The 230,686-nt window shown below is 46.2% G+C and carries 207 protein-coding genes and 1 riboswitch (2 of these 208 running past the window's edge); of the genes, 128 read left to right on the top strand and 79 right to left on the bottom strand.

The features are described from left to right. Positions 1-85 carry the 5' portion of a hypothetical protein gene (locus NFI80_RS10295; RefSeq protein ID WP_235163128.1) on the bottom strand. Its footprint begins 389 nt before the window's first position, so only the first 85 of its 474 coding nucleotides appear in the window; its start codon is at positions 83-85; its stop codon lies off the left edge, out of view. A 258-nt stretch (positions 86-343) separates the two neighbouring features. On the opposite strand from NFI80_RS10295, the gene NFI80_RS10290 reads away from it, so the two are divergent. Further along, positions 344-1,261, top strand: coding sequence for a glycosyltransferase family 2 protein (locus tag NFI80_RS10290; protein WP_235176564.1), 918 nt, complete (start codon positions 344-346; stop codon positions 1,259-1,261). Positions 1,262-1,264: 3 nt separating this feature from the next. Continuing rightward, positions 1,265-2,437 (top strand): glycosyltransferase family 2 protein, encoded by a 1,173-nt coding sequence (locus NFI80_RS10285; RefSeq protein WP_235163130.1) that lies wholly within the window; start codon positions 1,265-1,267, stop codon positions 2,435-2,437. Positions 2,438-2,475: 38 nt separating this feature from the next. Here NFI80_RS10285 and NFI80_RS10280 read toward each other — a convergent pair whose 3' ends face one another. The 12 genes from NFI80_RS10280 to apaG all read right to left on the bottom strand — a co-directional run bounded on the left by NFI80_RS10280 (position 2,476) and on the right by apaG (position 14,185). Then, positions 2,476-2,847 carry an Hpt domain-containing protein gene (locus NFI80_RS10280; RefSeq protein ID WP_233796074.1) on the bottom strand — a complete coding sequence of 124 codons (372 nt, stop codon included), beginning with the start codon at positions 2,845-2,847 and terminating at the stop codon, positions 2,476-2,478. Between the two features lie 70 nt (positions 2,848-2,917). Beyond that, positions 2,918-3,835 (bottom strand): MlaD family protein, encoded by a 918-nt coding sequence (locus NFI80_RS10275; protein ID WP_233796075.1) that lies wholly within the window; start codon positions 3,833-3,835, stop codon positions 2,918-2,920. 95 nt (positions 3,836-3,930) lie between these two features. Continuing rightward, positions 3,931-4,695: an ABC transporter ATP-binding protein gene (locus NFI80_RS10270; protein WP_233796076.1), complete on the bottom strand. Its 765-nt coding sequence runs from the start codon at positions 4,693-4,695 to the stop codon at positions 3,931-3,933. Position 4,696: 1 nt separating this feature from the next. Beyond that, positions 4,697-5,485 carry an MlaE family ABC transporter permease gene (locus NFI80_RS10265; RefSeq protein ID WP_233796077.1) on the bottom strand — a complete coding sequence of 263 codons (789 nt, stop codon included), beginning with the start codon at positions 5,483-5,485 and terminating at the stop codon, positions 4,697-4,699. Positions 5,486-5,533: 48 nt separating this feature from the next. Then, on the bottom strand, positions 5,534-6,316 hold the full coding sequence (locus tag NFI80_RS10260) for an EcsC family protein (RefSeq protein WP_233796078.1): 783 nt from the start codon (positions 6,314-6,316) through the stop codon (positions 5,534-5,536). A gap of 131 nt (positions 6,317-6,447) precedes the next feature. Further along, complete coding sequence (locus NFI80_RS10255) at positions 6,448-7,506, bottom strand: endonuclease/exonuclease/phosphatase family protein (protein WP_235163131.1); 1,059 nt, start codon at positions 7,504-7,506, stop codon at positions 6,448-6,450. Between the two features lie 87 nt (positions 7,507-7,593). Then, positions 7,594-9,642, bottom strand: coding sequence for a T9SS type A sorting domain-containing protein (locus tag NFI80_RS10250; RefSeq protein ID WP_235163132.1), 2,049 nt, complete (start codon positions 9,640-9,642; stop codon positions 7,594-7,596). Positions 9,643-9,729: 87 nt separating this feature from the next. Then, positions 9,730-10,707, bottom strand: coding sequence for a glycoside hydrolase family 43 protein (locus tag NFI80_RS10245; protein ID WP_235163133.1), 978 nt, complete (start codon positions 10,705-10,707; stop codon positions 9,730-9,732). Positions 10,708-10,759: 52 nt separating this feature from the next. Next, positions 10,760-11,905, bottom strand: coding sequence for a hypothetical protein (locus NFI80_RS10240; RefSeq protein ID WP_235163134.1), 1,146 nt, complete (start codon positions 11,903-11,905; stop codon positions 10,760-10,762). After that, the gene (locus NFI80_RS10235) at positions 11,902-12,873 is read right to left on the bottom strand and encodes a DUF2157 domain-containing protein (protein ID WP_233796083.1); all 972 of its coding nucleotides are present in this window, start codon (positions 12,871-12,873) and stop codon (positions 11,902-11,904) included. Before NFI80_RS10235 ends, NFI80_RS10240 begins: the two co-directional genes overlap by 4 nt. Positions 12,874-12,978: 105 nt before the next feature. Next, complete coding sequence (locus tag NFI80_RS10230; RefSeq protein WP_233796084.1) at positions 12,979-13,755, bottom strand: O-methyltransferase; 777 nt, start codon at positions 13,753-13,755, stop codon at positions 12,979-12,981. A 43-nt stretch (positions 13,756-13,798) separates the two neighbouring features. Further along, positions 13,799-14,185, bottom strand: a complete 387-nt coding sequence (gene apaG / locus NFI80_RS10225; protein ID WP_026630324.1) for a Co2+/Mg2+ efflux facilitator ApaG/CorD — start codon at positions 14,183-14,185, stop codon at positions 13,799-13,801. Positions 14,186-14,336: 151 nt separating this feature from the next. Between apaG and ung the strand changes: the two genes are divergently transcribed. Beyond that, positions 14,337-15,002, top strand: coding sequence for a uracil-DNA glycosylase (ung, locus tag NFI80_RS10220; RefSeq protein ID WP_233796085.1), 666 nt, complete (start codon positions 14,337-14,339; stop codon positions 15,000-15,002). A gap of 66 nt (positions 15,003-15,068) precedes the next feature. On the opposite strand, the gene NFI80_RS10215 is transcribed toward ung, so the two are convergent. After that, complete coding sequence (locus NFI80_RS10215; RefSeq protein ID WP_233796086.1) at positions 15,069-15,473, bottom strand: Dabb family protein; 405 nt, start codon at positions 15,471-15,473, stop codon at positions 15,069-15,071. A gap of 208 nt (positions 15,474-15,681) precedes the next feature. On the opposite strand from NFI80_RS10215, the gene NFI80_RS10210 reads away from it, so the two are divergent. After that, positions 15,682-16,026, top strand: coding sequence for a hypothetical protein (locus NFI80_RS10210; protein ID WP_233796087.1), 345 nt, complete (start codon positions 15,682-15,684; stop codon positions 16,024-16,026). After that, complete coding sequence (locus NFI80_RS10205) at positions 15,971-16,846, top strand: zinc dependent phospholipase C family protein (protein WP_233796088.1); 876 nt, start codon at positions 15,971-15,973, stop codon at positions 16,844-16,846. Before NFI80_RS10210 ends, NFI80_RS10205 begins: the two co-directional genes overlap by 56 nt. On the opposite strand, the gene NFI80_RS10200 is transcribed toward NFI80_RS10205, so the two are convergent. The 4 genes from NFI80_RS10200 to ald form a co-directional block, all read right to left on the bottom strand. After that, positions 16,843-17,361, bottom strand: coding sequence for a DinB family protein (locus NFI80_RS10200; RefSeq protein WP_235161358.1), 519 nt, complete (start codon positions 17,359-17,361; stop codon positions 16,843-16,845). The two genes, NFI80_RS10205 and NFI80_RS10200, sit on opposite strands and share 4 nt — an antisense overlap. Positions 17,362-17,425: 64 nt before the next feature. After that, on the bottom strand, positions 17,426-19,201 hold the full coding sequence (locus NFI80_RS10195; RefSeq protein ID WP_233796090.1) for a DEAD/DEAH box helicase: 1,776 nt from the start codon (positions 19,199-19,201) through the stop codon (positions 17,426-17,428). 42 nt (positions 19,202-19,243) lie between these two features. Continuing rightward, complete coding sequence (locus NFI80_RS10190) at positions 19,244-19,453, bottom strand: hypothetical protein (protein WP_233796091.1); 210 nt, start codon at positions 19,451-19,453, stop codon at positions 19,244-19,246. A 212-nt stretch (positions 19,454-19,665) separates the two neighbouring features. Then, the gene (ald, locus tag NFI80_RS10185; protein WP_235163135.1) at positions 19,666-20,778 is read right to left on the bottom strand and encodes an alanine dehydrogenase; all 1,113 of its coding nucleotides are present in this window, start codon (positions 20,776-20,778) and stop codon (positions 19,666-19,668) included. A 173-nt stretch (positions 20,779-20,951) separates the two neighbouring features. Here ald and NFI80_RS10180 point away from each other — a divergent pair, with 173 nt between their 5' ends. The 8 genes from NFI80_RS10180 to lepB (NFI80_RS10145) all read left to right on the top strand — a co-directional run bounded on the left by NFI80_RS10180 (position 20,952) and on the right by lepB (NFI80_RS10145) (position 28,341). Next, on the top strand, positions 20,952-21,413 hold the full coding sequence (locus NFI80_RS10180; RefSeq protein ID WP_026630317.1) for an Lrp/AsnC family transcriptional regulator: 462 nt from the start codon (positions 20,952-20,954) through the stop codon (positions 21,411-21,413). Positions 21,414-21,490: 77 nt separating this feature from the next. Further along, positions 21,491-22,513, top strand: a complete 1,023-nt coding sequence (locus NFI80_RS10175; protein WP_233796094.1) for a radical SAM protein — start codon at positions 21,491-21,493, stop codon at positions 22,511-22,513. Between the two features lie 165 nt (positions 22,514-22,678). Continuing rightward, entirely contained in the window at positions 22,679-23,476 is a 798-nt protein-coding gene (locus NFI80_RS10170; protein ID WP_233796095.1) for a ParA family protein, read from the top strand. 25 nt (positions 23,477-23,501) lie between these two features. Then, positions 23,502-24,416, top strand: a complete 915-nt coding sequence (locus NFI80_RS10165; protein WP_233796096.1) for a ParB/RepB/Spo0J family partition protein — start codon at positions 23,502-23,504, stop codon at positions 24,414-24,416. 2 nt (positions 24,417-24,418) lie between these two features. Further along, on the top strand, positions 24,419-25,114 hold the full coding sequence (locus NFI80_RS10160) for a DUF5683 domain-containing protein (RefSeq protein WP_235163136.1): 696 nt from the start codon (positions 24,419-24,421) through the stop codon (positions 25,112-25,114). Positions 25,115-25,139: 25 nt separating this feature from the next. Further along, positions 25,140-25,853 carry a 4-hydroxy-tetrahydrodipicolinate reductase gene (gene dapB / locus NFI80_RS10155; protein WP_026630312.1) on the top strand — a complete coding sequence of 238 codons (714 nt, stop codon included), beginning with the start codon at positions 25,140-25,142 and terminating at the stop codon, positions 25,851-25,853. Between the two features lie 32 nt (positions 25,854-25,885). Further along, positions 25,886-27,022 (top strand): signal peptidase I, encoded by a 1,137-nt coding sequence (lepB, locus tag NFI80_RS10150; RefSeq protein WP_235161357.1) that lies wholly within the window; start codon positions 25,886-25,888, stop codon positions 27,020-27,022. Positions 27,023-27,162: 140 nt separating this feature from the next. Further along, positions 27,163-28,341 carry a signal peptidase I gene (lepB, locus tag NFI80_RS10145; RefSeq protein ID WP_235163137.1) on the top strand — a complete coding sequence of 393 codons (1,179 nt, stop codon included), beginning with the start codon at positions 27,163-27,165 and terminating at the stop codon, positions 28,339-28,341. A 51-nt stretch (positions 28,342-28,392) separates the two neighbouring features. On the opposite strand, the gene NFI80_RS10140 is transcribed toward lepB (NFI80_RS10145), so the two are convergent. Next, complete coding sequence (locus tag NFI80_RS10140; RefSeq protein WP_235161356.1) at positions 28,393-30,216, bottom strand: alpha-amylase family glycosyl hydrolase; 1,824 nt, start codon at positions 30,214-30,216, stop codon at positions 28,393-28,395. An 83-nt stretch (positions 30,217-30,299) separates the two neighbouring features. On the opposite strand from NFI80_RS10140, the gene dprA reads away from it, so the two are divergent. Together dprA and NFI80_RS10130 are read left to right on the top strand one after the other, a co-directional pair. After that, entirely contained in the window at positions 30,300-31,424 is a 1,125-nt protein-coding gene (gene dprA / locus NFI80_RS10135) for a DNA-processing protein DprA (RefSeq protein ID WP_235161355.1), read from the top strand. Then, positions 31,425-32,057, top strand: a complete 633-nt coding sequence (locus tag NFI80_RS10130) for an AlbA family DNA-binding domain-containing protein (protein ID WP_235161354.1) — start codon at positions 31,425-31,427, stop codon at positions 32,055-32,057. 62 nt (positions 32,058-32,119) lie between these two features. On the opposite strand, the gene NFI80_RS10125 is transcribed toward NFI80_RS10130, so the two are convergent. Both NFI80_RS10125 and proS read right to left on the bottom strand, forming a co-directional pair. After that, complete coding sequence (locus NFI80_RS10125) at positions 32,120-32,548, bottom strand: FKBP-type peptidyl-prolyl cis-trans isomerase (protein WP_026630306.1); 429 nt, start codon at positions 32,546-32,548, stop codon at positions 32,120-32,122. Positions 32,549-32,618: 70 nt separating this feature from the next. Beyond that, on the bottom strand, positions 32,619-34,094 hold the full coding sequence (gene proS / locus NFI80_RS10120) for a proline--tRNA ligase (RefSeq protein WP_235163138.1): 1,476 nt from the start codon (positions 34,092-34,094) through the stop codon (positions 32,619-32,621). A 181-nt stretch (positions 34,095-34,275) separates the two neighbouring features. Between proS and NFI80_RS10115 the strand changes: the two genes are divergently transcribed. Next, positions 34,276-35,562, top strand: coding sequence for a hypothetical protein (locus tag NFI80_RS10115; protein ID WP_233796104.1), 1,287 nt, complete (start codon positions 34,276-34,278; stop codon positions 35,560-35,562). Between the two features lie 112 nt (positions 35,563-35,674). Continuing rightward, a complete protein-coding gene (locus NFI80_RS10110) occupies positions 35,675-37,228 on the top strand; it encodes a hypothetical protein (protein WP_235161352.1) in 1,554 nt (517 codons plus the stop codon). A 79-nt stretch (positions 37,229-37,307) separates the two neighbouring features. Here the strand turns inward: NFI80_RS10110 and NFI80_RS10105 are convergent, their stop codons facing one another. Genes NFI80_RS10105 through NFI80_RS10095 form a run of 3 tightly spaced genes read right to left on the bottom strand, consistent with a single transcriptional unit; the run spans position 37,308 to position 39,493 of the window. Then, positions 37,308-37,811, bottom strand: a complete 504-nt coding sequence (locus NFI80_RS10105) for a shikimate kinase (protein WP_235161351.1) — start codon at positions 37,809-37,811, stop codon at positions 37,308-37,310. A gap of 5 nt (positions 37,812-37,816) precedes the next feature. Continuing rightward, positions 37,817-38,908: a BT_3928 family protein gene (locus tag NFI80_RS10100; protein WP_235163140.1), complete on the bottom strand. Its 1,092-nt coding sequence runs from the start codon at positions 38,906-38,908 to the stop codon at positions 37,817-37,819. Positions 38,909-38,947: 39 nt separating this feature from the next. Next, the gene (locus NFI80_RS10095; protein ID WP_235161349.1) at positions 38,948-39,493 is read right to left on the bottom strand and encodes a DUF1599 domain-containing protein; all 546 of its coding nucleotides are present in this window, start codon (positions 39,491-39,493) and stop codon (positions 38,948-38,950) included. Between the two features lie 84 nt (positions 39,494-39,577). Here NFI80_RS10095 and folP point away from each other — a divergent pair, with 84 nt between their 5' ends. From folP to NFI80_RS10070, 5 genes are all read left to right on the top strand, one after another. After that, positions 39,578-40,426, top strand: a complete 849-nt coding sequence (gene folP, locus NFI80_RS10090; protein WP_235163141.1) for a dihydropteroate synthase — start codon at positions 39,578-39,580, stop codon at positions 40,424-40,426. Positions 40,427-40,464: 38 nt separating this feature from the next. Further along, positions 40,465-41,268 (top strand): diadenylate cyclase CdaA, encoded by an 804-nt coding sequence (gene cdaA / locus NFI80_RS10085; protein WP_233796110.1) that lies wholly within the window; start codon positions 40,465-40,467, stop codon positions 41,266-41,268. A 105-nt stretch (positions 41,269-41,373) separates the two neighbouring features. After that, entirely contained in the window at positions 41,374-41,637 is a 264-nt protein-coding gene (gene rpsT, locus NFI80_RS10080) for a 30S ribosomal protein S20 (protein WP_233796111.1), read from the top strand. Between the two features lie 171 nt (positions 41,638-41,808). Beyond that, a complete protein-coding gene (locus tag NFI80_RS10075) occupies positions 41,809-43,089 on the top strand; it encodes a beta-propeller fold lactonase family protein (protein WP_235163142.1) in 1,281 nt (426 codons plus the stop codon). A 130-nt stretch (positions 43,090-43,219) separates the two neighbouring features. After that, the gene (locus tag NFI80_RS10070; protein ID WP_233796113.1) at positions 43,220-44,833 is read left to right on the top strand and encodes an ABC-F family ATP-binding cassette domain-containing protein; all 1,614 of its coding nucleotides are present in this window, start codon (positions 43,220-43,222) and stop codon (positions 44,831-44,833) included. A 72-nt stretch (positions 44,834-44,905) separates the two neighbouring features. On the opposite strand, the gene NFI80_RS10065 is transcribed toward NFI80_RS10070, so the two are convergent. After that, positions 44,906-45,541: a gluconate 2-dehydrogenase subunit 3 family protein gene (locus NFI80_RS10065; RefSeq protein ID WP_233796114.1), complete on the bottom strand. Its 636-nt coding sequence runs from the start codon at positions 45,539-45,541 to the stop codon at positions 44,906-44,908. 28 nt (positions 45,542-45,569) lie between these two features. Next, positions 45,570-47,309 carry a GMC family oxidoreductase gene (locus tag NFI80_RS10060; protein WP_026630293.1) on the bottom strand — a complete coding sequence of 580 codons (1,740 nt, stop codon included), beginning with the start codon at positions 47,307-47,309 and terminating at the stop codon, positions 45,570-45,572. 177 nt (positions 47,310-47,486) lie between these two features. Here NFI80_RS10060 and NFI80_RS10055 point away from each other — a divergent pair, with 177 nt between their 5' ends. Further along, positions 47,487-48,440 carry an L-threonylcarbamoyladenylate synthase gene (locus NFI80_RS10055; RefSeq protein ID WP_235163143.1) on the top strand — a complete coding sequence of 318 codons (954 nt, stop codon included), beginning with the start codon at positions 47,487-47,489 and terminating at the stop codon, positions 48,438-48,440. A 402-nt stretch (positions 48,441-48,842) separates the two neighbouring features. On the opposite strand, the gene NFI80_RS10050 is transcribed toward NFI80_RS10055, so the two are convergent. Next, the gene (locus NFI80_RS10050; RefSeq protein WP_235163144.1) at positions 48,843-50,270 is read right to left on the bottom strand and encodes an ATP-dependent DNA helicase; all 1,428 of its coding nucleotides are present in this window, start codon (positions 50,268-50,270) and stop codon (positions 48,843-48,845) included. 146 nt (positions 50,271-50,416) lie between these two features. On the opposite strand from NFI80_RS10050, the gene NFI80_RS10045 reads away from it, so the two are divergent. The 4 genes from NFI80_RS10045 to coaD all read left to right on the top strand — a co-directional run bounded on the left by NFI80_RS10045 (position 50,417) and on the right by coaD (position 52,851). Beyond that, positions 50,417-50,857: a CBS domain-containing protein gene (locus NFI80_RS10045; protein ID WP_026630290.1), complete on the top strand. Its 441-nt coding sequence runs from the start codon at positions 50,417-50,419 to the stop codon at positions 50,855-50,857. 68 nt (positions 50,858-50,925) lie between these two features. Beyond that, positions 50,926-51,429 (top strand): NUDIX domain-containing protein, encoded by a 504-nt coding sequence (locus NFI80_RS10040; RefSeq protein ID WP_235163145.1) that lies wholly within the window; start codon positions 50,926-50,928, stop codon positions 51,427-51,429. 22 nt (positions 51,430-51,451) lie between these two features. Further along, positions 51,452-52,357 (top strand): DUF3822 family protein, encoded by a 906-nt coding sequence (locus NFI80_RS10035; RefSeq protein WP_235163146.1) that lies wholly within the window; start codon positions 51,452-51,454, stop codon positions 52,355-52,357. 17 nt (positions 52,358-52,374) lie between these two features. Then, complete coding sequence (gene coaD / locus NFI80_RS10030; RefSeq protein WP_233796119.1) at positions 52,375-52,851, top strand: pantetheine-phosphate adenylyltransferase; 477 nt, start codon at positions 52,375-52,377, stop codon at positions 52,849-52,851. A 33-nt stretch (positions 52,852-52,884) separates the two neighbouring features. On the opposite strand, the gene NFI80_RS10025 is transcribed toward coaD, so the two are convergent. After that, complete coding sequence (locus tag NFI80_RS10025; protein ID WP_235163147.1) at positions 52,885-53,574, bottom strand: NUDIX hydrolase; 690 nt, start codon at positions 53,572-53,574, stop codon at positions 52,885-52,887. Between the two features lie 101 nt (positions 53,575-53,675). On the opposite strand from NFI80_RS10025, the gene NFI80_RS10020 reads away from it, so the two are divergent. Further along, a complete protein-coding gene (locus tag NFI80_RS10020; RefSeq protein ID WP_255703353.1) occupies positions 53,676-54,980 on the top strand; it encodes a hemolysin family protein in 1,305 nt (434 codons plus the stop codon). A gap of 2 nt (positions 54,981-54,982) precedes the next feature. Then, the gene (pyrE, locus tag NFI80_RS10015) at positions 54,983-55,627 is read left to right on the top strand and encodes an orotate phosphoribosyltransferase (RefSeq protein ID WP_235163148.1); all 645 of its coding nucleotides are present in this window, start codon (positions 54,983-54,985) and stop codon (positions 55,625-55,627) included. A 63-nt stretch (positions 55,628-55,690) separates the two neighbouring features. Here the strand turns inward: pyrE and NFI80_RS10010 are convergent, their stop codons facing one another. Beyond that, positions 55,691-56,713 (bottom strand): aldo/keto reductase, encoded by a 1,023-nt coding sequence (locus NFI80_RS10010; RefSeq protein WP_235161340.1) that lies wholly within the window; start codon positions 56,711-56,713, stop codon positions 55,691-55,693. A gap of 143 nt (positions 56,714-56,856) precedes the next feature. Here NFI80_RS10010 and ppk1 point away from each other — a divergent pair, with 143 nt between their 5' ends. Both ppk1 and NFI80_RS10000 read left to right on the top strand, forming a co-directional pair. After that, positions 56,857-58,953, top strand: a complete 2,097-nt coding sequence (gene ppk1, locus NFI80_RS10005; protein WP_235161339.1) for a polyphosphate kinase 1 — start codon at positions 56,857-56,859, stop codon at positions 58,951-58,953. A gap of 206 nt (positions 58,954-59,159) precedes the next feature. After that, positions 59,160-59,753: a TetR/AcrR family transcriptional regulator gene (locus NFI80_RS10000; RefSeq protein ID WP_026630281.1), complete on the top strand. Its 594-nt coding sequence runs from the start codon at positions 59,160-59,162 to the stop codon at positions 59,751-59,753. Here NFI80_RS10000 and epsC read toward each other — a convergent pair. After that, positions 59,746-60,576 (bottom strand): serine O-acetyltransferase EpsC, encoded by an 831-nt coding sequence (gene epsC, locus NFI80_RS09995; RefSeq protein ID WP_051350139.1) that lies wholly within the window; start codon positions 60,574-60,576, stop codon positions 59,746-59,748. The genes NFI80_RS10000 and epsC overlap by 8 nt on opposite strands. Positions 60,577-60,786: 210 nt before the next feature. Here epsC and NFI80_RS09990 point away from each other — a divergent pair, with 210 nt between their 5' ends. Further along, positions 60,787-61,692 (top strand): alpha/beta fold hydrolase, encoded by a 906-nt coding sequence (locus NFI80_RS09990; RefSeq protein ID WP_235163149.1) that lies wholly within the window; start codon positions 60,787-60,789, stop codon positions 61,690-61,692. A 156-nt stretch (positions 61,693-61,848) separates the two neighbouring features. Here NFI80_RS09990 and NFI80_RS09985 read toward each other — a convergent pair whose 3' ends face one another. Both NFI80_RS09985 and NFI80_RS09980 read right to left on the bottom strand, forming a co-directional pair. After that, positions 61,849-62,952 (bottom strand): T9SS type A sorting domain-containing protein, encoded by a 1,104-nt coding sequence (locus tag NFI80_RS09985; RefSeq protein ID WP_235161336.1) that lies wholly within the window; start codon positions 62,950-62,952, stop codon positions 61,849-61,851. Positions 62,953-63,090: 138 nt separating this feature from the next. Beyond that, positions 63,091-64,155, bottom strand: coding sequence for an isoaspartyl peptidase/L-asparaginase family protein (locus tag NFI80_RS09980; RefSeq protein WP_235161335.1), 1,065 nt, complete (start codon positions 64,153-64,155; stop codon positions 63,091-63,093). Positions 64,156-64,269: 114 nt separating this feature from the next. Here NFI80_RS09980 and NFI80_RS09975 point away from each other — a divergent pair, with 114 nt between their 5' ends. Next, positions 64,270-66,132 (top strand): glycoside hydrolase family 2 protein, encoded by a 1,863-nt coding sequence (locus NFI80_RS09975; protein ID WP_235161334.1) that lies wholly within the window; start codon positions 64,270-64,272, stop codon positions 66,130-66,132. 162 nt (positions 66,133-66,294) lie between these two features. On the opposite strand, the gene NFI80_RS09970 is transcribed toward NFI80_RS09975, so the two are convergent. The 8 genes from NFI80_RS09970 to NFI80_RS09935 all read right to left on the bottom strand — a co-directional run bounded on the left by NFI80_RS09970 (position 66,295) and on the right by NFI80_RS09935 (position 75,600). Next, on the bottom strand, positions 66,295-68,565 hold the full coding sequence (locus tag NFI80_RS09970; RefSeq protein ID WP_235161624.1) for an NADP-dependent malic enzyme: 2,271 nt from the start codon (positions 68,563-68,565) through the stop codon (positions 66,295-66,297). 94 nt (positions 68,566-68,659) lie between these two features. Next, a complete protein-coding gene (locus NFI80_RS09965; protein ID WP_235161626.1) occupies positions 68,660-69,868 on the bottom strand; it encodes an MraY family glycosyltransferase in 1,209 nt (402 codons plus the stop codon). A 151-nt stretch (positions 69,869-70,019) separates the two neighbouring features. Then, entirely contained in the window at positions 70,020-70,763 is a 744-nt protein-coding gene (locus tag NFI80_RS09960) for a glycosyltransferase family 2 protein (RefSeq protein WP_235163150.1), read from the bottom strand. Next, entirely contained in the window at positions 70,760-71,326 is a 567-nt protein-coding gene (locus NFI80_RS09955; RefSeq protein ID WP_235163151.1) for a WcaF family extracellular polysaccharide biosynthesis acetyltransferase, read from the bottom strand. Before NFI80_RS09955 ends, NFI80_RS09960 begins: the two co-directional genes overlap by 4 nt. Beyond that, a complete protein-coding gene (locus NFI80_RS09950; protein ID WP_235163152.1) occupies positions 71,283-72,209 on the bottom strand; it encodes a glycosyltransferase family 2 protein in 927 nt (308 codons plus the stop codon). Before NFI80_RS09950 ends, NFI80_RS09955 begins: the two co-directional genes overlap by 44 nt. Positions 72,210-72,268: 59 nt before the next feature. Then, positions 72,269-73,417, bottom strand: coding sequence for a glycosyltransferase (locus tag NFI80_RS09945; protein WP_235161651.1), 1,149 nt, complete (start codon positions 73,415-73,417; stop codon positions 72,269-72,271). Between the two features lie 36 nt (positions 73,418-73,453). Continuing rightward, the gene (locus NFI80_RS09940) at positions 73,454-74,599 is read right to left on the bottom strand and encodes a glycosyltransferase family 4 protein (protein ID WP_235163153.1); all 1,146 of its coding nucleotides are present in this window, start codon (positions 74,597-74,599) and stop codon (positions 73,454-73,456) included. Next, positions 74,599-75,600 carry a hypothetical protein gene (locus tag NFI80_RS09935; RefSeq protein WP_235163154.1) on the bottom strand — a complete coding sequence of 334 codons (1,002 nt, stop codon included), beginning with the start codon at positions 75,598-75,600 and terminating at the stop codon, positions 74,599-74,601. Before NFI80_RS09935 ends, NFI80_RS09940 begins: the two co-directional genes overlap by 1 nt. A gap of 198 nt (positions 75,601-75,798) precedes the next feature. Between NFI80_RS09935 and NFI80_RS09930 the strand changes: the two genes are divergently transcribed. Further along, positions 75,799-76,677: an alpha/beta fold hydrolase gene (locus NFI80_RS09930; RefSeq protein WP_235161657.1), complete on the top strand. Its 879-nt coding sequence runs from the start codon at positions 75,799-75,801 to the stop codon at positions 76,675-76,677. A 35-nt stretch (positions 76,678-76,712) separates the two neighbouring features. On the opposite strand, the gene NFI80_RS09925 is transcribed toward NFI80_RS09930, so the two are convergent. Continuing rightward, a complete protein-coding gene (locus NFI80_RS09925) occupies positions 76,713-77,081 on the bottom strand; it encodes a VOC family protein (protein WP_235161659.1) in 369 nt (122 codons plus the stop codon). Positions 77,082-77,108: 27 nt separating this feature from the next. Next, a complete protein-coding gene (locus tag NFI80_RS09920; protein ID WP_235163155.1) occupies positions 77,109-78,446 on the bottom strand; it encodes an amidohydrolase family protein in 1,338 nt (445 codons plus the stop codon). Between the two features lie 137 nt (positions 78,447-78,583). Between NFI80_RS09920 and NFI80_RS09915 the strand changes: the two genes are divergently transcribed. Both NFI80_RS09915 and NFI80_RS09910 read left to right on the top strand, forming a co-directional pair. Then, positions 78,584-78,760, top strand: coding sequence for a DUF6496 domain-containing protein (locus tag NFI80_RS09915; protein ID WP_235161666.1), 177 nt, complete (start codon positions 78,584-78,586; stop codon positions 78,758-78,760). A 245-nt stretch (positions 78,761-79,005) separates the two neighbouring features. Continuing rightward, on the top strand, positions 79,006-82,509 hold the full coding sequence (locus NFI80_RS09910; protein ID WP_235163156.1) for a PAS domain-containing hybrid sensor histidine kinase/response regulator: 3,504 nt from the start codon (positions 79,006-79,008) through the stop codon (positions 82,507-82,509). Positions 82,510-82,542: 33 nt separating this feature from the next. Here NFI80_RS09910 and NFI80_RS09905 read toward each other — a convergent pair whose 3' ends face one another. Beyond that, a complete protein-coding gene (locus tag NFI80_RS09905; RefSeq protein WP_235163157.1) occupies positions 82,543-83,400 on the bottom strand; it encodes an SDR family oxidoreductase in 858 nt (285 codons plus the stop codon). Between the two features lie 237 nt (positions 83,401-83,637). Between NFI80_RS09905 and NFI80_RS09900 the strand changes: the two genes are divergently transcribed. The 4 genes from NFI80_RS09900 to NFI80_RS09885 are packed head-to-tail and all read left to right on the top strand — an operon-like array spanning position 83,638 to position 88,183. Then, positions 83,638-84,900 (top strand): NAD(P)/FAD-dependent oxidoreductase, encoded by a 1,263-nt coding sequence (locus NFI80_RS09900; protein WP_235163158.1) that lies wholly within the window; start codon positions 83,638-83,640, stop codon positions 84,898-84,900. Positions 84,901-84,903: 3 nt separating this feature from the next. Continuing rightward, positions 84,904-85,806 (top strand): magnesium transporter CorA family protein, encoded by a 903-nt coding sequence (locus tag NFI80_RS09895; RefSeq protein ID WP_233796140.1) that lies wholly within the window; start codon positions 84,904-84,906, stop codon positions 85,804-85,806. Positions 85,807-85,829: 23 nt separating this feature from the next. After that, positions 85,830-87,038 carry a fibronectin type III domain-containing protein gene (locus NFI80_RS09890; RefSeq protein ID WP_235163159.1) on the top strand — a complete coding sequence of 403 codons (1,209 nt, stop codon included), beginning with the start codon at positions 85,830-85,832 and terminating at the stop codon, positions 87,036-87,038. 20 nt (positions 87,039-87,058) lie between these two features. Next, a complete protein-coding gene (locus tag NFI80_RS09885) occupies positions 87,059-88,183 on the top strand; it encodes a glycoside hydrolase family 18 protein (RefSeq protein WP_235163160.1) in 1,125 nt (374 codons plus the stop codon). On the opposite strand, the gene NFI80_RS09880 is transcribed toward NFI80_RS09885, so the two are convergent. Next, positions 88,180-91,566, bottom strand: a complete 3,387-nt coding sequence (locus NFI80_RS09880; RefSeq protein WP_235163161.1) for a DEAD/DEAH box helicase — start codon at positions 91,564-91,566, stop codon at positions 88,180-88,182. The genes NFI80_RS09885 and NFI80_RS09880 overlap by 4 nt on opposite strands. A gap of 50 nt (positions 91,567-91,616) precedes the next feature. Here NFI80_RS09880 and NFI80_RS09875 point away from each other — a divergent pair, with 50 nt between their 5' ends. The 3 genes from NFI80_RS09875 (at position 91,617) to NFI80_RS09865 (ending at position 94,191) form a co-directional block, all read left to right on the top strand. After that, entirely contained in the window at positions 91,617-92,060 is a 444-nt protein-coding gene (locus NFI80_RS09875; protein ID WP_235163162.1) for an RpiB/LacA/LacB family sugar-phosphate isomerase, read from the top strand. A 38-nt stretch (positions 92,061-92,098) separates the two neighbouring features. Beyond that, the gene (locus tag NFI80_RS09870) at positions 92,099-92,878 is read left to right on the top strand and encodes a DUF481 domain-containing protein (protein ID WP_254414173.1); all 780 of its coding nucleotides are present in this window, start codon (positions 92,099-92,101) and stop codon (positions 92,876-92,878) included. A 119-nt stretch (positions 92,879-92,997) separates the two neighbouring features. After that, on the top strand, positions 92,998-94,191 hold the full coding sequence (locus NFI80_RS09865) for a Gfo/Idh/MocA family protein (RefSeq protein WP_235163163.1): 1,194 nt from the start codon (positions 92,998-93,000) through the stop codon (positions 94,189-94,191). 523 nt (positions 94,192-94,714) lie between these two features. On the opposite strand, the gene NFI80_RS09860 is transcribed toward NFI80_RS09865, so the two are convergent. Next, the gene (locus tag NFI80_RS09860; RefSeq protein WP_235163164.1) at positions 94,715-95,557 is read right to left on the bottom strand and encodes an aldo/keto reductase; all 843 of its coding nucleotides are present in this window, start codon (positions 95,555-95,557) and stop codon (positions 94,715-94,717) included. 167 nt (positions 95,558-95,724) lie between these two features. On the opposite strand from NFI80_RS09860, the gene NFI80_RS09855 reads away from it, so the two are divergent. Continuing rightward, on the top strand, positions 95,725-95,967 hold the full coding sequence (locus tag NFI80_RS09855) for a helix-turn-helix domain-containing protein (RefSeq protein ID WP_235163165.1): 243 nt from the start codon (positions 95,725-95,727) through the stop codon (positions 95,965-95,967). 39 nt (positions 95,968-96,006) lie between these two features. On the opposite strand, the gene NFI80_RS09850 is transcribed toward NFI80_RS09855, so the two are convergent. Beyond that, a complete protein-coding gene (locus NFI80_RS09850; protein WP_235163166.1) occupies positions 96,007-98,145 on the bottom strand; it encodes a type IA DNA topoisomerase in 2,139 nt (712 codons plus the stop codon). A gap of 493 nt (positions 98,146-98,638) precedes the next feature. On the opposite strand from NFI80_RS09850, the gene NFI80_RS09845 reads away from it, so the two are divergent. Further along, on the top strand, positions 98,639-98,896 hold the full coding sequence (locus NFI80_RS09845) for a hypothetical protein (protein ID WP_235163167.1): 258 nt from the start codon (positions 98,639-98,641) through the stop codon (positions 98,894-98,896). A gap of 87 nt (positions 98,897-98,983) precedes the next feature. Here NFI80_RS09845 and NFI80_RS09840 read toward each other — a convergent pair whose 3' ends face one another. Then, positions 98,984-99,889 carry a hypothetical protein gene (locus tag NFI80_RS09840; protein WP_235163168.1) on the bottom strand — a complete coding sequence of 302 codons (906 nt, stop codon included), beginning with the start codon at positions 99,887-99,889 and terminating at the stop codon, positions 98,984-98,986. A 126-nt stretch (positions 99,890-100,015) separates the two neighbouring features. On the opposite strand from NFI80_RS09840, the gene NFI80_RS09835 reads away from it, so the two are divergent. The 7 genes from NFI80_RS09835 to NFI80_RS09805 all read left to right on the top strand — a co-directional run bounded on the left by NFI80_RS09835 (position 100,016) and on the right by NFI80_RS09805 (position 109,839). Then, positions 100,016-103,858, top strand: a complete 3,843-nt coding sequence (locus tag NFI80_RS09835; RefSeq protein ID WP_235163169.1) for a PVC-type heme-binding CxxCH protein — start codon at positions 100,016-100,018, stop codon at positions 103,856-103,858. A 78-nt stretch (positions 103,859-103,936) separates the two neighbouring features. Then, positions 103,937-105,061: a redoxin domain-containing protein gene (locus NFI80_RS09830; RefSeq protein ID WP_235163170.1), complete on the top strand. Its 1,125-nt coding sequence runs from the start codon at positions 103,937-103,939 to the stop codon at positions 105,059-105,061. A 27-nt stretch (positions 105,062-105,088) separates the two neighbouring features. Next, a complete protein-coding gene (locus NFI80_RS09825; protein WP_235163171.1) occupies positions 105,089-106,087 on the top strand; it encodes a sugar phosphate isomerase/epimerase family protein in 999 nt (332 codons plus the stop codon). Positions 106,088-106,224: 137 nt separating this feature from the next. Continuing rightward, positions 106,225-106,590 carry a BlaI/MecI/CopY family transcriptional regulator gene (locus NFI80_RS09820; RefSeq protein WP_233796154.1) on the top strand — a complete coding sequence of 122 codons (366 nt, stop codon included), beginning with the start codon at positions 106,225-106,227 and terminating at the stop codon, positions 106,588-106,590. Then, a complete protein-coding gene (locus tag NFI80_RS09815) occupies positions 106,583-107,623 on the top strand; it encodes a M56 family metallopeptidase (protein ID WP_310587986.1) in 1,041 nt (346 codons plus the stop codon). Before NFI80_RS09820 ends, NFI80_RS09815 begins: the two co-directional genes overlap by 8 nt. Before the next feature lie 84 nt (positions 107,624-107,707). After that, positions 107,708-108,847 (top strand): glycoside hydrolase family 5 protein, encoded by a 1,140-nt coding sequence (locus NFI80_RS09810; RefSeq protein WP_235163173.1) that lies wholly within the window; start codon positions 107,708-107,710, stop codon positions 108,845-108,847. 77 nt (positions 108,848-108,924) lie between these two features. Then, a complete protein-coding gene (locus tag NFI80_RS09805; RefSeq protein WP_235163174.1) occupies positions 108,925-109,839 on the top strand; it encodes a sugar phosphate isomerase/epimerase family protein in 915 nt (304 codons plus the stop codon). On the opposite strand, the gene NFI80_RS09800 is transcribed toward NFI80_RS09805, so the two are convergent. Continuing rightward, a complete protein-coding gene (locus NFI80_RS09800) occupies positions 109,840-110,358 on the bottom strand; it encodes a hypothetical protein (RefSeq protein WP_235163175.1) in 519 nt (172 codons plus the stop codon). A gap of 171 nt (positions 110,359-110,529) precedes the next feature. Here NFI80_RS09800 and NFI80_RS09795 point away from each other — a divergent pair, with 171 nt between their 5' ends. Then, positions 110,530-110,820, top strand: coding sequence for a GNAT family N-acetyltransferase (locus NFI80_RS09795; RefSeq protein WP_235163176.1), 291 nt, complete (start codon positions 110,530-110,532; stop codon positions 110,818-110,820). Between the two features lie 18 nt (positions 110,821-110,838). Here the strand turns inward: NFI80_RS09795 and NFI80_RS09790 are convergent, their stop codons facing one another. Next, a complete protein-coding gene (locus tag NFI80_RS09790) occupies positions 110,839-112,896 on the bottom strand; it encodes a PAS domain-containing sensor histidine kinase (protein ID WP_235163177.1) in 2,058 nt (685 codons plus the stop codon). A gap of 238 nt (positions 112,897-113,134) precedes the next feature. On the opposite strand from NFI80_RS09790, the gene NFI80_RS09785 reads away from it, so the two are divergent. After that, a complete protein-coding gene (locus NFI80_RS09785; RefSeq protein WP_235163178.1) occupies positions 113,135-113,734 on the top strand; it encodes a 3-keto-disaccharide hydrolase in 600 nt (199 codons plus the stop codon). Between the two features lie 30 nt (positions 113,735-113,764). On the opposite strand, the gene NFI80_RS09780 is transcribed toward NFI80_RS09785, so the two are convergent. After that, positions 113,765-114,247 carry a DinB family protein gene (locus NFI80_RS09780; protein WP_233796160.1) on the bottom strand — a complete coding sequence of 161 codons (483 nt, stop codon included), beginning with the start codon at positions 114,245-114,247 and terminating at the stop codon, positions 113,765-113,767. A gap of 92 nt (positions 114,248-114,339) precedes the next feature. Here NFI80_RS09780 and NFI80_RS09775 point away from each other — a divergent pair, with 92 nt between their 5' ends. The 10 genes from NFI80_RS09775 to NFI80_RS09730 all read left to right on the top strand — a co-directional run bounded on the left by NFI80_RS09775 (position 114,340) and on the right by NFI80_RS09730 (position 127,329). Continuing rightward, entirely contained in the window at positions 114,340-115,719 is a 1,380-nt protein-coding gene (locus NFI80_RS09775; RefSeq protein WP_233796161.1) for a Gfo/Idh/MocA family protein, read from the top strand. Between the two features lie 10 nt (positions 115,720-115,729). After that, entirely contained in the window at positions 115,730-117,154 is a 1,425-nt protein-coding gene (locus tag NFI80_RS09770; RefSeq protein WP_235163179.1) for an SDR family oxidoreductase, read from the top strand. A gap of 54 nt (positions 117,155-117,208) precedes the next feature. After that, entirely contained in the window at positions 117,209-118,075 is an 867-nt protein-coding gene (locus tag NFI80_RS09765) for an alpha/beta hydrolase (RefSeq protein ID WP_235161710.1), read from the top strand. Positions 118,076-118,078: 3 nt separating this feature from the next. Beyond that, positions 118,079-118,861 (top strand): SDR family NAD(P)-dependent oxidoreductase, encoded by a 783-nt coding sequence (locus NFI80_RS09760; RefSeq protein WP_235163874.1) that lies wholly within the window; start codon positions 118,079-118,081, stop codon positions 118,859-118,861. Between the two features lie 599 nt (positions 118,862-119,460). Continuing rightward, positions 119,461-122,715 (top strand): SusC/RagA family TonB-linked outer membrane protein, encoded by a 3,255-nt coding sequence (locus tag NFI80_RS09755; RefSeq protein ID WP_235161711.1) that lies wholly within the window; start codon positions 119,461-119,463, stop codon positions 122,713-122,715. A 9-nt stretch (positions 122,716-122,724) separates the two neighbouring features. Then, positions 122,725-124,605 (top strand): RagB/SusD family nutrient uptake outer membrane protein, encoded by a 1,881-nt coding sequence (locus tag NFI80_RS09750; RefSeq protein ID WP_235163180.1) that lies wholly within the window; start codon positions 122,725-122,727, stop codon positions 124,603-124,605. Between the two features lie 126 nt (positions 124,606-124,731). After that, positions 124,732-125,070, top strand: a complete 339-nt coding sequence (locus tag NFI80_RS09745; protein ID WP_235163181.1) for a hypothetical protein — start codon at positions 124,732-124,734, stop codon at positions 125,068-125,070. A gap of 182 nt (positions 125,071-125,252) precedes the next feature. After that, positions 125,253-125,594 (top strand): hypothetical protein, encoded by a 342-nt coding sequence (locus tag NFI80_RS09740; protein WP_235163182.1) that lies wholly within the window; start codon positions 125,253-125,255, stop codon positions 125,592-125,594. Positions 125,595-125,820: 226 nt separating this feature from the next. Next, positions 125,821-126,261, top strand: a complete 441-nt coding sequence (locus tag NFI80_RS09735) for a hypothetical protein (protein WP_235163183.1) — start codon at positions 125,821-125,823, stop codon at positions 126,259-126,261. Positions 126,262-126,396: 135 nt separating this feature from the next. Beyond that, a complete protein-coding gene (locus NFI80_RS09730) occupies positions 126,397-127,329 on the top strand; it encodes an aldo/keto reductase (protein WP_235163184.1) in 933 nt (310 codons plus the stop codon). A gap of 51 nt (positions 127,330-127,380) precedes the next feature. On the opposite strand, the gene NFI80_RS09725 is transcribed toward NFI80_RS09730, so the two are convergent. The 4 genes from NFI80_RS09725 to NFI80_RS09710 form a co-directional block, all read right to left on the bottom strand. After that, the gene (locus NFI80_RS09725) at positions 127,381-129,639 is read right to left on the bottom strand and encodes a xanthine dehydrogenase family protein molybdopterin-binding subunit (protein WP_235163185.1); all 2,259 of its coding nucleotides are present in this window, start codon (positions 129,637-129,639) and stop codon (positions 127,381-127,383) included. Beyond that, complete coding sequence (locus tag NFI80_RS09720; RefSeq protein ID WP_235163186.1) at positions 129,636-130,631, bottom strand: FAD binding domain-containing protein; 996 nt, start codon at positions 130,629-130,631, stop codon at positions 129,636-129,638. Before NFI80_RS09720 ends, NFI80_RS09725 begins: the two co-directional genes overlap by 4 nt. Next, positions 130,628-131,152, bottom strand: coding sequence for a (2Fe-2S)-binding protein (locus NFI80_RS09715; protein ID WP_235163187.1), 525 nt, complete (start codon positions 131,150-131,152; stop codon positions 130,628-130,630). The genes NFI80_RS09720 and NFI80_RS09715 overlap by 4 nt, the downstream gene beginning before the upstream one ends. A gap of 131 nt (positions 131,153-131,283) precedes the next feature. Continuing rightward, positions 131,284-132,534, bottom strand: a complete 1,251-nt coding sequence (locus tag NFI80_RS09710; RefSeq protein WP_235163188.1) for a styrene monooxygenase/indole monooxygenase family protein — start codon at positions 132,532-132,534, stop codon at positions 131,284-131,286. A gap of 193 nt (positions 132,535-132,727) precedes the next feature. Here NFI80_RS09710 and NFI80_RS09705 point away from each other — a divergent pair, with 193 nt between their 5' ends. Next, on the top strand, positions 132,728-138,322 hold the full coding sequence (locus NFI80_RS09705) for a hybrid sensor histidine kinase/response regulator (protein WP_235163189.1): 5,595 nt from the start codon (positions 132,728-132,730) through the stop codon (positions 138,320-138,322). Between the two features lie 19 nt (positions 138,323-138,341). On the opposite strand, the gene NFI80_RS09700 is transcribed toward NFI80_RS09705, so the two are convergent. Both NFI80_RS09700 and NFI80_RS09695 read right to left on the bottom strand, forming a co-directional pair. Further along, positions 138,342-138,659, bottom strand: coding sequence for an Hpt domain-containing protein (locus NFI80_RS09700; protein WP_235163190.1), 318 nt, complete (start codon positions 138,657-138,659; stop codon positions 138,342-138,344). A gap of 3 nt (positions 138,660-138,662) precedes the next feature. Further along, on the bottom strand, positions 138,663-139,355 hold the full coding sequence (locus NFI80_RS09695) for a response regulator transcription factor (protein WP_235163191.1): 693 nt from the start codon (positions 139,353-139,355) through the stop codon (positions 138,663-138,665). Between the two features lie 261 nt (positions 139,356-139,616). Here NFI80_RS09695 and NFI80_RS09690 point away from each other — a divergent pair, with 261 nt between their 5' ends. Next, entirely contained in the window at positions 139,617-141,029 is a 1,413-nt protein-coding gene (locus NFI80_RS09690; RefSeq protein ID WP_235163192.1) for a mandelate racemase/muconate lactonizing enzyme family protein, read from the top strand. A 2-nt stretch (positions 141,030-141,031) separates the two neighbouring features. On the opposite strand, the gene NFI80_RS09685 is transcribed toward NFI80_RS09690, so the two are convergent. Next, entirely contained in the window at positions 141,032-141,334 is a 303-nt protein-coding gene (locus NFI80_RS09685) for a hypothetical protein (RefSeq protein ID WP_235163193.1), read from the bottom strand. Between the two features lie 430 nt (positions 141,335-141,764). Between NFI80_RS09685 and NFI80_RS09680 the strand changes: the two genes are divergently transcribed. Next, entirely contained in the window at positions 141,765-142,064 is a 300-nt protein-coding gene (locus NFI80_RS09680; RefSeq protein WP_254414172.1) for a hypothetical protein, read from the top strand. Between the two features lie 55 nt (positions 142,065-142,119). Here NFI80_RS09680 and NFI80_RS09675 read toward each other — a convergent pair whose 3' ends face one another. After that, positions 142,120-142,482, bottom strand: a complete 363-nt coding sequence (locus tag NFI80_RS09675) for a hypothetical protein (protein WP_235163195.1) — start codon at positions 142,480-142,482, stop codon at positions 142,120-142,122. Beyond that, the gene (locus tag NFI80_RS09670; RefSeq protein ID WP_235163196.1) at positions 142,479-142,682 is read right to left on the bottom strand and encodes a hypothetical protein; all 204 of its coding nucleotides are present in this window, start codon (positions 142,680-142,682) and stop codon (positions 142,479-142,481) included. Before NFI80_RS09670 ends, NFI80_RS09675 begins: the two co-directional genes overlap by 4 nt. A 201-nt stretch (positions 142,683-142,883) precedes the next feature. Between NFI80_RS09670 and NFI80_RS09665 the strand changes: the two genes are divergently transcribed. The 10 genes from NFI80_RS09665 (at position 142,884) to NFI80_RS09620 (ending at position 154,985) form a co-directional block, all read left to right on the top strand. Continuing rightward, positions 142,884-143,402 (top strand): GFO_1088 family ECF-type sigma factor, encoded by a 519-nt coding sequence (locus NFI80_RS09665; protein ID WP_235161726.1) that lies wholly within the window; start codon positions 142,884-142,886, stop codon positions 143,400-143,402. Beyond that, positions 143,386-144,159, top strand: coding sequence for a HEAT repeat domain-containing protein (locus tag NFI80_RS09660; protein WP_235163197.1), 774 nt, complete (start codon positions 143,386-143,388; stop codon positions 144,157-144,159). Before NFI80_RS09665 ends, NFI80_RS09660 begins: the two co-directional genes overlap by 17 nt. Before the next feature lie 55 nt (positions 144,160-144,214). Beyond that, positions 144,215-145,000, top strand: a complete 786-nt coding sequence (locus tag NFI80_RS09655) for a DUF4097 family beta strand repeat-containing protein (RefSeq protein ID WP_235161728.1) — start codon at positions 144,215-144,217, stop codon at positions 144,998-145,000. A 21-nt stretch (positions 145,001-145,021) separates the two neighbouring features. Continuing rightward, positions 145,022-145,723, top strand: coding sequence for a DUF4097 family beta strand repeat-containing protein (locus NFI80_RS09650; protein ID WP_235161729.1), 702 nt, complete (start codon positions 145,022-145,024; stop codon positions 145,721-145,723). A 273-nt stretch (positions 145,724-145,996) separates the two neighbouring features. Then, positions 145,997-146,206: a hypothetical protein gene (locus NFI80_RS09645; protein ID WP_235163198.1), complete on the top strand. Its 210-nt coding sequence runs from the start codon at positions 145,997-145,999 to the stop codon at positions 146,204-146,206. A 474-nt stretch (positions 146,207-146,680) separates the two neighbouring features. After that, on the top strand, positions 146,681-147,991 hold the full coding sequence (locus tag NFI80_RS09640) for a sensor histidine kinase (RefSeq protein ID WP_235163199.1): 1,311 nt from the start codon (positions 146,681-146,683) through the stop codon (positions 147,989-147,991). A gap of 78 nt (positions 147,992-148,069) precedes the next feature. Beyond that, a complete protein-coding gene (locus tag NFI80_RS09635; RefSeq protein WP_235161732.1) occupies positions 148,070-148,726 on the top strand; it encodes a response regulator in 657 nt (218 codons plus the stop codon). 428 nt (positions 148,727-149,154) lie between these two features. Beyond that, positions 149,155-152,130, top strand: coding sequence for a glycosyltransferase family 117 protein (locus NFI80_RS09630; RefSeq protein ID WP_235163200.1), 2,976 nt, complete (start codon positions 149,155-149,157; stop codon positions 152,128-152,130). Between the two features lie 91 nt (positions 152,131-152,221). After that, positions 152,222-153,850, top strand: coding sequence for an alpha-amylase family protein (locus NFI80_RS09625; RefSeq protein ID WP_233796189.1), 1,629 nt, complete (start codon positions 152,222-152,224; stop codon positions 153,848-153,850). A 208-nt stretch (positions 153,851-154,058) separates the two neighbouring features. Then, positions 154,059-154,985, top strand: a complete 927-nt coding sequence (locus NFI80_RS09620) for a hypothetical protein (protein WP_235163201.1) — start codon at positions 154,059-154,061, stop codon at positions 154,983-154,985. On the opposite strand, the gene NFI80_RS09615 is transcribed toward NFI80_RS09620, so the two are convergent. Next, complete coding sequence (locus tag NFI80_RS09615) at positions 154,960-155,367, bottom strand: winged helix-turn-helix transcriptional regulator (protein ID WP_235163202.1); 408 nt, start codon at positions 155,365-155,367, stop codon at positions 154,960-154,962. The two genes, NFI80_RS09620 and NFI80_RS09615, sit on opposite strands and share 26 nt — an antisense overlap. 97 nt (positions 155,368-155,464) lie before the next feature. On the opposite strand from NFI80_RS09615, the gene NFI80_RS09610 reads away from it, so the two are divergent. Continuing rightward, on the top strand, positions 155,465-155,839 hold the full coding sequence (locus NFI80_RS09610; RefSeq protein ID WP_235163203.1) for a DoxX family protein: 375 nt from the start codon (positions 155,465-155,467) through the stop codon (positions 155,837-155,839). Here the strand turns inward: NFI80_RS09610 and NFI80_RS09605 are convergent. From NFI80_RS09605 to NFI80_RS09595, 3 genes are all read right to left on the bottom strand, one after another. Beyond that, positions 155,836-157,965, bottom strand: a complete 2,130-nt coding sequence (locus tag NFI80_RS09605) for an outer membrane protein assembly factor BamB family protein (RefSeq protein ID WP_235163204.1) — start codon at positions 157,963-157,965, stop codon at positions 155,836-155,838. The two genes, NFI80_RS09610 and NFI80_RS09605, sit on opposite strands and share 4 nt — an antisense overlap. 33 nt (positions 157,966-157,998) lie before the next feature. Further along, the gene (locus NFI80_RS09600; RefSeq protein WP_233796194.1) at positions 157,999-158,775 is read right to left on the bottom strand and encodes a DUF899 domain-containing protein; all 777 of its coding nucleotides are present in this window, start codon (positions 158,773-158,775) and stop codon (positions 157,999-158,001) included. A 286-nt stretch (positions 158,776-159,061) separates the two neighbouring features. Continuing rightward, on the bottom strand, positions 159,062-159,595 hold the full coding sequence (locus tag NFI80_RS09595; protein ID WP_235161736.1) for a hypothetical protein: 534 nt from the start codon (positions 159,593-159,595) through the stop codon (positions 159,062-159,064). A 142-nt stretch (positions 159,596-159,737) separates the two neighbouring features. Between NFI80_RS09595 and NFI80_RS09590 the strand changes: the two genes are divergently transcribed. From NFI80_RS09590 to NFI80_RS09555, 8 genes are all read left to right on the top strand, one after another. Beyond that, on the top strand, positions 159,738-159,944 hold the full coding sequence (locus tag NFI80_RS09590; RefSeq protein WP_235161737.1) for a hypothetical protein: 207 nt from the start codon (positions 159,738-159,740) through the stop codon (positions 159,942-159,944). Between the two features lie 177 nt (positions 159,945-160,121). Next, positions 160,122-162,368 (top strand): M1 family aminopeptidase, encoded by a 2,247-nt coding sequence (locus NFI80_RS09585; RefSeq protein WP_235163205.1) that lies wholly within the window; start codon positions 160,122-160,124, stop codon positions 162,366-162,368. Between the two features lie 53 nt (positions 162,369-162,421). Continuing rightward, positions 162,422-163,291, top strand: a complete 870-nt coding sequence (locus NFI80_RS09580) for a ThuA domain-containing protein (RefSeq protein WP_235161740.1) — start codon at positions 162,422-162,424, stop codon at positions 163,289-163,291. An 82-nt stretch (positions 163,292-163,373) separates the two neighbouring features. Further along, the gene (locus NFI80_RS09575; protein WP_235161741.1) at positions 163,374-163,607 is read left to right on the top strand and encodes a type II toxin-antitoxin system Phd/YefM family antitoxin; all 234 of its coding nucleotides are present in this window, start codon (positions 163,374-163,376) and stop codon (positions 163,605-163,607) included. Beyond that, on the top strand, positions 163,604-164,002 hold the full coding sequence (locus tag NFI80_RS09570) for a type II toxin-antitoxin system VapC family toxin (protein ID WP_235161742.1): 399 nt from the start codon (positions 163,604-163,606) through the stop codon (positions 164,000-164,002). The genes NFI80_RS09575 and NFI80_RS09570 overlap by 4 nt, the downstream gene beginning before the upstream one ends. A gap of 44 nt (positions 164,003-164,046) precedes the next feature. Further along, positions 164,047-165,471 carry a sulfatase gene (locus tag NFI80_RS09565; RefSeq protein ID WP_235161743.1) on the top strand — a complete coding sequence of 475 codons (1,425 nt, stop codon included), beginning with the start codon at positions 164,047-164,049 and terminating at the stop codon, positions 165,469-165,471. 99 nt (positions 165,472-165,570) lie between these two features. Beyond that, a riboswitch (SAM riboswitch) is annotated at positions 165,571-165,664 on the top strand. Positions 165,665-165,832: 168 nt separating this feature from the next. Beyond that, entirely contained in the window at positions 165,833-167,008 is a 1,176-nt protein-coding gene (locus NFI80_RS09560) for a cysteine desulfurase family protein (RefSeq protein WP_235163206.1), read from the top strand. 43 nt (positions 167,009-167,051) lie between these two features. Continuing rightward, a complete protein-coding gene (locus NFI80_RS09555; RefSeq protein WP_235163207.1) occupies positions 167,052-167,303 on the top strand; it encodes a hypothetical protein in 252 nt (83 codons plus the stop codon). 22 nt (positions 167,304-167,325) lie between these two features. Here the strand turns inward: NFI80_RS09555 and NFI80_RS09550 are convergent, their stop codons facing one another. After that, positions 167,326-168,273 (bottom strand): EamA family transporter, encoded by a 948-nt coding sequence (locus NFI80_RS09550; RefSeq protein WP_235163208.1) that lies wholly within the window; start codon positions 168,271-168,273, stop codon positions 167,326-167,328. A 134-nt stretch (positions 168,274-168,407) separates the two neighbouring features. Here NFI80_RS09550 and NFI80_RS09545 point away from each other — a divergent pair, with 134 nt between their 5' ends. From NFI80_RS09545 to NFI80_RS09535, 3 genes are read left to right on the top strand one after another with little or no spacing between them, the layout of a single operon-like run. Beyond that, positions 168,408-170,366, top strand: a complete 1,959-nt coding sequence (locus NFI80_RS09545) for a UbiA family prenyltransferase (protein ID WP_235163209.1) — start codon at positions 168,408-168,410, stop codon at positions 170,364-170,366. Continuing rightward, complete coding sequence (locus tag NFI80_RS09540) at positions 170,359-171,054, top strand: methyltransferase domain-containing protein (RefSeq protein WP_235163210.1); 696 nt, start codon at positions 170,359-170,361, stop codon at positions 171,052-171,054. Before NFI80_RS09545 ends, NFI80_RS09540 begins: the two co-directional genes overlap by 8 nt. Then, entirely contained in the window at positions 171,038-172,174 is a 1,137-nt protein-coding gene (locus tag NFI80_RS09535) for an NAD(P)/FAD-dependent oxidoreductase (protein WP_235163211.1), read from the top strand. The genes NFI80_RS09540 and NFI80_RS09535 overlap by 17 nt, the downstream gene beginning before the upstream one ends. Here the strand turns inward: NFI80_RS09535 and NFI80_RS09530 are convergent. From NFI80_RS09530 to NFI80_RS09505, 6 genes are all read right to left on the bottom strand, one after another. Next, positions 172,151-172,876, bottom strand: coding sequence for a lycopene cyclase domain-containing protein (locus NFI80_RS09530; protein ID WP_235163212.1), 726 nt, complete (start codon positions 172,874-172,876; stop codon positions 172,151-172,153). The genes NFI80_RS09535 and NFI80_RS09530 overlap by 24 nt on opposite strands. Further along, positions 172,873-173,346, bottom strand: coding sequence for a sterol desaturase family protein (locus tag NFI80_RS09525; protein ID WP_026630202.1), 474 nt, complete (start codon positions 173,344-173,346; stop codon positions 172,873-172,875). Before NFI80_RS09525 ends, NFI80_RS09530 begins: the two co-directional genes overlap by 4 nt. Before the next feature lie 39 nt (positions 173,347-173,385). After that, positions 173,386-173,907, bottom strand: a complete 522-nt coding sequence (gene idi, locus NFI80_RS09520) for an isopentenyl-diphosphate Delta-isomerase (RefSeq protein WP_235163213.1) — start codon at positions 173,905-173,907, stop codon at positions 173,386-173,388. A gap of 69 nt (positions 173,908-173,976) precedes the next feature. Further along, a complete protein-coding gene (locus NFI80_RS09515; RefSeq protein WP_233796212.1) occupies positions 173,977-174,813 on the bottom strand; it encodes a phytoene/squalene synthase family protein in 837 nt (278 codons plus the stop codon). A gap of 3 nt (positions 174,814-174,816) precedes the next feature. Next, on the bottom strand, positions 174,817-176,319 hold the full coding sequence (gene crtID / locus NFI80_RS09510) for a bifunctional phytoene desaturase/3,4-desaturase (protein WP_235163214.1): 1,503 nt from the start codon (positions 176,317-176,319) through the stop codon (positions 174,817-174,819). Next, complete coding sequence (locus NFI80_RS09505) at positions 176,291-177,208, bottom strand: MerR family transcriptional regulator (protein WP_235163215.1); 918 nt, start codon at positions 177,206-177,208, stop codon at positions 176,291-176,293. Before NFI80_RS09505 ends, crtID begins: the two co-directional genes overlap by 29 nt. A gap of 130 nt (positions 177,209-177,338) precedes the next feature. Between NFI80_RS09505 and NFI80_RS09500 the strand changes: the two genes are divergently transcribed. The 6 genes from NFI80_RS09500 to NFI80_RS09475 all read left to right on the top strand — a co-directional run bounded on the left by NFI80_RS09500 (position 177,339) and on the right by NFI80_RS09475 (position 184,825). Next, the gene (locus NFI80_RS09500; protein WP_235163216.1) at positions 177,339-178,157 is read left to right on the top strand and encodes an XRE family transcriptional regulator; all 819 of its coding nucleotides are present in this window, start codon (positions 177,339-177,341) and stop codon (positions 178,155-178,157) included. Positions 178,158-178,538: 381 nt separating this feature from the next. Beyond that, a complete protein-coding gene (locus NFI80_RS09495) occupies positions 178,539-180,629 on the top strand; it encodes a choice-of-anchor A family protein (RefSeq protein WP_235163217.1) in 2,091 nt (696 codons plus the stop codon). Between the two features lie 208 nt (positions 180,630-180,837). After that, on the top strand, positions 180,838-181,254 hold the full coding sequence (locus NFI80_RS09490) for a DKNYY domain-containing protein (protein WP_235163218.1): 417 nt from the start codon (positions 180,838-180,840) through the stop codon (positions 181,252-181,254). A gap of 161 nt (positions 181,255-181,415) precedes the next feature. Continuing rightward, entirely contained in the window at positions 181,416-182,957 is a 1,542-nt protein-coding gene (locus tag NFI80_RS09485) for a tail fiber domain-containing protein (protein WP_235163219.1), read from the top strand. After that, positions 182,954-183,667: a T9SS type A sorting domain-containing protein gene (locus tag NFI80_RS09480; protein WP_235163220.1), complete on the top strand. Its 714-nt coding sequence runs from the start codon at positions 182,954-182,956 to the stop codon at positions 183,665-183,667. The genes NFI80_RS09485 and NFI80_RS09480 overlap by 4 nt, the downstream gene beginning before the upstream one ends. A 21-nt stretch (positions 183,668-183,688) precedes the next feature. Further along, on the top strand, positions 183,689-184,825 hold the full coding sequence (locus NFI80_RS09475; protein ID WP_235163221.1) for an FAD-dependent monooxygenase: 1,137 nt from the start codon (positions 183,689-183,691) through the stop codon (positions 184,823-184,825). Between the two features lie 98 nt (positions 184,826-184,923). On the opposite strand, the gene NFI80_RS09470 is transcribed toward NFI80_RS09475, so the two are convergent. Then, the gene (locus NFI80_RS09470; protein WP_233796221.1) at positions 184,924-186,075 is read right to left on the bottom strand and encodes a glycosyltransferase family 2 protein; all 1,152 of its coding nucleotides are present in this window, start codon (positions 186,073-186,075) and stop codon (positions 184,924-184,926) included. A gap of 4 nt (positions 186,076-186,079) precedes the next feature. Then, positions 186,080-187,099 carry a lysylphosphatidylglycerol synthase transmembrane domain-containing protein gene (locus NFI80_RS09465; protein WP_235163222.1) on the bottom strand — a complete coding sequence of 340 codons (1,020 nt, stop codon included), beginning with the start codon at positions 187,097-187,099 and terminating at the stop codon, positions 186,080-186,082. A 7-nt stretch (positions 187,100-187,106) separates the two neighbouring features. On the opposite strand from NFI80_RS09465, the gene ruvC reads away from it, so the two are divergent. Continuing rightward, positions 187,107-187,691 (top strand): crossover junction endodeoxyribonuclease RuvC, encoded by a 585-nt coding sequence (gene ruvC / locus NFI80_RS09460; protein ID WP_235163223.1) that lies wholly within the window; start codon positions 187,107-187,109, stop codon positions 187,689-187,691. A 2-nt stretch (positions 187,692-187,693) separates the two neighbouring features. On the opposite strand, the gene NFI80_RS09455 is transcribed toward ruvC, so the two are convergent. Then, positions 187,694-190,864, bottom strand: coding sequence for a zinc-dependent metalloprotease (locus NFI80_RS09455; protein WP_235163224.1), 3,171 nt, complete (start codon positions 190,862-190,864; stop codon positions 187,694-187,696). Positions 190,865-191,146: 282 nt separating this feature from the next. On the opposite strand from NFI80_RS09455, the gene NFI80_RS09450 reads away from it, so the two are divergent. The 8 genes from NFI80_RS09450 to rodA all read left to right on the top strand — a co-directional run bounded on the left by NFI80_RS09450 (position 191,147) and on the right by rodA (position 202,066). Next, positions 191,147-191,791: a TetR/AcrR family transcriptional regulator gene (locus NFI80_RS09450; protein WP_235161762.1), complete on the top strand. Its 645-nt coding sequence runs from the start codon at positions 191,147-191,149 to the stop codon at positions 191,789-191,791. Beyond that, a complete protein-coding gene (locus NFI80_RS09445; protein ID WP_235161763.1) occupies positions 191,769-193,103 on the top strand; it encodes a TolC family protein in 1,335 nt (444 codons plus the stop codon). The genes NFI80_RS09450 and NFI80_RS09445 overlap by 23 nt, the downstream gene beginning before the upstream one ends. Before the next feature lie 62 nt (positions 193,104-193,165). Then, positions 193,166-194,275, top strand: coding sequence for an HlyD family secretion protein (locus NFI80_RS09440; RefSeq protein WP_233796226.1), 1,110 nt, complete (start codon positions 193,166-193,168; stop codon positions 194,273-194,275). A 32-nt stretch (positions 194,276-194,307) separates the two neighbouring features. Next, complete coding sequence (locus NFI80_RS09435; RefSeq protein WP_235163225.1) at positions 194,308-195,882, top strand: DHA2 family efflux MFS transporter permease subunit; 1,575 nt, start codon at positions 194,308-194,310, stop codon at positions 195,880-195,882. Between the two features lie 152 nt (positions 195,883-196,034). After that, entirely contained in the window at positions 196,035-197,117 is a 1,083-nt protein-coding gene (locus NFI80_RS09430) for a PLP-dependent cysteine synthase family protein (protein WP_235161765.1), read from the top strand. Between the two features lie 78 nt (positions 197,118-197,195). Next, positions 197,196-198,725, top strand: coding sequence for an NFACT RNA binding domain-containing protein (locus NFI80_RS09425; protein WP_255703448.1), 1,530 nt, complete (start codon positions 197,196-197,198; stop codon positions 198,723-198,725). Positions 198,726-198,843: 118 nt separating this feature from the next. Further along, the gene (mrdA, locus tag NFI80_RS09420; protein ID WP_233796230.1) at positions 198,844-200,769 is read left to right on the top strand and encodes a penicillin-binding protein 2; all 1,926 of its coding nucleotides are present in this window, start codon (positions 198,844-198,846) and stop codon (positions 200,767-200,769) included. A gap of 13 nt (positions 200,770-200,782) precedes the next feature. Next, positions 200,783-202,066, top strand: coding sequence for a rod shape-determining protein RodA (gene rodA / locus NFI80_RS09415; RefSeq protein ID WP_233796231.1), 1,284 nt, complete (start codon positions 200,783-200,785; stop codon positions 202,064-202,066). A 15-nt stretch (positions 202,067-202,081) separates the two neighbouring features. Here rodA and NFI80_RS09410 read toward each other — a convergent pair whose 3' ends face one another. Next, on the bottom strand, positions 202,082-202,459 hold the full coding sequence (locus NFI80_RS09410; protein ID WP_235161767.1) for a DUF423 domain-containing protein: 378 nt from the start codon (positions 202,457-202,459) through the stop codon (positions 202,082-202,084). A 193-nt stretch (positions 202,460-202,652) separates the two neighbouring features. On the opposite strand from NFI80_RS09410, the gene NFI80_RS09405 reads away from it, so the two are divergent. Beyond that, a complete protein-coding gene (locus NFI80_RS09405) occupies positions 202,653-203,699 on the top strand; it encodes a glycosyltransferase family 9 protein (RefSeq protein ID WP_235161768.1) in 1,047 nt (348 codons plus the stop codon). On the opposite strand, the gene NFI80_RS09400 is transcribed toward NFI80_RS09405, so the two are convergent. Then, positions 203,691-204,353: a YggS family pyridoxal phosphate-dependent enzyme gene (locus tag NFI80_RS09400; protein ID WP_233796234.1), complete on the bottom strand. Its 663-nt coding sequence runs from the start codon at positions 204,351-204,353 to the stop codon at positions 203,691-203,693. The genes NFI80_RS09405 and NFI80_RS09400 overlap by 9 nt on opposite strands. Positions 204,354-204,493: 140 nt before the next feature. On the opposite strand from NFI80_RS09400, the gene NFI80_RS09395 reads away from it, so the two are divergent. The 4 genes from NFI80_RS09395 to rplI all read left to right on the top strand — a co-directional run bounded on the left by NFI80_RS09395 (position 204,494) and on the right by rplI (position 206,675). Beyond that, entirely contained in the window at positions 204,494-205,435 is a 942-nt protein-coding gene (locus tag NFI80_RS09395) for a DUF8428 domain-containing protein (protein WP_233796235.1), read from the top strand. 137 nt (positions 205,436-205,572) lie between these two features. Further along, positions 205,573-205,953, top strand: a complete 381-nt coding sequence (rpsF, locus tag NFI80_RS09390; protein WP_235163227.1) for a 30S ribosomal protein S6 — start codon at positions 205,573-205,575, stop codon at positions 205,951-205,953. Positions 205,954-205,956: 3 nt separating this feature from the next. Continuing rightward, positions 205,957-206,208 (top strand): 30S ribosomal protein S18, encoded by a 252-nt coding sequence (gene rpsR, locus NFI80_RS09385; RefSeq protein ID WP_026630174.1) that lies wholly within the window; start codon positions 205,957-205,959, stop codon positions 206,206-206,208. A 20-nt stretch (positions 206,209-206,228) separates the two neighbouring features. Continuing rightward, positions 206,229-206,675, top strand: a complete 447-nt coding sequence (rplI, locus tag NFI80_RS09380; protein WP_235163228.1) for a 50S ribosomal protein L9 — start codon at positions 206,229-206,231, stop codon at positions 206,673-206,675. A gap of 63 nt (positions 206,676-206,738) precedes the next feature. Here the strand turns inward: rplI and lysM are convergent, their stop codons facing one another. Then, positions 206,739-207,197, bottom strand: coding sequence for a peptidoglycan-binding protein LysM (lysM, locus tag NFI80_RS09375; RefSeq protein ID WP_233796236.1), 459 nt, complete (start codon positions 207,195-207,197; stop codon positions 206,739-206,741). A gap of 191 nt (positions 207,198-207,388) precedes the next feature. Here lysM and NFI80_RS09370 point away from each other — a divergent pair, with 191 nt between their 5' ends. Further along, positions 207,389-209,023, top strand: a complete 1,635-nt coding sequence (locus tag NFI80_RS09370; RefSeq protein WP_235161770.1) for a glycerol-3-phosphate dehydrogenase/oxidase — start codon at positions 207,389-207,391, stop codon at positions 209,021-209,023. A gap of 17 nt (positions 209,024-209,040) precedes the next feature. After that, positions 209,041-210,084 (top strand): beta-ketoacyl synthase chain length factor, encoded by a 1,044-nt coding sequence (locus NFI80_RS09365; RefSeq protein ID WP_233796238.1) that lies wholly within the window; start codon positions 209,041-209,043, stop codon positions 210,082-210,084. On the opposite strand, the gene NFI80_RS09360 is transcribed toward NFI80_RS09365, so the two are convergent. The 3 genes from NFI80_RS09360 to NFI80_RS09350 are packed head-to-tail and all read right to left on the bottom strand — an operon-like array spanning position 210,074 to position 216,746. Then, a complete protein-coding gene (locus tag NFI80_RS09360) occupies positions 210,074-211,333 on the bottom strand; it encodes an NAD(P)/FAD-dependent oxidoreductase (protein WP_235161771.1) in 1,260 nt (419 codons plus the stop codon). The genes NFI80_RS09365 and NFI80_RS09360 overlap by 11 nt on opposite strands. 2 nt (positions 211,334-211,335) lie before the next feature. After that, positions 211,336-212,868, bottom strand: coding sequence for a phytoene desaturase family protein (locus NFI80_RS09355; protein ID WP_235161772.1), 1,533 nt, complete (start codon positions 212,866-212,868; stop codon positions 211,336-211,338). 38 nt (positions 212,869-212,906) lie between these two features. Then, positions 212,907-216,746 carry a trifunctional MMPL family transporter/lysophospholipid acyltransferase/class I SAM-dependent methyltransferase gene (locus tag NFI80_RS09350; protein ID WP_235163229.1) on the bottom strand — a complete coding sequence of 1,280 codons (3,840 nt, stop codon included), beginning with the start codon at positions 216,744-216,746 and terminating at the stop codon, positions 212,907-212,909. Positions 216,747-216,890: 144 nt separating this feature from the next. On the opposite strand from NFI80_RS09350, the gene flxA reads away from it, so the two are divergent. From flxA to NFI80_RS09265, 17 genes are all read left to right on the top strand, one after another. After that, the gene (gene flxA, locus NFI80_RS09345) at positions 216,891-218,420 is read left to right on the top strand and encodes a flexirubin biosynthesis tyrosine ammonia-lyase FlxA (RefSeq protein ID WP_235161774.1); all 1,530 of its coding nucleotides are present in this window, start codon (positions 216,891-216,893) and stop codon (positions 218,418-218,420) included. Further along, on the top strand, positions 218,417-219,148 hold the full coding sequence (gene flxB, locus NFI80_RS09340) for a flexirubin biosynthesis SDR family reductase FlxB (protein ID WP_235161775.1): 732 nt from the start codon (positions 218,417-218,419) through the stop codon (positions 219,146-219,148). Before flxA ends, flxB begins: the two co-directional genes overlap by 4 nt. 3 nt (positions 219,149-219,151) lie before the next feature. Beyond that, the gene (locus NFI80_RS09335) at positions 219,152-220,372 is read left to right on the top strand and encodes a beta-ketoacyl-[acyl-carrier-protein] synthase family protein (RefSeq protein WP_235161776.1); all 1,221 of its coding nucleotides are present in this window, start codon (positions 219,152-219,154) and stop codon (positions 220,370-220,372) included. Between the two features lie 194 nt (positions 220,373-220,566). Continuing rightward, on the top strand, positions 220,567-220,833 hold the full coding sequence (locus NFI80_RS09330) for a phosphopantetheine-binding protein (protein ID WP_084439573.1): 267 nt from the start codon (positions 220,567-220,569) through the stop codon (positions 220,831-220,833). A gap of 2 nt (positions 220,834-220,835) precedes the next feature. Then, on the top strand, positions 220,836-221,702 hold the full coding sequence (locus NFI80_RS09325; protein WP_235161777.1) for a lysophospholipid acyltransferase family protein: 867 nt from the start codon (positions 220,836-220,838) through the stop codon (positions 221,700-221,702). Continuing rightward, positions 221,702-222,121 carry a hotdog family protein gene (locus tag NFI80_RS09320; protein ID WP_235163230.1) on the top strand — a complete coding sequence of 140 codons (420 nt, stop codon included), beginning with the start codon at positions 221,702-221,704 and terminating at the stop codon, positions 222,119-222,121. The genes NFI80_RS09325 and NFI80_RS09320 overlap by 1 nt, the downstream gene beginning before the upstream one ends. 21 nt (positions 222,122-222,142) lie before the next feature. Beyond that, on the top strand, positions 222,143-222,559 hold the full coding sequence (locus tag NFI80_RS09315) for an acyl-CoA thioesterase (RefSeq protein WP_235161779.1): 417 nt from the start codon (positions 222,143-222,145) through the stop codon (positions 222,557-222,559). 7 nt (positions 222,560-222,566) lie between these two features. Continuing rightward, on the top strand, positions 222,567-223,649 hold the full coding sequence (locus tag NFI80_RS09310; RefSeq protein WP_235161780.1) for a beta-ketoacyl-[acyl-carrier-protein] synthase family protein: 1,083 nt from the start codon (positions 222,567-222,569) through the stop codon (positions 223,647-223,649). Continuing rightward, positions 223,646-224,266: a hypothetical protein gene (locus NFI80_RS09305; protein WP_235161781.1), complete on the top strand. Its 621-nt coding sequence runs from the start codon at positions 223,646-223,648 to the stop codon at positions 224,264-224,266. The genes NFI80_RS09310 and NFI80_RS09305 overlap by 4 nt, the downstream gene beginning before the upstream one ends. Before the next feature lie 35 nt (positions 224,267-224,301). Further along, entirely contained in the window at positions 224,302-224,562 is a 261-nt protein-coding gene (locus NFI80_RS09300; RefSeq protein ID WP_026630157.1) for a phosphopantetheine-binding protein, read from the top strand. A gap of 10 nt (positions 224,563-224,572) precedes the next feature. Then, the gene (locus NFI80_RS09295; protein WP_235161782.1) at positions 224,573-225,757 is read left to right on the top strand and encodes a beta-ketoacyl-[acyl-carrier-protein] synthase family protein; all 1,185 of its coding nucleotides are present in this window, start codon (positions 224,573-224,575) and stop codon (positions 225,755-225,757) included. A gap of 29 nt (positions 225,758-225,786) precedes the next feature. Next, entirely contained in the window at positions 225,787-226,752 is a 966-nt protein-coding gene (locus NFI80_RS09290; protein ID WP_235161783.1) for a beta-ketoacyl synthase chain length factor, read from the top strand. Next, complete coding sequence (locus tag NFI80_RS09285) at positions 226,742-227,512, top strand: polysaccharide deacetylase family protein (protein ID WP_235163231.1); 771 nt, start codon at positions 226,742-226,744, stop codon at positions 227,510-227,512. Before NFI80_RS09290 ends, NFI80_RS09285 begins: the two co-directional genes overlap by 11 nt. Beyond that, positions 227,499-228,128 (top strand): flexirubin biosynthesis/transport protein LolA2, encoded by a 630-nt coding sequence (gene lolA2 / locus NFI80_RS09280; protein WP_235163232.1) that lies wholly within the window; start codon positions 227,499-227,501, stop codon positions 228,126-228,128. The genes NFI80_RS09285 and lolA2 overlap by 14 nt, the downstream gene beginning before the upstream one ends. Positions 228,129-228,143: 15 nt before the next feature. Then, the gene (locus NFI80_RS09275; protein ID WP_235163233.1) at positions 228,144-228,500 is read left to right on the top strand and encodes an ApeI family dehydratase; all 357 of its coding nucleotides are present in this window, start codon (positions 228,144-228,146) and stop codon (positions 228,498-228,500) included. Positions 228,501-228,518: 18 nt separating this feature from the next. Next, entirely contained in the window at positions 228,519-229,673 is a 1,155-nt protein-coding gene (locus NFI80_RS09270) for a DUF2062 domain-containing protein (protein WP_235163234.1), read from the top strand. Positions 229,674-229,829: 156 nt separating this feature from the next. Beyond that, positions 229,830-230,686, top strand: partial view of a sodium-translocating pyrophosphatase gene (locus NFI80_RS09265; RefSeq protein ID WP_235163235.1) — the 5' end (the start) only. 1,369 nt of this gene lie beyond the right edge of the window; the window shows 857 of its 2,226 coding nt (coding positions 1-857); it begins with the start codon at positions 229,830-229,832; the stop codon falls past the right edge of the window.

Genomic DNA, 230,686 nt, shown 5'->3' with positions numbered 1-230,686 from the left:
GGTAGGCGCTCGCCTGTGTGCTGCTAACGGCTGAATGTGCGATGATCTCAATGAGTTCATCCACCTTTTTTCTGATGAGGGGCATTTTGGGGGAAAGTTTGGCAGCGTCCGGGATGCGGGAAACTTTTTTAATATCTAGCAGACGCGGTATTTTCACTTTGTAAATATCGAATTAGATTTTAGTCAGATAGCAGAGGCTTTTAGCAGGGCTGCGAACATTTTATAACCGCAAAAACTACATTTTGTTTAAAGCTATATTTAAATTGTTAATTTTGAAATAGTTCTACAAGCCAATAAAAAAATTCCCTCATTTCAGACTTTCCCAGTGCCCAGCTCCGAACCGATGAAAAGTGTTTCCATTGTAACTGTCAATTTTAATCAGCCTAAGATTACAGAAGATTTATTGAGGTCACTGGAAGAAGTCAACACATATCCGAACCTCGAAATCGTGGTGGTGGATAACGGAAGCAAACCCGATCCCGTGCCAGGCTGGGTAGAACGCTATCCTCACATTAAATTCATCAGATCGGAAAAAAACACGGGCTTTGCAGGCGGCAATAACATTGGCCTGAAACATGCTACGGGTGAATATTTATTCCTGATCAACAACGACACCGAAGTTACCGCGGAGCTGATCGGCACATTGGTCGCCACAATGGATGCCAACCCGAAAATCGGGATGATTTCGCCTAAAATACATTATTACGACCAGCCGGGAATGTTGCAGTATACGGGTTATACACCTATGAATTACTACACCGCACGCAATGCTTGTATTGGTCAGTTTGAGCAGGACAAAGGCCAGTATGATTCACTGAGCGGCATTACGGGCTACGCGCATGGGGCCGCTATGATGATCCGCCGGGAAGCGCTCGAAAAGGCGGGCGTGATGGCGGAAAATTACTTTTTATATTATGAAGAACTGGATTGGTGTGAGCGGATCAGAAATGCAGGTTATGAAATCCACGTTGATCTCTCTGCTTTGATATACCATAAAGAATCCGTTGCGGTAGGCAAAAGGTCCGCATTGAAGGAGTTTTTTATGAACCGGAACCGCATTTTATTTATCCGAAAAAATGGCTCCCCCATGCAATTTCTGATCTTCTGCTGCTATTTCCTGCTGGCAGTGGTGCCCAGGAATCTTATTCAATACATTAAAAATAAAGAATACAATTTCATCCCTGTTTTTCTGAAAGCAATCACCTGGCATTTCACCAATAAGGCGGATAGCAATAACCTTGGCTTCCCCCTGTCACGATAATTTATGGAAATACTCTTCTGGCTCAGTCTCTTCATCGTTTTTTATACATTCCTTGGTTATGGAATCATCCTGTACGTTTTGGTCAGGATACGGCGTGCCGTAAAAGGGAAACGGCCCGTTCCGTCGCTTGATCAGGATATGCCAACATTAACGCTCATCATTGCTGCCTACAATGAGGAAAGCATCATTGAAGAAAAAATTCAGAATACGCTGGCGCTTTCCTATCCGCACGGCAAGCTAAGCCTGATTTTTGTTACCGATGGTTCCTCCGACCGCACGCCAGAGCTTGTGAGCGCTTACAGCCAGATCAAGCTGCTGCACACGCCCGTCCGAAGCGGAAAGATCCTGGCTATGCACCGCGCAATGCATGAGGTTAACACAGAAGTAGTTGTATTCACAGACGCCAACACCTATCTGAACCCGGATGCACTATTGCTCATAGCCAGGCATTACGCCGACCCAAAAGTGGGGGCAGTATCAGGAGAGAAACGGGTGATGCAGGATGCCGTGTCCGACGCCACGGCGGGGGAGGGCTTCTATTGGAAATACGAATCGACGCTTAAAAAGTGGGATTCTGAGCTTTACTCGGTGGTGGGCGCAGCGGGAGAGCTTTTCAGCGTCAGGCACTCACTTTACCGGCAGGTGGAGCCCGACACGATTCTAGACGATTTTATGATTTCCATGCTCATTGCGCAGCAAGGTTACCGCATTATTTATGAACCCGAGGCTTATGCATCGGAGCTTTCGTCGGAGAATATTAAGGAGGAACTGAAAAGGAAGGTAAGGATTGCGGCAGGCGGGATCCAGTCGATTTTACGGCTTAAAAAGCTCCTCAACCCGTTCAATTATCCGCTTTTATCATTTCAATACATTAGCCACCGGGTGTTGCGGTGGACGATTACGCCCTTTTTAATGATCTTGGCATTCCTGCTGAACATTATCATTGTGGTCAATGACGGGAATGCATTGTATGGGTTGATTCTTTTCGCGCAGGTTGCTTTTTACGGCGCCGCGCTTGCGGGATGGATTCTGGAAAAACGAAAGATCAAGGTAAAGGCATTATTCGTTCCTTACTATTTCTGTGTGATGAACTATGCGGTAATGGCAGGGATTATCCGCTTTTACAAAGGAAATCAGAGTGCTGCCTGGGATAAATCCAAAAGAAAAAGCGTGTAGCTAATGCCACACGCTCGCTTCTTATCATTTTTGTTGTCTTATTGAAGTGATTTCAAACGCTCCGATTCTTGTTCGATGATCGGTAGCAATTCATTCAGTTCTGCTGAAATGGTCTGATACATATGCATCAGCTGTTCCGGCGTTTCGTCATCTTTAATCGCTTTTTCAAGCACCTCCACTTTCGGCCTTATCCACGTAAGTCCAGCCATGGTGAACGACGGTTTCAATCCGTGTACAATGCTCGCCGCCTCCTTCATATCCTCAGTTTCCAATGCATTGCGGAGCGAATGCCAGCGTGGCACCGAATCGCTCATAAAAGCGTCAAAAATCATGTAAAGAATTACAGGGTCATCTCCGTAAACTTGGTCAATGTAAGTAAGATCCAGAGCAGGGTTAAGTTGTAAGTCCATTAATTAGAGGTTATAGCTGTTTCAATTGAGCTGTGGTTTACGAAATATATTTACAAAAATATGAAATTATTTACTGGCTCACTGAATCTTTTACTGCCTCTTTCTCAGGTTGTTTTGCCTCTTCCTTGGCTTTTTTCTTAAAATACCTGCGGAATAGGAAATTGGAACGGAGCGCCTGCATGTTTTCATCAAGCTTTTCGGTGCTGCTTTCCAGGTTTTGCAATGTCCCTTTCAAATTGCTCGCCGTCGTCTCGTCGTGTAGTAAAACGCCTAACGGACTTGTCCTGTTGGAATTGAGGTTCTCACTCGCCGTTTTCAGGTTGTCAACCATTCCGTTTGCAGAAGTTACTGTTTCGTTCAGTCTGCCAATAGTGGTCCTCAGATCACGCATGATGACTGTATCGGTTGCAAAATCATTTGCCAGACCGCCTTTTTGATTCAGTTTTTCTGTAAATCCGGACAAGGAAGCTGTCATGGTCTGTGCATTCACAGATGCTTTTTTCAGTGCGGCGAGCGTTTGATCCACATCATTATATAGCCGCTCATCGTTCAGCAGCATTCCCACCGTTCCTTTTCCTTCAAGAATATTCTTGCTGATCGTTTTAAACGCGCTCGTAATGCCCAGCAGGTTTTTGTTGTTTTCAGACAAAACGGCCAGCATCTCTTCCGTGCTTTCCATTTTTTCAACCACCAGCTCGTCGCCATCTTCAATGGAAGGCACCTTTTGCGTTCCGCCGTAAATGACAATGATCTTGTTACCGATCAGTCCGTCTGTGCTAACCTTGGCCTTCGCATTCTTGCGGACAAATTCCTGCGACTTCTCCTCAATGTGAAGGATAACCTCGACTTTGGAATTAGACAAAAAGCGAATGGTCTTCACTGTCCCGATCTTTACCCCCGAATACCAGACATTATTGCCTTGTTTCAGCCCGTTCACGTCATCGAACAACGTTTTGACGGAGATTGTTGAAGAAAATACTTTCTTCATACTTCCAATTGTAAGGATCCCTACTATGAAGATAATTAAGCCTATTATAACAAAAAGTCCGACTGTTATGGAGCGTTTTCTGGCTGATGTTTCCATTATTGAATAAAATTATAATCGTAAAAACTTTTGATTCTTTCTTCGTCTGTGGCAAATACTTCTTCAAATGTGCCCTGTCTCAGGAACTTGCCATCCAGCAGCATTGCGATCCGGTCTCCGGTTTCGCGGGCGCAGGTCAGGTCGTGGGTAATGATGATAGAGCTTGTGTGATATTTTTCCTTCACCTCATTAATCAGCTGGTTAATTTCCAGGCAGGTTATAGGGTCAAGTCCCGCGGTAGGCTCGTCGTAAAGCATGATTTCGGGTTTCAGGATAAGTGTCCTGGCAATGCCGATCCGCTTCCGCTGTCCGCCCGACAATTCCGAAGGAACCTGGTTAATGGTCTGCAACAGGCCAACAGCGTCCAACACATATTCCACCTGTTCGTTGATTTCCGCTTTTGAAAGATTCTTCACATGCCTTACCAGCGGAAATTCCAGGTTTTCCCGCACCGTCATGCTATCGTACAATGCGCTGTTCTGGAATGAAAAACCGATTTTCAGGCGAATGTCTGTTAGCTCCTTCTGATTTAATTCAGCAACTTCCCGGCCCAGGACATTGCAAACGCCGCTATCCTGTTTTAATAACCCGGCAATGATTTTGATCAAAACCGACTTACCCGTTCCCGACCGGCCGAGGACCACAACATTCTCGCCTTTATCCACCTTCAAATTGACTCCTTGAAGCACGTGCAGATCACCAAATGATTTGTAAAGATCTTTGATCTCAATGACCGGCTCTTCGTTTTGGTTGATTTCTGCCATTTTATATTCTGAAATAATTCGATACCTGAACAATAATGACCTCCTCGATGAAGATCAGGAACATGGAAATTACGACTGCCGAATTCGCAGCCTTACCCACACCTTCCGTTCCTTTGCTCGCATTGTAACCCTGGTAACAACCCACAATCCCGATTGTGAAGCCATAAGCAATCGCTTTTACAAGTGAGGTTCCTACATCCAGGAAAGTAATCTGTTCAAAAGCATTTTCAAAAAACGCCCTGAAACTCGTGCCCTCGTTCAATGTGACGTTCAGGAAAGCACCCATAAGCGCTACGCCCGTACAATAAAACATCAGGATCGGAATCGTGATCGTGGATGCGAGCACGCGGGTGACGACCAAAAATTTGAAAGGATTCACAGCCGAAACCTCCATAGCGTCGATTTGCTCGGTAACGCGCATGGAACCCAGCTCGGCACCAATGCTGGACCCAACCTTTCCCGCACTGATCAACGCCGTAACCAATGCGGCCAGGGCGCGCACAATGGCAATCGCAACCAATGACGGCAGCCAGGAAACGGCGCCGAATTCGGCCAGTGACGGGCGGGATTGCTTGGTAAATACCATCCCGGTAATGAAGCCTGTAAGCCCGATCAGCAACAATGATTTATTGCCGATTGCGTAACATTGCTTGACCAGTTCCTGAAATTCCATCCGGCCGCGAAAGGCTTCCCGGAAAAACCGCAGGAAAAACATGTAACCATTGTAAACTGCCAGTAAAGCCGAATCCAGGCCTTTTGTATAAACTTTTTCCTTTTGATTGGCGCTCATTCAATTTTTATGCAAAGTGGATCAAAGGGTAACTCTTATTGGTATACTTTATTGGTTCTGAGCCGGTGACGGCAATTGTTCTTGTCTTCTCGCAGCCGGTAACGTCCGCTCTTCAAACCAGCGCATGCGGTAAGCATTCATCGCTGTTTTGCCTAATTGATTCAGGAGCCGGTAATTCACAATGACGCCCACAGCTGCACCGATTCCGGGAATCAGCTGCGCCATTTTCGCGAGATCAATGTAATCCCTGTATTCCTGTTGAAATGTTTTCCAGTCGAACTGGTGAATGTCGGAAGGAAGCCCCTGGCTTTTCTCCTGCCATTGAATGATCTGCTCAAACACTTTCTGGCGCTGTTTCTGGCTGGAAAATGTCAGCTGGAAAATATGGAGGATAAAAAGTCGTTCCCGGTAATCTTCCGCTGAATGCCCGTATAGTGCAGAAATCTCAAACAGAAGCTTCATTTTAATGGCGATCAGGATCGGGAATTCTGCCAGTGCGAGCACAAATCCGCCTGCGCCGATAATGCCACCTTCTGCGGCTCCTGCTTTTTTGTAAAACTCAATGCGCCTGGAAACCTCTCTTTCAATTTCTTCCAGTGAGTTCTTGGGTGCCGGCAGCGCTGTGGTAAATTCTGCTCCGGTGAGCACCGCACGCGTCATTTGTTTGATTGTAGAAGTGATAACGGCATGAACCTTATCCGGAATAATGTCATTGATTTTGTCCTGAACCGCTTTCGATGTCCTATCTACCAGATTTGGCCGCTTTTGCATCTTTTGCTGCCATTTATGCAATTCAGGCGTTATTGTTTCCTCATATGTCTGGTAATGCATATTTAAACAAAAGATTAAAGTGGGATAGAAGGGAATCAATACTTCATGTAATCATGAAGCGTTGTTACAAAAATCATTCCAATCCCGCTGCAAGCAGGATTTACTAACTCCTGCAATGTACAGCCACGTTATCAGGTAACCTTATTAATCTTTTCTTCCGCGAGCTCTTTTTCTTCCTGATCTGCTTCCGGTTCTTCCTGTTGCAGATCCGCCATTTCTTCATACTGCAATGCAATGAGGATAGGGAAGTGGTCGGAATTAAAGTTTTCGAGCCTTTTCAGGTGCAGCAGCTTGAAATCGGTGGAGCAAAAAACGTGGTCGAGGGGGAATCTCAGGAAAGGATATTTGGCATGAAAAGTATTGAAAAAGCCTCTTCCGCGTCTCGGATCCAGTAATCCGCTAATTTTTGTAAATAAATTCGTCGTATACGACCACGCGACGTCATTCAGGTCTCCTACGACAATGATAGGGGCATTTTGGCCTTTTACTTCCTTGGCAACCAGCAGCAATTCTTTGTCCCTTTCGGTGGAGTACATATTTTCTCCCGGCACTGGCGGAGTAGGGTGTACGCAGTACAATTGGATCAGTTTTCCGGAGGTAAGTTTTACCTGCGTTTTAATGGAAGGGATCTCTTCATCAACAAGATAGCGGACTTCTGCGCCCACCAGTTCCAGTTTGGAATACAGCAGCATACCATAGGTATTTTCCAGAGGCACAAGCACTTGATGCGGATATTTCTCATTAAGCTCCTGCACGCCATCGTTCCAGTACTGGTCTGTTTCCAGCAGCAAAATAAGATCCGGATCGTGCTTTTTCAGCATAGCAATGCATCCGGCTGTGTTTTTGTTGTCCTGAAAAACATTGGATGAAATGATGCTGATCTGGTTATCCGGATCCTGTTTGGAAACTTTCAGAAGCGCTTTTTTTGCCAGGAATGTGAATGGAAAGATCTGATACATCAGATAAAGCGCATTCGCAATGATGACAGCTGTGAAGATTTTTTCAAAAGTACCGTCCATCCGGAACAGCGAAATGTAAAGGATGACGATCAACAGGTTGATGAATAATTTTTGAATCCTGGGATATTCAAAAACCCGGAATGCCCAGAAGTCGTTGCGAATGAGCGGGATAACGGAAAACAAGACGATTATAGCGCCGAAGATTTCCAGTGCGTATTTAAAAGAGTGCATTTATGGGTGCAAAAAAATTTTCTAAATATCGTTTTTAATTTCCCACAAACAAATTGTTCGGCCTGTAATGCCCCTTTCTACGCCTTGCTATCGCACATGCACTTTTTTGGACCAGATTTTGTCCCCGGCCTTCAATCTGACGATATGGTTGCCTGCTGCATTTTCGGGAATGCGGATGAATGCTTCATTACTTCGCAAGATACGCTCGTCGCTCAGTGACTGGCCATTAACATCGATTAATGACAATGTTCCATCGACCGGCTTTTTCATTCTAACCGTCACTTGTTCGCCTTTACGGGCAGGGTTAGGAAACACTGTGAACATGGCTTCATCATCCTTTTCAACCCCGGTTATCAGTTCGTATTCAACTTCTGCATAACCGTAATCTGCTGATTCAGAAGCGCTGCTTACACCCTTTAATCTGTAATTTATTTTTTTTGCCTCAGCGGTATTTTTATCAAGATAAATATAAGTTGCGCTGTCCAATGTTGCAATTGTCTCGTAATCAGGCTCGTCGTCGCGTTTTCTTTCCAGCACAAATTGAGCAACCGCATTCACTTTTTTCCATGAAAGTTTTACACCGCCTTCGGTGGATTCAATCTCGGCTGCCAGCTCGGGTGTTGCCAGACTTTCTCCAATCGGCACCTTGAAGAAAGTGAAAGCGCGCATGCCCAGTTTATTTTTGATAAATGGACCATTCAGCGGATAGTAAGGGCCGTTTTCAGGCGTGTACATAGGCATCAGGTCCATCGTCGTGGCTTGCTGAGGAGCTTTTAATTCCAGGATTATGCGGTTACCATCTGCTTTTGCAGAGGCAACAGAACCGGATTCACCATTGAAATAGAAAAAATCCTTCATGTCCAGGGTAATCTGGCCATTGGGTTTGTAAGGCTCAGGATACACCAGCTCTTGACCTTCATCGAAGACCAGTATCACCTGTTTTTTTTCCGGCGTTTTATAAAATATCTTCCTGATATTGGGCGAGTTAATGTTCGCCGTATCCTTTAACCCGTAAAAATCGCGGGCTATCAGTCTGGATAGTTCCAGGCCGCCCTGTTTGTTCCCTTCTTTTCCATAATGCAGTCCGTCAAACTGCTGCGTTCCTACCGTTGCCAATGATCGGAGCTCCGGATAAATGCTGGGTAGCCTGCGCTGGTAATCCCTCACTTCCGCGCCGACAGAGGATGCGAAATAGATCACATCGATCTGGAACACATAAATTTTGCCCAGGCTAGGCAGGTCTTTTTTCAAGTTATTTCGCAGTACTGCGAAATTTTCCGGCCAGTTACCACCTTCATGGTAAGCCTCGGTTTCACCCTGGCGAAAAATGTACGCTTTCACGGCGCCGGCCATTCCGCCTTTTTGCAAGCGGTAGAGCATCCGGCCATAACCATTACGGAGGTCGGCGGGATTGCTTTCGGTCCTTTGCGCGTGTGCGAAGGCCGATGACCAGTGAAAACCTGCATTAATAAGGCAATTGGGAACGCCGGACTGCCGGATCAGTTGTTTCTGAATTTCCAGACCCATTGTGCCTACGCCGTAATCATAATGGTCCTGGTTGGAAAACGCCCATAATGTGTCGGCAGCATTGTAAGGTCCGGTGTTGAGATCGGCCGTTATTTTGCCGAAAGTGCGGGAAAAAGTGCTGGTATCGGTTTCGGTGAAAAAACCGGTTGAATTGGATTGCCCCGAAAGCACGTACACATCCCCGCTGACAACATTCTTCCTCTCCACAACCATTGTGGAATCGCTGGTTTTGCAGAGATATATTCTAAAATTATAATTGGCAAGCTCGGCTTTGATCTTGGCCTCTGTGGTAAAAGAGCCAATGCCTTTGTCATATTTGAGGTCTGCCCGCAAGTATTTTTGCAAAGTTTCATTTCTGAAAACCTGGACAGATATGTAATTGTAGCCCGCCGTTTCTGTAAAACCAGAGATAGGGATTACGGCTTCGCTTTGTGCATTGCGCGGATATAATTGTAAATCCTGGGGGAGCTTCCTGAATACAACGGAAGAGAAGCGTTGCGCATTAACAATGTTGCCTGAAAACGCAGTTGCAGCAAAAAATAGAAAGAACTTGAAGCTAAAACTAGAAAGCGGTCTTAGAACTCTTAGGGGTAGAACATTCAATTTCACAGGCAACTGACTTTTTTATTGATAAGAAACAAATATAGTCAGTTGCGCTGTGCATTAGTAAATTGAATGAAGTTTAATCGGCTTTTGTCACTTCAATGTAACCGGGCCGACACCTTCTTTGGTGATTTTGACAGGGTTGATTTCCCCTTTATCATTGAATGTCATGACATCAATGCATGTTTCGCGGTGATTCCCGTCGGTTTCCGTCAACGGGCGTCTGTGGTAAACAATGTAATATTGATCTTTGCCCGGAATCTGGATAACGGAATGGTGCCCCGCGCCTCTAGCCACTTGCGGGTCCTGCTTCAGTATCGTACCCACTCTTTTGAAAGGCCCGAAAGGAGAATCGGCAATGGCATATGCAACCGAATAATTAGGGCCTGTCCAGCCGCCTTCCGACCACATGAAGTAATATTTTCCATTTTTGATAAACATAAATGGCCCTTCTACGTAGTTGTCGGGCGTTATTTCGCGGAAGATGGTGCCGTCTTCAAAAGGGACAAAGCCGGTAAAATCCTTATTAAGCTTCGCCACATTGCAATGCTTCCAGCCGCCGTAAAACAAATAATACTGCCCATCCTTGTCTTTGAACACAAATTGGTCGATGGGCTGCGCACCGTTGTGGAATTTGTCGATCAGTGGTTTTCCCAAATGATCTTTAAAAGGGCCTTCCGGGCTGTCCGAAACGGCTACACCGATGCCGCCTTTCTCCTGATCATTCTGAATGTCGTTGGCACCGAAAAAGAGATAGTATTTTTTGTCTTTTTCAATGATGGAAGGAGCCCATACTGCACGTTTGGCCCATTTGATAGCCGCTGTGTCCAGGATAGCGGGGTGTTTTTTCCAGGTTACCAGGTCTTCGGACGAAAAAGCATCCAGGAACACCTGCTGCTCGTATGGTGCAGAAAATGTAGGATAAATGTAAAACTTTTTGTTAAAGATAATTCCCTCAGGATCAGCATACCATCCTGGAAAGACGGGGTTGCCTGCGGTTTTTTGGATGGTTTGCGCAAAAGTGCTTATGCCGCATAAAAGCAGCGCAATGGACAAAATAGGTTTTTTCATTTTTAGGACTAAGCAAGAAAAGTACCTGGCTAAGTTCTGAATTTTTGCCCAATTAATAGGTCTCTCCCGAGCCGCCGCCGCCAAAATTTCCACCGCCAAATTCAACATTACCATCCTCACCCGGCGTCTGACCAAGATGTTGCGCCACTAAAATGGCTTCCAGATTAGCCAGCTTACGTTTGCCTTCCTGCTCATCGGATAAGCCGTGTTTGGGTGTATGCAGATATTTAATGACAGCGGCAGACAGGACGATCATGGCCATTCCGGCTATCGCCAGTTCCTGTGCAGGCGTAAACGGGCTGAAATAATGTTTATAAGTATAAACAGACAATGCCAGCGAAAGCAGCCCGGTAATCAGCAGAACACGATCGTGTTTTTTCAACCCAAAAAATATGTACGCAACTGGGATGCCTATTGTGAAGAAATAAAAGACTTGAGCGAATGGGATTTGAGGTGCGAAAGGCAAATTCAGGTCATTCAGCATAGCATTGCCTTCGCGGACAACCAGATAATTCCCACCCAGGTAAAACGTAGCCAGTGCCAGAATTTCGATCAGTTTCCGGCAGTCGTGGTAATAGCTGCTTTTGATTTTTTTCACAATCAAATAAACCAGCGCGGAAAGGATCATTACTCCGAAAGGAAGGATCGCTTTGCCGATCGGAAACTTCATCATCATATCTCCCAACATTAAAATCAATATGAGGAAAGAGCCGGCGGCCGTCAGCAGGTCTGCGTAACGGAGTGTGGCGGCATATGTGATAGCAAAGAAAATGATGCAGAATTGCCAGACTTGAAGATCCTGAAAAAGCGATAAAATAGGGATTGCCGCTGCGCCAAGGGCAGCATAAAGCAGTGCATTGTCGGTTCCGGAGTGATACAAGCCTCTTTTTTTGATCAAAAATTCCAAAAAGAATAGGAACCCTGCCATGCAGAAAAGGCTGATGACGGAAATGTTTTCCTGCCCGCCGTCGCCAATGATGAACATGGATATAAACCCCGAGGCAAAAGAGCAGGCGATGAGTGTGAAAATGAATAGCCCGATTTTTACAAAAATGCCGGGCCGGTAAAATTGCTGGGGAAATGCTTTTTCCGCCTGGTCGAGCTGTTCTCTGGTCAGCAGCTTCTTAGCTGCCCAATGTTCGGCTTTATTGAGAATGTGCAGATTTTCAATCCAGGTTTCGTTGTAGGCTTTTTTCATTTTTTGATCCCTAAGAATTTTTTAAAATTGAGCAGAAAGAAAACAACGCCTATGCTGGTGAATGCGAAATAAAACGTCCCGAAAACGAAAGAAGCGTCTTCTGAAACGATATTTGAGAAAATAAAATGTGTAAGGATTATGTAGCCATAAACGACGCCTATGAGCAGGAAAATGAGTGATTGTGTGAGGCGGGCGCGCTGGATGAAGAATACGGAAAGGGCTAGTCCCACAAGCATATAGATGAATTCTGCGCGATCGCTGAAAATGCCGGTCAATGCCGCCAGAACCGCCAGATTGCCTCCCAGGAAAATATAGGTAAATGCAAAGTGGTGTTTAATGTTCCGTTTTTCTGATGCCCAGCCGAATGCGCACAGGATCGAGCCGAGAATGACAGCCGTGGCGAGTAAGCGGTTATCCGTGAAATCATTTTGTGAAAGCACAGCCAGCGGCGCCACAGTAAGACCAAGCCATGACGCAAGTCCCGTAATGGCCATGGAAAGGGCTCCTTTATGATCGAAACGGTAAGCGCAGAAAAAGAAAATCAGGGTCGGAATAATGATCGCGAGTCCGTACCGCGTCCCAAAAATGTTGTATTGAAATTGGAGGTAACCTTCCAGAACCAGGAACGTCGTGCAGCCAAGCAGCAGAATGTAATCGGCGAGTTTTTTTGGATTGCTTACTTTTTCGTTGCTGTAAGGAAGCGCATGCTTATAAGTGTAATAAAAGCACCAGGCTGTAAAGGCGGCAATTGAAGCGATAATCACCTGATGACCAATGGTATCTATGTTCTCATAAATAATAACCCCGATGCCGGAGCTGAAAAGAACAATTCCCAGGTAAAGGATCGAGCGCAGTTCCCAATGCAGCGAAAACGCCTTTTTTTGCTCGTAATCGGCTATGATTGAAGCTTGTTCTTCGGATATGACGGCCTTCTCAACGAAGGCTTTCAGGATGGTTTGCGTATTCATTCCGTGGAAAAAAGAGGATGAGTAGAGCTGGCAATAATAAGAAGAATGCTTACAAGAACAGCGCTTATTTATTCAACGGAGCGGCCCGGTTATGTTACGGTTTTATTAAAATCTCAATGTAAAATCTTCCTTCACCTGCTCCTGCCGAAAGAACACCAGCCCGATCCAGAATAAATCGACCGTTAACGTTACCCGGGGATGTTTTTTGATGAATTCCCAGGCTTGCGTCATTTCATCGGACCAGTAGATGTCGTCGAAAATAAAGACCGAATCGTTGTGCATGTAGGGGAGGCAATCCTGGAAATAGCGGACAGTTGGCTCGTAGCGGTGATTGGCGTCGAAATAGGCGAAATCCAAAGACGGATTCAGCTTTTTTAATGTTTCGGGTAGCGTCTGGTCAATGTTGCCAATCACGATGTCAATGTTTTCAGCATCCAGTTTTTCAAAGTTATGGCGTGCAACCTGCGCTGTGGCCGGGCAGCCTTCGAAAGTCAGGATTCTTGCATCCGGCTTTGCTTTTGATAAATATAATGTTGTCAGCCCCAGTGAAGTGCCCAGTTCGAGAATGGTTTTGGGCTGAAATCTTTGCACGAGGCGGTTGAAGAGCTTTCCGAATTTTTCGGGCTTCTCGGCATTCTTAGCAATCGTGCCGATTTTGCGGAGGTTGGATTTATTCACCCGCGAGCCGGCGCCGAGATCCAGAATGTTGATTCGCTCATTGGATGCCAGCAGTTCTTTGCGCAATTTTTTCAAAACCTCATATTCGGGATTCTGATCCTTTTTTGCCGCAATAACCTGCGTGTAAAGTTCGAAAAGGAAAGGCGAATGAATGGAATGCTCGTTACCGGAGCGGAGCAAATACTTTAAATAGGCAGCAATCAATTGTAAGATATTTAGTAAACCAAAACCGAAGTCGGGCGGTTGATCAGTTCATTCTGTAAGGTGCGATCAGGGAGAATGCGGGAATGATCACGCGGAACTGGCGGCCGTCGAGTACACGTTCCATCAGATACGTTCCGGCCATTTTGCCCAGGTCTGTACGAAGGTTGCATCCCGACACGTAATCATGCACATCCCCTGGTTCCAGGATCGGTTGCAGTCCCACAATGCCAGCGCCTTCCACTTCGCGTACGGTTCCGTTCGCATCGTAAATAAGCCAGTGCCTTCTTAAAAGTTTAACAGTATGCTCGCTGTGGTTCTCAATCAGGATCTTGTAGGTAAATACAAAATGATCTTGTCCCGGGTTGGAATAATCGGGCTGATACTCAGTTAATACGGTGACTTTCACACCATCTGTCACTTTGGAAACCATATGGATGAGGGTGTTTGGGCGTTTTGCGTTGGTATGGGGAAGCAGCCGGAGCTGTATTTGCATTACTTCTGCTAAAACGAAAATAACAATCAATTACTGATAAAACCAAATCAAAATAATATAATTTGGGTTTGGTTTTAAAAACGATGAGATGGACGTAAAAATAGAGCAATCGTGGAAAGAAAGGCTGGAACCGGAGTTTGCAAAGCCGTATTTCACTGAGCTTGTGAGCTTTGTAAAAGAGGAATACAGCACGAAACAGATATTTCCGCCGGCGAAACAAATTTTCAATGCATTCAATTATTGCAGCTTTGAAGACTGTAAAGTGGTGATACTAGGCCAGGATCCTTACCACGGTTTTGGACAGGCAAACGGACTTTGCTTTTCGGTGAATGATGGCGTGCGTATCCCGCCTTCGCTGGTCAATATTTTCAAGGAGATCAATAGCGACCTGGGTAAGCCCATTCCTAATTCCGGTAATCTGGAAAGGTGGGCGAAACAGGGCGTATTATTGCTTAATGCAACATTAACAGTGGAAAGCGGGAAAGCCGGGTCACACCAGAACAAGGGATGGGAACGATTTACCGATGCTGTTATCAAATGCGTGTCCGACGAGAAAAAGAATGTGGTTTTTATGCTCTGGGGGCGTTATGCCCAGGATAAGGGAAGCATTATCCATGACAAAAATCACTTTGTATTGAAATCAAAACATCCGTCTCCCATGTCGGCAAACGGGGGAGGCTGGTTCGGTAACCATCATTTCAGTCAGGCTAATGCTTATCTCGAAAGCAAAGGCTTGGAGCCGATCAATTGGTAGAAACGAAAAAAAAGAGCCGGGATACCCGACTCTTTTTAAGATTTTCACTCCTATTACTATTGTAAATTACTTTTCAATGTTGGAATTCATTTCCAATACATTGTCCCAATTTCCTTCATTAGCCTTCACAAATTGTTTGCGATCGGCATTCGCTGCATATTGTGCTGCGCCTTCTTTTGTTCTGAATGTCAGGTAATGGATCACATCAAACTGCTCTTCGCTTCCTTCCAGTTTCTGAACGTGACCTGCTGAATAGGCAACTACATCCTTCACTGCGTTTTTCATGGAAGCAAAATCACGCAAATGTTTTTCAACGTCCTCGTTAGTTGTTCCCGGCTTAAACTTGATACAAACTACGCGCTGAATTTCAGCTGGTTTGTGAGGAACATACGCACCGTAAATCAGCAGCATAAAAACGCACAATGCAAAAACGGGTACTAAATATCCTAATGTTTTATTTCTGGTTCTCATTATTTCAAAATCTGATAATCATTCTAAATTTTCTTGATACAAAGATAAACGAATAATTAATAATTGCATTATTTATATATTAAATATAACTTATTCTGATTTTCTTGCATTCGGCAAAAGAAACCTGAGTACAATGTTCAGAATGCAGAATTTAGTTTGGGAGGCCGCAGGAGGCCGGGATGTGTATTTAATGCTAACTCAGAGATAAATGCGGCAAAATTCAGTTGAATTTTGTGCAACCAGCAAAATGAGCGTTTTCAAAATACTCGTTCATGTGACCATTTTTTGCAAAAAGCGTCTAAAGAGGTTAAAGGCCTTAAAAATGGCCTTCAAAACATTATATGGCAGTAAAATCTGGATGCAAGAAATTTTTTTTCAAGAAAAATGCTTTCGAGAGGCATTTTTGGCTGAAAATGAGCGTGGTAATGCTAATTTTTCTCGCTTTGACATCCGGCAAACCGCATTGGGGATTCTGGGCGCACAAGCGGATCAATCGTATGGCTGTATTTCGCCTGCCACCCGAAATGCAGGTTTTCTACAAAAAGAACATTGATTATATAACAGAAAATGCGGTCAACCCGGACCGCCGCCGATACGCTGTGGTAGGAGAGGCCGAGCGGCATTATATTGATCTGGATGTCTATGGCGACAGTGCTGTGCTGGTGCTGCCGAAATTTTGGAACGAGGCGGTAAAGCGCATGGGCGAGGATAGCTTGCGCAAGCATGGCATTGTTCCCTGGTATATTCAAACAGCTGCCTATCAGCTTACGGAGGCCTTTAAAGAAAAAGACGCGCGTCGGATTCTTAGAATATCGGCAGATCTTGGGCACTACATTGCGGATGCCCACGTGCCTTTGCATACAACCCGGAATTATAATGGACAACTAACCGGTCAGGAAGGCATTCATGGCTTCTGGGAATCGCGGTTGCCTGAGTTGTTTGCGGAAAACTATGACTTATGGATCGGTCAGGCCAGGTATCAGGATAATGTTGCCAATATTGCGTGGCAGACCGTGGCCGAGTCACACGCCGCAACAGATTCTGTTTTTCTGTTTGAAAAGCAGCTTAGTGCTTCATTTCCGGCTGAAAAAAAGTTTAGCTACGAACTTCGTAACAATGTACTTACCCGGACTTATTCACTGGAATTTTCAACCCGCTACCACGAAACGCTCGACCGGCAGGTTGAGCGGCGCATGAGAGCTTCTATAAAAATGGTGGCCGACATCTGGTTCACATGCTGGATCAACGCCGGTCAGCCGGATCTGCGCCAGTTGAAGGATTCTTTAACGGAAACAGACAAGCCGGATCAACAAACTGAAAGCCAGTCCTGGATCAGACGTCTCCTGCATATAAGACCCGAAAGTGAGGATTAAGCGCTTTGTTTCAACATGCGGGAAGTTACCAGCAGCTGGCCCGTGTGCCTTTGCGTATGCTCGGCCGCGTGAAACAGCAAGCCCAGATGTGTGGATGGTAACATGGCCCGGCCCACGTAACGGATCTGCGTAAGCGTCTCTTCGTCAGTGTGTTTGAGTTGTGTTAGCGCGATGAGAATCTGTCTGTTGAATGCGTCGAGTAATTCGTTCAAAGCCGATGTGGACGATAGTGGCTGGCCCTCGGATTTCAAATAGGCAAGCTGATTTTCGCTCAGAGATTCAGCCCTGGCATAGGTAAAAAGACGGTCGAGCACGCCGGTAAGGTGTTGTAAATGAAAGCCAACAGACGCCACATCTGCCGGGCGTTCCCATAACAATGCAACGGGGAAATTGCTGAGTTCTGCATTGATTTCTTCCTGCGCTTGCAAAAGTGCGTGGGCTGCGGGCTGCAGAAAATCGGATATTTCAGGGAGTGGCCCTCTGAGCCAGACCTCGGGTTTCGGTTGATTTTGCATACCGAAAAATAACAAAAAAAGGGACTTTGTTACAAGTCCCTTTTCTTAAATGTGCTAAGCTTAATTATTTAGCGATATCAATTTGTACAGGCTTACCTTTAATGGTGTTGCCGTCCATTGCACGCAAAACCGCACGGGCATCACGCTCAGGAACATCTACAAATGTGAATTTGTCATAAATATCAATCGCACCGATCGTTTTACCTGGAATGTTCGCTTCGCCGGCAATGGCTCCAACGATATCTTTTGGCAAAATGTGATCTTTACGGCCAAGGCTCAGGAACAAGCGCGTCATGCCAGCTTCCGGTGTAGCCGAACGTTTCGATTCGTCGCGGCCGCCTTCGAATCTTGGACGTGATTCTCCGCGCGCTGCGGGAGCGTAACGGTCGTTTCCGCGTGGAGCGCTTTCTCTGCGATCTCCAAAACGGCTTCCTCCTGATGAACGGCGCTCAAATCTGTCGCTGCCGCCTTCTCTGCGTCCGTCGCGTTCGCCACGTCTTTCTTCCCAAGCCAGGTTAGCATCTGCATATTCGTTCTTCTGAACGCCCATGATCTGCTTAGCCATAGCGCCTACAACCTGCTCGGTAGAATAACCTGCGTGGTGCAACATTTCCAATACATCGCCGAAAAGCTCCTGATCGTCGCCTTCTTTGATAGAAGCAGAAATGCTTTCAACGAAACGTGCCTTACGCACACCTACGATATCTTCGTAAGAAGGAATTACTCCTTTTTCAATTTTAACTTTGGTAAAACTTTCAATGGTTTTCAAACGATATTTTTCATCGCGGGCAACCAGTGAGAATGCTTTTCCGGACAATCCGGCACGACCTGTACGGCCGATACGGTGTACGTAATATTCTTCGTCCAAAGGAATGTCAAAGTTGATCACGCCATCCAGTCCGCTTACGTCAATTCCGCGTGCTGCAACGTCCGTAGCCACAAGAATGGTTGTTACACCTGCCTTGAATTTGCTCATTACATTGCTGCGTTGCTGCTGGCGCAAATCGCCGTGGATTCCTTCCGAAGCATATCCTCTCAATTGAAGATCTTCAACGATTTCGTCCACTTTTCTTTTGGTATTACAAAAAACCAAAAGCGATTTCAAATGGTGCATGTCGATCAGGCGCGTCATTACTTCAACCTTAGCCTGTGGCTTCACTTCGAAGTAAACTTGCTCAATGTTCACGTTAGTCAGCTCATTACGAACCACTTTGATCAAAATAGGGTCGGTCTGGAAACGTTTTGTGATTGACATAATCGGCTTAGACATTGTTGCTGAGAACAAGATCGTCTGACGGTCAGCCGGCATATCTGCCAGAATGCTTTCGATGTCCTCGCGGAAACCCATATCCAACATTTCATCTGCTTCGTCAAGCACCATCATGCGCACTTCGTCAAATTTCAACGTTTTGCGTTCCATATGGTCCATCACACGGCCTGGCGTTCCTACAACAATGTGAACACCTTTTTTCAGCGAGCGGATCTGGCGGTCGATAGAATCACCACCGTAGATTGCTTCAATTCTTAATCCTTTTACATATTTAGCCAAACGGCCAATTTCTTCGGAAACCTGCACCGCTAATTCGCGGGTAGGGCAAAGCACGAGTGCCTGAACGGCATTATTGGATACATCAATTCTTTCCAGCACGGGAATACCAAACGCTGCCGTTTTTCCGGTTCCTGTTTGTGCTTGTCCGATCACGTCAGATCCCTGCATTACTGCGGGAATTCCTTGTGCCTGTATGGGTGAGGGTTTAGTAAAACCCATTTCAGTAAGGGCTTTAAGGATGTTTTCTGAGAGGCCAAGCTCTTCGAAAGTTTCGAAATTTTCAGTAGTCATTATATTTATTTTTGTATTAATTCTTGGGTAAATAAAAGATAGTCAAATTGTTACGGTCATTTGAATGCTGCTGCGGATCGCCGTAACAGAAAACGTATCGTAGGTCAGCAGGCTCGATGGGTCGAAGTCGGAAACGGTAAAACTGTCCCACAACCAAAAACTCAAAGCCAAATCGTAAACTAATTCAAAAGGGGATTGCGCAAAGCCCACCACAAACCATCCGTGGGGTCCTGCATGAGAACGGTGTGCCAACCAGGCGAATTTTAAAGGTTGGTAGCGGATCTATAAAGTGCTAAACCGTGTAAGAAGCAGAGAGACGAACGGATGTTCGTTCAAATTTTATGCAAAAGTAAGGATAACTTTCGAAATTGCAATACTGAGACGAAATTAATTGTAATATTTCGGGAAATGAAAAAACCTGACCGGCTTTACAGCCAGCCAGGTTGCCTTAGCTAGGTTTGGTATTAAAAAACTTCCTGCACGTCTGTATACGGAAGGTTCCAGGCATCCGAAACGCCTTTGAAAACCACCTTTCCGTTTACGACATTCAGACCCTTACGCAGCTCTTCGCTCGTAGCGCAGGCGCTTTGCCAGCCTTTGTTGGCGAGCTGCAATGCATAAGGCAATGTTGCATTTGTCAGGGCGAGGGTAGAAGTGTAGGGCACAGCGCCGGGCATGTTGGCCACGCAATAGTGCACAACTCCGTCCACTTCATATATAGGATCTTCGTGGGTTGTTGCTTTGGAAGTTTCAAAACATCCGCCCTGGTCAATCGCCACATCCACCATTACGGTGCCGGGTTTCATCAGTTTAAGCATTTCCCGTGTGATCAGTGAAGGCGCTTTTGCTCCCGGGATCAGCACACCACCAATGATCAGGTTTGTGCTTTTAATGAGCTCGCGAATGTTGTATTCGTTGGACATCACGGTGTCCACATTCGCAGGCATAATGTCTTCCAGGTAACGTAATCTCGGCAGGCTAATGTCTACGATCGTTACGTTGGCACCCAGTCCCGCAGCCATTTTTGCAGCTTGTGTTCCGACGATCCCTCCGCCCAGTACGAGCACATTAGCAGGTTTCACACCCGCAACGCCACCCAAGAGAATTCCGAAACCGCCCATCGGTTTCTCTAAATATTTGGCCCCTTCCTGGATCGCCATCCTTCCGGCCACTTCGCTCATAGGAACCAGCAATGGCAAACTGCGGTCCGTTTTTTCAACCGTTTCGTAAGCCAGACAAACGGCCTTACGCTCGATCATGGCGTGTGTTAATGGTTCGGAAGAGGCAAAGTGGAAGTAAGTGAAGAGGAGCTGGTTTTCTTTGATGAGGCTGTATTCGCTGGCGATCGGTTCTTTTACCTTGATGATCATTTCAGCGATGGCGTAGACTTCTTCGATGCTGTTGAGGATCGTCGCGCCGGCTTCTGCATATTGTTCGTCGCTGAAACCGCTGCCTTTGCCTGCCTCCGCCTGTACATATACGGTGTGTCCGTGTTTGCGGAATTCGGTTACTCCGGCGGGGGTGACGGCTACGCGGTTTTCATTGTTCTTGATTTCTTTGGGGACACCAATGATCATTGGGAAGTATGTTTTTAGTGTAGAATTTCGAAGTTCGCAAAAGTAGTTTTTGTAGAAAAAAGATGCTATCGGGAAGCATAAGGACAGTAAAAAAAACTATTTTTGATCACATTTGTAAGAAAATATTCGGCATAGAACTTCTCAAATGTAGACCGGGTAATAAAAAAAACTGTATGCAACCTGACCTCACGGATCGTAAAATAATGGATTTGCTGCAAACTGATTCTCAATTGACCATCAAGGAGATAGCGAGCAGGATTAATTTGTCGGTGACGCCCGTTCACGAGCGGATCCGCAAGCTGGAAAAAGAAGGCATCATTGATAAGTATGTTTGCCTCCTTAACCGCCGCAAGCTGGGCAAAGCGCTGGTGGTTTACTGTAATGTAACATTGGATAAACAACGGAAGGAAAGCTTCGAGGATTTCAACCAGGCGATTGTAAAAATGAGCGAAGTGCTCGAATGTTCGGTCGTTTCGGGAAACTTCGATTATATGCTGAAAGTGATCGTGGAAGATGCCGAGGCATACAATCAATTTTACCAGCACAAACTTTCTGCCCTTAAAAGTGTGTTACACATCAGCAGTTATTTCGTAATTTCCGAAATCAAGTACACGACGGGAATTTCGGTGGTGTAGCGCGGCTGCAACATTTATTTTCGATTTCCCTGATTAATAGGCTGCTAGCATTTGCCAGTCGCCCAAAGCCACAAATAATGAATAAAAATTTTAAAGATGGGCTGAACCTGATGTCCAAGGTCACTCCCAAAAGGGCCTGGAACGCCATCCAGATACTAAGCAGTTATTTTTATTCAAAAGCAACGGGTAACCCGGTCCACTGGGGCATGCCGATCGCAATTTCTTTCGAACCAACCACTTCCTGTAATTTACGCTGTCCTGAGTGCCCGAGCGGCCTGCGGTCCTTCACACGCCCGACCGGGATGATGGAAGAAAAATTATATAAAAAGACTATTGACGAGCTTGCCGATACATTACTATACCTGATTTTTTACTTCCAGGGCGAGCCTTATCTGCACCCAAAGTTTTTTGAACTGGTCCAATACGCGCATGACAAAGGCATTTATACGGCTACTTCCACGAATGCACATTATCTGACGGACGAGAAAGCGAAGAAAACGGTCGAGTCCGGTTTGGATCGTTTGATCATTTCCATTGACGGCACCACGCAGGACGTTTATAAGCAATATCGCATTGGCGGGAATCTGGAAAAGGTTCTGGAAGGAACGCGCAACATTATCAAATGGAAAAAGGAGCTGAAATCGGCCACGCCGCATGTGATTTTCCAGTTTTTGGTGGTGAAACCGAATGAGCACCAGATTGAAGATGTGAAAAAACTGGCTGAGGAAATGGGTGTGGATGAAGTGGGTTTGAAAACGGCTCAGATCTATGACTATGAAGAAGGTTCGGACCTTATCCCGACCATTGACAAATATTCCCGTTACGAAAAAGCCGAAAGCGGCCGCTATTCAATCAAAAACAAGTTTGTAGACCATTGCTGGAAGATGTGGCATTCGTGCGTGATCACCTGGGATGGTGCCGTGGTGCCTTGCTGCTTTGACAAAGACGCCGAATATCAGCTCGGCGATATGAAGCGCGAGACATTCCGCCAGCTTTGGAAAGGCAAAAAATACAGCGACTTCCGGGCATCACTGATCCGCTCGCGTTCGGAGATTGAAATGTGTAAAAACTGCACCGAAGGAACGCAGGTCTGGGCGTGAAACACTTCTCAAAAAGGCTTTGTTTTTATTTTTAATTAAATAATAATGTCAGCTAAGTAATTGAACATCAGTTGCTTGAATGATTTATTTAAAACTCCGTGGAACATTTTTTGGTGAATTGCCCCGAATAATAGAAATTTGACCTTGGGTAACTCAAATGAATACATGGGCAAAGTAATTGCAATTGCAAACCAAAAGGGAGGAGTAGGAAAAACGACAACTGCCATTAATCTGGCGGCTAGTCTGGCGGCGCTGGAATTCCGTACGCTTATCATAGACGCTGACCCACAGGCCAATTCAACTTCCGGACTTGGTTTCAATCCGCAGGAGATGGAAAACAGCATTTACGAATGCATGGTGGAGCAGGCGAAAACGGCGGACATTATCCTGGAAACCGATTTTCCGAATCTAAATTTATTACCCTCACACATTGATCTCGTAGGTGCGGAAATAGAGATGATCAATCTCAAAAACCGCGAACAGCGCATGAAAGACGCTATTGCCGAGATTCGCGAAGACTACGATTTTATCATTATAGACTGTTCGCCCTCGCTAGGGCTTATCACGATCAACAGCCTTACCGCGGCCGATTCGGTCATTATCCCGGTTCAATGTGAATATTTTGCATTGGAAGGATTGGGTAAGTTGTTGAATACCATCACCATTATCCAATCCCGGCTCAACACGGGACTGATCATTGAAGGCATCCTGCTCACCATGTATGACCTGCGGCTCCGGCTTTCGAACCAGGTTGTGAACGAGGTGACCAGCCATTTTGAATCCCTGGTTTTCAACACCATTATCCCTCGAAATGTACGCATCAGCGAGGCGCCAAGCTACGGAATCCCCGTGATGGCGCAGGATGCGGACAGTAAAGGGGCGGTGAGCTATCTAAATCTGGCCAGGGAAATTCTTACTAAAAATGGTTTGCTGTCCTCGGACAGGTCGATGGGTGTAAACTGATAAATGATTGAATAGCGAGAAAGCAATGGAGAACAGTAAAGCCAAGAAAATGACAGGATTGGGAAGAGGCCTCGGAGCACTTCTTCAGGATTCTGAAAAAGTAAATACGCACAGGACCAAAGAACGGCCGTCTTCAACGGACGTCGTAGGTTCGATGAGCGAAATTGATGTTAGCCTTATCGAGGCAAACCCTTACCAGCCCCGCACGAAATTCGATCAGGAATCCTTGCAGGAATTAGCGGATTCCATTCGCGTTCAGGGCATTATACAACCCATTACCGTAAGACAATTGTCCGAGGACAGCTATCAGCTGATCTCTGGTGAAAGGCGTTTGCAGGCTTCCAGGTCCATTGGAATGACTGCCATTCCTGCCTATATAAGGACTGCCAATGACCAGCAAATGCTGGAAATGGCGCTGATCGAGAACATTCAGCGGGAAAACCTGAACTCGATCGAAATCGCGCTCAGCTATCAGAGGCTTATTTTGGAATGTAATCTCAAACAGGAAGAACTGGGCGTCCGCGTAGGCAAGAACCGCACGACGGTGAACAACTATATCCGTTTGCTGAAACTGCCGCCGGTGATCCAGGCAGCATTGCGCGACAACCAGATCAGCATGGGACATGCGCGTGCGATTATCACCATTAACAGCGATCAGAGTCAATTAAAGATTTTTAACAAAATAATTGAAGAGGGCTGGTCGGTGCGAAAAGTGGAAGAGGAGGTCAGAAAGCTGGGAATGATGAGTAATATCTCATTTGCGAGCAAAAAACAGGCAACAATTAATCAAGAAATTAAGTCGTTACAGTTTCAATTATCGTCCTTTTTCGGGGCTAAGGTTTCCGTAAAAAGCAATAATGACAACAAAGGCGAAATCAAGATCCCCTTTGCTTCTCAGGACGAGCTCAAAAAGATTCTGGAAACACTGAAATTTAAATAAGATTGAAAAACTGGTTTTGGCTTCTCGCATTGGTGTTGTTTTCGGTGGAAGCAATCGCACAAAAATCAAAGAAGGACACATTGCAACGCGGTGAGGCGCAGATTATCACAACAGATAGCACGCTATTTGGCGAAATAGATTCACTGACAGGGAAGAAAAAAGAAAAGAAATTTTTCCCGGTCCCAAAAACGGCGACAAGGCTTGCATTGATTCCGGGAGGAGGGCAGATCTATAACCGCGATTACTGGAAACTTCCTATCGTTTACATTGCTTTTGGAGGTGGATTGTATGCTTATTATCTCAACTCACTGAAATATCACGATTACCTGGATACTTACAGATCCTTTTATGATCTAGATCCAAACAGTCCGACTTACGGAAGCATAAAAAAAGGCTTAACACCGGATTCAACCAAGGCGATACGGGTTCGCAATTTGTTGAATACAAACAGTGAAATGACCGTAGCAACGCGTGACCAGGCTGCGAGAGGCAAAAATTACTGGCGACGCAACCGGGGTTTCGCTTTAATTGTGTCGGGTTTGATCTATACATTATCCATCGTCGAGGCAAACGTGGCGGCACATTTGAAGACATTCGATTTGTCGGAAGACCTTACATTAAGAGTCGAGCCGAAACTGAACCAACCTGCCATGCTGACGCCGACACCCGGAGTGAGGCTGGTTTTTAACCTAAAATAGTTTAGTACAGAATAAATTTACGTTAATGAGGATTTTATTATTGGGATATGGAAAGATGGGAAAGACGATTGAAAAGATTGCACTCGAAAGAGGACATTCGATCGTAGGGAAAATTGACATTGATAACCGCTCGGAAATGGATGCATTGCAGCCTGCCGATGTGGATGTTGCCATTGAATTCAGTGCTCCCGAAGCTGCCTATCACAATATTACATACTGTTTGAAAAAAGGCTGGCCCGTAGTAAGCGGCACAACCGGCTGGCTCGAACACCGGGCAGAAATTGAAAAGCTTTGTGTGCAGCAAAACGGTGCTTTCTTTTATGCTTCCAATTACAGCATTGGTGTAAACCTTTTCTTTCGCCTCAACCGTCAGCTGGCCAGGCTGATGAACGGACATGGTTACGAACAATACATGACCGAAATTCACCACATTCACAAGCTGGACGCGCCCAGCGGCACGGCAATCACACTCGCAGAAGCGATTACAGACGAGATCGACAACCTGGAAGGCTGGAAACTGGCTCCTGAAACGGAAAGCGGTTACCTGCAAATTACCTCCAAAAGGGAGGGTGAAGTGCCCGGAACGCACATTGTCCGCTATGAGTCGGAAGTGGATACCATTGAAATTTCACATACTGCGCACAGTCGGGCAGGTTTTGCATTGGGCGCCGTGGTTTCGGCCGAATGGCTTCCTGGCAGAAATGGTGTTTTTGGTATGAATGACCTTCTGAAAATCTAAATATAAACTCTTAACTATCAATTGATTATAGCATGGCTATTAATAAAGAAATGACTTCCCGAACTGCTCACACCGGCAAAAGAAAATCGCCGGTCAGAGAATGGTTCGATTCCATACTTTTTGCTGTTGTTGCCGCGACCCTGATCCGTTGGTTGTTTTTCGAAGCTTTTACAATCCCGACGCCGTCCATGGAGAACAGCCTTTTGGTAGGTGATTTCTTGTTTGTCAGCAAGCTGCATTATGGCACCAGGACGCCCAAAACGCCCCTGCAAGTGCCATTAACACATCAAACGATATGGGGAACCAGCATTCCTTCCTATTCAGATGCTATTCAATTGCCACAATATCGCCTGCCGGGTTTCAGCGAAGTGAAAAGGGGAGACGTTGTAGTTTTCAACTATCCGCCCGAATTACAACATCCGGTTGATTTGAAAACAAATTATATCAAGCGATGCATGGGATTGCCCGGAGATAAGCTGGAAGTGAGGGATTTGCAGGTTTATGCCAATGGCACTGCGGTTGAAAATCCGGTTCGGATGGAGAATGAATATTTCGTTGCGACGACGACTTCTGTGAATGAGGAAAAAGTGTTTAAGGAAAACGGCATCTCGGAGTACAATGCGTATACCGAGAGCTTTAATGATACAATTCCTTCCAATGACCAGATGGGTTACCTGGTTTTCACAACTGTGGAAATTGCAGCTAAACTGAAAGCCTATGATTTTGTAAAAGGCATTACATTGGTTAAATCATCGAAGGACATTAGCGAGCCCATGCTGTATCCGAATTCCTCTTTGTTCAAATGGAACCGCGATAATTACGGCCCTATCACCGTTCCCAAAGAAGGGGCGACCGTCCAGCTGAATCCTGAAAATATTGCGACATATGGTCCCGTCATCAAGAATTATGAAGGACTGGAAGGCGTGGAGTTTGATGAAAAATCTTTGAAAGTGGCTGGTAAGGCTGTTACAAGCTACACATTTAAGCAGGATTACTATTTCATGATGGGGGATAACCGTCATAATTCGGCTGATTCGCGTTACTGGGGATTTGTGCCGATGGATCACATAGTGGGAAAGGCGGTTTTTGTCTGGATGTCCATCGATCCAAATCCTACGAGCTTCTTTAATAAAATCAGATGGAACCGTTTGTTCCGTGTGATCAACTAAGCAGCAGATATTATACATGGAAATGGTAAGGAGCGCAACATGCGCTCCTTATTTTTTTTGATATATAAATAAACATTATATAACTATTAACTTGTTATTAAGATAAACATTATATTGCCAAGAAATTATAATTCGGCATTATGTCTGTCACTTCTATTCCTCGAAAGCCTCAACAAGTTAAACCTAAAAAATCTGCATTCCGGGAATGGCTGGATTCTGTGCTGTTCGCGGTTATTGCTGCAACATTGATCCGTTGGCTATTTTTCAGCGCTTTTGTTATTCCTACATCTTCCATGGAGAATTCGCTTTTGGTAGGCGATTATTTGTTTGTGAGCAGGCTGCATTATGGCACAACCACACCCGTTACACCATTGCAAATGCCACTCACGCATCAAATGATCTGGGGCACGAAAATTCCGTCTTACCTGGATTGGATACAGCTGCCGCAGTACCGGCTTCCGGGATTTGCGGATGTGAAACGGGGCGATGTGGTAGTTTTTAATTTACCGGTGGAGCATCCCAATGCATATAATAAATACAGTTCCGTGCTGCCGGACCTGCATCCGCATCCGCTGGATCTGAGGTCCAATTATATCAAAAGATGTGTTGCTATCGCAGGGGATAAGCTCGAAGTAAGGGGTGGCCAGGTGTATGTGAATGGGGCAGCGCAAAAGAATCCGGTCCGGATGCAGAGTGAATATTTTGTGTCCACATCTACGCCGGTGAACGAACAAAATGTGTTTCGCAAAAATGGCATTACGGACTTCTCCCAATTCACGGAAACGTTTAACGACACCATTGCTTCCAATGATCAGTCGGGCTACATTATCAAGACAACCAGCGCGATTGCTGAGAAGTTGAAGGGTTTTGATTTTGTAAAAAGAATTGAGCCTATTTACAGCAGCAAAGGACTGAAAGAGCCTTTTCTATTTCCTAAGACGGATTTAATGTATTGGAATAAAGACAATTATGGCCCTATCATGGTGCCGAAAGAAGGATTGACCATTCCAATGTCTCCACTGAACATTGCCCTTTACGGAGAGATTATCAGAAATTATGACGGCAATGATAACGTAGAGATTAAGGAAGGGGAAATCCTTCAAAATGGAAAAGTGTTAACCGATTACACATTTCACCAGGATTACTATTTCATGATGGGCGATAACCGGCACAATTCAGCCGATTCAAGATATTGGGGATTTGTGCCCAAAGACCACATTGTTGGAAAAGCAGTTTTTGTATGGATGTCACTGGATCCCGATCCCGTTAGTTTTGTAAATAAAATACGCTGGGACCGGATTTTCAGGATAATTGAATAGCAAAAAAGACCGGTGATGAGCCGGTCTTTTGCATTTATCATAGGTTTATAATTAATCCTCCTGAGAGAATACAAGCACTGAATAAGGTGGGATTTGCAATTCTGCGTAAGCCGACAGACCGTCAAATTCACCATCCGTTGTTTCAATGTCAAACACACCCAGATGGGAGAATTCCGGATCGTATTGCTCATTGTCGCTGTTAAATCGCAAGTGCCATTTTCCGGCTCTTGGGAAACCAACTTTATAGTCATGGAATGTTTCAACTGAAAAATTCAGTACGACAACAACGCTGTCTTTTGGCCCGCCTTCACTCCAACGGTGCATCACGATCACTTTCTTGTCTTTATCGGCGCGAATGATCTCAACATTCTGTCCTTGCAGCCCTTTGGTTACACCGAACCAGTTCCGGCGCATATGGATCATATCACGGTGTAAATTTGCAAATCCACTGAATTTTTCCAGTCTTGACCAATCAATCGGGTCGCTGTCGGAAAACCATTTATCTTCTAACAAGGGTTGTCCCTGGAAAACCATTGGAATGCCTGGTGAAGTAAGCACCAGCGCAACGCCCAGAGCAGCGCGTTTTTTAGAATACCAGTTATTTACATCGCCATCTGCAATCTCTTCCGCCACGCGCGCCTGACCGTTAGCCACTTCGTCGTGTGATTCAGTATAAATAATGCGTTGAAAGGAATCTTCATTGTAACGGTGTGTTATCGCTTCAACAACATCTTCCATATTCCGGTCCTGATCGTTAGCGGTGATAATGGCTTCACGAACTGAATGCACAAACCTGGCATCCCATTGAGAACCGTAGCCCAGGCCTCCATCTTCGACAGAGTCCGTAATGAAGTCCAGCGAATGCATATCTTCTGCAATGGTAATGCAGTTTGGATAACATTCGCGAATGTCTTTATTGATCCATTGCATTAATGAAATGCCCTCAGGTATATCGTTACCAGGATTTCCGTCTGCTTTCACATTCCGTATGTAAGGGACCATATCCATTCTCAGTCCATCTACACGGAACTCGCGCAGCCACATCATGGCATTGTCATGAATGTATTGTCTTACTTCGCCACGGCCGTAATCCGGGCGGGTGCTGCCCCAAGGCGTTTCTGCACGCCAGTCGTTATAAAAGTAAATGCCGCCGCCATCGTTCTCATGCCATCCGTCAAATTGCCAGATGTCCAGGTCCGAAGGCCCGAAGTGGTTATATACCACGTCCAGGATAACGGCTATGCCGGCCTCATGTGCTGCTTTCACGAATGCTTTCAAGCCATCAGGGCCGCCGTAATCAGATTCTATTGCAAAAGGACTTGCGGGATTATATCCCCACGAGCGCGATCCTGGAAACTCAGAACAGGGCATTAATTCAACAGCGTTGAAACCCATGTCTTTGAGATATGGCAGCTTTTCAATAGCGGTGTATAACGTTCCGATTTGACCTTCTTCTTTCACATGGAATGTTCCAACGTGAAGCTCATATATAACCAGCTCGTGCCAGCTTGGAATTTCAAAACCAACATCCTGCCAATCGAAACTTGCGTGGTTGTAAACCACGCAGTTTCCGGCCGAGTTGGTCATCTTCAATGCATAAGGATCGTTTCTGTGCAATTCTCCGGATGGTGTCTGTAAAACAAACTTGTATTCATCACCTTCCTTCGAATTCTCTATAAGTGCACCCCAATGTCCGTTTTCTTCTTGTGAAAGGGGATTTGCATCTGCTTTCCAATCATTAAAAGTCCCCACTACCGAAACACTTTCAGCGTGTGGCGCCCACACCCTGTAATAAACTCCTTCCGGGTAGCACGTCGCACCCATTCCTTCAAAACTCTGAACCGGTTCTGTTTCAGCGGCCTGTAAATTATCCATATTCCCTTTGAGGATTTTTGTTATTTTTGATTTATCTTCATTACGTATATAGGCAAATTGTATGCCACTCAAAACACACTATCATGTTGGAATTAACAGAGTACGAAAAGATCTGTACACTCGCGCTTATACACACGCCCGGAGTCGGCGCAGTTACCATCCGGCAGCTAATCAGTCATTGCGGCGGCGCGGAGAAAGTTTTTAAATCGGATTACCGAAAACTCATCCACATTCCCGGGGTTGGCGATAAAGTAGCCAGGGCGATATTAAACAAGGAATCGCTTGGAATGGCTGAAAAAGAATTCCTCAGCTGCAAGAATACTACAACCAACCTTCACTTCTTTTTTGACCCGGCTTATCCGGCCAGACTGAAATCGCTTTACGATTCACCCATTGTCCTTTACTCACGCGGCAATTTTGACTTTAATATGAGCCGGACGGTGGGCATCGTCGGGACGCGGCAGGTGAGTGACTATGGGAAATCGGTGACGGAAACCATTATCAAGGAGCTGGAACCTTATCATGTAATGGTCGTAAGCGGCCTGGCATTTGGTGTGGATATCACCGCCCACCGGGCCTGTCTGAAGCACAATATGCCCACGATCGGCGTCATGGCGAGCGGCCTGGACGTCATCTATCCTTTTGCCCACAAAAAAACAGCATTCGAAATGCAGGAAAATGGTGGCCTTGTTACCGAGAATGCACTTGCTACCAAACCTGATTTTATGAGATTTCCTGCAAGGAACCGAATCATTGCGGGGCTGAGTGATGTTACCATTGTGGTAGAGTCGGCGCGGAAGGGCGGCAGCCTGATTACGGTCGAATTTGCTCAGAATTACCACAGGGATGTTTACGCAGTGCCCGGCATGCTGGGCAGCGTGCATTCAGAAGGTTGTAACTTTCTGATCCGGGACAACAAAGCGTCCATATTCACGTCTGTTGAGGATATGGCGGTGGCAATGGGCTGGGAGCAGGCAGGAGACGAGCCTGCGGAAGTTCGTCCGGTCCAGATGCAGGCAAGCTTTGAAGGGTTTACACAGGACGAAAGCCAGATATTGGCATTGCTCCGGCAGAAAGGCATTATGCAAGTTGACGAACTTTCCTGGCATGCCGGAATGCACTTGAATAAACTGGCGGCGTTGTTGCTTAACCTGGAATTCCAGGGAATGGTGCGATCGCTGCCAGGGAAAAAATATGGATTGATTTAAATGCGCGAAAAAAGCATCATACAGATTATCAAAGAAGGAGAAGGGCTTACGACCGAATTTAAAAGGACGATTGACAGCCCGTACAAGATTGCTAAAACCATTGTATCGTTCGCCAACACCTCCGGCGGCAGCCTGTTGATCGGGATTGCCGATTCGGGCGCGATCCTGGGCGTTGGTTCCGAGCTGGCCGAGCTGAAAAAGCTGGAAACGGCCACGGGTAAATTGATTGAGCCGAAGCTGACGATCCGGATAAAATCTGCGTTACTTGACGGAAAAAAGGTGATGCAGGTGGATGTTGACGAAAGCCCCGACAAGCCACATTATGCGGTGAATGAGAAAGATATGCGGATCATTTACATTCGGGTAAAGGACAAAAGCATTCCCATTCCAAAACTGCTCATGCAGGGAGAAACCGATGCGGACCTGGAAAAACTATTGGCATCCAGACATATAAAGACACTGATCACTTATCTGCGGGAGCAGGACTCGGTAACAGCCAAAGTTTTTTCACGGATCATTAATATTTCCGAAAAACGGGCGGAACGAATGCTGCATGATCTGGCAGAGAAACAGGTGCTGCTTAAAATCTCCCGCAACAAACCCGAAGCATTCAGTCTGAAATTAGCCAAATAAAAAAGCATAAAGCCAGACATTCATCTGACTTTATGCTTTTAACTTCTAATTTTCTACACTTATTAGTTGATCCCAACCAATTCAAGCTCAAAAATCAGGTCCTGACCTGCTAATGGGTGATTGGCATCCAGAATGACATATTCTTCTGTCACTTCTTTCACCACAACCGGGATAACCTGTCCGCCATCCTGATGCATATTAAGCGTTCCGCCCACTTCCAGAGGAATGTCGGCAGGAATTTGTGAGCGTTCGAAATTGATAACCATATCCTCATTTACAGGGCCGTAAGCTTCTGCATTCGGGATGTGAATGGTCTTTTTATCACCGATTTCCATGCCTGTAACGCCATCATCAAAACCTTTGATAACCTGACCGCTACCCAGCTTGAAATTTAACGGATCGCGTCCTTCCGAAGAATCAAAAAGTTGTCCGTCTGTCAAAGTCCCTTTGTAATGGACCTGTACATTGTCACCTGCCTGCGCCTGCTTCATCTTGTAAATCTTAAATGGTTAAAAATGCCTTACTAACAGCGGAAAATGAACTGTTTTCGGATTGATAAAATTAATATGCCCGGGCAAAAACGACTCTTCCTGCCGAAGGCTTTCCTGAGTAAATACAAACGCCGGATTCTTTCACCTGATCCAATGGGATGCAGCGGATTGTAGCCTTAGTTTCTTCTTTGATCTTTTCCTCAGTTTCTGATGTGCCGTCCCAATGCGCCAGAATAAACCCGCCTTTGGAATCGAGCACTTTATTGAATTCTTCAAACGAATCGACCTTTGTCGTGTTCTCTTCGCGGAATGCGAGCGCCTTGTTGTAAATGGATTCCTGAATGTTGTCCAGCAACGACTGGATGAATTCGGCAATGCCTTCCAGCGAAACCGTTTCCTTTGTTTTGGTATCCCTGCGTGCAACCTCCACCGTTCCGTTTTCGAGATCGCGTGCACCCATAGCAAGACGCACGGGAACGCCTTTCAGTTCATACTCGGCAAATTTATAACCAGGTTTATAGGCATCACTGTTGTCAAATTTCACACTGATCCCCAGTTTTTTAAGCTCCTTGGAAATTTCCTTTACCTTTTCAGAAATTAAATTCAGCTGCTCCTCATTTTTATAAATTGGAACAATCACCACTTGGATAGGGGCTAGTTTCGGAGGCAAAACCAATCCGGCGTCATCAGAATGCGCCATGATTAGTGCGCCCATTAACCGCGTGCTCACGCCCCATGAAGTTCCCCATACATATTCCAGCTTGCCATCTTTATCCTGAAATTTGACGTCAAAAGCATTCGCAAAATTTTGTCCCAAATAATGAGAAGTTCCGGCTTGCAAGGCCTTCCCGTCCTGCATCAAAGCTTCAATGCAATGTGTATTAACTGCTCCTGCAAAACGCTCGTTAGCCGTTTTTACGCCTTTAACAACTGGAAGCGCCATCCATTCCTCAGCGAATTGCGCATATATTTCCAGCATTTGTTCTGTTTCTGCAATGGCTTCTGCGGAGGTTGCATGCGCCGTATGGCCTTCCTGCCACAAAAATTCGGTGGTCCTTAAAAACAACCGCGTGCGCATTTCCCAGCGAACCACATTGGCCCATTGGTTAATCAGCAAGGGCAGGTCGCGGTAGGATTGGATCCAGTTCTTATAAGTGCTCCAGATCACCGTTTCCGAAGTAGGACGAACGATCAGTTCTTCTTCCAGTTTCGCGTCCGGATCCACAATGACTCCTTTTCCATCGGGATCGTTTTTGAGGCGATAATGCGTCACAACAGCGCATTCCTTGGCAAAGCCTTCCACGTGTGAAGCCTCTTTGCTAAGAAATGATTTTGGTATGAAAAGCGGGAAATAAGCATTGGAATGGCCTGTTTCCTTAAACATATCATCCAAAGCACGCTGCATCTTCTCCCAGATCGAATAACCATACGGCTTGATCACCATACAGCCTCTCACTGCGGAATTTTCGGCCAGGTCGGCCCTTTTTACTAACTCATTGTACCATTCGGAGTAATTTTCACTTCGGGTTGGTAAGGCTTTACTCATTATTAGGATTATTTGATTAATGAAAAGGAGTATATCGTTATGCTCACCCTGTTTTTTCGCGAGTTGCAAAGATAGTTTTTTATGTTAACTTTGGAATTAATGTATTGTAACGGACGTTTACTTAGTACTTAGGAACGAAATTTTATATATATTAGCAACAAACTTTTAATCCTTAAAAGCCATGACGATGATCAATAAAGCAAAATATCTTTCTTTGCTAGTGTTGCTGGGAGCTTGGGGATGTACCACAAATCAATATGTTTCACGATCAGGCGGTTATGATGACCTCTACGGAAATAACACCGGCCCTGGCGTAGTGAGAGGAGAACAGGGTGCAGATCAAGATATTTCCCGCTCAGACAATCCCGACTACGCCTATACAGGCAATGCGGATGAAGGAACAAGTGATTACTATGATGAGTCCTACTTGTCTTCAAGAAGTGTAAATCGCGCGCTTTCACCGGATCCAGGCTATAACGCCGGATTTGCAGACGGTTACGACCGCGGCGCATCCCGTTTTGCTAATCCTTACGGCTTTGGCGGTTTGGGTTCGTACTGGCCCGGAAGCATGATGAATCTTGGGTTCCAGTTCGGATATGGCAGAATTCGTCCTTACGTAGGTTTTGGAATGGGTTCAATGCTGGGATATGGCTACTCGCCCTGGGGGATGAACAGCATGTACGGATTCGGTTATGATCCATTTGGTTATAATGGTTTCGGTTACAATGGCTTCGGTTATTCTCCATGGGGCTATAATAGCATGTACGGGTACGGTTATGATAGCTTCTACGGAGGTGGTTATGGCTATAATCCATGGGCTTACAGCCGTCCGGTTGTTGTAGTGAACAATTACGAAAGCAGAGGCCTGACCAGAACAGCCGGACCACGCGTGGTTGCCGGAACTAGTTCAAGGAGCAATGGCCGCTCTAACAGCAATGGAAATTATGTAGGTTCTCCGCGTAGTGCATCAGGTAACAGATCAGGCAGAAGTGCAGCAAACAGCACGATTTCAGCAAATGATACTTATTCTTCACCGCGGTCGTCAAGATCAGGTAACAGAACAGGCGTTGCAGATGCGGGAGGAAGAACAGCCGCTGGAAGTTCATACAACAGCAGCAGAGGTTCAAGCGAAGGTAACAATGTATATTACTCACGTCCACGCGCCAGTAGCGGAAGCAATTATTCTTCTGATGGCGTAACAACAAGAAGCTACCAGGCATCGCCAAGGTCTTCGAGAGGTTCAAGTGGCAGTACTTATACGGCACCTACGAGAAGCCAGTCTGACTATACTGCTCCGACAAGAAGTTATTCAACACCGAGCAGCAGAAGCGAGTCTTACTCAGCTCCTCAACGCACATACAGCCAGCCTACTTACAGCGCACCATCCAGAAGTTACAGTGCTCCTGCGAGCAGTGGCGGTGGTGGAGGCGGCGGGGCAACTCGTTCTTCTTCAAGAGGACCAAGATAATTGGCTGATAATTGCGCTTAAAATGAATTTCAAACCCTGCAAGATGTCATAATTTTGCAGGGTTTTCGTTTAATTAGTATTTGAACTAACTGTCGAATTCTTTATCTGAAACATGACTAAACCACTTCTTTGGGGCGCTGTGTTCTGTGCCCTTTTAACTTCCTCAACAACCTACGCGCAATACGCGACAGACGCTTTGCGATATTCCGAAAGTGACCAGACCGGATCAGCCAGATTCCAGTCCTTAGGCGGTAACCACGCTTCGCTGGGTGGTGACCCAAGCTCCATTCATGGCAACCCGGCCGGGTTGGGATTTTATACCAGATCCGAACTTACATTCAGTCCGGGAATCACGCCCAGCAACACGAAAACCAGCTATTTGGGCGATAAAAACTCGGCAAACAAAGGGAATTTGAACATTGCACAGGCTTCGTTGGTAATAGCCAGCCAGCCGGGTTTTCAGCGCAAGTGGAAACGCTCTTCATTGGGTATATCGTTTTCGCGACAGCAGTCATTCCGGGACCATTATACATTCTCGGGCCCTAATGACAAGAGTGCCTTTGTAGATAAAGTGGTTGAAGATGCCAATGCTAACAAAGTTTCTATCCAGCAGCTTGACGCAGACTTTGAGGGCAACGCTTCCAATGGCGGTCCGATGGCCTACTCGCTGCCTGCGGCTTATTATCAAATGTATCTGATAAGCCCATCGTCAGAAGCCGGGCCTCCTTATAATGCGCTTGATAAAAACAGCGTCGTGGACCAGTTCGGGACTTATACGGCAACCGGCGCGAATACGCAATGGACGATCGCCTATGCAGGTAATTATAATGATAAACTGTACATCGGTGCCAACTTCGGTTTCAGCAGGATCAGATATAATTACGACCGTACCTTTCAGGATAGTTATGTGAACAGTCCGGAGTTGATCTACACCCAACAAAATGAGGCTTTGACCGTAACTGGCAACGGGGTGAATTTTGCTCTTGGTGTTATTTATAAGGTTAACCCTGTTTTCCAGCTTGGCGGTGTGCTTACCAGTCCAACATTCAGCTCTATCAAAGAGACTTTTACACAAAATGTCAGCGCGGAATTTGTTGATGACCGTGTAACCGGACCGGATGGAACATTGATCCAGCCTCCCTATTTGAACCTGCCAATCGCACCCAATGACTTTGTGTATTCGTTGAGAAGTCCGCTAAAAGCAAACTTTGGAGCAACATTCTTTGTACAAGACAGAGGTTTCATAACCGGATCTGTGGAATACCAGGATTACAGTGCCATGGGTGTTCGGACAAATTACCTGAGCAGCAGTGACAACTCTGCATTTAAGTCCAATACAAAAGCTGAACTTAGAGACACATTCCGCAGCTCTTATAATTTCAGATTAGGCGGTGAGTTCAGGGCGAATTTGTTCCGGGCAAGGCTTGGCGCTGCTTATATCGGCGATCCTTACCAAAACAATGACGGAATTAAAAGAGATAAGCTGCTGTTTTCAGCCGGAGTTGGCATTCGTAAAGACAGGTTTTTTGCCGACCTCAGCGGAACAATGAGCACATTCAAATCCCTTTATACACCCTATGTTTTAAATAATCCCGAAAACTATGCGTCTGTTGAAGTGACACACAGGCCGGTAAATGTTGTAATGACTTTTGGGATGAATTTCTAAAAACGATTTCAGCTGTAAATGAAAATGCCCTCAACCAGTGATCCACTTGTTGAGGGCATTTTTCTGTTATGCAGATTTTCTACAATAACGGATGAAGCATTTCTAGTAAATGATTTGCTTCAATTTCACCTTTTATAACAATGTCTGCTTGTGAATAAAACGGCAGGCGCTCATCGATTTTGTTCTGTAATGTTTCTTCAAGCGAAGTTGCTCCCGACAAAATAGGACGATCGTCCTTGCCGTGGCTGCGGATCCTTTTGGCCAGGCTGGAAGCAGGAACATCCAGAAATACGCTGATGCCCATTCCCTTAATAAAAGCCATATTATCATGAAAACAAGGTGTTCCTCCGCCCGATGCCAGCACGATGCCGTGCTGTGAAGCTTGTTCCTTCAAGATACGGCTCTCTACTTCACGGAAGTACGGTTCTCCCTTTTGTGCAAACAAGCCAGGAATGTCGCTTTGCTGATCCTTTTCAATCAATTTATCCAGATCAACAAACTTGTAACCCAGCAGTCTCGCCAGCTTTTTACCCAATGTCGATTTGCCGGACGACATCATACCGACTAATATGACATTCTTCATGCTCATTATTTTACCAATTCAATGACTTCCTCCGCCTCCGGCGTATCGTTATAATGCCATTTTCCCTTTACTACGCCGTCCTTCAAAAGCCACAAGCCAGGATTGGACCTGGAAATGGTTTTTAAAACCGTGGCATCTACATAATAGTAAGGAGCATTGAGCTGATGCGCCGCCAGGAATTTTACAATTTCTTCACTATTGCCTGATGTAAGGATAATGGGTTCTACACCCTTCGTTTTTACCCTGTTAATGAGCTTGTTAATGTCTGGTAAGGCAGCAGTATTAATGTCTGTCAGGTTTTTAATGATCAGGAAAAGCTTCTTGCCTTTGAATGTTTCCTCGGTATAATCGCCTGCATCATTCCAAACTTTGTAATCTGTTATTTTGGGCTTTGCGTCCTCATTCAGCACAACCATTTCCTTGAAAACCAATGTAGTATCACTTGGATATTTTTCAAACTCAACTTCTTTGCCGCCTTTATCAAAAATATACAGATAGCGCAGTGGCTCGGAAGGTTTCAGTTGGGCCGGAATGCTGGCGCCGACGCGGTAGGGGAGCAGGTCCAGAATGGGCAGATGCCTTAATGCGTAAACAGCAATGCCGAGCGAAGCAATGGTCGAAATGACGACGATAATGCCGGTGGGCAATGCTTTGAATTTCTTTCGGTAAAAGACGATGATCAGGATCAGCGCAAGCAGGAAAATGTCTTTTCCAAACGAAGTCCAGGGCGTGAGCTTGATCGCCGCGCCGAAGCAGCCGCAATCCGTTACTTTATTGAAATAAGCTGAATAGAATGTCAGGAAGGTAAAAAATACAATGATCAGCAGGAGCGACCAGGCGGTTGTTCTGGGTTTATATCCTACAAGCAATGCAATGCCCAGCACCACTTCGGCCGTACACAGAAAGACTGAAAAGTAAAGCGCCAGCGGAACAAGCGCCATAAAAAAGTCATGAAACTGGGGCAGGTCCATTGCAAAGACTTCAAAATACTCTTCCAGCTTGTATTGCGTTCCAACGGGATCATTCAGCTTGATCAGGCCTGAAAAAATGAATAGTAAGCCAACAATGATGCGTGAGATCTGAGCAAGAATTTTCATTTCAAAAATTTTAGGAATGCCAGTAACGACGATACCGGATCAATTGGTTTGCAAAGCATTGGATTTGATCAAGCAAAAGACAGAATAGTTGATAATGTCCTGATAACCAGCTTTAACTCCCTCAGAAACAAGGGTTAATCCCTGATTATCCTCGATCTGCTTGATCCTTAATAACTTCATGAGAATGATATCGGTCATAGAACTAACGCGCATATCGCGCCAGGCTTCGCCGTAATCATGATTTTTATTAAACAGCAATTCCTTCACTTCGTTCACTTGCTGATTGTATAATGTCGTCAGTTCGGTGTCATTGATCTCCTGCTTCTGCTCAATAGAGGCGATCTGGATCAATGCCATGACGCAATAATTAATGATCCCGATGAATTCTGAGGAAACATCTTCGTCCACTTTCTGCATGCCTTTTTCCTGAATGGTGCGGATGCGCTGCGCTTTGATGAATATCTGGTCGGTAAGGGAAGGGATGCGTAGTATGCGCCAGGATGTCCCGTAATCTTTATTTTTTTTTGCGAAAAGATCTTGGCAATACTGAATGATTTCCTGATATTCCGATTCTGTGGATTTCACTGCGTAAAATTGGTTTACTGCTTAATAGACAAGAAAATCAAACACTTTGATAATCACTTCCTTGTCTGGATTTAACAAGATTTTATGTTGCAAGTTAGCAAAAAAACGCTCAACATCAGGGGCAAACTGCTCGATCTGTCCACACCAGCCGTGATGGGGATTCTCAACATTACATCCGACTCATTTTACGAAGGAAGCCGGATGCGATCGGAAGATGAATTACTCTCAAAAGCAGGTCAGATGCTGGCAGAGGGCGCTATAATGGTCGATATTGGCGGATATTCCACACGTCCCGGTGCAAAGGAAGTAGAGGTGGCCGAAGAGTCGGATCGGGTGGAGTCGGCTGTGGTGCCACTGAATAAAAATTTCCCTGAACTGATTATTTCTGTCGATACATTTCGGTCCGAAGTAGCGAGGCGGGCAATAGAAACAGGTGCCCACATCGTTAATGATGTTTCCGGAGGAACTCTGGACGATCAGATGTTTGATGTTGTCAGCACATTACGCGTTCCTTACATATTAATGCATATGCGCGGAACGCCACAAACGATGAGCACTATGACCACTTATAATCAGCTCGTTCCGGATGTTTTGAAAGATTTGAAAGGAAAGATAGACAAGCTGAGATCCTTGGGCGTTGCGGACATTATTGTCGATCCGGGTTTCGGATTTGCCAAGAATACGGAACAGAATTTCGAGTTGATGCATCATTTGTCAGCATTCAGCTTGCTGGACTGCCCGCTTTTGGTTGGCATTTCGCGGAAAGCAACCATTTATAAAACGTTAGGCATATCCGCTGCGGAAGCATTAAATGGTACGTCTGTGATGAATACAATGGCTTTGGAACGAGGGGCTTCCATCATTCGGGTGCACGATGTTAGGCCCGCTGCGGAAGCTGTTAAACTGTGGATGGCTACTTCAAGTGTAAATTAAAAAGAGTAATTTAGTCGCGAAATAATATTGATTTTCTTATGCGTGTGGGTTTTTTAAACATCAATTGGGCTGATGTCCTGGATGTTTTTTTGGTGGCCATCCTTCTTTATCAGGTTTTTACACTGGTCCGTGGAAGCATCGCGAGCCGGGTTTTTCTGGGTTACCTGTTTGTTTACGTGTTTTATCTGGTGGTAAAAGGGCTGGGACTGGGCTTACTCACCGCTATCCTGCAATATTTCATGGGCGTGGGAGCCGTTGCACTGATCGTGATTTTTCAGCAGGAAATCCGGCGGTTTTTGCTCATTATAGGTAAGTCGACCATTTATACCAATAATGGTTTGCTTAAAAAAATGATGGGCAATTCTGTGCTGGACCTGAAAGGCAAAAATTTGAAAGAGATTGTCGATGCTTCCAAAACCATCGCCGCCAATTTTACCGGGGCACTCATAGTTATCAACAAGCGCGACGATCTGGGCAAGTTTGTGGAGACGGGTGAACTATTGGATGCCCGCGTTTCCAAACCGCTGCTGGTTTCTTTATTTAATCAATACAGTGAGCTGCATGATGGCGCTATTATCATTGTAGACGGCATTTTGAAAGCGGCCAGGTGTGTTTTACCGGTTGCTGACGGCATCGATGTTCCATCGTCGCTGGGATTCAGGCATCGTGCTGCCATGGGCATGAGCGAGGCCACTGACGCCATTGTGATCGTTATTTCGGAGCAGACAGGTAAAATTTCGCTTGCTGTGGAAGGTGAGCTGCACAGCAACATTCCTTATTCTGAATTGGAAAACCGCATAGAAGAATATCTGAATTCGGATGTGCAACGTATGCCCAAGTGAGTATTGTAAGGTTTAGCAAATATATTTACAGCTAAATTTGGCATTTCAACAAGCAATTTCTATTTTTGCAAACCGAATAGAAGAAGAGAAAATTATCATTACAAAATGGCAAATCATAAATCAGCATTAAAAAGAATCCGCGCTAACGAAACAAAGCGTTTGCGTAATCGCTACCAACACAAAACTACACGTTCATACATAAAGAAATTGCGTGATACGACCGATAAGGCAGTAGCTGTTGAAGTTTACAAAACTGTATCTTCAATGTTGGATCGTTTGGCAAAGAAAAACATCATCCACAAGAAAAAAGCTTCTAACCAGAAGTCGAAATTGGCCAGATTGGTTAATTCAATTTCAGTTGCAGCATAATTTTTTGTAGCAAAGATTTTAGCCTCGGTAACGCTGTTATCGGGGCTTTTCTTTTTTTGTCGTATATTGCGGATTGAAAAAGAAACCTTGTAAGGCTTAAACCCTTTACAAGGTTTCTTTGGTTTAACCACCCTTTTAATAATGTAACCACCTTTAACTTAAATTCATTCTATGAAAAAAGTCGCATTATTTGCTGGTTTGGCAGCCTTGGGAGCAGTTCCGGCGATTGCCCAATCACCCATTAACTTCAATGCCCGGGGTTTGGTCGTTGTTTCAGATGCCGACATGGCAGCGTCAGCGCTGGTCGATGGCAAGCTGTTGAGGGATAACACGGCAAAAGACCTGCTGACGACCATTAAATTTCCAGTTGAAAGAGGCAGTAAGGGATTGGGAAGCGCTATCGTATCCAATTCTGTGCTTGCATCTTCAAAGACATTAGCCGTCCCGGCGAACGGAACGCTTGCTTATGTGCTCGATAGCAGGCTGCGTCCGGAGGATGGCGTGAGTGAATATAAGGATGCATTCACCGAATTTCCGGCAGGAGAAAAATTGTTCGTCGTGGACATTACTAACCTGGCGGCGCCGAAAGCAAAATTTGGGTTTTCAGTCGGGCGCAAACCGAATGCTATTGATGTGAATAAAAACGAACTGATACTGACCACCAATGATGTCGGCAAAGAACTCGTTTTTATTGAGGCAGGGCCGGATGGCAAGCCTGCACGTTTCCTGAACCTGCCTGCGGCCATTGATACAGCAAATAAAATCATTGACATTACATGGCATCCGTCAGGTGATTTCATCGCATTTACACTTGATAACTCCAATGAAGTAGGACTTTATAAAGTGATCCGGGAAGCGGGGAAGTTAAAGAATGTGGAAATGGTTGGCAAGCCCGTGAAAGTGGGAGCGGAGCCTTCTTTTGGTAAATTTTCGGCAGATGGAAGACATTATTTTGTGCTGGATACCAAGGCGGCATCACCTGGAAAAGGAACAGGGGCCGGCGAAATCCATGTTGTCAATTTCTCTATGGATGGCGCGATCGAACATAAAGTGGCGGCGCAGGTTCCTGCCGGAACAAATACGGGATCATTTGCGGTAAGCCCGGACGGCTCTATGCTCGTAACCGTCAATGCGGGCAAAAGCGGTGCACCCTGGACGGAAGCAGGTTCAGGAGCCGGCGCTTCGCTGACATTATATAAAGTTGCAGCACCTACGGGCGCACTGACAAAAGTGGCTGATTATCCGTTTGAAGGGATTTATCCGCAAAGCGTTGCATTTGATAAGGATGGTTCAAATGTTGCCGTTTCTGTCTTTGAATATCTTGCTTATGGCACAGGAAATGGAGGAGTTGAGTTCTGGACAGTTGCAAAAGGCGATTCGCCTTCGCTTAAAAAACAGGGCGCGGTGATCAGCGTTGGCAAAGGCGCCCATACATTGCGGGTTATTCCATAATCTTATTTCAATATTTCTGTGAAGCGGACTGGTAATCACTGGTTCGCTTCGTTTGTTTTAGTTTGTTCAACATGCGAATTCGTTCTGAATTTCGTAGTTTTGCGCTTTCATTCATAAAAATTATTTTAAAATGATTACGGTTCAGAACGTATCATTGCGATACGGCAAAAGGGTATTATTCGATGAGGTTAATATAAAGTTTGTTCCCGGCAATTGTTATGGTGTGATCGGAGCGAATGGCGCTGGGAAATCTACATTCTTGAAGATCCTTTCAGGCGAAATAGAACCGCAGACAGGCAATGTAAGCATGAACCCCGGGGAAAGGATGACTTTCCTGAAACAGGATCAGTTCGAATTCGATGCATATACTGTGATGGATACGGTGATCCTGGGCCATGAGCGCCTTTACAAGATCATGAAGGAGCGCGAGGCGATTTATGAAAAAGAAGAATTTACAGACGCCGATGGTGAAAAAGCAGCCGATCTGGAAGCAGAATTCGCTGACTTGAATGGTTGGGAAGCCGAAACCGAAGCTGCGCAATTATTGAGCGGACTAGGCCTTACGGAAGAGCAGCATTCTGCAACAATGGGCGATCTGAATGCCAATGATAAAGTTCGGGTTTTACTTGCACAGGCACTTTTTGGAAATCCGGACGTGCTGCTTCTGGATGAGCCTACCAACAATCTTGATGTTGAAACGGTGCTCTGGCTGGAAAACTTCCTTGCCGATTTCAAAAACACCGTGATCGTTGTTTCCCACGACAGGCACTTCCTGGATGAGGTTTGTACGCATGTGGTCGACATTGATTTCAGTAAAGTACAAATGTTCTCCGGTAACTATTCTTTCTGGTACGAGTCCAGCCAGCTCGCTTTGAAGCAGCGTCAGGACCAAAACAAGAAATCCGAGGATAAGCGCAAGGAATTGGAAGATTTTATCAGAAGATTCAGTGCCAATGCTTCGAAATCCAAGCAGGCAACTTCCCGAGCCAAACTGTTGGATAAGCTTACCATTGATGACATTAAGCCGTCTTCTCGTAAATATCCATATATCGCTTTCAAATCTGAAAGGGAAGTGGGCGATCAGCTGCTGCGTGTTGAAGGCCTGTCAAAAACGGCTGATGACGGAACAAAGCTGTTTGAAAATGTTAGTTTCAATGTAAATAAAGGGGACAAAATAGCGTTCGTGAGCCGCAACGTGATGGCAATCAGCTCTTTCTTTGATATTATCAATGAAGAACAGAAGGCGGACAAAGGAACCTACACCTGGGGCGTTACCATCACCAAGTCATATTTCACAAAAGATCCGACTTCGTTTTTTGACGTCGATCTGAATCTGGTAGACTGGCTGCGTCAATATTCTGAGGAGAAGGACGAAAGTTTTATCCGCGGATTTTTGGGAAGAATGCTTTTCTCGGGTGAAGAATCTTTAAAGAAAGCGAAAGTGCTCTCGGGAGGTGAAAAAGTGCGTTGTATGCTTTCCAGAACCATGCTTTCAGGCGCTAATGCATTGGTTTTGGATGATCCTACCAACCACCTTGACCTTGAATCCATTACGGCATTGAACAATGGTCTGATCGATTTCTCCGGTTGTCTTTTGTTCTATTCCCATGACCACCAGTTCGTTCATACTATCGCGAACAGGATCATTGAAATCGGGCCGAAAGGAATTTTGGATAAACTAATGTCTTACGACGAATTCCTGAAAGACGAAACTGTGAAGCAGCAGCGTCAGAAGCTTTACTAAAAGCAAAGTTACTATAAATGAAAAGGCCCGGTCACTGAGAAGTAATCGGGCCTTTTGCTATAAAATCAAATGCTATTCGTAACTCAAACCATATTGCTTCAAAACATCCGCAGGAACACCTTCCCACACATTTGGCGTGTTACCCATATAACCCAGGTCAGCAATGCCAATCTTGGATGTATAGTAACCGGATGCAGTTAAATTACGCATAAGATTGAAGAAGGCAACACCCTGGCTGTGCATTGGTTTCGCCTTTTCAGGATAGGCAATGTCGTCCACAATCTGCAATTGCTGGGCTTTGGTCAATAATGTAAAGCCTTTCTTGAATCTTTTATTGGATTCCAATTCCAGCCATTTCAGCCCACCACGCAAAGGAACCTGGTTTTGAGGCATATCCTTAGCAATGAATTCGATAAAATCCGGTACGCCCGCTTGTGACGCGCTGCCCGATTTATCATCAGCCGGAATGATAATGTCTACCAGCACTTTGATGGTTGCCAGTTCTGCCACTGTAAGGAATTTTTCCTTCATTAATTTGGCGTCCCTGATCGCTTCTTCCTTTGTGCGTCCACCCGGAATTTTAAGCGGGGTTTCCGGGGGCGTTTGGATATCAAGTTCTCTTTGTTCAGCGAGGGCAACCTGCGGGCTTAATGCGGTTATCCCTAAGGAACTGAGCGTTAATGCTTTTAATGTATCTCGACGTTTCATAGTTATGATTTGAAACTGTGTTCCAATGTTAGATATTTTTCTGTTTAACCTGCTCCGTGATATACTCCGAAGCTCTCATAGAAAGCGCCAGAATGGTCCAGGTTGGGTTCTTATCCGCTTGGGATACAAAAGAACCACCATCTACCACAAACACGTTTTTCGCGTCGTGCGCTTGTGAGAACTTGTTCAACGCAGAAGTTTTGGGATCATTACCCATACGCACCGTTCCTACTTCGTGAATGATACGACCCGGAGCTGCAATGCCGTAATTGGTGTCTGCGCCAGGTTTGGTTCCACTCGCAACGCCACCCAATGCATGAATGATCTCTTCGAAAGTGTCATGCATGTGTTTTGCTTGTTTGATCTCATAATCCGTCCATTTGTAGTGGAAACGAAGAACAGGAATACCAAACTTATCAACCACATTCGGGTCAATTTCGCAGTAGTTATCAAAATTGGGAACCGCTTCGCCACGACCGGCCATGCCGACGTAAGCTCCGTAGAAACGACGGTAATCTTCTTTCAATGACGAACCATATCCACCCGCTGGCTTGGTGACACCTGCCGCTGTCGGGTATTTTCCGTTCATATTTTCAATTCCGGCACCGAATCCGTAGCTAGGCATGCCCATTCCGCCGCCGTATTCAATGTGGTAACCTCTTGGGAAATCCAGTTTTTTGTTGTCCAGCCACCAAGGCGTGTACACGTGCATTCCGCCTACACCATCCTCATTATAACGCTTTCTGTCCATCAAATGCGGAAGGAATGCGCCGCGTGAAGCACCCGTTGAATCGTGCAGATATCTTCCTACTACGCCGCTTGAATTGGCTAGTCCGTTCGGGTGTCTGTCTGATTTTGAGTTTAATAGCAGCCTCGCAGATTCACCTGCACTTGCAGCAAGAACAACAACTTTTGCCTTAATGGTATGCTCGGTAAGCTTTTGGCTGTCAACGTAAGAAACGCCTGTTGCAAGCCCTGTAACCGGATCGGTAAGCACTTCGCGTGCCATAGCATTGTTGATCAATGTAACATTACCCGTTTTTACAGCAGGGATACAAAGCACAGATGACGAAGAAAAATCCGCATATGCCTGGCAGGCGCGGGAGCACTGGCTGCAATAGAAGCAAACCCCACGCTGATCGTTAATCGGTTTGGTTAAGATCGAAAGCCTGGACGGAATAACCGGAATGTTAGCCTTCTTACCAGCCTGCTTAATGAAAAGCTCGTGCAAACGTGGCTTTGGAGGAGGAAGGAAGATGCCATCCGGCTCATTGTCCATGTTCTCAACCGTTCCGAAAACCCCGATCAGCTTATCAACTTTATCATAGTAAGGCTTCACGTCGTCGTAACCGATCGGCCAGTCGTCGCCAAGTCCGTCTATGCTTTTTCTTTTGAAATCTTTTGGTCCGAAACGCAGCGAAATACGGCCCCAGTGATTGGTACGGCCGCCCAGCATCCGCGATCTGAACCAGTCGAATTGTGTTCCGTTCTTTCTTGTGTAAGGTTCCCCTTCCAGTTCCCAGCCTCCCCAGGCAGCATCGAAATCCCCGAACGGACGGTGGTTGGAAGCACCGCGGCGTGGCGACTCGTATGGCCATTTGAGCTGCGTAATATATTTAGGATCAGCAGGATCGAAATATCCACCTGCCTCCAACAGCGCCACTTTGGCTCCCTGTTGGGCAAGTTGAAGTGCTGCCATTCCACCTCCCGCTCCTGAGCCAATGATACAGACGTCAAAAACAGCAGGTTGTTCTTTGATTTGAAACATAGTAAAAAGGGTAGTTTAGAAATGCTATTTAATCAATAAATATAAACACGGATTATATACCAGTAGTCTGCAATCTCAATTTTAAAGGTTATTTAAAAACAATCTAAATGAGTCGCCCCAACATTTGCTCTTAACAATCATCGCTGTACTTTTGCATTTTGAAAAACAGCATCCACTTTGGCGATTACCGGAAACGATATTGAAGTTGCAAAAGAATTCCTCATGAAAGGGGAATTGGTGGCTATTCCTACCGAAACTGTTTATGGATTGGCTGGTAATGCATTGAACGACAGTGCGGTGCTGTCTATTTTCGAGGTAAAAAACCGGCCAGCCTTTGATCCGCTGATCATTCACACGGATTCACTAGAAAAAGTGCAGCAATACGTTTCCGATTTTCCGGAAAAAGCATTGCAGCTCGCGGTGCGTTTCTGGCCCGGCCCGCTGACTTTACTGCTTCCCAAAAAACAGATCATTCCTGATCTGGTAACGTCCGGACTGGATAATGTTGCCGTGCGCGTTCCTAATCATCCTTTGCTGCTTGAACTTTTGAAGGAACTACCATTTCCACTTGCTGCGCCCAGTGCTAACCCGTTCGGTTACATTAGCCCTACGAATGCTGGCCATGTAAATGCGCAATTGGGAGAAAAGATAGCCTATATATTGGATGGAGGTGAAAGCGAAGTGGGCATTGAATCGACCATTGTGGGTTTTGAAAATGACGAACCGGTGGTGTACAGGTTGGGCGGTTTAGCCGTGGAGGATATTGAGGAGATCGTTGGAAAAGTAAAGCTTATGCCACATTCTTCATCGAACCCCAAAGCGCCGGGAATGTTGAAAAGCCACTACGCGCCCAGGAAACCGCTTTATTTGTATGAGAGAGGAATATTTCCGGCAGGAGATGATGAGCTGACAGGTTATCTGGTTTTTGACAAATATCTGGAAGGCATTGATCTCAAATATCAGCGTATTTTAAGTAAAAGCGGTGATATGAAGGAAGCTGCGCATAACTTGTTCGCTTTTCTGAGAGAGTTGGATACATTGTCTGTGGAGCAGATCCGGGCAGAACGTGTCCCATCAGAAGGCTTAGGCCTTGCGATCAACGACCGTCTGCAACGCGCCGCTGCTAAGTAGCAACCGCGCCGAAGCGAAGTAGTAAGTCGCAAAGCGACGCAATATTGGTAGAATGAACAATGTCAATGCAAATTGCCAATCCCGGAGGGATGCGACGGCAAGCATTATGCATGTCGTTACATGCCTGCCGGCATTACATTGTGTTCGAAATTGTTTTTTGCTACCGATATGTCATGCCTCTGGCATTTTTTTGCATTTTGTGATGCTTCATTTTGCTAGGAAAGTCGCAGAGCGACGCAATATTGGTAGAATGAACAATGTCAATGCAAATTGCCAATCCCGGAGGGATGCGACAGCTAGCATTATGCATGTCGTTATATGCCTGCCGGCATTACATTGTATTCGAAATTGTTTTTTGCTACCGATTTGTCATGGCTCCGCCATTTGATGCTTTTAGCATTTTTATTTGAAAAAGTGCTGGTGGAAATTCATTAGGAAAACTTCGTCGGTTGCCCTTGTAATGGCCGTGTAGAGCCAGCGGATAAATTCTATATTGATTTGTTCCTCGGGCAAATAGCCCTGATCAATAAACACGGAACTCCATTGGCCGCCCTGGGCCTTGTGGCAGGTTAATGCATATGCGAATTTTACTTGCAATGCATTTAGAAAAGGATCTTTCCGCAATGCTTCCATTCTTTCTTTCTTGGAAGCGATATCAAAATAGTCCTTCTGGACGCTTTCGTACAGCTTCTTGTTATCCTCGGCTGATAGGGAAGGGGAGGCGGAATGTAATGTGTCGAGGAAGATTTTGGCGTCGAATTCCGGTTGTTTTTCGTAATCCGTCAGGCGTAATGTTACGTCTGCGAAGCGGAAACCGTGCATTTCCTGCGTTTTTCGGATCTTTAATAATTCAACAAAATCTCCGTTGGCGATGAAGCCTGCGGGTGAATCCTCGTCGAGAATGTTGTAATTGTTGCGGACCACCATCAGCCGGTCACCGGCATCGAGTTCTTCTTCGGAGAAGTTAATTGTGCGCCGGATGTATTCATTGTATTGAACAGCGGATTTGTTGGAACGCGTCAGGATGATGGAATTTTCCTGGCCGTATTTGTCGTAAGCGTAGCGAAGCCCTTCTTCCAATTTTTCACCGGTCATCTTGAACACATCTCGGTAGGAGCGTGTGGTGATCTGAATTTCGGGTTTTTCTGCGACCAGCTGGTTCCTTAATGAAGTTGCATTGAACAATATTCCGGATTCCTCATCCTGCCGCATTACTTCCCTTAATTCTTCCTGAAACACAGACATATAGAATGTCTTTTCCAGATAATCGCCGTCCAGGGCGGGGCTCAGTTCCTTACCAACGGGCGGGAGCTGCGCCACGTCGCCAACCAGCATGAGCTTGTTTCCGGGGTTTTCGAAAACAAATTCGATCAAATCGGCGAGCAAACTTTTGTTGCCGAAATCGGCATCATCGGTGATCATGGAAGCTTCATCGACGATGAAGAGCGTATTATCATGGTAATTTTTCTGGCGCTGGAATGTCAGGTTGCCCGAAAAAGAGTCGGCGGTTTGCTTGTATATTTTCTTATGGATCGTTAATGCGATCTTTTCGGAATAGCCTGACATTACTTTTGCAGCACGGCCGGTCGGGGCGAGCAAAATGGATTTGTAGCCGAAATTCTTCAACACTTTGATTAATGTGCTGATAATGGTGGTCTTTCCTGTTCCTGCATAACCTTTCAGCAAAAAGCAGTCGCGGTAACGTTCCAGGCCTTTTTCTTCGACGAGGAAATCATTGGTCTGCTCGAAAAAACGGAGCTGGCCTTCGGTGGGTTTGAAAGGAAAACGCTTGCGTAAAAGTTGGGAAGGTAAAATCTTATCTGTTTCCATAATGCCGAAGCTAAGGCAAGGATTACTAAAATCAAAGTGTGCCTCAGTTACAAAAATATACTTAGAATTTATTGTATTTTAAAGGCGTAATTGCATATATTAGATTTCCAAAGTTTATCAATTACACTCCAAAACCTCAATCATCTATGCTAGTACAACATGTAATGGGCAACAAGCCTGTCAATGCGCTTTGGTCGGTAACGCAGGACAATACGGTGTTTGAAGCTCTGGAACTCATGGCCGCTAAGAACATCGGTGCAGTTTTGGTTCTTGAAGATAATGAATTGATCGGGATCTTTTCCGAAAGGGATTATGCCAGAAAAGTTATTCTGCAGGGAAAGAGTTCGCGGGACACGCGCATCCGGGAAGTTATGACGAGTAAGGTTATCACGGTTGAAACGGACCAGAAAATTGAGGAATGTATGCAGATCATGTCTGACAAACATATCCGACATCTGCCTGTTAATCAGGATGGAAAGCTCGTCGGGATCATCTCCATCAATGACATTGTTTCCGCTATTATCTACGAACAAAAGGAGCACATCAATACGCTCGAAAGCTACATCTCGGGAAGTCCTTATTCCTGATCCTTATATTATATCTTGTCAATTATCCCAGGTTGGTTATCTTTGCCGCTCCAAAAAAGTGAGCGCTGGTGCAGACTTTGAATGATGAAGTAAAGAATTTATACGGCGGGAATGTGCGTGTTCGTGTAAGCGGCATATACATTGTCCGGGATCGGATTCTTTTGGTAAATCATTCATTGTATGGCAAAGAGCAGTCTTTTTGGAGCCCGCCGGGCGGAGGGATTCTTTTCGGGGAAACTGCGGAAGCGGCCTTGAAACGGGAGATCAGAGAAGAAACCGGTCTGAATGCCGAAATAGGGGATTTGCTGTTTGTCAACGAGCATGTACGGCCTCCACTTCACGCTATTGAGCTTTTTTTTGAGATAAAAGCAGTGCAAGGCAAGATGGATAAAGGCGCTGATCCGGAAATTTCAGCGGCAAACCAGATCATTGAGGAAGTCAAATTTTTACGGCTCGATGAAATCAAATCTTTTCCCTCAGATGCATCTCACAGCATTTTCAGCAGAGTGCGATCATTGGAAGAGTTGCTCAGGTTGGACAAGTTTTTACCCCAACCTGAAACATTAATATAGATTTAAACTTTACCCCTTTATTGTGGCAAATTCTGAAAACCAGGTCATTGAAATTATTCCTACGCTGCTTGTAGGCGATAACTCATTCGACGCGTCCAGTATTCCATTGTGCACATTGTGCATTGAGGTGGATGAAAGACGCATCCGGTTTTGCATTGTCCGCGATGAAAACATGGAGTGTATCTGGCTAGAAGATTACAGCTTTGAAACCGTTTTAAACCCTACGGAGATCTTTGAAAGGCTCAAAAAGGTTTTTACCGGACATTTGCTCTGGTCATCGCATAGCTGGAAATATGTCAGGATTTCAATTAATTCACACGCATTCAGCTTAATTCCCAATCTGATTTTTGAGCAAGATGCTGCGTCCGATTATCTCGCATTTGCATTGGGTAACCCGGTTCCTAAGGATGAAAAAGTGCTCTATCACGATCTTCCGCTTATCCGCGCACACAATGTTTTCAGCGTTCCGCAGATCTGGTACGACTGGATGATCAACCATTTTGGGTCGTCGCAGATCACATTCTACCATTTGACCAGCCCGCTGATCATTGGCGCGCTGGTAAGCCATCTGGAACATCAGCAGCTGAGGATGGTTTCCGTTTATTTTGATAAAGATTATTTCACGCTGGTCATTACCGAAAGCCAGCAACTGATACTTTGCAACCGGTTCCGCTTTTCCAAAACGCAGGAACTGGCCTACATCATTCTGTTCACACTAAGCCAGCTTAATTTCCTTCCCGAGGAGATGAAAGTGCTTTGCTACGGTGAAATCGCATCTTCTTCCGACGCTTACACCGAGCTTTCAAGATTTTTCCCCAATTTGCAGATCGGCAACGGGCCCACAACGCTGAAATACAACAGACAATGTGCGGACGTTCCGGGACATCGTTATTTTGGCCTTTTCAATACCTACCTCGTATCATCTTAATTGTAAATACTGCTCTTATGAAGCGTATAGCACTATTTCCGGGATCGTTTGATCCATTCACAAAAGGGCACGAAGACATTGTTTTACGCGGATTACGGCTTTTTGATGAAGTGGTCATTGGCATTGGGAACAACGCAACCAAGAAGCGCTATTTCCCGCTCGATGTGATGAAGGAAATGATCGAAAAGACTTTTTCGGATCAAACGAATGTGAAGGTTGTTACTTATGATGACCTTACTGCGCATACAGCGCGTGAACTGGGAGCCACATTTCTGCTGAGGGGTTTGCGTAACACGACCGATTTCGAGTACGAAAATGGCATCTCGCAGGTCAACCGATATCTTTACGAAGAAATTGAAACGGTATTTCTGATCACTTCACCCATGCTGGCCCCGATCAGTTCGAGCATTATCCGCGATTTGCACCGCTATGGTCAGCGTGTGGATGATTTTCTCCCTTATTCCCTTTCTGAACTAAATAAACTCAACCATTGAGGCTGAGTTTATTAAAAGTATAGTCTTGCGATATTATTGTTCTTTAATGTCGTGGGTTTTATTCAAGCTTTCAATTACGTAACGAATTGAGCTGTAAGAATTTATAAGAATAGATTTGGCTTCGCTCTGCGTATACCAGCCAAGTTTTTCAATCTGCTCTTCCGCCTGCGGCTGCATGTTGGCGTCATCAATGCAGTCAAAAAGATACCATTTCGTCCGCTTTAAAATCCGGTTGTTATTGAGGCTGTAAGTGTGCCATGTGGTGCAGATTTTGTCCTTAACTGATGCTCTTACGCCCGTTTCTTCTTCAATCTCTCTGATAGCAGCCGTTCTGGAATTTTCACCTTTGTCCAGCTTGCCTTTGGGCAGGTCCCACTTTTTGCGGCGGAACATGAAAAGCCACTTTCCTTCCTTCACCACAACACCTCCTGCGGCCTTGATAACTTTGTAACTGCCTTTAATTTTCTCTTCTACTTCCGACCTTTCCCGCGTCGCCATCGTGACTGATAACATGTCTGCCGGGACGGCTTTGTCCAGGAGTTCAATGAGCTGCATGGCAGAGGCGGCAGTGGTGTTCAGGAAGAGCACGTGGCCGGTTAGCATCTTTTTTTGCAACTTATCAAGTCTCAGGTCTACAATGTGATCGAAGGCGGAAGTTTCCGTCGCAGAAAGCTGATTGTTCCGTACAATTCGCAAAGGACGGTCGTCAAAAAAAATGATCATTTTTCAAATGGTACGTGAATCGATGCCAAAATTAAGTAAAGAGTTTAGTTTAGACAGTGATTATTATTGATAAATTTGTGCTTGTATCAAATATACAGTTCTTGGAACTCCTGATAATTCTACTGCTTGTGCTGCTCAATGGTGTCTTTTCCATGTCTGAGATTGCACTCGTCTCATCCCGCAAATCACGTCTCGAAGCCGCTGCAAAAAATGGAGATTCCAGTGCGAAAGCAGCCCTTCATCTCGCCAATTCACCCACTCGTTTTCTGTCCACCGTGCAAATCGGCATCACGCTTATCGGTCTTTTGACTGGTATGTACAGCGGTGACAACATTACGAGTGATTTTGAAAAATACATTGCTACTATCCCGTTTCTGATGCCATATGCCCATTCTCTGGCTGTTGGATCAGTGCTGGTATTTATAACATATTTATCATTAGTCCTTGGTGAGCTGGTTCCTAAAAGAATAGGAATGGCTAATCCCGAATCCATTTCGAAGTTCATGGCCATGCCTATGAACCTGCTTTCGAAGGCCACGGCGCCCTTTATCGCATTGTTAGGCTTTTCCAGTGACTTCATTATCAAGATTTTAAATATCAAACAAAGTGAAAATTCGGTCACAGAAGAGGAAATTAAAAGTTTGATACAGGAAGGGACTTCGGGCGGTGTCTTTGAAGAAATTGAACAGGAGATCGTTCACAATGTGTTCCAGTTGGGAGACAGGAAAGTGACGTCACTCATGACCAATCGCCAGGAGATCGTTTGGCTGGACCTGGAAGATTCTGTTGAGGAAAATAAAGCCAAGATTTTCGATGCAAGACATTCGATTTATCCAGTTTGCCGCGGCGCTGTGGATGATGTGGTGGGTTTGGTTTATGTGAAAGACCTCATTGCAACGGATATAGAAGCGCAGCTTGCCAATATGAATGCGGTTGTAAAAGACCCGGTTTATCTGCCCGAAAGCAACCGTGCATATCAGGCCCTGGCCAAATTCAAAGAGCAGCGCGTCTATTTCGGTATCATTGTGGATGAGTATGGCGGCATTCTGGGCGTGTTAACCATGCACGACATCATGGATGCGCTCGTTGGTGATATTTCCGAGGACATTGAAGAAGCATCCGAAGTGGTCCGGAGGGAAGACGGCAGCTTTCTCATCGATGCGCAATTGCCATTCGATGATTTTATCCAGTATTTCAATCTCAACATTCAGGAAGCTGAGCGCCGGGAGTTTGTTGGATTTAACACATTGGGCGGTTTTGTGCTGCACATTCTTGAAAATATTCCTACCACCGGCGAGAAGTTCAAATGGAAGCACTTCGAGTTTGAAGTGATTGATATGGACCGGAGCCGGATCGATAAATTATTAGTAATCAATCATAGTACAAACGAAGAATCCGAAGACTAGCAATGCTAAACCAACAGGATATTACCAAAAGAATCGCTGAATTGCTGCTTGAAGCCAAAGCAATAAAACTAAGTCCCGACAAGCCATTCCAATGGAGTTCGGGCTGGCTGTCTCCCATTTACTGCGATAACCGTGTGGCGTTATCTTATCCTGACACGCGGACTTTTATCAAAAAGACCTTAGCGGCATTGATCAAAAAGGAATATCCTGATGTGCAGGCAGTTGTAGGTGTGGCAACGGGCGGCATTGCCCAGGGAGCATTGGTAGCAGACTTGCTGGAATTGCCTTTTGCATATGTTCGTCCTGAGCCTAAGAAGCACGGCATGGGCAATCAGATCGAGGGCAGACTGGAAAAAGGTCAGTCGGTGATTATCATTGAAGACCTGATCTCAACCGGCGGAAGCTCTTTGAAAGTGGTTGACGTGCTGCGGGAAGCGGAGATTGAAGTGGCTGGAATGGTCGCGATTTTTACCTATGGCTTCGCGGTTGCAGAAAATAATTTCAAAGAGAAAAATGTAAAGCTCAGCACAGTGAGCAATTACAATGCATTGATAGAAACCGCATTGGAACACAATTACATTGACAGCTCTCAACTGGAAAGTCTGAGCGCATGGCGCGTAGCTCCTGAGACCTGGGGCAGAAATTAGCAATAGCAAATGCTATCGGCTGCCGGCTTTTACATTTAATGGCCGGCGGCCGATACGTTACAGTTAGCTTCTGTGATTTTCCAGCTTTTCATAAAGTCCTCCGAACGCCTCTTCCTTCACGCCTTCGGATTTAAGAAATTCATGCGGGAAACCCAGCTCGATTTTACTTACCTCGTTAAGGCGCGCGATCATTTCATCCGGCAACTTGAACGACAGGCAGCCAAGCGAATCCACAAGTTGTTTTTCCTTTGAAGCACCAATGATCGGGATCATTACCTGATCGCGGTGACGCGCCCAGTTGATCGCCACCTGCACCGGCGTTACGCCCAATTCACTGGCCACATCCACCACAGTTTGTGCTATAATGCTACTATGCTCGTTTCTGCGGATGCTATGGTCCGGAACGCGACCGGCTTCACCGCGTAAATATTTTCCGGTAAGTGCGCCCCCACCTATTGTGCCCCAGGGGGTTACAGCAAGTCCAAGCGCTTTTGCCATAGGAAGCAAGTCGCGTTCCGGTGTGCGCTGAATAAGGGAATATTCAAACTGAATGGCCGCAAATGCATTCCAGCCGCGAAAATCTGCAATCGTATTTGCCTGTGAAACCACCCAGGCAGGTGTATCCGAAATGCCGACATAATGGACCAAACCTCGTGTGACCAGGTCGTCCAGGCCGCGCATTACTTCCTCAACAGGGGTTGTATTGTCCCAAAGATGAACCCATAGCAGGTCAATGTATTCCGTATTCAGGCGCTTCAAGCTTGCTCTTACCGAGCGCATCATGTTTTTGCGGTGGTTACCGGCAAAATTAAGGTCGTCGTTCCGGTCTTTCAGCGTGAATTTGGTCGCTAAGACCCAATGATCACGGTCATTTTCAATGAATTCACCTACATATTTTTCAGAAGAGCCTTCTGTATAGCGGTTGGCTGTATCGATAAAATTGCCCCCTGCGCCTGCGAAACTTTCGAATATCTTATAGCTTTCATGCTTATCCGCTCCCCATCCCCATTCAGTTCCGAAGGTCATGGTGCCCAGGCAAACTTCCGAAACACGTAAACCTGACCGGCCCAATAATTGATATTGCATAGTACTGTAATTAAGTTTTAAATGAAAGAAATAACATCGGATGCTTGCCGAACTTTGTTAAATCTTTGTGTCGCAAAGTTAGATCCTTACCGGCCAAATGTATTTATATTGTAGCAAATTTTGAATCTTTTTTACCTTAATCAATGATAGATGTTGCTTATCCCTACTTCGATACAAATCTAAGCTGGCTGTCTAATAATTACCGATTATTACTGGAAGCCAACGATGAGACTGTACCGGTGAGGGAACGTTTACGTTTTCTTGGCATTTACGCATATCAAACCAAAGAATTCTTCCGTGCACGTGTTCCCAGCTTACTGGCCATGGGGGAGGTGAGCAACGATATCCGTACCAAACTCAATCTTTTCCCTGAGTCATTGCTGGAACACGTTTACGAAACGGTTGAAAACCAGCTGCGCGAGTTCAACGACATATTACTTACAGGAATTCTTCCGGCGCTGCATGAGCAGGGCGTACATTTATATTATCGGGAAACATTTGCCAATGAGCATCTGAATTTTCTGAGGAAATTTTTTGTCGACAAGCTTTTCAGGCATTTGCAGCCCGTTTTTCTGGACAGTCGGAGAAGTTCAAAAATGCCTTTTTTCGAATCTAAACAATTGTATCTGGTTGTCAGGCTGCAGCATAGGGATGATACGGAGGAGGATTGGTATGCGATTGTAAATATTCCGTCCGAGCTTTTTGGCCGCTTCGCGGAGTTGCCGGAACTGGATGGGAAAAAGCAGGTTGCTTTCCTGGAAGACGTTATCAGGGAACATCTGCCCTTGCTTTTTCCGGGTTACGATGTTTTAGAAAGCTATGCGTTACGGGTCGAGAAAGATACCGAACTGTCGATAGAAGACGAGTATCCGATGCAGCTTGCGCAGCGCATTTTGAAACAGCTGGAAAAACGCAATTTTGTCCAGCCCGCGCAATATTTCTATGAATCGGGTATGCCGCTGTATATGCGTGAATATCTGGTCAGCAAGGCTGCCATCCCGATGAACGAGTTTCACGAGCGGGGACATTACATTTATATGCAGGACCTGATGACCTTCCCGCAACTTTCACGGCGATTGGATTATCCTGTTCAGCGCCCAATCCAGAATCCGGATTTCGACGATGTTACCTCTGTTTTTGAATCCATACAAAAGGCAGATCAACTGCTGCATTTGCCTTACCATTCTTACGAGCCTATCGTGCGGTTTTTTAACGAAGCTGCCGTCGACCCGCATGTGCGCGAGATCCACGTTTCGCTTTACAAGATCAGTCCTAACTCTTTTATACTGAACTCGTTGATCAGTGCAGCACGCAATGGCAAGCGGGTAACAACTTATGTAGAGCTTAATACGAAGCTCGACATTCAGGAAAATTTGCATTGGTCCAAAAAAATGCGGGATGCGGGCGTAAAGATCATTCTGAGCGTCCCCGGATTGAAAGTACATGCCAAAATTGCTTTGGTCAAACGCAAAGTCCACAAAGGCTGGGAACGGTACGCATTTTTTGGAACGGGCGGTTTTTACAGGCTTACCAGCCGGGAAATCGTTGATCACGCATTGTTAACGAGCCACCGGGAACTGACCAATGAGCTGGAATTGCTTTTTGGATATTTGTCTACGCAGGACGAGCCGAAGAAATATAAATATCTGCCATTTAATAATCTGTTTGTAACACAATTTACACTCCAAAAAAGGCTTTTGGATCTGATAGACCGCGAAATTGCCAATTGTAATGCCGGGCTGAAATCCTTTGTGACCATTAAAATTAATCAGCTGCAGGATCATATGCTGATCGATAAAATTTATCAGGCCGGGCAGGCCGGCGTTCCGGTGCATGTGATCGTCAGTGAAAGTTGCGGGCTCATTTCCGGGCTGCCGTCGATCAGTGATAACATTGTAGTAAGCCGTCACGTAGACCGCTATGTGGAGAACACGCGGATATTTCATTTTGCCAATCGCGGCAATGATGAAATGTATTTGTCGTCCTGCGACTGGACGCACCGCAACCTGCACCGCCGCATTGATGTATGCTTCCCGATCCTGGATGAAGCGCTGAAAAATCAGATGCGTCTTGTGCTCAGGAACTATGTAAGCGACAACCAGAAGTCTGTCAGGCTGGACCTTTATCAGAATAATTTAAGAATCACCGACGACTCGCGCGGGAAGGTTCGCGCGCAGGAATCGAATTATCGTCTGGTCGAAAAAATTGAGAAAACAGGACCCCCGAAAAGGGCTGAATAAAACATTTTCAGGCGTTTAAAAAAATTTTTTTACGCATAAATTTAATAATCCGCTGTTAGATTTAATCTGGGGTGTTTGCAGGAAAAAATAGTTTAAAGGACAAAATGTTTTGAATAAACGGGTCAAAATCCTCTTGAGCGGTAAGGACTATATGTTTATATTTGAATGCATATCATTCTGACTCCATCTTAAATCAGCATTATAGTATGGGAATAGTAGAGCGAAGAGAACGCCTCAGAATACAGGTACGTTCGGATATCGTCAAAACAGCAAAGGAAATAGCCCGTGAGGACGGGTGGACAGCGGTCTCTATCCGCAAAATTGCTGAAGTGATCGAATACAGCCCTCCAATTCTCTATGAATATTTTGAGAGCAAGGATAAATTGCTCGAAGCGATCCGCATGGAAGGGTTCGATATCTTGCAGGCTGAGTTTTCAAAAATCAAGACCCATTTCAGCAATCCCCAGAAGCAGTTGGCAGAAGTAGCGCAGCGGATCTGGGTGTTTGCGATCGAAAATCCAGAGGTTTTTCAGGTAATGTTCAATCTGGAAGGCGCTTATTGCGATTCCAAGAATGTGTACGGAAAGGCCATGAGCATTAAGGGCAATCCGGTTTGGGAAATGATTGCAAGCCTGCGTCCGAGATCTGGTGAGATGGTTACCAAAACCTATTATGAGTGGTGGTGCCTTACCTACGGTTTTATAAGCATTACCATGACCACACAGCCCAGATATGCGTTTCCGCAAGCTGAGCCCGTGTATATGGAAGGTGTCCGCAGGTTTATAAGAAGTATTATGTAATAGACGGTGTCTGCTGGCGTATCTCTATTTTGCTCTGGTGATAAACCTGCGAAAATGGAGGTACGCTCCGCACCAGCCAGGCATTCCCGCCAATGATCGAATCGTGGCCTATCACGGTTTCTCCTCCCAAAATCGTTGCATTGGCATATACCACCACATTGTCTTCAATGGTTGGATGACGTTTGCTGGAAGCAAGTGACTTCGATACAAATGTCGCCCCTAATGTCACTCCCTGATACAATTTGACATTGTTACCAATGTGCGTCGTTTCGCCGATGACAACGCCCGTTCCGTGATCTATAAAAAACGAATGTCCGATTGTTGCGTTCGGGTGAATGTCGATTCCTGTTTGGCTGTGCGCGAATTCAGTTAACATCCTGGGTAGAAGCGGAATGCCGGCAAGCGCAAACAAGTTGGCAAAGCGATAAGTAGCAATAGCCATAAAGCCCGGATAAACCGAAATGACCTCTTCAATGCTTACCGAAGCAGGATCATTATCCGTGATTGATTTGGCATCCAGCAACAATTTCTCGTAAATCCCGGGAATCTGCCCAAAAACGTCATCCAGAATTTCCTCCTTGCTTTTTTCCAGTTCGGGAAGCAGCGGTTCCAGCATGCAGTTCAGACTGTTGCGTAAATCAGCATATTTCATCGCAATGTCCTTGGTAGGGCAGCTCGTGCAGTCCTTACTGATCGGAAAGAGAAAATTAATCAGGTCCTGAATAAACTTACCAGCATCGTGTCTCGAAGGTAATTGATAGCGATACTGCTCATTTTGCTCTGCCAGGCGCTGGAAGAACTCGTTTTGTTGGTTGGTTGTCATCAACAGTAGGAATTTGGCTTAGATAACCCGGATTTCTGGCATCAATTTTATATTGAACACATAATCAGCAGGAAAAATTTTGTCCAGGCTGTTTCTTTGAGAAACACGTCCTGAATTTCACTCTTTTTCTATTTATAATCGTATATTGAAATATCCTGTGAAGTTATAAATTACAGTAAGATTCCTGAATGTATGCCAAGTTTTAAATTTTTGCGATCTGTAATTGTTGTTTTTCTAATATCCATTTCGCTCAGTTCCTGCTTTTCCCGGTACACTATATCAGCCAAACAGGTTCGGAAACATTATGCAGCGAAAAAAGTAAAACCTGAGGAACGCATTATTAAAAATGATACGCTTGCCCTTTGCATTGCAAGTGTGGGTGCGGATACATTGCCAATGTTGCTGCTGATCCATGGTGCCCCCGGCTCGTTATGGGGTTATATGAATTTGATGGACGATGAAGACCTGCAAAAGCGCTTTCACATTGTGTCCGTTGACCGTGTGGGTTATGGGAAATCCCGCCTTAAAATGAAGAAGAAGCACCGCTATGTGACTTCCATTGCCACACAAGCCAATGCACTTTTACCCGTTTTTGAGTTAAATAAAAGCAAAGAAAAAGTAACCGTCCTGGGCAGATCTTACGGTGCACCGATCGCTGCCAAGCTCGTTTCACTGCAACCGGATCAAGTGAAAGAGCTGATCATGGTTTCGCCCGTTATAGATCCTGAAAAAGAGAAGTTTTATTGGTTTTCGAAATGGGGCAGGAATTCTTTTATCCAGTTATTCTTGCCGGGAGAGTTCAATACGGCTACGGCTGAGAAATACAGCCACTCCGATGAGCTCCGGAAACTATTGCCCGTTTGGCATAACCTGGACCTTCCTACAACCGTAATCCAGGGTGGAAATGACTGGATAGCCGATCCGGCCAACATTGATTTTGCCAAGAAACACATTAAGAGCAAGCGCGCTCAATACATTTTCCTGCACAAAGCCGGACATATGATCACCTACACCCATTTGTCGATGATCAAAGAAATGCTTTTGAAAAGCCAGTTTGTTGAGGACAGGATCACTTCGCTCGATATGTCTGCGGCGTCAGGGCAGGCGGCTAATTAAGAAGTTTTTACATTGTATTGAAAGAAAATGGCTGATCATGTGATCAGCCATTTTTCTGAATTATAATTAACCTATGATAAATACGGAGACCAATTGCATATACAAGTGTCGTATTTACATAAGACGAAATTTCTCTTTTACACCATTACAATGCTCTTACCGCAACACTTTCTGCGACACCGCATCATTTTCGTTTGCTGCTTTTATGATGTAAATCCCTTTGGCAAGATTACGCATATCAAACTCCTCCTGAACTGAAATTACCGGGCCGCCGCTTTTGATTTCCTTGATAACCCTTCCGCGAATATCTATAAGCTGTAATGTTACAACAGAACGTTTTTTGCTATATGCTTTCACAGTAATTGATGTCTCAGTAGGAACCGGATAGGCTTCAATGGCCATGGAAACTTCTGCCGATTTTACATTTGGCGTAGACGTGATCAAGCCACCATTTGCAGCCGATTCGTAGGGTGGTATCTCGACGGTCGGGCCGGGCTTGTCAATTACGGTAATGAGACCTTCGCGGTAAGTCTCAGAAATAGCAACTCCGTCACGCCATTCACTTACTACCATTGCAAATATGTAGTTGCCCAACACTTCCGGAGCCTGCCAAACCAACTGATTAACCGATGGAACGACTTTGAATGTGCCTGTGCTGCTTACTTCATTGGGGTACATATAAGTATGTTCCAGCATACGCACGCCGCACTCGCCCGGCGAAGGTTTGCTCAGTTTGGGAAGCTTTACAGTAATGCTATCGGCATCAGCAACGGTTGGTTTGAGATCAATTTTGAATAACTGCTTTACACCCGCTTCGAAGGCCAGATAGGGAAGGACAGGCGTGGAATTGGAAACCTGTGTATTGATAACAGTCCAGAAAAATGCTCGTGTATCGCCTGAATTCGGCAGGTTCAATATTCCGGGTGAACGATTCTCCATTGAAACAGAAATCTGGAATGTCCCGGAAGAAGGATAGGTGTGCGTTCCGTCATAGTCAGACACCAGCACATCACCAGGAAGCGCTTCCGTTTTCGATCTTTGAAATTCTTTGGTAGAACCATCACCAAAACATACCAAAACATTTGTTTGAGCAGTTGCAGCAGCTTCACCAACGTTCCTGTCAAAGTACAAACGCACTTTAATGTTATAATTTTGGCCGGAAATATGTGAAGCCATGATCTCACCGCCCCGGATATGGGTCGCAAAACAAAGCGGAGAAGCCAGTAAGATCAGAAGAAAAACCTTGTAAACTGATTTCATAGAGTAAGGAAGCTGAATGTTACGTTACTTAATCCAAACGACAAAAGCAGCCCGTTTTGTATTACGGGAATGAGAAACAAGTGTATAAAAACGCGTTTTTGTAACCATAGCAAAACCGCCTGCTCAAAAGACCCGAAATCAGTCCTTATAAATCAGGATCTCACTTTTTCCGTCGCTTTTGATATAACCGCGGTACATGCCTTCGCTATTAAAAGGCATCGCAACATTACCGTTCCTGTCCACCGCAATAATGCCGCCTTCGCCGCCACGTTCTACCAGTTTTTTCATCACCACTTGATTCGCAGCGTCCTGCAAAGTCATGCCTTTGTATTCCATCAGTGCCGAGATGTCGTAGGCAACCACGGAGCGGATGAAATATTCGCCGTGTCCCGTGGCCGAAACCGCGCATGTGGCATTATTTGCATAAGTTCCTGCGCCAATGATCGGTGCGTCGCCGATGCGCCCGTATCGTTTGTTGGTCATTCCGCCCGTGGACGTTCCAGCCGCTAAATTCCCGAATTTGTCCAGTGCAACACAGCCCACAGTCCCAAATTTTTTGCCTTCTGTAAATATCAGCTCGTCTTGTTCAACGAAACCTGTCTTCGGCGCTTTTTTTACTTCCTGCTTTTCTTTGGCGTCATGGTCCAGCTCTGTTTTTTCCTGCTCTTTGGCGCGTTGCAATGCTTTAAACCTGGACTCGGTATAGAAATAGGAAGGATCAACAATTGCCTGTCCCTGCGCTTTCGCAAATGTTTCCGCGCCTTTGCCTGCCATCATGACGTGCGGAGACTTCTCCATGACGGCAATGGCCGTGCTGATCGGGTTCCTGATCGTGGTGACGCCTGCTATGGCGCCGGCTTTCAGTGTTTTTCCTTCCATAATGGATGCGTCCAGCTCATTTTTGCCCTCGTTGGTAAAAACAGCACCTTTACCAGCGTTGAAAAGCGGTGAATCTTCCATAACCCTGATTGTAGCTTCCACCGCCTGAACACTCGTTCCGCCACTTTTCAATACGCCATAACCCTTTTGCAATGCCGTATTAAGGACTTCTTTATAGGCTTTTTCCTGCTCCGGCGACATGCTGGCGCGCGTAATGGTGCCTGCGCCCCCATGCAGGGCAAGTGTGATTTTATCGGAGTAGTCCTGTGCGAAGGCAGAAAAGCTGATCAGCAGGAGAATGGCCAGGTAACAGCGTTTTTTCATGGGTTGGAATTTGAGTGAGTTATTTCAAAGCTAAGCAAAATGATAGTAGAGCGGTTTCCTGCAATCCTTTTAAATTTGAATTTAATTAACATCTTGTTCAGTAACTCAAATTTAATGAAAACAGCACTGCTAGGATTGGGATTGCTATCATGCATCCTAAGCGTCGACTCGGCTGCGCAGAAGTCTCCCGAATGGAAATATGTTGAAGGGAAAATCGTATCGCCCTGGGCGGAAAAGGTAAATGCAGCCAATGTTCATCCTGAATATCCGCGGCCGCAAATGGTCCGCCAGAATTGGGTTAATATCAATGGCTTATGGAATTTCTCAATTGTTCCAAAACAATCGTCCGAAACTAAGCCGGCGGCTTTTGACGGTCAGATATTGGTCCCGTTCGCCGTGGAATCCGCATTGTCGGGCGTGGGTAAGACTGTGGGAAAAGACAGTGTGCTCTGGTATCAGCGGAACATTGACTTTGCGCCTAAGCTAAAAGATCAGAGAGTGCTCCTGCACTTTGGGGCTGTGGATTGGAAATGTGATGTGTTTGTCAATGGAAAGCCGGCGGGCTCGCATCAGGGCGGCTACGATCCTTTCTCTTTTGACATTACGGACCTTTTGGTGAAGAAAAAGCAGCAGGACATCAGCGTTCGCGTCTGGGACCCCAGCAGCGATGGTCCGCAGCCAAGAGGAAAGCAAATCAAAAATCCGCATGCAATCTGGTACACGCCTGTGACCGGAATCTGGCAAACCGTTTGGCTGGAAACCGTTCCAACCACGCACATTGCTGATTTCAAGCAAGTTCCGGACATTGATAAGCAAACTTTGACTGTTACAACAACGCTTAAAAATGCAGGAACAACGGACAAGATCAGAATCGTTGCGCTGGACGGCTCCAATAAAGTAGCTGAGCAGGAAATCGCATCCGGTGAAAATGCCGTGCTGAACATTGCTAATGCTAAGTTGTGGTCGCCCGAAAATCCATTTTTGTATGACTTAGTGCTCACAGTAACCCGGAACGGAAAAGTAGTAGACGAAGTGAAGAGCTATTTCGCTATGCGTAAAATTTCGATGCAATTGGATGCAAATGGCATTCAGCGTATGGCATTGAATAACAAGTTCTTATTCCAATATGGCCCGCTCGATCAGGGCTGGTGGCCAGACGGACTCTATACAGCTCCAACGGACGAAGCATTGAAATTCGACATTTTGAAAACCAAGGAAATGGGCTTCAATATGATCAGAAAACACGTGAAAGTAGAGCCTGCGCGTTGGTATCGCTATTGTGATGAGCTGGGAATGCTGGTGTGGCAGGACATGCCGAGCGGCGATATGGGCAACAACTGGGAGCAGCGTCCCGGCATTACCGGAGACGAGACGGAAAAGCAGCGCACACCAGAGTCAGAGAACATTTATAAGACGGAATGGAAGGCTATCATGGATGCCAATGATCATTTTCCATCCATTGTCGTATGGGTTCCTTTCAACGAAGCGTGGGGACAATTCAAAACAGAAGAAATCACCAACTGGACCATGCAATACGACCCAAGCCGCCTGGTTAACAGCGCCAGCGGAGGCAACTTTTTCCCGGTCGGCCACATTATCGACATGCATAATTATCCCGCACCGGTGATGCCGAGACCAGAAATTTTTGGTGCAAAGCAGATTATTGTGCTGGGTGAATTCGGCGGGCTGGGGCTGCCGATAGACGGTCACGTTTGGCAGCAAAAGGATAACTGGGGATACCAGAGTTTTAAAAACCAGCAGGAGCTTTACGCCCGTTACGAGTCCTTCGTAAAAAGATTTGAATCCCTGATCAAAAGAGGATTATCAGCCGCAGTCTACACGCAAACAACCGACGTAGAAATAGAAACAAACGGCCTGATGACCTACGACCGCAAAGTGATCAAATTCCCCGAAGCAAAGCTAAAAGCAATACATATGCCGCTTTATAATGCGGACTGGGTGAAGTTGAAGCCATAAAGCTAAGCCAATCATAATAAAACAACCCCTTGCCACATAAAACATCCCCCTGTCACACTGAGCGGACCGGGCCGCCGGGCGGCCGAAGTGCGCAACTGCTAGCAGTAACGCACTTCGGCTCCGCTCAGTGTGACAGGGGTTGTAATTGTGACAGCCCGCCGACTACTTCTTCATCTGGGCCTCGACAACCGCTATTGCAACCATATTAACAATCTCCCTAACGGAACTTCCTAATTGCAAGACGTGGACCGGCTTTTTCATTCCGAGCAAGATTGGCCCGATGGTTTCGAGTTCGGCAGCTTCTTTCAGCAAGTTGTAAGCAATGTTACTTGCAGACAGGTTCGGGAAGATCAGCGTGTTGGCGCCGCCATCGACGAGGTCGCTGAATGGGTGATTTTCCTTCAATAATGCTGTATTGAATGCGAGGTGGGCCTGCATTTCGCCTTCTACGATCATCGTTGGATTTCTCTTTTTGAGGATCGCGGTGGCTTCGCGCATTTTCACAGCATCAGTTCCGTCGGCGCTTCCGTAGTTGGCATAGGTTACCAATGCAATGCGGGGCTGAATGTTGAACCGCTCGACCGCTTTTGCCGTCAGTTCGGTGATTTCCACGATTTCATCAACCGTTGGATCCAGGTTAACGGTTGTATCCGAGAAGAATAATGGTCCTTTTGGGGTTAGCAAGATGTACATACCCGCCACTTTATTTACACCAGGATCTTTTCCAATGACATGCAATGCGGGACGGATCGTATCCGGATAAGTCCTTGTAAGACCGGAGATCAGCGCGTCGGCCTCTCCGTTTTCCACCATCATTGATCCGAAATAGCTTCTGAAATAAATGCTTCTGTGCGCTTCGATAGGCGTCAGGCCCTTTCTTTTACGTTTTTCAAAAAGCAGGTTGGCATATTTGTTAATGATGTCTTCATTCTCTTCTGCACGCGGATCCACAATCGCTACGTCACCCAGATCCAGCTTACTTTCTTTGATCAGGTTTGACACAATGTCTTTGCTGCCCAGTAAGATAGGAATCGCAATGCCTTCATCGCGAACCTGTTGTGCGGCACGAAGCACCTGAATGTTCTCTGCATCAGCAAAAACAACTCTTTTTGGAGCCAGTTTCGCTTTGTTCAGGATTACGCGGGAAATCTGTTCGTTACGACCAAGGCGGCTGGAAAGTTCCTGCTCGTAAGCGTCCCAATCCGTAATGACTTTGCGGGCAACGCCTGTTTCAATTGCAGCTTTCGCAACAGCAGGTGCAACCGTGGTTAACAATCGCGGATCAACAGGTTTTGGAATGATATAATTTTTACCAAAAACAATGTTCGTTTCATTGTAGGCAAGGTTTACAATGTCAGGAACCGACTTCTTGGCAAGATCGGCAAGCGCGTGAACGGCCGCCAGTTTCATTGCTTCATTGATCTCCGTCGCACGCACGTCGAGCGCGCCGCGGAAAATATAGGGAAAGCCAAGGACATTGTTCACCTGGTTCGGATAATCCGAGCGGCCTGTTGCCATGATCACGTCTTCACGCGCTTCAACGGCATCAGGATAGGGGATTTCGGGATTGGGATTAGCCATAGCGAGCACGATAGGGTCTTTCGCCATTGATTTTACCATATCCTTTGAGACAATGTCCGCCGTGGAAAGTCCGAGGAACAAATCGGCGCCGACCATTGCTTCTTCCAGCGACTCGTAAGCCACATCCGTTGCAAACTGCCGCTTCATTTCCGAAAGGTCCGTCCGGCCATTGTGAATGTGGCCTTTGGTATCGAACATGGCAATGTTCTTCGGATTGGCACCCAATGCCAGGTAAAGTTTAGTACAGGAAACGGCCGAAGCGCCTGCGCCGGAAACGACTACCCGAATATCATTAATGTCTTTTTTAACCAATTCAAGGGCATTTAACATGGCTGCGGCGCTGATGATGGCCGTTCCGTGCTGGTCGTCGTGCATGACGGGAATGTTCAGCTCTTGTTTGAGGCGGGCCTCAATTTCAAAACATTCCGGTGCCTTGATATCTTCCAGGTTGACGCCCCCGAACGTAGGTTCCAGGATCTTAACGGTCCTTACGAATTCGTCGACGTCTTTTGTGTTCAGTTCAATGTCAAATACATCAATGTCTGCATATATCTTGAAGAGAAGGCCCTTTCCTTCCATAACCGGCTTGGAGGCTTCAGGACCAATGTCTCCGAGTCCGAGCACGGCGGTTCCGTTGCTGATTACAGCTACAAGGTTGCCTTTTGCTGTATACAAATAGGCATCTTCAACATTAGCAGCGATTTCGAGACATGGCTCTGCAACACCGGGAGAATACGCGAGTGAAAGGTCGCGCTGGGTGCTGGTTTCTTTGGTCGGGATTACCTGGATCTTGCCAGGACGGCCTTTTGAGTGGTAGTATAGGGCGTCTTCTTTTCTGATCTTTTTATTCATACCTGTTGACGATTATTTCGTGCTAAGGTACAAACATTAGGTGCAACGCAATGAATTTGCAGCGGTATTAACAGCGGTTTTTGAAGCCGGATTTTTACAAATCCCTCAGAATGTTGTTCGAAGAACTCAGATCGTCACCATTGAAAGAATGACTATTCGCCAGGTTCTTTCTTTTTTTTACAGACACAACACGTCTTTTAAGGAAGTAGGCAAATATCATATACACGCCAAACATGCCTATATAAATGTACAACGAAGCAGTGTTTGTAATGTCGCCGTGAAATGCAAAAAACAGCGTAGTATTCATGATCGTTACCATCCAAAGTGTGCAGGATGCCCAGAAATGGTTCAGGCCATTGTCGATCAGGATGTGGTGCATGTGGTTACGGTCCGCAATAAATGGCGAGCCTCCTTTGAAAATTCGGACGATAAATACGCGTAATGTATCAAAAATCGGGACGATGAGCAGGACCATAACGATGATAGGCGCATTGAAATAGGCATTCGGATCGTGCAGGTAACCAACATTTAAAGACAGGAATTCAACTGAGAAGATGGAAAGGAGGTAACCCACTATCAGCGAACCGGTGTCGCCCATGAAGATTTTGCTTGTTTTGGAAAAATTAAAACGCAAAAATCCTAGCAGCGAACCCGACATGGCGAAAGCCAGGCAACCAAACGAGAAATGATCATTAGCAATGAACCAGATGCCGAAACCCAGGCCCGCAATAAGGCTGATGCCACCCGCCAGTCCGTCGATTCCGTCGATCAGGTTTATCGCATTAATGATCGCGATAAAAATGAAGACGGTAAGCGGGATGCTGATAAAGTCTGAAACACCATGAATGCCGAATATTCCGTAAAAATTATCGACCTTGAAATTGCCCATTGCTACAAGTATCAGCGAGGCAAATATCTGTACAATCAGCTTTTTTGTAGGGTCAACAGCCAGGATATCATCTTTAATCCCAAGAAAAAACAAGATAATTACGCCGGTCATAGCGAGGCTGATCAGGTTGGAATCCAGGATGTTTTCGGAATGCGGCCATAAAAAATAAGCGATCAGCGTTGCCGCAAATATCGCTATGCCTCCCAAAGTAGGGGTTTCCGTTTCATGTGAGCTCCTGAAACCAGGTTTCGCTGTCAAATGCAACAGATTCGATAAGTTGATGATGATCGGAATGCTGATAATGGACAGGAAACAGGCGATCAGAAAGGAAAGGAGGCATTGGTAAACATCATGATGAATAATGTTACTGAAGTTTCCTTCACTCAGTATCTGTAGGGGTAACTTTAATTCCATAGTGCCTGCCAATGTAATAGCCTAGTAACGTTGTAGTAATTTTGTAACCTTTAAATCAAAAGTCGCAATTTTAATTTATATTATAAAAGCTAAACCGCTGTATATCAAAATAATTATTGTGCGGTTTGGATGCTGCTTTTGGTTTTCTATTTTATCGAAACTGTAAGATTTTCCTTAACGGCTTCAACCACAATGTATAAAAATGTGGTTTTAAATCATTTTCCTTCCAGGCCCTCAAATCGTTCCGGTTGGCTGCAATCCTGTTTTTGAGATTGCTGTTGCTAACACCTCCGGTCCGCATTTTCACCAGGACTTTCGGCACGTAAGCAATTTTCGCTTTGGCTTTATGAATGAAGCGAAGCATCAGTTCGTAGTCTGCCGCGCTGCCCAGGTCTAGCCGAAACAAGCCAAACCTTTCATAAAGTTCTTTTTTTACAAAAAATGCAGGGTGGGGAGGCATCCAGCCATTGAGAAAGGCACCTTCCTTATAATTTCCGGAAATCCATTTTCTCTTGATCACCACCTCGTTCGCTGCATCAACATATACAAGATCGCCATAACAACCCTGAATGTCAGGCGATTCCATTTTGCTTACCACGTCGCTAATCGCCGCATTATATGCATAAAAATCGTCCGCGTTCAGTATGCCTATGATATCACCTGTTGCTAATTTTATGCCTTTGTTCATCGCGTCGTAAATTCCGCCGTCGGGCTCACTTACAACTGCGGCAATCCTGCTTCCGTATTCGCCTATAATTTCCTGCGTTCCGTCCTTGGAATCTCCATCAATGACAATGTACTCGATGTTGGAAAAATCCTGGGCAAGAACAGATTCGATGCACTGCCGGATGGTTTTCGCACCATTATAAACTACGGTTATGATACTTACTTTCAACTGGACAAGTTTCTTGTTTTGACAAATTTAGCCGGATTTCCCTGATAAATCCCATAAGCCTCCAAATCGGAAGTGGCGACGGAATCCACCGTAAGTACTGCATGAGAATAGACACGCACGCCCGGGCAAACCGTTGCCTTAGCGCCAATCCAGGCACCGCTTTCAATCGTTATCGGTTTGACGATCAGGTCGAATGTGCTCTTCGTAAAGTTGTGATTTCCAGTTAGCAGCAGGCAACCTTGCGATAAACAGACATTTGACTCTATTGTCACCATAGTGAGGTTGTCGATCCACACATTTTCACCGATCCAGACGTTTTCTCCGATCACCAGAAACCAGGGATATTTGACATTCACTTTTGGCTTAATCACAACACCATTGGCCAGCCTGGCACCGAACATTTCCAGCACAAACCGCTTGATCGCCATCGGATAGGGCAAGTAAGTGTTGATAAAAAGCCGGTTGGCAAAGTACCAGAGCAGCTGTTTTAAAAAACCGCCTGGCTTATACCAGCTGTTATCATACTTTGACAGATCGGTTCGGGCTTTTAAGGTCTTTTCCATATTCTGTCTTAAAATGTGTTATGATATCCTGCTTGTCTTTTCCAGCCCGGTAGTACACTTCATAAATCTTGGCATCCACCAGAAAGCGATACCAAAATCCTTGCAGAAAGTGCCAGATCAATCCTTTCATACCATCCAGAAAACCAAGTTTAAAAATATACCGGTAAACGAAATAGATAAAAGGCCGCGTAAACAAAGGCAGGCCCGCATATTTGATTTTTAAAAACCTTGTACGCTGTTCCTGACTTCCCCAGAAGCTCGGGGTTACCGTTTCTTTACTATCAAAATTATATTTAATGTTCAATAGATCAATGACTTCCCTTATTGCATAATTGTTATGCTTTTGGGTCCACCACGTCAGGTTGTTGAGGTTATGGTCCACGATATCGTGCTGTAACTGGGCGGTGGTGCCGCTGCTGAGCTTGATATGCTCATCCATCCACAACTCTTCACAATGACCAATACCACTGCGCCAGACCCTGAGCAGCCATATGGGATAGTAACCACCGCGGCGGATCCATCTATCCATGAAAAACACGCGGCGTTTCACGTATAACCCCGACACTCCGGCAGGCGTAAGATGTAATGTGTTTTTCAGCTCATTCGCCAGTTCGGGCGTAATGTATTCGTCGGCGTCCATGCGCATAAGCCACTTGGTGCCGAAGGGAATATGCTGAATCCCGAAATTGAATTGAAAAGAGTAGGAAACCCAGGGGTTCTGAACGACAGTGGCGCCGAGGCTTTCGGCAATAGCAACCGTGTCGTCGGTAGAAAATGAATCAACGATGAAAATCTTATCAGTCACCAGAAGCAAGCTTTCTATGCAACGTGCAATGTGCTTTGATTCATTGTGTGTTAAAATGATGACGGACAAATCAATCATACCCGGGAGCAACAGTCAAAAATTACGAATTTGCGGTTATTGCAAACGGCCAAAGATACTTACTTTTTCTTAACATTCTTGTATTCTTCCAATAACTGATTAGCCACCTTCCGGATGTCAAAATTTTCCGTTACCATCTTGTAAGCCCGATTTGCAAGATCTTGCGCATAGGTTTTATCTTGTAATATTTTAAGAAGTCCCTTGGCAACTCCATCGCTCGTGAGCGGCGTCAGAAAGGCTGCGTCATAGCGTTTGATATAATCCCCGAACCCGACGCGATCGGATACAATGGTGGGTACTTTGGAAGTCATTGCTTCCAGGACCGCAATAGAAAATCCTTCGGAATAGGAGGGCAGGACAAAGACATCGGCGTCTGCAAGTGCTTCTTTTTTAGCCGTATCGGTCAGTAATCCGACGAGTTTGATCCGGTTTTGCAGATTGTTTTTTCTGATAAAATCTTCCGTCTCCTGCTGGTAACCATCATCGCCGCCGGCGAGGAAAAGAGTAGCATTAGGAAGCTGCTTTTCAATTTTTTTGAATGCAGGAAGCAGGAGGTCAAGCCCCTTCTTAATGTTGAGCCGGCCCATAAAAAGCACGACCTGCTCATTCTCTCGAACCTGGTGTTTGGCACGGAAGCTCCCTTTGGCAGGCAAGTTGGAATATTCCGACAGCTTCATCCCATTCGGAACAATCACCATGTTTTTGGGACGGTAACCCAGGTAACGGACCACGTCACCTTCTTCGTCGGTGTTGTTGATCTGGATCAGGTCCGCTTTTCCTAGTATTCTCTTCTGATAAAGCAGCGTTACAATGTCTTTTTTCCATTTGTGATGCGCAACAGCCCATTTGTCGAGCAGTCCGTGTATGGTAATCACCTTAACAGCATTGTTTGGGATCAAAAATGGCACCAAACTCCCGAAATGCCATATTCCATGCATATGTATCACATCATACTCGTGAATGTGGTGCCTCAGGAAGCGATACATTTCAAGCGAAAATTCCCTGTAAACATTGCTGACCGGCGTCGTGCGCGCTACGGGAAACAGCCTGGCACCCTCGGGAGCAGGATACATTTCATCGCCCGGCGTCATGGGACTCAGAATGTCCACCTGGTGACCTTGCCGCAAAACCTCCGTGGTATGGTCGTATATAATCCGGGCCGGGCCGCCAATTTCCCAGGTGTAAGCGCAAATATTTAAAATCCGCATGCGTGCATTTTGTGTAAAAATCTGAACATTAAGCTGTTATGCTAATTTGTGGTAACAGTCTGCCATTTGCCCCGCAACCTGCCGGGAGGAAAAAGGCGCGATCAGGCGCCGCGATTCCTGGCCCATAGCGGCCATTTTTTCCGGATTCTGGATGAAAAAGGCCAGCGCAGTTTCCAATTCCTGCTGGTTATCCGGGTCAAAAGTAAAACCATTCACGCCGTTTTCTACCAAATCTGCCACACAACCGCAATTCTTTGACACAATCACCGGCAATCCGCAAACCATGGCTTCATTCACAACCAAACCCCAGGGCTCTGATTTACTGGGCAAAACCAGTACATCACAATGCACAAGCAGGTCCGGGACCTTATACCAGGGAAGTCCGCCTGCAAATGATATTTTATTTTGCAAACCAAGCTCTGCCGTCAGCTTTTCTAGTGTTGCCCGCTCGGGGCCGTCGCCGATGAACATCATTTCCCACGGTAAGATTTCCGAATCGAGCAGACGAACCTTTGCGAATGCACGCAGCAAGGTTCCCAGGTTTTTCTCAGGCGCAAGCCGGCCTACGAACACAAATCTGTAAGCGCGAGCCACGTTCACATTAGCCTTTTTTCCAGCATTGTATCTCGCGCTGATGACTTCCTCATCGATTACCGCCGCATTCCGTACCGGGATTTGCGAAGGTTTTACACCCAGGCTTTCCAGATAGTCTGCGGACGTTTTGCCGAAACAAAAAAATGCCTGGGCACGGTTCACAATGAATCTTTTGAGCGATTCCTTGATAAATGACCGGCTGTTGTCCGCAGCAGATGACTCAGAAGAAAGCACCACTTTCACGCCTTTCAAGCTGGCATAAAACATGAGAAGGACCTGCGCAGGATCAAAGTAACCCGTAATGTTGAGGACAGTTGGTTGGTAAGCATCGAAAGCAGCAAACAATGCTGCACGTCTTTCTTTAAAACCCACTTCATCCAGGCTGCGCTGAAACAGCACTTTATAAGGATAATCGTAAGTAATGGCGTCATCGCTTTGCATCACACTGCGACTGGCTTCATAAAGCGCGATCTGGACAACAAGGAAATCACTTTCAGGATATTTTTCCTTGAATGCGCGATGGATTTCGCTGAAAAGCCGCGACTTATAATGCGCCCATAACTGGTTGTGTACAACAAGGACGCGCATTATTTTTTAAGATTTAAATATTCCTGGAACAAAGGATAAAGATTGTTTGCCAAAAAAAGCTGTCCCTGGCTGTTATAATGTACAACATCCAGCTTCCGGTAATATTTGGGATCAATTCCCAGGCTGAATTCGTTCACAAGCCGGATATTGTGCTGAATGGCGAAAGCTATAATCTGGTCGCCCTGATCATTGAAATGTCCCAGCTCTATTTCCGAAGTTTCGGGGTGGAGATAAATGAAGAGCGGGATAGAATCTTTTTTAGCGATTTCGTAAATCTGCTCATACCCGGGGTTGAAAGTCAATCCTGGCTTCCTGATTCCGGCATCATTCAGCTCTTCTTTTTTCAGCGAATCCTTTTTCATAGAATCCAGAAGGGCTCGCTCAGGATTTTTTTCAATGGTTGGGGCGAAAAACCAGGTGTTGAAATAGTAAAAGAAAATCCAACGGTAACGATCCCAAAGTTCGTAGAGCGCCACTTTATATTGCTTGTCGGGCCAGCCGGGATCGATGCCCACAGGACTTTGGTGCGACATGATGTCGTACGCATCGTGGCTGCTGGTAACCAGGCACATCAGCCTGGCTTTGAATGTTCCGTATTTTTTAAGATAAGCGGCAATGTTATCAGGGCCCCACGAGCCGGCGGAAATGTTGAGGACCCGGACGCGCGTACCGAAGTCTTTCAGAAAACGCTTTTCAAGTAAAGTAGAAGCAATGCTGTCCTGGTCGGTAAGGCTTCCGCCGTTCACAACCGAGTCGCCGATGAGCAGGATCACAATGCTGTCTGACGGCAGGACCTCTTCATTGCGCATGGAAAAGCTGTTGGTCTGCACGCGGTAGCCAAATCTTTTCACATCCTGGTCGGGAGCATATATGTATTCAAAATCCGGATCCGAAATATAGAGCGGAGAATTACAGAAGCCATATTTATATCTCAATACAACTTCCGTGGTAACTGCCAGGATCACGACGAAGATTAAGAATCTATAAAAATATTTTAACATCAAGGAAAACGCTGTGTCCGCTGCAAATGCGCTTGCAAATTTAGAATTACTTTTCCCATTTACGACTTTTTAACACCGCACAGGAATAATTTAACAGAATTGCAGCGACCTGGAATGGTTCTTTCAAATTACGAGGAAAGGTTTAGCAGCCGCTAAATCATGCATCAAAACAGATTATTTTCCTTTAAACACATTATTATGAAGTGGATCGAATCACAAGCGGGAACCAATGGTGAGCCTGTCAAACTGTTTGTTCAGGATATTGGACAAGGCAAGCCTGTTGTATTTATATCGGGATGGCCCCTTAGCAATGACATGTGGGAATATCAATATAACGAGCTTCCCAAGCACGGCATCCGCTGCATCGGATATGACCGCCGTGGCTTCGGTAAGTCGGATAAGCCTTGGGATAGTTATGATTACAACACGTTAGCAGGCGACTTGAAAGCAGTGCTGGATAATCTTGATCTTCGCGATGTAACGCTTGTCGGGTTTTCCATGGGCGGTGGCGAGGTGGTTCGTTACCTGAGCAAATATGGAAGCGAACGCGTGTCCAAAGCAGTTTTGATCAGTTCCGTTGTTCCTTATATGTTGCAGACAGATGATAATCCGGACGGTCTGCCCAAGGAAGTTTTTGATGGTTTTGTAGAGAATGTTGAAGCCGACAGGCCTAAATTCCTGGCTGGTTTTGCCAAAGATTTTTACGGCAATTCTTTGCTGAACAATGCCGTAAGCGACGAAATCCTAACCTGGCACAGCATTCTGGCATTACAGGCTTCGGGCCGGGCAACCACGCAGTGCATCAGAAGTTTCAGCTCAACCGACTTCCGGAACGAGCTTTCCACGATCGATGTCCCTGTGCTGATCATTCATGGCGATTCTGACAAAATCGTTCCCATCAAAATCAGCAGCGACATTACTTCGGATCAGCTTCCGGGAGCAGAATACATTGTGTATGAAGGCGCGCCGCATGGGCTTTTTGTTACGCAAAAGGAAAGGCTGAACGAGAACCTGATCCAGTTCATCAATCAGGAAACCGTGACAATTTCTAATCCTTACGCGGATATTACGACATAAAATATAGGAAGTTAGCCTGGAACCGGGATGCGGTTTCAGGCTAACATTTCTATCAGTTCAATGCGGTTACCAAACGGATCACGGAAGGAAAATCGCTTCCGGTCGGGTATGGGGCTGTCTTGCCGGATTGCAATTCCATTCTTCTCCAAAATTTCCCACGCCGCATCCAGGTTCTTCACTTCAAATGCAGGATGCCGCTGCGACTGCTCCGAAGGCTCCTCCGCCCGGATATGCAGCTCAATGTCGCCCATAGCAAACCAGATAGCGCCATTCGGAAGCGGATAGCCCGTTTCTCTCAACTCTTTCAAACCTAATACACCGCCGTAAAAGGCCCTGGCCGCTTCTTCTGCACCAGGAGGAATGCACAGCATAATGTGATTCAGTCTTTCAAATTCAATTTTCATATTCAGGAGTGTTTCATTTTAATCGCATCACAAAGGACCTTTACTAGCTTCCCGGCCGTCTTTCCAAACCGCTTCAATTTTGCGCGTATTCTTGATATCATTAGCCGGATTAGCGCTCAGAATGATCAGATCGGCTTTTTTGCCACGTGTCAGTGTGCCAAGCTCATTGTCAATTTTCAACGCCTTTGCAGCATTTTGAGTTGCAAGCATAATGGACTGAACCGGCGTAAGGCCCGCCTGGACCATCAATTCAAGTTCCAGATGTTCTGTGAAACCCTGCGTCCTGATCGGAAATGCGCCGGAATCGGTGCCGAGCGCGACGGTAATGCCCGCATCCACGATTTTTTTCAGGTTAATTGATGCTGTTTTGAATGCAGCAGCATTTCGTTCATAGTCAGCGGATGCCCGGACTTTTTCTGCGTAAGCCGGATCGGTAACCATTTCAAGCACACCCGGTTCCAGTGATTTTATAAAAAATTCATCATTGATCCAGTCCGGTTGACTAGCATATGCAAACTGATATTCATCCAGTGCAAGTGTGGGGATGTATATGACATTCTTTTCCTTCATTTTATTCAAAAGCTCCGCATCCACCGTCCTGTCGCGAATGCTGTGGGCGATGATATCAATGCCGGCCTCGGTCAGGAGCCGTGCGTCTTCTGCATAAAACAAATGTGCTGCCACGCGGATATTGCGTTTATGCGCTTCGGTGATAATAGCCTGGTATATTTCGGGCTTCATTTTCTGAGCATTGCCGCCATGATCGTCCACCCATATCTTCACAACCGTAGGTTTAAGCGGAACCAGCTTATCCAGCATGGCGGGCACTTCCTCAGGATTTTCGGGGCGGAAAAGCAAGTTCATCCAGGAACCGGGATTGGGATCGGGCGTATTGAAGCCGTACCCTGCCGAAAAGAGGCGAGCGCCCGGAAGCAAACCTGCTACCGTCGAATCCCGCATGCCGTCGAAGATCAGCGGCCTGTCGGTTCCCATAGCAAGCACAGCATTAACTCCATAATCCTGATATTTTTTGAGCTGGCGCAGGACGTTTTCTCTCGTGTAGTTTTCTGCCGCAGAAGTTGTCCCCAGCAATGTGCCGACATGCGCATGCGCACATATCAGCGACGGGATTACCGTTTTCCCTGTCAGATTAATCTCCTTCGCACCTTTCAGTTTAATATTGGATTCTACCGCGACAACCCGGCCATCCATGATCAGAATGTCCGTATCCTCGCGCGGCTCCTCGCCGGTGCCATCGATCACCGTGGCGTTTTTTAATATAATGGCCTGCGGCTGGCTGATGGCAGAAAATCCGGTTACCAGCAGCAGCAGAAGTAAGAAAAAGTGATTGACCTGATTTTTCATAAAGACGCGTTTTTGAAATCTTGCACTATAACTGTACCGACCCTTATAATAACTTTCAACTGGTATAGCTTTTGTATAAAACGGAGAATCATTTTTGAACGTCAAAGTAAATTATTTCAACCAAAATTCTTGTAATCATGGCAAAGTATTCAAAAAAGGCCGGAGAAAAAGTAGAGGAAGCGATGCACGAGCAAAAAGAAGGAAAACTGAAAACAGGCTCGGGTAAGAAGGTGACATCCAAGAAACAAACCGTCGCCATCGGTTTATCCGAGGCACGAAAAGAAGGCGCAAAGGTGCCGAAAAAGAAAGATTAATTTCTTGTTCCGATTCCTATACGATCTTATCTGATCTTGCTGAAAATGTGACATTTTGCGTCCTAAATGCGCATTCTACATTAAGATGTCGAAGTAGCTCGGTTCTGTGACGAAAAGTATTACAAACTATCCTGTTGTAACCGTTAAAGTAATTAAATAAACGCTATATTGTACGCATATATGTATTTGTGACACTGACGCTTAATTGTAAGGAATTTTGATTAATGAATACATCAGGTAACGCAATGTCCGAGGAACATGGCGGACCTAATAATGCAAGCGACTTTCAGCTCTTTCAGACTTTCATGGGTAGTCATTCCATGTATGTAGTCCGTACAGATATTGAAGGAAACTATATTTTCCTTAATGATTATTTCTGCAATTTCTACGGCGTGCAGCGTGAGGAGCTTATTGGGCACTCATCTCTGATGGGCGTGGTCAATGAAGATATAGAAAAATGCCTCAAAGTGGCTGAACTATGTCTGCTAAATCCGGGCAAGCCACATTCGGTAATTCTCAGAAAACGTTCCAAACACAACACAATCGCCACAACCCAGTGGGAATTTACTGCCCTGAAAGACGAATCAGGCACGGTAAAGGAGATCTTTTGCCTGGGTTATGACATTACGCAAAAGATTAAAACAGAACAGGACCTTTCCGTGTTGGTGTCCAATGTCCAGGACGTTCTTTTTACATTATCGCCAACACTGACATTCACTTACGTTTCGCCGAGCTGGACAAGAGTATATGGCTATCAGATCAAAGAAACCCTGGGCCAATCCTTTACAGACTATATACATCCCGATGACCTGCATTTGTGTACAGCTTCTCTTTTAAAGGTTGTTGAAACCAACACGTCCATCCGGGGCGGGATAGAGCACCGCATCCTGCACAAGAACGGAACGTGGTCCTGGAGTAATACCAATGCCAGCATCGATACCCGGGGCAACGAAATTATCCTGACCAGCCACAACATCACCGAGCTTCGCCGATCCCGTGAAAGGTTGAAAGAACTGGCTATCGTTGCTTCTAACACAACGGATTATATAGTCATAACCGATAACAGGGGATTAATCACATGGGTAAACAGGGCATATGAGAACCAAACCGGCTATACCCGGCGCGAAGTGAAAGGCCGCCGACCGGTTGATCTTCTGTGCGGCCCTAAAACGGATATGGCCACGATCGAGACAATCAATAAGGCCAGCATAGAAAAGAAGGTCATTCAGGTTGAGATCTTGTGTTATAAAAAGAATGGGGAATGCTACTGGGTTGACTTGAAGATTACTCCCGTTTTTGACGATGAAGGAAATTGTACGAATTACATTGCAATAGAGAGGGACATTACTGAGCGCAAGAAGTCGGACGACGAAATGCGGCGGATGAAAGATCTGCTGGAACAAACAAACAGCGTTGCCCGGATAGGCGGATGGGAATTGCATGCCAAAACAGGTGAATTATATTGGTCTTCCATCACAAGGCAGATACACGAAGTAGACGAAGATTTTTTACCGGATGCTAATACGGCAATCGCATTTTATAAAGAAGGCACGAGCCGCGATGCCATCAACAGGGTGGTGCTGGACGGGATTACCCACGGAACGCCCTGGGACATTGAGTTGCAGCTCAATACCGCAAAAGGAAATGAGATCTGGGTCAGGACGATAGGCAAGTCCGAAATGATGGATGGGGCCTGTGTGAGACTTTATGGTGCATTTCAGGATATAACCAGCCGTAAACGCTCAGACGAGGCGATCCTTGATTCGGAAGCTAAGTTTCGCAGTCTGTACGACTCCACAAGCGACGCAGTAGTGCTGCTCGATAGAAAGGGATACCTGGATTGCAACCAGGCCGCATTAAGAATGTTTAATCTGGATTCGATTGACAGTCTCATCGGTAAAACGCATGAAGAGCTCGCCGCTGCAACCTACACAACCTACGACCAGCTGGCAGGCATTGCCAAAGAGAATCTTGAAATGGCTTACGAGATCGGGAGCCATAGTTTTGAATGGGTGTTCAAGCGCTTCGGACCCGATACGGACAGTTTCGTTGCGGAAGTGCTTCTGAATCTGATCAATGTTAACGACTCCCAGATCATACAAGCGGTGATCAGGGACATTACGCAGCGAAAGCACGCAGAGCTGGAACTGCTGGAAGCACGCGAACAGGCTGAATCAGCGAGCAAGCTTAAATCGGAATTTCTGGCCAATATGAGCCATGAAATACGGACGCCGCTTAACGGCGTGGTTGGTTTCACCGACTTGCTGATGAAAACGCGCCTGGACGAAACGCAGCAGCAATACATGTCCATGGTTTTCCAATCTGCCAATTCGCTGCTGGAAATCATCAATGATATTCTCGACTTCTCGAAGATCGAGGCCGGAAAGCTGGATCTTCGCTATGAGAAAACAGATCTGCTGACAGTCTGCGGACAAGTAGCGGATATGCTTACTTACCAGGCGCAGCAGAAGCATCTGGAAATGCTTTTAAACATCCCGGCCGACATTCCGCATTATGTGCTGGCAGATCCGTTGCGTCTGAAACAGGTTTTGGCAAACCTGCTTAGCAATGCAGTGAAATTTACCATTGACGGGGAGGTAGAGCTGCAAATAGCATTGCTCGGCCGCAATGATGATGAAGTGGCCATCCGTTTCTTGGTGCGGGACACCGGGATCGGGATCGAGCCCGAAAACCAGCGTAAGATATTTGATGCTTTTTCCCAGGCAGATTCTTCCACGACAAAACGATTTGGCGGAACTGGTCTGGGGCTTACCATTTCAAACAGTCTGCTGGAATTAATGGACAGCCGATTGCAGCTCAGCAGCAAAGCCAATGAAGGCAGTATTTTCTTTTTTGATGTAACATTCAAAATTATCCCGGACGGGGACGAGTTCTTCTGGGACAATACGGACAACATCAGGCGTGTCCTTGTAGTGGACGACAATGTGCATAACGGAACTATCCTCACCGACGTCCTGATCAACAAAGACATTGATTCCGATTTCGTTTCAAGCGGGCAGGAAGCATTAGAAAAATTATTCTCGGACGTGAAATATGACGTAGTCCTGATGGATTGCCAGATGCCGGAAATGGACGGCATTGAAACGATCCGTAAAGTCCGAAACAGCAATGATGAGGATTTGAAAAATTTGCCTATAATCCTGCTCAATGATTCTTTTGAAGAGGAAACGCTTACGGCTGTAATGACCGAGCTCAATGTTCCGCGTTTCCTCGTAAAGCCTGTCAAGATCAAGCAGTTGTTCTCGATGTTGTCGCGGATACATACCAAAAATCAGCCTACCCGGCAACTCACTGTCGATACTGCAAGAAGCATTACTGCAGAAGCATTATCCGACGCCATTACAGTGCTGATTGCCGAAGATCACAAGATTAATATGTTGCTGGTGAAAACCATGTTAGGCAAGATTCTGTCCAATGTAACCATGATCGAAGCCGTGAACGGGAAAGAAGCCGTCAAACTGTATGCGGAAACAAATCCTGACATCATATTTATGGATATCCAGATGCCCGAAGTGAATGGTTATGAAGCCACGCAGGAGATACGCAGGATGGAATCGGGCAGGCGGATCCCGATTATTGCGCTTACCGCGGGAACAGTGGTAGGCGAGCGGGAGAAGTGCCTTAATGCGGGAATGGACGATTATCTTACCAAACCCGTCGTGAAAGATACATTGCAAGAAACCATTGTGAAGTGGCTCCTGCAACGTTCGGAAGTCGAGGTAAATTAGAAATGGGCCGTATGGCCCATTTCTAATTTACTATTATCCGTTAACAACCTGCCCACCGTTCGGGTGCAGCACCTGTCCGCTGATGTAAGAAGCATCCTCACATGCCAGGAAAACATACGACGGAGCAACCTCAGCAGGCTGTCCCGGACGCTCCATAGGCGTGTCTTTCCCAAATTTTTCAACTTTCTCAGCATCAAATGTGGCCGGGATAAGTGGCGTCCAGATGGGACCGGGCGCTACTGCATTCACCCTTATTTTTTTCTCTGCCAGCGCCAGTGCCAGCGATCTTGTGTATGCAACAATGGCCCCTTTCGTCGAAGAGTAATCCAGCAATGCAGGGCTTCCATGATATGCGGTTACCGATGTTGTATTAATAATGTTGTCACCTTCTACCAAATGCGGCAATGCAGCTTGCGTAAAGAAAAAGAATGAGAAGATGTTGGTAGCAAAGGTTACGTGGAGCTGCTCGGCAGTAATCTCCCGGATATCTTCCTTGGGATGCTGTTCAGCAGCATTATTTACCAGCACATTCAGCTTGCCAAATTCGCTTACAACCTGCGAAACAGCTTCTTTACAAAATGACTCATCACGAATGTCACCCGGAATGAGCAGGCATCTTTTCCCTTCTGCTTCTACCAACGCCTTTGTTTCCTGCGCATCCTGGTCTTCTTCCAAGTAGACGATCGCCACATCCGCGCCTTCACGTGCAAAATGAACCGCAACCGATCTTCCTATGCCGCTGTCGCCACCGGTTATCAGTGCCGCTTTGCCTTCCAACTTGCCGCTTCCCCGGTAATTATCCCGGATAATGACCGGCGCCGGATCCATAATGTGTTCAATACCAGGCTGCGAACCCTGCGTTTGTCCTTTCGTATCTATGTTGTAATCCATGGTTTAGTAATGTTAATGTTTCTAATTATTGTGAATGCGGCCTATCCCTAAAACCATGTGCCAGTGAATCAAACGGGCGTGGATTTCGATGTTTTGTTCAAAAAATTCTATTAAGAATCTGCATGAGCAATGTTTTGCACAGTGTTCATGCGCGAAATGTGCCCTTCATGCGCGCGCTCATGCATTCGGCACAATTATAATAGCTGATTTCACGCATTGAGGCATAAATAAATGAATATGGATACGAAAAAAGTGGTGATCGTGGGCGGTGGTTTCGCAGGAATTAATCTTGCGCAAAAACTTTCCAAAGACAAGCGGTTTGATATCGTGCTTGTTGATAAAAACAACTACAACTTTTTCCCGCCTCTGCTCTATCAGGTTGCAACGGGTTTTCTGGAAGCCTCCAACATCAGTTATCCATTCAGGAAATTTTTTCAGGAAAAACCAAATCTGAGATTCAGTCTGGGCGCATTTCAGGAAGTTTTTCCGAATGAAAAACGCATTTCCACCGACAGCGGGGATATTTACTACGATTACCTGGTCTTCGCCACCGGCACGGAAACCAATTATTTTGGGATGGAAAACGTGAAAAAGCATGCCGTTCCGATGAAAACGGTGCGGGACGCCCTCGCTTTGCGCAACCACATTCTTTTGAATAAGGAAAAAGCCGCGAAGATGCAGGATTCCAATGAACGCAAAAAACTCCTTTGTATAGTTGTCGCCGGCGCGGGTCCCACAGGGGTGGAAGTCTCCGGTATGCTGGCTGAAATGCATAAGAATATTTTTAAATGGGATTACCCCGAACTCGACAGGGAAGAAGTGCAGATTTACCTGGTGGACGCTTTGCCTGTGGTTCTCAACCCGATGTCCAAAGAATCACAAGAAGATACATTGGAAGAATTGCGAAAACTGGGCATTAATGTGCTCCTGGACCATGCTGTAAAGGATTTTGAGAACGGTATCGTCACATTTGAAAATGGGCGAACCATTGAAACCGAAACATTAATATGGACTTCGGGAGTGACTGCCACTGCATTGCCCGGCATTCCGAAAGAAGCGCTGGCGAAAGGAAAACGTGTGCTTGTGGACGCGCATAACAAAGTGCTGGGTTTCAGCGATATTTTTGCATTAGGGGATATCTGCATGATGACTTCGGACGAGAAATTCCCGCAAGGCCATCCGCAGCTCGCGCAGGTGGCCATTCAGCAGGGCAAAAACCTGGCAGCGAATTTTTCTCGGGTGCTCGACGGTAAGACGCTCCAGGATTTCCATTATGTAGACAAGGGCACTATGGCGATTATCGGCATCAACAAGGCCGTAGCCGACCTTCCCGGTTTGCATTTCAAAGGTTTTATAGCTTACTTTCTGTGGCTGGTCGTGCATTTGTTCTCTTTGATCCGCTATCGGAACCAGGTGAAAACTTTTTATAACTGGATGGTTGCGTTTTTTACCAGAGATCAGTCACTGCGCTTCATCATGGATGCAAAGCCCGACAAATAAATTATGATCAATACGATTGCCGAGAAGCCAAAATATCCATTCGAGTGGCTGGATATTACAGACCCTAATGAGGAAGAGTTGAAACAACTTACCGAAACTCATTCACTCCATAAGTCCTCCATCAAAGACTGGTTACAGCCCGACCATCTTCCCAAATATGAAAAAGTTGGTGACTACGTGTTCATCATTTTCCGGCTCCATTCCGAAAAGGTTGGCCCGGAAGCAGATACAGTTCCGGAGCTGACTGATAAGGTTGCCATTTTTATGTTCGAGGAAAAAGTAATCACCTTACACCGTAAACCGTGGGATGCGCCAAATTTCATCGCCGAAAATCAACTCGAACAGCATCAATGCAAGGACACATTACATCTTGTGAATGAGATCATTAAGAGTTGCCTATCCACCTATGAAGCACCTTCGGCCAAATTGACCAGCGACATTGAGTTTTACGAGGAAAATATGTTTCTCAAAAACCGCAGGCCTTCTCTATTAAAGGGCCTGTATTATCTAAGGCGCAGGGTGGAAGTGACGCGCCGCATCATCATGTTATCGCATGAGATTGTGGACAAGATGGACGCTCCCGATCATTCCAATGCCTATACACGGGATACGAGGGATCTTTTTGTCAAAATGCAGAACATTTATGACACGCTTTTTGAGAATATGAATCAGCTGGTGATGATCTATTTTTCAATTTCTTCCCAGCGTACCAACGAGATCGTTCGCGTCCTTACCCTGTTTTCAGTGTTTTTTATGCCCTTAACCTTCATCGTCGGTATTTACGGCATGAACTTCGAGTTTATGCCTGAATTGCGGATGAAATATGGTTACCCCGTTGTCATGATCGTTATGGGGCTTATTACGGTTGCAATTTATGGCTGGTTCAAAAAGAAGGGCTGGTTGTGAGATCGTTATGAACGAAATATTTAATGAAAAAGCTGCTGCATTACACTCAACCTATGAATGATATTTTTACCAAAACATTTAAATACGCTTTCTTTTCCGCCGTTTTCTGCTTGATCCAGCTTGCTGCCTGGGCTGCTGTCATTCCCAAGGCACCGTCAGCGCTGGCCGCCACTGCTATTTCCGCCACGCAGATCAATCTGACTTGGGTAGATAATGCGGTTGACGAAACCAGCTTCGAGCTGGAAAGATCTACCGACGGCCTGAAATTTGTGAAAATCACGGACCTTGCAGCCAACGTCAAAACATACTCGAACACAGGCCTTACGCCGTCAACGAAATACTGGTTCAGGATTTTGGCCAAAAATGCCGCCGGCAAATCAGCTTACAGCAACATTGCCAATGCAACCACATTCCTCGTTGCGCCAAATGCCCCTGCGAACCTGAGTGCGGTTTCCGTTTCGACGACGCAAATCAACGTGAGTTGGGTGGATAATGCGTTGAATGAGAGTGGTTTTCAGTTGGAACGGTCGCTGGATGGCGTTTCCTTTACAAAACTCGCCGACCTTGCAGCGAACATTAATTCATTCCAAAACACAGGCCTTAATCCAGCCACCACATATCATTATCGCGTTCGTGCCATCAATGCCGCCGGTGCTTCTGCATACACTAATGTGGATTCGGCGACCACGGATAATATTCCGGTGCCCGATAGGCCCGAAAACTTTTCCGCCGTTCCTATCGCGCCGGATGTTGTACAATTGAGCTGGTCGGCCGTATCTGACAATGCCAAAGAAGTCGTTATAGAGCGTTCCAAAGGCGTTACCACACAGTTTGAACAGATTGGAAAAGTGGCGGCGAATGTGCTGCAATTTCACGACACCGATTCGCTGGCTAATACCAATTATTTTTATCGGATCAAGGCTGTTAATGCGGGTGGAAGTTCGCTTTACAGCCTTATTTCTATTGTTTTAGCCAATGCTATCATTACCGGCCATGAGGCTCCGATGTCGGACTATCTCATTTATTCATTCCAAAAAACGCTGGTTATTGAATTAATACGACCTGTGGCGGCACAAATGCAACTTTATAATGTTGGTGGAATAAAACAAATGGACAAGAAAATAACAGCATCTTCGCGCACAGACCTTTCCGGGTTTACCACTGGTATCTATGTCGTTCGCATTCAGACAGATAGAGAAGTAATATCACGAAGAATAGTGCTTTTTGACTAATATATCCTAAATCCTGAAACATGAAATCTGCTAAATATCTGCTGCTGTCAGCATTCGCGCTGATCATTCTTTACCCTGCCTCAGCATTTGCTCAAAAAAAGAAAAAATATATTGTCAATGCGTATGTAGGCGGTTTTCGCGGCCTGGTTAAGACAGAAGAAATTGATGCCGAAAAGCTGACTCACATCAATTACGCATTTGTAAATGTGCAGGACAGCCTCGCCGTGCTGACCAATCTGGCAACGGACTCCACCAATTTTCGCAAGCTGAACGAAATGAAAGCAGCCAAAAATCCGGATCTTAAAATCCTGATTTCCATCGGCGGGTGGGCTTGGAGTGAGAACTTTTCGGATGCTGTTCTAACCGAAACTTCCAGAAGAAAATTTGCCAAATCCAGCGTGGACATTGTACGCCAGTTCAACCTAGACGGCGTGGACATTGATTGGGAATATCCTGCCATGCGGGGAGAAGAAGGCAATATTTTCCGGCCCGAGGACAAGCAGAATTTTACATTAATGTTCAAGGCCATCCGCGAAGAACTGGATCTGCTGCAAAAAGAAAAAAGCCGGGCTTATCAACTCACAACGGCAGTAGGAGGCTCGAAATCATTCGTCGAAAACACCGAAATGGGCCTTGCACAGCCATTTTTGGACTATGTTTTCATCATGACTTATGATTACGGCGGGAAAAACGGAACCGTCGGCCACCACACCAATTTATATGATTACAACCCGGACGGTTCCTCGGCCGACCGCTCCGTAAAGAATTTCATGGCAGCAGGCGTTCCGGCAAGCAAGATTGTGCTCGGCGCTGCATTCTACGGAAAAGGCTGGGAAGCCGAAACGGCCAATAATAACGGACTAGGCGAAAAACGCGTCAAAGCCGTGCAGGGAGGCGGTTATACCAAGCTGAAAGACACATTGATCAACCAGAATGGTTACAAAAAGTTTTACGATAAAAAGGCAAAAGCACCGTATCTGTTTAATGATTCAACGAAAGTGTTCATTACTTACGAGGATGAAAAGTCAGTGCGGGATAAATGTAAATATGTCAAGAAGAATAAGTTAGCCGGCATTTTCTTTTGGGAATATTTTAACGATCCAAAAGAATACCTGATCACTGAAATCAGTAAAAACCTGGACTAGCTGACCAGGTTAAGCAAATCCTTTTTCGTTAAAGTTTTCAGGACGGAAGCATCTGTTTTTACAAGATCGTCGGCGAGGTCCTTCTTGGATTCCTGCAATTCCAGGATTTTTTCCTCAATGGTTCCCGGGCATATGAGCCTCACGGCGATCACATTTTTTTTCTGCCCGATGCGGTAACTCCGGTCAATGGCCTGATTTTCAACTGCCGGGTTCCACCAGGGATCCACGAGATAGACGTAATCCGCCTCGGTGAGATTCAAGCCCGTTCCGCCCGCTTTCAGGCTGATCAAAAACACGCGAATGTTCGCATTGTTTTGAAAATTGTCAACCTTGGCAGCCCGGTCCTTCGTCTGGCCGGTAAGATATTCAAACTTAATCCCGCGCGTGACCAGCTCTGCCTTGATCAAATCCAGCATGGTCACGAACTGTGAAAAAACCAGGATTTTATGCTGCGCGGATTTACTTTCAATCTGTTCCAAAAGCGTGTCGATTTTGGCCGACGCGTTCCCATAATAAAGGTGATCATTCAGCAGGGCAGGAGAGTTGCAGATCTGGCGCAGCTTGGTAAGCCCTTGCAACACATGCAAGCTCTCACGTGCAATGTCGCCTTCGTTTTTTGTATTTAAAAATGTATAAAATTCGAGCTCATAAGCATTGTAAACCTTGCGCTGCTCTTCGCCCATTTCACAGTAAATCACCATTTCGGTCTTATCCGGCAGCTCGGTCGCCACTTGCTTTTTAGTCCTTCTTAAAATGAACGGATCAATGCGTTTTTGCAATTCGCGCGCCCTGTCATTGTCCTTGAAGCGGTCAATAGGCATGGAAAAGTGGTTTCGGAACTGCGTTTTGTTGCCTAGCAAGCCCGGGCAAGCAAACGAAAGCTGGCCGTAAATGTCGAATGTATTGTTTTCAATCGGTGTCCCCGTCAGCACAAGCTTGTTCCGGGATTGTAATAATCTTGCGGCCTTATAGCGCTGTGATTCAGGGTTTTTAATGGCCTGCGATTCATCAAGGACAATGTAATTGAAATGATATTTCCTCAGAAAATTGACATCCGAAAGCAATGTGCCATACGAAGTCAAAATCACCTCGTAATTATCAAAGTCAGAAACGGTCTTGACGCGGTCTGCGCCGTAAATGGTCAGGACTTTGAGCGACGGGGCAAACTTTTCGATTTCCGCCAGCCAGTTGAATATCAGGGACGTAGGGACAATAATCAGGTTTGTGTTTTGAACGTCCTTATCCCTTTGCGTTAGAATGAAGGCAATGATCTGCAAGGTTTTGCCCAGTCCCATATCATCCGCAAGGCAGCCGCCAAACCCGAATTCATCCAGGAAATTCAGCCAGTTAAGGCCCTGTTTCTGATATTCGCGCAACGATGCATTCAGATCCGCCGGCACTTCCACGGCTTCAATCGATTCAAAATCGGCAAAACGGGATTTATAGAATGCAATCTGCTCTTTCACTTCCATACTAAGCGCCTCAGCATCATACATTTCACTCACCGAAGCAAAGTTCATCTTTGATGTCTGGATAACATCCCCGACAATTTCACCGGCTTCAAAGAATTTAGCAAATTTCTCGATCCATTCATCCGGCAAAATGCCCTGAGAGCCGTCGTCCAGCTGCACATATTTCGTTCTATTTTTAACCGCCTTATGCAGATTTTTTAAGGTAACCTTCTGATTTCCAAACCGCACACCCGCAGTTGTATTGAACCAGTTTATGCCGCTGATCACATGCACAGACACTTGCGCGCGGTTCGGATTAAGCCGGATTTTTGTTAGTTTATCAAATCCGAGCACCGTTATTTTCTGGTCTCTCCATTCCTCAAATGTGTTCAGAAACCAGGACTCGTTCAGGAAGCATTCTTTATACAAATAAAAGAATTCCCTGCCCAGCTGATCCTCAAAATCAGGATGTTGGCGGATAATAGCACTTGCAAAACGGAGCTCTTCACTTTCATCCCTTTGCACGCTGAACGGATTGCCGTGCGCATCGACTGAATAAATCTGTTTTTTGGAAAAAACCGGCACTTCCACACGTCCGTATTTCATGACGGGCGTGATCATTACATAATTTCCGAAATCTTCCAGGTAAATGATCTTCTCATTTTCGAGATGAAAACCCTGTTCTTCTTTCTGCGCCTGCGTGGCCGGTTTCAGATACGAATAAGTGATCCGGATCTTCGATTCCAGCTTGGAAAGCAAGTTTTGCCTGAACTCTTCAAACTTTGAGTTATGAATGATGATTTTTTGATTGTGCTGGCTGAAAAATTCAACTGTTTTCAGAATGTCTTTATTGTCAATCAAATGCAAAGCATCCAGATACAACACAAAGTAGTCGTAACGCATCTTGACCAATTCCAGATCCAGGGAAACGCCATTCAGGCTCAGTTGGCCCGAAATCTGGAAAAACGGGTCTTTGCGGTCGATATTCAGATGCATATCAACGGGCGATTTTTCCAGTTTTACCAAAACCAGTGACGCTGCGCTGACATTCTCGGAGATCAACGGGTTATGATAAAAAAAGTCGAGTCCGTGCGGATTCCTGACAATGCTTTTCAGTCCCGCGAGATCGGTATCCACCTGCTTTTTCCGGAAATTATTCTGGAAAGAAGCAATGGCCGTGTAAAACTTGATCACGTCCGCGTCCTGCGTTTTCCATATCGCGTCCAGCGGATTTATTAATGTCAGCGGGTTTTTAAGCTTTCCGTCGCGCGTAGTTGCGGCTTCATGAATCTCGAAATAGAAATGCTCGTAATACTTATGCTGACCAATGACGACAATCGTTTTCGAATTCTCCTTCTGCACTGCTGAACCCGGAATGTCGATCGCAGACTTGTTGATCCATTGGTTCTCTAAAAACGAAACCGATGACGCGCTGATCGGGATCAGCTCTTTCATCTTTGGCTTGATTTCCAGCTCCTTATTTGCATAAATCAGCTGGAAATAAGCATCCAGGTCCGTCTCGTTCTCCAAGCCGTAATCCTGCGCAACAACTCGTATTTTGTCAAATCTCAGCTTTTTATCAAAAAATGCACGCAGGTCCTTTCTGTTATTGAGATTATATAAAACCTGGATCTGATGCTCGCACAGCCGTTTCTTAGGCTTACTGCATTCACAATAAACCGTGAGCGAATGACTGTTTTGCCTGGCTACGACTTTACAATGGTCGGTTAATGCCTCGGGGATTTTAAATGAAGCATAATCCACATCAATTTCATGCGGTTGGATGTCAAAGAAGCCTCTCCGGTCGGTAGCAGGCAGTTCAGCGCTGTTTTGCAGGATGTGTGTAGTGGTTAAATCTGCGAGATTGAAATCCTGAAAAACAAAGTTATGGGCTGGCTGGTTTTCTGCGTCGGCAGGGGCATTCTTTTTCATATGGCAAATTAATGAACTATTTTGCACATTCATTTTAAATCATTCTCAACATGGAAATCGGACTTGCTGCTGATCACGGCGGATATGAACTGAAAGAGTTCTTGAAGACCTATTTAATCGGAAAAGGGCATCATATAACAGATTTTGGCGCCTATCAAATGGATTCCAAGGACGATTATCCGGATTTTGTGATTCCGTTGGCCAACGCCGTTGTGAAAAAGGAAGTGGAACGCGGCATCGCTGTTTGCGGGAGCGGCGTGGGCGCTTCTGTGGTGGCTAATAAGGTTGCTGGCGTTCGCGCAGCGTTGATTAATGACCACTTTTCGGCCCATCAGGGTGTGGAAGATGACGACCTGAACCTGCTTTGTCTGGGCGGTCGCATCACAGGGAATATGGTGGCGCAGGAATTTGTAGAATCTTACCTTAATGCGCGTTTTACGGGCGAGGAGAGGCATTTACGCAGGTTAGGAAAGGTTAAGGCATTAGAAAAATAAGTATGGGGTTAAATTTCACAAAGCTTGTCGCTTTCTTTTTGTTCATTTCAACAATTCTAGCTCATGCGCAGCAGCCGTCATCCGGCTCCCCGCAGGCCGTTCCACTCGACTCAGTGCTGTCGGTCAAACCGGATAGCGCCGTAAAGCCTCCGCCTCCATTGTTCGACACCATTCGTTACCGCTTTATCGGTGACGGGAATTTTGCGCGGGGAAATGTAAACCGCAGCCTTGTCGTGCTCAGGGCAGAGCTCACATTCAGCGGACCTGCCATTAATGTGGCCACCAACCCACGCTTTACTTACGGAAAGCAAAGTGGTATCCTCGCAGAAAGGGATAGTTATGTTGACCTTTTCGTAGACGTTTTCAAAAAGCGGCGAACCTATGCGTTTGGGCTGGGTGCTTTGGAAACCAGCAATCTGCGCCGCATCGATTTGCGTCAGATGGCAGGTGCAGGGATAGGTTACCGCCTCATCAGGAACAAATCCAATGACATGAGCCTGACCAATGCGATCCTTTATGAATCCACCAATTTCCAGGAAATTTCAACGGTGAGCACGATCAGGAATTCATTTCGGGTAAAAGGCAAGCATTCGCTGTTACAGGATAAAATTCGGATTAACCACCTTACATTCCTGCAACCGGCTTTGAATGATTTTTCAAACCTCCGCTGGAACACGATCATTTCCTTCGAACTGCCTCTGAACAAATGGGTAACATTGCGGACCAGCTTCGAAAACTCATATGAAAGTGTCGTAGAAGCCACCCGCAAACGCAATGATTCGCGGATCACGTTCGGGGTCTCCGTGGGGAATAAATAAATGCGTTGGCGGGCCCGGCGCTTGTCAGGGAAAAAGAGGCATAATGATGTCCATGGTTGCGGTACATTATATATGCATAAAATGTGCTTTGTATATAATCACAATTTTCCAACCTTGACATGAAAGAATCAGACGATAACCGCCGCCAGTTCATCCGGAATTCAGTAAGCACAGCCGCTGGAATTATGTTGTTACCCGGCCTGGCCGCACCCGGCTGGGCCGCACCCGGCCGGGCCGAAAACGCTTCCGCATCCGCTTTGGCGCGTCCCGTGAGAGAGCCCTTAACGCCTGATATGCCGCCCAGAATTAAGTTTTCTGTGATTGGAATGAACCACGGTCACATTTACGGTCAGGTGGAGGCGGTTACGCGGGGCGGCGGTGAGCTGGTTTCGTTTTATGCCAAAGAAGAGGACTTAGCAGCGGCATTCGCCAAGCGTTACCCGCAAGCCAAGCAAGCAAAAAGCGAAGCGGAAATCCTGGATGACAAATCCATTCAGCTCATCCTAAGTTCCGGCATTCCCGACGAACGCGCACCGCTGGGCATTCGTGTGATGAAAAGCGGAAAGGATTATATGGTTGATAAGCCGGGCATAACCACATTGGAACAGCTCGCGCAGGTGCGCAAAGTGCAAAAGGATACCAAACGCATTTATTCCATTATGTACAGCGAGCGCCTGGAAAACCGCGCGACCATTAAGGCCGGAGAATTGATCAAAGAAGGCGTGATCGGAAAAGTGGTGCAGACAATCGGCCTCGGGCCACACCGCATGACGCCCAAATCCCGTCCGGAGTGGTTTTTTGACAAAAAACGCTTCGGTGGCATCATTTGTGACATTGCATCGCACCAGTTTGACCAGTTCCTTTTCTTCACAGGATCCACAAAAGCGGAAGTTGTCGCCTCTCAGGTTGGTAATGTCAACCATCCCCAATATCCGAAGTTTGAGGATTTTGGTGACGCAATGCTGCGCGGCAACGGGGGCACCGGCTATATCCGTGTCGACTGGTTTACGCCAGACGGTCTCAAATCCTGGGGCGATGGCCGCTTAACCGTGCTAGGAACGGAAGGTTACATCGAAATCCGCAAAAACATCGACATTGCCGGCCGCGAAGGTGGAAACCACCTTTTTGTGGTCAATAACAAGGAAACACAATACATCGATTGCAGCAAAGTAGAACTTCCCTACGGCCGCCAACTCGTAGACGACGTCCTCAACAGAACAGAAACCGCCATGTCGCAGGAACATTGTTTTCTAGCCACAGAGCTTGCATTGAAAGCGCAAAAGAACGCGCAGAATGTGGCGGCTTTGAGTTGATCATAGGTAAAAATCGTCAGGTACATCGTTGCATCCCTCCGGGATTTAATTACATGCAAGATAACTTTGCTACCAATATTGCATCTCTCCGGGATTTGATTGCATGCAAAATAACTTTGCTACCAATATTGCATGCCTCTGGCATTTCTGAAATAGCAAAATGCCGGAGGCATGCCATATCGGTAGAAAACAACAAATCGGGCACATTGAATAAATGCCGGAGGCATGTAACAACTCTCCGCCCGTCAATCTCTACCGATATTACATCCCTCCGGGATTTCTGAAAATGAAAATGCCGGAGGCATGCCACATCGGTAGAAAACAGCAAACCGGGCACATTGAATAAATGCCGGAGGCATGTAACAACTCTCCGTACGTCAATCTCTACCAATATTGCCTCCCTCCGGGATTTCTGAAAATGAAAATGCCGGAGGCATGCCATATCGGTAGAAAACAACAGACGGGGCACATTGAATAAATGCCGGAGGCATGTAACAACTTTCCGTTCGTCAATTGCGCCTTTCTACTTCGACAGCGCTTCAAAGTCCTCATCGGACAATGTAATGTTCGCTGCGCCCATGTTTTCTTTTAAATGTTCCAGCGAGCTGGTGCCGGGGATGAGGAGAATGTGTGGAGCTCGTTTCAATAGCCAGGCTAATGCGATCTGCGATGTTGTAGCGCCGTGCTTCTCAGCGATCTGTGCGATTTTGGATTGTAGCTTGTTCGGGCCGGATGCGAGCGGATACCAGGGGATGAAAGCCATGCCCTGCTGCTCGGTGTAATCAACGACTTCTTCCCATTTGCGGTCACCCAGGTTGTACAGGTTTTGAACAGAAACGATTTCGATCACTTTTTCAGCGCGCTGAATCTGTTCAACATTCACTTCTGAAAGTCCTACGTAACGAATCTTACCAGCCTGAACGGCTTCTACAACAGGTGCCAGCGTCTCTTCAACAGGGAATTTCGGATCGAAACGGTGCAATTGCCAAAGATCGATTTTCTCGACTTTCAAGCGTTTTAAGCTGCCATCAATTGCCTCACGGATGTGTTTCGGATCTCCGTTGGTAACCCATTGGTTCGGGCCGGTGCGGTCGAAGCCACCTTTTGTCGCGATCAGCAGGTCAAGCGGATAGGGGTGCAGTGCGTCTGCGATCAGGACTTCGTTGGTATGCGGGCCGTAAGAATCGGCTGTATCGATGAAGTTTACTCCTGCTTCAACGGCGGCTTTTAACACCTTTTTGCCATTTTCCCGATCAGCAACTTCGCCCCAGACGCCCTTTCCTGTGAGCTGCATGCCGCCATAACCCAGCCTTTTTATCTCAATTTCCCCGCCAACGCGGAATGTCTCTGCAATGGATGTGCTCATAGTTTGTGATTTGTTAATGATTATTAAACATTAACCCGCAGTTTGATGATTTGATTCGCCATGATGCGCATGTTAATGCTTAATTAATTGAGAAATCAAAAATGTCACGCCTGGGCATAATTTGGCACAGTTTTGTTCCAAATCATTTAAATCAATGTTCAGAAAAAATGGAAACCACAATTTACGAAGATCAGGCAAAAGCACTGGTCGCTGAGATGAGGCAACTAATTGAAGCAAAGGGAATTAATAATGGTAATGCTTTGGAAGAAGCGGGGCTGAGCCAGGAAATTGTAGGAAGGATCTTCAATGGTGAGCAGCTGCCCAGTCTTTCGGAATTCCTCGCATTATGCCAGATTTCAGGGATTTCATTCCAGTTGCCGACTGTCGAAACGCCGAATACGCCGATGTAAGGGGAAGAAGGCTGCATATCTAGCCACTTCAAAGCTGCATCACCTAGCCACTTCAAAATTGAAATCACCATTCATGACCAGCCTGGCGTCGGTGGTTTCAGGGTTGCCGGGGATTTGCAGTCCTTTAATTTTGGCGGTTTTGCCTTTGCTTAGCAGGTCATATACATGTTTGTCCGTAAGTTTTTTACCTAAAAACTCAAACGGAATTTTAAAACCGCATACGCTGAAATTGGAACAGCCGTAAGCGGTTTTTCCTTTTTTGAGCAATTGCTCTTTGCATTTCGGACAGGTAAGCGCTTCAATTTTGATTTCTTCCTTAGGCTCTTTCGGCTCGCGGGGCTTGGCCGGTTTCTTTTCTTTTTCCTCCTTTTCGACCACAACGGGCAATTCTTCGGCAATGCTGATCGCACGTCCGCGGTTGTTCTTCACTTCGTTGGTCAGCTCCACAACCATCTGGATCAGCTCCTGTTTGAATGTTTCCATCGAATAGTCGCCCTTTTCAATCAGCCGCAATTTCCGTTCCCAGTTTCCCGTAAGCTCGGCACTTTTCAGGAGTTCATTCTGAATGGTGTCAATGAGGTCGATGCCCGTCTGTGTGGCCAGAATATTCTTTTTTTTCTTCTCAATATAACGTCTTTTAAAAAGCGTTTCGATAATGTTGGCACGGGTGGACGGCCTTCCGATGCCGTTGTCTTTCATAAGCTCGCGCATTTCCTCATCCTCCACCTGCTTTCCGGCCGTTTCCATAGCTCTCAGCAATGTGGCTTCCGTGTAAGCTTTGGGCGGCGTGGTTTTTCCCTGATGCACGCGCGGCTCGTGCGGGCCTCTTTCGCCCACTTCGAAGTTGGGCATCAGCTTTTCCTCTTCCGCTGCCTCTTTTTTCGCGCTGGCATCATTGGCGTAAACAGCGCGCCAGCCCGGTTCCAGAATCTGCTTCCCTGTTGCTTTGAATTCAACTTGTCCCACCATTCCCAGCACCGTTGTGTTTGAAACCTTACATTCCGGATAAAAAACAGCGATAAACCGGCGGGCGATCAGGTCGTAAATGCGCTTTTCTTCCGGGCTGATGTTACCGGGCAAAACGCCGGTAGGAATGATGGCGTGGTGATCCGTTACTTTCTTATCATCAAAAACCGTTTTCGATTTTGGGATTGGTTTCTCCAAAAGCGGCGCGGTCAGTTGCGCATAGTAAGTGAGCTGCCTCAATATGCCCTCTACTCTGGGATGCAGATCTTCGGAAAGATAGGTTGTGTCCACCCGCGGGTAAGTCACGAACTTCTTTTCGTAGAGATTTTGAATGTGCTTTAATGTATCCTCGGCGGAATAGCCAAACTTTTTGTTGGCTTCCACTTGGAGTGAAGTCAGGTCGAAGAGCCTTGGATTTCCTTCTTTTCCTTCCTTTTTTTCAAATGATGTTATTTCAAAATCATGCATCAGCAAATAGGCGAGGCCTTTGTTTGCCTTTTCTTCACTCCTGATACGGTCAATGGTGGCCGTAAATTCCGTTTCGCGGTAAATGGTTTTTAATTCCCAATATTCTTCCGAAACAAATGCATTGATCTCCTTCTGACGCTGAACGATCAATGCGAGCGTAGGCGTTTGCACACGGCCAATGCTCAGGACGACCTTTCCCTGACCAAATTTTTTGGTAAAAAGGCGTGTCGCGTTCATGCCCAGCAGCCAGTCGCCGATGGCACGTGCGCTGCCTGCTGCATATAAGTTGTTATAAAGTGCGCTGTCTTTGAGTTTTTCAAAACCTTCGCGAATCGCTTGTTCGGTAAGCGAAGAGATCCAGAGGCGTTTCACGGGAACGGTGCATTTGGCTTTCAGCAATACCCAGCGCTGGATCAGCTCACCTTCCTGGCCTGCATCCCCGCAGTTGATCACTTCCTCACATTTGCTGACTAGACTTTCAATCACCGCAAATTGCTTCATCGCCCCCGCATTATCAATCAGCTTGATGCCGAAACTGGACGGGATCATGGGAAGGTCTTCCAACCGCCATGATTTCCAGCGTTCTGTATAGTCGTGCGGTTCTTTTAATGTGCAGAAGTGACCGAATGTCCAGGTGACCTGGTAACCATTCCCCTCATAATAACCGTCCCTGCGCTGATTGGCCCCGATGATTCCCGCAATGTCTTTGGCAACACTTGGCTTTTCAGCAATACACAATTTCATAGCTGCAAACTTACTCGATTGAGCCGCAAAGTTTATAAAAACACCCGAAAAACTGACCGAATAATCAATCAGGGAAAAATATTTAAAATTATTTTCAAAATATTTTTTGGCAACACGAGTTTTTTGGGTCGAAAAATTGGCAAAAATGGCTATTGATAAAGTACACTCCGAATTTTATTCTGATTTAAGATCACTTTGCCAAATTGTATCCTATCCTTTTTAATTGGATTGTTCTAAGATTGATCATTGGCATAGCCAAACAGAATTAAGTAAAGTCAAAAAAATAGATTTTAGGTTACTATTCAATTTGCAATCTTTAAATAATGATATTTTCTGAATCAATATAAGCTGATCTTACACTCCAATTTATGATCATTAACACCGAATGTCATAAAGCACATTGTTTGCTTGAACGTTTGTATTCAGATAATTGTAGTATATTTGTACAAGAATTAGAGACAAAAACAGAACAAAAACGTAAACACTATTAACAATGAAAAATACAAAAAATATTTTCGCAGCAGCCTTGATGGCCTTGACTTTCGTAACTTACGCTAACGCTAATACCACTGCATATACAGTTGAAGAAAAAGTAAAAGTTTCCGGACTAAGCAAAGCACTTCCAGCTTCACTTCCCGTTTTGGAAAGTCCGGCACCACAGAAAGCAAAAAATTCGATTGACACCAACAATCACAGTGCATCACAAAAAGCAGCTATCGTAGGCCTACAATTGAAAAGCGCTACGAAGTAATTGAAATCAGCCTTAATTTGAGAAGGCTTTATGGAGAATGAAAGTTAAAGAGGGGGATTATTTCTCCCTCTTTTTTTGTGCCCTAAACTATTCACGGACGCCGGTTTTTTGCCATCTGAGCAAGCCTTCACGGATGTCGGCCAGGATCTGGTAATCGTCTTTGACCCAGTTGCCCGAATTATGCTTGGTATGCTTTGCATTGCGGAGGTAATTTTCAAATAACGCATAGCATTCCATCGCATCCTCGCGCGAATGAAAACTATCGATCCACGCCTCAGGCACTTCGTTTTTGGGCACAATGCCGATGCCTACATTATAGACCTTAATGATGCCTTTTGAGAATTCCCAAGAAATGTAATCCTGCTCCCGGGTGTAAGCAGCCCTTAATATGGATGCATTGTGGCCGATGTAATTGATCAGCCGGTTATAAATTTCATCCTTCGTTTCAGGCGCGTCCGGTTTAATGCGCCAGGCATTGTTCTGAACCGAAAAAGGGTCCTCCATATATTTATCTATCGGCTCGCCATACTGGGCCAGCGGCAGACTGTTTCCCGGCATAAATTCTACCAGAAGTCGCTGCTTTCCGGAGGGTGACGTTTGTATAATGACTTTCAATTCCTCTGTTTTACGATTGGCCGTCAATAAAAGCGACTGATCATTTTCGTCATAGGAATATTGGCCGAAATCGTATTTGCCATCTTGGTAAACGCGGGTGAAAGTGCTGTCGGGGAAAAAGGACATTAAAACCTGATCCATGCTGCCTGTGACTTTCAGCAGGCTGCGATCCTTATTCGGGACGGCCGAACTGCCTCTGAATTTAGCGAACCGCCAGCTTCCAGCCAGCTTTCCCTTGTTCAAAATCAAGGGGTTAATGTTGGTGATCCGGCCCTGGTAACTTGCATCTTTTTTCTGCTTCACGCCACGGTAAATGATCCCATGAAAGTCCATCATGGTAATCAGTATAAGCAGCCATATCATTTTGATCAACGCCATGACAGATCGAAACCTAAGTTTTTAAATGTAGTCTTCCCGAAAGGTTTAAGAGTATTTCCAGAAGATTTTGTGCTTATTCCTGTCATTCCAAGCCCTTTCACCAACTATTACCTGATTGTAACACCTATGCAAATCATAAGGTCAGCCCCGCTTTTCCTCATTTTCCTGTTGCTCAATTTCGGATATAATTTAAAAAATCCCGCCAAGGAAATCAAAAAAAATGTGGTTGTGGAAAATTCCCTTTCTGCCGTTCAAAACGAAGCGGAAGAGACCATCAGTATATTTAATGGAACAGATAAAAAGCCGATTTTAGTCCAGAATGCGAAAGCAAATTTCCGCCCTTACCTGCACCCGATTGTTGCGCCGGACGGAAAAGGCGTGCTTACCGAATATAGCCCGGGTCATCACAAGCACCAAACCGGCATTTACTGGGGTTACACGCGCGTGAACGGGCGCGATTATTTTCACCATCCCGACGGCGATTACTGGAAAAGGGTTTCGGCAAAAGTGGTTGAAGCAAAAGGAACCGAAGTTAAATGGCAAACAGTCTATAATCTGCTTGATTCAACGGGGAAGGCCGTTTTGACTGAAACTCAGAACTGGTCCATGCGTTTCAAAGATGGCAAATATCTGCTCGATCTCGAATGGAATGGTGAGGCACAAACGGATGTGACCATTGGAAAATATGATTACGGCGGCTTGTTCGTGAGAATGCCCTGGAAGGAAGGCATTAAGGGCGAGGTGATCAATGCTGCGCGTCAAAAAAATGAAAAAGCAGAAGGCCAGGCCGCCATGTGGGTGGATATCGGCATGCAGGTGACGGGCCGCGATAACCTCGCTCACATTGCGATTCTGGATCATCCCGAAAATAAAGGTTATCCCCAGACCTGGCGCGTAGACCAGCAACTGGGCGCTGGTCCGGCGAGAGCAAGAAAAGCCGATTGGCACATTAAAAAAGGAGAAACGGAGACGATTAAGCATGAACTCGTCATTTACACCGGCGAGCTGAATGATGTTGAATTAAATAAAACATTTGGCGAATTCATCGGCAACAATGGCACTTATAACACCGCTGCGTTGTGGGCGATTGCACAAAAAGAGGGTAGGGAGGCCAAATTTCTGAGTGCGCAGGAGGCAGTTGCTGCTATGACGATCAAGGATGGTTTTCTGGTGAATGCTTATGCTTCGGAACCCATGATGACGCAGCCGATGGCATTTTGCTGGGATGATAAGGGACGAATGTGGATTGCGGAAAACAAGGATTATGAGTCGAGGGGAAAAGGTTTTTCAAATGCAGGCGACAGCCGGATTTTGATACTGGAAGATACAAACGGCGATGGCGTTGCCGACAGCCGGAAGGTTTTCATGGAAGGCATTGCCTTCCCGTCCGCCATTGCAGTAGGTTTTGACGGCGTTTTTGTAGGCGCTCCGCCGAACCTGCTTTTTGTCCCGGATAAAAATGGTGATGACAAAGCCGATATGGACAACATTGAAGTGCGTCTGACAGGCTGGGGCATCCGCGACCGGCACGAAACATTGAACAGTTTTCACTGGGGGCCCGATGGCTGGCTATATGGTTTGCAGGGTTTTGCCACGCCTTCCAAAGTGGGCAAGCCTAAGGATAAAGGCAAGCTTTACAAGCATAAGGACCCGTTTCCGGAGAATTTTGAGGTCGAAGATGGCGTCGATATCAATGGCGGTGTGTGGCGTTACCATCCTACGAAAGCCATTTTTGAGGTTGTAGCGCATGGTTTCAGCAATCCGTGGGGAATAGATTATGATGCAAAAGGCCAGTTGCTGATGACGGCTTGCGTGATCCCGCATTTATGGCACGTGATCCCGGGCGGCATTTACCACCGGCAGGGCGGCCAGCATTTCAACCCTTATGTTTATAATGATATCAAAACCATAGCCGATCACACGCACCGCTCTGCGCATGGCGGCGCACGGGTTTACTTGTCCGATGCTTTCCCGGAATCCGAACGCGGCAAAATTTTCATGGCCAACATTCATGAGCACGGCATCTTATCCGACATTCTAACGCCAAAGGGCTCGGGTTTCAGCGGAAAGCACGGCGATGATTTTATGATGGCCAACAATGCGCAATGGGTTGGTTTCAGCATGGAAATAGGGCCGGAAGGTGGCATGTATGTCCTCGACTGGCACGATGCCGACATCTGCGGATCGGATGTTTTGAACTCGGAAACAGGCCGGATTTTCAGGATTATGCCAAAAGTTTCCAACGCGGAAAACTGGAAAGGTCGCTATGATGATCTTGGCAAAATGTCTGATATGCAACTGGCCGATTTGCAAACCAGCAAAAGCGAATGGCACGCACGCCGCGCCAGGATCATTTTGCAAAACAGGGCTGTGAAAGGCAAGCTGTCCAAGGATGCGCTTGAAAAAATGGCAAACATTTATGCAAAAGATAATAATGCAGATTACAGACTGCGCGCCATGTGGGCTTTGCAGGTAACAAATGCGCTGAATGCTGATCAATTGATGAAGGCATTGGACGATAAAGACAACTATGTTCGTGCGTGGGCCATTCAATTTTTAACGGAAAACAGCAAGCCATCGCATGAAGCGGTTGCCAGATTTGTAAAGCTTTCAAAAGAAGATCCGTCTCCTGTTGTGAGACTTTATCTTGCGTCCGCATTGCAACGCATGGATCCCGCGCAGCGGTGGGGAATTGCAGAAAATCTGATCGCCCATTTAGCTGACGTCGAAGATCATAATCTTCCGAAAATGATCTGGTATGGCATTGAGCCTTTGGTTAAAAACAATCCTGCGAAAGCGCTGGAAATGGCCGGAAAAAGCAAAATTCCCATGGTGACGCAATACATTGCGCGTCGGGCGGTGGATGCGGATGCTGTGGAAACGGTGGTGACGGCGATTGGCAAAATGCCTGCGAACCATGTTGTTATGATGGAAGGAATGCGTGACGGACTGGAAGGCCGCACGGACATTAAGACTCCTGCAAACTGGAAAGCTGTTTTAGCCAGCTTAAAACAATCGAGCGGCCCTGCTGCATCGCTGGCAGTAGAAATATCCCAGCATTTCGGCGATACGGAAGCGGCAAAAGGCTTTTTGACAACACTTAAAAATGCGAATGTACCCGCAGACCAGCGCCGCAAAGCATTACAGGCACTGGCAACCCGGCAAAGACCTGAATTAGTCGCGGAGCTGTCTAATTTACTCAATAATAAGGACTTGAAGCTTGATGCGATCCGTGCTATGGCCGGGTACGACAGCGAACCATTGGGCAAACTGCTGATTGAGCAATATCACAAATTCAATGCTGCCGAAAAAGCCGAGGTCATTCAGACATTGGCATCCCGGCCAAAATCAGGCTGGTTACTCACTCAGGCTATTTCTAAAAATGTGATTCCTAAAAAAGACATTCCCACTTACGTTGCGCGGCAGCTCAGAAGGGTGGTAGGAAGCGGTTTTGTGGAAGTCTGGGGGCCGATCGACCATGTGGCTTTTGATGAAAAGGCCTATAAAAAGTATAAGGGGCTACTTACAGACAAGAATGTTTCCGAGGCCAGTCGCAACCAGGGACGCATGATTTTCCAGAGAACTTGTGCGCCGTGTCATAAGCTTTACGGCGAAGGCGGCATTATCGGCCCTGAACTTACAGGTTCAAACCGTGCGAACCTCGATTATTTGCTCGGTAACATTCTCGATCCGAGTGGAGAAATTCAGGACGATTATAAAATGGTTGTAGTCACCACGCGTGATGGCCGCACTTATGTGGGCAACATTGCCAAGGAAACGGAGCGGCAACTGACGTTGCGCATTGTTGGGCAGGATGCGGTCGCTATCAATAAATCAGACATTCAGACGCGCGAGGTGACGCCGGTTTCCATGATGCCGTCGGGGCTTCTGGAAGCATTGTCGGATAAGGAAGTGACTGAGCTGGTGGCTTATCTGAGAACCACAGCGCAGGTTGAACTACCCAAATAAATGGCACGATACCAGTAATTTATTGTAATAGATCTACTTTTGATTTAAATTAAAACTCAAACCAAACAGGAGATCGTTATGCGGATTTATTACAGGATTTTACTTGCGCTTATTGTTCTCGTTTCCAGCATTCAATTTACCAAAGCAGAGCAACCCGAGACCTTAAAAATCGGCGCGTCGGCACCGGATTTTAACCTGATGAGCGTGGATGGTAAGAAATATTCCCTCAAAAGCTTCGCCGCTTCACCGGTTCTGGCCATTGTTTTTACCTGTAATCACTGCCCTACCGCACAGGCTTACGAGGATCGTATCAAAAAATTGACGGCTGATTATAAAGCAAAAGGCCTTGCATTGATCGCCATTTCATCTAACGACCCCAAAGCAATCCGCCTGGACGAGCTGGGTTACACGGATTTGAGCGACACATATGACGAAATGAAGGTGCGTGCCAAGGATATGGCCTATAACTTTCCTTACCTGTATGATGGTGACGATCAGAAAACCGCACTGGCATATGGTCCGGTGGCGACTCCGCATATTTTCATTTTTGACAAGGCCAGAAAGCTGCAATATCACGGTCGCATCGACGACGTTGAAAAGCCGACGGGAACGCCTAAAAACCTGGACGCAAAAAATGCGATTGAAGCATTGCTGGCCAACAAACCAGTTCCTGTGCCGTCTACCAAGACCTTCGGGTGCTCTATGAAATGGATCTCGAAAGAAGATGGCGTCCAAAAAGAAAAAGCTGGCTGGGCAAAGGAACCTGTAACGCTCGAAGCCATTGATGAGGTGGGATTAAAAGAGCTGATCAGTAACAAATCGGATAAGCTGCGGCTGATTAACGTATGGGCTACGTGGTGCGGCCCTTGCGTCACCGAATTTCCTGATTTTATGAGCATGCACCATATGTATCGTGGTCGGGACTTCGAATTTGTATCCATCAGCGCCGATAATCCTGATAAGAAGGAAAAGGCCTTGAAGTTCCTGCAAGGGAAATTTGCTTCCAATAAGAATTATATTTTTAATATGGAAGATAAGTATAAAATGATTGAAGCTATTGATCCTAAATGGCAGGGCGCATTGCCCTACACAATCCTGGTGGAGCCGGGAGGAAAGATCGTTTATGCACAGCAGGGCCCTATTGACCCACATAAAATGAAAAAAATAGTCGTCGAAAATAAATACGTAGGCAGATATTACTAACAACCTGATCATTAACCTTTACTAATCATGGCAGAACACGAAATTTCAAGACGTCAGTTTTTAAGCGCATCCGCGCTTGTTACTGCTGGCGTAAGCCTTTTGCCAGGCACAGGCTTTGGCTTTCCGGCTTATATCAAAAACCTGGGCAAGCCTAATTCCCTTTTCAATGGTGTGCAGGTGGGAGCGATTACCTACTCGTGGCGCAGTATGCCGGGCACCGCCGAAGATATTCTCAAATATTGTGTTGAAGCCAATGTAAGCGCTATTGAGCTCATGGGGCCGACAGGCGAGCTGTTCGCCGGAGCACCCGAAGGACCTAAAATGCCGCCCTGGACAGGAGGCAAACGTCCGGAGCTGACCGAGGATCAGAAAGCGGCGCAGGCCGAGCATCTGGTTAAAATGGCGGAGTGGCGCGCAAAGGTCCCTATGGATAAATTTGTTCAGCTCAGGAAGATGTATAATGATGCCGGTGTGAGCATTTATGCATTCAAACCATCGGCACTGGGCGAAAAAAATACGGATCAGGAAGTGGATTATGCATTCCGCGCTGCCAAAGCACTGGGTGCAAACCAGGCCACGATTGAACAGCCCAACGATCCCGCGCAAACAAAAAGATTGGGAGACATTGCTGCAAAAAACAAAGTATACGTAGGTTATCACGGTCATACCCAGCAAACGCCAACCTGGTGGGACACTGCATTGAGCCAATCGAAATACAATGCGCTGAACTTTGATATGGGACATTATGTAGCCGCAGGTTTCGACCCGATTCCATTAATCGAAACCAAACATGACCACATTGTAAGCATGCACGTGAAAGACCGGAAAAACAAAGAAAACGGCGGTGCGAATGTAGTCTGGGGGCAAGGAGATACACCCATTACGGCCGCTTTGGAACTCATGCGCGCCAGGAAATATAAGTTTCCCGCAACGATCGAGCTGGAATATGAGATCCCGGCCGGTTCCGACGCAGTGAAAGAAACTGCTAAGTGCGTGGAGTATGCCCGAAAAGCGTTGGGCGCCTAAAAAAAAGTGACCACTTGTCTTACCGTCACGGGATTCGTTCCGTGACGGTTTTTTCATTTTTAAAGAAAAAATTTATCTAAATATTTTTTCGTACGAAATATTTCCTACCTTTGAATTGTTGACTAGAAAACAGAATCATGGAGCCCACAAAATCGGAATTGGAAATATTACAGGTGCTATGGGAGCACGGCCCTTCAACAGTGAGATTTGTGAATGACAAACTGAACGAAGAAAAGCGGGCTGTGCAGTATTCTTCCACTTTGAAGCTCATGCAGATCATGACCGAAAAAGGGATCGTGATACGGGATGAAAGCAGTATGAAGCACGTATATAGTCCCGCGGAAGCGGAGGATAAAACAAAAAATGCATTGCTGGAAAAGTTTGTGGATTCGATGTACAAAGGCTCGGCCTCGAACCTGGTTATGCAGCTTTTTGGCAATAAAAACACCTCGCAGGAGGAGCTGGATGAGATTAAAGATTTCTTGAAAAAGTTGGATAAGTAAACACTTAAACATCCCTGGTCACCTGCCGGAAGCGCAGATCGAGGCCATTATTTTGCATGAGCTGGCACACATTAAAAGACGCGATTACCTCGTGAATCTGATCCAGATTTTTTGTGAGAATGTGTTTTTCTTCAATCCCGCATTGCTATGGTTATCACGATTGATCCGCGAGGAAAGAGAACATTGCTGCGACGATCTGGCGATATCTGTGATGGAAAACAAGACCTCATTTGTCCACGCACTGGTTTCGTTTCAGGAGTATAATTTAAACGGATCGGCATTTGAAATGGCATTTTCTAAAAAACGCAATCACCTGCTGGACAGGATTAAACGAATTATTTATAACAACAATAAACCGCTAAACGCCATGGAAAAATTATTTGTTACAATCAGTTTAATCACCGTTGCCGCTTTGTCAGCTGCTGTTTCGCAGGACTCACTGACGTCTGCTCCTGTGCAGGTTCAAAAAGTAACCGCAAGCTCCATGCCTGCGCCTCTTGCTGCCGTTGAGCCGCTACCGGTTGCAGTCGTAAATCAGGACACTTTACCTAAAAAGAAAATAGAACCGAAACCGGCGAACGCGGAAGAAGGAGTTGAAGTGACCGAAAATATTTCGCTGAACTATAATGTCGATTCCAATTCAAATATTAACATAAAAAGCAATGGTGTAAGCACTTACAGCATTAATGTGAATGGGAAGCATTATGAAATGGTAAAGATCAAAGACAAAATCACAACGTTAATGATCGATGGAAATGAAATTCCAAAGGAAGACTTCCCGAAGTATCAGCAGGAGATTAACCAGGTGCTGGATAAGATAACAGAAGAGCATAAAAAAGCCGAGGCCCAAAGGAAAGAAGCGGATAAGCATCGCGAAGAAGCAGACAAGCAACGCGCAGCAGCTGACCTGCAACGCCGGGAGGCAGACGAGATGCGGACGCAAGCTGATAAGCAACGCTTACAGGCAGACGAACAAAGAAAACAAGCAGAGAAAAATCGAAAAGTTGCTGAGGAACTCCGCTATAAAAAGTAAGATTGTGCGTTAATCTCTGAGCAAGTAAGTAAAACGTTACCGCGCCTGCATTTTACTAAAAGTATCAAACGAACATGTTGGAACATGCATCGCAGGACTTTTATTAAAAATACGGCTGTCAGCGTAGCAGCAGGTGCGGCCGTTTCGAGTGGCTTCTCATTCAAAACGCAGAACGCGAAAAACAAACTGCCCAAATGGAAAGGCTTTAATCTGCTCGATTTTTTTTCACCAGATCCCGCTTCCAGCCGGAAGCCGACAACCGAGGAACAATTTAAATGGATGAGCGATTGGGGTTTTGATTTTGTCAGGATTCCGATGGCTTATCCTGCATATGTAAAGTTCGACCGCAGCCGGAACATTACACCCGAAGAAGTTTATCAGATAGATGAACAGGCTGTTGAGCGCATCGATAAGCTTGTTACAACAGCACATAAATACAACATTCACGTCAGTCTGAACCTGCATAGAGCGCCGGGTTACTGTGTTAACGCAGGTTTTCATGAGCCTTATAACTTGTGGACGGATCAGAAAGCGTTGGATGCCTTTTGCTTTCACTGGAACATGTGGGCGAAGCGTTACAAGAATGTGTCCAACAAAAAAATAAGCTTCGATCTCCTGAATGAGCCTAGCATGCGCGAGGACATGAACGATCAGCATTCCAAAAGATCGTCTGTGCCGGGAGCCGTTTATCGCAAACTGGCCATAGCAGCTTCGGAAGCAATCCGCAAGGAAAATGCCATGCATCTCATCATTGCCGATGGCAACGATGTGGGTAGTTCGGTTATTCCGGAAATCGCCGATCTGGACATTGCACAAAGCTGCCGGGGTTATCATCCGGGCATCATTTCACATTACAAGGCGCCCTGGGCGAACAAAGATCCGGATAATCTTCCCGAACCGAAATGGCCGGGACAGGTAGGCGACAAATATCTGAGCCGAGCCATGCTCGAAAGCTTTTACAAACCCTGGATCGATATGGTAGGGAAGGGAGTAGGTGTACATTGCGGCGAATGTGGCTGCTGGAACAAAACCCCGCATGCCGTTTTTCTTGCCTGGTTTGGCGATGTGCTCGACATTCTAACGTCCAACGGAATCGGTTTCTCCTTATGGGAATTTATGGGCGATTTCGGCGTACTGGATTCCCGCCGTGACGATGTAGCCTACGAAGACTGGCACGGCCACAAGCTCGACAGGAAATTGCTGACCTTAATGATGAAATACTAAATTGTATCCTGAGTCGGTAAAAAAACGCCTGTTGCAGCTTTTCGTGTAAATCATTCGTTAATTTCAGTCAATTCTTCATGAAACGCAGAACCGCTCTATCTTCTATCCTTGCCGTTTCCGGTGCAGGGATTTTGCCTGCCCAAGCCGCTAAAAGCAAAGAACAGCCTTTTATTTATTCTTTGAATATGAGCACGTTGCGCGGGCATAAGCTTGGTTTCAGGAAGGAACTGGAAGTGGCTGCAAAAGCCGGGTTCGGGTCTGTCGAAATTTGGATCAATACATTGCAGGATTACCTGAAAACAGGTGGAACATTGCAGGATGCAAAAAAGATCATCAATGATCTAGGCATTAAAGTGGAAGATGCCATCGGCTTCGCAACCTGGATTGTGGACGACGAATCGGCGCGTTCCAAGGCGATTGAACAGCTTAAAGTGGAGATGGACCAGCTTGCACAAATCGGCTGCCCGCGCATTGCGGCACCGCCTATGGGTGCAACTACCGGCGATTCGCTGGACCTGGCAAAAGTGGCAGAACGTTACCGGACTATTCTTGAATTAGGGGATAAAACTGGCGTCGTGCCGCACCTTGAACTCTGGGGTTTTTCCAAAAATCTCAGCCGGGTAGGAGAGATCCTGTATGTGGCAGTGGAGTCGGGGCACCCTTCGGCGCGCTTGCTGATGGACGTTTACCATTTGCATAAAGGTGGCTCGGGAATGGATGCTGTGAAGGATGTTGGCAAACCTTTGGTTGAGATATTCCATATTAATGATTATCCCGCAACGCCTCCGCGGGAAACGATCACAGACGCAGACCGCGTCTATGCAGGTGATGGTGTCGCGCCGCTGAAAGATCTGTTAAAATCCCTGAAAAATCCGGAACGGCCGGTTATCCTTTCCTTCGAGGTTTTCAACAAAGATTACTATGCGCAGGATGCATTGCTTGTGGCAAAAACGGGCCTGGCCAAGATGAAAAAGGTGACAGAGGGCGTGTAATCACAACCTGTTTGTCCAAGCCAGAATGCTGAGCACCAGTCCTGCGATGGTTGCAATTCCAGAGATAATGATTGCGAATATGGCAAGAAATCCCTTCGAGCCCGTTTTAGCTGTTATCAGCAATCTGTCGCCTTCTTTGAAGCTTACAGACTCGGTTGTACGTAATGTGTAAGTGCCTGGCTCGGCAATGTTAAATTCTGCAATCGGCACAACACGGTTGCCCGACAAGTCCTTACGCATTCCAAGCATATTGAGCGCAGACACAACTTGCCATTCCCGCTGGTCGGCATCCTTAATTAATGTAAATGTGCAGTTTGACGGAATGACGCCGGTCAGTGACGGCCGCTTATACGCGATTTCATAATCACCGCCCTGATCTATCTTAATTGTATTAGTAGCGGTTTTTGCAGAAAATTCGATTTTGGGTCCGGCATAAACTTGCACGATCCTGGTAATGCTGCGGAATAAAAAATAGGCGCCGGTTAAAAATAAGGCCGGAAAAAGAAGCTTGAATAGCATAGCGGTGTTTTGTTAATGTGCTGAAAGAATAGATAAAGTAGGGAGAAGAAAATACAGATTCACGACGACATATTTGGTTTTTACTTGAATATGGGTCAATTTGTCGGCGAACGGCGGGAACAATTATTTACCGGTCGTTATCCTGGACTTTTTGGTTTATCAGACAAAAATATGATTGAAGTAAAATTAAGGCTGGATGAACGCAAGAGAGGCGCGTTTTATATCGAGGAAGAGGGTAAGCAGATAGGGGAAATGGTCGTTGGCGTCAGCGACACGGCTTTAACGGTTTACCACACTGAAGTTGACGAGAACATGTCCGGGAAAGGATATGCAAAGTTAATGCTGGATGAAATGGTAGGTTATGCGCGCAAACAGAATCTGCAAGTCGTTCCGCTGTGTGAATATGTGCATGTCCAGTTCACAAAACATCCCGACGAGTTCCAGGACGTCTGGCGGAAATAAGCCGGGATGTTTTGTGTTTTAATTTGGAACAGGCAGGTAAACGATGAAAGTGGATCCCACTTCCAGCTCGCTTTTGGCCGTAATGTAACCGTGATGGTTCTGGACAACTTTTTTACATAGCGCAAGCCCGATTCCCGAGCCGGAAAATTCACCGCGTCCGTGCAAGCGCTGGAACATTTGGAAAATACGGTCCAGATATTTTTCGTCAAAGCCGATCCCGTTATCGCGGACTTCAAAACGGGTGTAATGATGCTCTGAAAACAAGCGCGGCAACTCTGCAAGTTCGGCCGCGTCCACATCCCTGGCCAAAATTTCGATCACCGACGGCACATCCTGCTTCCTGTATTTGATCGCATTGCTTAGCAAATTTTGCACAAGCTGGGTCAGCTGCGACGCATTACCCCAAACGGTTGGTAATGGCCCTATCTTAATCTCGGATTTCTGTTCCTCAATTGAGAATTCAAGATCCGCAATCACGGATGAAACGATTTTATCCAGGTCAACAGGCTCAAAAGCGCTGTCACGTGTGGTCAGCCTCGAATATGCCAGCAAATCATCGATCATACTCGACATTCTTTTAGAAGCATCCTGGATCCGGTTCAGCATGAAAATGCCGTTTTCATCGAATGAATTGCCGTAAACAGTCTGCAAACGTGAGCTGAACGAAAGGATTTTACGCAACGGCTCCTGCATGTCATGACTTGCCGCATAGGCGAATTGCTGCAAGTTGCTATTTGAGTTCAAAAGCTCCTGATTGGCTTGGTGCAATTCCTCGGTTCGCTTTTGTACTCTTTGTTCCAATTCATTAACCAGCTGACGATAACGCTCCTCGCTTTGCTCCAAAGCCTGTCGCGATTTCACCTGCTCGGTGACGTCTACTGCCATATCGAGAATTGCATAGATTTCACCTTTCGAATTTCGGAGCGGCTTGTAGGTAAAGTCGAAGTAGAAAGTTTCCAGGACACCGTTCATGACGAGGTCCGCCCGGCTTCCCGAAGCTGCATATGGCACCCCTGTTTCAAAAACTTCACTCAGGATTTTAAAGAACGGCTGGCTTTGCAGTTCTGGAAGCGCTTCGTGTAATGGCTTGCCGATCACACTGTTACCTTTTCCCCAAATTTTTAACATCGCCTCATTCGGCAGCTCAATGATCATTTCCCTGCCTACAAATAGGGAAGTGGCCACAGGCGCCTGCTCAATCAATGTGCGCAAATGTTCTTCGCTGGTCCTGATAATATTTTCGGCCTCGATACGGTCCGTAATGTCCATAACCACACCCGAAAGCGACACGGCTTTTCCGGTGCTGTCAAAAAGATATTGTCCGATTACCCGCACCCAATGTACAGACTTGTCGTGCCATACAAAACGCGCTTCATACCGCAGCTGACCGGTTGCAGAGGCAACCTTATACGCGTTCAGGCGCTTATCGGCATCTTCCGGGTGAACATGCCGGATAAACACCTCACGCGAATCTGTATTGTTGTCCCTGCCCGTAATGATGCGTGACATGGTAGGGGAATAAATGATCTCATCGGTTGCAAGCGTCACCAAAAATGAACCCGCACCGGAGCCTTCGATCGTCATGGCAGCCTGCTGATCGGCCCAGGCCACTCTTTCCCGGTTGGATATTTCATCGGTAACATTGCGGGACACCCCTGAAAACCGGTAAGGCGCTCCTTCGGGTGTAAAATAAGCTTTACCTGTGCAATGCAGCCAGCGTAATCGATTGTCCGCCGCGCCAACCGTTCTGTAACGCACATCATAAGTGAGCCGCTTATTCGGGTCGAGCGCGTCACTGATGGCAATGGTCACTTTTTCCCGATCCTCGAAATGAATGTGCAGGATCAGACTCTCAAAATTTAATATCTCTTCGGGGGGATTTCCGTACAGTTCTCTGCATCTTTCATCAAAGTAAACTTCCCCGGTATCCGGGTTCATATTCCAGACGCCCAGCTGCGCGGCCCCCAGCGCAAATTGCAAATTGGCTTCACTTTCAAGTCTTGCCACTTCGGACTGCAATTCTTCCGACAAATCCCCCATTAATTTATTGTTATTTAAGTTCGGTTTGGTGTTCATTTTCCCCGATGCCTGAATACATTTTATCCGTAAAAATAATCATATTAATGACAAAGCATTAGCCAAACAGGCATTTGCGCATTCGTGTCACGAATAATAAACAGCTACGTTCCTAACTCATTTTCGGATTGCAGCCGGACCCTATATAGTAAAGTCCATAGCGGGCAGACTTTTATCCGAGATCCAACATTATATCTGCGTTATGTTAAAAACATCATTATGCCTGTTTCTATCAGTTATGCTGGTAACATTTATCGCAATGGTGCCCCAGAAGAAGAAAGTTTCGCTGTTTGACGGCAAAACATTCAGCGGCTGGGAGGGCGATACGGTGAAGACCTGGAAGATAGAGAACGGCACAATCGCTGGTGGTTCGCTGGAAGAAACGGTGCCGCACAATGAATTTTTAGTTACCAAAAAGACCTATTCAAACTTTATACTAACCCTGAAATTCAAACTAACGGGGCATGATGGCTTCATTAATACAGGCGTTCAGTTCCATAGTGTGCGATCGAAGGATCCGTCCTATGAAATGATTGGTTATCAGGCAGATCTGGGAGAAAAGTTTTGGGCAAGCCTTTATGATGAATCCCGCAGGAACAAAACCCTCATCGCGCCCGATTCGGCGGAAGTGCTCAAACTGGTTAAGCTGAACGACTGGAATGATTATCAGGTGCGGAGTGAACACGGCCGTATCAGGATTATGCTCAATGGTAAGCAAACTGTGGATTATACCGAGCCGGACAAATCCATTCCTCAGCAGGGGCTCATCGGGTTACAAATCCACGGTGGCGGAAAAGCAAAGGTTTATTATAAAGATATTTTTATAGAAGAATTATGAAGCCACGCCGCTGGGGACGTGGCTTTGGTCTTATTTCCAGCTTTTCAGTAATCGTCTTGCAACCACTATTTCGGCGGTGTGATAGGCATTGTGATCGGCTATAAGCATGGCTTCGCGTAGGAGGCTTTGCCCGGTTCCCCAGGGCAGCGGCGTAAAAAGATCGTGTTTCTCGTCTTCCAAAAGCGCTTGAAAACGCTGCTGATCTGCTTCAATTTGCTTCAACGAATGATTCCATTCCTCATCGCTGATTTGTTCGGTTGGCTCCACCCAGTAATCGTCAGGCCAGGCGAGCGAAGGACTGTCGGCAGAAGCGGAAAAATCGACAATGTCCTGCTGCGCAATCCTGATGTGTTCAACCAATTGCCAAATGCTGTATGGCAGATTTTCCGGGATAACGGTGCGTAATTCCGGCGGTAACCCATCAACCGAATCCTTAAAGCTGACGTGTGCGTTTCCTTTTTCAATGAGGCCGATAAGCTCATCTACAAGTTTTTTTCGTTGCGAGTTGTCCATAAATTGTAAATAGAAGATCGTTGTGGTTCGACAAACATTTATTCCTTATTTTAGTGGAATCATCACAATGTAACATTTTAGTCATATTTAATATGAATCCTACCCGACGGAAATTTCTCAGGAACGTAACAGCGGCCTCCGCTTTGTTAGCTACTGAAAGCATTGCCAAGCCTTTCAACATTATCAAAGACCTCAAAAAGATCAGCCCCAATGATAAGATCCGTTTTGCGACAATCGGGATGGGAATCCAGGGCCACCAGGATACGAAAGCTGCATTGAGAGGCGCGCCCGATGCAGAGTTCGTTGCTGCTGCAGACCTGTATGACGGCAGGCTGGCCAGGGTAAAAGAGGTTTTCGGAAAAGATATTTTTACAACACGTGACCATCGTCAGATCCTGGAAAGAAAAGACATTGACGCCGTCCTGATCGTAACGCCGGACCATTGGCATGACCATATTACCAAAGCGTCATTGCAGGCCGGCAAGCATGTTTATTGTGAAAAACCAATGGTGCACCACATTAACGAAGGCCTTTCTGTGATCGACGCCTGGAAAAAATCGGGCAAGACCATGCAGATCGGCAGCCAGCGCATTAGTTCTGCTTCTTTTAAGGAAGCTAAAAGGCTTTTTCAGGCAGGCGAAATCGGGGAGATCAATTATGTAGAGTCTAATAATGACCGTTTTAACTCCATAGGGGCCTGGAATTACTCGATTCCGACGGATGCGTCGCAGACCACATTGGATTGGGACCAATTCCTGGGCGATGCGCCCAAAGTTCCGTTTGAGGCCAAGCGCTTTTTCAGATGGAGAAATTACCGGGATTACGGGACAGGCGTAGGCGGGGATTTGTTTGTGCATTTGATCACTGGCGTGCATTTTGTTACTAATTCCCTAGGGCCCGAACGCATTATGTCGTCAGGCGAGCTGAGTTACTGGAAAGATGGCCGTGACGTGCCGGATGTGCTGGTTTCCATTTTGGATTACCCAAAAACAGACATTCACGCTAATTTCCAAATGGTGCTGCGCGTGAACTTTGCCAATGCTGGTGCGATCGCGAACAACACGCGTATCATCGGAACCGAAGGGCAGATAGAATTTACAGAAAATAATTTGGTATTAACCAAGAAAAAGCTCCCAAAAGCGCCTGGTTTCGGGGGATACGACAGTTATAACACGTTCTCGGAAAGCGAACAGCAGGCTTTTAAAAAACAATACGATGCCCAATATCCGGAAGACACCCGCAAGGCCGAGCCGGTAAAAGAAGTAAAGTTCACAGCTCCGAAAGAGGACGATGCGCATGCCAACCATTTCGCCGATTTTTTTGACAACATCAAAAAAGGAAGCGTAGGAACAATTGAAGACCCGATTTTCGGTTTCCGCGCCGCAGCGCCTGTTTTGGCTTGTAATGAAAGTTATTTTTCCAAAAAAATCATCAACTGGGACCCCGTTGCGATGAAGGTTAAAAAGAAATAAATCAAACTGAATGAAAATCCTACTGACGGGTGCCACCGGATACATTGCACAGCGATTACTGCCGGTGCTGCTGGAAGCAGGGCATGAAGTATTTTGTTGCGTCAGGGATAAGCAGCGTTTCAATGCGCAGCAGTTCCCTGACGCAACTGTTTTGGAAGTGGACTTTTTGCGTGTAGAAACGCTTGCTAACATCCCGGATGACATCGACGCCGCCTATTATCTGATCCACTCCATGTCCACGGGCGGCGGGGAGGATTTTGAGAAACTGGAAGAAACCACTGCCACGCATTTCAAGCAAAGAGTTGAAGGAACGCAAGCCCGGCAGGTCATTTATCTGAGCGGCATTATCAATGAAGAAGATCTTTCGAAACATTTGCTCTCCCGCAAAAACGTCGAGGAAATCCTGAAATCCGAACATTATGCATTGACAACATTGCGTGCTGGCATCATTGTCGGTTCGGGCAGCGCTTCTTTTGAAATTATCAGAGATCTTGTCGAAAAACTGCCAGTCATGATCACGCCGCGCTGGTTGCATACGCAGTGTCAGCCCATAGCCATCCGTAATGTCGTCGATTTCCTGACCGGCACATTGCTTTTGGAAGAAACCTATGGGAAAAGTTTCGACATAGGCGGCCCGGACATTTTGACTTACAAACAGATGCTGCTGAAATTTGCAGAAGTCCGTGGGTTGAAACGACGCATTCTGGTGGTGCCTGTTATGACGCCCAAATTATCGTCCTACTGGCTCTATTTTGTCACTTCCACCTCTTATTCCCTCGCTAAAAATCTTGTGCACAGCATGAAGGTCAAGGTTGTCTGCCGACCGAATGATCTCGCGGAAAAGCTTCACATTGAGCTTATTGGCTATGAAAAAGCAATCCGTCTGGCATTTGATAAAATAGAGCAGAATCAGGTTTTATCCAGCTGGACGGGCGCACAAAGCAGTGCGGCACTTTCCAAAGGCATTTCCAGTTACATGCAAGTGCCAACCAACGGTTGTTTTATTGATAAAAGAGAACTTAAAATCGATGATCCTGAGTATGTGTTGAAAAGGATCTGGTCCATCGGCGGCAAAACCGGCTGGTATTATGGAACCTGGCTTTGGGAGATACGCGGGTTTCTGGACAAGGTTACGGGCGGGGTAGGGCTGCGGCGCGGGAGAAGGCATCCCGAGCAAATCTATCCGGGCGATCCGCTCGATTTCTGGCGGGTGCTGCTTGCTAACAAAGAAGAAAAGCGTCTTTTGCTATACGCGGAAATGAAGCTTCCCGGCGAAGCCTGGCTGGAATTTTGCCTCGATGAAAACAATGTTTTGAAGCAAACGGCCACATTTCGCCCCCTTGGCTTGGCGGGAAGGTTATACTGGTACTCGGTGCTTCCTTTTCATGCATTCATTTTTAAAGGAATGATTACTAACATTGCGGGTAAAGTGTGATGCGCGGTTACTTTTTAGTCCGAAGGATTTTTTAAACCAAATCAACCCGGATCTATGCGCAAGATTTACGCTACTTTTCTGCTGGCTATGCTGGCGGTTCCCACATTTGCCCAAACGGGCAAGGTAATGGATAATTTATCAGTTCCCAGTAAGCTCCTTAAATCGGAAAGAAAATACGCCATTTACCTGCCGCCCGATTACGCGACCTCAGAAAGAAGCTATCCTGTGCTTTACCTGCTGCACGGTGCCGGCGATGACCACACCGGCTGGGTCCAGTTTGGCGAAGTCCTTAACATTACCGACAAAGCCATCCGCGAAGGTTCCGCAACGCCCATGATCATCGTTATGCCGGACGCAGACACGGGAAGAAGGGGTTATTTCAATGATGTAAAAGGCGACTGGAACTATGAAGATTTCTTTTTTCAGGAACTGATGCCGCATGTGGAGAAAAAGTTCAGGATCAAGGCCAACAAGAAATTCAGGGCTATATCCGGACTTTCGATGGGAGGAGGAGGCACTTTCATGTATGCGTTGCACCATCCCGAACTCTTTTCGTCGGCCTGCCCATTGAGCGCAGCAGCCGGCCCGATCACGGTGGAGGACGCGAAAAAGAATTTACAGCGCAACAATGCCAACCCCGACATTCAGGATTCCACAGTGACCAATTATTACAACCGCCACAGCGCCCTGGCATTGATCAACAACATCAAAGACGATCAGAAAAAAGCCGTTCGCTGGTACATTGACTGCGGCGACGATGACTTCCTGTACGAAGGCAACAGCCTGGTTCACATTGCAATGAAGAAAAAGGAAATCCCGCATGAATTCAGGATCCGCGATGGTGCGCATAACTGGACCTATTGGAGAGAGTCATTGCCCAAAGTGCTCGAATTCGTATCACAGTCGTTTCATCAGTACTAAATGATGTCGGTTTCAGATTTACCAGGAATCAAGCTATTTGATCTGACAGGAAAAGTAGCCGTTGTCACCGGTGGCTCGAAAGGGCTTGGCCTGGCTATGGCTGCCGGGCTGGCTTCTGCCGGAGCCGATATTGTGCTGGTGAACCGCAATGCAGCCGATGCCGAAACGAGCGCGGAAGAATTGCGCTCATTCGGAACACGGATAACCTCATTCCCGGCTGACATTACCAGCCTGGAACAGACCCAAGCTATGGCAAAATTCGTGATAGCGGCTTTTGGTAAAATCGATATCCTGATCAACAGTGCGGGTATCAATATACGCGGGCCGATCGATGAGCTTTCGCCGGCAGATTTTAACCGGGTTATGGATGTAAATGTAAACGGCACGTGGCTCGCATCGCGTGCCGTTACACCCATCATGAAGCAGCAGAAAAGCGGCAAGATCATTAATCTGGCCAGCACGCTGGGGCTGGTAGGGCTAGCCAACAGAACGCCATACACGGCCAGTAAGGGAGCAGTCGTACAAATGACCCGTGCACTGGCGATGGAACTTGCGCCTTTCAACATCAATGTCAACGCGATCTGTCCCGGCCCGTTCCTCACCGAAATGAACATCCCCATCGCCGACAGCGACGAAGCCCGCGACATCATCATCGGCGCCACCGCATTACAGCGCTGGGCCAATCTGCAAGAAATTCAGGGAGCCGCCATCTTCCTGGCCAGCGAAGCTTCCAGCTACATGGTTGGATCGATAATGACGGTTGACGGCGGCTGGACAGCGCATTGAACTCCCTATCAGCGCTGCTTATAACGTGATGTAAATATTTTCTTTTAAAACATAATAAAAACAATTCGCTTGGTGTTATATGAATTACCGGGCGGAATGTTCTTTTGCTCTCTTCTATGCGGCGATGCGCCGACGGATGGCCATGAAAAGTGTTGAAATTGGTTTAGTGAAGGCACCATCGAAAATCAAATTTTTGTAACAATCTATGAAATAAACAATATTTAAGTGTCCGAAAGACACTGTTTGCGACTATACGTAAAGTAACCTATGGTTATTTTCGAAGAAAACATAGTCAGAAAGCAGGAATGCTTGTTTATGTGAATTATATCATATCTTTTTGTACTGCCGGTTACCAATTCGCCGGCTTCGCAAAGACAAATATGTAGCAGCGCAAATGCCGCTTTTGCTTCAACCCCCTCACATTTTATAATAGCGCTACGCGGAAAATGATGTCCCGCGGAGAAAAGAATGTGACTGATTTTTAATCAAAATAATTGTGTAAAAAAGACACAGGAATTACGCCTGAATGCCATTTGTATAAAGTCAAGATTTTTCATTGTTTAACTATTTTTTAACTATCTACTATCTATACTCTGTTTATGGGGATTTCTAAACCTGAAAAAGGCCGGGGCCTAAGCCGGTACTTTTTTTCCCTTTTTCTGACGTTCATCGTCACGGCCGGTACATTTGCTCAGGATGTTACGGTAAAGGGAAAAGTCAATGATGAGCAGTCGCAGGGGCTTCCCGGCGTTAGCGTTGTGGTAAAAGGTACTTCTACGGGTACCGTCACGGATTTGGAAGGAAATTACACGGTGAATGCACCAGGATCCGCAACGTTGGTATTTTCATTTATCGGTTACATTACACAGGAGATTCCGCTGGGCAACAAAACCAGTCTGGATGTAAAATTGCTTACCGATACCAAAGCACTTGAAGAAGTGGTGGTTGTAGGTTACGGAACTGCCAAGAAAGCAACATTAACAGGCTCGGTAACAGCTGTTAAGGGAGGCGAGTTGGCAAAGGCACCAGCAACCAACCTTTCCAACACATTAAGCGGTCGTCTGCCGGGTGTGTCTGCTGTACAAGGCAGCGGTGAGCCGGGTTACGATGGTTCTGCCATCCGTATCCGTGGAACCAACTCGTTGGGTAACAGCAATGCACTGATCGTTGTGGATGGTGTTCCCAACAGAAGTGGTGGTCTGGACCGTCTGAACCCTGCCGATATTGAGAGCGTATCCGTTTTGAAAGATGCGGCGGCGGCTATCTACGGTTCGCGTGCAGGTAACGGGGTTATTCTGATCACTACAAAAAGAGGTAAGACTGGAAAACCACAGTTGTCGTACGATTTGAACATGGGTATCGGGCAGCCTACGCGCACCCCAACAATGTCAAATGCAACGCAATACGCTACAATCCGTAACGAATTGCAGATTTATGATAACCTCGAAGTAGGTGAGTGGGCAGGTGCGTTGCAAGGGTTCAATACCAATGGCGCTTACACAAGAAAAGACAACGGCAATGTATTGAATGCAGTTTTCACACCGGATGATATCAAGAAATTTTCGGATGGATCTGATCCTTTGATTCACCCGAACACAGACTGGTATGGCAGCGTGATCCGTAACTGGTCGCCGCAGCAACGTCACAACCTGCAGTTAACCGGCGGTAGTGAGAACATCAGATACCTGGCATCCCTCGGACACATTAACCAGGAAGGTAACTATGTAAAATCTGCAACAGGTTACAAACAGTATGATATGCGTATCAATCTGGATACAAAAATCAACAAATATGTAAGTGCGAACCTGGGCCTGACGCTTCGTGAAGAATTCCGTCGTTTCCCTAATGGTGGTGGTGCAGGTGATATTTTCCGTATGTTGATGCGCGGAAAACCTACTGAGATCGCGATCTGGCCGGACGGAAGACCTGGTCCTGATATTGAGAATGGTCAAAACCCTGCGGTTATTACAACCAACACAACAGGTTATAACCATGACAAACGTGACTATATCCAAACAAACGGTTCTCTCGAAATCCTTATTCCGGGTGTTGAAGGCTTGAAAGTGAATGCAATGGCAGCGATTGATAAGCAAATCCGCCGTCAGAAGTCATTCCAGAAACCATGGACGCTTTATTATTGGGATAAGAAAACCTATGAAGCGGATGGAACTTCTCCATTCCTGACGGGAACTGTTCGTTCTACATTCAGCGATCCGCGTTTGACTGAAACTTCCTCTCAGGAATTGTCTATTCAGCTGACAGGTCAGGTCTCTTACGAGAAATCTTTCGGCTCGCATAACTTCAACGTAATGGCTGGTATCCAGCGCGAGAAAGTGGATGCGGATGGTTTTTTTGCTTACCGTCGCTACTTTATCTCACCGGTTGTGGATCAGCTTTTTGCGGGCGGAACGCCTGAGCAGAACATTGGTAACTCAGGTTCTACAACGGCTAACGGGATAACTTATAACAATACAGATTTGTTTAACAGAGCTCGTTTGAGCTACTTCGGTAGGGCTGGTTATAACTTCAAAGAGAAATATCTTGCGGAATTCCTTTGGCGCGTGGATGGTTCTTACGTATTCCCGCAGGATGGCCGTTTTGGTTTCTTCCCAGGGATTTCGGCAGGTTGGAGAATTTCGGAAGAAGATTTCTGGAAGGGCAATATCAACTTCCTGAACAATGTTAAAATCCGTGGTTCATGGGGACAAATGGGAGCTGAGCCGTATTTGGTCGGAACAGAAATCCTTGCTGAATACCAGTATTTGTCAACAATGGGCTTTGGTTCTTACGTGATCAACGATCAGGTTGCTAAAACGCTTCTTGAATCACGTGTGGCTAACAAGGCATTTACATGGGAGGTTGCCAACAATATGAACTTCGGTATCGAGGGAACATTGTTCCGCGATAAAGTTGCTTTCGAATTTGATTATTTCGTGAACAACCGTTCGAATATTCTGATCCCAAAAACGGGTTCTACGCCTTCCAGTGCCGGTATTGACGGAAAACTTCCTCCTCAAAACCTGGGTAAGCTGCAAAACAAAGGATGGGAATTCAAAGTGAGCTATGATGGCAGCTTAGACGACTTTACTTACTCTGTGAGCGTGAATGGTGGTTATGCGAAGAACCAGATCAAATTTTGGGATGAAACGCCGGGTGCACCTACGTACCAGCAGACAACGGGAATGCCATATAACTCATTCCTGGCGTATCAGTACGACGGTGTGTTCCGCGATCAGAGCGAAGTTGATGCCAACCCATTGGATTACAAAGGTATCACAGGAACGATCCGTCCGGGTGACATGAAGTTTAAGGATATCAACGGAGATGGAAGAATCACAGCTGATGATAAAGTAAGATCTGAAAAAACAAACCGTCCGCAATTCACCGGCGGTGCGTCGATCAACTTAGGTTACAAAGCATTTGACCTTTCAATCCTGTTCCAGGGCGCATTAGGCGGGTTGCAGTACATTGGACAAACGGAGTCGGGTGACATTGGTAACTATCTGCAATATGCATATGATAACCGCTGGACCATCGATAATCCAAGTTCAACAGAACCTAGGCTGGCCAACAGAAATAACACTTATTATACCAATTTCGACAACGCCGGTGCCAACACTTATTTCCTGAGAAGCAACAATTATCTGCGTCTTAAAAACATTGAGCTTGGTTACAATCTGCCTTCTGAAATTGGAAGCAAAATCGGTTTGGGTAACCTGAGACTGTATGTTAACGGACTTAACTTGTTCACATTTGACAAGATTAAGATCTGGGATCCGGAATCTACAAGCTCAAACGGACAATACTATCCGCAATCGCGAGTACTTAATGCAGGTGTACGTGTAACTTTTTAAGAATTAGAAATGAAACTGAATTATAAACATTGGATATTTTTAGCAGCACTTGGCTCATTCGGGCTGGTGTCCTGCGACACGGAATTCTTGGACGTAACGCCTCCAACTGAAATTCCGTCAGAAGAAGTTTGGAAGGAAGGTCCGCTTGCCGAAGGATTTGTAACAGGTATTTACGCGGGTCTTCAGCAAGGCGGTTTTAGTGAGCAGATGCTGGCTTCTCTTACGGATGAAGCAGTATTTACGCACACAGGCCGGAACATTAATACGGTAAACGAAGGAAGTTTGAGTCCTTCCAATCTTGGCTGGGTAGATGATACTTATGGCTGGGGCCCGATGTATACCAGGATCAGGGCTGCAAACCTTGCGATTGCTAATCTGAAAACGGCGACTTTCACGGATGAAACTTTGAAAGCCCGTCTGATGGGAGAATCTTATTTCCTGCGCGGATATTACTATCAGCAGCTTGTTCGCTACTACGGATCTGCGCCGATCATTACGAGGGTTTATAACCTGAATGAAGATTACTCTGTGCCCCGTAACACCTATGAAGAATGTGTGAACCGCATCGTTACTGACCTGGACAGCGCTGCCATGTTGCTGAAAGGCAAAACGATTGTGAAAGGCCGTGCAAGCGAAGCGGCTGCATTGTCGCTGAAATCCAGAGTGTTGGTTTATGCTGCCAGCGATTTGCATGATATGACGACTGCGAAAGCCAAATCAGCTGTGCTTGCTGCTTACCCTAACCCTGAATTCCTGGGTTATGTATCCGGTGACAGAAAGGCGCGCTGGACGGCTGCGCATGCTGCTGCAAAAGCGGCACTGGCTGCAACGGACGGTGGATATAAACTTAATCTGACTGCTCCGGTAACGCCTGCACAGGGAAGGATCAATTACATTTCCATCGCTATGGGCGGTGCGAGTGCTGATAAATCACTGGACGCATCTGCTGCCAATGAAATCATTTTCGGACGGTATTTCACACCTAGCCTTAGCGAAGGTGCCCGTCAGACCGGCTTGAACAACGGTCCTAACGGTTACCACAACTGGGCTGGAAATACGCCTATCGGCCTGCTGGTTGATGATTACGAACTGATGGACGGAACACGTTTCAGCTGGACCAATCCAACGCACAAAGCAGCTCCTTACAAAAACCGCGATCCCCGTTTCTACGCAACCGTAATGTTTGACGGTGCAGACTGGAAGCCGCGCCCATCGGATGCAAAAGATCCTGCGAACCAGATCCAGACAGGTGCATATGACCTTTTGGATGACAAAGGCGCATTGATCAACCGCAAAGGATTGGATACACGCAGCAGCTCAATCGAAGACTGGAATGGTAGCCGTACAGGATATTACATGCGTAAATTCATTGATCCAAACCCTGCATTGTATGACAATACGGACCGTCAGAATATCCCTTGGCCGTTCATCCGTACTACGGAAGTTGTGTTCAACTACATTGAGGCAAGCATTGAAGTAGGCCAGGAAGCGGAAGCTTTGCTATGGCTTAACAGGATACGTTTCCGTTCCGGTATGCCCGCATTGAAAGTGACCGGCGCTGCTTTGAAAGAAGCGTATCGTCATGAAAAACGCATTGAAATGGCTTACGAAGAGCAACGTTACCACGATGCACGCCGCTGGATGATCGCCAAAGAAACATTGGGTCGTCCGTTGGAATACATCAACGTTTTGGGCAAGTTCAAGCCAGGTAAGACGATGAAAGAGCCGTATCACTATGATACAGACGTTTATACTTACACTTATACCCCGGTTGTCGAGAAATCGCATGAAAACCGTACATGGGTTGATAAAATGTATTTCCGTCCTTTCAGCCGTGATGAGATCAACCGTAACGCGAAGCTGGTACAAAACCCAGGTTACGATAAATAATCAGATTCCGTTCGCTTTGAAGCCATGCCCATCCGGGTGTGGCTTCTTTGTTTTCGGGCAGGCATAATTTTAGCCATATAGCATTGACTCCGACTAAGGCGTCAGTATGAGCTATCAATTATGAAAATGGATAAGACGTTTTTTCAAAAAGGACTTTTACTGAGTTCACTGATTTTCGGGGCTGGTGTTGTCGGCTCTGCATTTACCGGCGATGGCATTCATAAAGTGCGTTTCGTTAAAGAGGCAACAGTTATCGAGCTGGAAAAACGCGTACAAGTGCGGCCGGAGGATCTTCCCGAAAAAGTACGCAATGCGTTGAACAACAAGTCTTATGCAGGCTGGACGATTTCGGATGCCTATCTGGTGGTTGCTGACGACGGCGGGCAATATTACGAACTGGTGGTCAGGAAGGCGGATGAGCAATCCCGGATGAAAGTGAACAAAGAAGGGCAGGTCCTGAATTGACCTAAGCTGGCTATAAATCCCACAAAACGTGGATTTCGTTCGACACAGTCTCAATATGTCGTATTTTATTAAAATATTGAAAATGAGTTTGTTAAGTATTTTGGCATAATGATGTTAGCTTTTTACCCAACAGTGCGGATGCACAGAAACGTAAAATAAACAAGTTCAAACGAACCCAAATTATGAAAAAGCTAATAGTATCGGCATTGGCCATGACACTTATCTCTTTCGCTTCTGTTCAAGTCACAGCGCAAACAACAGAGTCCGCTCAAACGGAAACCAAGCAAGAGACAACGACAAAAACCACTACAACTTCAAAAGAAGATAAGGTAGCGGTAAAACCGGAAGACCTTCCTGAGGGAATTAAAAAAACCATTAAAGGAGAAGAGTTTTCGGGTTGGACGGTGAAGAAAGCATTTCTGGTAAAAGAGGGCGCTAAAACACCATATTACGAATTACAAGTAGCCAAAGGCAGTGAAAGTGCCAGGGTGAGATTAGATAAAGATGGTAATAATGTGGGATAAGGAATAATTTTTCCACATGATGAAGGAACAGCCGGGAAAATTTCCCGGCTGTTTTGCTTTGTGATGGCTCATGTAAAAACAGTCGTCGATCAGTGGTCGGTAAAGGATCTGGAAGTCAGTTCATCCCTTTCGAGGTTTAGGGAATTCTGTAATATTTTCGCATTTCGTTACAACCTTTTTATTGCCGTGTGTTTCTCTAAACTGTATGACAAAAAGCACTATTAGCATGAAAAGAACAATTTTATTTGCACTAATCTGGCTCTCGGTTATGGCTTGTGACGAGAAACAAAACGCAACGCCACAGCCCGAGCCACAGTCAACCAGCGTGCCTTACCGCAAGCAGACCAAAATTGCAGCTTCGGGCGCCGGAGCGTCGGGCGCCGATTTAAAGGTAGACCTTAGGGAAGTGAATGACAGCCGTTGTCCCAAGGATGTAGTTTGTATTCAGATGGGAAGCGCAAAAATCAAGCTCAATGTTTCCGATGCGACTAATTCCACGGAGGTTAATGTTGATTTCAAAGGAGATGCAAAAGCGGATTCGCAGGCGTTCACATTAAGTGGTCAGAACTACATGCTGACGGTAAGCGAATTGCAGCCTTATCCGGTAAGCACACAAACGCCTAAAATCGAGGATTATAAAGTTAATGTGACCATCGAGAAAAAATAAGAAGTTACATTTTGGTGTGAAAATTTGAGAAAGGAGCCTGGCCGCGAGCCGGGCTCCTTTTTTGATTTGTGGGGTAATTTTTAGGATTGTTGTGTAAATTAGGCCATGTAAGCTTTTTTATCCTGCCCTTTAAATATGAAAGATTCGTTTTCCCGTCGTGATGTTATCAAGAGCATTGGCTTTTCCAGCGGTGCAATGTTGTTAAATCCATTGTTCTCTCATGCAAAACCTGAACAGAAAATAATGATAGAAAGAACAATCCCTGCCAGTGGCGAAAAACTTCCGGTAATCGGTCTTGGTTCCTGGCAGCAATTCGATGTAGGCCAGGCAGCGAGCGAAAGAGCAGCATTGACCAAGGTTTTGCAGGAAATGGAGACATTAGGCGGCAAGCTGATCGACGCGTCGCCTATGTACGGGCGTGCAGAAGAGGTGATCGGAGCGCTTACCACCGAGTTGAAAAACAACGATAAGTTTTTCTTCGCTACCAAAGTCTGGACAACCGGGAAGGAGCAGGGGATAGCGCAAATGAATGATTCGTTCAGAAAAATGGGGCGGAAAAAAATCGAGCTCATGCAGATCCATAATTTGCAGGATTGGCAGACCCATTTAAAGACATTAAAAGACTGGAAGGCGCAGGGAAAGATAAAATACATCGGTATTACGCATTACACAGATTCCGCACACGCCCGGCTGGAACAGATCGTGAAGGCAAAGGAAGTCGATTTTGTCCAATTCAATTATTCCATCCGCTCGCGGAATGCCGAGAAAAGTCTGCTGAATGCGGCCAAAGATCATGGAGTGGCCGTGATCATCAACGAGCCATTTGAGCAAGGCGCATTGTTCAGGGCGGTCAAGGGCAAGGAATTGCCGGCCTTCGCAGCGGACTATGATATCAGGAGCTGGGCTCAGTATTTTTTGAAATACATTGTCAGCCATCCGGCCGTAACCTGCGCCATTCCCGGAACTTCGGACGTAAAACATGTGACCGATAATTTGGGAGCGGCCCTGGGTAAACTTCCCGACGAGGCCGGAAGAAAAAAAATGATCGAATGGATCGAGAAGGCATAAAAAAAGCGTGGCGATCAATCGCCACGCTTTTTTTATGCCATTCAAAGTGTTTTAAACCGATATCTGATTGTGATCGTCTTCTGCGATTTGAAGCACTTTGTCCATAGTGATAGGCAGGTTTCTGACGCGTACACCGGTTGCATGGAACACGGCATTGGCAATGGCTCCCGCCACTCCGATAATCCCAATCTCCCCCACGCCTTTGATACCCAATGGATTCACAATGTCGTCCTTCTCTTCCACGAAGATCACTTCGATATCGTTAATGTCCTTATTTACCGGCACGTGGTATTCGGACAGATTGTGGTTCATAAACCGCCCGTACTGGTGATCCATCTTGCTTTCTTCCTCCAATGCCTTGCTAATTCCCCAAACAACGCCGCCCAGGATTTGACTTCTTGCCGTTTTCGGATTGAGGATCTTTCCCGCCGCGACCGCGCATACGACGCGTGTCACACGGACGATCCCGAGATCTTCATCCACTTTCACCTCCGCAAAAACTGCCGCGTGCGAATTAAAAGTGTACTTCATTTTGTTGATCGGGTTTGGGCCGCTGGTTGAGGTTTCCTCAATGCTGTTAACGCCCGCAAGCCGCATCAGGTCAACAATTGATATCGACTTCGAGCTGTCATTTGGTTCCGACAACATTCCCGAATCAAACGAAATGCCCTTCTGGTCAGCATTATAGAAAGGGGAGCCTTTGGTTTTGACAGCCATTTTTGCCAGCTTCTTTCGCACATCTTCACATACGCCTTTCACGGCTGCGCCCACGGAAGCTGCCGTCCATGAACCACCCTCCAGCGGCGCAAGCGGCATATTGGTATCTCCCAGTTTGAATGTAACATCTTCGATTTTCAGGCCTAAACTTTCTGCCGCAATCTGCGTCATAATGGTGTAAGTGCCGGTTCCAATGTCCGAAGTTCCGCTGCTTACCACCAGCTTTCCGTCAATGGATAGTAAGGCTTTTGCCCGGCAAGGCATCTGGAATGCATCCCAGGCAGCAGTAGCCACTCCCCAGCCGATCAGCTGGTTTCCTTCCCGCATTGAGCGCGGTTCGAGGTTTCTTTTGGTCCATCCGAATTTTTCTGCACCTTCCCGATAACATGCGATCAGCTCCTTGCTGGAAAATGGTTTTCCTTCAGTCTGGTCCTCATCCGCATAATTTTTGAGTCGGAAAATCAACGGGTCCATTTTCAGTTCATATGCCAATTCATCCATTGCACTTTCCATCGCATGCGCACCCGTAACAGCGCCCGGCGCACGCATATCTACAGGCGTATACATATCCAGCCCCACCAGATCATATTTCAATTTGACATGATCACAATTATACATTGTCCCAGACCAGTTTACGATGATCTCTGTATAGTTCTCAAACCTGGAAGTTTCAGAGTATGCTTCGTGCGTAATGGATTCTAATGTGCCATCCGCAGACGCACTAAGGGCAACATTCTGCATAGTAACCGGCCTGTGCCCGAATGTGAACATCTGTTGGCGCGTCAACCCCACTTTAACAGGTCTTTTTAATTCAAGCGCAGCAAGCACAGCCATAAAAAGCTGGTATTGAGGCCTTAGTCCGGATCCGAAAGCGCCGCCAACGTAGGGAGAAATAATCCGTACATCCTTATACGCCAGGCCGAATACATTACCAATGTAAAACTGGCAATTGGAAACCCCCTGCGTTTTATCATAAACAGTCAGCTTTTCATTTTCCCAGATGGCCGTGGTTGAAAACAGCTCCATAGGGTTATGATGCTCTGCTCCGTGCTGGTAAGAACCGGACATCTTGAATTCCGCCTGCTCATATGCTTCTTCTGCATTACCACGCGATTTGGGCTGAACAAAACCTATTTTCCCGGACGGCGCCTTGTATGCATTTTCGAGGTTTTGGATCAGATCGGTCGTAAATCCTTCTTCCTGATATTCCACTTTCACCAATGAGGACGCATATCTCGCCAACTCGAAAGTTTCAGCCACGACTAATGCGATAGGCTGACCACTGTAAATGATCTTATCGTCGTGCAAAGGCCGGAACGGAGAGCCGGTAGGCGCATCCATATCCTTATATTTAATGCTAAACCAAGGCAGGCCGGAAACATTCTCATGTGTGAAAACCTGCAAAACGCCTTTCAGCGACATGGCCTGCGAAGTGTCAATGTTCAGGATTTTTCCTTTTGCAATGCCGCTGGATACAATGTAGCCATACAGCATGCCTTCCACTTTAAAGTCGGCTGAATATCTGGCACTGCCCGTAACCTTCGCCAGTCCGTCCACCCGGCTGACGGGCTTTCCTATATATTGCGTTTTCATAGATTTTCTCCTGTTTTGAGCGCCTCATTCAAAGCACGTACGATTGCTCTTTTGGCCAATTCGATTTTGAAAGTGTTACCACCAAAACCAATTGCACCTGTGAGCATGGTTTCGGCCAGTTCCTGGAAATTCTCCGTAGAAGCCGTTTTTCCAATATAACTTTCCTCTACATCCCTGCGCCGCCAGGGCTTATGCGCAACGCCGCCCATCGCAACCCGGATATCCTTGATCACATCCCCGTCCAGATCCAGAGCCGCTGCTACGGAAACCAGTGCGAATGCATAGGACTGCCTGTCGCGGACTTTCAGATAAAAAACGTTTTTGGTAAAATTGCTCGGAGGAAGGTCAATGGACGTAACCAGTTCTCCGGGAGAAACATTGGTATCCAAATGTGGTGAATTGCCGGGTAACCGATGGAAATCAGCAAATTCTAATGTTCTGTCGCCATTAGGGCCAGCAATATTCACCTTCGCATCCAGTGCCGCAAGCGCCACGCACATATCCGAAGGATGCGTGGCAATGCATTGCATGCTCGTTCCCAGAATGGCGTGAATGCGGTTGATGCCGTTGATTGCTGAACAACCCGAGCCAGGCTCTCGCTTGTTGCAGGCAGTGGCCGTGTCATAAAAATAATAGCAGCGGGTTCGTTGGAAAAGGTTGCCGCCATTGGTAGCCATATTACGCAACTGCGGCGACGCACCGGCCAGAATAGCCTTGGAAAGCAGGGGATAGCGTTGCTCCACGAGTTCATTCCATGCTGTGTCGGCGTTGGTAACGAGTGCACCGAGCCGTAATCCGCCGTCCTCATGCTCAGTGATGTTAGCCAGGTCAAGCCGGTTAATGTCCGTCAAATGATCCGGTTTCATCACATTTTCTTTCATCAGGTCCAGCAAATTGGTGCCGCCTGCGATGAACTTGCCCTGTTCATGAACTTGAATGTCCGCCACAGCTTCTGCGACGTCATAGGCTTTGTTGTATGAAAAACTGTTCATGCCATTTTCGATTTAACATCCATAATGGCTGCATTAATGTTGTTATAAGCACCGCAACGGCATATATTGCCGCTCATGAGTTCCTGCACATCTTCCAAAGAATCAGCCCGGCCCTCATTGAGCATTCCCACCGCAGAACAGATTTGTCCCGGCGTACAGTAACCGCACTGGAAAGCGTCGTGCTCTATAAATGCGTCTTGCAAAGGATGGTTGACAGTGCCGTCCGAAAGCCCTTCAATGGTTGTGATCGCCTCGCCGTCTTTCATTACAGCAAGTGTAAGGCAGGAGTTAATGCGTTTGCCGTTAATGAGCACCGTGCAGGCGCCGCATTGGCCATGATCGCATCCCTTTTTGGTCCCGGTAAGACCGGCGTATTCCCTGATTGCATCGAGAAGACTGACCCAAGGTTGCAATTTGAGTTTGAAAAACTGGCCGTTGATAGTTAAATTAACTAATTCATATTCAGGCAATTCTTGCTTTTTCTGGATTGGTGAATCCAAAACCGTTGCGTCATTTTTCATACATGCAAATGGTGAATAGTTGTTGATTATGCCTGGATGCGTAAAAAACTATTCCTCCATGAAAGCATGCTTAAACGGGCATAAATATGGGGGTTATGGGAAACGTAGTCCCGTAATCCCGGGCGTGGGTTTTAAGCGACCGATTCCAGCGACGCCGTTTTACTGGAAATATATTTACGCGCTTCGTCCGCATCATCGAGCCATGGAAAAAGGCTTGGCGGATGGTTGAAGCCATTTATAAAATCAGAAGCGATTTCCGAATTTTGACTGGCCGCAGCCAGAATATCGAATGCATGTGGTGACGGGGGAGACAAGAATATATCGCAGAACCGGTTCACATGTTTGGAATATTCCCAGAAATCGTCAAAAGTCTGGTTCATCCATGCCACATCAAATGGCTTATCCCCGCGTGCAATGATTGCTTTTGCATAAGCATTGGCCATTTTGGTCGCATTATTGCCGCCTTGCCCAACGATCGGATCATTCAGGATAACCGTGTCGCCGATTCCGAGGACGGCAGCCGTTGAATTGAGTTGCACAACCGGCTTGCGCACAACGGGTGCGAACGAGCCTTTCAGGAAAGCATCATCGCGGATAATTTCAGCATTGGCAAAGGCTTCGTAACGCCACGGAAGCACCTCGCGGATCATTTTCTTGGCTTTTTCCAGTTGCTCGCTACCAGATTTTACGTCGTCAAAAACATCCATAGGACCTCCCGGAACGCTTTCTACCAGCATGAATGAGCATTGAATGTCGTCCTTTTGATAAAACGGGGCTGTAATGATCTCGCCAGCTCCCATAACCGCGTCCAATGTAATGGAAGTGAACTTGGTTTTGCCGGGATGTTCGAAGTTATTAATGTGTAATTGCAGCAGTTTGCGGGCAGGTTTATCTCTTGTGGATTTGGCCTCGTCGCGCTGGAAAAGCTTGGCGAGCGGCCCCTTGCCGGAAGAAACCACAACGAGATCGAATTGCTCCGTACAAGCCAGCAGGTCCGATGGCGTCGTGTCGCTGACGATGAACTTGCCGCCGTTTCTTTCAAAAAGTTTGATCCACTGATAGAATTTCAAGCGCTGATCGATAGACACGCCCGGTTTGCTGGTTTTGGAGTTGATACTCAATGCCAGATTGCCGTCAGGCATTCCGAAATTGATGTTAAAGCCCGTCGAATGATAGGCTGTGTCACTCCAAAGGTCAAGCCCAAGCTCCTTTTCAAGCTGCAAAGTGTCGTTGAATAAATATGTAGCGCCCGTTGGCGGGCCATTGAAGATCTCTCCTGCCGATCTTTCCGAAATGATGGTCACGTCGTAACCACTTTTCAAAAGGCGGATTGCCAGATGCAAACCTGATTGCCCGGCACCCATGATCGCGATTTTTCTCATTGTATAGAAGGTTAGTTCATTTTGATGTTACAAATCTACCCTCCGTCACCACTTCATAATCTAAGCAAAAATTAAAAAGTATAAAAAATTATAAAAATCCGCATGTCGCTGTTTCAGTTCATAAACGGGGATACTACTTTTATTAAGTGCAGTGATAATGTGGGGTTTGTATTAAAACAAAAGACTTATACGCATGATATCCATTCCTGGTTACGAGATCGTCAGTGAAATTTACAAAGGCACATCGCATGCACTATATAAAGCGGTGCGGACAGTGGATTCGAGCCCGGTAACATTGAAAGTCGCCACGTTCCAGGAAACTTCGGATCCGATCTTTGGGGCCTTTGAAAGGGAATTCAGCACGAGTTATCAGCGTTTTTTTAATTCTGTTTTAAAATATACTCAAAAAACAAGATTTGAAAACAAGCTGATCCTGGAAATGGAGCCGTTTGACGGCCTGGCGCTGGAACATTGGCTTGCACGGCAACGGCCTTTAAGCCAGCGTATTGAAATATGCATTGCACTTGTGAAGACGCTGGAAGAGTTGCATTACGCCAATATCATTCACTGTGACCTCCAACCTGCGCATTTCCTGATTAAGCCGGAAACGTTGGAAATCAAATTAACCAACCTTAGTCCCAAGAGCGAAACGGAATTGGAATATATGTCGCCCGAGCAGTCGGGGCGGATGAATATCAAGGAGGATTATCGGTCTGACTACTATGCGCTTGGCGTCGCCTTCTACCGGATTTTCACGGGCAGGTTGCCATTTGCACATTCGGATCCCAATGAGCTGGTGCATTCACACATTGCCAAACAACCTATATTGCCTTCCGTCATCGATCCCGAAATCCCGGCCGTTGTTTCGGAACTGGTCATGCGCCTGCTGGAAAAGAAGCCGGAAGCCAGATATCAGACCACGAAAGGCATTCGCCATGACCTCAAAGCGAGCCTGGATTTTTGTCCTTCGGGCCGGGCCACGCCGTTCCAGGCCCGCCGATTCGATACACCCGGCCGGTTTGAAATCCCGGGGCGGTTGTATGGGAGAGAGCCTGAGATCCAAAACGTGCTGAATGCATTCCAACGAGCATTTTCGAAAAATGAAATGGTGCTGGTGTATGGAAATTCCGGAATAGGGAAGTCCTCGCTGGTGGCGGAAGTGCAGGATATACTCACGTGCCGGGGAGCACTTTTTGCAACTGGAAAATTTGAACAATATGTTGAAAATATTCCGTTTGAAGCGGTTATTGAGGCCTTTGATCAGCTGATCACTCAGATTTCTGCCGTCGATCCCGAAGCGCTCCGCGGCTGGAAATGTGACATTATGCAGGCAGTGGGCGCTTACGGGCAAGTGATTGTGGACGTGATTCCAAAGCTTGAATTTATCATCGGCAAGCAGGCTGATGTTCCGCCGCTTGCCCCGGTAGAAGCGCAAAACCGGTTCATTAATGTCTTCACGAATTTCATCAATGTCTTTACCAAAAAAGAACATCCGCTGGTCATTTTCCTCGACGATCTGCAATGGGCCGACGCCTCAAGCCTGCGGTTCCTGAGTCGCGTGATGGGTTCGGTGGAGGGTAAATATCTCTTTATAATCGGTTCCTACCGGGACAATGAAGTGCCTGTGAACCATCCGCTTGCCGTTACGATCAGGGAAATGGAAGAAGCCGGTGCCAACTTCCGACAGCTGGGCCTTTTTCCATTGACCACAGGACAAATTTCATCGCTGATTTCTGATACATTTTCCTGCCCGCGGCACATTGCCGATACACTCGCAGAACCTATTTCCAGCCGGACCCTTGGTAATCCCTTTTTTATCAATGAAACACTCAGATCATTGTATAAGGATGGGCTGATCCATTTTGACCAGCAAGACAGAAAGTGGCTGTGGGATGCGCAGTCTATCATTGATTATGCCGATTCTGGCTCATCGCAAGAATTACTGACCAACAAGATCAACCGGCTCTCTGAGCATGCTAAACAGGCGTTGACCTGCGCCGCATGCATTGGAAAAGAGTTTAATCTCGAAATGCTTTCGGCGCTGAATGATAAAACGCCGCAGGAAACGGGAGAGGATCTGAAAGAGGCCATTACCGAAAACCTGGTGCTGGTCTCCATGGAAAAGCCAAAAACGGATCGGGACAGATATCTTTTCAAAACGCGTTATACTTTCGTCCACGACCAGGTGCAGCAAGCTGCATACGCATTGCTATCCGACGGGCGAAAACAGGAACTGCACCTTGATATCGGCTATTTTATGCTGGAAAGATTGTCTCCGCATGAAATAGACAACCAATTGTTCAGCATTGTAAACCATCTCAACTTCGGTGCGGAAATAATTGATTCGGACAGCCAGAAGTACAGGATTGCACAACTTAATTTTGATGCGGGTAAAAAAGCCAAAATCTCGGCCGCTTATTCCGTTGCATTGGAATATTTCAGAACAGGAATGCGCTTTTTGAGTGAAAAGGATTGGAATGACCAGGAAATGCTGCTCAGGAATTTACATACCGAATATGCAGAATGTGCTTACCTGACAGGCGACATTGCAGCCACTGAAAGGCTTACCGCGACACTGCTTGAACACGCAAAATCTGTGGAAGAGCGCATGAATGCAAGCCAGCTCCGCATTCAGGCACTGATCTTCTCAAAAAATCTGGATGGTGCGATCCGGCTTTCGCTTACAGTTCTGGCCGAATTAGGGATAAAATTCCCGTCCGTTCCCAACAATTTTCACATTCTGACCGCCTATGCCAAATCGAAGTGGCATATGCGGGGAATGGCGATTGAAGATCTGGCAAATCTTCCCCAGATGCAGGATAACCGGATGCTGGCAGCCATGCGCATCCTGCAAAATATTACGGCCATTGCTTTTGTCAGAATCCCGCTGTTATACCCGCTTATGGTGCTGAAAATGGTCGGCATGTCGGTCAGATACGGAAATGCGCCAGAATCTGCATTGACTTACATTACATATGGGGCCATCGTGAATGCGATCGAGACCCGGAACCCGGCGTGTTACAGGTTTGGAAAAACGGGTTTGAAGCTGCTGGAAGGCGTTTCAAACATTGCTATCAAGGAACGGACGATGCTTGTTTTCAACATTGTAAGCAGGTCTTCCGGCGAACACATCAGCCACTCCCTTGAACCGCTGAAACGTGCATTCAAGGTAGGGATAGAGTTAGGTGACATTGAGTATTGCGCCTATGCATCAAGCACTTACAGTTTCTTTTTGCTGCTTTCGGGCAAAAACCTGAATTGGGTTAAAGATGAAATGATCCAGTTCAACCATTTGCCCAAGTCCATTTCTATCGACCATATTTCCAACCAAAATGAACCGCTGATCCAGATCGTCTCCAATCTTTTGGGAGAAAATACTGATCCTACTTTGTTGAGCGGGGATTACTTCAACGAAGGGAATAATTATTCCAACATTTTGACCCTGAGTGACAGGACACGCATTTTTGCCTGCTTTTTATACAAAATGATCCTTTGTTACCTGACCCGGGATCACGACAAAGGATTAGCCCATGCGGAAAAGGCCCTTATTTATAGCCAGAATGTGAAAGGTTTACTCTTCCAGCCGCTATTCTGTTACTATTATGCATTGCTGAATTACGCTGTCGCAGGCAATAAGTCCTCGGCGGTAACACACAGAATTACAGGCAATAGATATAAAAAAATGCTTGAAAAATGGGCGCAGCAGGTGCCCGTCAATTTTCAGCACCGGTATACACTCGTGCAGGCCGAACATGCGCGCGTAAATGGGAAGAGTGAGCAAGCCGCGGTTTTGTATGATACGGCTGTAAGGCTTAGCAAAGAGAATGATTATTCTCAGGATGAGGCGCTTGCCAATGAGCTTTGCGGGAACTTCTGGATGGAAAAATCGCAGCCCCGCATTGGCTTGGTTTACATTCAGTCCGCGATTGAATGTTACCAAAAATGGGGCTGTGATATCAAGGTAAGGCAGTTGAAGGAGCAATTCGGCGAGCAGCTGCGCTTGTCTCCCGACCTGTCCGAGCATGGCCAGCCAGCTAAGACAGCGGGCGGCAGCATTGGTTCTTCCTTGGATATTTCTACATTAATGAAAGCCTCGACGGCCATTTCCAGCGAAGTGGTTTTTGCGCGGCTGATGGAAAAGCTGATGAAATTTGCTATCGAAAATGCGGGTGCACAATCCGGGTTTTTCATTCTGGACTGGGGCGGGAAGTTGTATATTGAAGCAAGCCAGTCGGTTTCTAATGATAAAAGTGATATACGGCAGATCCCGCTGGACGGTTCCGGATTGGTGCCGGAAAGCATTATTGAGCATGTTTTCAAGACTAAAACCGATGTGATCCTCAATGATGCCAAGTCTGACGAGCAATTCAGTCAGGATAGCATTATATCCGGAAACGACATCCGCTCTGTGCTCTGCATTCCGGCCATGAACCAGGGAAAGATCGTGGGCGTGCTTTATCTCGAAAACAACCTCACCACCGGCGCATTTACGCATGAGCGCACTGAACTGCTTAAACTGCTTTCTGGCCAGATCGCCGTTTCCATCGAAAACTCGATTTTATACGAAAACCTGGAAAAAAAGGTGGCTGTCCGGACGACAGAAATCCAGGTTCAGAAGGAGGAAATAGAGCGGCAAAAGATGCTTGTGGAGGAGAAATCCAAGTTTAAAGAGCAATTCTTTGCAAACATGAGCCACGAGATCCGCACGCCCATGACGGCCATCATTGGTATGTCAGAGCTGATCTTCGACACGCCGCTTAGCCCCCGACAGCTTGAATATGCCAAAGGAATCCGCTATTCGTCGGAGAATTTGCTGGCGATTATCAATGATATTCTGGATTATTCAAAAATCGAGGCAGGCAAGTTTTCATTCGTTCAAAAACCCTTTCATATACGCGACCGGATGAACCGTTTGGGATATATTTTAAAGGTTATTGCGGAGGAAAAAGGCATTGGCCTGGACATTTCGGTGGCAGAAGATGTCAGCGATCAGTTGGTCGGCGACCCGCTGAGGCTTCACCAGATCCTGCTCAACCTGGCTGGTAATGCTGTGAAATTCACTGATTTTGGGTCGGTTAAGATTGAGGTAAAGCGCATATCGGCTGCCAGGGGAATAGAAGAGTTGCTTTTTACAGTCAAAGACACAGGCATAGGCATCGCGAAAGAGAAATTGCAATACATTTTTGAAACATTCACGCGCCTGGACGAAGACCTGAACAGCAAGCAAACGGGAACAGGATTAGGCCTGTTTATCGCGAAGCGGCTTGTGGAAGAGCAAGGTGGAGAAATGACCGTTTCCAGCCAGGTCCAGCAAGGCACCGAGTTCTCTTTTAACCTGTCATTTGAAGTTTGCGGCAGCAGTGAAGCCGATGATAATGAGGACCGCGATGACGGCGTTTCTCTTTCCGGAACGAGAATACTTTTGGTAGAGGATAACCTTTTCAATCAGGTAGTGGCCGAGGAAACATTGAAAAAATTGATCCCTGACGTGCAGATCGTCATTGCCGATAATGGCCAGATTGCGCTTCAGAAGTTACAGGAACACACATTTGACATTGTGCTCATGGACGTAAAAATGCCCGTTATGGACGGGTATCAGGCCACACGGGCGATCAGGGAAGGGGAGAAGGGCCGCCGAATCCCGATCCTTGCATTTACTTCAAACGCCAATCCGGCCGAAGCCCAGAAATGCAAAGAAGCCGGGATGGACGATTATATCACTAAGCCCATTGAAGCGAAAAAGTTGAAGGCAAGGATCAGGAGGTTGTTGGCGGGGGAAGTTGTTTGAATGAACGGGCAATGATCCCTTATTGTAGCTCTTTTTCAGAAAGAATTCGGAATTCTTTATGGAAGTGTTCCAGTAAGGGTTTCAGCTGGGTTTTATCGCCGTTGTCCACTTCGAACTCCATGATCTTCATTTGCTCTGATAAGTCGGTTAGTCCCAGATAGGCATACTGGGTTTTGAGACTGTGGACCAGATTGGAGAAGTTTTCCCAGTCTTCATTAGCGAGTGCTTCCTGGATTTCTTCGATCTGCTTCGGTGCTTGTTCGCGAAAGATCCGGACGAAGTTGCTGACCAGCCTTTCGTCTCCGTTCATGAGGTCGCGTAAAAAAGTAAGATCCATTTGCTATAACTTGCTGATCAGTTTGTAACCTTCCCCATGCAAATTCAGGATTTCGACCTTGGAATCTTCTTTGAGAAACTTTCGGATCTTGCTTACATATACGTTGAGACTATAACCGCGAAACGCCTCTTCGTCTCCCCAAATCCCAAACATCGCCACTTCGCGGGTAAGGACCTTGTTTTCGTGCTCGCAAAGCATTTTCAGTAATTTGGATTCAATAGAAGTCAGCTTAATAACTTTATCCATCACCGCCAATTCGCGCAAGCCGGCATCAAAGCTCGAACATCCGATGTTGAATTGATCAATCACCTGTACTTTTTCATGGATTTTGACCCGCTTCAAAATGGCTCGTATGCGCAGATAAAGCTCTTCCATACTGAAAGGCTTGGTCAGATAATCGTCCGCGCCTATCGTCAGGCCCTTGATTTTATCTTCTTTCAGCGACTGGCCCGTGAGGAAAATAATCGGGATAGTCTCGTTCATTTCCTTGATTTCGGCAGCGAGCGTAAATCCATCCTTTTTGGGCATTTTCACATCCAGAACGCATAGGTCAAAAGGTTTTTGCTTAAATGCGTCCATGCCGGCCATGCCGTCGTGTTTGAGAGTGACCTTGCAGCCCCGCATTTCCAGGTATTCTTTTGTCAGCTCGCTATATTGTACTTCGTCATCAATCAAAAGCAAGTGCACGTCGTTCATACATTACATTTTTTGTAAAGAGCATTGAGTAATAAGTTCAGTTGGTTTTACTAAGCTGCAATCATTAATAAAAACGCAGCGAGAGGAGGATTAAGGTCAAATATACTGGTTTCCATTTTTAGATAGGAAAACCGGAACAATCCATTGCAAAAAACTTAGGCAACGGAAAAAACATGTGAATAATCCGGGAAACATGGCCCTGTCAGGGTAGTTGTGCATTTCTGAGTCCTTTGAATAAACTGTCTGTAAAAGGTAATTTCCATGTTCTTAAAAAACGATGAAAACATTTCCCGGCGCGACTTCATCAACCGGGCAGGCGTCATCGCGGCGGCCGGCATGCTGGCGCCGGAAATCACAAGCGCATCTACGCATCTTCCTAAACCCATGAAAACGATACGGATCAAAAACGTTAATTCCAACTTTGAAAGAGAGCCGCTGAACCCGTACAGGTTTAAGGGAAGCGCTATCACAGACAGCTGGCAGGCAATTTCCCTGCTGGAGTCCGAATCCGGGACCAGGAAAATTGGGATTGGCACACAGGGCGTGTTATGGTCTGATTCCAAGGTCTTTGCGGGACATTCTGAAAGCGCCGGCAATGCTTTGATGTATGCCATGACGGAACGGTCTCTGCAAATGATCAAAGGCACGACATTCTCAGATCCGGTAAAATTGCTGGACGACATCCTGCCGGAGGTTCTGGCTTACGGAAAAAAGATCACGGGCAACCCTGACCTGCGTAAAACGTTTGCACTCAATGCATTGGTAAGTGTTGACAATGCTGCATGGCTTTTATATGCCAAAGAAAACAACATTGATCAATTCGATAAGCTTATTCCCGCGGCATACCAGCCCGGCTTGCCACACAGGCACGAAAAAGTGGCGAGTATTCCGTCTTTCAGTGTAGGGACTTCGGCGGAGCGGATCAAGCAGGCAGCCGATGAAGGTTATTTTATCATGAAATTGAAAACCGGCTCAGCGGGAACGCAACAGGAAATGATCGAGAAGGACATTGCCTTCCTGAGCGCGGTACACAAGGCAATCGGACATTACGAAACGCCCTACACCCAGAATGGCAAGATCCCGTATTATTTTGATGCAAACGGGCGATATGAGAAAAAAGAAACATTGCTCCGTTTCCTGGATCATGCGCGAAAGATCGGTGCATTCGACCAGATTGCGGTGATCGAAGAGCCGTTTGAAGAGCGTAACGAGGCTTTTGTGGGTGATATGGGCGTACGCGTAGCCGCCGACGAAAGTGCGCACACCGTGGAGGATGCAGCGCACCGGATCGAATTGGGTTACAGTGCTATTGCCGTCAAAGCGATTGCTAAAACGCTGAGCATGACCATGAAAATCACGCAACTCGCCTACGAAAAAAAGGTGCCCTGCTTCTGCGCCGACCTGACAGTTAATCCGATTCTGGTAGACTGGAACAAGAATGTTGCGGCAAGGTTGCAGCCATTTCCAGGCATGACCGTTGGTTTACAGGAGACGAATGGTCATCAGTATTACAAAAACTGGGAGAAATTAATGACCTATCATCCCAAAAAAGACGGTTCCTGGGTCCGCACACAAAAAGGTGTTTACCTCACCGACGCAACATTCTATGCTGAAAGCGGAGGCATACTCACGCCATCGCCACACTACGAAGAGATGTTTGAGACAGCGCAATGAATTTAAAGCGTAACAATCTGAGGCTCTGTCAATGATCCGTTTGTAAGATCTGAAATCCGGCTGCCGATCTTGAAAGAGAAATTTCTCTGGCCAGCCGCGCATTTTCCTGTCGGACTGTAAGCCACGAGCTTATGGGCAATCTCGTCGTATTCATATTTACAATTCGGCACAGTTTCTGTTGGTACAGCCTTCGCTTCCAAGGCTTCCTGGGGCAAGGGCTTTTGGCAAATGCTGAGACAAATGGCCGTAATGGTTCCACCGACCAGCGCGGTGCTGAGGATAACAGTAGAAAATTTCAGGTTCATGGCTAAGAATATTGAGGAACAATGCATTTAACTTCACGACAAATTAGCCCAGCAATCCGCATAATTGAGATTGAAGTTGTGCAATATGTGCTATCCGCCATCCGGATTGCAATTTCCTGTGTCTGAAATGTAATTAGGGGTTATGCCAGTTTGGCAAGAAATGCCCTGATGTTCCCCTTGAAATTTCTGTCCGGCTATTGTTTGTTTGGCTGCCAAACAGTATTATATTTGTTTAAAATACACACTATGCAGTTATTCAGTTTGAGAATGCACTTGGCTGCGCTTAGGCAGTTACTGAGGGACAGATCCGAGGAGATGACGGAAGATCAGAGATTGGAAATCTGGAGTAAGATTGAGGCCTTGCAGGATTTGATTGAGAAGTTGGAATCTTTAAATGATTGAAAAAATGGTCGTCGAAGGTGATAATCAAATGAAAGCTATGCCAGATCTGGCGCAAGAAATCGAGCGGCTGCTCGCAGGGGCAGATGCTGCCATTAAGGAAGCCACTAATTACCTGATCAGTCAGGGTGAAGTTGTTGACCTGGCTGAATGGGTGACAATCAAGGAATATTGTCACCGTTTTCAGGTTAAGAATGTGGAAACGGTTGTAAACTGGATCAACCGCGGCATTATCCCCGCAGAAAATGTGCGAACGATAGAAGAATTCAATAACACCCGCCTCATCAAAGCAGTCCCATTCAAGAAAACCGCCGCAACACTCCGTTCATAGTTTCCTGGTGCAGTAAGTCAGGATTGAGCGACTGAAAAGCTGCCTGATGCGGAGATTAAAACCGGGCGTTGAGATCTTTTATACGCCTTTCTATGAGAACTTTGCGCATATCGGCCATCTCTTTGTCGATCTGCTTTGATTCAATTTCATCGCATTCCGGATCTGTTTTTCTTAGCTTTAATTCTTTCACAAAGCGATTGACACGGTTTTGAAAGTAAGCAAATGAAATTTCGCATGCTACGACCGCATAAACCAGATGAAGCAAATACCCGAACAATGGACTTAAAGATACCAGCCAATCCTTGTAGATGGGATCACTGACCTTATTGGCAATGCTGGTCAAAACAAAAGTGATTCCTGTAACCTTGACAGCCTGTCTTTTTGGGGCATTGCCGGATTGAGAAGTAACACTGGTCATGAATTAAGCACATCCAGTAGTTTTTCCGCAAAACCAGGAGTAGGGTGGGCTCCCATTTTTATGGATTTTCCGGTTCTTTTGTTGGTTACAGTTAGATCTGCATTAGTAATCAGCTTGTAAAAAAGCTTCGCAGTTTTGTAAACCACCGCCCCAACTGCTGTGATGATGACGATAGAAGATAAAATGTTTAGTGCTTCCATATAGCCTTATTCCGTGTGTATTTTAGTGAGCTTCAAATCTAAAAAATGTTTTTTGATCTCATCCAAGTGCAAACGTTTAATATTAGAAAAAGTCCAGATACAGCTTACTGGAAGCAAACACAAAACAATTTTAAGCCTGATTGAAAAATAATTTTCCCCCAACCTGTAACGAAGCGCTGGCTTGGTCGTCTTTGTATGTGAATGGATTTACAAGCCTTTAACCAACGCATCCTTCCCGTGCAGGGACGCCTTTTCAGATTGGCGCAAATGTTTCTTCGCAACCGCGAGGAAGCGGAAGATGCCATTCAGGATGTGTTGCTGAGGTTGTGGACGAACAGGCAGCAGCTGGAAACGTATCATAGTGTCGAAGCACTGGCTGTGCAGATGACGAAAAACCTCTGTATGGACAGGCTCAAATCGCATCATAAGCAGAAAATGCAAAACGGTGCAGACGTTACCAGCGTGCAGGCAGCGGAATTGTCGCCGCACCGGCAACTGGAAAACAGCGACAGCGCCGCGCTCATCCACAAGCTCATCGGCGAGCTGCCCGAACAGCACAAACTAGTGCTGCATTTGCGCGACGTGGAAGAATATTCATTCGAGGAGATTGAGCAGGTTACGGGATTGAGCAATGCGAACATTCGTACAATCCTTTCGAGGGCGAGGCAGAAGCTTCGGGAGAATTATCTTAAAGCAAACGATTATGGATCAGGATATTGAGAAACTACTAGAGAAATATTACGAAGGCGAAACGACCATTGAAGAAGAAAAGGAAATTAAACGCTTTTTCCAAAATGGTGACGTTCCAGAACATTTAATGAGCCACGCAGCACAGTTTGGTTACTTTGTTGAGGCAAGAAACGAACATCCGTCGCTGACATTCGGCAGTGAATTATTAATGTTGCTTGATCCGCCGAAACAAAGTCCGGTGCGCACTTTTGGTCGCTGGCTGGTAAGGATTGCTGCCGGGCTGGCGCTGTTGATCGTCGGGTTTTTGGGAGGACGTGCATTTCAGGAGCGCGATGGTGCGGAGATTCCATTGTTAGCTTCAAAAGAGTCGGTGTCGCAGCTGGAAATGAAAAATGTGCTGGCTTTTGAAAAAATGAATTCCACATCGGCCAGTGAACGCATTCAGGCTGTGAATCAAAGCTATGCGCTTTCAAACCTGGATAAGGACATTACGCAGCTGCTGATTAATACACTCAATTTCGATCCGAATGTTAATGTCAGGCTTGCAGCTTGTCAGGCATTGCAACGGTTTGATAATGAGGATAATGTAGCGGAAGCGCTGATGCATTCCCTGGCTATTCAAACCGATCCCAACATTCAGATTATGCTGATCGAAATCCTTGTTTCAACCAAAGAAAAGCGGGCGGTTGAACCATTTCAGCAACTGGCCAGAAACGAGGAAGTGTTGGAAGTGGTCCGGCTTAAAGCGCAGCAGGGAGTCAGCGAGCTTATCGCTGCGGACGTTTAAGTGCTTCTGAAAAGAGATTACGCTTTTTTATTCCATTTATATTTCAATTAAAACCATGAAAAAAATACTTTTAATAAGTATGGGTTGCTTGCTGTGCCTTGCCGAATCCATAGCTCAGACGCCAGAATACAAAGCCAAGCTGGCCAACTCGAAAGATAAAAAGGTAACTATCGAAATGGCTGCCAGTCAGGTGAAGATCGAAGGATATGCGGGCGATGAAATTGTGATCCAGACGACTTCGGGTTATGAAGCGCCGCCAGAGCGGGCAAAGGGTTTGAAACCATTGTATTATGCCGGTGTAGACAACACGGGAATGGGCCTTTCGGTTACGACGGATGCGAGCGGGATCAAAGTGGAGAAAGTGACGCGCAAGGAGGCCAAATACACGATCCGTATACCCAGGCAGGTTTCGGTGCTTTTTCAGGAAGTGAACTGGCAGGGCGGATCCAAGATCGCGATCAGCAATATGGATGGAGATCTTGAAATTAAAACCAATGGTGCCAACATTCAGCTGACCAGTGTTACCGGGCCGGTGGTGGCCAACACGACAAGTGGTGACGTGGACGTCGTTTTTTCCGCACTAAACCAGACAAAGCCGACCGCAATCTCGTCCATCAGCGGCGAAGTGGATGTGACATTGCCTGCAACCGCAAAGTCGACAATGAAGCTGCGGTCCATTAACGGTGAAATGTACACAGATTTTGATCTAGGCACCAGAAACACCAAAGACGGGCTTTCCAAAGTGGGCGGTGGAAGCAACATAGAAGGCTCGACAAACGGCGGCGGGGTTGAAATGCAGCTCAATACGATCAGCGGTAATATCTACATCAGGAAAAAATAACCACCTTGGCCATATAATGTTATGAAAAACAGACTTTTAATAATCGTTTTAGCATTGCTCGCAGGACCTTTATCTGCCCAGAAAATCATTGAAAAAAAGTTGCCTTACAAGGAAGGGCAAACCGCGAACCTGAACTTGAAGTTTGCCGACAGCATTCAGGTCCGCTATTGGGACAAACAGGAAGTTTACGTGAAAATCCGGGCGGTCATCAATAACAATCAGTTAAACGACGCACTGCTCGTAACCGACCGCGCAACGTCCGATGAAGTGATTGTAGAGGTTGGATTTGATGATAAACTGCTCCGACAGGGCAAAGCGGAAGATTGTCCCGGAAACAATCGGAGCTCATGGAATGATAAGGATGGAAAGCAGCGATACTATTTGTGCAAAGAAATAAATTACCAGGTGTTTCTGCCGCGTAATGCCAAGCTCAAACTGGAAACGATCGACGGGAATATCGACATTCAGGGCGCTACTACAACCGTTCATGCGAAAACGATCAGCGGATTTGTGGATATGAGCTGGCCAAAATCCAAGGGGATAAGTGTTGCCTTGAAAACCATAACCGGAGAAGTCTATTCCGATTTTGACATTGATTTTAAAAACAAAAAAGAGAAAAACCCGATCGTGGGTTATTTGCTGGAAGGCACACTGAATGGCGGAGGGCCGGAGGTGAAGCTGGAATCGATCAGTAACGATGTGTATCTGCGGAGTAAAGAATAGTTTTTCAATATTTGTTAGCCATGAACAGTAAGGGCTGTACGCATTGCGTATAGCCCTTATCGCATAAATAGGGACTGGCATTACGGGGCCGGTTGAGTAAGCTGTAAAGAGGGTTTCCCCGCCAAAATCACGCTACACCCTGAAAAAACAAGGGATCACCCCAAAAATAAAATTGCGAAAAAATGAATAATTATAATTGTATTCGAATAAAGGAAGAGTCTGCCTGTTTCAGACTTAATTTAAACACATTATCATTATTAATTAACATTGCACATGAGAACGCAGAGTCAGTATTTGGAAGAGATTAACCGGTTACTTGCCGATTATCTCAAGGAAATTGAAAATTCAGATTTGAAACCTTTGTCTGCACAGGTCTACCAGGTTCAATCAAAGAATTTTGTAAGATGGATCAATGGTGAGTTTACGCCAGGGGAAGTGAAAAAATCCAAAAGACAGGCACAGGAAAGAGCCGGGGGAAACTAGCACTTCCGACGATTACTTGAATTTAAGTCGTTCCTCTGTTACAATCAAAAAAGTAAGCACATTACCTGCTCTCGTTCCTCTGCTTAACTTCTCCCGGTTCTCAACGCCGTATCATAATAAACAAAACACCTTCACGGCAGGACCGGAAGGTGTAAGATATACTCAACGTTTATAACGTATTTCATTACGTTCATTCTTGGGTGATTCTTTCTGCCAATAACACAAGCCATTTCAAAAGAAAGAATAAACAAATTTACAATGTCAAAGCAATATTGGTTGTAGATAGCTGTGAATTCTCTTGTAGCGATTTCTCTACATTGCCGGTGACATTTATTTATATAGATTTGGTTTTTATTTCAGGTATCCTCCCTCTTTCAAAATTCGTTGCAACCCATTATTATTGTTTCGGAGCCGTAAGATTTCCTTCGTCCGATTGTTCAAAGTATATTATTTCGGGAGAGTACTGAATGTTACATGAATTTATCTTTTATTGATTGGCCCGTTCAAAAACAGCTGGCTGGGGAAACAAATGCTCTTAATATTGCACGCATCAAAGTGTTATCGTTATCGCTCCATTTGAGATTGATCACGACCACTATACTGCTTGTATTTTACATTCTTGAAAATCACGCTGTCCAAACCAAACGGATCGGGCTGTTGATGGTCGTTGTGATCCTCTATTATGTCGTTCTGCGTTTGGGGCTGAAATGGAAAAAGGCCATTCACATGGCTATTTTGATCTTCCTGGTCATTATTTGGTCCAATCTGTTTTTTTATAAAGAGGGTTTCCATGTGGTCACGCTCCAATATGTGGTGATCATCAGCATTTACGCGTTCTATGGCCTGGGTAATAAATGGGGGCTCTTTTATTCGCTGGTCGCTATTTTACCCTTTTTCATTTATATGTATCTGGAACATCAGCTTGGGGCTGCCATTCCGTGGGGGCCGATGGGCGTCAGTAAAATGACAGTTGCGATCCTGTTACTGCATAACTTCTTCTTTCTTTTTCTGATCAACTATTACTTTTTCAACTCCTTTTACTCGACCATCTCCGCGCTGGATGCCCGGACAACGGAGCTTACATCGAGTTTATCTTATTTGGAAGAATCGCAGCGCAAGCTTGAATCCGAGTTTAGCCACCAGAAATTGTTGCTGGCCAGTATTTCGCATGATATTAAAAGCCCGCTCCGCTTCCTGATGGCAACCACCGGTCGCCTGGCAAAAAGCAACCCCGACTTGCCTACGATCCGCGCTATAAGCCAGTCGAGTTACCGGCTTTATCATTTTATGAAAAACCTGCTGGAATACACGCAGTTTCGTTACAGGAATACGCGTGTGACTTTCAATTATCTGGACGTGCACGAACTGGTTGACCAGAAGTTTGCCATTTTTATGGCCGAAGCGGAAAGCAGCGGCAATGAATTTATCAATACGGTTTCGCAAGGCGTGATCCTGAAAAGCAATTTGCAATTGCTTAGCATCGTGCTTCATAACCTGATCGACAATGCAAACAAAGTGACCAGCAGAGGCACCATTGAAGTAACACATATAGATTATCGTGATTCGCTTCACCTCATCGTGAAGGACACCGGGCCCGGAATGGAGCCCGCCATCATCCGGTGGATCAATAGCGATGAGAAAGTGCCCGGCGCCGGACTGGATCCCGATAGCTTTGGAATGGGGCTCGTGATTGTAAAGGAAGTAAGCGCATTGATTAACGCGCGCCTGCTGGCCGAATCCGAGAAAACACAAGGCGCCTCGATCCACATCATTTTCCAGAAATGACGCTTTCGTAGCCTGACTTCTACGTATTATTCCTTGATATTAAACTACTTTTAGAGGAAATAAGAAATAACAGTGTTGATGAAAACGATTTTGTTAGTAGAGGATCATTCAATAGTGCGGATGGGCGTGAAGTTGCTGATTGAGGACGTTATACCAGCTGTGGTTATTATAGAAGCAGCCAGTTTTAGTGAAACACTTAGAGTGCTGCAAACCAGGCATTTTGACCTGGTGATACTGGATATCCGGATTCCCGGCGGCGAGGCTTTCAATATGATCCCGAGGATCAGGGCTGTGCAGGAAAATGTTAAAATCCTGGTTTTCTCCTCCCAGGAGGAAGAATTGTACGCGCTGCACTATGTGAAGGCAGGCGCAAACGGATTCCTGCCCAAAGACACAAGCAATGAAGAGCTGGAACGCGCTGTATCTTCGGTGTTGAATGGCGGCACATACATAAGCAATGTTGTTCAGCAGCAGTTGGTTAACAACACATTAGTCGATAGAGAAAGCCGCGAAAGTCCCTTGGAGATCCTTTCTAACCGTGAACTCGAAATCATGGATATGCTCCTCACCGGAAAGTGGACAAAAGACATTGCCATCGAACTGAACATCAAAGAGAGCACGGTAAGCACCTACAAGGCCAGGATCTTCGAAAAGCTCGAAGTGACCAATGTTCTCGAACTATTCAAAAAAGTGGAAATCTACAAAAAGCACAACTCCGGCTTTCATCATTCCTAGTTTGTCGAATATTGGCTACAATGTGTCAATATATTCGCACAAGTAGTTTTTGACCGTGTGAATTGCACTAATTCAACAATAATTATATTTACAGAAAGATGGCCATCAGGTCATTTGAGTAACCCTATCAGAAAATTATTGTAGAGAGAAGAAGAAGATGGCCAGACTTATACAATTCGAAATGAACTCCCGCGCTCTGCCTTTCATCGGGGCCCTTGTTTTTACTATCACCGCCGGATCGCTGCTTTGGCTTTCCGCTATTTATGCACTTTATCAGATTTTAGGCAGATAGTCACTGACCAGTCGTCATGTTAAATTAAGTTAAATAGTTGATTCTGAGACGTTCGCTTAACTTTTTTTAAGAGTTAGCCGGATATCGCTTCAAAGCGCTTTCCATAGCTTTGGGCACAGAAAAAACGGAACTTAACATGACACTTTTCAAAAAATGGAACAAAATTACGGGCTGGGCAGTCTTCTCAACTGCATTCCTGACTTACGTGCTCACTATGGAGCGTACGGCAAGTTTTTGGGATTGCGGTGAATTCATTGCAGCAGCTTTTAAATTACAGGTGCCCCATCCGCCGGGAGCACCTTTTTTTCTGCTCATCGGCCGGCTTTTCTCCTTGCTGGCGCTTGGCGATGTGACGCGTGTAGCGTACTGGGTTAATATGGTTTCGGTGCTCAGCAGTGCCTTTACCATTCTCTTTTTGTTCTGGACCATTACATTACTGGTTCGCAAATTTATTGGTAAAACGGCAGAACAGCTCAGCCAATCCGAGGCAGTACTCGTCATTTTTTCCGGCCTTACCGGCGCCCTTGCATACGCCTGGTCGGACTCATTCTGGTTTTCAGCAGCTGAGGCTGAGGTTTATGGGATGTCATCTTTTTTTACGGCCATTGTGATCTGGGCCGTGTTCAAGTGGGAGGAAACGCAAGACGCATCCACGGCAAACCGCTGGCTAATCCTGATTGCGTATCTCATTGGTATTTCCATCGGTGTGCATTTGCTCAATCTGGTCACGATTCCGGCCCTGGCTTTGGTTTATTATTTCAAAACATATCGCAAACCGACCGTTATAGGCCGGATTCTGGCATTTGGCGGTGGATTGGTTGTATTAGCGATCATTAACTCCGGCATTATTCCTGGCCTGCCGGATCTGGCGGGGAAGTTTGAGATCTTTTTTGTCAATACGCTGGGCCTTCCGTTCAACTCCGGAATCGTCTTTTTCGTCGTGCTATTTCTGGGAACATTAAGCTGGTCGGTGCGCTACGCGCACAAGAGAGGGAAGGTGCTGCTGAACACTGCTTTGTTGTCATTGGTTTTTGTGCTCATTGGCTATTCGTCTTATCTGATGGTGCTGGTGCGTTCGGAATTTAATCCGCCTATTAATGAGAACAATCCAAGCGACGTGCTGCGTTTTGTTTCTTATTTAAAAAGGGAACAATATGAAAGCAGACCACTCTTATGGGGGCCGTCCTTCACTTCAAAGCCCGTCAGCCAGGAGCGGGGAGCGCCGGTTTACCGCAAGAAAGATGGCAAATATGTCATCATTGATTACCGGCCGGTTTACAAATATGCGCCAGGCAGTAACATTCTTTTTCCACGTATGTACAGCGCGCAGCCGGGCCACCCGCAGCTTTACCAGCAGATGACAGGCCTGGCGGAAGGGCAGCAGCCGACCATGACGCACAACTTGCGTTACCTGTTCTCACACCAGATGGGGCATATGTACTGGCGTTACTTTCTCTGGAACTTTGCCGGGCGTGAAAGCGATAAGGAAGGAGCGGGGACGGTGATGCCCTGGCAACCTGCGAGCAAATTTCCTTCTTCCATTGCCACAAACAGGGGCCATAACAACTTTTACGTGCTGCCGTTTTTGCTGGGCATTGCAGGCCTCGTCTGGATGTACGGGAAACGCCGGAACGAGTTGCTGGTGCTCGGCTTGCTATTCGTTCTTACGGGAGTAGGGCTTGTTGTTTATCTCAATTTGCCGCCCGCAGAACCGCGGGAGCGCGATTACATTTACGTAGGCTCGTTTTACATTTTCTGCATCTGGATCGGGTTCGGCGTAATGGCTGTTGCAGGTCTTTTACAAAAATTAATTAAAACACCTAAGCTTAGAACTGCGCTGGCAGTGTCTGCGAGCCTGTCGGTGCCGGTGATTATGCTGGCGAGAGGATGGGACAATCACGACCGGAGCGACCGATATCATTCTGTGGACTTTGCCAGAAATTTGCTGAATTCGTGTGCGCCTTATGCGATCCTTTTCACAGGAGGCGATAACGACACATTTCCATTGTGGTATTTGCAGGAAGTGGAGGGCGTTCGCACGGACGTGCGTGTATGTGTGCAGACATTCCTGGGTATAGACTGGTACGTTGAGCAGCTGAGACGCAAAACCAACCTTTCGGAAGCCTTGCCACTCTCGCTGGATCTTGATGATTATGCAACCGGGAAGAATGAATTCGTGCCCTTTTACGAAATCCCGGCCGTCCGGAACGGCATTAACCTGAAAGAATATCTTGATTTGATTAATCAGGAAAATAAGGCGATCCAGGTTCCGCTGACGAGCGGCGATATGACCTCAATTTTACCTTCTTCCACACTTTTCTTACCCGTGGATGCGCAAAAGGTCCGGTCCATGAACATTGTCAAAAATGATTTGCTGCCTATGCTCACCGACTCTATGAGCTGGAACATTGGAACCAATGATCTTTACAAAAGCGACCTCGTGATGCTGGACATTATCGCGACCAACAACTGGAAGCGGCCCGTCTATTTTTCATCCACAATGGGCACCACGCACAATCTGGGTTTACAGGAATATTTGCAGCTCGAAGGTTACACTTACAGACTACTACCAGTCCGCGTACAGGGCGCTTCGGATGGGTATGTCAACTCTGAAATTATGTATGATAACATGCTGAAAAAAATGCAGTGGCGTTCGCTGAATAACCCCAAAGTGTATCATGATGACACCTATCGCGGCTCGCCCGTTGCTACGGCCAGGATCTCGTTCCTACGCCTTGCAGGCCAGCTGATCGCCGAAAATGACTTAGTAAAAGCGAAGGAGGTGGTGAACACGGCCATGACTGTAATGCCCGACGACACCATTCCGTTTGACCAGTTTTCGGTTGGTTTTGTGGGCATGCTGTTTGATGTCGGTGAGGACAAAAAAGCGTTGGATTCCGCCCGCGTTATGGCACTCCGATCGGACGAAAATCTTACCTGGGCCAGGGAGAACGGCGGCACCAGGAACCGAGATGTGAATGTGGATCTTTATGTGCTGCAAACCATTGTTCAGGAATGCAAACGCGCGAAAAAGGATGCCGAAGCAGACAAGTATGAGGCTATTTTCAGGAAACATTTACTAGCGTTTAATATGTATAGCGGAGGCAATTAGCACGTTGGTGCCATACGTGCAATGCCATGAGACGCAGGTTTCATGGCATTGCTTTTTTACGGTTTTTGTAAAATCAACAAACCTCAAACCTATGCTCGAAGACCTTTGGTATAAAAACGCGGTGATTTACAGCCTCGACCTCGAAACATTCATGGATGCAAATGGTGACGGAACGGGCGATTTTGAAGGACTTTGCAACCGGCTCGATTATCTGCATGCATTAGGGTTAGACACGATCTGGCTGGCACCTTTTCAACCCACTCCCAACCGTGACAATGGTTACGATATCAGCGACTTCTACGGCGTTGATCCGCGCCACGGTTCCAGCGGCGACTTTGTTAGCTTCATTCATAAGGCCCGTAAACTGGGCATAAAGGTCATTATCGATCTTGTTGTAAACCACACTTCCGACGAGCACCGATGGTTCAAGGAAGCACGGTCTTCAAAGGATAGTCCAAAAAGGGACTGGTATGTATGGTCGGAGAAGAGGCCGGCAGACTGGAACAAAGGCATGGTTTTTCCGGGTGTACAAAAGGCCACCTGGACAAAGGACAAGGAGTCAAAAGAGTATTATTTTCACCGTTTCTACGAATTCCAGCCCGACCTGAACACGGACAATCCCGAGGTAAGGGAAGAAATAAACAAGATTATGGGCTACTGGCTCGAACTCGGGATCGCAGGATTCCGTGTGGATGCCGTGCCATTTATACTCGAATCGAGCACTTCCAAGAAGGGTGGTGAACCCGCATTGCATTTTGAATACCTGAAAGAAATGCGCAAGTTTCTGCAATGGCGTAAAGGCGACGCGGTGCTTTTGGGCGAGGCGAATGTGTTACCAAATGAAAGCAAAAAGTACTTTGGGGAAGACGGTGACGGCATTCATTTAATGTTTAACTTTTTTGTAAACCAATATACATTCTACGCCCTGGCCACTGCCGACACGCGTCCGCTGATCAAGGCGCTGGAAGCGACAAGGGACATTCCCGGCACCAGCCAGTGGGCGCATTTCCTCCGCAACCACGACGAGCTGGACCTGGGCAGGCTGACCGAGGAAGAGCGGCAGACTGTTTTCGAAAGGTTTGGTCCTGAAAAACATATGCAACTTTATGACCGGGGCATCCGGCGCAGGCTTTCGCCTATGCTCGGCAGCAGGCAGCAAACAGAACTGGCTTACAGCCTCATGTTCTCATTGCCGGGGACGCCGGTTATCCGCTATGGTGATGAAATTGGCATGGGTGACAACCTCGAACTGGAAGAACGCGACGCCGTCAGGACGCCAATGCAATGGACGGGCGAAAAACAAGGTGGTTTTTCACAAGCGGAGACATTGGTGCATCCGGTGGTTGAGGAAGGTTACTATGCTTATGATCACGTGAATGTCGAGAATCAGCGGCGCGAACCCAGTTCCCTGCTGAACTGGATGACTTCCCTGATAAGGATGCGGAAAGAATGTCCGGAAATTGGTTACGGCAACTGGGAAATTATGGATACGGGTCAAAATCAAATCCTGGGCATGCGTTACACCTGGAAAAACAAGATCCTGCTCATATGGCATAATTTCCAGGAAAAATCGTTGGAATTGGTCGTTCCTGAGGAAATGGCAGGGGCCACACGAATCGCGGACCTGATGAGCAACATTGAAAGTGTAACAGACAAAAAGGGAAGGCATACGATCACCTTAGAGGCTTATGGTTACCGCTGGTTTCGAGCAGTTCCGTAATGCAGACTCAGCCATTTGATAAATTTGCGATCCGTTCAGGAATGCCGCAAATGTTCACACTGGCTTAATATTCAAATACTTAAAATTGCATTGCACAGCGTTGCCTGTCACAGGTCTGCGGATTTTTGTGACTGGTAACGCTTTAACCTTTCACTCGAAATATTATATTGCGGCTGAAAAACAACTCAACGATTCTTTTTTACTACACATGCTTTTAAAACAGACTCTGACCATACGGGTGTGTTCCCTATTGATGGCCTGCATCACAGCGCAAACGACAATTGCACAAAATACGCTTGAATTTGTACAGGATGGCGTTAATAACAGTTACCGGCCGCCCGTCCCCAAAGGCCCGACCTCCATTCCGCAAACACTCTCTTTTTTTGTCAACAACAACGGCAGCAAGGACGAAGGCATTTATTTCCAAAAACCCCAATCCGACCTTACCGTCACATTCAGTTTCGATGATCAGCCTTACATTACTGTTCCCCAGCACGTGACGGGAATGACATTCGGGGCGGCTTCGGGCGCGAGTGCCACGCAGGTGAAATCTGTTCCGGTGGTCAATAGCAATTATTATTTTGAGGATTCTACGCGAACGCTTTTTACGTCGCATCCGAAGGGAGAAGCGGGGCGCGGGGTGAATTTATACACCAATGTAGGAGTGCAGGTTTTTTTGTCGGCAAAACCATTGCAGGCTGCGAATGCTTCTACTGCCGATACAAGCCGTTATTATTACGGCAAACTGCGTTTGCAGTTCAGCAGGCCGGTCAATAATCCGGTGATCACATTGGCAGGGTTAGGTGCAACGACCAATTTTGCCAATAAGCGACTCGGTTTTACCACAGAGCTGGAACTTCAAACGCCCGGCAGAACGCTAGTCAAACTTTCGGGGAGTAAGGAGCTAATCCTGGATGATTCCAAAACGAAAATTTTACATACCAAATCCACTATAACCGGCAACTGCGGCAATGGTGCCGCTTGCGGAAGCCTAATGGTTACCGGCTCAGATGTTACCAGCCTGGTTTTTGCCGTATATCTTCGAACCGATGGCGGCCCGGGTGTTTGGGGCACGCCGAAGGTGACAAATTCGGGAGACATGTGGCACATTACAGTATCGCTTCCTGAGCAATAGGCTTTGTAGTCTGCATATCATCCTCGCGTATTTTAATCCGGTGCATTTCGCCCCATTCCACGAGTGCTCCCATCACGCTGTCCAGGGTGCGGCTATATGGTGTAAGCTTATATTCCACAACAACCGGCGTGTCTGTAAAAACGTTTCTGGTTAAAAATCCGTTGATTTCCAGTTCTTTAAGTTCATTGGAAAGGACACGCGGCGAAATTCCCGGCAGCATGCGCTGCAATTCATTGAACCGCGAGCCGCCTTCTGTCAGCGCCACGATGATCCGCAGCCGCCATTTTCCGCCAATCACATAAAGCGCATCTCCGATTGCGCCTAATTTGCTGTTACATTCTGCACCGGAATGTGGTCTTGAAAATCCGTTTAATTGATCCATAATTGCTGACACTAACCAAAAGGATACTGCTAACCTTTTGTATACTACTATATATTGGTAAGTAAAGGTATCTATTTTTGCTGAAAATAAAATAATTATGAAAGCAAAGAGAATTACCACGATTGGCGTAACGATAGTCGCCAGCGCGCTTGTCGTCATGAGCGGGGTCATGAAATTATCAGGAAGCGAAGAGGTTGTCAGCACGTTAGCGAAGGTTGGTGTAGGCGATTATCGCGTTCCGCTCGGGTTGATGGAAATCGGCTTTGCCGCATTATTTATTTACCCGAAAACAATGAAGATTGGCTTTATTCTGCTATCCTGCTACTTTGCCGGGGCCCTGGCCACCGAACTGTCTCACGGGACACCATTCAATGCATTGCTTCCGATGATTTTAATCTGGATTGCGGCATTCCTGCGCGATAGCAGCATTTTTCTGCCAGGTTCGCATGCTGAAAAAGCTGCCTGGTATTAAGGTAACGCGAACGCCATGATAGAACCAGAAGGGTTTTCCTTCGTCCCGCCTACCGATAATGCAACATATTGCTTGCCCTTATGCATGTAAGTGCAGGCCGTTGCATTGGCGACGCCGGGCAGGAGGGTTTCCCAAAGGATCTTTCCGGTTTTCTTGTCAATCGCGCGGAGCTTTTTATCATTAGTGCCGCTGATGAAAATGAGCCCGCCTGCCGTTACGATAGGTCCCGCAGAGCCTTCCTGTCCCGTTTCAGGTGCATCCTTAGCGCGAAGCCGTTCGTTATTTCCGAGCGGGATTTGCCATTCGTAATCTCCGGTTGTGAGATTAATCGCATTCAATGTGCCCCATGGCGGGCGGAGCGCTGGATTGCCGTCCGGATCACGGAAATGTCCGTATGCAGTCAGGTTGAGATATTTGTCAGCCCCGGCTTTGGTCTGACCGGTTTCCATTTTACTGACTTTGCCAGAGTTTTGTTCGCGTTCATAAAGGAAGGCAATGATTCCCTTTTCCTTACCTTTCACTACGCTGGCGAAAGCAGGCATCTTTCCTCCGCCTTTTTTGATCTTATCTAATGCTGCCTCCCGAGTCATCCGGTTCTTCAGTCCGATCAGGGAGGGATAATTCGGTTCGTCGCCGTTTTTGTCTTTGCCATGACATGCCACGCAGTAAGTCATATAAACGGATTTCCCTTGTTCGTAAACCGTCTGATCCCTGGCTTCCTTTTCTTCTTCCACCTTCTTCATCGACTGGATTTCGGGTGAATCATTTGATTTGACAAAAAGAACAGAGGTCGACGGGTCATATGCCGCTCCGCCCCATTCTGCACCGCCCCGGCTGCCGGGTAGCATTAATGTGCCTTTCAGGTCGGGTGGGGTGAAAAGTCCTTCATATCGCATGGACCTGAATTTTTTGAGAACAGAATCCCGGCCAGCATCTGAATAGTGCGTCAGATCAGCTTCGGTCATCCATTGTCTTGCAAATGGTTTGGGTTTGAGCGGAAATGGCTGGGTAGGCGACGCCTCTTCACCGGGAATGCGGGAAGCCGGCACTTTTCGCTCCTCGATCGGGAAGAGTGGCTCACCGGTTTCTCTGTTAAAGACAAAAAGAAATCCGTGCTTGGTAACCTGGGCAACTGCATCCACATTTTTGCCAGCCCGCGCTATGGTTACGAGATTGGGCGGAGCCGGCAGATCATAATCCCAAAGATCGTGATGCACAAGCTGATAATGCCAAATGTATTTGCCCGTTGCAGCATCGAGCGCCACAACGCTGTTGCCATATAAGTTGTCTCCTTTCCGGTCGGCCCCATAGAAATCGTAGCTGGGGGAGCCCAATGCGAGAAAAACAATGCCTCGTTTCATGTCCAGGCTCATTCCTGCCCAATCATTCACGCCACCTGCATATTTATAAGCGTCCTTCGGCCAGGTTTCATAGCCAGGCTCTCCCGGCAGCGGAATGGTGTGAAAGGTCCATTCCAATTTGCCCGTCACGCAATTGTAGGCGCGGATATAGCCGGGCTGTGCACCATACAGTTCCGACACTTCTGCACCCATAATGAGCAGGTCGTTGTACACAATTCCCGGACTGGTAGGAATCACAGAAATCGTTTCCGGGTCGTCCCTAAGGCCTACATTCATGCTCACTTTGCCTTCTTTCCCAAATGTTGGGATAGGCCTTCCTGTTTGCGCATTTAATGCGAAAAGTATATCTCCGCCGGTGAGCAGTATTCGTTTGTCATCGCCATTTTCCCAATAGGTAACACCACGGCTCACGCCGCCACCTTCGGCCCCATCAAAGGGGTCAAAGGACCAAAGTTGTTTTCCTGTTCCTGCGTCCACAGCGTACACGAGGTGTTTTGCTGAGGTTGCGTACATGACGCCATCTATAATAATGGGGTTGCATTCGCTATTTGCGGGTCTGGATCCTGGCTTCATATCACTCAATCCGAAGGTCCAGGCGGGTTGCAGCTGATGTACATTGGCTGTATTGATCTGAGTGAGCGGCGCGTAACTCGTGCTTTCGGCATCGGCCTTATAGATAGCCCAGGTGCGGTCATCGTCTTTCGTTTGATAAGCTGCAAAGGCTGCGAAAGCGATAACAGGCAGTAGTAAGGTGAGTTTTCGCATGCACACTTAAATAATTTCAACCCTATCAATGTATTAATGGCAGCAGGAATTATTATCCTTTTTGTAATCATCATATTTATCGTGATGCCGCATCCAATCCATGGCGCCTTCTTCATTTCTGCCTTTTGGAGTAATGTCAAGAAAATTATGGGCACCTACCAGAATATCGCCACCGCGGGCATAGCTGGAATATGTGTGATAAATCTTGCCCGATTTATCCTTAAAAAACACACTTGTCCCCGGAGACTCCGTGCCGTCATCGTGTTTTAAATCTTCATAATTGTAATAAATCGACCCGTTATTGAGCTGTTCCTGGGTAAAGGAAACAAAGTAATCATAATTGAAATCGCTGCCGAAGGAAGAAACCCATTCGAACTTCCATTCCATACGGTGTTTAAAAGGTAATAATTCCTGCAACGGAGCACGGGAAACGACTACAACTGAAATATCATGATGGGCAAGGTGCAGGTTAGCGCCATCAATATGGTCGGCCAGGAACGAGCAGCCAGGGCAACCTTCTTTGTCGCCGGGCGCAAACATGAAGTGGTAAATGATCAGCTGACTTTTACCATCAAAGAGGTCGGACAGCGTTTTCCGGCCCTGCTCGCTCTCAAATATATAGTGCTTATTAACTTCAACCCACGGCAATTGACGGCGCTGACGGGCCAGCTCATCATTCAGCCGTGTAAGTTCTTTTTCTTTTTTGAGCAGGTGTTTCCGCGCTTCAATCCATTTTTCCTGCGATACAATGTGATGGTTATCAGTGCTTTCCATCGCGATAGCAGCTGAGAATTTGTTCTGTTTTTCCATGTGTATATGATTGTTGTTTACAAACTTCCCCAATAATTGGGTAAAAAAGGGTGTGTAAAAACGTCGAATCCGGGGGGCGTTTGGGACAGAAAAACGTGGAGCCGGATTCAGGGGGGTAATTTGGGGAAGTTTGCTTAAACATGTGCCGCATTGGTATGATTCTTTTTACTTACCAGTTACAATTGCATAAAACAATCAAAATTCATCACTAAAAACTAATTGACATGAAAGCTTTAAAGTTAAACATACTAGGAATTGCATTATTAGGGTCAACAGCAGTATTTGCTCAAACGACAACACCATCAAGCGGTTCATCATCAAGCACTACGCCATCCAGCACGACGCAACCGTCGACCACGCCGGGCAGCTCGTCGACACAGCCAAGAACGGTTCCCGGCAGCACAACGCAACCATCAACTTTACCGGGATCGAGCCAGCCGGGTTCTACGACACAGCCTCGCTCGTCAACCCAGTCAGGTACGACGACGCAGCCGTCGACAACCACATCTGGTTCTACAACCAGGCCATCATCAGTTCCCCCGGGAACTGTGCCCGACAGAACTACACAGCCATCTAGCACTGTGCCAGGATCATCCACAACACCGGGTTCATCCACCACACAGCCATCGACAACAATTCCTGGAAGCGCAACGCAGCCATCATCAGGTACAACGCCAAACAGCAATGTACCAGCGTCAAGCATTCCTAACAATACGACACAACCTTCAACTGTTCCGCAGGGTACAACTATCCCATCATCAACAGTGCCGGGAAGTACTACCACGCCATCGTCATCATCGACAGTTCCAGGTAGCAGCACTTCAAGACCATCAACTCCTCAGAAATAATAGCTGAGAAATAGTACGGTTTTGATATAAACGGCCCGCCCATCGGCGGGCTGTTTTGTTATATATAGAATCTGGTACGGGAATTTATAAACGTCACTAAAAAAACAGAACATTATGCCAAATATCAAAAATCTGGATCCTTCGGGATCTGTTAAGTCGGGAGTTACGCTTTCTGTATCCAACGTTGCATCTGAGGATGAAGCGATCCTGGCTGTCGAGAATTATTTGCGGGTCAATAAAAGCGAAGGACTTGAAATGTCGCTGCCCGAAAAAGGCGATGACGGAGTTTATACAATTCAATTGATTGACGCATTGGATTAGCGGCCTAAGCACCCTCCTCTGCTGCGTACTTGTTGTTCCAGGCGCAGCTTCTTACCGTTAGAAAAATCATATGGTCGCTGGGTAAACCGTTTCTCGTTAACAGCATCCTTTTACTCATTTTAGCGAAAAGTTTCAATGTGTCATTTTTACGTACATTGATTAACCAACCCCGCTAATATGAGATTAATTCTGCTATTATTTATAATGATTGCCTTTGTGCATGTACAAGCGCAGTTCGCTCCGAATTATCAGGAAGAAATAGAGCGCATTTCTCAAATGGAGCAGAAAGGCTTTCAGCGCAGACGGAATGGCGACTTAGCCAATGCCCGAACAAGCGCTTCACAGAATTTCGACGTCAAGTACTATCGTTGCGAATGGGAAGTGGATCCTGCTGTCCGTTATATCAAAGGTGTCGTTACTACTCATTTTGTGATGACGAGTTCAGGGAATTCCATCACACTTGATCTTGCTAATGAACATATAATCAGCTCGGTAACGCGGAATAATGTTGCATTATCATTTACGCATATGAATGGCGCTGTAACAGTTTCTTTCCCGGTTCCCATTGCAGGCGGGGTAAAAGATTCGATCAGCATTTCTTATGGTGGCGTTCCAACGACGGCATTTAGTCCTTTCACCACTGCTACGCATGGTCCCAATCAGGACCCTGCCATGTGGACATTGAGTGAGCCTTTCGGTGCGAAAGACTGGTGGCCCTGTAAAAACGGGCTTGACGATAAGGCAGATTCAATCGACGTCTACATTAAACATCCGGCCATATATAAGGCCGCTTCGAACGGACTATTGAAGTCCGAAACGCCGGTTGCAGGTTCGGGGGTTATCACGCATTGGAAGCATCGTTATCCTATTGCCAGCTACCTGGTTTATTTTGCTGTTTCCAACTATAATGTATTGAATAACAGCGTGGACATCAATGGTACGGCTGTTCCGATGCAGACTTATTGTTATCCCGAGAATCAGGCAACATTTGCGACCGGTGCTCAAAATGCTATGAATGCGATGGTTCAATTCAGCAATTTGCTGGGCGATTATCCATTCAAGAAAGAAAAATATGGGCACGTGCAATTTGCATATGGTGGCGGAATGGAGCATCAGACGTGTTCTTTTATGGTGAATATGGGTGAAAACCTCATCGCCCATGAACTTGCGCATCATTGGTTTGGGGATAAAATCACCTGCGGCAATTGGGAACATATCTGGTTGAATGAAGGCTTCGCTACCCACATGGCCAGCATTTACATTGAAAATAAATTTCCGGCAAACGCAACTGTCTACCGAAATGCACAGATCAATGCCATCACCGCTGATTCCGGCGGGTCGGTAAGGGTAGATGATGTGAACAATCCGAACCGGATTTTCAGCCAGCGATTGAGTTACTACAAAGGCTCGCACCTGCTATATATGCTCCGGTGGATTTTAAGTGATGCAGTGTTTTTCTCAGGAGTTAAGAATTATCTGCAAGATCCCGCCCTGGCCTACGGCTTCGCTACGACCAATGATCTTAAAAGCCACCTGGAAGCCGTGAGCGGAAAGGACCTGACTTACTTTTTCGACCAGTGGTTCATTGGTGAAGGATATCCGTCTTATAAAGTGCAGTGGTTTCCTGAGGGCAATAATGTCCAGATCAAGGTCAGCCAGACGACTTCCCATGCTTCTGTTGGGTTTTTCAAATTGCCGTTGCCTATTTTGTTTCAAAACACTGGAACCGGTCAGCAAAAGTTGGTGGTCGTGGATCACACCACAAACGATCAGGTCTTTTTGGAAAACCTGGGCTTCGAACCCAACCTTGTCACATTCGATCCCGAAAAATGGCTGATTTCAAAGAATAATGTCATCACAAAATCGTCGGACCCACTTCCGGTCACTTTCGAGACTGTTAAGGTCCAATGTCTGGGCGATCAGCCACAACTCATCTGGACCACTTCCGAGGAATTAAATGCTGACCATTTCGAGATCCAGAAAAGCAGCAATGCGGTGAACTGGTCAAAAATCGGATCGGTGGAAGCGGCCGGGAACAGCACTGATTTGAAACATTATACATACACAGACTACACGACCCAGGCAAATGGAGATTATTACCGCATTGCCGAGCAAGACATGGATGGGAAGGTTCAGTATTCGAGAATTTTGCGGAACACTTGCGGAACGCTGCAAAAATCAGATCTGATTATTTCTCCGAATCCGGTTGCAGACTTGCTGCATTTCAGAACGAACGGGGAAAATCGGGGCGGGATGAATGTTTCGATTTACAATGCAGACGGCCATCTAGAGCGATTGGAACATGTTTCCCAGACAAATAGCAATTCCATCAACGTTTCGGCAATGCAGCACGGAGTGTACATTTTGCAGGTCGAAGATGTTGTCAGTAAAAGCATTAAGGCGGTAAGATTCATGAAGGAATAATGCGTATGGCGTGATTTTTTACCAGCTGCATTTACAACCGACTATATACGAGGATGAAGCGGATACTCAAAATCACATTATTACTGGCTCTTGTGAGTGGTCACATTTTCGCCCAAAAAATTGTCTTTATCGCCGGGCCTGACAGCCATGGGAAAGGAGAGCATGAACACCAGGGCGGAAGCACATTGCTTGTGAAATCCATCCAGGAAGGATTACCGGGCGTGAATGCTGTGTTGCTGCAAAGCGGTTGGCCAAAGGACAGCGCGGTACTAAATGATGCTGATGCAATTGTGATCTATGCGGATGGGGGAGGCGATCACCTGTTGATTCCGCATCTGGCAGAAATGGACCGGTTGACGAAGAAAGGAATTGGGTTAGTAATGCTGCATTTCTCGCTTGAAGTGCCGGCGGGAGAGGTTGGAAATCACGTTAGGGATTGGATAGGAGGTTATTTCGAGATAAATTGGTCGGTGAATCCGGTCTGGGAAGCCGCGTTTTCCACTTTTCCCGACCATCCTATTGCTAATGGCGTAAAGCCATTTTCCATCACGGACGAGTGGTATTATCACATGCGTTTTGCTGATGGGATGGAAAATATTACTCCGATTTTACAGGCCTTACCGCCAGAATCTACGTTAAAAGGAAAGGACGGAACGCACTCTAATAACCCTGGCGTCCGCGAAGCAGTGCTTACCAAAAAAGAGCTGCAACCTGTGGCCTGGGCATTGGAACGGCCAGACGGTGGTCGCGGGTTTGGGTTTTCAGGTGGGCATATGCACAAGAACTGGGGCAATGATAATTTCAGAAAAATAGTCCTGAATGCTATTGCCTGGACTGCCAAAGCCAAGATCCCGGAACAAGGAATCCCCTCAGCAACGCCCACGGAAGCAGCGTTGAATGCGTTAACAAAAAAGTTAGACTGATACAAATTCAAAGCTCAACGCTCATACATAAGCAACTTGACAACTTGACAAATAAACTTTATATTTGATTAAAAAGCTGACTATGAAAACAATGACTGTTGGCGAATTCAAAACACATTTTTCCCAGGTCCTGAAAGACGTCGAAAAGGGAGAAAAGATTGGTATTACTTACGGTAGAAGTAAGGAAGTGAAGGCGCTGCTAGTGCCGAATGAAAAATTGAAAGAACCCAGAAAGTTGGGAATTTTGGCTGATAAAGGGAAAGTCGTCTTTAAAGATGATTTTAAGATGTCAGAAGAGGAGTTTCTTAACTTATGAGATATTTATTAGATACACACGCTTTAATTTGGGCAATCACTGAGCCAGAAAAACTTTCAGAAAGCGTAAGAGAGATATTAACAACCCCGGAGTCTGTTGTTGTGGTTAGTACTATCAGTTTTTGGGAAATAGCGCTCAAATTTTCATTAGGCAAGCTTGATATCAATTCCCTTAATCCGGAAGACTTTCACAAAGCCAGTGAAGAGCTGGGATTTGGGATTCTGGATTTGGTTGCTGAAACGAGCAGTTCATATTATCAGCTTACAGCCACCTACCACAAAGACCCGTTCGACAGAATGCTCATATGGCAGGCGCTTTGCCATAGGTATACATTGATCAGCGATGATGAAAACATTCGTAAATATGCTTCGGATGGATTGAAAGTCGTTTGGTGAGGATACACTGGGCGTAAAGCAAGTTTAAACTAAACCTACAACCGATGATAAAAAGATATTTCGTTTCCGCATTTTTTGTCTGCTCATTTTCCGGGTGTATTGTTAAAAAAAGTTACGCCGCAGAAGACGAAAAAGGCAAGGCAGAAAAGAAGTTGAATGTTCTTTTTATCGCAGTTGATGATTTAAACACAGATTTAGGTTGTTATGGAAACAAATTTGTCAAAACGCCAAACATTGACCGCCTGGCTAAACGCGGGGTGAAATTTGACAAAGCTTACACTCAATTCCCACTTTGCAGCCCGAGTCGCTCTTCGCTGCTAACTGGCCAGCGGCCTGATGTTACCAAGGTCTACGAACTGCAAACACACTTCCGTAAGAATCTTCCCAACGTGGTGACATTGCCGCAGCTATTTAAGAACAATGAATATTACAGCGCCCGGGTCGGGAAAATCTATCATTATGGCGTTCCGGGCCAGATCGGGACAGACGGCCTGGACGATCCTATTTCCTGGGATCGCAAAGTCAATCCAAAAGGGCGTGACAAAACCGAAGAATCACTAGTCAAAAATCTTACGCCGGACCAAGGCTTGGGCAGCGCACTTGCCTGGCATGCAAGCGAGGGAGCGGATGAAGAGCAGACAGACGGAATGGTCGCCAGCGAGGCTATCAAATTATTGAAGGAAAAGAAGGCCGGGCCATTTTTCCTGGCAGTTGGTTTTTATCGCCCGCACTCCCCTTACGTAGCGCCAAAAAAATATTTTGACCAATATCCACTGGCATCAATCCCGCTTCCGAAAGAAATTCAAAATGACCTTGACGACGTTCCGGAAGCAGCAATTTCCACCAAACCGGCACATTTAGGCCTTTCAGTAGCGCAAAGAAAAGAGGCGTTGCGGGCCTATTATGCGTCAATTTCATTCATGGATGCGCAAGTAGGAAGGGTGCTGGACGAACTGGACCGGTTGAAACTGACCAATAAAACGATCATCGTTTTGTGGAGCGATCACGGTTATAATGTAGGCCAGCACGGCCAGTGGATGAAGCAAAGCCTTTTCGAAAATGCTGCGCACGTTCCATTAATCATCTCAGTGCCTGGCGGAACCGCAGGAAAGGCATCGGGCAGGACGGTGGAATTACTGGACATTTACCCAACATTGGCTGAGCTTTGCGGACTGATGCCTACCCAAAAACTCGGCGGCAAAAGTCTGACATCATTACTCAAAAACCCGGACGGCATTTGGGATAAAGCTGCTTACACCCAAGTTCGGCGGAATAAAATTACTGGTCGCAGCGTAAGAACGGAGCGCTTCCGTTACACGGAATGGGATGGAGGAAAAGCCGGCGTGGAATTATACGACCACCAAAAAGACCCCAACGAATTCACAAACCTCGCCAAAGAAAGCACCTACATTATCACGGTCAATGAACTAGCCATGCTCCTCCAAAAAGGCTATCCGGAAACCAAATAAACGGCGGGTAATCTGCGCATCAAGAATTTTCTCAAAGAAATTTTTCGCTCTTTTTGGATCTTTAAAATCTTTATTACATCTTTGTCTATCGAATTAGTAGATTTATAAAGAAGGAAGGGAGAGGTTAGGCTCTATGATCTTCTGGCAACCTATGACTTTTTAAGGTGCCCCAACCTAATTCTAATGATAAATCTGAGAATCCAACCACCGGAGTAACAGAGTACAATCGAGTTAAGGAAAGCCAGAGGCTTGTCCGTGTATGTTCGTTACGGTTTCGTTTTTGGCGGAATTGTTACGATTATCCAGGCAAGGTGCGGCATTTGGAATCAATAAACTGATAACATTTAACACTTAGATCAACATGGAAATTTATTGTGATAACGCCGCCACAACTGCACTGGATCCGGAAGTGATTGAAGCGATCCTTCCATTTTTTGCCGCCAGCTTCGGCAACCCGTCGTCCACTCACTGGGCAGGACGGAAGGTGAAAGATGCGATAGAAGATTCGCGGAAGCTGGTTGCGAAGGTTTTAAATGCTTCTGCGGAAGAAATATATTTTACGTCCGGAGCCACCGAGGCCATCAACCTCGCCATATCCGGTGCGATTGCGAAATATGACATTAGCCATGTCGTGACAAGTAAAATTGAACACAAGGCCGTTTTGCAAACCATTCTCCAACATGAAAAATCGGGTGATATCGAAACGAGTTTTGTGCAGTTGGATGAGCGCGGCAATGTTGATCTTTACCATCTTGAAAACCTTTTAAGAGCCAATCCACAGACATTGATCTGCCTGATGCACGGCAATAATGAAATTGGAAACCTGACAGATATCCACGCGATAAGTAAACTTGCTCAACGTTATGATTCCATTTTTTTTACGGACACCACCCAGACAATCGGGAAGCAATGGATCGATCTGACCCAGACGCCTATCGATTTTCTGGTGGGTTCCGCCCACAAATTCCATGGACCGAAAGGCGCCGGATTTATCTATATCAATAAAAAACACCGCATTCATGCGCAAATTTTTGGCGGAGGCCAGGAAAAAGGACAGCGTGGAGGGACAGAAAATGTGACTGGCATTGTAGGGCTTGCCAAAGCGCTCGAGGTGGCATACCGCGACCTGGACAGCAACCATTCCGTAGTCAGCAAGTTGAAGCAATATATGGTCTCCAAACTGGCGATCAGTGGTGTGTACGGCATTTGTTATAATGGCGAAAGTCACTCTCTTGAAAACAGCATGGTGAACATCCTGAACGTTTCATTCCCATGTTTGGCTGCGGGCAGTTTGGTTAAAAGTCTTGATAATCTGGGCATTGCAGTTTCCGGCGGCAGCGCTTGTTCCAGTCAGGGCAGCTCGCACGTGATCAGCGCGCTTCCTTGTCAGAAGGATAAAGAAAATGTCCGTTTCTCGTTTAGCAAATTCAACACATTCGATGAGATTGATCACATTGTGCAGGCCGTTGTGAACATTTATAATGCCGATCCTGCATCACGCGGCCAGTCACGTTTCCGTCTGGAATTAACGCATTGAGCCGGAGGTTCTTCAATTATTAGCCACGATAAAAAATACTAAAATGAGCAAAATTTTCTTTCTCAAAATCATTTACAGAAGTGCTGTAAGTCTCCATAAGATCACATCCATCGTTGAATCGTTTAATGGTGCGAGGATCAAACACCTTAACTTTATCAGCAAGGGAAGGGTTTTCGTAGGCGTCATTGCCTTCGAAGCTTCGCAACTTATTGATTTTGAACGTATCTTTAATTTGATCAAAAGAAACAGGGACATTTCGGAGGTGGAGCAGATCACAGAAGCTTCCTTGTGTTAACTGCTCATATTCCTCCAAGAGATCAATAAGCGGATACGACTTGTTTTGGCTTGCGATATTTGTGCAGATTGATCAGCAACACGCTGCCGAGAATGATGACCAGCCCGACTATTTGCAGGACAGAAATAGATTCGTTTGCAAAAAATATCCCCAAAAGGACTGCTACGACGGGATTTACATAGGCATAAGTGCTAACCTTGGTTGCTGGCTGGACTTTCAGCAGCCAGACGTATGCTCCAAAACCGGCAATCGACCCAAAAACAATCAGATATAACGTTGATAGCCAGGCTTCCATCGGAATGGATGCAAGATTCAGGGTCGCCAGTTCGCCCGAAATAATGCTGCCTGGGAGGAAGGCAAATCCGGCTGCCAGCATTTGCCAGGTTGAATTGACACTTGCGGAGTCGGTGCCTGACTTGTATTTAGAAAACAAAGAACCACCAGCCCAGGCCATGGAGCCAAAAACGACGAGCGCCATCGCGAACAGATCGCGCGAACTGTTCATGGACGACATCGAAATCATTATTTTTTCACTGAATAACAGCACTACCCCGGCAAAACCGATCAACAGACCTACAATAGTCGATTTGTTGCTAAGATTTTCAGACCATTTCGGTTTATCCAGGACGATAAACCAGAGTGGAGATGAGGAAATCATAATGGCGACCATTGCGCTGGGAAGAAACTGCTCAACCCATATCACAATGCCATTGCCGATAAAAAGCAACAAAAGTCCGGTAATGATCGCAGGTTCGATCGCTTTGAGCGAGAACACGTTTTCACCTTGTGCAACACTCCACGCCAGCATAATAAGCCCGGCAATAATGAAGCGGAAAGCGCCCAGGAAAAACGGCGGAAAACCTTCCAGCGCCCGCTGAATGAAGAAGTAAGTCGATCCCCATACGATGTAAACGGTGGCAAAAGCCAATACCACCATAAGGGTGGAAGGTGCTTTACTTTGTGCTTGCATGATCTTTTATTTTTCTGGTATGACTAATTGTTATTCCTCTTTAACCGATTCCGGCACAATGGTGTTCCTGGCAGAAAGTATATTGTATCTGTGACAGCCTCAAATGTTCAAAAATTTTTTTCTTAAATTGGGCCATGGGCATTGATGGCAATACAATTAAACTTCTGCGGATTCCTTTTTCTTTTTTCCTGATGCCGTTGTTTCTGTTTGCTTACAGTCAGGCAGATACGGTTGTGCATCATCACGCACTCTTCGCTTTTTTGATCATTCATCTGCTGATTTACCCGGCTAGTAATGGTTACAACAGTTATGTGGATAGGGACGAAGAAAGCGTTGGCGGGCTCGAAAAGCCTCCTATGCCTACGGCCGCACTCTTTTACCTCACCATGTTTCTGGATTTTACCGCGATCGTTTTAGCGTTCCTTTTCGTAAATACATTGTTCGCTTTTTGTCTGGTGCTTTACATTGCAGCGTCGCGGGCATATAGTTCCCGGCAGATCCGGCTGAAAAGATATCCGGTTATCGGGTTTCTGACTGTTGTGATTTTCCAGGGTGCATTTACCTACTATATGTCCATTGCGGGTGTTTCAGAAAGTGCGCTGATGCTGAGCAGAGAGCATATTTATGTGCTTTTAGCCTGTTCTTTTCAGATTGCCGGCGCGTATCCGCTTACGCAGGTTTATCAGCACCAGCGGGACCTGAAAGATGGGGTCGTTACATTAAGCTATAAGCTCGGTTACCGGGGTACATTTCTGTTTACGGCGGCGATGTTTCTGCTGTGCAATGTATTTTATTATTTGTACTTTACATCGAAGGGCCTTGGAATGGTTTTTTATATTATCCAGGTGTTCTTCCTGCCGATCGTCCTTTATTTCAGCTATTGGTTTTACCTGGTTTTGAAGGATAGGAGTGAGGCGAATTTCAGGAATACCATGCGGATGAACTGGATAGCAGCCATCTGCATGAACAGTTGTTTCATTATTTTAATTGTAATTAACAGAATCCCTTTGAGTTATATATCTGCTATTGAGACAGCCGTTCCCGAACATTGTTACTCGCAGGAAACGTTGACTTCATTCTACATGAATTCGACAGAAGACATTACCAATAAGAGAAAAATCAAGATAGTAGCGGGGAAAACAGGCATAGCGAACCGCTATTCTGTGATTGCCGATTTTGATAAAGCGCCGGAAGATTATCAGTTTTTTAACAAAACGGCCACATTACTCCCGGAACCGACATTGACCCAGCGTATGCAGCTTTATCAGGAGCATGCCACGGAACTTTCCATAAGTGCTATCAAGAAAATAGATGGATTTGCTGAGATGAAAGGCCGGTTAACGCACTTGATAACAGTCACTTGTACGGGCCTGTTTGCGCCCGGACTGGACGTGGAATTGATGCGGGAACTGGACCTGAATCCTGCCATACAGCGCAGCAGCGTAAATTTTATGGGATGCAATGCCGCGATTATTGCGCTCAAAAATGCCGACGCCATTTGCAGAAGCCAGCCGCGCGCGAAAGTGCTCATCGTCTGCACCGAGCTTTGCACGATACATTTCCAGAAGCGATATAATGATGATTACCTGCTGTCCAACCTGATTTTCGGAGACGGCGCAGCAGCGGTTTTGGTTACTGCCGAAGCGGGATCAGATTATGCGCATCATGTTGAGATAGATGCATTCAACTCCTTGATCCTGCACAATGGGTATGCCGATATGGCCTGGCAGTTGTCGGAAACCGGCTTCATTATGAACCTGACTTCCTACGTGCCTGACCTGATCCGGAAAAACATAAAGCCGATGCTGGAAAAGATCGGTCTTGCGCCGGATGCATTTAAACATTGGGCTGTTCATCCGGGTGGAAAGCGCATTGTGGATGATTTTGTTGCTGCTTTGGAGCTGGATAAAGGCTGTCTGGCAGCCACTTATGATGTGCTTAAAAATTTCGGAAATATGTCGTCTCCTACGGTCTTGTTTGTATTGAAGCAAGTCCTTGAAACGGCTAAGCCGGAAAATATAGGCAACAGAATCTTTGCAGCGGCATTCGGGCCAGGACTAAGCATTGAAACGATGCAGCTGCGTTATGTTTAAACACCGCAGCCAGGATAAGGAGCTGCTTGACCAGGAGGATATTCCATCGGTCGACTTGTTCCAGAATTTAAGGGAACTTGACTTCATTAATCATTGGCTGGGCGGATATAACATTTCCTTTAACGCGCTAAAAAAGGTTATTAAGCCAGGAGAATCACATATTCTCGTTGATATCGGATGCGGCGGCGGCGATACATTAAAGCGCATTGACAATTGGAACAAAAAGGAGCGCCATGCGCTGGATTTATATGGTGTTGACATTAAGCCTGTTTGCATTGCCTATGCAGAGGAAAACCTGAAAACAGCGCCGGTCAAATTGATTTGTGACGATTACAGGCACATTTTCAGCCATTTGAAACAGGTTGACATTATTCACGCATGTCTTTTCTGCCACCATTTAACAGAAGAACAACTCATTGAACTTGTGCGGTTTGCATTGAGTAGCAAGGCGGTTTTGGTTATTAATGATCTGGAAAGAAATCCTTTCGCTTACTATTCCATTAAATGGCTGACGCAACTGTTTTCTAAATCTTACCTGGTCAAAAACGATGCACCGCTGTCAGTTTTGCGGGGGTTTAAGAGAGCAGAATGGTTGGCGATCCTGAACAAAGCCGGAGCAATTAAATACACCGTTCGCAACAAATGGGCATTCCGACATGAAGTGATTGTTTATGGAAACGCAAGCTAAAACGTACGATTGCGGCATTATCGGCGGCGGATTGGCAGGCCTGTGCCTGGCTATACAGCTTGCGGACAGGGGTATTTCGGTGGTTTTGTTCGAAAAAAATCAATATCCATTTCATAAGGTTTGCGGCGAGTACATTTCCATGGAAAGCTGGGATTTTATTAAAAGCCTGGGTTTGAATTTGGATGAACTCAATTTACCCATCATTAACAAGCTCAGAATCAGCTCCGAAAAGGGCTTTATGCTTGAACATTCCTTGCAAATGGGCGGTTTCGGGATCAGCAGATTCAGCCTTGACCACGCACTTGCAAGCATTGCAGCCGCAAAAGGCGTCGCTGTCGTGGAACATTGCAAAGTGAATGGACTGGAAAGGGTTGGTAATGAAGGTTTTGTAATCAAATCTTCGGCTGGGGATTTCAATGTTGGCGTGCTGTGCGGCAGTTATGGAAAATATACCCCGCAGTTCCTGGCGCGCAACTTAATGGACACCGGGAATGAAAGCGATAATTATATCGGTGTGAAATATCACATTAAAACGGATCTGGCACCTGACCGCATTGAGCTGCACAATTTTAAGGACGGCTATTGCGGAGTTTCAAAAGTGGATAAGGACTGGCATTGCCTGTGCTATCTGACCACATCCCGGAATTTGCAGGAAAATGGAAAAGACATTCAGGAAATGGAGGCAAATGTCTTGCATAAAAATCCTTTTCTCAAAGCATATTTTACTCATGCCGAATTTGTTAACAAAAATCCATTGGTAATCAGCAACATCCATTTTTCCAGGAAACAAACACAAACTGACGGCGTTTTCCTCCTGGGTGACGCGGCAGGTTCTATCACGCCGCTCTGCGGCAACGGCATGAGCATGGGCATGCGCGCTTCCAAAATTCTGGCCACCGAGCTGATCCGGTATTTTGAGAAAAAGCAAAGTATTGACAGCGTCTCGGCTAACTACAAAAAAGCATGGGACCACGCTTTTGGACGCAGAATTACAGCCGGTTATTATTTGCAGGGATTGTTTGGGAAAAGAACTACAACCGATCTGGCCCTGAGAGCCTTAAATAATTTCCCGGGCGTTTTGAAGAAGCTTGTGTCCTTAACCCACGGAGACCGTTTCTAAGTTTTCTTTCTCGGCAACGGGATATTTGGAAAGGAGATATTCGAATAAGAATGTGTTCAGAAGCAACATTAACATGCCGTAAAAGACGTCCTCAAATGGGATCGTAAATATCCGGATACCCATATTCTCTGCATTATTATACCAAACAACCGGCTCGTCCAGTCCCGATCCTGTTAGAATCCCGTTTACGATAAAGAAAGGAATCAGCAGGAACATGTGCGAGAAATAGAACAAGCTCAGCCATCGCGGCTTGACAATAAATCTCAAAAATAATAGAAACGCCACCAGCCCAACCGCTGTCCAGGACGTATAGTAATGATCGTAGAAAGTCACGCCCATGGCCAATGTGAAACACAAGAAGATGGCCGTAATCAGGTTCTCGTTTTTAAGCTTATAATCAGTTCCGAAATAGATCCGGAAGCAGTAATAAGTGAAAAGGCATGCGTAGGGAATGCAGATGAAGAACAGAATTTCTTCAATAGGAAGCCCAAACAGGTAAGTGCCGACGAGATATTTCGGTGTAAATCCCCACACGGCGATTTTTGTAAAATAGCTGTCCCATATCACAAAAGGAATTAATGACAGAATAATCGCCGGCCAGAGCAAATGCCATCTTTTATACAGCTGAATTTTGGGATGAAAAGAAAACAGCAACGGAACAGCAATTGCACCAAGATCGACGAGCAGATATAGGAAGTTCATTTGGACGCCGTGTTTTTCGCTTCCCTAAAATATTTTAGCGGCACCCAGAGCATCCCAAAACATTCGCCCTGATGCTTTCCAAGGTGCTTATGGTGCATTTTGTGCGCGCGACGAATGGCTTTCAGATAAACCGAATCCGTGTTACGGAACATTTTAAAGCGCTGGTGAATGAAGATGTCATGCACCAAAAAATAGGTGAAACCGTAGATCGTAATGCCCAATCCGATCCAGAAAAAATGATTAAACCCTTGATTTACACCAAATAAAAGGCAGAGTATGCCTGGCGTGGCGAAGATGGCAAAGAAGTAATCATTTTTCTCAAAAAAATCGCCGTCATCACGCTGGTGATGATCGTGGTGCAAAAACCATAAGGCGCCGTGCATCAAATATTTATGAGCAATCCACGCCACACATTCCATGCCAATAAATGCGGCCAGTACGATCAATGTATTTACTATCCAGGGACTCATTGTAAATTCAAGCTGTCAGCTTCCGGCAGTGGCCGTCGGCTATTGTTTTGGTTTTATTTTGTCGGCTACTTCGGCGAAACAAATCTTGAACCACTCGGTGTAAGCCTCCGGTTTCTGGTTCATATCTGCCTTAATATCAGCCATTTTCATGTATTTATAATCATTCGCCTCACTCACATTGATGTTCGGCTCGTCGTCTGAAATGCCCCAGAAGACGTGGTCGAGTTCGTTTTCTGTCAGCCCGTTTTCGAGTTTAACGCGATATTGGAAGGTGAAAAGAAACTGCAAATCGGCCGAAATGCCCATCTCTTCCGAAAGTCTCCTCACGGCTCCGTGATGCGCGGATTCTGCCGGGAGCGGGTGGCTGCAACAAGTATTGGACCAAAGCCCTTCCGAATGATATTTCCCGAAAGCCCTTTGCTGCAAAAGCATTTCACCATTTGAATTAAAAATAAAAACTGAGAAAGCACGATGCAGAACGCCTTTTTGATGCGCCTCTAACTTTGGCATAAGGCCAATTTCCATATCGTCTTCATTCACCAGCACAACTTGATCAGTCATAAAATCGCGTTTTAGGTTCGTGGCTAACAGTCCAATGTTCAGCTCCTTTGTTTAACTAACAAAAAAACGTCATAAAAGGTCGAACTGATGCCTTACCAGCGAACGAAACATGAGTCCTACCTTGTCATGATCCGGAATCCTGATCCGTGCGTTCATTACTTTTTCGGGCGGCGTTTCCTTAATGCGCAGGAAAAGTTTTTTGTAATAATAATAAGCCAGATAAACGCCCCTTCGTGCACCGCTCGGGAGCCGCTTAATGCCGATCAGCGCCTGCTCGAATTCCTCCTCAATCTCCTGCTGGATCTTTTCCTTCTCTTTGCTTGAAAAATGATCAAAATTCACGCCTGGAAAATAAGTCCGGCCAAGATCCACGTAATCCGCTTTCAGGTCGCGCAGGAAATTTACTTTCTGGAACGCGGATCCCAGTTTCATAGCGAACGGTTTAAGCTCATCAAATTGCTGCTGATTACCTTCTGTAAAAACCCTAAGGCACATTAAACCAACCACTTCCGCAGAACCAAGAATGTATTCATTATATGAATCCGAAGTATACTCCGTCTTCATCAGATCCATTTCCATGCTCTTCAAAAACGTGTCAATCAGCTCCCATTCAATGTTATAAGTATTTACAACGTGCTGGAAACTGTTCAGGATCGGGTTAATACTAATCCCGTCGCGGAGCGCTTCCACCGTATCCTGACGGATTTTGTTCATCATGAACTCCTTGTTGTAGTCATGAAAACTATCCACAATTTCATCTGCAAGCCTGACAAAGCCGTAAATGCCGTAAATGGGTGCCCGCAAAGCCGGTTTTAGGAAATAAATGCCCAGCGAAAACGACGTGCTATATAGTTGTGTGGTTGTTTTGCTGCATGTCGCGGAAAGGTTGTCGTATAAGCTTTTCATGACTTACTTGTTTAGGTATTTTTGAAGTTCAGTAGCCGCAATGCGGCCCGAGATGATCGAAGGAGGAACGCCAGGCCCGGGAACAGTCAGCTGACCAGCATAAAAAAGGTTCTTAACCTTGCTGCTTTTAAGTTTTGGTTTGAATATGGCCGTCTGCATCAGCGTGTTGGCAAGTCCGTATGCGTTTCCTTTATAAGCATTGTAATCACTGATGAAATCTGAGACAGAATAACTCTTTTTGTAAACCACATGTGATCTGATGTCCTCGCCCACAAATTTTTCAAGCCTATCCATAAGTACGTCAAAATACTTTTCCCGGATCGAATCGGGATCATCCAGATCGATGGCAATTGGCATCAGTACAAATAAATTCTCACTTCCCTCGGGTGCAACGGATGGGTCTGTTTTCGACGGGCAGCAGACGTAAAACAATGGTCGCTCAGGCCATTTTTTGTCTTTGTAAATCTCAACGGCATGCTGGTCAAAGTGCTCGTCAAAAAAGAGGTTGTGATGCCGGAGCTTATCAATTTTCTTATTTACACCTAAATAAAATAGCAGGCAGGACGGGGCAAACGTCCTGTTTTCCCAATATGCTTCATCATATGTGCGATGATTTTTACCCAATAGATTCTGTTCAATGTGATGATAATCAGCACTTCCGATTACTGCATCCGTCCTTATGCTTTTTTTGTTGGTATGTAAATGACTGATGACGTCGGAAGTAACTTCAAGCTTTTCAATGTTCTGGCAGGTTAAAAAATTTACGCCAGCATTCTCCGCAATTTGCCTGAACGAATCCGCCACTTTTCCGAAGCCGCCCATCGGATAAAACGTGCCTTGTTTAAGGCCCGCAAAGTTCATCAGGCTGTAAAGGGCAGGTGTGTCCTTAGGCATAGCACCCAGAAATAACACGGGAAATTCGATCAGTGCAAGCAGCCTCGGATCTTTGAAATACCGCCTGACATGCTTACTGAACGACGTAAAAAGTTGGAGTTTGAGCGCGTCTTTGAATAATTTCAGGCTGAAAAACTCAGTAACCGAATGTCCCGGCTTGTAAACCATGTCATTCATGCCCACCGTATATTTGAATTCTCCTTCTGCAATGAATTTCCTGAGCTGGTCGGCGCTGCCCGTTTCAATGCTCTCGAAAAGGTCACAAACTGCATCGAAGTTGGCCGGGATGTCCATCACCTCATTTTCAAAGATGACGGCGAAGCCCGGATCCAGTTTCTTTAATTCGTAGAAATCAGAAGTGGATTTGCCAAACAGCGAGAAGAAGCTGTCGTAAACATCCGGCATCCAGTACCAGCTTGGCCCCATGTCAAAGACGAAACCGTCCTGAGAAAACGTCCGTGCGCGGCCTCCTATGTTGCAATTTTTTTCAAAAACGGTGACCTCATTCCCGCTTTCGGCCAGCATTGCGGCCGCTGCCATGCCCGCGAAACCCGAGCCGATGACTGCAATTTCGTGTGATTTATCAGATTTGGGTAGGCGTCCGTTGTGCATTGGGAGAGATAAGAATATCAGTCAGATTTTCAATTGTTTCTATCAAGTTAACTCCTTTTTTGGAGGCAATTTTCTTTAATTTTTCACTGCCTCCGGAGACGCAGACATTTATTTGCGGAAACTCAGTTCTGAGATTCCCCAGGAGTGTTTCTATCTGATCGTCAAACTGATTGCGAACAAAAAAGGAATATGCATGCGTTGGCTCGCAGCCTAAAATAACCGGTGAAAGATCTCTGAAAGGAACCCGGGCGCCCAGATAAACCACTTCCTTTCCCACCTGCCGGATCATATAATAGGCAAATAGCAGGCCTATCTCATGATCTTCTTCTTCATTCAAAAACAGGATCCACTTTTGGTCCGTATGGGTGGCCACAGGCAGCGCGTCTATGGCCGCAAAAAGTTTTTGCCTGATCAGGTTGGATAAAAAGTGTTCCTGCGAGGGAAGCAGATCGTCCTTTACCCACATTAGGCCCGTCCGGACGAGCAACGGATACAGGATCTTTATATAGGTCTTTTTCAAGCCAAACTTTTTTACAGCATTTGAAAATATCTCATCGAAAAGCGGAACATTAAAAGTGGTGATGGCGATGAGTGCCTGGTTAATGATCGCTTCCACATGCACATCTCCCTGAAAAGAATCATGAATGACCTTCTCAATCTCACTCGCCATTTCAGATTTTGAGAGCTTGCCGATCTTTGAAATTTTCATGCCTCTGTCTAGCAACGTGCAGACATTCAGCAGCTTCTTAACCTGGTCATCATTATAAGACCGGATATTGGTATCCGTCCTGTCGGGTTCAAGCAAGCCATAACGCTGCTCCCATATGCGAATGGTGTGCGCTTTCATATTGCTGATCCGTTCCAGGTCTTTGATAGAATATGATGACATTTTGTTTAACGTTTTTCAAAAATAGTTAAACAAAATTATTTTAGCCATATTTTGTAGGAAAATAAAAAAATGCTGCTACTTTTGATATTATTAATATCAGATGTTTGATTTACAAGATATCATTCACGTTATGAGAAATCAGGAGATTTATTGGCCGGTGAACATCAGATTCCTTCGTTCACGCCTGAAACTGAGTCAGGAAGCATTGGCTGAGCGCTTGGGGATTACAAGGGTAAAATTGAATGCGCATGAAAGTGGCCGTACCGCCAATCCAACCATTGACGATCTGATCCATTTTTCTGAGTTTTTCAGAATGAGCATCGATAGTTTGCTCAAAATCGACCTTAGCAGGCTTTCGGAACAAAAAGTGAAAGACCTGGAAGAGGGCAGTGAACTCTTTATGAAGGGCGACAACATTCGCGTGCTTGCCATCACCGTGGACCGCGAGGAGAAGGAGAACATTGAGTACGTTCCCGTGCAGGCCAAGGCAGGTTACCGCTCGGGTTACAGCGACCCTGAATTTCTGGCCACCTTACCAAGGTTCAGCTTGCCTACGCTTCCTAAGAATGGCACATTCAGGATGTTCCCAACCATTGGCGATTCCATGTTACCGGTTCCGGAAGGAAGTGATATCATTACAAAATATGTTCAGGACTGGACCACGATCCGGCCGGAGACACCGTGTATCGTTATCTTAAAGGGTGACCAGGATTTTGTTTTCAAACAGGTTACCATTAATAAGGATGGCACCATGTTACTGCAATCATTTAACAAGCAATATTTTGCTTACACCGTCCCACTTTCAGAAGTGATCGAGCTTTGGGAATACTACAGCTTTCACAGCAAGCAGCTTCCTGAGCCGCAAACGGACATGCAACAACTGATGAAAATGTTGCAGGAAATGCAGAATGAGATCAAAGAAATAAAGGGACGCCCTGCATCCAAATAATTGGATCATCTACATACGTCGGCAAAGACTCAGTATTGTTGCGCCAGGCCGGGTAGCGGAATTGTTATAATGTATATTAAATATTAAAACTGCCCGCTCAATGTGGTATGTAGAAATAGTGTTTGGTAATGTGCTCACCAGGGCATACTTACGACGTAATAATGTAGAATAAATGCGTGTTGAAGGAAAAAAGTAAATAGTATTGGGACTCCATTTAGTTATTAAGTTCCAAGCGGTGATATGAAGAAAGTGCAATTTGTAAATTTTGGAAACCCCTGAATTTTCAGAAATCACCCCAAGCATTCGCCGGGTTGTCACAAAAAGAATTACAAACTTTTTGGCGTCGGCTACTTTCGTTGAGTAATTAAAAGTAACTCAACAATGTCAGCCAAACTTTTACTCGTAACCCTTCTCGCATCTGTCATACTGAATTTGAATGATGCCCGGGCGCAAAGCCCAACCGCAGCCGCCAAGCGATTTAATATTTTTGTAAAAGGCGATGCAACTTTTATCTCCAATGAAACAGAAGGTCCTGTTGCCATCGGCGGTAATCTTACTACTAATCAATATCAGATCAGCTTTAATAAAAACCACGGCGTATTCTTTGTGGGCGGTGCGTCAATCGGGCTGGCCGTACGGGGCGGGGTGAAGCTCAATAGCGGAAGCCTTACCATCAATGGTGATAATTATCTGAAAATCGGGCAATGTGCACCAGCAGATGCCAATGCGGCAACGCCTTTGCGTGTCTGGTATAAGGATAATAACAATGCGGAGTCGACTATCCGGATTACCGGAAGCACAGCCAATTACAGCGATACGCCAAACATTACGATCAATGCCAATGTAAACACCTGGTCTCCGAAAGTAAGCGATAGTGAGAATCCGATTTGCCAGAACGTGTTCGGTACAGGCAGCGATCAGATCGATATAGATGGGGCTTTCACCACTTTCATGAAGCGCTCGAACCAGCTGAGAGACATGAAAGACAACCTGGCGATCCGCGATCAGAATGGGAATATCATTACGGGAATGGAAACGGGGCCTTACCTGGACCCTTCGAAAATCGGGAATAACCCAAAGATTATCGTTGACCCTAACAAGATCAATGTCCTGACTGTTTCAGGAGCAGTTTGGGATAGAATAGGAAACACAAACATCGAACATATCCCACAAGGCCCGCAACTGGGAGATGCAAGCTATACAGGTCCATTTGCATTGATTATCAACATTGTAGACTTCCCAACATTTGCGGCGTCGAAGGGCAACAATCCAATCATTAATTTCCCAAGCGTGGGCGGATTGTCCGATCCGCAAGGGAGCTACGTGATCTACAACTTCCCGGATGCGACCGACAAGCTGGTACTAGGCGGCAACACGCCGATCCACGGGACTATTTTCGCTCCCTGCGCCAATTTGATCAAAGAAAACAATGGAAATATCAACGGACAGATCATTGCCAAGAGCTTTGTACACACCCGCGACGAGGTTCATTTCTGGCCATTTTTACCTTCCATTCCTGAGCCTGTTGAGAAAGCGATCGAAGTGACAGTTGAATCAAAATGCATCAACAATGCGCCATGGTTGGAATATACAATAACACCAAATTACCCTGCAACCGGAGAGACTGCGAAAATAGAATGGATCAATTCTGACGAAAGTATTATCCAGGAAAACAGTGAGTTACCGTTGAAAGGCAGCATTTTATTCCCAGGCGCAGCGGTGGACGAGAACGGAGCGGGAATGGCTTGGCCGGGTTGGGAAAAGGATGGCGAAAAGTGGGTAGAAGTTACTGATCGCTATTCATCGATCCTCAACGAAGGCGCGAAAGTAAGGATTACAGTTACTCCCTGGAAAATCGTTGAAGTCACTTACCCGGTGTCTACCCCTGACGGCAAATGCTTCACAACACCTCCGCCAACAGGCACATTGCCTGTAACATTGGCAAGCTTCACAGCAAAAAATGAAAATTGCGATGTTCAGTTGAAATGGGCTGTTACGGAAGCTAAAAATTTCTCACACTTTGTAGTGGAGCGCTCAACGGACGCAAAAAACTTCACCTCGCTCAACCGCATTAATTACAGCACAACGCAGGATACATATACATACAGCGACGCCCCTTTCAGCAGAGAATCGGCTCCTTCGAAATTTTATTACTACCGTCTGCAACAAGTTGATAATGATGAAACGTTTGAATATAGTGCGATCCGCAGCGTTGAAGCCGGAACATGCGATGCAAGGCTTGCAGTAGATTTCTACCCGAATCCAACGCAGGACGAAGTGACAGTGAAAAGTTACTCACCAGTGAAAAAATTTGAAATTCTGACACTAAATGGAAAACAGGTTTACCAAGCTACGCCCACCCAAAACCAGACAGAGCTCAAAGTAAATGTTCAGTCTTTCGCAACGGGTTTGTACATTGTAAACATTGTGAATGAAGAAGGCGCATATTCTTCCAAGATCCTGAAAAAATAAGTAAGAGTTTATATAGCGTTATGTGATCAGGAAAAGGCTGTCTCGTTTTGAGACAGCCTTTTTTTTGCGCCCGGCCAAGCGCCTGGCTTTCTGTGCTTAGCAACCAGCAACGACCTATCCCTCAATAGCGCCAGCCGGAAAATCATCGGATTTTGAGGCTATGGACAAATGCGATAACCTTATCGATTCATCTAACTTTTATGAAGAAATGAGATATCTGCTTGGCATATTGGTGGTTATTTGTCTTGTATGGATTTGTTCGAAATGCATTGGATGTTCGTATAAAAAAGGTGTTTTCAAGCCCGGTGCGCTCACACCCGCAGGCTACCACGTAAGAGATCACAGGGTCTATTATTATGGTGGATTAATGAATGACTCGATCAAGGAGCTGGTCGATGTGGATGCGGCAACATTTGAAATCGTACGGCTGGACACCGATGTTCCCGGCTATGTAAGCAGTTCCTATTATGCCCGTGATCATAAACAAGTATACTATCGGGGATATACTGTTCCAGGTGCCGACCCCGGCTCTTTCAAAGCGACGGGGCAATATAGTGGCCGGGATAAAAACCATGTTTACGACCAAACACGGGTGCTTCCAGACGATCCGGAGAATGAAAATTAATACGCTTTCCGCTGAGCGTAAATCTCACCCTTAGATAACTCAATCTCACCTCTTGCTCATTGGATTTTTCATCTCTGCGGATTAATACAGAACATTAGGCTCAAATAAGGGCATCGCCCCAAGGCATGCACATTCATTATACTAAAAAAACAGATTAAACTATGAGAAACAGGACTCTACACTTACACATGCGGGCGGTAAAAGTCTTTCCGAATTATTTAAGACCGATTGCCGTGGCTTTACTATTGCTATGTTCGCTGCTTTGCAACGCTCAGGCACCGCAGCAGTTCAGCTTCCAAGGAGTGGCGCGGGACGCGGCTGGTAAGATTGTTGCGAATCAGCTTGTAAGACTTCGACTTACTATCTACGAAACAGCGCCAAACTCAAATGTCTATTTCGAAGAAGAGCACACGCCGGTTACTGGTTCCAATGGAATATTCAATGTGTCTGTAGGAAGCGCGGGCATGAATCTAACCACTATCAATTGGGGGAAAGCCGAATACTATTTAAAGGTAGAGATTGATCCTACTTCCGGAAGCAATTTTGTCGATATAGGCACGACGCAACTGCTGAGCGTTCCTTATGCCCTACATGCTACGGAGGCAGATCGGTTGAAAAATGATGATCCTGTCTTTATGACTGGAACTGTTGGTCAAGGTTCTGTACTTCCGGTTATTCCTGGAAACTCGAAATTTATTTGGTATCCCAGAAAAGCTGCTTTCAGAGTTGGCTTCGAAAATACCGGCGTTTGGGATGATTCGAAGATCGGGGAATTTTCATTTGCTGGCGGAAGTAACTCACTCGCCGAGGGAAAGTTTTCATCAGCCTTAGGCAATTTGTCGATAGCAAGTGGGGAAGCCTCTCTTGCAGCTGGAAGTAAGTCCGAGGCCTCAGGTTTCGCTTCAACTGCATTGGGTGAGGGTACGGTTGCAAAGGCAAAGAATGGCGTTGCCCTTGGTAGCTGGAACACAGTTAATGATAATCCAAATCCCACTAGTGAATCGCAAACAGATCGAATTTTTCAGTTAGGTATTGGGATATCCAATTCTACTCGTATTAACGCGCTAACAATACTTAGAAACAGCAAAGTAGGAATTGGAACAAGTGTTACTAATCCAAATTATCAATTAGATCTTGGGGGAAGAATGAGGATCCGATATAATTTCGAATCCGCAGGAATTTATTTTGATAGTCAAAATGGAAATCCTGACGGTTTCGTTGGAATGGTTAATGACCAGCAAATTGGGTTTTTTCTTAAAGGCTGGCGATTCTGGGTAAATGACCAAGGAAATGGCTATCTAAACGGCAACCTAATCCAAACCTCCGACCGCCGCCTAAAAACAAAAATTCAACCATTCAAAAGCAGCCTCGGAAAAGTAAATAGCTTGCAAGGTTACCATTACAACTGGGAAGACAAAACAAAGGACCAGACGCTGCAAACTGGTTTGATTGCTCAGGAAGTGGAGCAGGTTTTTCCTGAATTGGTTTCGACGAATAAGGACGGTTTTAAATCGGTTAACTACATTGGTTTGGTTCCTCACCTTATTGAGTCGGTGAAGGAATTGAAAAGTAAGACGGATGAGATTGCAGTTTTGCGTAAGGAGTTGGAAGGCATGCGGGAGATGGGTAAGCGGTTGGAGTTGCTGGAAGCGAGTATTAATAGCGGAGCAAATTCCAGGACAACAAAATCTGCTGCAAAATGAAGAGACTTTTAATGTTATCAGGGGTATGCTTGTCAGGAGTAATGGCGAGCGCCCAATCTATTTCCCCCTCCGGCATCTATGGTGCGTCCAACACTTCTGCCGGCGGCGGAGTGAGCGTCACTTGGGTTCTGGGAAGTTTGACGCCGGAAGCGATATCGGCGTTACCTGTTAAACTTATTGATTTTAAATGTATGCTAACAGATGAACTAGTAGTTTCGGTAACTTGGAGTACTTCCGAGGAAACAAATAGCGACCATTTCGAAATCCAGCACAGCATTAATGGTAAGTATTGGAGCGAGATCGGTCGGGTGAAGGCTGGGGGAGAGAGCAATGCGACAAGGACTTATGCATTTGAGCACAGCAGCCCTGTGAAAGGCGATAACCTTTACCGGCTGAAAATGGTGGATCAGGATGGGACTTATGCGTATAGCCGCATGCGTAACGTTCACTATGGTGGTGAGGGGGGCCTTACGTTTCATCCGAACCCGGTTGTAGACAGGCTTTCGATTAAAGCTAGGGATTGGCCTTCATTGGAAAATCTTAAAATTATAAATGTGTCAGGCGCCAAAGTAGCAGAGTTTAACTACGCGCAACTGCGGGATATGGCCGGGAAGGAGATTGATTTTAAGAAATATCCTTCCGGCGTTTACATCATCAGCATTACGAGGAATGATGGCACTGTGCAGTCGGAGAAGATCATAAAAAATTAAGAAACTAACAGCCCAAACCCCATGCACACAAAGGACATTGCGATCATCGGTGGCGGAATTGCAGGTTTAACCCTGGCTATTTGCCTGAAAGGTTCACGTTTTAAGTGCCATATATTTGAAAAAAATCCGGAGTTTAGTGAGATCGGCGTGGCAATCAGTTTATTCCCCAACGCATTACGGGTATTGAAGCAGCTTGGATTGTTGCCGGAAGTCGTGGGAATAGGCAGTGCAATCACCAGGATTTTTATGAAAACAGATGATGGGAGAATTCTCGCCCAGACCGAGCCGCGTTATCAGCTTCCAGCCCTCGGAATGCTTCGCACAGATCTTTACGCAATCCTGCTCAAACATGCGGAAGCGACATTTTATCCCAATCATACATTGGAATCGTTTGAAAGCACGGGTGATGGAAAAGTGAAACTCACTTTTAATAATGGTGACTCCAGAATGTTCGACGCACTGATAGGAGCCGATGGGATCAATTCTGTTGTGAGGCAGGGCATTATGAATGATGGGAAGCCGGTTTTTCGGGGTTATAATATGTGGCGCGGCATTGCAGCGTCCAACTCCGAAATTCATTACGCGAGCGAAAGTTATGGAAAAGGTAAACGGGTAGGCATCGTCCCACTCCCGGACGGGCGATACGGCTGGTGGGCTACATTGAACGAAAAATTCATGGCCGATGATGAGCCCGAAGGAACCAAGCCAAAGTTACAAAGGCTCTTTGGTTACTGGCACCATCCCATTTCAGAGTTGATTGCCAAAAGTGACTACATCGTTAAGGATAGCCTGTCGGACAGGATTCCCGTCAGGGGTTGGACCAGGGGAAATTGCACATTAATAGGCGACGCAGCACACCCGACTACGCCCAATCTGGGGCAAGGCGGGTGTCTTGCTATTGAAGGTGCTTACTTATTAGGCGAGATCATGAGAAAATATGGTATTACAGACACAGCATTTCAACTATATGAATCGATCCAGTTTCCGCGTGCGAAATCAATTGTTGACGACAGCCTGATGTTAGGAAAAATGGGGCAATGGGAAAATAGCGTGGCCGTTTTCCTAAGAAATATGGCCATGGCCGTAGCACCTCAATCGATTACACTGAAAGTAATCGACAAATACTTTCTGCAAGACGTTACGTCATTAAAAATTTGAATGTAATACTTCCTTATAAAATTGCATTGCTTGCGTATGTTGCCTTTCCAGCTCCATTATACCTCGCCAAATGCCACTCTAAAAGTGATATTTTTTATTCAAACCAACTTCCTCCCTTTCCACTCATACGCGGGCTTCTGCGCTGCCAGCCCGAAAAAGCACACATAAAAAGGATAGATAATCTGTGTGATCGGAATGTAGAGAATCGATTTCTGCTTTTTAAGGAAAGTCAAAACAGAGCCGAGAAAAAGCCACTCCGGCAAGCATTTGGCAGATAACAGGCTTAGAAAAAAGTAGCCATCCACCAGCCCGAACGCAAAAAGCAATCCGCTTACGATCAGCGAAAAATTACAAGCGAAAATGTAGATCGCCAGCAACAGCGGTGTTTTGCTTTGATAATGTTTCCACTTACTCGCCCAGCGCTTCCGCTGCCGGAAGAAAGCCTGCCAGTTATCATGCGCCTTCGTCGTCACAGTCGCCCTCGGATCTTTTAAGAAATGAACCCCTTTCGGATACTTGGCTGCGATTTTGTGCATCAAAAATTCATCGTCACCCGAAGCAATGTGCCGCACGCCTTCAAATCCATCGACTTCAATAAACGCATTCTTTTCGTAAGCAAGGTTCGCCCCGTTGCATAAGGAAGGATAGCCAGCCGCAATGGCACTCGCGCCGCTGCCGATAAGGCTTGCGAATTCCACAGTCTGTAAATGATCGGTAAGCGTTGTTTCCTCAGAAAAGGTGACCGGTGCGCTGATTAACTTAGCATTTGTGGCCGCATAACAGGCTGCAATAGACTGTAACCATCCCGATTCTACGCGGCAATCGCCGTCGGTGGTGACGATTAAGTTGCCTTTTGCACGTGATATGGCCGTTTCAATCGACCGCTTTTTGGGAGAGGTCGTAGCCGTGTCGGGCAGCGTGATCAGATGAAGGTTTACCTGCGATTTGGCAGCAAGCGCCTGGACGATCGCCGCAGTGCGGTCGGTGGAGTTGTCGTCCATGATGAGTACTTCGAATTGCTCATGCGGGAAATGTTGCTTATCCAGATCATTGAGCAGCAAACCAATGTTATCCTCCTCATTCCGCACCGGGACAATGACCGTGATGAAGATCCGTTTATCAAACTTAAAAACACCCGATGGCTTGATCCGATTCCAGAAAAAGGTAAGAATGAATGTAAAGACCGAGTAACTCAAAATGACGAGCCAGAGTAGGGGAATCAGCCAGGAAGTTATATAATGGGTTGTCATTGAATTAGTTATTGGAGCCGGAAAATTTCATCTTACTCCATTTATATTTCCAGATCAGGAAAATCCCGATCAGGATCGGTCCGAGCACATTGAGTATCCAGACCAAAAAAGTTGCCGCGATAATCTCGTCCGCAGGCAAATGATATTGTTTAAAAACCAGCAAAGCAGTGAATTCCCTCAGCCCAAGATCACCCAGCACATTGATAGCCGGGATCAGCGTTTTGGCCAGAAAAATCAACGAAACCGCAGAGGCGAGTTCAAGCGCAGGAACGGGAAAGTTGAAAAGGGATAGCGCCAGGACGAACTGGCTCAGGAACACGGCGTAACGCAGCGACCCATATAACGTAGAAACACCAATATCCCATGCAGCGTAATTGCCGATAATGCGAAGATAAGTGTGCATTTTCTGGAAAACTTTGCGCCTAGGATGCCAGTCGGTGAGTGGTTTGCGGAACTGTATAACCAAAATCCCGGAAATAATCACCACGGCAAGGACTACATTAATCACCTGTTTGCTTTGCAGAGAAAGCCCTATTTTTTCCTGCAAATGAAACCAGCCCACCGCACCGGCCACCACGGAAATGTAAAACTGAATGCCATTGGAAACAATCGCTGCTCCAATCGCTTCCAGCCGCCGGTCCGACTTCAATGCAGCCACGCGCCCGATGGTGTCGCCAAGCTGCGCCGGGGCCGCAACGCCAAATGCAAGGCCGGTTAATGTGCCCCGAAATGCGTCCCGGAAGCTGATATCAACCACTTTTTTTGCCAGTTGCTGCCATTTCAAACTTTCAAGCGCCCAGTTGACGGGCACCAGCAGCAGCATAATAAACAAGATCGGGAAATGATCAACCACAAGGATATCATGAAAAACAGCGCCGACGTCGCCGATGCCTTTTTGCTCATTCCGGAATGTTTTATAGATGTAACTCAGGATCAGGAGCGTGATGATGAGCTTGCCCAGCCAGAGGAGGTTTTGCAGGTTTCTTTTTTCTTTGGCAGGGGAGAGTTCCTTATCTTGCACCATGATTAAAATGCAGCAAACCGACGCTACCGAAAAAGTGATTATTGGAGTCGATCCCGGCACCCAGGTGATGGGTTACGGGGTGATTTCGGTGAAAGGCCAGCACATTACTTTGGTTCAATATGGTGTGATTCATCTGAGCAAATATACTACGCACGAGTTGAAGTTAAAGAAAATCTTTGAGCGCATCACCCAGCTCATCGAGGAATATCTGCCCGACGAAATGGCGATTGAAGATCCATTTTACGGCAAAAATCCGCAATCCATGCTCAAACTTGGCCGCGCGCAAGGCGTGGCGATGGCCGCCGCCCTCGCCAGGGACATTCCGATCGTCGAATATTCGCCTAAAAAGGTTAAACAGTCGGTGACAGGCAGCGGAAGCGCTTCCAAGGAGCAGGTTGCCTATATGCTGGAAAAAATCCTGAACATGGAACTGAGCCGCGAATTTATGGACGCCACCGACGGAATCGCGATTGCCATTTGCCACCAATATCACGCCAATTCACCTGCTTCTGTTTCAGCCGGCTCTTCCAAAAAATCTAAAAAAGGCGGCTGGGGCGCGTTTGTAAGCGAGAATCCGCAGCGCGTTAAATAACCTCAGCGTACCATTCTCAGTGTTTTCGTCACATTGCCGGCTTTGAGCTGATAAATGTAAATCCCCGATGGAAGCAACGGCCCGTCAAGCTTCGCAATGTGCCAGCCCGCAGGAAATTTGCCGTCTGCTAATAATTTGATCCTTTGTCCTTTAACATTATATAAGGTCAATGTCATCTGTTCATCAGCGGGGAGGAAAAAAGCAATGTCCGTGCTCGCACCGGCTGGGTTAGGAACATTCTGCATCAAAGTAACTTCATCAGGCCTGTTAGCATTGGGAGATGCCATGATTTTGAATGCAACACTTTCATTGCTAGTCACTTCCGGTTCTGTGGTTGCGGTTCTCAGCTGGTAAGTGCCGCCCATAATGTCTGCTGGAATCGTTAGGGTGTAAGCCCTGCCCGTCATGTTCACGCCGGTAATTTTTGTGATTGCGTTGTTGGCGGTGTTGCGCAGGACAAAGGTGGTTTCGTTATTTTTTCCAAAAGTCGTGTTTGTGGTCAGCGTCACGGTTATTTCTTCGCCGGCATTGTAGGATGCTTTGGGCTGGAAGCGCTGGAACTCGTTTTCCTGAAACGAGTGGATTTCGCCTCCGGTTGTGAGAATCAACAGCTTATCATTGAAAATAGTAATGTCAAACGGCTCTTTTAGTATATTCAGGCCATCGGCATAAGCGGTTGTTTTTTGGTCTTTATACCTAATCAATGCATGCGGCTCGTAATTCTGATCGGGATAACCGTAAGCAGCCGCCCACATTTGATTGTTTTTGTCAAAAATGATTTTTCGGATCATGTAACCTGGCAATGAGAAGAGCGGCTCCCAGGTTTCGGAATTTTTTCTCAGTTTCGAAACACCCCATTCACCATAGGCAAAAAGATTCTGCTGGCTGTCAAAAGCAATGCCTGCAATGCCTGGATAACCATTCAAATGAGGCTGCGGAGCCCAATGATTATCTTTAAATGAATAGACCAGGCCACCCTCCATTACTGCCCATGCATTATCCGCGGCATCCGCTGCAACGCAAATCACGTGATTGCTGCCAAGGACATCCTGGCCGTAAAATGTCCATTCGCCATTCAGGAACCGCCCGACGCCGCGGTCAAATGTTTTGAAAAATACACCCGTTGAAGCGGTGATCACAAGCGGCGCTAATTCGTCCGAGAAAAACTTTTCGTTGGCAAAACTTCTGTCATATGTTCCGTCGACCTTGCGTTTGAGCAACGCATTGAAGCTCATCGCGAAAACGTCGTCCCATCTGGCGCCGAAAAAATGGATGGTGTTAGGGCTCTTGCCTTTTGTCGTTGCTATGGTGCTGGCTTGCCAGGTTTTGAGGTCTTTCGTTGTATAAAAGCCGTTGCTGAATTCGTAGACGTACAGTTTGTCACCGGCATTATAAAAACGGTTTTTCAGCACGCCATATCCATTTGAAGTAGAAAGCAGGTTTTTGGAAACTACGCCCAGGAATTCAAATCGCGAATCATCCCAATTGGTTTTTATTTCGAAATTTTTCCAGGCAGTGAAAATACCAGGCATATACTGCGCTCTGGTCCGACCAAAATAAGCCTGGTTTTCCTGTAAACCGGGTTGAAAAACACCCTTGTTAGCGAAAGCACCATTCATTTCGCTGAGCGCAATGGAATCTTTGAAAATAACATTTTTGAATGCAGCGTCACTGGCAATCTCAATGCTCTGCCAAAACCCGGTGTGCATGGATGAGATGAGCGTCGAAACCGCGATAATGGGCTTGGCGGCAGCATTGGAAAGATTTGTAGCGGGCAACAACGTGGTGTTCCATGGTGGGAAGAAATACTGGGCATCAGTCCATTGGCTGAATACATTGTTCTTTTTCACCCGAAGCCGAACGGCATATCGTTCGGAGCCTTTGGGCCTGAGTATAATGTTGAAATGCTGAATTTTTTGGCTGGTAACGAGGAAATCATGATAGATAACACGATAACTCTGGTTCTTATCAATCACTTCAATCTGATAGGATTCGATGCCCTCGTATTGCTGTAAACGCCCGGAAAATAATCCATCATTTCTCCATAAAGCATTCATTAACAGCGGTGAAGCAGATTTTTGGTTAAATGACGAGATAGAAAATGACAGCGTAGGCGACCATAATACAGCCTTTGGAATCTGCCCGGTGCCTACGCGCGCAAAATAGGATCCTTCGCCTTGCCCGGCAGATGTGAAATGTGACTGGGCAATCAATGTGTCCTCCACAATGTTGGTGAAAGCAGCATCGCTGGCAATCTGGAAGCGATATTGGTCTACACCAAAAGGCGTTTTCCAGCGAAATGAAGGCGTATTTGAGGCGTTTTGAGCGTCATCCTCACAAACGATCAATGAATCCGGCGCGTTCGGGTTTGCCTGAATGGCATTTAGTCTGAAATTCCCATCCATATTGCCCTCGGCATAATTCCGCATCAGGTTCTGGCACAAAGGGTGAAAACGCAAAACAGACCGGCAATAGGACATCAGAGAACCATTGACAGATTCCTGATAGCCTTCTTCGCACTCCGAATTCGAACCTTCCAAAGTCGTACAGCGGTCGATCGGGCCTCCTGGCCACGAGCAGTTATGCGTATGCGGAGAGCCTAATGTGTGCCCAAGCTCATGACAAAGTAGGTCTACGGCAAGGTCAGGCATTTCGGGCCTTGGAAAATTGGAAGAACACATGCGATAGCCGCCATAAAACCAGCCATCCCGGCTCGAAAGGCTCACCACTGCGTCCCTCTCGTCATTTCGGTTGGATGCCCAGTAATTCTGAACATTGCCATAATACTGAAAATCCTCATCCAGGGCATACGGCTCGGGTTTGTCCCAGATCAGGATTGACGTGATGGTCAGTTTCACATTAATATCCCGCTCGAAAATAGCGGAGGCACGATTGATGAATTCGACGGCGCGCCTTGTAATCAGGGTCTTATCTCCGTCGTAGAGCATATATGTTTTATAATTAATGTCGAGGGCGAGCCTGTATTCCAGTTTTTGCTCATTGGCCGTTCTGGCGCGGGTGAGGTCTTTTACGCGAGCGAATTTTTGAAGCCGGGATGCTGATAATGAATCATTTGTGCCACAGACTGGAAGACTTTGCTGAGCCAAGGCTACATTACAAGCTGCCAGAAAAAGAAGGATCAGCCCAAGGTTTTTGGTAAAAAGTATTTTCATGGAACGAGGAGTTTTGCCAAAACGCAGGCCTGCGGAACAAACGGATGTTTTCATGTGCCCGTTTGCCTTAAAAATAGGACAATGTTCCCATCAATTTCGTTGCAACCGGCTTTTCCCCGAGATTAAAAAAATTTTAATGGTATTAAAGCAACATTTCATTTTACTAATCAAACGTTTGTTTAGTAAAATCAAACAAGCGTTTGATTTTTGTTTTGAGCCAGCGTAAATTTGCATCATCATTATCGGATAGCTAATACTAACAACTGTTAATGAGTCATTTAAATGGAATATAACACAAAGCAAATACAAATTATAGAAGTCGCTGAACGCCTGTTCGCCGACAAAGGGTTTGCGGGAACTTCGGTGCGGGACATCGCGCAGGAGGCCAATGTGAATGTGTCGATGATCTCCTATTATTTCGGATCCAAGGAAAAACTGATCGAGGCACTTTTTGCAATGCGGATGGGTGAGTCCCGCTCGCGGATGGAAACCTTGCTGAGTAACGAAGATCTAATCCCCATTCAGAAAATCAACATCCTGATAGACAGTGCTATTGACCGCCTGATGGGAAACCAATGCTTTCACAACATTATGATGCGCGAGCAGCTTTCCTCGGAACGCACGCCCACCATTTCGGAGCATATCAGGACTTTAAAAATGCGCAATATTCAATTGATGCAGAAGCTGATCGAGGAAGGACAAGCCCAGGGCGCATTTCGCAAGAACATTGACCTCAGCCTGATGACCACAACATTATATGGGACGATCAATTACGCAATCGCCACACAAGAATTTTACAAGCGTATCAATGGTCTGGAAGACATGGAAGAGGCTGAATTTCAGACGCATCTGAGAAGAAAGTTAAGCCAGCACTTAAAAAGTTTATTTAAATCAACAGTAACTAATGAACACCACAACCAGGACTAAAAGAATGGTTTTTGCGATCGCCAGCGTGTTCTGGCTCGCCGCAACCGCTCATTCGTTCGCCCAGGAACAGCGCAAGTTGACGCTGGAAGAAGCGATTGAAATGAGTTTACAAAACAGCAAACAGCTCAAACTAAGTCAGACCAACGTGGACCTTGCCGGTCTGAGTATTAAGCAGATCCGGGAGAATCAGTTGCCTAGTCTGAGCGTTTCGGGATCTTACCTGAGATTGAATTCTCCGAACATTAACCTCAAACTACCCAGGAACGGGAACGACAGCACGCAAACAAGTTCTCCCGAAGTGCACCAGGTAATGTACGGAATGGCGAGCGCATCTCTTCCGATTTTTTCAGGTTTCCGATTTAAATATGGCTTGGAATCAGCACATTACCTGGAACAAGCAGCTAAGCTGGACGCCGAAAACGACCGGGATGCCGTGATCCAGAACACCGTGGCAGCGTATAGCAATTTGTACAAAGCAAAAAAATCGGTGGATCTGGTTGCAGAGAACCTGTTGCGGGAACGTGAGCGCGTAGCGGAATTTACAAACCGTGAAAAAAACGGAATGCTCGCCAGAAACGATTTGATGAAAGCGAAATTACAGGAATCGAACATTGAGCTTGCCTTGCTGGACGCTGAAAACGATCTGAAAGTAACGACCATTAATATGAACCTCCTGCTGGGCATGCCTGAAAACACGGTGCTTGCAGCGGATTCGGCCAGCTTTATCACATTGAAGGAGGAAGGCATCGCGACGGAGTGGGAGCAAACGGCCATTTCTCACCGCAAAGATATTGCCGCAAATGGCATCCGTCAGAAGGCAGCAAACTCGGATATTAAGGTTGTTAGGGCGGATTTTTATCCCAATGTGGCCTTAACCGCCGGTTATGTGGCGCTCAGCATTCCAGGTGTCGCCACGATCCCAAATGCGATGAATGCGGGGATTGGCGTACGTTATGACATTGGATCGCTTTGGAAATCGGGTGCAAAAATGGAGCAGGCCAAAACGAGAGTTTATCAGCTGAAAACGAATGAGCAGATCCTCCTGGACCGCATTCACCTGGAAGTCAACACGGCTTATTACAATTATGTTTTGAGCAAAAGAAAAATCGATGTGTACGCCAAGGCGGTGGAGCAAGCCAATGAAAATTACCGGATTACTAAAAATAAATACGATAACAGCCTGGTAACCACCACAGAATTACTCGATGCAGACGTGGCCCAGGTGCAATCCCGCATCAACTACGAAGCCGCCAAGGCCGACGCTATCGTAGCCTACAAAAAACTAGAACAATCAGCCGGAGTAATTAACTAACTATAAATCGGAGACTGATTACAATATTCAGTCATTCACTCATTCAGTCATTCATAATTAAAATGGAAACCAGACAAAATACATTGGAAACAGAGGAAGCTCCAAAAAAGAAAAGCTACACATTCGTGATCATTCTTTGCGTGCTGATTGCGATCGGCGGAACGTGGGGTTTTAACAAATACAACCACGGATTGCATCACGAAGAAACAGATGACGCGCAGATCGACGCCAACATTAGCCCTGTAATTCCCAGGATATCAGGTTATGTAACAGAAATTAAAGTAAAGGACAACCAAACTGTTAAAAAAGGCGACACATTAATCGTGCTTGACAACCGCGATCAGCTGATCAAGCTGGAACAGGCAAAAGCCGGACTGGCGGGATCGCAGGGAAGTTTGGTCGTAGCCAATGCAACCACGAATGCATCGCAGGCAAGCGGCATCACGTATCAGGCGAATGTGTCGATTGTAGAAGCGCAGATTGAAGAAGCGAAAGTGAATGTATGGCGGGCAAATCAGGATTTTGCGCGTTACGAAAACCTGATCAAAGACCATTCGATCACGCAGCAGGAATATGAGCAGGCTTCTGCAACGAAACAAAAAGCAGAGCGTCAGCTGGCTGTTTTGGTGGCGCAGAAAAACGCAGCGGAACGCCAGGCAAAAGCAGCAGGCAGCCAGACTCGGGCAACTTCCGTGCAAACCAATGTTGCCAATGCAAACATTAAGGCACGCCAGGCAGAAATTGCCAATGCAGAGCTAAACCTTTCTTACACAGTCATTACGGCGCCGACAGATGGCCGCGTTTCGAAAGTGAATGCGCAGGTGGGCCAGTTTTTACAGGCCGGTCAGTCGCTGTTCAGCATTATCTCCACTACGGAGCCCTGGGTTGTTGCGAATTTCAAAGAGACGCAGTTGACCAAAATGAAATTGGGACAACACGTGAAAATCCATGTGGATGCTTATCCGGATCATGAATTTGAAGCAAAAGTGGCTTCATTCTCGCCAGCAACAGGCGCAAGATTCGCTTTGCTTCCTCCTGATAATGCAAGTGGAAACTTTGTAAAAGTGGTGCAGCGTCTGCCGGTAAGAATTGAATTTACCCAGCCAAACGACCAGCGCATAGCAGAATTAAGACCGGGCATGAACGTGTTCGTGGATGTGGAATTGAACTAAGGATCAGCACACTGACCTTAAACCCAAATTAAATGGAATTACAGGAATCACTCGTCGAATATGGTTTCCGCAGGGTCATCATTACGATAACAGCTGTACTGTGCGCGTTGCTCGAAATCGTTGACACCACCATTGTCAATGTGGCGCTCAACGACATGCGGGGAAACCTGGGCGGTACATTATCCGAAGTGAGCTGGGTTATTACGGCTTATGCCATTGGTAATGTGATCATTGTGCCCATGACCAGCTGGCTTTCGCAGCAGTTTGGCCGCCGCAATTACTTTGCCGCTTCGATCATTATTTTTACGGTTGCCTCCTTTCTTTGCGGCAATGCGAACAACATCTGGGAACTTGTGTTTTTCAGATTAATACAAGGCTTGGGCGGCGGCGCATTGCTCGTAACCGCACAAACTTTGATTACCGAAAGTTACCCACCCGAAAAGCGCGGGATTGCGCAGGCCATTTACGGTCTGGGTGTAATCGTGGGTCCAACATTGGGCCCGCCGCTAGGAGGTTACATTGTGGATCATTACAGCTGGCCGTACATTTTTTACATCAACATTCCGCTCGGCATCATTGCCGCCATGCTGACTTTGCAATTTGTTAGAAGTCCAAGGTTTTCGCAAAAGAAAGCAGCGAATGAAATCGATTACTGGGGCATAGTGCTGCTGGCCGTTGCCGTAGGTTCGCTCCAATATGTGTTGGAAAAAGGGCAGGAAGAAGACTGGTTCAATGACGAAATCATTATTCTGTTAACGGTAACCTCTGTTTTTGGCTTCTTTTTCTTCATCTGGCGAGAATGGACTTATAAAAATCCGATCGTTAACCTCCGCGTTTTAGCGAATGGAAACCTGCGCGTCGGGACCATTTTATCCTTCATCCTTGGGTTCGGATTATATGGTTCAACTTTCATCATTCCTTTGTACACGCAGGCCACATTAGGCTGGACGGCGACGCAATCGGGGATGCTGATGGTGCCCGCGGCGATTGTTACGGCCATGATGATGCCCATTGTGGGTCAGCTCATTCAGCGTGGGGTGAAGCAGCAATATCTGGTTTCGGCCGGGATGGTCTTCTTCTTTATATACAGTTACTGGGGTTACCTCATCCTTACGCCTGACACCGGAAAAGATGCGTTCTTCAACATGCTGATCGTGCGTGGAATTGGCTTAGGATTGTTATTTGTCCCGATCACAACATTAGCGTTATCAACATTAAAAGGCAGGGAAATCGGTGAAGGAGCCGCATTTACAGGAATGATGCGGCAGCTGGGCGGTTCGTTCGGCGTGGCGGTGATCACAACTTACCTGGCCCGCCAGAATATGCTGCACCGTAATGACCTTGTGAGCAAGCTGGACATCAATAATCCGTCTGTCATGCAGCGTGTCGAAGGTTTGCAGCAATCATTTATGGCCAAAGGAATGCCTGCGGATGTGGCCCTGAAAAGCGGTTACAAGATCCTGGACTATACGGTCACAAAACAGGCGCAGGTGATGTCCTACATGGACGTGTTCCTTTATCTGGGACTCATGTTCCTCATCTGCGTCCCCTTCGTACTCTGGACCAAAAGCGGCAAAACCAAGGTTGATCCATCATCTGTACATTAAGATTTCAAGTGTAGTGGTAATATTGCAGAAGCTTCCCGGGTTTGGGAAGCTTCTCTTTTTTTTGGGGGTATATCAAATCAGGCACGTGCGAAGCTCGTTTGCCGTTTCCGATAATTAATGTTTTTATTTGCCAATTCATTAAAACATTTGCCGTGCATCCAACAAACACACTCCCGCCTGCTACTAACTGGGTAACCGCTGCCATTACCAAGATTGAGGCGGATTATCAGCGGTCGGCGGATACGCATTTGATTCCTTTGCAATTGCCTGCTTTTGAAGGGGTTGATTTTTATTTTAAGGACGAATCGACGCATCCTTCGGGGAGCTTGAAGCACCGGTTGTCGCGGTCGCTGTTTTTGTATGGGCTTTGTAATGGCTGGATTCATGAGGGGACGACGGTTGTGGAGGCATCGAGTGGCTCTACTGCGGTTTCGGAAGCCTATTTTGCGCGGTTACTGGGTTTGCCATTCATTGCAGTAATGCCTAAAACGACAAGCCAGGACAAGGTGCAGGCGATTGAATTTTATGGCGGGAAGTGTCATTTTGTAAACCATCCTGCCGAGGTTTATGACGTTTCCAGGCGCGTTGCAGAGGAAAATAATGGTCATTTTATGGACCAATTCACTTATGCGGAACGGGCAACCGACTGGCGGGGGAACAACAACATTGCGGAATCGATTTTCCGGCAAATGCAGTTTGAAGCGCACCCGGTCCCGACCTGGATCGTTGTAGGCGCGGGAACTGGCGGGACTTCGGCGACATTGGGCCGTTATGTGCGTTACGAGCGTTATGCGAGCCGGATTTGTGTGGTGGACCCGGAAAATTCAGTTTTTTACGATTGCTGGCAAACCAATGATCCGGGCGTTTGCAGCGATTTTGGATCACGGATTGAGGGCATTGGCCGGCCGAGGGTGGAGCCTTCTTTTATTGCAACCGTGGTGGACCATATGATCCGCGTGCCGGATGCGGCGAGTTTTGCGGCGATGAAAACATTGTCCAAACTCTTGAACAGAAGGGTAGGCGGTTCCACGGGGACGAATTTCTGGGGCGCGCTGCAACTGGCGCAGGAAATGAAGGAGCAGGATTTGAAAGGTTCGATCGTCACGCTGATCTGCGACTCGGGTGAGCGTTACCAGGACACTTACTATAATGATGCATGGCTGTCGAAAAATGGTTTCCTCGATGCGGTTCAGGAAGAGGAGCGGCGATTGGCCAGCGTAACCGGGTTATGTTAAAAGTGCCTACTTTTGCGCTGAATTATCCGAAATGACGTGCACCAGAATTATTATTTCTTAAAACAGCTTGCCCCGGCCTTGCATCAGCAACTGGCCGGAAAAACCTTTATTGAAGCTTTCAGTCAGGAAAAAGACGAAATTATCCTCGTGTTCGACTCTTCCGTGAGCGACGAAAATCTGGTTGCCCCATTTTTTATCAAAGCCACATTAAGATCCAATTTCGCTTGCCTGAGCTTCCCGGATAGTTTCGATCGGGCACGCCGAAATAGCGTTAATCTTTTCACTGATTTTCAAAATCAAAAAGTAGATCTTGTTCAGGTTTATTTAAATGAACGCGCAATTCAGATTAGTTTTCAGGATGGTAAAAAGCTGGTCTTCAAGCTTTTCGGTAACCGGTCTAATCTGATTGCGTTGAATGAAGCAGGCGCTGCCACACAGCTTTTTAATAACAAACTTCCGGCGGATAAATCGATCACATCCGAATCACTCAACCGCGACATTGACCAGACTTACGAAGCATTTATCCAGAATAATGAGCGTTTCGAAACCTTATTTCCAACATTCGGAAAGCTGGTAAATGCTTATTTGACAGAAAAAATAAGTGGTATAAATGATGCCGCAGAGAAGTGGAACATTATTCAGCAGACACTAACGAAACTGAATGCGCCGCCTTATTATTTAACTAAAATCGAGCTCGTTCCGACGCTTTCACTTTTGCCCGCTGGCGACATTGTTTCCGAATATAATGATCCTATTGAGGCGCTGAATGGTTTTTATCTGGCCTATATCCGGCTAAGCGGTATTGAGAAGGAAAAGGCGGACATCATTCGCATGCTGAAAAAAAGGCTTTCGCAGACGGATAATTATTTAGAAAATACATTTAAAAAACTCGTCGAGCTGGAAGAAGCCACCAAGAATGATGAGATTGGTAACATTATCATGGCCAATCTCCACGCCATTCCCGAGCGCACCGAAAAAATAGAACTCTTCGATTTCTACCGCGACCAGCCCATCACTATTAAGCTCAAAAAGGATCTTACCGCCCAGAAAAACGCAGAAGGTTATTACAGAAAGGCTAAAAATGAGAAAATAGAATTAGGCAGACTGAACGACAGCCTCGCCGCCAGGGAAACGGAGCGTCAGAATCTGGCCAGACATTTAACTGCAATTGAAGCAATCGAGTCCTTGCGGGAACTGCGGGGTTACATTAAAACCCATGGCCTCGACCAGACAAAAGCCGTTGCAACGGCCACGGATCTTTTTAAAAAAGTGGAATTCATGGGTTACACCATCCTGATCGGCCGCAATGCGAAGAACAATGATGTGTTGACCAAACAATTTGCTTCCAAAGACGACCTTTGGCTGCATGCTAAGGACGTTACCGGCTCGCATGTGGTCGTCAAAAACCAGCCTGGACGCAATTTTCCGGCATTAGTAATCGAGCGGGCAGCCGAATTAGCGGCTTTTTATTCCAAAAGAAAGAACGATTCGCTGTGCCCGGTGATCTACACGCCCAAGAAATTTGTGCGTAAACCAAAGGGCTTGCCGGAGGGCGCCGTGGTGATTGATAAGGAAAGTGTGGTGATGGTGGAGGCGAAAGGGGAATAGGCGATTTATTCTTTTTAAAATCAAGTTTTTAGTGCGTGAATCCCGAAAACGGGCTTTGATAAGTCTTGCGATATGACGAACTTCGTGTGAAAATTGAGAACAGGAATTTTAGTGCAGAATGCTTGAAAGTCGTCGCTTTGTCATCATTGGTTTTTTTGCGTTAGTAGGTCTCATCTACTTATTTCGACTTTTCTACTTGCAGGTTCTGGACGAAAGTTATTCCATCGAATCGTCCAGCAACTCCATTAAGCGCGTTATCGAAATTCCCTTCCGGGGCCAGATTTACGATCGCACAGGAAAGCTCATCGTTTATAACACGCCCGTTTATGATTTATTGGTCACGCCTTACAAGGCGAGAGTCGACGATACGCTGCGTTTTTGCCAGGTTTTGGGCATAGAGCGCCGCGATTTTGACAGCTTAATGAACGCCGCAAGCGCATATAGCCGAGTAAAACCATCCTTGTTTCTTCGCCAGTTGTCCAAAGAGGATTTTGCCTCTATTCAGGACATTATGGTCGATTATTCGGGTTTTGAATTTGCTAAAAGCTCCCTGCGTACGTATACAGCGCCTACACTTGCGAACACGCTGGGTTATGTGAGTGAGATCACGAGAGGCCAGCTGGAAAAGCAGGAAGAGCCTTACTACCGCCAGAGCGACTACATTGGACAGAGCGGGATCGAGAAAATTTATGAAAATGAACTGCGTGGTAAACGCGGAACGAAGTTCGTGATGCAGAATGTGAGCGGCGTTTACAAAGGTCCGTGGAAAGGCGGCGAGCTGGACACGATGGCCGTTGCGGGCGACAATCTCTATTCGGGAATCGACCTGGAGGTGCAGCAATATGCAGATAGTCTGATGGTTAACAAAGTGGGTAGCGTTGTAGCGATTGAGCCGAAGACGGGGCAGATCATTTCCATGGTTTCCGCGCCGACTTATGATCCGAACATTCTGGCAAGCCGCTATTTTTCCAAAAACTATGCTGCACTGGCGCGAAACCCTTATAAACCACTCTTCAACAGACCGGTTATGGCGAGTTACCGTCCGGGGTCTACATTCAAGTTGATCCAGGCTTTGATCGGTTTGCAGGAAGGTGTGATCACGCCGGAAAGTGGTTTTACGCATGCCAACTGCCCGGTGGGCTGCCACAATCACCCGGCAACCGGAACCGTCGCCTTGGGCGTTATGCACTCTTGTAACCCGTATTTTTACAATGTTTTCAGGAGAATTATTTATAAAAACAACATTCAAAATACATTCAAAGCCTCGGCCGTCGGGCTGGACGCATGGCATGATGCGATCAGTAAATTTGGGATTGGACAAAGGTTGGGGATTGACCTTCCGAGTGAATACAAGGGGAACTTGCCAAATAAAAAATACTATGACCGCTTCTATGGCGAATATCGCTGGAAATTCTCCAACATTTATTCCCTGAGCATTGGCGAAGGCGAGTTGCTGATCACGCCGTTAAAAATGGCCAATGTGGCCGCGATCATTGCGAACAAAGGTTATTTCTATACCCCGCACGTGATCCATGGCATTGGTGATGCGAAAAAAGTGAACCCTGAATTTTTGGTAAGACATGAGACGGGCGTTGATGCCCACAATTTTGATCCGGTTATTGAAGGAATGATCGGCGCGGTGGAAGGCGGAACGGCCCGCCGGTCGCGTGTTGAGGGGATTACCATTGCAGGTAAGACCGGGACTTCGCAGAACAAACGCGGGGATGACCACTCGATCTTCATAGCCTTCGCGCCGGTTGAAAACCCAAAAATCGCAATCGCTGTATTTGTTGAAAATGCAGGAGCAGGAGGTTCGGCAGCAGCGCCGATCGCTAACCTTATCATTGAGAAATATCTGACCAGGAAGGTTACCAATAAAGCACTGGAAGAACGGATGTTCAAAGCCGACTTGATGAGCAAAGTAATCCTGCCCGGACAGAAAAAACCGATCTCAGTCGATTCGTTAAAGAAAAAGCTGATCACTGCGGATTCGGCTAAAAAAATACCGATTACGAAGTCAGTCACTGCACCTAAGAAACAATAACCAAAGACTTAAAATGGCTGAAAATAAGCCCATAACGAAGAATGTTGACTGGATGGTGGTGCTTATCTACATCGCTTGTCTGGGGATTGGCTGGGTGAACATTTACGCGGCCGTTTACAACCCGGAGGTGAATATGAGCATGTTCGATTTGGGGAACAATGCTGGAAAGCAGCTGATGTGGATCGGGACCGCAGCCGTGCTGATCATTTGTATTCTGGTAATTGATTACAAATTTTACGAGACTTTTTCTTTCATTATATATGCGGTTATTGTTTTCCTGCTGATTGTCGTCTTGTTTGCCGGGTCCAACATTAATGGATCGCGCTCCTGGATCAAATTTGGCGCTTTTTCGCTTCAACCTGCGGAATTTTCCAAGCTGGCGATCAGTCTGGCGATTTCCAAATATCTGAGTGATCCGGCGATCAGCCTTACGCGCAAGCTCAAAGATTATTATCCCATTATGGGAATCATTGCACTGCCTGCATTTCTGATCCTTTTGTCTAATGAAACGGGCTCTATGCTCGTTTTTGCTTCATTTGCCATCGTGCTTTACCGTGAGGGAATGCCCGGATTTATTCCGGCTATCGGGATGGTTACGGCGGCTTTGCTGATCATTACATTGCTTTTTGTGAAGTGGTATATCGCAGCGGTGATCATTGTGATTGCAGGTCTGGCAATCTGGCTGATGCCGGTGATGACGCGTAGGCGGGGTGGACTTTGGGCCACGATCATTATTGCATTTGTCATGATCGGGATCGTGTTCGGGGTGGACTTTTTTATGAATAATGTCCTTCAAAAACACCAGAGAGGCCGTATTATGGTTCTTCTGGATCCTGATTCCGATCCGCGCGGCATTGGCTGGAACGTAATCCAATCCAAGATTGCAATCGGCTCAGGCGGATTTTCGGGGAAAGGCTTTTTGCAGGGAACGCAGACTAAATTCGACTTCGTACCCGAGCAAAGCACTGACTTTATATTCTGTACAGTAGGCGAGGAGCACGGCTTTATCGGCTCGGCAGTCGTTGTTGTGCTTTTTGTTTCATTAATCGCCAGGCTTGTCGTGCTCGCAGAACGACAGCGAAGCCGTTTCGCGCGGGTGTATGGCTATTGCGTGGCCGGGATCATTTTCTTCCACTTCATGGTCAATGTCGGCATGACAATCGGGCTGATGCCCGTAATCGGGATCCCGCTGCCCTTTTTCAGTTACGGCGGTTCCTCACTCTGGTCATTCTCAATACTGCTTTTTGTATTCCTGAAAATCGACGCGCAGCGTCCGTTTACTTTGTCGCGGGGGTGAAATAATTTTGAATGATTAAATTTTCCCCGCCGCTAAAATCAGCAACACCCAACCCACTATCAACGCCACGCCTCCAATAGGCGCGGTGGCGCCAAATTTGGTGATGCCGGTGAAGCAAATGGCGTAAAGCGAGCCTGAAAAAATGATTACGCCGATGGCGAATGCATTGCCCGACCAACCTAGTAATTTGATAGCATCTGTGCCTGCCCGTTGCATAAGCAATCCTACCAAAACCATGGCTATGGCGTGGTAAAACTGGTATTTTACGGCTGTTTCAAAAGTTTCACTCCTGCCGGATGCTTCGAGCATTCCCTTCAATGCATGTGCCCCGAATGCGCCCAGGGCAACCGCAAGCGCACCCAAAATTCCACCGGCCTGAATCATGAATTTCATAGTATTTTGTATTAATCTGGATAATTGAAAATGAGGTCCGCGCTGCACTTTGGCCCGCAAAATCGGGGCCATGCAGCCCGGTAAAGTTATGCCCGGAATGCAGCGTAACCAACTCTTTGTTTCAATTTTATTATCTTGCGAGCTTGTAAAGGCGGATTGGACGTTGCCGCACATTGTAGATTATACTTAGCAAATGACTTTAAAAAGTTTTATAGCGCTCTGGACTCATCGTTATTACAAATACACACACATTGGTAAAGCGCACCTGCTTGGTTATCAGGCTTATTTACATTTCAAAGGTGTCAAAGGCAAATTAAAAAAAGGTCAGAAGCTGATCGCGATCATCCGTACGGAGCATTTCGGGGATATTGTGGCAGCGGAACCCATCTCCCGTTACGTGCGGTCACTGCATCCTGATGCGCACATTGTCTGGTTTGTAAAGCCCTCGTTCAGCGAACTGGTCGCGCATAATGCTTCTATTGATGAAATTTTCAGGGAATTTTGTGTGACCCAACGTAAAACATTGCTGGATACAGGCATTTTTGACGAGGTTATACAACTGCAATTCACAAACAACAACCATTGTCCCAAATGCCAGGTTTTTGTTGATAATCCGGTTGCAGCGCGACGTAACATCAACATTTACAATTATTTCAACTATGGCAATCTGCTGGAAGTTTTTGCGCAAACGGGTGATTTGATTCCTGAGAAAGCTACATTTCCTGCGGATGATAAGCCGAAACTTTATTTACAGGAAAGTCATCGGCAAAAAGTGGATTCCCTAAATTTAAAAGAACCCTTTATTGTCCTGCATTGCCAATCCAATTACGCGCCAAAGGACTGGCCTGCCGAAAAGTGGGAGCAGCTGGTGCAGTGGCTTGCAGATAATTATCTTTATCAAATTGTTGAAATCGGCTTGAAAAGCAATTTGAACGTGAGTACAAGAGTCTATCGCAACCTGTGCGGGCAACTGAGCATTCTGGAAACGGCCGAGGTGATCCGCCGCGCTTCTTATTTTATCGGGCTGGACAGCGGACCTTCGCATTTGGGTAATGCTTCGGGCACTTTTGGGGTGATTTTGATGGGTTCGCTGAATGATTTTCCTGAGTATAATCCATATTCGGGCGGTTATGGAAGTCAGGAAAATGCTGTTTTCGTGCGGCAAAAGGGCCTTCCGTGCGCACAGCTTTCGTTTGACTTCGTTCGGGACAAAGTGGCTGGCGTAATCCCTTTACCTTGACCCAAAAATAGAACTTCCGACCCGGATCAATGTGCTGCCTTCTTCCATCGCGATCGTGTAGTCCGCACTCATGCCCATGGAGAGTTCCTGCATGCTAACCTGCTCATTCTGATAGGACTTGAAGGATTCAAACAGTGTTTTCAATCCCTTGAATTCGGCACGAACAACTTGTTCATCCTCCGTGTTGGAAGCCATTCCCATCAGGCCTGCAATGCGGATATTTTGTAGGTCCGAAAGCTCCGGCGATGTAATAATCTCCCGAGCTTCTTCTTCCGAAAGTCCAAATTTTGTTTCTTCCTGCGCGATAAAAATTTGAAGCAGGCACGGAATGATCCGGTCGTTTTTAGCAGCTTCCTTATTAATTTCTTTCAGCAACTTGAAACTGTCAACCGAATGGACCAGAGTCACATAAGGAGCCATGTATTTTACCTTGTTGGTTTGCAAATGACCGATCATGTGCCACTCAATGTCTTTCGGCAAGGCCTCGTATTTGGCAGTCATTTCCTGGACCTTATTTTCTCCAAAACGCTTGCAGCCAGCGTTATAAGCTTCCATGAGAACTTCTTCGGGCTTGGTTTTTGTTACTGCAATTAAACGCGTTTCCTGTTTTAATCCTTTTTCTATTTGGGCAATGTTGTCAGCAATTGTTGGCATTTTGAGATTCTAATTTTTTGATAATTAAAGGATTAAAGAAACAAATTCACCGCAGGCGCTTAGAAATAGATGTTAACATATTTCAAAATTGAAAAAAACATAGTTCTTTTACCAACGAATTAAAAAATATAACCTTCTGTATGGACTATAATCAGGAACAAAAGCAAGACAGGAAAACCCTTCTATGGGCCGCTTTGGCCGTATTGCTATTGCTTAATTTGGTGCTTGTTTATTTTATCTATCACGAAAAACAGGAAAATCTCGCTAAGGATGACATTATAACTGCTAAAACAGAGGAAGTTCTCTTTATCAAAACCAAGCTCGATTCCATTTCGCAGGAGCTGGACATTAAGATCGCAGAAATCCAGAAACTGGGCGGAAGTGTGGATTCCTTGATGGCAATGAAGCTGCAACTTGAAAAGGATAAGCAGGAATTAAAGAATATGAGCAGTTATTCTGCTTCTGGTTATAACAAGAAGATCAAGGGTTACGAAAATGTGTTGAACGAAAAAGACACGGAAATCGCCCAGCTAAGGCAGGAATTAGGAATTGCAACAACGAAAAATCAGGAGTTGAATGAGAAGGTAACCGGGCTGGAATCCGAGAAGCAGTTGCTTGCAGATTCTGTGACTAATTATTCTGTTCAAAATAGGGAACTGGCTGAGAAAGTGAGCATTGCTTCCGCATTAAGGGCTGAAAATCTGACGGTTAATGCAGTTTCGGCAAGAGGAAAAGAGCGCGAAGGCGGAAAATACAAGGCAAAACGCATTGATAAGCTGCGTGTAAATTTCTCACTGGCGCCAAATGCTGTTGCCAAGCAGAATGAAAAAGAAATGTATCTGCGTATCCTGGATCCGGACGGAGCGGTTTTATCCGATATGGCCACAGGTTCGGGATCGTTTATCCACGACGGTAAAGAGCTGATTTACAGCTCACGCCAGACTGTCAATTTCACAAACAGCGGCCAATCCGTGGATATTTTATACGGACGCGGCGGCATTCCTTTGAAAGATGGCAAATATGCTATCGAGGTTTACAGTGAAGGATTTAAAATAGGGCAGGGCGACTTCGAAGTGAAGTAACGAGGCTGAATAACTTGAATTTAAGTAAGATCAGGGCTTGGAATTATGGATTTCAAGCCCTATTTTTGCACCCTCATTTTGGTATGAACCCAAAGTGAGGGTTTTTATTTTACATTATATAATTAATCAATTACCGTATGTATAAGCAATATGAAACGGTGTTCATTCTAACTCCCATTTTGTCTGAGGCCCAGGCAAAGGACGCCGTTGAAAAATTCACGACAATCATCACCGCAAATGGTGGATCGATTGTACATGAAGAAAATTGGGGATTGCGCAAGCTGGCCTACCCCATCCAAAAGAAAAACTCAGGTTTCTATCATGTTGTAGAATATACAGCAAATGAAGGAAACGTGGTTGACGTTTTGGAAACCGAATTCCGTCGTGACGAGCGCATCTTGCGTTTTATGACAATCGCCCTGGATAAGCATTCAATTGCTTACAACGAGAAGAAACGTAAGGGTCTGGTTGGAAGAAAAAGAGAAGAGTCAACTGAGTCTAAAACCGAAAACGCATAAGCTATGTCACTAGTAAACGAACCGGTTGAAAAAAACAATAACCGTAAGAAATATTGCCGTTTTAAGAAAGCAGGCATTAAATATATCGACTACAAGAATCCGGATTTCTTATTGAAACTGGTGAATGAGCAAGGTAAGATCTTGCCACGCCGCCTTACAGGAACAAGCTTGAAATATCAACGCAAAGTTTCTCAGGCAATTAAAAGAGCGCGTCACTTGGCTTTATTGCCTTTTGTTGCTGATCAATTGAAATAATATAGAAAGAGCTACAAACAATGGAAATCATACTTATAACGGATATAGCAGGTGTAGGTTATAAAAACGACATCGTTACTGTGAAAGCAGGTTACGGTCGTAACTACCTTATCCCTCAGGGTTTTGCATTATTGGCGAATGCCTCTAACCGCAAAATCGTTGCTGAAAACGTGCGTCAGGCTTCGCACAAAGCTGAAAAGCTGAAAAAAGACGCAGAAGAAATTGCAGCAGCAATCGGCGATCTTACAATCGATATCAAAACTGTGGTAGGAGAAAGCGGCCGTATCTTCGGACGTGTTACCAACACACAAGTTGCTGATGTCCTTAAAGCAAAAGGTTTCAATATCGACCGCAAGAAAATTACTTTGGATGATGTTAAATCCATCGGAACTTACTCTGCAACAATCGATTTGCATAAAGAAGTGAAACACAAAATTTCCCTGAACGTTATCGCGCAGGAAGATTAATCACTTCGACAAGACATAAAAAAAGCAGCCCAAAAGGCTGCTTTTTTTTGTTTCTGATCTGCATCAGGGTGCCGGGATTCTCAAAACCTGGCCTGGATATATCTTATCCGGATGCGTCAGCATAGGTTTGTTTGCTTCAAAAATGATCGGATACTTCATCATATCGCCATACACTTCCTTTGCTATTTTGGAGAGCGTGTCGCCTTTTTCCACAGTGTGATAAGTTGCTTCGGGAGCCGGCGTTGCCACTTTCAAGCGGTTGTCCACCACTTCCACGCCTTCAACATTCCCTACTGCAAGGGCTATCTTTTCTGCATCTTCCTGCTGAGCCACTTCGCCTTCTATGGTTACCGTGTCACCGGATGTTTTGACTGTCAGATTGTTATACGCGAGCCCGAGTGCTTTTACGTGCGCTAGGAGCGCGCTGGCGCGTAATGGTTCTGCTTCCGGCGTGGGAACAGCAGTTTCTTCTTTTTTGAAAACTTTTTCTCCTACGCCTTTAAGAAACGATAGTAAGCCCATGTTTTAGTTGGTTTATGTGAACAGATAACTGTAATGCGGTCGTTGACGCACATTATAATGCTGATGTTGCAATTATTATACCAAACTTTTTCGAAGCAAACTTCAAAAGACCGTCCGGCACCGGCCAGTTTTAATGCCTGACTTTGTACTTTTGCAACAGGTCAATCAAATGCTGGATATACTGCCAATCAATGGATCGTAACGCATCGCTGGATAAATTAAGAAGTGAAGAATTTGATATTTGTATCATCGGAGCAGGGGCAAGCGGGGCTGGTTGTGCATTGGATGCCGTTTTACGGGGTTATAAAGTCGCTATTATCGATAAAAAGGATTTCGCATCAGAGACCTCATCCCGTTCCACCAAGCTGATCCACGGCGGTGTCCGTTATCTCGAACAGGCATTTAAAAAATTAGATTTTGCGCAGCTCAAACAGGTCCGTCACGGCTTGGAAGAGCGTCATACCGTTCTTAAAAATGCACCGCATCTGGCGCGCCCATTGGCATTAATGACGCCTGTGAGTTCTTGGTTTGAGGGTTTGTATTTTAAAATTGGGCTGCAACTTTATGATACATTTGCCACCAACGATTCGCTTCCTAAAAGCAAATGGCTTTCAAAAAAGGAAGTGCTCAATAAAATTCCAACCCTGAACAGCAAGAAGCTCCACAGCGGCGTGCTGTATTACGATGGCCAGCTCGACGATGCGCGTTATTGTCTCGCTCTGGTGCAGTCGGCTTCGGAAGCGGGCGGTGTTGCGGCTAATTACCTGGATGTTACAGGTTTCACAAAAAATGATTTGGGCAAGCTTGTTGGTGTTCAGGTTAAGGATACGCAGCAAGGAGCTGAATTTATTATCAAATCAAAGCTCGTTATCAATTGCACTGGGCCGTTTTCGGACAAGATCAGGTTACTGGCCAACCCCGCATTGCCAGAGCGGCTTCGTCCCAGCAAAGGCGTTCACGTAGTGCTGCCCTATGACACATTGAATAGCGAGTATGCCATGCTCATTCCCAAAACATCGGACGGACGCGTAGTTTTTGCTATTCCCTTTGAAGGCGCCATGATGATCGGGACCACGGATACGGAATCGGATAGTATTGATTCTGAGGCTACATTGAATGAATCGGAAAAAAAATATCTGGTTGACACGCTGAACCCATTCCTGGCGACTCCCATTGACATCACAACATTGAAAGCGGGTTTTGGCGGACTGCGCCCGCTGCTCGCAGCTGATCCTTCCAAATCCACAAAAAGCCTCGTCAGAGACCATGAAGTTGAAGTGGATGCTACAAGCGGGTTGCTGAGTCTGCTGGGTGGAAAATGGACGACTTACCGGTTAATGGCCAAGGATACGATCGATGAAGCTGACGCGATCTTTTCCAAAAGAAATGAATGTCTTACTGCTAACCATACGCTTGCCGGCGGGGAGCATTATGATGCTTCCTTATCCGGAGTGCTTACCACTAAATACGCATTACCGGAAGACGTGTCCTTGCATCTGGTTAGAAAATACGGTTCCCGGGCAACATTGGTTGCGGAGTTAACAGCGACTGACATTTCCTCAAAAGAAAGGCTCAGCGCTTCCTATCCCTACATCAGGGCGGAAGTAACTTACACGGTCCGGAATGAAATGGTCATCACGCCGCGCGACTTTCTGGCGCGCAGGGTAAGGCTGGAAATTACCGATTGGAAAGAAACCTTAAACTGCTTACCTGTTGTTGCAAACCTGATGGCACGGGAATTGAATTGGGATGAAAGCGAAACGCAAAGACAAATCGATGACTATGCGTTTCAGCTCAAACAATTCATTGCCGACGCCGGCAACTAACTCACATTAAATCCCGAATGTACGTAACCGACTTAGCCTGCATCTCACCTCAGTTTACCTTTGACAATGCCTTCTTTGAGGAAAAGATAAAAGTGCATCACGGCAATCGTTACGCGGCCATTGAACCGGATTACGGGCAATTAATCCCCGCAAGCTTGCTGCGCAGAATGGGCAAAGCCGTTCGGATGGGCGTAGGGGCGGGCTTGCCGCTGATCCGGAAATCCGATATGGACGGGATTATTCTCGGCACAGCGAATGGCGGGTTGGGCGATTGCCTTAAATTCCTGAACCAGATCGTTGACTACGATGAAGGCACATTAACACCCACTCATTTTGTCCAGAGCACGCCTAACGCAGTCGCAGGCAATCTTGCTTTAATGAGCAAGGTAACGGGCTATAATACAACGCATGTGCACAAAGGATTGGCTTTCGAAGCTGCGTTATTGGATGCAATGATGGTTTTGGAAGAAAAAAAACTGCGGCGCGTGCTGGTCGGCAGTGTGGAGGAGATTTCTGATTATAACCATAACATTGATTTCTTAAACGGTCATTTTAAAACGGAAGACATTACGTCAACTGATTTGCTGACAGCCGATTCTCCCGGGTCCGTTAATGGGGAAGGGGCGACGATGTTCGTGGTGGAGTCTTCAAGAAGCGAAGGAACACTGGCGCGGATTGTGGATGTGGATCAGATCAATAACCCAAAAAATAGCGACCTGGAAGAGAAGCTGGATCACTTTCTGGAACGAAACGGGCTCGCACGTCACGATATCGATACTTTGATGCTGGGCATCAGCGGGGATAACCGCACAGACCATTTGTACGCAGATTTTCGTAAGAAATTTTTCCCGGACAGCAGCAGCTACACTTATAAGAATATGGTTGGGGACTATCCAACTGCTTCGGCTTTTGCAACCTGGATGGCCGTAAAAATGCTTTCAGGCCACCCAGTTCCTTCACAATGTATTCACCAAAATCCAAAAGTCGAAAAAGCGAATAATGTGCTGATTTACAATCATTATAAGGCCGTTCAGCACAGTTTTATTCTGCTCACTCCGTAGCGCCTTTCAATTTGGATTTTAGATTTTTCTCCTCCATTTTAATCACTTTGGCAAGCGTAGGTAGAATTGTATCATGCTTTTTTACAAAAGGATTGGACTGGTCCCAGACATAACCTGCAAGCACCGAGCAAATCTGTTTTTTAATGTCGTTATTAATTTGGTCTGTGAATACAATAGTTTGAAAATGACCACTGTACCAGCCGGTAACATAGCTTCTGAAAACGTTGATCCCGCGTTGGATCACTTTTTCGTATTCATTTTCCCAATCCACCGTTTCACCCTGCAGATGCTTGTGCGTCATTTTTGCAGAAAGCAATCCCGAAGCAGTTGCGAATGTTACGCCGGATGAAAAGATCGGGTCGAGAAATTCGGTGCTGTTTCCGGAAAGCACAAATCCTTCCCCGAACATTTTGGTGACGCCAATGGAATAGCCCAGGATGTGCCGCGGCTCAAATTTCAATTCCGAATCCTTAAAGCGGCCTGCAAGATCCTCAAATTCACGAATGAAAGTCTTATAAGCTTCTCCACCGTTCTCAGCCATTTCCGTAATCTTTTCCCTGTCGCCAACAATGCCTACCGAAGTGGAGCCATCGGAGAACGGAATGGCCCATATCCACGATTTGTTGTTGTCAAAAGAATGCACGAAGATGTTGTTACTGGTCGTTTCCGTGCGGTTTTTATCTTCCAAATGTGAGAAAATTGCGCCTCTCGGACTGAATGCAGAGGGTTTGCTCAAATTAAACAGCCGCGGAAGCACGCGGCCGTAGCCACTGGAATCAATGATAAACCTGGACTGGATTTCGTAAAGATTGCCGTCTATATCTTTGTATTCAATGTGCTGACTATCAGCGCTGCACGTCACTTTCAACACTTCACATTCAAACTTAACATCAACACCTTTTGCCTGGGTTGCTTCGGCTAGCGTGAGGTCGAAATCGGCGCGTTTTACCTGCCACGTCCATTCCCAGCCTTTGGTGAATTGTTCGGAAAACAGGAATTCGCATCTTTTTTGACCGCGCATGAAGGCTGCACCGGTTTTCTTCTGAAAATTCCTGGACTTAACTGCTTCAAGCAGACCGGATTCTTCCAGATGCTCCATGCAGCAGGGCAGCAGGCTTTCGCCGATCTGGAAGCGGGGAAATTTCTCTTTTTCTAAAATTGTGACATTGTAGCCCTGGTTTTTGAGATACGAAGCTGCAACTGTCCCGGCTGGCCCGGCACCAATGACCACAACATCAACTGTTTGCATGATTAGGCATTTTTAACTTTTTGGATGAGTTTCTCTTTGTCTACAAATGGAAAGCATGTTACAAAAGCGCTTACCGTGACGCCCAGTATGCCATGCATCGAAATATTTTGACCTGTCAAATGCAGGTTAGGGATTCTTGTTTTTGTATTGATCTGCGTCCGTGTCGGTGAATGGGAGTTTTTCAGCACGCCGTATAAGGAACCATCTTTATTGCCAATGTAATCCCTGAATGTCAGCGGCGTAGCACTGTGAACGGCCTTGATTTTTCCTGAAATTCCGGGGAAAACTTCTTCGAGCCGCGCCAGCACTTTTGCTTCTTTGTCCTTCTTGAACTGTTCATATTCTGCATCGCGGGTTCCCGGCTCAGCCACCGTGCTAAAAGTCCCGCTCCACTTTTCAGTTTCGGAAGCATTCATGTAGGTCATAATGGACATAGAATCAGCGTATTGGCCAGTTTTGGAAATGTATGGCGTGCAGATAAAATAAGTTTGCGGCCAGGTTTCCTTATCATAGTCAATGCCTCCCCAAACGTCCTCGATATGGTGCTGATAAATGTTGTAGTTCAAATATTCAAAGCTCTCCGGCTTGAAAGTAACATGTACAAGAAAGGTTGAAATGCTATTTTCCAGCCCCTGAACTCGGCTTTTGTACACATTAAGAAATCTTTCCGCGCCAAAAATATCAATCGTCACCGACGGATGCACATTTGAGATAAACTGTTTGCCTTTAACCGTTTCTCCATTTTTCAAAACCACCTCGGTAATCTTGCCATCTGCATCATAATTGGCCGAAACTACCTTCTTATGCTTGTAAATTTCTCCACCCTGCGCCCTGATGACCTTACTCATCTGAATCGCGATTTGAGAACCGCCATCGATGAATTTGTAGGAGCCCGATAAATAGCTTTTCATAATCAGGGCATGCACGTAAAATGGTGTCTTGTCCCGAACGCCTGCATATAGCAGATTTGAGCCCGCCAGAACATTCCTAAGCCATTCATTATCAGTGATTGATGCAATGAAATCGTGAGCGTTCAGTCCTACAACGTCGCCGTCCATCTGGTAATTTTCTCCTGAAACTCTGAGGTTATAGAGTGGGAATTTTTCACAGACTTCCAATATCTTGTCGCAATAGGTTTCAATAGCAGCCTTCTCTTCCGGGAAATATTCGATCAACCCTTCTTTGTAATGATCAAATCCCTGGGCATAAGCATATTCCGAGCCGTCCTGAAAGCGGATAACGTCAAATTTGTCATCGTCCATCCGTTTCATTTTCAGCTTATCCAGTATGCCGAAATATTTGAAGAACTGATACAAATTCTCGCCCTCGTCCAGGCTTCCTACATAATGTACGCCCGTATCGAAAATGCTTTTTCCCCGGCTATATACCTGTAAATGACCGCCGATCTGGTGGTTTTTTTCGAGTACAACCACGCTGTAACCTTCCAAAGCCAGAATGTTCGCACAAGCAAGGCCGCCCAGGCCACTGCCTACAATCACAAAGTCATATTCTTTTTGCAAGGCGGAAGATTGCATTAAAATGGTTATTGAAAAAGTTTATAATACACCAATTATTATCTGGTCACTGGCCGCAAAATGAACAGCACATTCGACGTATTGCTCGAATGTTCCTGCATCTCGACATGCATATGGTGCCTGGCGGCGAAGTCTTGGATATCGACGGATGAAAAGAAGTGAAATTCATCTTCTTTGCGGTTAAAAGAGAAAAATTTTGTTGATAATGCTTCGGTTTTCTGCGTATTCCGGTGCTTTTCCTGATTATCGGTAATGCCGTCGCGGATGAAAAGAATGCCGTCCGGTTGCAGCGCTAATGCACACCTTTCGAGCAATTTAAGCTGTTTTTCTTTTGATAAATAGTGCAGCACATCATTTAAAAATATCACATCCTGACTGCCGAGATCGGCCTGCATAATGTCGCTGCAGACGAAGTTCAGATGAGCCGTTTTGCGATAACTGTTTTGCGCAACGCTGATCTTTTCCTCATCATAATCAATGCCTGTGATCAGGCGGTCCTCGTTCTTATAATGCAGATAAAAGGACAAGTAGCCGTATCCGCAGCCAATGTCCAGAATGTTCTTCCGATCGCCGATCAGCTCATTATAGTAGGCGAAATTCTTACTTTCCAGCCGCCACTTGATCTTGAAATACCATTCGAGGACAGGGCCTTTAAATACATAATTGGTAAAAATTTTATGTTTCAGATACGCCGTGTCTTCCATTTCATTTTTATAGGAAGCAAATGCAGTTTTAAAATATGCAGCAATGTTCTTGGTCTTATCCCGCAGCTGGCTGCCCCATTCCGGATCGGACAGGCGTATGCGCGGGAGCACGCGAACATTGAGTGCGCCGGGTCGGATCAGAAAATCGTTTTTAGGCAAAACATCAGAAGCGCCGTGGATCAGTATGGGCTGAATGTCGAGGCCAAGCTGCTCGGCGAGGTGAAAAGCGCCCTTATGGAACCGGGTGATCTGCCCGTCTTCCGACCGTGTTCCTTCGGGAAAGATGAGGAGTGAATAACCGTCTGCAACGAGTTCTTTAACCTTGTTAATGTTCTCCTCGGGGCCGTCATCCGTATACACGTAACCCGCATGACGAATAATGGGTCCGAAAAACGGCGAATTGTACACCCAGCCTTTGACCATTAGAACGATTTTCGGATTAAGCATAATGGCCAGCAAAATGTCCAGAAACGAAGTGTGGTTCGCAATGAAAATGACCGGTTTCTCGGGCTGCAAATTTTCCAGTCCTGAAAAATTCTTTTTTACATGTGGTCCCGAATAGATCACGGTTTTGGCATAAAAAGAAAGCGAACGGTTGAGCATTGCCTTCTTCCGCAACTTTGAAATGGGCAGCAACAGAATCGTAACCAGTTTGGAATGCAAAAACAGGCAGCCCGAAAGGAAGTAGGTGAAACTGGAAACGCTGATCAGGAATGGCACTAATGTTACCGGCGCCTTCTTTTTTGCTATTCTGTTTTGGACAAAAAAACCAAAAAGGACAGGTTGAAAAACAAAGGATATGAACAGGATGCAGACAATGCCCAACACACTGATCAGTGCAATGGATTGAATGGCGGGATGTTTGGCAAAGATGAGGACACCCGTTCCGATGATCGTGGTGGTGGCTGATAAGGCAATGGCTGACTGGTAGGAGCGAAGTGAATCCTTGCCGTATTTGTATTTATTTAGCAAGCCGTCCGTGACAAAAATGCTGAAATCGTCGCCAAGTCCGAAAATGAATGTGGTGACGATTACATTGACAAAGTTGAATTTTATGCCCAAAATGGCCGCTATACCCAATATCCAGATCCAGCTGATCACCATTGGCAGGAAAGTTAACAGTGTTAATTCGATCCGTCCGTAAACGACGAGTAATGTAAGGAAGACGATCGACGCGGAGATAAGCAAGAGATAATTGAAGTCGTCCTTTACCAGTTTGAGCAGATCACCGGCCAGTTCACCGCGATCAAATAACGCAATTCCCGGGATCGCTCTAAGTTCATCTTTAACAAAAGGCAGCTGATTCTGCGGGACGATCAATGTGGTGATGAATGTCGTGCCGCTGACATTCGCCTCGATCAGATTATCCAGGCCAAGTTCTGCCAGCAATGTATCCACGGGGACAGCGCCTGGCTGCTGACCTGCGACCCATGATTTGAAATCACTGAATGCATTGGTGCTAAATCCTTTCTTTGCCGCCGCCAGATCCAACGCATTATAGGTGGCCTCTTTCCGGCGCAAATCCCAGAAATCATGCCATTTGCGGTTGCGTTCCAGCCGGAGTTCATGCGGGATAAGGAATGAGCCGGAAGAAACGAAGCTGTTTATTTTTCCCTGATCACGCAGCTGGACCAGGTTTTGGTAAACCCGGTAATTGATTGATTCGGCCTTAGCCCTGACCGGATTGCTGGCGAAGATATAGATCCTTTTTTCTGCCTTTGGGTCAATGCCTGTGAGCGCTTCCTCGCGTTTTTGCAGATCCTTATCCTGAATGCTAAGGTTTTCAAAGCTGCTGTCAAACTCCGTAAACCTGGCAAAATAGAGGAAGACCAGGGTCATAACAGCAATAAATGCCAGAATCATCGGCCTGGACTTTTCCTGAATTTGCGGAAACCGAAACGCGCGACTTTCTGCGGGCATCTGCTTTTTCTCAAATGCAACAGATGACAGGATAACGGGCAGCGCGATCAGTGTAAAAAGCGCAGCGCCCAGCAAGCTAAGGGACGAAAACAGGCCAAAATCCTGCAAAACTGCCGAATTGGCAAAATGCAACGCACTGAAAGCCATTACGGTCGTGAAACTGCCGGTCAGCAAAGGCGCGCTTACTTCCTTAATGGCAGCGGAAATAGAATTGGTATGCCTTAAATGGGTGAAGAAGTGAAATGCATAATCCAGCAAGATGCCAAAAACAACAGCGCCGGTTGCCAGGGAAATCCCCGATATTTCGGGCCGGATATAACCGATAATGCCCAGCGCGAAAATCGCCCCGAACACGCCGGGTAATATAATGTATAGCGGAATGAGGAATTTGCGATAGTAGAGGATTAGCAACAGCAAAATGCCCCCCAACGCGATGAAAGATGTTAAATAGGAATCTTTTTTGACTTGAATGGCATTGCGCGCAGCGATTTCGAAAGTGCCGAAATACGAGAAATGATGGTATTTCTGCCGCTTATTCCAGCGGGATTTGAATGCTTCAACATCCTCATAGAGCTCCACATTTTTCTCGGAATCGCCTGAATCAAAACTCGTTGCGGCAAAAATGATCATTTTCTTGCGATCGCCCGTGAACATGACGCCATCTTCGAGCATCATGCCGTTCGCATTGCTACTGGCATTTAATTTCCGGAAATACGGGCCGGTTATCCCAAGCGGATCATTGACAATGAACTGTTTGAGAAATGTCCCCCCGGGCGTAGTAAGCTGATTATAAGCCGAGTTAACCGAAGCTTTAACCGTATCCGCATTTAATCGGCTGGCAATGTGTGAATAATAGGAAGAATCAATGAGCTCCGGAAAACGGCCGTAAACAAACTGGTAAACATCTTCCTGAGCGAACGGCCGTTCGATCTGAATGTTCCGGATGGCACCGTTGGTATATCTTGTCAGCGAGTCGGAAAACGCTTCTCCGAGCAATTTAGCTTCATCAGATGTTGTTTCTTCTGGGACGTCAATCGAAAAGACGATCTGGTTGATAATGTTCTTGCTTTCAATGAGCCGGTTGAATTCTTCGAAGCTCTTACCCTTCGGTAAGGTTGCAAAAATGCTTTCCGTTACCTTTAACCGCGAGATTCCCAGGATCAGAAAACTTGTAAGGACAACCAGACTGAGGAAAAATGCGGGCTTGTGTCTGGAAAGGAACTGATGTAACCTTAAAAGTAAATCTCCGATCATTGAAAGGGGAACGTGAATGTCAGACAAAAGTAAGCAAATGTAAAATTCCGGCAACTTCCGGTGGCACGTTTGCCGATTGCGGCATGTTTGTCAAAACCGCAAAAAAAGATTTATTTTACGTAATATTAATTATGCAATCTCTAAATGAATAGTATTTCCTTAGCTCATATCGAGCAGTATGCTTTTGAAAAGAAGGAATTTATCTTAGCCGAAGACGCCCTCAATAAAGTTTCTAAGTCCTTTACATTTCTTACGAATTTCTCCAAAGATAAAATTATATACGGAATCAATACCGGTTTTGGCCCGATGGCTCAATACCGGATTGAGACTGATAAGCTGAGTAACCTGCAATACAACCTCATCCGCAGCCATTCCAGCGGTATAGGCAGGCCACTCAACGAAATTTATGCCCGCAGTGTGATGGTAGCGCGCCTGAATTCATTTTTGCAGGCCAACTCGGGTGTCAGCACGGGTGTTATCAAGCAGCTTGTCGCATTTTTAAATAAAGGGATTGTACCTGAAATCTTCGAGCATGGAAGCGTCGGCGCGAGCGGTGACCTTGTTCAGCTTTCCCATCTAGGCCTTAACCTGATCGGCGAAGGGCACGTTTATGAAGGCGGGATCAGGACAAAAACGGCCGATGTTTTAGCAAAAAATAACATTGAGCCGCTTAAAATGGAATTGCGCGACGGCCTAGGGCTGATCAACGGAACGTCCTGCATGACGGGCATTGCGGCGATCAATATTATTTATGCAAAAAGGCTGGTGCAATGGGCGGTTGCGGCGTCGGCCATGCTGAATGAGGTTATTGAAGCATTTGATGATTCGTTTTCCAAGCAACTGAATGCGGTTAAACACCATAAAGGCCAGCAAATTATAGCGCAGCAAATGCGTGATTTTGTGGCTGGCAGTCAGTTGATACGCAGTCGTGAAGAGTTATTTAAAGATGATACGGCGCTGCAACGGAAGGAATTTGAGCGGAAGATCCAGGAATATTATTCGGTAAGATGCGTTCCGCAGATCCTGGGGCCAATCCTTGATACATTGCAGTATGCGCAGGAAGTGGTTGAAAATGAGCTTAATTCAACCAATGATAACCCTATTGTAAGCCCGGAGGACGATAATGTTTTCCACGGAGGCAATTTCCACGGCGACTACATTTCGCTGGAAATGGATAAAGTTAAAATTGTCCTTACCAAGCTTTCAATGCTAATGGAAAGGCAGCTCAACTTCCTGATGAACAGTAAATTAAATGGCAAGTTTCCGCCATTCCTGAACGCCGGAACATGGGGATTGAATTTCGGCTTCCAGGGCGTGCAGTTTACAGCGACTTCCACAACAGCAGAAAACCAGGCGCTATCCGGTTCAGTTTACGTGCATAGCATTCCTAATAATAATGATAATCAGGACATTGTAAGCATGGGGACCAATAGTGCGGTGCTTGCCAAGCAGGTTCTGGAAAACTCATTCCAGGTAATGTCAATTCACATTATGGCCATTTGCCAGGCCATTGATTTGCTGGAACCGGGTGAGCAGGAGCGGTTATCGCCTAATGCAAAATCCATTTACAGCCAGATCAGGCAGCATGCGCATTTCGTGAAAGAGGATATTCCGCAATCCGAAAGCATTGCAGCAGTATTCGAATATATCAAAGAAACCCCCTTTAAATTATGAGCTGTGCATTGGTAACAGGCGCGTCAAGAGGACTGGGCCGTGCCATAGCGGTGCAGCTTGCAAAAGATCACGGGCTATATATTCTGGTCAATTATTCTTCCAATCAGGCCGCGGCAGAGGAAACGTTAGCAGCAATTGTGGCTGCCGGTGGGGCCGGGGAATTGTTGCAATTCAATGTTCAGACAAAAACGGAGGTGGACGAGGCCCTGAACAAATGGAGAGAGAGGAACGAAGAAAAGCATATCAGTGTGTTGGTGAATAATGCCGGCATTACGCGTGACGGCCTGTTTATGTGGATGCCGGAACAGGATTGGGACGATGTGATGAACATTTCCGCGAAAGGCCTATTTAATGTTACGCAAAATGCCATTCAGCAAATGCTGCGCAAGCGTTCGGGCCGGATTGTTAACATTGCATCGGTGTCCGGAATGAAGGGCGTGGCCGGGCAAACGAATTATTCGGCAGCCAAGGGGGCAATTATTGCAGCCACAAAAGCGTTGGCACAGGAAGTTGCTAAGCGCAAGATCACGGTAAATGCAGTTGCGCCGGGTTTTATCACGAGCGATATGACCAAAGACCTGAACGAAGCAGAATTAAAGCAAATGATACCGATGAACCGTTTCGGCCAAGCGGAGGAAGTTGCACATCTGGTTAGTTTTCTGGTCTCGGATAAGGCCGCCTACATTACGGGCGAGGTGATTAATATCAACGGAGGAATTTATTCATAATTAATGGATCACAGAGTTGTCGTAACCGGAATTGGGATTTACTCTTGTTTAGGCGAAAACCTGGACGAGGTCACAAAATCTTTGTATGCCGGGAAAAGCGGGGTTGTTTTTGATCAGGTTAGGAAGGATTTTGGCTTTCGTTCTGCGCTAACGGGCATGGTTCAGGAGCCCGACCTGAAAAACTACCTGTCCAGAAGGCAGCGCCTGGGTATGCACCAGCCCGCTATTTATGCATATATGGCTACGCGTCAGGCGCTTGAACTCTCGGGATTGGATGTGGACTTTCTCGAAACCACAGAAACCGGCATCATTTATGGTAACGACAGCACTGCCTCATCGGTGGTGGAAGCGGTTGACAAAGCCAAAGAAAAACACGACACCACATTAATTGGAAGCGGCGCTATTTTTCAAAACATGAATAGCACGGTTAATATGAACCTTTCGACGATTTTTAAGTTAAAAGGAATCAATTTTACACTCAGCGCGGCTTGCGCATCCGGCTCCCATTCTATCGGGATGGGTTACATGATGATCCGGCAGGGATTGCAGGACAGGATCATTTGCGGTGGTGCGCAGGAAATTAACATTGCTGCCATGGCCAGTTTCGACGGGCTGGGAACATTCTCCATACGAGAATCGGAGCCTGCAAAAGCTTCCCGGCCATTCGATCGCGATCGCGACGGGCTGATCCCCAGCGGCGGCGCGGCAACAGTAATTCTCGAATCATACGAGTCCGCCGTGAAGCGCGGTGCTCCTATACTGGCAGAACTCATCGGCTACGGATTTTCTTCCAACGGCGATCACATATCCAATCCCAGCATCGACGGGCAGGTCCGCTCACTTAAAATGGCCATGACCCAGGCGGGAATTGCTGCGGATGAGGTGGATTACATTAATGCGCACGCCACGTCGACGCCAGTCGGCGATGGGAGTGAAGCACGAGCGATTTTTGAAGTTTTCGGGCCTGAAACACCAGTAAGTTCAACCAAATCAATGACGGGGCATGAGTGCTGGATGGCGGGTGCCAGCGAGATCGTTTACTCTTTACTAATGATGCAGAATTCTTTTGTAGCACCCAATATCAACTTCGAAAACCCGGACGAAGACTCGGCGCGGATCAACGTTATTGCTGAAACTAAGGAGCAGGAAATCAATTGTTTCCTTTCCAATTCGTTTGGTTTTGGCGGAACAAATTCAACATTAATCATCAAAAAAATCTCCTGATCAGGACGATTTGCGGAGTTTCAACTTCGTAAGCGGCGGTTCGCGGCAACCGTAAATTTGTATTTTTGTTCTGCTCCAAAGGGATGCGCGCATGCAATGGTTTTTGTATTAAATTATTGTGTGAGTCGCAGAGTTTAATTTAAAAAAGAGCAATATCTTTAAACTATCAGCAAGAATAAATTAATTTTGTAGCCATGTATGCTAACGACGTAAAAATGAGTTGGGAAGAAGTTATCGAAGAAACGAGGGATTTTTTATCGGAGGAGTTTGAGGTGGACCGGAATCTGATTCTTCCTGAAAACAGTCTCAAAGATACGCTCGATCTGGACAGCCTTGACTATGTGGATCTTGTGGTGCTCATCGAAGAAAATCTCAACATTAAAATTACAGGCGAAGACTTCAAGGAGATCGTAACATTCGGTGATTTTTACCGGCTTGTTCGTAAGAAACTAAATCTATAAGAATGAGCCGTTGGGATGGTAAAACCAAAGGATCATTAGTCGGGTACAAAATCTTTCTCTATTTCATTAACAAGCTTGGGCTGGATTTTGCCTACCGCTTGTTGAAGCTGGTAACGTATTATTACTATCTTTTTGCAGCGAAGCAAAAAAGCGCGTTACTGGATTTTTACCAAAATACCCTCCATCTTCCAGTTTCAGAGGCCAAAAAGCTGGCCAGGAAAAACTTTTACATTTTCGGACAAACTTTGGTAGACCGCGCCGCATTCCTGCTTGGGAAAACGGAAAAGTTTACGCATGTGTTTGAAAATGAGCAATATCTGATTGATATACGGGAAGGTCGAAAAGGCGGGATACTGCTGAGCGCGCATTTGGGTAACTGGGAAACGGCCGGTAACCTGCTGAAAGGGCGCATTACACCGACCATTAACATTGTAATGCTGGACGCGGAGGTGGAAAGCATTAAACAGTTTATGGACAGTTCCACAGGCGGTTCCAGGTTTAAGGTTATCGCGATCAGAAACGATCTTTCACACATTATCGCAATTCGCAACGCATTGGTTAACAACGAGTTTGTGGCCATTCATTCAGATCGCTATATGGATGGCGCCAAGTTTATAGAGTTGGATTTTTTCGGCAGGAAGGCGAAGTTTCCTTACGGACCGTTCATTATCGCCTCCAAGTTTGATGCGCCGGTAACATTCGTTTTTGCTGCCAAAGATGGAAGGTACAGTTATCATCTCAGCGCAACATTGCCGTTAACGGGAAAACGCAAGCCCGAAGAGATCGCCGCCTTGTATGTTGCTGAACTGGAACGAAAAGTGAAGGAATATCCTGAGCAATGGTTTAATTATTTCAACTTTTTTGTTTAATGATCGTACCCAAAAGCGCTATAAATCAATACATTCCACACCGAGAACCCTTTATCATGATTGATAATCTGGTAAGCGTTTCAGCGGAAAGATTTGAATCGGATTTTTGTATAGAACAAGATAATGTGCTGGTTGAAGACGGGCATTTTCAGGAGTCGGGGTTATTGGAAAACATTGCGCAGACTTGTGCTGCATCATTCGGTTATCTGGACCGTGAGGAAGACGGGGAGCCTAAAATTGGCTTCATAGGAGCCATTACAAAAGTGGAAGTGCATGAGCTGCCAACGGCCTCCGCAACGATCCGGACAATCGTAGAACCACTACATCAACTAGGAAATATTTACCTGGTTAAAGGGGAAAGTTTCTGGGAAGGGCGTATATTGCTCGGCTGTGAAATGAAGATTGTGGTGACACACTAACCCTTAATGAGATAGCATATTATGATTGCTTCGGAAATCGAAATTGATATACGTTTTAGTGAAACTGACGCAATGGGCGTTGTTTGGCATGGCAATTACCTGAAATTTTTCGAAGACGGGAGAGAAGCTTTTGGTAAAGCCTACGGATTGGAATACCTGACAATTTTCGACAAAGGCTACTTTACACCCATCGTAAAATCTGAAATTGACCATAAGGCTCCGGTTTATTACGGGCAGATCATTAAAGTAATAACGAAATATGTGCCTGCAAAATCAGCCAAAATCCAGTTTGAATATGAGGTTGTGAACCTTACAACTGGCGAATTGTGCGCTGTGGGCAAAACCATGCAGGTTTTTTTGAACAAGGAAACACGCACATTGGAACTGATTACTCCCGATTTTTACCGGGATTGGAAAGAACAAAACAAGGTTTATTGAATCTGGAATGACCTACATTGGTGCCGAAGTAATCATAAGTCCCTTGGGTGGGACCACAGCTGAGAACTGGGCTGCTATGCAGGCCAATCGATCGGGAATTTCTTTGGTAAAGCAAGCCGGATTCGACAATGCAGACCTTTATTTGTCTAAAATGCTGGATCTCGTCGCTGATTTCAAATTTGAAAAGCTGATTTCGGACGCACTTTCGGCTGTTTCTGAAAATATAGATCCCGCAATCCTGACCTCTGAAAGGACCATTGTGATTGTGAGTTCGACAAAAGGTGAACTTGATAAAAATATCACCGATCAGTTTGGTAAGAGCATAGAAACGCTGGTTTCCAGGTTTCGCCTGGCCAATCAGCCCATCGTGCTTTCAAATGCTTGCATATCAGGCGTGTTGGCAATTAATGCGGCTAGCAATCTTATTCAAGCGAAAGTATACGACCATGCCATTGTCATAGGCTGTGACCTGATTTCGGGTTTTGTCGTTTTTGGATTTCAGTCTCTCTTTGCAATCAGTGATCAGCCCTGTGCCCCTTTCGATGCGTCGCGCAAGGGCATAACAATGGGCGAGGGGTGCGGTGCAGTGGTTGTTTCTGAGACAAGGGAAATATTCAAAAATGGCGCTTTACAGCTTCTTTCCGGCACGAGTGCCAATGATGCCAATCACATTTCAGGCCCTTCCCGAACGGGTGAGGGATTGTTTCGAAGTGTGAAAAAGACATTGGAATCCAATGACGTAGCACCGGAAGAAATCGATTTTATCTGCGCGCATGGCACGGCGACGGTCTTTAATGATGAAATGGAATCCATTGCCTTCGACCGGATTGGCTTGACGAATGTGCCGCTGAGCAGTTTGAAAGGCTATTTCGGACATACGCTGGGTGCGGCGGGTGTGATAGAAACAGCAGCCTCCATGCAAATGATGCGCCACGGAGTTTTGTTAAAAAGCCTCGGTTATAAGGAAAGCGGCACCTCAATAAAATTAAATGTCATTGCAGAAAATATTCCTAGCAAGCCGGTAACTGTTCTGAAAACAGCATCAGGCTTTGGCGGCGGTAATGCATCTTTGATTATCAAGAGTTTATGAGTTTGATTACAACATATTGTCATTTGTCGGCCGATCATTTTTCGGTGAATGGCGAGTTGGTGGCAACGCGTGAAAAAGATGCTGCGGACAGTTGGTTCAAACAGATTTATAAGGAGCAGGAAATCGTATATCCTAAGTTTTATAAAATGGACGCGCTGTCGCAAGCAGGATTTTTGGCTTCGGAAGTGATAAAACGTGTTAACAAGGGTTTGGCGAGCAAGTATCAGGACGATGAAATTGCAATGCTGTTCGCAAACCAATCGTCCAGCGCGGACACAGATCTGCGATTTTTACACTCCTATGAACAAAATGGTGCACCAAGTCCATCTTTATTTGTTTACACATTGCCTAACATTGTTTTGGGTGAAATAGCGATCAGAAACAAGTGGTTTGGCGAGAATATGTTCGCTGTTTTACCTAAATTCGCCCCCGGTTTTTTCGTCGATTACGGGCAGATTTTCCTGTCCACCGGCGCCAAAGCAGTTCTGGTCGGATGGCTCGAAGTGATGGGCGATCAGATCGAAGTTTTCGTTGCACTGGTAGAAAGCGAATCAGAAGGCGGCATGGATTTCAATAAGCACAATCTTTCAAAGCTCGCCGGTTTGAGCCACGCATAACAATCCGAAAATCAAAGTATACACATTAATTGACAATGGATAATTTAAAGGAAGACCTTAAAAAACAGATAATAGAGCAGTTGAACCTTGAAGATATCACGCCGGCTGACATTGCGGACGATGCGTTGCTTTTTGATGAAGGAGGTCTCGGCCTGGATTCCATTGACGCGCTGGAACTGATCGTGTTGCTGGAAAAATACCATGGGATTCAGGTGGTCAACCCGGATGAAGGCAAGGTGGCTTTCAAGTCAATCAATTCAATGGCAGAGTACATCCGTAACAGGGCAGTCGAATAAAAACTACGAAATGGGCGTCCGAATAACCGGTATGGGCATTGTATCTGCAATTGGGCTGACTGTTGCAGAAAATTTGCAGGCGCTGATGGAAAGCAGGTCGGGCATTGAGCCCGTGCAGTTTCTGAAAGAGGCAGAAGGGCTGTTGGTCGGAGAAGTGAAAATGTCCAACGAAGCATTGCAGCAAGCGCTTGATACAGGTCCAAAAGGCATTTCCCGCACCTCATTGTTGGGGTTAAAAGCCGCGAAAGAAGCATGGGGCGATAACAAGCACGTAAGCGGACTTCGAACAGGCATTATCTCGGCAACTTCCGTTGGCGGAATGGATCGGACAGAGGACTTTTATAAAAGCTATCTCGCCGGTACTAATCCCGATTTCAATATCCTCAAAACCCACGACAGTGGCAGCACGACAGAACGAATCGCTGCTGAACTGGGCATTTCCGGTTATATTAATACACTTTCAACAGCTTGTTCCTCAGGCGCTAATGCCATTATGCTAGGCGCGCGGCTGCTTCTAAATGGTAAGCTCGACCGGGTCCTGGTTGGTGGTTCGGATGCAATAACCAGGTTTACAATCAACGGTTTTCGCTCATTAATGATCTACGACGATGCATGGTGCAGGCCGTTTGATGAAAGCAGAAGTGGGTTGAATCTGGGGGAGGGCGCTGCGTTCTTGCTGCTGGAAAATGAAAAGAGTGTGCAGATTTCAGGGAACAAGACAATCGGATATGTGAGTGGTTGGGCGAATGCGGCTGACGCATATCATCAAACTGCATCATCACCGGAAGGAAAAGGGGCAACCCTGGCGATAAAAAATGCTTTGACCAAATCCGGTGTTGCGTTGTCTGACATTTCTTACATTAATGCACACGGGACCGGGACGAAAAATAACGATCTATCCGAGTCAGTGGCGCTGATGAATGTTTTTGGGAATGATATTCCGGCATTCAGCTCAACAAAACCATATACGGGGCATACCCTTGCTGCTGCCGGTGCTATTGAAGCCGTCTTTTCGGTTCTTGCCATTCAGCGCAACCTGATTTTTCCAAACCTGAATTATAAAACGCCCATTACAGAGACCGGGCTAAATCCAGTCACTTCCCTGCAAAGCGAGAAGGCTATTAAAGCTGTTTTGTCCAATTCATTTGGTTTCGGTGGGAACAATTCATCGCTGGTTTTTTCAAGCCATAATTAAGTAGATTACATAAATTCAAGATATCCTAGGTGTATTACATTTCCGCCGCATCGACCATTTCGCATCAGCCAACATTCCGGAATGTTGGCTTTTCTGCCAGTATTGAGCCGCTGCAAGAGTCGTCTGCACTGTTAAGTCCGGATTACAAAGGCTTTATTGACGCCGGACTCTTGCGGAGAATGAGCAAGATTTTAAGGATGTCGGTGGCTTGCGCGAAGGATTGCATAGGGCAGGCAAAGATTGAGCAACCGGATGGAATCATCATTGGGACGGGATTAGGCTGTCTTTTGGACACTGAAAAATTTCTTAACAATGTTATAACTATTGAAGGACTGCTTCCACCCACTGCCTTTATCCAGTCTACCCATAATACAATGGCAGGTCAAATCTCACTGAGCATTGGAAACCATGGGTATAATATGACGCATACGCAAAACACCATTTCATTCGAGAATGCACTTGTGGATGCTATGTTGCTTTTGGATGAAAATGAAGGGAACATTCTGGTTGGTGCTGCGGATGAGGCCATTGATTTTTTAACAAACATTTCGGAAAACCTGCATTTGAACATTGCTAATCCCATCACTTCCGGGGCATCCTTTTTTATGCTTTCGAGTAACCGAAATGAAGAATCAGTTGCTGGTATCAAAGACTCTCGTGCCATTGGTCTGGTGAAAGATATTACGAGTGAGATTAACGATTTTCTGAGAGAAAATGAGCTGAGTGCAGCGGAGCTGGATCTGGTGCTGGTTTCGGATGTGCATAGGCACGATTCGGATGGCGTATTATCCCTAATTCAGAACCTGGGGATAGACAAAAGTAAATGTGTGGATTACTTAACCTACTCTGGCATTTATCCAACGACTTCCGCATTCGCTGTACATTTGGCTGTGGATAGAATGAAAGCTGACAAGTCACTCAGAAATGTGCTGGTTTGCAATACATTAATTCAAAGTAACCTGGGGTTAACACTCCTGCAATCGATTGAAGCATAACATTGTCACAGGAACCGCCATCACCATTTTTGCGCTCAGCGGGATTATCTTCTGGGAGACAGGCTTCGCATGGCTGATTTTCATCTTCATTGCCCTTGCATATCTTGCCCTTACCGCCTACGGTTCGTTCAACATTCAGGCCAATTATTTCCTGAAATCAATAAACACAGGTAAAAGAAAATCCATCGCCCTAACGTTCGATGATGGCCCGGATCCTGACACCACACCAAAGATTCTTGACATTTTAAAGGAAAAAGGAGTGAAGGCCACGTTTTTTGTCATTGGAAAACGGGCAGAAAAATATCCGGAGCTGCTTCGCCGCATTGATGAGGAGGGGCATATCATCGGCAACCATTCATACAGCCATCATACAATGATCGCTTTCTTCTCGAAAGACAAGCTGGCAAAGGACCTGGAACATTGCACCAGCATTATCAGTGGAATTCTTGGAAAAACACCAAAATTCTACCGTCCACCCTTTGGCGTGACCAACCCGCGTTACGCGCGTGTCTTGCGTGAGCAAAAACTGGATTCTGTGGGCTGGTCTGTTCGAAGCTTTGATACAAAAGCTCAAAATAAATACGAGATTATCAATCGCGTCATGTCAAAAGTAAGAGCCAGGGACATTGTTTTGCTGCATGATAACCGGAAAGTCACAGCCGATTCAATGGAAGATTTGATCGAACATTGTTTACAGAAAGGACTAAAAATTGAGCCGCTTTCCAAGCTAATTCAACGTGAGCCCTATGAAGAAAATTAGTGCTATATTGATCGCATTCTGTCTGACTATTGCCTGGGCGCAAGGACAGACATTCAAACCATCAGCAAACCCGGAAAAGCTTTTCCAGGAACTACGCAAGACTTCACAAGAGGTGAATTCGATTCAGGCTGCGTTTACCGAGGAGAAATTTCTAGCTGTTTTGAAAGAGCCGGAGCATTCATCCGGAAATTTTTATTACAAGAAAAATGACAAGATGCGGTGGGAGCAAAAATCGCCAGTTAAATATGTAATATTAATTAACGGTGATAGATTACGCGTTCAGGAGGCTGGAAAAGAAAAAAGTGTTGGTCAGGCTGGTAGAATGGTAGCGCAGATCAAGGAGTTAATGATCGGCTTGGTCAACGGTGATTTTCAGCAAAATAAAGCATTTTCGCAAAGTGCTATGGAAAGCGCAGATCAGTATATGGTCGTGTTAACTCCTGTTAACCGTCGGCTAAAAAACATTTATTCTAAGATAACCATGGTCTTCCCGAAGAGCACGATGCATTTAAAAGAATTGTCTTTTTATGAAAAAGGCGGCGATAAGAGCGTGATGAAATTTCAGAATGAGAAGTTCAATCAACCGATCGACGACAACCTTTTTATCAATTTATAGTAATCCAATTTCAGCATGTTTGCGAAAAGTCTATACGTTGTAACCAACACCGAAGCAACTCCCGAAAGCCTTGTTTCGGATATTGTTATCAACGCGCAGCATGCCATCTTTGCCGGCCACTTTCCGGGTGCGCCGGTTACTCCGGGTGTTGTACAGATGCAGATCGTGAAGGAGCTCCTGGAAACACATTTAGGCCAAAAGCTGGCCATGAAATCCATGCGGACATGCAAATTTCTTGAAGTGCTTGATCCCCGGGAAAATCCAAATGTTCGTATTACTATCAAATTCAAGCAGTCAGAACTTTTGGAAGTCAACGCCTCAGGGGAGGGCAATGGGAAAGTTTTTTTCAAAATGCAGGCAAGCTATCTTTAACAGAAAGTCCGTTTCATAATGACCTTACAGGACCTCAATTGCTGCATCATTGTTCCTACTTACAACAATATCAACACACTGGGCCGTGTCATTGACTCCCTTCTTCCTTACTCTCAAAACCGGGATATCATTGTCATCAACGACGGTTCTACGGACGGAACAGCCGCTTTGCTGGCTCAATATGGCGATCAACTAACTATTCTGGACAACGGCATTAACCGCGGGAAAGGCTACGCGCTTCGCGCCGGGTTTGCAGAAGCATTAAGACAGCATTACGACAACGCGATCAGCATCGACTCCGACGGCCAGCACCTTGCATCCGACATTCCGTTGTTTCTGGAAGCAGCAAAACAAAATCCTGGCGCTGTGATTATGGGTTCGAGGGACATGGAGCAGGAGGGCGTCCCGGGCAAAAGTTCTTTTGGAAATAAATTTTCCAATTTCTGGTTCAAGTTTGAAACGGGCATCTCGCTGCCCGATACGCAGACTGGCTTTCGCCTCTATCCTTTGCGGGAAATCGGGAAGATCAGGCTTTTTACTATGAAGTTTGAAACGGAAATTGAAGTGCTTGTAAAGCTGGCCTGGCGCAATGTCCCGATCGTCCCGGTGAAAATACATGTGATTTATGACAAAGACGAGCGTGTCACGCACTTCCGACCGTTCAAGGATTTTACCCGGATCAGCATCCTGAATACATTCCTGGTCATCCTCACTTTACTTTACTATTTGCCCAAAAGACTGATCCGACAAATTAATAAGAAGGGCGTTTGGAAGATTATCAGGGACGAGGCTGTAAAATCGGATGAGTCCAATTTAAGCAAGGCAAAATCCATTGGTTTCGGATTTTTTATGGGCATTGTTCCGGTTTGGGGCTTTCAGTTGCTTATTGGCATTCCGTTGTCGATTTATTTCAAGATGAACAAGGTCCTTTTTCTTACTGCCGCTAACATTAGCATCCCGCCTTTTATTCCGTTTATCATTTTTGGGAGCTACAAATTCGGCGGCCTCTTTTATCAGAACGGTGTACAACTCACTTCATTTGAGAATCTTACGCTCAGCTCGATCCATGTAAATTTCGTACAATATTTTATAGGCGGCACATTGCTCGCAGTCGCAGCCGGACTGGCAGGCTTCGCGATAACCTATCTTTTACTGACTATTTTTCGCAAGTAACGGCGCTGGCCCGGCGCTTCCCCAATTACTGAATTCTATAAATTTTTATAAAATCTATACGAATTGATCAAAAATTAGCGGTTTCGCATTTTGTTATGAGGTCCCATTCTCTATATTTACGAGATTTTAAAACCTATAACCTAATTTGTTTATCGCATGAGTAACATTACCTATTTAGTGCCGGCTTTAGGCCTTGTTGGCTTGCTGGTTATGTTCTTCAAAAGAGGCTGGGTCGTCCGGCAGGATGGTGGAAGTCCTGAGATGAAAGAGATCGCGGACGCAATTGCAGATGGTGCCCTTGCCTTCCTGAAAGCCGAATGGCGTGTACTCATAGTATTTGGTATCATTGTTAGTATTTTACTCGGTTACTCGGGCACATTGGTTGAGAATTCCAGTGCCTTCATTGGTATTTCGTTCCTGATTGGTGCGTTCATTTCAGCATTTGCGGGCTATATCGGGATGAATATTGCTACAAAATCCAACGTCCGCACTACGCAGGCGGCACGCACAAGCCTTACCAAAGCATTGGAAGTGTCGTTCACCGGCGGTTCTGTAATGGGCATCGGGGTGGCGAGCCTCGCCGTAATTGGTTTGGGCGGATTGTTCATCATTTTATATCATTTTTTTGTCGGTGACAGCACGGACGTCAATGGTCTGGGCATGGAAAAAGTGCTTGAAGTGCTTGCCGGATTTTCGCTTGGCGCAGAGTCTATCGCGCTTTTTGCACGCGTAGGCGGTGGTATTTATACAAAAGCTGCTGATGTTGGCGCCGACCTTGTAGGAAAAGTGGAAGCCGGAATTCCTGAGGATGATCCGAGAAACCCTGCAACCATTGCAGATAACGTAGGTGATAATGTGGGCGACGTAGCCGGTATGGGAGCGGATTTGTTCGGGTCATATGTGGCAACAATTTTAGCAACGATGGTTCTTGGCCGCGAGATCATTGCTGAGGGAACGGATAATTTTGGCGGCATCGCTCCGATTTTGCTTCCTATGGTCATTGCCGGAATGGG

It is taken from the genome of Dyadobacter chenhuakuii, assembly GCF_023821985.2.
In the GTDB taxonomy this organism is placed as follows: domain Bacteria; phylum Bacteroidota; class Bacteroidia; order Cytophagales; family Spirosomataceae; genus Dyadobacter; species Dyadobacter chenhuakuii.
This window is presented reverse-complemented; position numbering and strand designations above follow the sequence as displayed.

Bases quoted from the DNA above. Each gene is read 5' to 3' on its own strand.
- NFI80_RS10200 (WP_235161358.1), bottom strand. From the start codon at position 17,361: ATGCAAAATCAACCGAAACCCGAGGTCTGGCTCAGAGGGCCACTCCCT.
- NFI80_RS09775 (WP_233796161.1), top strand. From the start codon at position 114,340: ATGAATCCTACCCGACGGAAATTTCTCAGGAACGTAACAGCGGCCTCC.
- NFI80_RS09585 (WP_235163205.1), top strand. From the start codon at position 160,122: ATGAGATTAATTCTGCTATTATTTATAATGATTGCCTTTGTGCATGTA.
- NFI80_RS10165 (WP_233796096.1), top strand. From the start codon at position 23,502: ATGGAGAACAGTAAAGCCAAGAAAATGACAGGATTGGGAAGAGGCCTC.
- NFI80_RS09630 (WP_235163200.1), top strand. From the start codon at position 149,155: ATGACACTTTTCAAAAAATGGAACAAAATTACGGGCTGGGCAGTCTTC.
- flxA (WP_235161774.1), top strand. From the start codon at position 216,891: ATGAATAGTATTTCCTTAGCTCATATCGAGCAGTATGCTTTTGAAAAG.
- NFI80_RS10170 (WP_233796095.1), top strand. From the start codon at position 22,679: ATGGGCAAAGTAATTGCAATTGCAAACCAAAAGGGAGGAGTAGGAAAA.
- NFI80_RS10000 (WP_026630281.1), top strand. From the start codon at position 59,160: ATGGGAATAGTAGAGCGAAGAGAACGCCTCAGAATACAGGTACGTTCG.
- NFI80_RS09620 (WP_235163201.1), top strand. From the start codon at position 154,059: ATGCTTTTAAAACAGACTCTGACCATACGGGTGTGTTCCCTATTGATG.
- NFI80_RS10210 (WP_233796087.1), top strand. From the start codon at position 15,682: ATGCGGCAAAATTCAGTTGAATTTTGTGCAACCAGCAAAATGAGCGTT.
- NFI80_RS10260 (WP_233796078.1), bottom strand. From the start codon at position 6,316: ATGCATTACCAGACATATGAGGAAACAATAACGCCTGAATTGCATAAA.
- rodA (WP_233796231.1), top strand. From the start codon at position 200,783: ATGGCTGAAAATAAGCCCATAACGAAGAATGTTGACTGGATGGTGGTG.
- NFI80_RS10285 (WP_235163130.1), top strand. From the start codon at position 1,265: ATGGAAATACTCTTCTGGCTCAGTCTCTTCATCGTTTTTTATACATTC.
- NFI80_RS09565 (WP_235161743.1), top strand. From the start codon at position 164,047: ATGATAAAAAGATATTTCGTTTCCGCATTTTTTGTCTGCTCATTTTCC.
- NFI80_RS10205 (WP_233796088.1), top strand. From the start codon at position 15,971: ATGGCTGTATTTCGCCTGCCACCCGAAATGCAGGTTTTCTACAAAAAG.
- NFI80_RS09940 (WP_235163153.1), bottom strand. From the start codon at position 74,599: ATGCGCGTCCTTGTTGTACACAACCAGTTATGGGCGCATTATAAGTCG.
- NFI80_RS09515 (WP_233796212.1), bottom strand. From the start codon at position 174,813: ATGAAAAGCTTATACGACAACCTTTCCGCGACATGCAGCAAAACAACC.
- NFI80_RS10280 (WP_233796074.1), bottom strand. From the start codon at position 2,847: ATGGACTTACAACTTAACCCTGCTCTGGATCTTACTTACATTGACCAA.
- NFI80_RS09550 (WP_235163208.1), bottom strand. From the start codon at position 168,273: ATGCAAGCACAAAGTAAAGCACCTTCCACCCTTATGGTGGTATTGGCT.
- NFI80_RS09790 (WP_235163177.1), bottom strand. From the start codon at position 112,896: ATGAACACCAAACCGAACTTAAATAACAATAAATTAATGGGGGATTTG.
- NFI80_RS09735 (WP_235163183.1), top strand. From the start codon at position 125,821: ATGAAAAGAACAATTTTATTTGCACTAATCTGGCTCTCGGTTATGGCT.
- NFI80_RS10075 (WP_235163142.1), top strand. From the start codon at position 41,809: ATGAAAAAAGTCGCATTATTTGCTGGTTTGGCAGCCTTGGGAGCAGTT.
- NFI80_RS10045 (WP_026630290.1), top strand. From the start codon at position 50,417: ATGCTAGTACAACATGTAATGGGCAACAAGCCTGTCAATGCGCTTTGG.
- NFI80_RS09320 (WP_235163230.1), top strand. From the start codon at position 221,702: ATGATCGTACCCAAAAGCGCTATAAATCAATACATTCCACACCGAGAA.
- NFI80_RS09465 (WP_235163222.1), bottom strand. From the start codon at position 187,099: ATGGTGCAAGATAAGGAACTCTCCCCTGCCAAAGAAAAAAGAAACCTG.
- NFI80_RS09645 (WP_235163198.1), top strand. From the start codon at position 145,997: ATGAGAACGCAGAGTCAGTATTTGGAAGAGATTAACCGGTTACTTGCC.
- epsC (WP_051350139.1), bottom strand. From the start codon at position 60,576: ATGACAACCAACCAACAAAACGAGTTCTTCCAGCGCCTGGCAGAGCAA.
- NFI80_RS09605 (WP_235163204.1), bottom strand. From the start codon at position 157,965: ATGCGAAAACTCACCTTACTACTGCCTGTTATCGCTTTCGCAGCCTTT.
- NFI80_RS09495 (WP_235163217.1), top strand. From the start codon at position 178,539: ATGTCAGCCAAACTTTTACTCGTAACCCTTCTCGCATCTGTCATACTG.
- NFI80_RS09905 (WP_235163157.1), bottom strand. From the start codon at position 83,400: ATGGATTACAACATAGATACGAAAGGACAAACGCAGGGTTCGCAGCCT.
- NFI80_RS10275 (WP_233796075.1), bottom strand. From the start codon at position 3,835: ATGAAGAAAGTATTTTCTTCAACAATCTCCGTCAAAACGTTGTTCGAT.
- NFI80_RS09355 (WP_235161772.1), bottom strand. From the start codon at position 212,868: ATGCAATCTTCCGCCTTGCAAAAAGAATATGACTTTGTGATTGTAGGC.
- NFI80_RS09915 (WP_235161666.1), top strand. From the start codon at position 78,584: ATGGCAAAGTATTCAAAAAAGGCCGGAGAAAAAGTAGAGGAAGCGATG.
- NFI80_RS09825 (WP_235163171.1), top strand. From the start codon at position 105,089: ATGGCAGAACACGAAATTTCAAGACGTCAGTTTTTAAGCGCATCCGCG.
- mrdA (WP_233796230.1), top strand. From the start codon at position 198,844: ATGCTTGAAAGTCGTCGCTTTGTCATCATTGGTTTTTTTGCGTTAGTA.
- NFI80_RS09405 (WP_235161768.1), top strand. From the start codon at position 202,653: ATGACTTTAAAAAGTTTTATAGCGCTCTGGACTCATCGTTATTACAAA.
- NFI80_RS09600 (WP_233796194.1), bottom strand. From the start codon at position 158,775: ATGGAAAAACAGAACAAATTCTCAGCTGCTATCGCGATGGAAAGCACT.
- NFI80_RS10110 (WP_235161352.1), top strand. From the start codon at position 35,675: ATGACTAAACCACTTCTTTGGGGCGCTGTGTTCTGTGCCCTTTTAACT.
- NFI80_RS09660 (WP_235163197.1), top strand. From the start codon at position 143,386: ATGGATCAGGATATTGAGAAACTACTAGAGAAATATTACGAAGGCGAA.
- NFI80_RS09855 (WP_235163165.1), top strand. From the start codon at position 95,725: ATGGAAACCACAATTTACGAAGATCAGGCAAAAGCACTGGTCGCTGAG.
- NFI80_RS09395 (WP_233796235.1), top strand. From the start codon at position 204,494: ATGGACTATAATCAGGAACAAAAGCAAGACAGGAAAACCCTTCTATGG.
- NFI80_RS09445 (WP_235161763.1), top strand. From the start codon at position 191,769: ATGAACACCACAACCAGGACTAAAAGAATGGTTTTTGCGATCGCCAGC.
- NFI80_RS09560 (WP_235163206.1), top strand. From the start codon at position 165,833: ATGGAAATTTATTGTGATAACGCCGCCACAACTGCACTGGATCCGGAA.
- NFI80_RS09330 (WP_084439573.1), top strand. From the start codon at position 220,567: ATGTATGCTAACGACGTAAAAATGAGTTGGGAAGAAGTTATCGAAGAA.
- NFI80_RS09910 (WP_235163156.1), top strand. From the start codon at position 79,006: ATGTCCGAGGAACATGGCGGACCTAATAATGCAAGCGACTTTCAGCTC.
- NFI80_RS09770 (WP_235163179.1), top strand. From the start codon at position 115,730: ATGAAAATCCTACTGACGGGTGCCACCGGATACATTGCACAGCGATTA.
- folP (WP_235163141.1), top strand. From the start codon at position 39,578: ATGTTGCAAGTTAGCAAAAAAACGCTCAACATCAGGGGCAAACTGCTC.
- NFI80_RS10140 (WP_235161356.1), bottom strand. From the start codon at position 30,216: ATGGATAATTTACAGGCCGCTGAAACAGAACCGGTTCAGAGTTTTGAA.
- NFI80_RS09370 (WP_235161770.1), top strand. From the start codon at position 207,389: ATGGATCGTAACGCATCGCTGGATAAATTAAGAAGTGAAGAATTTGAT.
- NFI80_RS09740 (WP_235163182.1), top strand. From the start codon at position 125,253: ATGAAAAAGCTAATAGTATCGGCATTGGCCATGACACTTATCTCTTTC.
- NFI80_RS09490 (WP_235163218.1), top strand. From the start codon at position 180,838: ATGAGATATCTGCTTGGCATATTGGTGGTTATTTGTCTTGTATGGATT.
- NFI80_RS09670 (WP_235163196.1), bottom strand. From the start codon at position 142,682: ATGGAAGCACTAAACATTTTATCTTCTATCGTCATCATCACAGCAGTT.
- NFI80_RS09625 (WP_233796189.1), top strand. From the start codon at position 152,222: ATGCTCGAAGACCTTTGGTATAAAAACGCGGTGATTTACAGCCTCGAC.
- NFI80_RS09480 (WP_235163220.1), top strand. From the start codon at position 182,954: ATGAAGAGACTTTTAATGTTATCAGGGGTATGCTTGTCAGGAGTAATG.
- NFI80_RS09930 (WP_235161657.1), top strand. From the start codon at position 75,799: ATGAAGTGGATCGAATCACAAGCGGGAACCAATGGTGAGCCTGTCAAA.
- NFI80_RS10240 (WP_235163134.1), bottom strand. From the start codon at position 11,905: ATGAAAAAAGCCTACAACGAAACCTGGATTGAAAATCTGCACATTCTC.
- NFI80_RS09980 (WP_235161335.1), bottom strand. From the start codon at position 64,155: ATGAAAAAACGCTGTTACCTGGCCATTCTCCTGCTGATCAGCTTTTCT.
- lolA2 (WP_235163232.1), top strand. From the start codon at position 227,499: ATGAAGAAAATTAGTGCTATATTGATCGCATTCTGTCTGACTATTGCC.
- NFI80_RS09760 (WP_235163874.1), top strand. From the start codon at position 118,079: ATGTCGGTTTCAGATTTACCAGGAATCAAGCTATTTGATCTGACAGGA.
- NFI80_RS09890 (WP_235163159.1), top strand. From the start codon at position 85,830: ATGAAAAAGCTGCTGCATTACACTCAACCTATGAATGATATTTTTACC.
- NFI80_RS09795 (WP_235163176.1), top strand. From the start codon at position 110,530: ATGATTGAAGTAAAATTAAGGCTGGATGAACGCAAGAGAGGCGCGTTT.
- NFI80_RS09780 (WP_233796160.1), bottom strand. From the start codon at position 114,247: ATGGACAACTCGCAACGAAAAAAACTTGTAGATGAGCTTATCGGCCTC.
- NFI80_RS10215 (WP_233796086.1), bottom strand. From the start codon at position 15,473: ATGAGAACCAGAAATAAAACATTAGGATATTTAGTACCCGTTTTTGCA.
- cdaA (WP_233796110.1), top strand. From the start codon at position 40,465: ATGCGTGTGGGTTTTTTAAACATCAATTGGGCTGATGTCCTGGATGTT.
- NFI80_RS09885 (WP_235163160.1), top strand. From the start codon at position 87,059: ATGAAATCTGCTAAATATCTGCTGCTGTCAGCATTCGCGCTGATCATT.
- NFI80_RS09450 (WP_235161762.1), top strand. From the start codon at position 191,147: ATGGAATATAACACAAAGCAAATACAAATTATAGAAGTCGCTGAACGC.
- NFI80_RS09975 (WP_235161334.1), top strand. From the start codon at position 64,270: ATGAAAACAGCACTGCTAGGATTGGGATTGCTATCATGCATCCTAAGC.
- NFI80_RS09675 (WP_235163195.1), bottom strand. From the start codon at position 142,482: ATGACCAGTGTTACTTCTCAATCCGGCAATGCCCCAAAAAGACAGGCT.
- NFI80_RS09315 (WP_235161779.1), top strand. From the start codon at position 222,143: ATGATTGCTTCGGAAATCGAAATTGATATACGTTTTAGTGAAACTGAC.
- NFI80_RS09475 (WP_235163221.1), top strand. From the start codon at position 183,689: ATGCACACAAAGGACATTGCGATCATCGGTGGCGGAATTGCAGGTTTA.
- NFI80_RS09720 (WP_235163186.1), bottom strand. From the start codon at position 130,631: ATGAACAGTTTTTCATACAACAAAGCCTATGACGTCGCAGAAGCTGTG.
- NFI80_RS09820 (WP_233796154.1), top strand. From the start codon at position 106,225: ATGGAGCCCACAAAATCGGAATTGGAAATATTACAGGTGCTATGGGAG.
- NFI80_RS09710 (WP_235163188.1), bottom strand. From the start codon at position 132,534: ATGAGAAAAATCGCGATCATGGGTGCCGGGCAATCAGGTTTGCATCTG.
- NFI80_RS09295 (WP_235161782.1), top strand. From the start codon at position 224,573: ATGGGCGTCCGAATAACCGGTATGGGCATTGTATCTGCAATTGGGCTG.
- NFI80_RS09985 (WP_235161336.1), bottom strand. From the start codon at position 62,952: ATGAAATCAGTTTACAAGGTTTTTCTTCTGATCTTACTGGCTTCTCCG.
- NFI80_RS09270 (WP_235163234.1), top strand. From the start codon at position 228,519: ATGACCTTACAGGACCTCAATTGCTGCATCATTGTTCCTACTTACAAC.
- NFI80_RS09785 (WP_235163178.1), top strand. From the start codon at position 113,135: ATGCTGGTAACATTTATCGCAATGGTGCCCCAGAAGAAGAAAGTTTCG.
- NFI80_RS09840 (WP_235163168.1), bottom strand. From the start codon at position 99,889: ATGGCGTTGATCAAAATGATATGGCTGCTTATACTGATTACCATGATG.
- NFI80_RS09950 (WP_235163152.1), bottom strand. From the start codon at position 72,209: ATGATTGATTTGTCCGTCATCATTTTAACACACAATGAATCAAAGCAC.
- NFI80_RS10070 (WP_233796113.1), top strand. From the start codon at position 43,220: ATGATTACGGTTCAGAACGTATCATTGCGATACGGCAAAAGGGTATTA.
- NFI80_RS09485 (WP_235163219.1), top strand. From the start codon at position 181,416: ATGAGAAACAGGACTCTACACTTACACATGCGGGCGGTAAAAGTCTTT.
- NFI80_RS09755 (WP_235161711.1), top strand. From the start codon at position 119,461: ATGGGGATTTCTAAACCTGAAAAAGGCCGGGGCCTAAGCCGGTACTTT.
- NFI80_RS09325 (WP_235161777.1), top strand. From the start codon at position 220,836: ATGAGCCGTTGGGATGGTAAAACCAAAGGATCATTAGTCGGGTACAAA.
- NFI80_RS09435 (WP_235163225.1), top strand. From the start codon at position 194,308: ATGGAATTACAGGAATCACTCGTCGAATATGGTTTCCGCAGGGTCATC.
- NFI80_RS09920 (WP_235163155.1), bottom strand. From the start codon at position 78,446: ATGAAAAATCAGGTCAATCACTTTTTCTTACTTCTGCTGCTGCTGGTA.
- NFI80_RS09440 (WP_233796226.1), top strand. From the start codon at position 193,166: ATGGAAACCAGACAAAATACATTGGAAACAGAGGAAGCTCCAAAAAAG.
- NFI80_RS09455 (WP_235163224.1), bottom strand. From the start codon at position 190,864: ATGAAAATACTTTTTACCAAAAACCTTGGGCTGATCCTTCTTTTTCTG.
- pyrE (WP_235163148.1), top strand. From the start codon at position 54,983: ATGCTAAACCAACAGGATATTACCAAAAGAATCGCTGAATTGCTGCTT.
- NFI80_RS09650 (WP_235161729.1), top strand. From the start codon at position 145,022: ATGAAAAACAGACTTTTAATAATCGTTTTAGCATTGCTCGCAGGACCT.
- NFI80_RS09935 (WP_235163154.1), bottom strand. From the start codon at position 75,600: ATGTTAAAATATTTTTATAGATTCTTAATCTTCGTCGTGATCCTGGCA.
- NFI80_RS10290 (WP_235176564.1), top strand. From the start codon at position 344: ATGAAAAGTGTTTCCATTGTAACTGTCAATTTTAATCAGCCTAAGATT.
- crtID (WP_235163214.1), bottom strand. From the start codon at position 176,319: ATGCACAACGGACGCCTACCCAAATCTGATAAATCACACGAAATTGCA.
- NFI80_RS09400 (WP_233796234.1), bottom strand. From the start codon at position 204,353: ATGCCAACAATTGCTGACAACATTGCCCAAATAGAAAAAGGATTAAAA.
- NFI80_RS10270 (WP_233796076.1), bottom strand. From the start codon at position 4,695: ATGGCAGAAATCAACCAAAACGAAGAGCCGGTCATTGAGATCAAAGAT.
- NFI80_RS09470 (WP_233796221.1), bottom strand. From the start codon at position 186,075: ATGACAACCCATTATATAACTTCCTGGCTGATTCCCCTACTCTGGCTC.
- ald (WP_235163135.1), bottom strand. From the start codon at position 20,778: ATGATCATTGGTGTCCCCAAAGAAATCAAGAACAATGAAAACCGCGTA.
- NFI80_RS10125 (WP_026630306.1), bottom strand. From the start codon at position 32,548: ATGAAGCAGGCGCAGGCAGGTGACAATGTACAGGTCCATTACAAAGGG.
- NFI80_RS09695 (WP_235163191.1), bottom strand. From the start codon at position 139,355: ATGAACGACGTGCACTTGCTTTTGATTGATGACGAAGTACAATATAGC.
- NFI80_RS09700 (WP_235163190.1), bottom strand. From the start codon at position 138,659: ATGGATCTTACTTTTTTACGCGACCTCATGAACGGAGACGAAAGGCTG.
- NFI80_RS09300 (WP_026630157.1), top strand. From the start codon at position 224,302: ATGGATAATTTAAAGGAAGACCTTAAAAAACAGATAATAGAGCAGTTG.
- NFI80_RS09275 (WP_235163233.1), top strand. From the start codon at position 228,144: ATGTTTGCGAAAAGTCTATACGTTGTAACCAACACCGAAGCAACTCCC.
- NFI80_RS09845 (WP_235163167.1), top strand. From the start codon at position 98,639: ATGAAAAATACAAAAAATATTTTCGCAGCAGCCTTGATGGCCTTGACT.
- NFI80_RS09310 (WP_235161780.1), top strand. From the start codon at position 222,567: ATGACCTACATTGGTGCCGAAGTAATCATAAGTCCCTTGGGTGGGACC.
- NFI80_RS09335 (WP_235161776.1), top strand. From the start codon at position 219,152: ATGGATCACAGAGTTGTCGTAACCGGAATTGGGATTTACTCTTGTTTA.
- NFI80_RS09580 (WP_235161740.1), top strand. From the start codon at position 162,422: ATGAAGCGGATACTCAAAATCACATTATTACTGGCTCTTGTGAGTGGT.
- NFI80_RS09360 (WP_235161771.1), bottom strand. From the start codon at position 211,333: ATGCAAACAGTTGATGTTGTGGTCATTGGTGCCGGGCCAGCCGGGACA.
- NFI80_RS09505 (WP_235163215.1), bottom strand. From the start codon at position 177,208: ATGTCATCATATTCTATCAAAGACCTGGAACGGATCAGCAATATGAAA.
- NFI80_RS09965 (WP_235161626.1), bottom strand. From the start codon at position 69,868: ATGGAATTAAAGTTACCCCTACAGATACTGAGTGAAGGAAACTTCAGT.
- coaD (WP_233796119.1), top strand. From the start codon at position 52,375: ATGAAGCGTATAGCACTATTTCCGGGATCGTTTGATCCATTCACAAAA.
- NFI80_RS09955 (WP_235163151.1), bottom strand. From the start codon at position 71,326: ATGGAAAAGACCTTAAAAGCCCGAACCGATCTGTCAAAGTATGATAAC.
- dprA (WP_235161355.1), top strand. From the start codon at position 30,300: ATGTTGGAATTAACAGAGTACGAAAAGATCTGTACACTCGCGCTTATA.
- NFI80_RS09365 (WP_233796238.1), top strand. From the start codon at position 209,041: ATGTACGTAACCGACTTAGCCTGCATCTCACCTCAGTTTACCTTTGAC.
- NFI80_RS09880 (WP_235163161.1), bottom strand. From the start codon at position 91,566: ATGAAAAAGAATGCCCCTGCCGACGCAGAAAACCAGCCAGCCCATAAC.
- NFI80_RS09350 (WP_235163229.1), bottom strand. From the start codon at position 216,746: ATGATCGGAGATTTACTTTTAAGGTTACATCAGTTCCTTTCCAGACAC.
- NFI80_RS09535 (WP_235163211.1), top strand. From the start codon at position 171,038: ATGGAAACGCAAGCTAAAACGTACGATTGCGGCATTATCGGCGGCGGA.
- dapB (WP_026630312.1), top strand. From the start codon at position 25,140: ATGAGGATTTTATTATTGGGATATGGAAAGATGGGAAAGACGATTGAA.
- NFI80_RS09555 (WP_235163207.1), top strand. From the start codon at position 167,052: ATGAGCAAAATTTTCTTTCTCAAAATCATTTACAGAAGTGCTGTAAGT.
- NFI80_RS09830 (WP_235163170.1), top strand. From the start codon at position 103,937: ATGCGGATTTATTACAGGATTTTACTTGCGCTTATTGTTCTCGTTTCC.
- NFI80_RS10175 (WP_233796094.1), top strand. From the start codon at position 21,491: ATGAATAAAAATTTTAAAGATGGGCTGAACCTGATGTCCAAGGTCACT.
- NFI80_RS10235 (WP_233796083.1), bottom strand. From the start codon at position 12,873: ATGAATACGCAAACCATCCTGAAAGCCTTCGTTGAGAAGGCCGTCATA.
- NFI80_RS09835 (WP_235163169.1), top strand. From the start codon at position 100,016: ATGCAAATCATAAGGTCAGCCCCGCTTTTCCTCATTTTCCTGTTGCTC.
- idi (WP_235163213.1), bottom strand. From the start codon at position 173,907: ATGACTGATCAAGTTGTGCTGGTGAATGAAGACGATATGGAAATTGGC.
- NFI80_RS09860 (WP_235163164.1), bottom strand. From the start codon at position 95,557: ATGAGCACATCCATTGCAGAGACATTCCGCGTTGGCGGGGAAATTGAG.
- NFI80_RS09665 (WP_235161726.1), top strand. From the start codon at position 142,884: ATGGATTTACAAGCCTTTAACCAACGCATCCTTCCCGTGCAGGGACGC.
- NFI80_RS09895 (WP_233796140.1), top strand. From the start codon at position 84,904: ATGATCAATACGATTGCCGAGAAGCCAAAATATCCATTCGAGTGGCTG.
- NFI80_RS09615 (WP_235163202.1), bottom strand. From the start codon at position 155,367: ATGGATCAATTAAACGGATTTTCAAGACCACATTCCGGTGCAGAATGT.
- NFI80_RS10115 (WP_233796104.1), top strand. From the start codon at position 34,276: ATGACGATGATCAATAAAGCAAAATATCTTTCTTTGCTAGTGTTGCTG.
- ruvC (WP_235163223.1), top strand. From the start codon at position 187,107: ATGCAGCAAACCGACGCTACCGAAAAAGTGATTATTGGAGTCGATCCC.
- NFI80_RS10265 (WP_233796077.1), bottom strand. From the start codon at position 5,485: ATGAGCGCCAATCAAAAGGAAAAAGTTTATACAAAAGGCCTGGATTCG.
- NFI80_RS09680 (WP_254414172.1), top strand. From the start codon at position 141,765: ATGAAAGCTATGCCAGATCTGGCGCAAGAAATCGAGCGGCTGCTCGCA.
- NFI80_RS10100 (WP_235163140.1), bottom strand. From the start codon at position 38,908: ATGAAAATTCTTGCTCAGATCTCACGCATCATTGTTGGCTTACTATTC.
- NFI80_RS09685 (WP_235163193.1), bottom strand. From the start codon at position 141,334: ATGAACCTGAAATTTTCTACTGTTATCCTCAGCACCGCGCTGGTCGGT.
- NFI80_RS09925 (WP_235161659.1), bottom strand. From the start codon at position 77,081: ATGAAAATTGAATTTGAAAGACTGAATCACATTATGCTGTGCATTCCT.
- lepB (WP_235161357.1), top strand. From the start codon at position 25,886: ATGGCTATTAATAAAGAAATGACTTCCCGAACTGCTCACACCGGCAAA.
- NFI80_RS09745 (WP_235163181.1), top strand. From the start codon at position 124,732: ATGGATAAGACGTTTTTTCAAAAAGGACTTTTACTGAGTTCACTGATT.
- NFI80_RS09715 (WP_235163187.1), bottom strand. From the start codon at position 131,152: ATGAAAAATGACGCAACGGTTTTGGATTCACCAATCCAGAAAAAGCAA.
- NFI80_RS09500 (WP_235163216.1), top strand. From the start codon at position 177,339: ATGAGAAATCAGGAGATTTATTGGCCGGTGAACATCAGATTCCTTCGT.
- NFI80_RS10130 (WP_235161354.1), top strand. From the start codon at position 31,425: ATGCGCGAAAAAAGCATCATACAGATTATCAAAGAAGGAGAAGGGCTT.
- NFI80_RS09610 (WP_235163203.1), top strand. From the start codon at position 155,465: ATGAAAGCAAAGAGAATTACCACGATTGGCGTAACGATAGTCGCCAGC.
- NFI80_RS09570 (WP_235161742.1), top strand. From the start codon at position 163,604: ATGAGATATTTATTAGATACACACGCTTTAATTTGGGCAATCACTGAG.
- NFI80_RS09305 (WP_235161781.1), top strand. From the start codon at position 223,646: ATGAGTTTGATTACAACATATTGTCATTTGTCGGCCGATCATTTTTCG.
- NFI80_RS10010 (WP_235161340.1), bottom strand. From the start codon at position 56,713: ATGCAATATCAATTATTGGGCCGGTCAGGTTTACGTGTTTCGGAAGTT.
- ppk1 (WP_235161339.1), top strand. From the start codon at position 56,857: ATGATAGATGTTGCTTATCCCTACTTCGATACAAATCTAAGCTGGCTG.
- proS (WP_235163138.1), bottom strand. From the start codon at position 34,094: ATGAGTAAAGCCTTACCAACCCGAAGTGAAAATTACTCCGAATGGTAC.
- NFI80_RS09750 (WP_235163180.1), top strand. From the start codon at position 122,725: ATGAAACTGAATTATAAACATTGGATATTTTTAGCAGCACTTGGCTCA.
- NFI80_RS09900 (WP_235163158.1), top strand. From the start codon at position 83,638: ATGGATACGAAAAAAGTGGTGATCGTGGGCGGTGGTTTCGCAGGAATT.
- lepB (WP_235163137.1), top strand. From the start codon at position 27,163: ATGTCTGTCACTTCTATTCCTCGAAAGCCTCAACAAGTTAAACCTAAA.
- NFI80_RS09875 (WP_235163162.1), top strand. From the start codon at position 91,617: ATGGAAATCGGACTTGCTGCTGATCACGGCGGATATGAACTGAAAGAG.
- NFI80_RS10050 (WP_235163144.1), bottom strand. From the start codon at position 50,270: ATGGAAACAGATAAGATTTTACCTTCCCAACTTTTACGCAAGCGTTTT.
- NFI80_RS10180 (WP_026630317.1), top strand. From the start codon at position 20,952: ATGCAACCTGACCTCACGGATCGTAAAATAATGGATTTGCTGCAAACT.
- NFI80_RS10245 (WP_235163133.1), bottom strand. From the start codon at position 10,707: ATGAAAAAACCTATTTTGTCCATTGCGCTGCTTTTATGCGGCATAAGC.
- NFI80_RS09410 (WP_235161767.1), bottom strand. From the start codon at position 202,459: ATGAAATTCATGATTCAGGCCGGTGGAATTTTGGGTGCGCTTGCGGTT.
- ung (WP_233796085.1), top strand. From the start codon at position 14,337: ATGGACGTAAAAATAGAGCAATCGTGGAAAGAAAGGCTGGAACCGGAG.
- lysM (WP_233796236.1), bottom strand. From the start codon at position 207,197: ATGGGCTTACTATCGTTTCTTAAAGGCGTAGGAGAAAAAGTTTTCAAA.
- apaG (WP_026630324.1), bottom strand. From the start codon at position 14,185: ATGGTTTCCAAAGTGACAGATGGTGTGAAAGTCACCGTATTAACTGAG.
- NFI80_RS09810 (WP_235163173.1), top strand. From the start codon at position 107,708: ATGCATCGCAGGACTTTTATTAAAAATACGGCTGTCAGCGTAGCAGCA.
- NFI80_RS09725 (WP_235163185.1), bottom strand. From the start codon at position 129,639: ATGAAAACGCAATATATAGGAAAGCCCGTCAGCCGGGTGGACGGACTG.
- NFI80_RS09545 (WP_235163209.1), top strand. From the start codon at position 168,408: ATGGGCATTGATGGCAATACAATTAAACTTCTGCGGATTCCTTTTTCT.
- NFI80_RS09575 (WP_235161741.1), top strand. From the start codon at position 163,374: ATGAAAACAATGACTGTTGGCGAATTCAAAACACATTTTTCCCAGGTC.
- rpsR (WP_026630174.1), top strand. From the start codon at position 205,957: ATGTCACTAGTAAACGAACCGGTTGAAAAAAACAATAACCGTAAGAAA.
- NFI80_RS09635 (WP_235161732.1), top strand. From the start codon at position 148,070: ATGAAAACGATTTTGTTAGTAGAGGATCATTCAATAGTGCGGATGGGC.
- NFI80_RS09540 (WP_235163210.1), top strand. From the start codon at position 170,359: ATGTTTAAACACCGCAGCCAGGATAAGGAGCTGCTTGACCAGGAGGAT.
- NFI80_RS10255 (WP_235163131.1), bottom strand. From the start codon at position 7,506: ATGCACTCTTTTAAATACGCACTGGAAATCTTCGGCGCTATAATCGTC.
- flxB (WP_235161775.1), top strand. From the start codon at position 218,417: ATGAGCTGTGCATTGGTAACAGGCGCGTCAAGAGGACTGGGCCGTGCC.
- NFI80_RS10025 (WP_235163147.1), bottom strand. From the start codon at position 53,574: ATGATCATTTTTTTTGACGACCGTCCTTTGCGAATTGTACGGAACAAT.
- NFI80_RS09690 (WP_235163192.1), top strand. From the start codon at position 139,617: ATGTTCTTAAAAAACGATGAAAACATTTCCCGGCGCGACTTCATCAAC.
- NFI80_RS10105 (WP_235161351.1), bottom strand. From the start codon at position 37,811: ATGAAGAATGTCATATTAGTCGGTATGATGTCGTCCGGCAAATCGACA.
- NFI80_RS09765 (WP_235161710.1), top strand. From the start codon at position 117,209: ATGCGCAAGATTTACGCTACTTTTCTGCTGGCTATGCTGGCGGTTCCC.
- NFI80_RS09525 (WP_026630202.1), bottom strand. From the start codon at position 173,346: ATGAGTCCCTGGATAGTAAATACATTGATCGTACTGGCCGCATTTATT.
- NFI80_RS09945 (WP_235161651.1), bottom strand. From the start codon at position 73,417: ATGCGGATTTTAAATATTTGCGCTTACACCTGGGAAATTGGCGGCCCG.
- NFI80_RS09640 (WP_235163199.1), top strand. From the start codon at position 146,681: ATGAATTTATCTTTTATTGATTGGCCCGTTCAAAAACAGCTGGCTGGG.
- NFI80_RS09530 (WP_235163212.1), bottom strand. From the start codon at position 172,876: ATGAACTTCCTATATCTGCTCGTCGATCTTGGTGCAATTGCTGTTCCG.
- NFI80_RS09850 (WP_235163166.1), bottom strand. From the start codon at position 98,145: ATGAAATTGTGTATTGCTGAAAAGCCAAGTGTTGCCAAAGACATTGCG.
- NFI80_RS10060 (WP_026630293.1), bottom strand. From the start codon at position 47,309: ATGTTTCAAATCAAAGAACAACCTGCTGTTTTTGACGTCTGTATCATT.
- rplI (WP_235163228.1), top strand. From the start codon at position 206,229: ATGGAAATCATACTTATAACGGATATAGCAGGTGTAGGTTATAAAAAC.
- NFI80_RS09730 (WP_235163184.1), top strand. From the start codon at position 126,397: ATGAAAGATTCGTTTTCCCGTCGTGATGTTATCAAGAGCATTGGCTTT.
- NFI80_RS09800 (WP_235163175.1), bottom strand. From the start codon at position 110,358: ATGCTATTCAAGCTTCTTTTTCCGGCCTTATTTTTAACCGGCGCCTAT.
- NFI80_RS09970 (WP_235161624.1), bottom strand. From the start codon at position 68,565: ATGAATAAAAAGATCAGAAAAGAAGACGCCCTATACTACCACTCAAAA.
- NFI80_RS10195 (WP_233796090.1), bottom strand. From the start codon at position 19,201: ATGACTACTGAAAATTTCGAAACTTTCGAAGAGCTTGGCCTCTCAGAA.
- NFI80_RS09655 (WP_235161728.1), top strand. From the start codon at position 144,215: ATGAAAAAAATACTTTTAATAAGTATGGGTTGCTTGCTGTGCCTTGCC.
- rpsF (WP_235163227.1), top strand. From the start codon at position 205,573: ATGTATAAGCAATATGAAACGGTGTTCATTCTAACTCCCATTTTGTCT.
- NFI80_RS09705 (WP_235163189.1), top strand. From the start codon at position 132,728: ATGATATCCATTCCTGGTTACGAGATCGTCAGTGAAATTTACAAAGGC.
- rpsT (WP_233796111.1), top strand. From the start codon at position 41,374: ATGGCAAATCATAAATCAGCATTAAAAAGAATCCGCGCTAACGAAACA.
- NFI80_RS09590 (WP_235161737.1), top strand. From the start codon at position 159,738: ATGCCAAATATCAAAAATCTGGATCCTTCGGGATCTGTTAAGTCGGGA.
- NFI80_RS09805 (WP_235163174.1), top strand. From the start codon at position 108,925: ATGAAACGCAGAACCGCTCTATCTTCTATCCTTGCCGTTTCCGGTGCA.
- NFI80_RS10065 (WP_233796114.1), bottom strand. From the start codon at position 45,541: ATGAAACGTCGAGATACATTAAAAGCATTAACGCTCAGTTCCTTAGGG.
- NFI80_RS09865 (WP_235163163.1), top strand. From the start codon at position 92,998: ATGAAAGAATCAGACGATAACCGCCGCCAGTTCATCCGGAATTCAGTA.